The following is a 193,053-nucleotide window of genomic DNA, read 5'->3' as shown; positions in this document are numbered from 1 at the left end:
AGCAACGTCACCGAGCGCAGCCTCGTGACCACGTGCCGCCTCTTGAACTCGTCCCGTTCGGACGACAATCCCAACGGTTTCACCATCGAGGGATTCACCATCATCGAGAACAAGGATTTACAAACCATCAAAAGGTAAACGGATATGAAGAAAATCAGAAAATCATTTTGGCGTGCGTACTGGAGGATCCACGACAAAAAGAAAATGCTGGTGGCAAGGCTCAAAGGCTATCTGGACGGTTTGCCCCCGAAGACACGCAAACGCATCGTGCTGGCGATGCTCGCCGCTTTCGCGGTGCTTGCCCTCTACACCTTCGGCAAAGCCGTCTATGACATCGGCAGGAATGACGGCAGCCGGATAGCAACAGACCATGCCGGACAGGTGGAACTGTCCGTAAAGCCGGACAACAATCATAATGTAATACTTTATTTATATGGAACAGACGAAGAATGAACCTAAAAACGAGAACAAGGCGGCTCCCGACAACGGGAAACCGAAGAACCGACGCCAAGCCGAGAGCCATCAAGCCTGCTTGAATGGCCAAGGCGCGAAGGAGGAAGGCAAAGCCAAGGAGCGCAAGCCGCTGACCGAAGCCCAAAGGCTGAAACGTCAGAAAATGATAGTGCTGCCCGCTATGGTGCTGGTATTCATCGGGGCGATGTGGCTGATATTCGCCCCATCTTCCGACAAGGAGCAGCAACCGGGGACGGGAGGTTACAACATCGAAATGCCCGACGCAGACAAGGCGAACCGTCAGATTATCGGCGACAAGGCGAAAGCATACGAACAGGGGGCGATGGAGGAACGGCAGGAGAACCGCAGCCGCGCCATGCAGGAACTGGGCGATATGTTCGACCGCGAGGTGGCGGAAACGGACAGCGGCAGGGACTTCGACCTTGCCAATCCCGGAGGAACGGAAGAGAACGTGAAGTCCGCACCGAAGACCATCCAATCCTCCGCAGCCGCCTACCGCGACCTCAATGCCACGCTCGGCAACTTCTATGAGCAACCGAAGAACGACAATGCGGAAATGGATGAACTGTTGGAGCGTATCGCCTCGCTGGAATCGGAATTGGAAAGCGAGAAAGGCAAGGTGTCCGCTATGGATGACCAAGTGGCACTCATGGAGAAGTCCTATGAACTGGCGGCAAAGTACATGGGCGGACAGAACGGCACACAGCCACCTGTCGGACAGGCGGCAGAGCCTTGCCCCGTGCAGAAAACCGGAAAGAACACGGCTGCACCTGTCAGGCTGGTGGCGCATCAGGTTGTATCCTCGCTCTCACAGCCGATGAGCAACGCCGAGTTTGTCGCCTCCTTCTCGCAAGAGCGTAACCGCAGTTTCAATACGGCGGTGGGCGTCACGACCGTATCGGACAAAAACACCATATCGGCGTGCGTTTATGGGGCGCAGAGTGTGACGGACGGGCAGGCTGTCAAGCTCCGTCTGTTGGAGCCGATGGCGGTAGCGGACAAAATCATCCCCCGTAATGCGGTGGTGGTAGGCACGGCAAAGATTCAGGGCGAACGGCTTGATATTGAAATCACGTCGCTGGAATATGCTGGTACGATTATCCCGGTAGAGCTGGAGGTGTATGACACGGACGGGCAGCCCGGTATCTTCATTCCGAACTCTATGGAAATGAATGCCGTTAGGGAGGTTGCCGCCAACATGGGCGGATCGCTGGGCAGCAGCATCAATATATCCACCAACGCAGGGGCACAGCTCGCCTCCGACTTGGGCAAGGGGCTGATACAAGGCACGAGCCAGTATATCGCCAAGAAGATGCGTACCGTCAAAGTGCATCTGAAAGCCGGGTACAAGGTCATGCTCTATCAGGACAGAAATTGAAAACAGAAAAAGCAACAACAATCCAATTTTTATTTACCACTAAAATCCAAAGTAATGAGAAAAGTAATCATCATGTTTGCCCTCGCTATGGGCATCGTAACTGCCAACGCGCAGGAGAACGTAACCGTTGGAACGGACAATGGAAGTGAACCGACGAACGAAGCGAGAGCAGAGGCAAGCTCGCTTGACTATGCCTTGCAAGGAGGAGGAAGGCAAAGCCAACAACCGACCTTGACAAAGGAGGTCTATCCGCAGAAGGAGGCGGACGGCGATCTGTATCACGGGCTGACAAAGAAGCTGACCTTCGACCGCATGGTTCCCCCGCACGGTTTGGAAGTGACCTACGACAAGACCGTCCACGTCATTTTCCCCTCGGAAGTGCGTTATGTCGATTTAGGCTCGCCCGACCTGATTGCGGGCAAAGCCGACGGAGCGGAGAACGTCATCCGCGTGAAAGCTACCGTGAGGAACTTCCCGAACGAAACCAATATGTCCGTTATAACGGAGGACGGTAGTTTCTATACCTTCAACGTGAAATATGCAGCCGAACCGCTGCTGCTCAACGTGGAGATGTGCGACTTCATCCATGACGGCGAGAAGGTAAACCGCCCGAACAACGCGCAGGAAATCTATCTGAAGGAACTGGGTAGCGAAAGCCCGATGCTGGTGCGCCTTATCATGAAGTCCATCCACAAGCAGAACAAGCGCGAGGTGAAGCACATCGGCTGCAAGCGATTCGGCATCCAGTACCTGCTTAAAGGTATCTACACGCATAACGGTTTGCTCTATTTCCATACGGAGATAAAGAACCAGAGCAACGTGCCTTTCGATGTGGACTACGTCACATGGAAAATCGTGGACAAGAAGGTGGCGAAGCGTACCGCCGTGCAGGAGCAGATCATCTTGCCGCTCCGTGCGCAGAATTACGCCACGCTCGTGCCGGGCAAGAAGAGCGAGCGCACGGTATTCACGATGGCGAAGTTCACCATCCCCGATGACAAATGCATCGTGGTGGAACTCAACGAGAAGAACGGAGGTCGCCACCAGTCTTTCGTGATTGAAAACGAGGACTTGGTACGTGCCAATACCATCAACGAACTTCAAGTGCGCTGACCATGAGAAAGTACATCGCAATAATCATCGCGTCGCTTGCCCTGTGTACGGGGCAAGCGCACGCCCAGCGATGCCTGCCGAAGATGCAGGGCATCGAGGTCAGGGCGAATATGGCGGACGGCTTCAATCCCGGCGGCAACGACGGCGGATACAGTTTCGGGGCGGCTCTTTCCACCTACACGAAAAAGGGGAACAAATGGGTGTTCGGTGGCGAATACCTGTTGAAGAACAACCCTTACAAGGACGGGAAAATACCCGTGGCGCAGTTCACGGCGGAGGGCGGATACTACTTCAAAATACTTTCCGATGCCCGAAAAATCGTGTTCGTCTATGCAGGGGCTTCGGCTCTTGCCGGATATGAATCAGTGAACTGGGGCGAGAAGGTGCTGCATGACGGCTCCACGCTCCATGACCGGGACGCCTTCATCTACGGTGGTGCGCTGACGCTCGATATGGAGCTTTACGTGGCTGACCGTATTGCTCTGCTTGCCAATCTCCGGGAGCGTTGCCTGTGGGGTGGCGACACGAGGAAGTTTCATACGCAGTGGGGCGTGGGCATCAAGTTTATCATTAACTAACGCACTGCATGGAACGGACGGAAATCGACGCCATGAGGCAGATACCCCTTGCGGACTTCCTCGCACGGTTAGGACATGAGCCTGTCCGAAGAAGCGGCAACGAGTTGTGGTATCGTGCGCCATACCGCAATGAGCGCACGCCCTCTTTCCGTGTGAACGTGGCAAAACAGCTTTGGTACGACTTCGGAACGGGCAAGGGCGGTGACATCTTCACGCTTGCCGGGGAGTTTATCGGAAGCAACGACTTCATGGAACAAGTGAAGTTCATAGCGGAAACCGCCAATATGCCTATGCCTGTTCCCGAAGTGAGTAAACCGACTTTCCTGCCTAAACGGTCAGAACCTGCCTTTGAGGGTATGGAAACCGCCCCACTGCTTCATTCTCCACTGACGGACTATCTGGCGGAACGTGGCATCCCTTACGGCATTGCATCCCGGTATTGTTGCCGACTGAATTATAGAGTGCGTGGCAAGCGGTATTTCGCCGTCGGTTTTCCGAACGTAGCGGGCGGCTTTGAAATCCGCAGCCGTTTTTTCAAAGGCAGCGTGCCTCCGAAGGATGTGTCGCTGGTCAAAATGGAAAGTTCTCAGGCTGATGTGTGCAGCGTGTTCGAGGGCTTCATGGACTTTCTTTCCGCCGTCACGCTCGGATTGGAAACGGGCGACTGCCTTGTGCTGAACTCCGTCGCCAATGTGGAAAAGGCTATGAGGTATCTGGACGGTTACGGGCGCATAGACTGTTACCTCGACCGTGACGAAGCCGGACGGCGGACGTTGGAAATGCTGAAAGGACACTATGGGGAACGTGTCTGTGACCGTTCCGCCCTCTATGACGGTTGCAAGGACTTGAACGAGTATCTGCAACTGACAACGAAAAAAGAAATGAACAATAACTTATAAATCAAAAGACAATGAACATACTGAACAACAAGAACAAGAGAATATCAATCTTCAAGGCGTTGGCACTCTGCCTGTTCGCCGCCGTGTCGCTCACGCTTATTTCGTGTGACGACGATATGGACATCCAGCAATCCTATCCTTTCACGGTGGAAACTATGCCTGTGCCGAACAAAGTGACGAAGGGACAGACGGTTGAAATACGCTGTGAGCTGAAAAAGACGGGCGACTTCGCCAATACCCTCTATACTATCCGGTATTTCCAGTTCGAGGGAGAAGGAACGCTGAAAATGGACAACGGTATCACGTTCCTGCCCAATGACCGCTACCTGCTCGAAAACGAGAAGTTCCGGCTGTACTACACGGCGCAAGGTGACGAGGCGCACAACTTCATCGTGGTAGTGGAGGACAATTTCGGCAACTCCTATGAGTTGGAATTTGACTTCAACAACCGAAACGTGAAGGATGACGGGGTTATCACTGTTGTCCCCATCGGGAACTTCAAGCCCCTTACACGATGATGCGTGTATTCATGGCTATCCTCTGTTCGCTTCTGACGGTCTGTTCCGTGTCCGCACGGGACAGCCGCCATGAGGGAACGGACGGGCAGGCGGCTATCTACCGGCTGCCACCATTCGAGAGGGCAGTACGATGCACGAAGTATTTTGAGGGCTGGCATTCGGAAAAACATCACCCGTATGTAGGATATGGACATCGGTTGCAGCCGGGCGAAAGGTATTCGGCACGCACCATGACGAAGCGGCAGGCGGACGCGCTTCTGCGGAAAGACCTGCGGAAGTTCTGCGCGATGTTCCGGCAGTTCGGGAAGGATTCGCTCTTGCTTGCCACGCTCGCCTACAATGTCGGTCCGTACCGTCTGTTGGGAAGCGGAAAGATACCCAAAAGCACGCTGATCCGAAAGTTGGAGGCAGGCGATAGGAACATCTATCGGGAGTATATCGCTTTCTGCAACTACAAGGGTAAACGTCATGCCATGCTGCTCAAACGGAGAAAGGCGGAGTTTGCGCTACTGTATGTACCATAAAAAGTAAGTGTCCGACAACATAAACTCCGATGAAGTTGGGGATGCTTTATCGGAGTTTATGTTATATCAATATTTTAATTGATGGTCAGTACTTGATTTTACAAGTGACTCATTCAAGTAGTTTCGCTTTTTTCATGTAACTTTGCAAAAAATAAAGGATATGGATAGACAATTACCGTATGAGATAAGCTACAAGACGATTGCTTTTTGGCGCAATATCGAAAATGGATTCCTCTGGAGTACATTCATATGTTCAATATTACTCCAAACGTTCCAAATAAATTGTATAAGCCATTCATTAGATTCTATAAAATGGATTGCTAATTTGTTTAATGTTTTGAATTATATTTCTATTATAGGGTATGGTATATTATATATAATCGTAGAAATTATAATGCAACCTATGGCTGCTAATGAAAGACGGAAAGGATTTATCGACAATTCATTAGGCACGAAATTGCTGGAAAAGCCAGTTTTGAATTATTACGATAATGATTCTATTGAGAAAGGACCATATAAAATGTTGGTTAATTGTTATGAGAATTGTTTTTTTACATATAATATCATTAAAGTGATGTTGCCTAAAATGGCAATAAAGAACACAATACTATTTGGTTTGCTTTTGATATTTGCATACTACGGAATAAAAGATAACGTCGTTGCCATACCATTCTTGCAACTATTTTTATCGTCATTGTTCTTAATAGAACTGATATACCACATAGCATTCTTTTTTAGATTAAAGAATTTGTGTGATAAATTCAAACAAATTTTTAGCACACCTAAATCAACTAAAAATAAAACTATTCAGGATGCTATATATATGGTACTTGAATATGAAACGACATTGGCATATAATAAATCTCCGAATAGTAATTCTGTGTACAAAAAACTAAACAATAAATTAACAGAAGAATGGAGCTGTATAAAACAGAATTATGATATTCGATAATTTAGACAAATATACAACAGAAAGTGTATTACAAGGACATCCCGATAAAATATGCGACCAAATAAGTGATGCTCTTTTGGATGCTTTCTTGATGCAAGATTGTAATGCCCATACAGCAATAGAATGCTTGGGAAGTGGTAATAATTTAATTGTTGCTGGAGAAATTAGTACTCAAAATAAAAGGGTTGATATTGAGAAAATTGTCAATGATGTATATCAATCCATAGGCTATTGTGAAAAATTAAACATACTGAACTTTTTGACTTCACAATCAAGACAACTAAATGATGCTGTTATGAACGGTGGAGCTGGCGACCAAGGTATTGTGTATGGTTATGCTATAAACAATCAATATAATTATCTTCCGTATGGTGTATATTTATCTAATTTAATAGCCAAAGAGATTGATACGTATAGAAAGAGCGTAGATTATCTCCTCCCTGATGGGAAAGTACAAGTCACAATTAGCGAAAATAATCTTGAACAATTGATAATCAATGTACAGCATAAGGAGAATATTCATCCAGATTTCATTGAAAATGAAATAAAACAGAAGGTTTTAACTCAACTGATTGATTGTATAAATGTAGATATTCAGATAAATAGGAAATCAAAATTTTATAAAGGTGGGTTTGTTAACGATACAGGATTAACTGGTCGTAAAATAATGATAGACACTTATGGCGGTTTGGTAACACATGGCGGAGGTGCTTTTTCTGGAAAGGATCCGAGCAAAATAGATAGAAGTGCTGCTTACATGGCTCGATTTGTTGCAAAAAACATAGTCGCAAACGGATTAGAAAAAGAATGCAAAATAGCAGTGGCTTATTTGTTTGGAGAAGAACAGCCTACCATGCTAAATGTTTCCACAGACAAAGAATCCAATTCTACAAAATTGAAACAATTTATTCTATCAAAATTCGATTTTAGACCTAATGCAATAATTGAGTTGTTAAAATTAAAGAATCCTATATATCAACCAACTTCTATATACGGACATTTCTCTAATCCTAATTACAATTGGGAACAAATCATATCTTTATAAGACTGGTTTTATCGAAGATTGGCACAGAGGTTTCTTTGCTACTTTCTTTGTCCGCCATCATGCTCACTGAAAGAAAGTAGGGCGGCTTTCGCCGCCCACCTCTCAAAAACGGGTGTAAAGCCCCGTCACCATCGTGAACATTTCCTCCAGCATATCGCAATATATCCCCTCGTGCGTTTCAATGTCCTTCGTCTTACACTCGAATGTCTTTTTACTGAACGTCCTGCGGTAGAAGCGCATATTGTAGAGGTCTGCCCCTGCATCATAGATGATGTCAAGGCGGTTGGCACTCGTCTTGTTCCTCGCAAGGCTCATGCGTAAGCCGTTGCCCATGTCTATGAAGTCTTTGCTTCCCGTCATGGCGGCAAAGCGTCTGCCACCTATCTGCTCCAAAATCGTCTTTGCTATCATATTCATTCTTCTTTGGGTGTTATGTTCGGGCGGTGCGGACACCGCCTAAACGCTCAAAATTCTGTTTTCTCGGCTATTGGTGTGTTCCGTTCCAACCATGTTTTCACACACTCCATATTGTACTCGCTCGTTATGACTGCCGTGTGGCTGTCAATGGCGGTAAACCGACTGCTCTCATAGTCCTCTATCCACCCTTTAAGGGTTTCCACTCCCCACGCTTCGGCATCGTCAAAGATGCCGTCCAATTCCGTGATAGGCTTGCCGAACTTGACTATCAGCGTTTGGTAGCCTGCTTCGTTCATTGCTTGTCCTCCTTTCCTCTTTTTGCCGTCAGCCACTTGTCCCGTGTGGCTCGGCACTCGTCCAACGTGGGTTTCACACAAGAGAACAATTCCCCGTCCGTGTGGCGGTAGTCGTATTGCACAAGTGTCCGCTTGCGTCTGCCGATGCCTGTTTGGAACTTCTCGTATTTCTCTGTCCCTGCTTTCGTGCAGGTGCTTACTCCGTTGATGGTCATCCGTGTACTCATAATCGTTGTTTTTTTAGATGGTTAGAAATGTACTGACAAAACTCTGTTCTGCATCACCATTTCGGGATTGCTTGTGTAGCGTTGGTGCATGTAGAAATGGTGTGAGCCGAAGCCGTAAAGGAAGAACTTGTCAAGTTCGTGCTTCTCGGCAAAGTCCTTGACACTTGCCCTTAACTGCTCCTCACTTTGACAAAAAGTGAGGAGGTTCATAAACTCAAGGAACATCGTGGGAATTTTATCGTCCCACAAGCAAACCATACTTTCAAATCTTACTTCCATATTGTTCTGTATTATAGGTTAATGTTATGCTGCGTTCATCCGCTGACGGATAAGTTCGGTATTGTCCTCCACAAGCCGGATGATGCGGTCATGGTACTCGGTATTGGAATTGCATACCCCTCTGCTCTGTACCACTTTCAGCGTTTTCAGTGACACTTCTATCGTTTCAATCCGTTTGCCGTCAATGGTGGCGGATAGGATAAGGGAGTTTGCCTTGTTATGATAACCGCCCACACAATGGTGCATCATCCGTCCTTCCTCTACCATTTCCTCAACGCTCTCTATGACCTTGATGCAGATAAGGCTGTCAGAGAACACAAGTCCGAAGAAGATGCCTTTGGCTTTCAGATAGTTCTTCTCGTCTTCAATCGCCTTTTGCCGTTGCTGTTCCGTCCGCTCACGCTCCCTTTGCAGGTTGCGTTTTCTCACCAACTTATCGTGTTCCGCTTTGAGGTCGGCAGGGCAGACGTATTTCGGGCTGTTCGTGTCCTTGCCAAAATGACGCAGGAGGTCAATGGTGTCGCACCATACGGAGCCGTCCGAAATGGTGTAACCGTTGCGGATGCAAATCTTGACGGATGCCCAATACCGTCCCATATCAAAGGAACTACGGATATAATGCCGCAACATGGCATATTGCCCTGCTTTCAAGAGTGTTTCGGCTCGGCTGTCGGAAAGGATAGCCGTGAAAAGGTCATACGGCAGTGTGTTGTGATAGTCCCCATTGAAGCCGTTGCGTTTCAGTTCGGGGATGAAACGCTGTCGGGGATAGGTACACATAGGTGCTATATCGTATGCGTGAAGCCTGTTGTTCTTGCGTACCTCCATGTCGCTGTATTCAGACCATTGGTCATAATACAACATTGACATTCCACGCAGTCGGGCAACGGTCGTTGTCTTTCCATCGGGCGAAATCCACCTCTGCACCACTTCATAAATGGAATACTCGGCTGCCTGCCCTGCCTTGTATCGGGACTTGACGAAGAAGAAGCGTATCACTTGGTATTGCTTGCTGGTGGTGACGATGGAGAAGTATTCGTTTTCGCTGAAAACGCTCTTTCGGGTGCGCAACGCTTCCAATGACATACCGCAATGGGGGCAGGTACATCCGCAAAGGGTGTCCGCAAGGTCGTGGTCGCTCTTCCACGAATGTCCGCACTCAGTGCAGATGTTCGTGCCGTCCGCTCTCTTGATTGCGTAATGCTTGAAGCAATGGCGGAAAGCGTATGCCTTTTGCGTGGCGGTCAATCTCGGTAGTCGCTTGCTCAGCCGTGCGACTTCCTGCTGTATCTGTGTTCTCGGTTTCATAAGCCTAAATCAAATAATGAGGGTTGTTGTACTTCTTGGGTGGTCGCTTTGGTGGCGGTTCTCGGCTTGTTGCGGTTCTGCAACTTGCGGACTTCCTCCTCTTGATATTGTCGGAGAGCCTTCTGACGTGCCTCCGCCTTTTCCTCTGTGGTGAGTTCCACCACGTGGTTCACGGCTATCTGACACTGGATAGGCTTGCCCACCTCTATCTCGTTCTCGTCATAGTAGTGTACGGCTTGTCCGTATATCTCCCCGTCCGTGAAGCCGTTGCAACCGCTTTTCTGCACATAGTTCAGAATGTAGGTCACGCAGTCATCTATGTTCTTGGCAGGGTTGCGGTAGTTCTTCGCAAAGAGCGCATCTTCCGCTGCACGTTGCTCCAAATACATCTGTATCGTTCTCTTGAAATGGTCTGTCGTTTTCATATCGCTGTCGGTAAGATTAAAGGGTGAATAACCAAAGGATGAAGCCGAATAAGGCGATTGTGGAGAGGATAGCCACGATTATGCCTATCGCCACTCGGAACACTCCGTTTACTATCTCTCTGACGATGCCCCAAAGGATGCCGGATACCCAAAGGACGATGCGCATGATTAGGGTGCATATCGCAAGCCCTATGTATTGCGCCACTTGTTTGAAGTCTGCCGTTGCTGTCATATCCTCGCTATTTTTCAAGTTCTACAATGTTGTCTATCCTGCCGTATAGGTATCTGCGAAGTCCGGTCTTGTCTGTTGCCTTGTATTCCGTCCAATGTCCGTATTGGCACACGATAAACGTGCGGAGTACATCGGAGAAGTCAAACCTCCAGCCTTGCAGGAGTATTGCGCTCTTGAAATAGGTGTTGCTGTTCACGTTGCGTGTAAGCCAATCCTTTTCCTCTCGGTTCATCTGTCCTCCGTTGTTCAGTTTCTCACGAAGAATGTAAACCTTACTGCCTTTTAGTGCTTCCAATGTTGGCACTTCCCAAGCCACGAATTTTGTTGCCATTGTTGTTCCCATATCCGTTCTGTTTTTGATTTTTTGTTTTTAATGCGGATTCAAGAGCTGAGGGAGTTGAGTTTCAAACTATCTTATCTGCCTCTCGTTTATCCGACATTTTTTTTATGCGTCTTTCTGTCGCATCGGTCGTTTTCGTTTCGGGTGCTTAAAAAGGTAGGGATTAGGGAATGCAAGTTTTTTCGGGAAAAATACTACCCGAAGGGCTGGAGATTTTTCCCGAAAACAGGAGGCTTGACCTTGCTTTCCCGTCAAATCCCGGAGTTACCTTTGCGCCCAGAACGGAAATGACTGCCTGATGCGACTCACTGAAAGGCGCGAAAATGGAGGTAAACGGAAGTAGAGGCAGATTAGACAGAAAACTTCAAAAGAGAAATCCGTGAAAAAAGGAAGTCCCCCCAAAAAAGGACATAGTCGGTAGCGTGAAACCGGGCAAACCACCTGCAAGGAAGTATGGTTTTATCTGTCTGGCCGGACGTGTCGGGGCGGGCAGATAAAATCATTCTTCCCGGTTTGCCAGCTGTGGGTGACGGCTTGTTCCATTTATGGGCAAACGGTCATACACGGCTTTCCGCTTCCGGCTCAAAAGAACAGCGAAAAAGAAAAATCATCTGAAAAACCGTAAAAGCACCTCTTCGGCATAAGCACAAAAGAAATGGGCCTTGCCTCATCAGTCTAAACTGTCGTTTAGGCGTGAGGCAAAGCTCTTTTCTCCGCTTATGCAGTAGTCGGCACACGTTCGTTCAAAATCCTTTTGGGCGATGGTGTGCCGACGAATAAAGCCGCTTTTACGGAAAAACTTGTATGAGATAGAAAAAAATCAGGGAGATTCATATCAAAATCTCCCGTTTTATTGTTACTTTTGCATACGAAGAGTTCTTTGAAGGTTACGCAACGCGCAGAAGAATAATGCAGCAGATAACTAACTAAATCGTAACCTATTACTATCATGAGCGATTAACATATGCTCATTTCCAATAAAATACACTATTTTCGTAACTTCATCTTACAAATATAGGTATTTGTAATAGTGGCGTAGGAAAAATGAAACATCCTGCATTTATCTTTGTACTGACAAAAAAGGAGGTTCTTATGGTTTCTGTTGAGCTTAAGCAAGAAAAACACAATGCCCTCGTCAGTTTCCTGATGATTGTCATAGCGGCATTGTTCCTGCTCTATATGGGCAGTTCATTGGTACATTCTACAAAAGCGTTCTGGGAAAATTATTCCATAGAAGAGTTGCTGGAATAGAAGGAATTCAAGTCAAATCACTACCTTTGTCGGCAAAACATACTGCCGATGATACTTTATTTTACCGCAACCGGAAACTCACGCTGGATTGCAGAATTGCTTGCAGAGGCTATGCATGATACTGCCGTCAGCATTGTTGATTGCCTTAAGCAAGGCTCGATACCCGCAGGGCTGTCGACAGCTGACAGACTGGGTATTGTTTTTCCGGTACACTCATGGTATGCACCCCGTGTCTTGATTGATTTTTTGTCGCAGCTCCGGTTGCCGGACTGCTGTTACCGTTATGCCGTGTGTACATGCGGGGACGATATGGGAAAGGGAATGAACCGCCTGGCGGAACATTTTCCGTTGGATGCAGCCTGGTCTGTTGCAATGCCCAATACCTACGTACCGATGTTCAACTTGGATGATGAGGCGCTTTGCCGTAAGAAGATAGAGAATGCACGGCATGCCATTGCTTCGATTGTGGCGGATGTCATTGCACGGAAAAAGGTTTGGAGTGTGCATGAAGGCGGTGCTGCCTGGTTGAAAACGTATGTAGTGAATCCTTTGTTTGTACGTTTTACCATTGGTACCAAGGGATTTCATGTAGATGAAGGCTGTGTCTCTTGCGGAATATGCAGAAAGTCTTGTCCGGTAGGCAATATCAAGATGGTAGATGGACGTCCGGTGTGGGGAAAGCAGTGCATTCACTGCATGGCGTGCCTGCATGCTTGTCCCCAGGAGGTGATACAGTATGGAAAAACGACACGGAAGAAGGGGCGGTACCGGTTGACCGACTACTTATAGGCTATCGGGATATCAACTTGTCCTTCAATAGGGCATTCAGTACCTCATCGCGTAGGTTGCGGGCTATCGGTATCTTGTGTGTCCCTATGATGAGCATATTCCCTTCTATGGCTTGTACTTTGCTTGTCTGCACAATGTAGGAGCGGTGTACTTGTATAAACAGGTTGTCGGGCAGAAATTCCAATAAACTCTTTAGGGGAGAATAGGTGATTTCCTTTGAGGAGGAAGTATGTATCAATACGTAGTTGCCCATACTTTCTATGAACAGAATATCCTGGATGGTCACCTTCTTGAGCAGTTTGTCTGTCTTTACGAAGAGGTAAGGCTCGGGAGTGGATTCTTGCTCTTTCTGTAGCAGTTCATGCACTCTGTTCACCGCTTTCAAAAAGCGGTCGAAGGGAATGGGCTTGAGCAGATAATCGGTTACATTCAGCTCATATCCTTTCAATGCATACTGCTCGTAGGCTGACGTGATGATGACTTTGGGAGGATTATGGATACCGCTTAGAAAATCAATGCCGTTGATGTAGGGCATTTCTATGTCCATAAACAGCAACTCTGGCTGTTCTTTTTTCAACAGCTCGTTCAGTTGCAGGGCGTTCTCGCATTCTCCTGTCAAAGTCAGGAAATCTGTTTTTTCAATGTAACCGCGCAATCCTTTGCGTGCAATCGGTTCATCGTCGGTTATCACACATTTTATTTTCATAGGGTGTCAGTTCAATGGTGAGTTCTGCAAAGAAAGTGTTTTCTTCGGGACATATCTTTAATAGGTGTCTGCCGGGATATAGAATCTGCAGGCGCTTCTTCATATTTTCAATTCCCAGGCCACTGCTCTTTTTACGGTGGGCGATTGCCGGTTGGTCTACAGAGTTCCATGCTGTAAAAACAAGCTTATTTTCAATAGCTTTCAAGGAAAAGTGAATCCAATAGGCTCCGCTGACATATTTGAAGGCATTTTCTACTAGAGGCTGGAATAGGAGAGGATGAATCTCCTGCGTGTGGAGGTGTTCGTCGTATTCCTCTGTAAGTACAAGTCGTTCACTCATCCGTAATCGCTGAAATTGGATGTATGCTTCCAGATAGTCGAGTTCTTGCTTTACGGTTACTTTCTGCTTGATGTCATACAGTTGATAGCGCAACAGTTCGGAAAGTAGCTCAATGGAGTGCTTGGCCTGCATGTTGGAGTCTTCTATCTGGAAATAGATGGTGTTCAGCGCATTGAAAAGGAAATGCGGATGATATTGGGATTTCAGTAGTTTGAGTTCTGTATCCAATTGCTCGTTTCGGAGCTTTTCCAACAGCAAGCTCTGGTGCTGGTAGTAATTGGATATTTCCTTGTTGCGGATGATTGTATAGTATAGTACGTTGAGGGGAACATAGATAATATTGACTAAGATATAGTCACTTATAGGTTGTCCTAATTCTATGAGTCCTAACACGTAGGTGATTGATAGGGTAACGTTGGTCGTTATGAACAGTCCGAGTGTTATGTACGAATACTCTTTGCCTATGGATATTTCTTTTCTGAATATGTATTTATGAAAGATGTTCCGGAGGCAGTAATCCACTATATAGCAAAGTAATATGGTCAAGAGCAGGGCACGTAGCTGGTTGTTGAAGTCAGGCCACCACTCGGTTCCCCGCGAAGGGTCCGTTGCCAGCCTCAGGAAATAGAACTCAATTACTCCTAGGATTAGGGGAGATACCCAACGTAGGAAATGCTTCATTCGGAATTGTTTTAACTGGTTACAAATTTATTCGTTTACTTTCACTTATACTACTTTTAGGGGTAAATTCTTTCGGTGTCTCTCCTTTGTGGAAGCGGAAAGAAAAGCCTACGCCCAGTTTCATTCGCATTTTCTCTTGATACCATCCTTGCTGGGTGGTGCTGAATACATCTATGTGTATGTGGCGTGAGGAGAATAGGTTCTCGGCAAAGAGGCGTAATGTCCCCCGGCCACCGAACATACTTTTGCTGATTCCCCCGGATACGGACCACGTGGGGGAGATGATTGCTTGTCCCTGGGGTGTCTTTCCGTTCCAATAGCCGTTCAGCTCGGCTGTCCATCCTTGGGGCAGATGCAGTTGGTGGCCTATGTAGAGCATGGGGGTAAACTTTTTGTTCCGGTATTCGTCCCCATCCATTTGCCAGGCATACTTCCGGTAGATGAGGAGCAGGTTTGTATTAATCTGCCACCACGGGAACGGTTTCAGGTTGGCGGCACTCAGCCGTATACCTGCTGAATAGTCGGAAGAAAGATTCATGGGCAGTACCAATATGCGTTTGTTTTCTTCGGCCATGTAACTTTTAGTTATGGGATGCCGGGTATAGGAAGCCAAGAGACTCATCCGATAGCGGCTCTTCAGGATATAGGAGAATTCGGTGTTATGGGCAAGTTCCGGTTCCAGGCGGGTATTGCCTTGTTCATACAGATAATTGTCGTTAATGGTGACAAACGGGTTCAGGTCCCGGTATTGCGGACGTACAATCCGTTTGCTGTACAGAAAGGAGAGCTGGTGCATATCCTTCCACTGGTATTGCATTTGCAGAAAGGGGAAGATATGGGTGTAGTGATTGGTGAAGGAAGAGTCTGCACGCAGGGTGTTTCCTGCCAGTTCTCCTTTTATATTGGTATTTTCTACACGTATCCCTGTTTCTATCTTCCAGGATTTTCCGAAAGATGTATTCAACGCTATATATCCGGCGTTGATATTCTCATTGTAGATGAAGTGATTGTTCAGTGACAGTATTTCTTGCCAGTTGTCATATTCTTTATTACAATAGGTGGCGGAGTTGTCGATAGATACAAAGGTAGTCTTGCCACCGATACCCAATGTCGTTTTCTCAGAGAGTGGTACAACAAGGTTCGTTTGTCCGCAATAGATTTGAATATCCCCTTCCATGTCTCCCTTGAGTAGGTTGTTCCTATATATTCCCGAGGATTCTATGAGCGAGAAACTACTTTGCTGGTCCTGCTTGTTGGCGTTGCCGAACAATTGGAAATCAAAGGAAGCATCCCATTTCAGTTTGTTGGGAGATTGATAGCCGGTACTGATTCCGCCAATCAGGTTGTGCTGGCTTGCTCTCAGGCGGTTCCGGGTGATGGAGGAGGAATCTGGAACTGCTGTGAGTGAATAGAAATCCGAGCCCAGCTTTTCTTTTCCCCGCCGGCAGATCCAGCTCCCGTTGAGATAGCCGTTCAGGTTGGTATGCGGAGTCAGCTCATAGTCGGCTGCAATCCTGAAGTTATGTGATTTATACGCGTAGGTACGATAGGCTTGCTGCCCCATATGAAAATCAAGGATTTGTTGGGTAGTCAAGTCTATGTACTCACGGGACATGGTGGTTTCGTTAAGGTCGATTCCCTCATAATAGGCATAATCGGTATATAGGTTGAACTTGTTCTTGCGCAGGTTTAGATAAATGTTGCCATAACCGGAACCGTAGATGTACGCCTGATTGTAACCGGCATTCCCGCCGGTAATCAGTCCTTTTATATTTATCCTTTTTATTTCAATGTTTATCACTCCCGTTTTTCCGGCTGCATCGAGATGGGAGGACGGATTGTTTATCAGTTCTATTTTCTCCACTGTCGACGCCGGGATACTTCGCAAGTAGTTTATCAGCGTTTCTCCGCTCAGATAGGTTGTCTTTCCATTCATCAGTACGTTGATGCCTCCTTGTCCGTCCAACAGAATATTGCCGTTGCTTTGAATTTGCACGCCTGGCATCTGTCTCAATGCGTCGTACAGATTGCCTTGTGTACCCGAGATGGTAGCCGAGAGGTTGTAGACCGTTTTCCCGGCCTTCATCTCTACCGGTACTTTTTGTGCAGTAACGGTGATGCCGGACAATGCATAGGAATCTTCCTCCATAAGAATCCTACTCAGTTTGGCGGTTTCTGTGTCGGTGATACTGAAAGGGATATAGCGAGTTTTGTACCCTACGGCTGATGTCTTTAACAGATAACTGCCGTTATGCCGCAGGGGTAGGGTGAAGTGACCTTGTTCTCTGGTGACAGTGCCTTGTACAAAGGAAGAATCCTTTGCATCCAGTCCCACTACGGTAGCTCCTTCTATGGGTAGTTGCTTACTGTCGGTTATTTCACCTTGTACCGCTTGTGCTTGAAGTATGGAGAAGGGCAACAGTAATCCCCACAAAAGAATCGGAATTTGTTTCATCATCATATCCATTTGTTTTCTGCACGAAAGTAGATATGAAGAGGGCGTTAATCAAATAAAAAGGATGAATGGCAGGAAATCCGTGATGAACGGTTGGTTTCTTATCTTCGTTTTACTATTCCCACGTAAACCAGCAGAATGACGTTCATCATCAGTGCGTAGATAATAGCAGGTATTGCAATGATGTCATTGTTGAATACAAACGGACTACTGGCAACAGCAATTGCTTGTGCGGCATTCTGCATACCGATTTCTATAATGAGTGTACGTTGTTCTTTCCGGTTGAGGCGCATGGACTTCGATAGCACTACGCCGCCTCCCATAGCCAGCAGGATAAGAATGGAGATGCAGAGGCCCAGTTTGCCGAATTGGCCGGTGATGGTAGCATGATGCTGTATGAAGAAGATGGTTGCCAGCAGGATAAGTGCGGGAAAGGCTGTCTTGGACAATATCTTATGAATCCTTTCTGCCATTTGCGGACGGTAGCGCTTCGTGAATATGCCGGCTACAATGGGAAGAAGCATCAGAACCAGGTTCTGCATGATAAGGCTTCCTACGGGGAGATGGATATCTATGTCCAGATTGCTGTCTACAAAGTGTGTGGCGAATTCCATAATCACGGGGATAGTGAACAGCGTAATAATGCTGCTGCATGCCGTCAGTGACACGGACAATGCTACGTCTCCTTTGGCTATCATGGAGAAGATGTTGGATGAGCTGCCGCCTGGCGAGCAGGCTATGAGTATGATGCCGATAAAGAACAGAGGTTCGAGCTGGAAGACATGTCCTAAAGCAAATGCCAGCATCGGCAGTAGGATGATTTGGCCTACCAGCCCGGCAATAATGGGGCGGGGGCGTTTGCGGAACAGTTGAAAGTCTTCGGTTTGTAATGTCAGTCCCAGTTCAAACATCAATAAGGTAAGAATGGGGAGGACTATCCATATTGCATTCATAAGTCAAATCATTTTGGAGGCTGCAAAGATAGCAAATCTTGTTTATACTTTGTCATTTTGTCAGTCTTTGTCTGCCAAACAAACAGCTTGTCGGTTTGGCACGGTTTTCGTAAGTTGTTTATTGCTTGTTTAAAGCAAAATTACTATTATAATAAATGTATAACATATAAAACAAAAAGACTATGAACATTAAACCATTAGCAGACAGAGTGCTGATACTCCCTGCACCTGCAGAAGAAAAGACAATTGGCGGTATCATTATTCCTGATACAGCGAAAGAGAAACCTTTGAAAGGTGAAGTTATTGCAGTAGGCAACGGAACAAAAGACGAAGAAATGGTGTTGAAGGTTGGTGACACAGTGTTGTATGGCAAGTATGCTGGTACTGAACTGGAAGTTGAAGGAACCAAGTATCTCATCATGCGTCAAAGCGATGTGCTCGCTGTTTTGGGATAATTTTTAATTAGTAAACCGTTAAATAGTAAATAAAATTATGGCAAAAGAAATATTATTCAATATCGATGCCCGCGACCAATTGAAGAAAGGTATCGACACACTGGCAAATGCAGTGAAAGTAACCCTCGGCCCTAAAGGTCGTAACGTTATCATCGAAAAGAAATTCGGTGCTCCCCACATCACGAAAGATGGTGTAACGGTAGCGAAAGAAGTTGAGTTGGCAGACGCATATCAGAATACCGGCGCACAGTTGGTAAAGGAAGTTGCTTCCAAGACCGGTGATGATGCAGGTGATGGTACTACAACCGCTACTGTTTTGGCTCAGGCCATCGTAGCCGAAGGCTTGAAGAACGTGACTGCTGGTGCCAGCCCGATGGATATCAAACGCGGTATCGACAAGGCTGTTGCCAAAGTGGTTGATTCTATCAAAGGACAGGCAGAGAAAGTGGGTGACAACTATGACAAGATTGAACAAGTTGCTTCTGTTTCTGCCAACAATGACCCCGTTATCGGTAAGCTGATTGCAGACGCTATGCGCAAAGTTTCCAAAGACGGTGTCATCACTATCGAAGAGGCCAAGGGTACTGATACTACTATCGGTGTGGTTGAAGGTATGCAGTTCGATCGTGGCTACCTCTCTGCTTACTTCGTTACCAACACGGAGAAGATGGAGTGCGAAATGGAGAAACCGTACATCCTGATTTATGATAAGAAGATTTCCAACTTGAAAGATTTCCTGCCCATTCTTGAACCGGCAGTACAGACTGGTCGTCCTTTGCTGGTTATTGCAGAAGATGTGGATAGCGAAGCGCTGACAACTTTGGTTGTAAACCGTCTGCGTTCTCAGTTGAAGATTTGTGCAGTGAAGGCTCCGGGCTTCGGTGACCGTCGCAAGGAAATGTTGGAAGATATTGCAGTGCTGACCGGTGGTGTTGTCATCAGCGAGGAAAAAGGTCTGAAGTTGGAACAAGCTACTATCGAAATGCTGGGTACTGCCGACAAGGTAACTGTCTCCAAGGATAATACAACCATTGTAAACGGTGCCGGTGACAAAGAAAACATCAAGGAACGTTGCGAGCAAATCAAGGCTCAGATTGTATCTACGAAATCTGATTATGACAAGGAAAAACTGCAGGAACGTCTGGCCAAGTTGTCTGGCGGTGTAGCTGTTCTTTATGTAGGTGCTGCTTCTGAGGTTGAAATGAAGGAAAAGAAAGACCGTGTAGACGATGCGCTTCGTGCTACCCGTGCCGCTATCGAAGAAGGTATTGTTCCAGGTGGTGGTGTAGCCTATATCCGTGCATTGGATGCTCTGGAAGGCTTTAAGGGTGACAATGTAGATGAAACAACCGGTATTGACATCATCAAACGTGCTATTGAAGAACCGTTGCGCCAGATTGTTGCCAACGCTGGTAAAGAAGGTGCTGTTGTTGTACAGAAAGTGCGTGAAGGCAAGGCAGACTTTGGTTACAATGCCCGTACAGATGTTTATGAAAACCTGCATGCAGCTGGTGTGGTAGATCCTGCCAAGGTTACTCGTGTGGCTCTTGAGAATGCCGCTTCTATTGCAGGCATGTTCTTGACTACAGAATGTGTAATCGTAGAGAAGAAAGAGGATAAGCCCGAAATGCCGATGGGTGCTCCCGGAATGGGCGGCATGGGTGGAATGATGTAAGACTTTTCCCCTGATTGCTTAATCAAATAGAAGAACCGCAGTGTCTTTTTGATAGATACTGCGGTTTTTTTGTTTCATTTTCCTTCTTGATTATCAATAAAAAGAGTGTAATATTACAAAAGTGTTGCAAAAACGGTTCATTTTTATATCTTTTGTTCGTTTTTGTTGTTAGTTAAATAAAAAATCATATCTTTACCCTTTGTAAAGATAACCTAATCAACAAGAGCTATTAACCTTTTTAATTAAAGAGAAAAATGAACAAAAGCGAAATTGGACTAAATGCTGGGAAAGTTTGGCAGTTGCTTAGCGATTATACCAGATGGAGCTACGATTCTTTAAAGAGGAAGTCCGGACTGAAGGACAAGGAATTGGGAGCCGCATTGGGGTGGCTTGCCCGTGAGGACAAGATTGAAATTCATCAGGAAGAAGATGAACTTTATGTTTCACTAGGGGTAAATGTTTATATCGGATAAAGGGAACCGAGTGAATGGATTGATTGAGGGGCACAGATTTCATAGTGCGGAAGCATTTTCTGCCGGGGGGATGAAATCTGTGCTCCTTTGTTTTTTCATGTTGCAGAATATTCTTTCCTTTGCACATTCTTTTCAATGAACAAAAACAGAAAGATTATGAGAAGTTTTGCTTCAGACAATAATTCAGGCGTACATCCGTTGGTAATGGAGGCACTGAACCGGGCCAACAGTGACCATGCTGTCGGTTATGGGGATGACCCTTGGACAGAAGAGGCTGTCCGTAAAATAAGGGAAGCGTTTACGCCGGATTGCGAACCGTTGTTCGTATTCAATGGTACGGGCAGTAATGCGGTGGCTTTGCAGCTGTGTACCCGCCCTTATAATTCCATTATTTGTGCGGAGACCGCACATATCTATGTCGATGAATGCGGTGCGCCTGCCCGCATGACAGGTTGTCAGATTCGTCCCATAGCTACCCCTGACGGCAAGCTGACGCCCGATTTAGTCCGTCCTTATTTGTGCCATTTCGGCGAGCAGCATCATTCGCAGCCCGGAGCCATTTATATTTCGCAATGTTCGGAGCTGGGCACTGTCTATAAGCCGGACGAGTTGCGGGCTTTGACGGATTTGGCCCATCGGCATGGCATGTATGTCCATATGGACGGAGCCCGTCTGGCCAATGCTTGTGTAGCCTTGAATCTTGGCTTTAGGGAGCTGACAGTGGATTGCGGAATAGATATTCTGAGCTTCGGCGGTACGAAAAATGGACTGATGTTGGGAGAAAGCGTGGTTGTCTTTAACCCAGCCTTGAAGAAGGAAGCTTATTTTGTGCGCAAGCAGTCGGCACAGCTCGCATCCAAGCTCCGCTATCTGTCCTGCCAGTTCACTGCCTACCTGACAGACAGCCTTTGGTTGAAAAATGCCGCGCATGCCAATCGTATGGCAAAGATTCTTTACGACGGATTGAAGGAATTGCCAGGTGCGCATTTTACGCAGAAGGTGGAAAGTAACCAGCTTTTCCTTACGATGCCCCGTCCGGTGATTGACGAGCTGTTGAAGGAGTATTTCTTCTACTTCTGGGATGAGGTCATCCACGAAATCCGTTTTGTAACCTCTTTTGATACTACGGAAGAAGATATCGAGCAATTGCTGCAATCGGTAAAAAGGCTTCTCTGAAATATATAAAAGCTCCTAACCTTCACAGGCTGGGAGCTTACTTCGAAACTTTCCCCTCTTGGGGGTAGGGGAAGGTTTACTGAAAACAAACCGATTGAATATTTACCTTAAATACCTTTGCACGATAACCTTTTTAACTAACCTTTTCAATAAATCCTTGTTAGAGTATGCTTATATACCGACAGCCTCGCGGACCGGTACAAAAGTGTAGCCTTTTCGTTTCAGCGTCTTAATCATCTTGTCCAGATAGCCATTATAGAACTTGTCTGTGCGGCGGTCGTCCGTTCCGAAGTGTATCAGCATTAGGTGTCCGTTCAGACCTTCTTTCTTTTCCACCTCCATAATCTTGTTGTAGATGAATTTGCTGCTCCGGTACTTCTGTCCCATGTCCGGAGTGGTGTAGTCGGCATTGCTCATGGTACCAGGGGTATAGTTGATGACTTGAATACCCATATTCTTTGCCCAGGCAGATATTTCCTTGTTATAGTATTCGTAAGGAGGAATATAGACGGGAGCGTCTTTGTATTCGATACTTGCCTTGCGGAGGGTCTCGTAGCTTTTCATCATATCGTTCTCAAACTCTTCGCGGGTGACCAGCAGAGAATCACGGTCTTCCCAAGGCATGTACAACAGATGTCCGTAACTGTGGCTGCCTACAAAATGCCCTTCGTCGAGCAGGCGTTTCACTACATCGGGATAGAGTTCATAGAACTCTCCGGTAAAGAAGAAGCCACCTTTGATGCCATGCTTCTTCAAGGTACTGATGATGGCATCGGCACCGTCTGCTTTGTCGGCGGCAGTGAATACGAGGGTGATTTGCTTTTTTGAGGGATCGGTGCGGATAATGCCTCCGTCCACATATACATTCTTGTCATTTGGGATACCGGCTTGCTTCATTCCATCCTTCTGCATGGCAGAGAGGTAGTACGTGAGGCAGGCGGTTCCATCCATGGTAGGCTCATTGGTGGAATAGTCGTGGATGGCGTCGTGATATACCATCAGGTCTGGCTGGAAGCGTTCGTAGTCTTGTCCGGGAGTTCCGGGAATTCCCGTCATATTGACACCGCGCAGGCTTTCGAAGATGGTACGATAGACAGGACCGTCCACCAGTCCGCCGGTAGTATTGCCCACGCCTGCATTCAGCAGTGAGGAGTGGGGTTGCGAGGGATAGTCTCCGTAAAGGGGAAGTTCCACAATCATGCTGGTTCCCCAAGGGTTACAGCCGAACAGCCAGTCGCGCAGGGAGGCTTCCATTTCGGCGTATGTGTCATCGCCGGTGGTTTCACGGTACAGCCGGCATTGGGTTAGCATGGCGGTAGTCAGATTGTTGGAACACCAGATGTAGGGTATACCGTGCAGGAAGGGGCTTTCTACCGCTTTCTCGTACGTGCGTTCAATGCCCGTACGCATGTTGCGGATGAATTCCTTGCTGATGCGGCTGTTGTCCACTTTGGCAAGATGGTAGTGCCCCATGTTTATGAACGGATACCATTGGTAGTGGCGTGCACTGTCGGCGCCCATCCAAGGAGTCACCGGTTCGCGACGTCCGTATTCAAGGGCTTGGGCCAGGTATTTGTTGTCGCCGGTGGCTTTGTACAGTTCCATGGCTCCCAGTTCCATATCGTCCACCCAGTTGTCCTCTTCGTAAATGTAGGGAGACAAGACAGAGGCAGTCTGGCATGCTCCCGGTTTCTTTACGCCTTCCTGATAGGCGGCATCGGCCTTGGCTTCGATTTCTGCTGCAAATTTAGGATAGTAGTCTTTCAGTATCTTGGCGCCTAAAGCGAAGCAGGAGGCAAACTTGCCGGCAGTGCTTGCCACTCCGGTCGTTGCATTCTTGAACTCTCCACGTACTTGCGGTTCGCCACTGCAAAAGTAAACGGGGCGTCCTTTACCCGGTCCGTAGCCGTAATCCACCAGGTCTTTGTTAGGTAGGCGCATTCCGGCATGGTCACGGTCGTCGGCTATCTGGTTGTACAGCTCGCCCGGAGCAGGATTCATCCGGTTCAGCCAGTCCAGTCCCCACTTGATTTCGTCCACGATGTCGGGAATGCCGTTGGCTCCCGGATGTCCGGCTGCATCATAGGCGTCACCGAATGATTCCGGATTTTCTTGATAGGCAAACATCATCTGGTAGATGGCATTGGCGGAGGTGGTGGTGTATTGCAGATAGTCCGTAGCATCGTGCCAGCCTCCGCGGACGTCTATATGTTGTCCGGTTTTGGTGGGATGATAGACGATGTAGCCGTCGTGCACGTGGCAGCTGTCTTTCAGGAACGGATTATAGCCGCAGCGTTGCTGCCGCATGTAGTGCAGCAGGTAGTCTGCGGTACCGTTGTAGACTTGTGCATTGATGGGGAAACGGGGGGAGACCGCTTTGCCTGCTTTCAGATAATACGTGCCCGGTTCTGTGAAATCACTGAAGTTCAACCGGTAGGTACTCTTCATGCCTCCCATCTTGCCGGTGGCCTTGGTTGTGTTGAAGGTACGCACCACCTTTCCGGTGAAAGCGTCAATCAATGAATAATTTTCTACGTTTGTTCCTTCCTCGCTCATGAATACAGCGACTTTGACGGATTGCGGCAAATAGCCGAGTTGGTTGATTCTGATCCATTCGCCTGCTTTGCCCGGCAGGGCTACGAGAGCGAATATTACCGTTAGGAGCCAATAATTACTTTTCATAATGGGGGTTTTTAATCTAAGGTTGGGGATTATATATAAAACAAATTTTCCTTATTACAAATAAAGCATTTTCTGTCAATTTTAGGAAGATTTAGGATGAATAATTAGACGATATTAGGTGTCGTTTACACTATTTTGGTATTTTATAGACGTGAAATAAGTGTTTGGTTGAAACTAAATGTTTGTTTATCACGTAATTATTATGCTTGATGATGCTTTTTAATTTTCGTTTACCTATTTTAGTAATGCGTAAAACAAATTGGCGTGTTATTTGTTTTATGGTATTTAGACAATAAAACTAATAGACTATGGCTTATATTGATTACTATCAGGTCCTTGGAGTGGACAAAAAGGCATCTCAGGATGACATCAAGAGAGCGTTCCGCAAGCTGGCGCGCAAGTACCATCCTGACTTGAATCCGAACGATGCTACGGCCAAGGATAAGTTTCAGGCTATCAACGAGGCGAATGAGGTGCTGAGTGATCCTGAAAAAAGAAAGAAATATGATGAATATGGTGAACACTGGAAACATGCCGACGAGTTTGAAGCGCAGAAGCGGGCACAGCAGCAAGCCGGGGGCTTCGGGGGATTTGGCGGTGCCGGTTTTGGAGGTTCCGGTGCGGGATTTGGTACGGACGGAGGCGGTACGTATTGGTATTCTTCCGACGGCCAGGAATTTTCGGGCAGTAATGCCGGTGGTTTCTCAGACTTCTTCGAACAGATGTTCGGTCATCGTACGCGCGGAGGAGGCGGTGCCAATGCCGGTTTCCGCGGGCAGGATTATCATGCGGATTTGAACCTCTCGCTTCGTGAGGCTGCGAAGACCCATAAACAGATATTGACGGTGAATGGCAAGCAAGTGCGTATTACCATTCCGGCCGGTGTGGCCAACGGACAGGTCATCAAACTGAAAGGCTATGGTGGCGAGGGCATCAACGGAGGTCCTGCAGGTGACTTATACATCACGTTTGTGATTCCGGACGACTCGGTATTCAAGCGTTTGGGAGATGATTTGTACGTGGATGTGACCGTCGACCTTTATACAGCCCTGCTGGGTGGCGACCAGTTGGTGGATACTTTGGATGGTCAGGTGAAGCTGAAGGTGAAACCCGAAACTCAGAACGGGACTAAGGTACGTCTGAAGGGTAAGGGCTTCCCCGTATATAAGAAGGAGGGACAGTTTGGCGATCTCATCGTGACTTATTCCGTGAAGTTGCCGACAAACCTGACGGAACAGCAGAAAGAGATGTTCCGTAAAATTCAGAGTATGAACTAATGAAAGGAGAACGGATTATGCAGAACGAATGGATTGTCATCAGCGAATATTGTGACAAGTGTCATATAGAGCCCACTTTTATTGATATGCTGTGCGAAAGTGGACTGATAGATGTGGAGCAGGAAGGTGGAGAGCGTTATCTGCCTTTCTCCGAGTTGCCGGATGTGGAACGGTACAGCCGTATGTACTACGACCTTTCCATCAATATGGAAGGGATTGATGCCATCCACCATCTGCTGGCAAGGATGGAAGAGATGCAGCGGGAGATACACTCGCTGCGCGGCAGGCTGAGGCTGCACGGAGAGTATTAATTTTCCTTTCGTCTCTTTGAGAACTTTTGTCCTTTTAAGAAGGGGCAAGCAGGAGGAAGTATTTCAGAAAAAACAAGCGGGCACCGGAGTAGCTAAACTCCGGTGCCCGCTATATTTGCCTTGTCAAGCAATGCATTTATTTGCGGTAGCTTTCCAGCTCTTCTGCCTTGAACTTACGGATGAAGTTAAAGTGTTTTTCCACTTCGGCTTCTGCGTAGTTCACATACACCAGAGCCGACTTGCCGAACAGTTCGGGAGCCTTTGTCGCGTCCTGAATGATGAGGTGCGACATGATACATACCGCAGCCATCTCATAGAGGCGACGTGCCACGAAGTCCAGCAATTCCTGATTCTGTGCCTCTTTCACCGCATTGGTGCAGGCTTCGAACTTGTTGGTCATCTCTTTGATGCGGTCCATCAACGGTTGCATTTCTTCGCTGCACGGCACTTGCTCGTAGTCGCGCAAGGTGGCAGAGTATGAGCCGTTTGTTACATAGCGGATAGCAGCTACGGTCTGCAACTGAGTAGTACCTTCGTAGATAGAAGTGATACGTGCATCACGATAGATACGTTGGCAAGCATACTCCAGCATGAAGCCCGAACCGCCGTGAATCTGGATGCTGTCGTAAGCATTCTGATTGGCATATTCAGAGTTCATACCTTTTGCCAGCGGAGTGAAGGCGTCGGCAAGTTTGGCATACTTCTTTTGTTCCTGGCGTTCTTCCGGAGTCAGTTTGCGTTCGCGAGCAATGTCGTCCAGCGCTTTGTAGATGTCAACGTAGCGGGAAGTCTGGTACAGCAAGGAGCGTCCTGCATCCAACTTGGCTTTCATAATAGCCAGCATGTCATATACAGCCGGGAATTCGATGATAGCCCTGCCGAACTGCTTGCGGTCTTTGGCATAAGCCAGACCTTCGTTGTAGGCAGCTTGTGAAAGGCCTACCGACTGTGCGGCAATACCCAGACGGGCACCGTTCATCAAAGCCATAACGTATTTAATCAAACCAAGCTTGCGGTCGCCGCAAAGTTCTGCCTTTGCATTCTTGTAAACCAGCTCGCAGGTGGGAGAGCCGTGGATACCCAGCTTGTTCTCGATGCGGCGCACGTCTACACCGCCTTCATTCTTATCGTAGATGAACATGGACAAGCCACGTCCGTCTTTGGTACCCTCTTCTGAACGTGCCAGTACGAGGTGGAGATTGGCGTCACCGTTAGTAATAAAACGCTTCACGCCGTTCAGGCGCCAGCAGTTGTTGGCCTCGTCATAGGTCGCTTTCAGCATTACGCTCTGCAAGTCGGAACCGGCATCCGGTTCTGTCAGGTCCATAGACATGGTCTCTCCGGCGCAGACACGCGGTATAAAACGGCTGTGCTGGTCTTCGTTACCGAATTCGTAGAGCGTTTCGATACAGTCTTGCAGTGACCAGATGTTACCGAAACCGGCATCGGCGGCGGCAACGATTTCCGCACACATGGTGTACGGAGTAATCGGGAAGTTCAAGCCACCGAAACGGCGCGGCATGGTCATACCGTTCAATCCGGCTTTTACCATGGCGTCGAGGTTCTGCTTGGTGCCGCTGGCATATTCCACACGGCCGTTGGCACAGTGGGGACCTTCTTCGTCCACGCCCTCGGCATTGGGAGCGATAATCTCTCCGGTAATCTCTCCGGTGATTTCAAGTACCTTGTCAAAAGAGTCCATAGCATCCGCATAGTCCTGCGGGGCATAGTCATACTTGTCTTTGTCTTGGTAACCGCGTTCTTTCAGTTCGCAGATACGTTCCATCATCGAGTTGTTCAGATGATACTTCAATTCGGGAACTTCGGTATAAAAATTTGCCATAATTTCTTGGTTATTTAGGTATTCTGAAGTATAGGGGTATGGTGAATTTCACTCGCTTGGCCTCTCCGTCCTGATAGCCGGGCGACCAGCGGTAGACGTCGGCAATGGCCTCGAAAGCGCGTATGGCTTCTTTGTCGATGTCATAGCGCACGGACTGGAGAATTTGGGGATGGGTCATCTTGCCTTCTTCGTCTACAACGAATCGCAGGATTACCCTTCCTTCTGCCTTTTGCTTCCAGGCGTCTTCCGGATATTTGGTAACATTGGCCACCAGTTTCATGAGGTTCTCTATTCCACCGGGGAAGGATGGAAACACGAAATACGGCTGATGTTCCATTTCAGTTCCGTGCTCGTCGAACATCTTTCCACCGGTACACTGATTCTCTGAATAGTGTTCCTCTCTACGGAGTTTCCCGTCGGGATAGTATTGCAGGAGTGTTCCGTCAAGTTTACCATCGCTGTAGCTCCGGGCCAGATGTATGGCACCGTCGGGATAATACACCATGGTCTGCCCCTCCAGGCGGTTGTCTCTATATACTTCTGTCAGGCTGTCCTTGCCATTTGCATAGAATGATGTATGCAGGCCTTCCCTTATCCTTTTGCGGGGATTGCTTTTGTATTCGGAGAAATGCCAGACATCCTTCTTTTGTCCTTCCAAAGCATACTCTTCCACCTTGATGCACTTCTTGTTTATCTTGGAAACAAGAGCATACCTGACTGCCTGGATGGAGTCGTCCGTCCATTGGTAATTCTTGTCCAACCAGAGCTTTTCTTGAGCGATAGCGGAAGATATACCTGAAAGAAGAACAAATATAAGAATCAGCCCTTTCATGATTACCTTTATTGTTATTTACTGTGTGATTTATAATACTTAATCATCTTCGGGATAACCTCTTCCACCGTACCGTTGATGACGTAGTCGGCAATCGTGTTGATGGGAGCGTTCTCGTCATTGTTGATGGAGATGATAATACCACTTTCCTGCATACCGGCAATGTGCTGGATTTGTCCGCTGATGCCGCAAGCAATATACAGTTTGGGGCGGACAGTGACACCGGTCTGGCCAATCTGGCGGTCATGGTCGGCATAACCGGCATCGACGGCAGCACGGCTGGCGCCTACCTCAGCATGGAGTTCTTTGGCAAGCTCGAACAACATGTCAAAGCCTTCCTTGCTTCCCATGCCGTAGCCTCCGGCAATCACGATGGGAGCGCCTTTCAGGTTATGTTTTGCCTTTTCTACGTGGCGGTCGATGACTTTTACCACATAGTCCGTCTCGGGCACGTACTTGGCAACGTCGTGGTTGATGACTTCGCCCTTATAGTCGGCGTCCAGAATCTCTTTCTTCATCACACCTTCGCGAACGGTTGCCATCTGCGGACGGTGCTCGGGATTCACAATCGTGGCAACGATGTTACCGCCGAATGCGGGACGGATTTGATACAGCAGGTTCTCGTAAACCTTGCCTTCCTTCTTGTCTTCGTGGTTGCCGATTTCCAGTGAGGTACAGTCGGCAGTCAGTCCGCTGGTCAAAGCGGAAGAAACGCGCGGACCGAGGTCGCGACCGATAACGGTGGCGCCCATCAGGCAGATTTGCGGCTTTTCTTCTTTGAACAAATTGATGAGGATAGAGGAGTGGGGAAGGGAAGTATAGGGGAACAAGCCCGGAGCGTCGAATACGTGGAGTTTGTCTACTCCGAAGGGCAATACCTGCTTTTCAATGCCTACCAGATTATTGCCGGCAGCAACTGCCTCCAGTTGACAGCCCAACTGATTGGCTAATTTACGACCTTTGGTCAAGAGTTCGAGACTGACGTCGGCAACTGTTGTGCCTTCTATCTCTAAATATACAAATACATTATTCATAATCTTATCCTATCGTATGGTTAGCTAACAGTTCAACAATCAAATCTTCTACATCCTTGTCGCTGCCCGTCAGCGTTTTGCTTTCTTTGGCCTGGAATGAAATGTTCTGAATGGTCTTCACCTTGGTGGGCGAGCCGCTCAGACCGCATTGTGCAAGGTCGCCGTTCACGTCGGCAACGCTCCATTCCGTGATGTTCAGATAGGGATATTTCTCGTAGAGGTCGGCGTAGGCAAGCCCAGCGCTTTCCTTGGTGATGGCAGCTTTTTCCTGGGCACCGAGGGCGCGTTTGTACTTCTGCACCAGTTTGGCATTGCGCGGGCGGCAGGGAGCGGCACTTCCGTTTACGGTGATGACTATGGGCAGGGGAGCCTCAACGGTTTCCACACCCCCGTCGATATGACGTTTCACGGTAATTTTCTTGGCGGCTTTGTCCACGTTCAGAATCTCTTCTGCGTAGGTCACTTGCGTCAGCCCCAGCTTTTCGGCAACCTGCGGGCCTACTTGGGCGGTATCGCCGTCGATGGCCTGGCGTCCGCCAATGATGACGTCATAGTCGCCTATCTTCTTGATGGCTGTGGCAAGGGCATACGAAGTGGCAAGCGTATCGGCACCTGCAAAGGCGCGGTCGGTCAGCAGATAGCCGTTGTCGGCACCACGGTAAAGTCCTTCACGAATAACTTCGGCTGCACGTCCCGGTCCCATGGTCAGGATGGTAACGGTGGAGCCCGGATGTTCATCTTTCAGTCGGAGAGCCTGCTCAAGAGCGTTCAGGTCTTCGGGGTTGAAGATGGCAGGGAGTGCCGCGCGGTTGATGGTTCCGTCGGCTTTCATGGCATCTTTCCCAACGTTGCGTGTGTCGGGAACTTGTTTTGCCAATACAACAATTTTCAAACTCATGCTATTAATTATTAGTATTAGTATTTCTTTGTATGTCAGTACCGGGAATAGGAGTAGTAGAATCCTGCTACTGAAATTGGCCGGTTAACTCATTATCAGCCTGCAAATTTACGGAAAGAGTTGGGTTTGACAAGAAAATGGGGTGAAAAATGCACAAGTTGAGGGATTTTGCGCAAATATCAGTTGGCTCTATATCTGTAAAAAAGGTAATAAAACCGGTAATTTATCTACCTTTCCGTTCCCGTTTCCTCTGTACTTTTGCAGCGTCCGGATGAGGCCTGCACGACGGGCGGCATCGGATAAACAAGCATCGCTACTTAAATGTTATTATAGAATATGTATATTGAAAAAGTAAATTCCCCTGCTGACGTGAAAAAGTTATCAGTCAGCGAGATGAACGGATTAGGTGGAGAAATCCGCCAGGTGTTGTTAAACAAGTTAAGCTCTCACGGAGGACACGTAGGTCCCAACCTGGGAATGGTAGAAGCCACCATAGCCCTGCATTACGTGTTCGATTCACCAACGGACAAGATAGTCTATGACGTGTCTCACCAAAGTTATACCCATAAGATATTGACAGGCCGCCGGGCAGCGTTTATGAATGCGGACGAGTATGACGAAGTCTCCGGATATTCCGAACCGTCGGAAAGTGAGCATGACTTTTTCGTTATCGGGCATACCTCTACCTCCGTCAGTCTGGCAAGCGGGCTTGCCAAGGCACGCGACCTGAAGGGTGAGACGGGTAATGTGATTGCGGTCATCGGCGATGGCTCGCTAAGTGGTGGTGAAGCTTTCGAAGGATTGAATGTAGGTGCCGAACTGGGCACGAACTTCATCGTCATTGTCAACGATAACCAGATGTCCATTGCCGAGAATCATGGCGGGCTATACCGTAATCTGCAACAGTTGCGCGAAACGGAGGGTCAGGCTCCCTGCAACTATTTTAAGGCAATGGGATATGATTATCTCTATGTGAAGGATGGCAATAACGTGGAGCAATTGATAGAGGCTTTCCGTGAAGTGAAGGACAAGAAGCATCCGGTTGTGGTACATATCAATACCTTGAAAGGTAAAGGATACAAATTGGCGGAAGAGCAAAAAGAACGTTTCCATTACAGTGTTCCGTTCGACCTTGAGACCGGCAATCTGACCGGTGAGCCTGGAGAGGATGAAGACTATGCCGACCTTACCGCTGGTTATCTGTTGCAGGAGATGAAGAAAGACCCGACTGTGGTGGGCATCACCGCAGGCACACCCACGGTATTCGGCTTTACACCGGAGCGACGCAAGGAGGCTGGTCGCCAGTTCATCGATATGGGCATTGCCGAAGAACAGGCTGTTGCCATGGCTTCTGCCATTGCTGCCGGAGGTGGAAAGCCGGTATTCGGCGTCTACAGCACCTTTATCCAGCGCGCCTACGACCAGCTGTCGCAAGACCTCTGCATCAACAATAATCCTGCACTGATTCTTGTTTTCTGGGGAAGCTTGTCGAGTATGAACGACGTTACCCATCTTTGTCTTTTCGATATTCCGGTCATTGGCAATATTCCGAATATGGTTTATCTGGCACCTACTTGTCGTGAGGAGTATATGGCAATGCTGGAGTGGGGGATCCGTCAGACGGAACATCCGGTTGCCATCCGCGTGCCGGCCAATGGGGTTGTCCGCAGGAATGTAGAACCGGAGAAGGATTACGGCAAGACGCTGAACCGTTATGAGGTGTCCCATCGTGGAGAGAAGGTTGCCATATTGGGACTGGGCTCTTTCTATCAGTTGGGCGAAGCCGTGGCTGCCCGGTTGAAGGAAGAAAAAGGAGTGGATGCCACGCTTGTCAATCCCCGCTACATCACGGGTGTGGACGAGGCTTTGCTCGATGACCTGAAGCAGGACCATGCACTGGTCATTACTCTTGAGGACGGAGTGCTGGATGGTGGCTTTGGCGAGAAGATTGCCCGCTACTACGGTCCGTCGGATATGAAGGTGTTGAACTATGGTGTGAAGAAAGAGTTTATCGACCGTTACGATGTGGAGGAGCAGTTGAAGAAGAATCGGTTGACGGTTCCGCAGATTGTGGAAGATATCTGTAGGATTTGGTAAGAATTGAAGAAGGAGATGCATCAAACTGCATCTCCTTCTTTTATTTATTTAATACCCAGTTTCTTGGCAATATCCTTAGGCAGTGCATCCTTGTGCACAATGATGTTCATTGTTTTATAGCGCACGAAAGCTTTGGAAGCATACCACAGCCCTTTGTACTTTCCGGCTTCACCCCAAGAGTTTTTTACCATATAGTATTCGTTGCCTTCCTGGTCTTTGGCTATACCGTAAATCAGCATACCGTGGTCGTCGGTTGTTTCCCAGTTGTCGTATGCCTGTTGGCGTTCTTCTTGTGTGCACCACTTTTGCGGTTGAGGCTTGCTGTTCAGTTTCTTTTCTTCCGGTTTCATTTTCAGCCAGTGTGCCATGTCCGAACCGCTCAGTTCTTGCACCTTTTCTGCATCGGGCATTACGGCTATACCGTCACGTGTGAAACCTTGTTCGCTTACGTCGCTACCCCAAGCAATGGTATAACCTTTATTGATAGCATTGTCGAACACTTCCATCAGCTCGTCGATAGGCAGGTTGTAGGAAGAAGCCCAACGCCAGTTGTCTTGTATTTCCAGGACGAACGGCTGGTAGAAGGGATGGTGCGTATAGGAAGTCAGTGAGATATAGTCATCTGCATTCAGTCCGGTAGATTCATAGAAAGACTTCGGAGTGTATTCTTTGCCTTTATAGGTGAACTTTTCAGGACGTTCGCCCAAGTAAATATCGTGGATAGAGGTGATGGCCTTCTTCCAGAGTGGGTTCTTGTCACTGTCGGTTTGCAGGCTGCGCAGTTTGCCTTTGGCGATAGCTGCCACTACGGCATCAGATACGGCTGTCAATTCGGTGTGGTTGCTCAGCGTGTCACCATACATAACGCCCGGACGCATTTCCTCTTCGGGCACCAGACCGAAAGTCTTCATACCATAAATTACATCGTAGAACGAACCGCCTTGTGAGAACGAAACGTCACCATGTGTACGCACTGCCTTGTCGGCACGGTCCAGATAGGTGTTGTGTACGATAAACATTTCAGAAAGGTCGTACTCGCCCTTGCCCATACGGAGCAGTTCGGATTCGATGAATGCCAGTCCGGAGTAGCACCAGCATGTACCGGCACGGTTTTGGTTCTTAACAGAAGTGATAGGATTTTCTTTTACGGTTGTAAAGATGAAACCTTCCTCTTTCGTAGTGTCTTGTGCTATTGTGTTTAAACTTAATAAACCCAATGCAGCCATCAGTATTGATTTCTTCATCATAATTAAAATGTTATAGATTTATAGTTGCAACTGCAAATATAGGTAGAATATCGTAAACAAAAGCTATCTTTGGAACGTTAATTCTGACACTTATGGAGAAAATAATACGTATCGACGACCGTAGCGGTCTTGTTTTGGAGGGCGGTGGCATGCGCGGCGTCTTCACTTGCGGTGTGCTCGACAGCTTTATGGATCGTGGCATTCGCTTTCCCTATACCATCGGCGTCAGTGCCGGAGCCTGCAACGGACTTTCCTATATGTCCGGCCAGCGCGGGCGTGCCAAGTACAGTAATATCGACTTGCTGGAAAAATACAATTACATCGGATTGAAGTATCTGTTGAAGAAGCGGAATATCATGGATTTCGATTTGTTGTTCCAGGAGTTTCCGGAACACATACTTCCCTACGACTACGAGGCATACTTTCATTGTCCCGAACGCTATGTGATGGTAACTACCAACTGCGAGACGGGCGAAGCGAACTATTTTGAGGAGAAGCGGAGTAAGGAGCGCGTCATTGATATTGTGCGTGCTTCGAGCAGTCTGCCGTTTGTCTGTCCCATTACCTACGTGGACAATATCCCGATGCTGGACGGAGGTATTGTGGACAGTATTCCTTTGATGCGTGCCCGTCAGGATGGATTTACCAATAATGTGGTGGTGTTGACGCGCAATCATGGGTACCGTAAGGAAATTCAGGGAACGAAAGTTCCACCTTTTATATATAAGAAATATCCGCTATTGCGTGAAGCCATCAACCGCCGCAGCATTGTCTATAATCAGCAGTTGGAGCAGGTGGAACGGATGGAAGCCGCCGGGGAAATCGTTGTGATCCGTCCACAGAAGCCGGTAGTGGTAGACCGCATCGAGCGTGACATCAAGAAGCTGACGGAGCTTTATGAAGAAGGATACCGGTGTGCGGAACAGTTTGTTTTTTGAGAAGTATAGATTTATTTTCCTGAGGTTATTATTGTTTACTAATAGATAAATGGTGAGGCATTAATAACTTTTTTGAGTAAATTGGCATTATATATAAATCCTTAAAATATCTGTATTAAAGAGTCGTGTAGGATTGATTCTAGCACGACTCTTATATTTACTGTTGCATGAGAGGAGTATTATTAATATCCGGGGTTCTGCGTAAGATTTTTATTTAAGTTGAGTACATCGATAGGAATTGGAAATACTGTTGTGTATCCGTTGGCATCGTATACCCAGTCTCCTGCAGAATTGGCATGCGGTACGCCTGGATATTTATCATCTGTAGCCTCAGTGTAGGTACCAAAACGGATTTGATCTTCTCTCCGAACAGGCTCCCACATTAATTCAAGAGCACGTTCATCAAGTAAGTCTTGTAATGTAAGGGTTTCTCTTGGTTGGGCATTCACCCGATTACGAACTTCATTTACCAGTGTAAGTGCTTCTGAAATATTCCCTAGACGATATTGTGCTTCTGCTGCGAGTAGTAGCGCATCCGCATATCGGTATACCACAAAATCTGCATTAGTATAATGAGCCCACATTGTGTTTTTGTCGGTTTTATCAAGCTCCAGTTTTTTTACTCTAGCTCCAGCCCATTTCACTATATATAATCCTTTAGGGTCAGAGTATGAAGTTACGTCATAATCAATACGGGCTTGGAATGGTAAATAGGTTCCATAAGGATTATAAGATTCGGAAACTTGTGAGGCAATTCTTTTTCCGTCAACATACACATCTCCATAGAAAAAGCTCATGTCCCAACGTGGATCTGTTGCTGAATAGTCAGCAGTTTCTGTCGCTTCGTCATAGGTTGCACCAAATATTTTAACAGCTTCTATTGTTGCTATTGGACCGTTCCCACCATTAAATCCTATAGCAGCAGAATGTGCATAATGCAATGAGTACCAATGTAAATTTTGACTAAGGCGGTAAGTGTCTGTATCATTAGGACGAATAAAAATGTTTTCAATAGAACCTTCGTTGCCTACAAGGAAATTAGATTTAAAGTTATCAGCTAGTGCATATCCTAATTCTTTAATACGTTGTTTGCAGTATATAACAGTTTCCCAAGCGTTACGTGTAGTTCCTTCAAGAGTGATTGTTATATTCTTTCCGGCATTTGTAATATAGGATTCTACTGCGTTAATTCCTCCAGTGAAGGAGCCATCGTTCCAATCTTCTTTTGAAAAGATTGGTGCATTGATAGCTAGTTTTGCCATCATCATATAACCGACAGCCTTTGTGATACGCCCATAGTATTGGCTGTTTGAATCTGCGGACTTTGCTTCAGGTAGGTGTGGTATGATATCGGTTAATTCATCACGTAAAAAATCATAAACTTGAGTACGATTTGGTTGCTTTACGTCTGCCACTTTGGTATCTGAGGAAACTATAATAGGTACCCTGCCAAAAAGATTTATTGCATGATAATAATAAAATGCTCTACAAGCTCTAATTTCATATTGATAGTCTTTGAGATAATCTTCTCCTCCCTTATCTATCATATCTTGTAAGTCTTCATAAGCAGAATTACATAAACTAATCTGTTTGTAAATGTCATTCCAAGTTGCTAAAAATGCCGCATAAGATGGTGACCAACTGTGTAAGAAAGCATTCTGATGGAAACCGCCATCTACCCAGTCACCTTGACGACCGGGCAACATTGCTAAATCCGATGTGAATTCTGATAAAAAGGAGTAAGGGTATGTACGAAACTCAAAGCAGGTTCCTTGTAATCCCATTCCTGAATATATAGCAGCAACAGAATTGATATATACTAATGTGGGATTACTTAATGCGTCCTCTTTTTGGAATTTGTCATAGGCAACTTCGTCAAGAAAATCAGAACAACTGCTTAGTAATAGTATTGCTATTGTCACTAAACCTAATATTTTTTTCTTCATGGCTTTCTATTTTTATGTTTAGAAACTAAGAATTAACTGAATAGTATATGTTCTATTAATAGGATAGATATTACGAGAATCAACTCCACCTTGAAAACTTGCTGAGTTAATCATTGGAGTTAGTCCGGAATAACCAGTAATGGTAGCTACATTATTACATGAAAGTGCTATGCGAGCATTGGAAAAGATTTTGAATACTTTGGTGGGAATGTTGTATCCCAATGTTATATATTCAATGTTTACATAATCTCCTTTTTCAAGCCAATATGAAGTATGTACAATATCATAGATACCTAAGTTAGGGGCTGTCTTAAGTACATTATATGAAGGAAATAAGTTTAAGTTATTATAATTAAGATGGGTTGCGTTATAAATTTTATGTCCAAATGCGCCATTGAATTGGACAGACAGGTCGAATTGCTTATATCGTAACTGTGCATTAAGATTCATGTTGACTTTTGGTACAACTTGACCAAGTATCTCTCTATCTCCAGAATCTGAGTGGTCAATGGTTCCATCACCGTCTAGATCTTTAAATTTATATGTTTTCTTTCCATCTGAAGCTTGATTGAAGCCATCGTGTACTGGTAAACGGAAAATACCAACGGGATAACCTTCTGCCATATAAGTAACAGCTGTATTTGCGGTAAGCCCTGAACCACCTGCACTTGATACTACTACCCAGTCTGTGGTAGTTAATGCTTCACCATTATATGCTCCTGAAAGTGATATTAATTTATTTTTTAAGAATGATACATTACCTGATAAATTGAGTCCCCATTTTTTATTTTTGATTACTTCTCCTGAAATGGAAAATTCAAATCCTTTATTAACCATTTCTCCCATATTGGCAAGTAAGGTGGGGTATGTAAATGGCGGAACAGATACATTATATGTATACAGTAAATCTTTAGTTGTTGAGTGGAAGTAATCCATCGTTCCACGTAAACGACCATTGAACATTGTAAAGTCCAATCCAATATCAAAAGTATATTTTGTTTCCCATTTTAAATCGGGATTAGCATTAGAAGCTACAGCATAAGTTACTACTGACTGATTGTTGTAAGATGAAATTCCATTTGGAGATAAGACTTGTAAAGAGTTGAGTGGTGAAATAGCATCTTGATTACCTGTAACTCCATAACCAGCACGTAGTTTAAGTGTAGAAAATATTTTTTGCTTTTTCATGAATTCTTCATTACTGATAATCCATGCGGCAGATGCGGAAGGGAAAAATCCCCATTTATGGTTAGCTCCAAGTTTAGATGAACCATCTGTACGTGCATTCACTGTTATTACATATTTATTGTCAAACATGTAGTTGAGGCGTGCCATATAAGATAAAAGTGTGTTTTTTTGAGCCCCTGATGATGCATTTCCATAACTTAATAGGGCACCGGCTGCAAGATTATTATATTTAAAGTAGTTGGTATCAAACCCTTCTGTATATACAGAACTATTGAATGTATAGTAGGATTGACCTTCTACTAGAGCTAAAGCATTAATTGCATGTTTATTAAATTCTTTTGAGTAATTTGCTTGTATATTACCCATCCAATCTTTGCCATGTCGATTGCTGACCTGAGCACGTCCACGATTACCTCTATAAGCATATACATCATTGGGGTAATATGCTTTATTATTTGTGTTTACATACATAAATGAGCCAAAAGCGCTTAATGATAATCCATCGATTATCTTATATGTTGCTCTTGCACTGGCATTAATGCGTGTACTTTCATTTTTCAAATCGTATTCCATTATTTCTCCTGGATGTACAACCATTGATGAAACATTGTTGTCAATGTCCCATATACCAGTTTCTGGATTTCTTTCAGATGGATATGTTGGATTATAAACGGCAGCGCTTGACCAAACATTGGAACCTGGCTTGGATTCACGGTAAATAGCAGATAAATTAAATTCAAGACTCAATTTATTATTTAGACCATGTAAGTTTGAGTTGAAACGTCCGTAATACGTGGTATTACCAGTATTACGTACTGATCCGGTTCTGTCGTTTATACCAAATGTGGCACGCATGCTTCCTTTTTTTGTTGCTTGTGTAAGAGAGACTGTATGATTATTTTGGGTATATACAGAATTTTGTACCCAATCCATCCAGTTGGTACTTGCACCTAAATCTTTTCCTACTCCAGAAAATAAAGTTTGATTGACATGCCTCCATTCGTTAGGTGATAACATTTGTAATTGTTTATATGCATGGCTGATACCGAATTGGCCATTATATGTGATATTGGAAACTCCTTCTTTTCCTTTAGCTGTAGTTACAACAATTACGCCTGCTGCACCGCGTGAACCATATTGGGCTGTTTCCGAAGCGTCTTTTAAAACTGTAACTTCTTCAATATCTTGGGCTGCAATTGTATTTAACATCTCTAGGGATCCGAAGACTCCATCTATGATTACTAATGGATCATTACCTCCTGATAAAGAAGATGTTCCACGAATGCGGACAGTCGGTTCAGCATTAACATTCCCACCGTCTTGAGAAATAACCATACCAGGAACTTTGCCTCTGATGGCATCAATAGGAGTAGCAATATAACCAAGATTCATATCTTTTGCCGTAACACGATCTACTGCTCCTGATACAGATCGTTTATTACCGACAGCATAACCGATAACTACTACTTCATCCAGAGCTTTACTGTCTTCCACGAGGGTTATATTAATTTTTTTTCTACCAGCGATAGCTACTTCTTGGGTTATGCAACCTACGTAAGAAAAAACAAGAGTAGCATCACTGTTTGTGTTGATTGTGTAATTTCCATTAAGGTCGGTGATAACTCCTTGGGTGGTTCCCTTAACTAATATGCTAACACCTATAATAGGCTCATCATCTGTTCCAATAACAGTTCCTGTCACATTGATTTGTTGAGCTAATATGGAATTGGAATAAAGTATGAATAAAAATGTTATCCATATGAATTTTGGGGTAAATATATGTGTTTTCATAATCACATTTTCTAGTTAATCAAAAGTTTGTTATGTGGGCTGTCCTTTTTATAAGGATAGCCCAGCTTTTTTTAATGAGTGGCTTCATTGATTAAATCAAGTAGTCCATTGACAATGGCGCTTTCTGCATATCCGGGTTTTAATCTGGAAGAAAGTACTTCAAATGTCTGAAAACCATAAGCTGCATCATTAGGTATATATCCAGAACGTGCTGTTCCATTTGTTATTGTTGCCATCATTGTGCGTGTATATGGAGATTCATTTTTCAATCTGACTGCTATATAATTAAAGATTTCTGCATTAACAGATGTAATAGGTATATTGTCTAGCATAATTAGACCGAGACGGAGCACAATCGGGTCTGCATCTTCATATTTGCCTTCGTAGCCAGCTCTTCCTTTATTTAATCGGTTACGTCCTGGACAAGTTATAATTTTGCTTCCCGTGTTAATTGGAATAACTGTTTCATAACGTTTGATATTACGCATAACATGTTGAACTTCTTCTCCTAACATTTGCCCCATAGATATGATGATATCTTTCTGTTGTTGCATTAGTTTTGCTACTTGAGGGTTGTTCCGGTCAAGCCCTGTGCCTCCTGGAGGCATTGCATTTGAGATATCTTCGCCTCTTTTTGCATATTCCTTAATACGGATATCTCGTAACTCATACGTCTGATTGAAGTAAATCGGGTTTTGGTCACCACTGGCTCCGGTTGACCATACTGCTATTATTTCATTATCAAAAGTGTCTTCTATGTATTTGGAAGTTGTTCCTGGTACATCTCCACTAATCATATCCAACTGCCCTGCTGCAACAGCATGCATTGCGTAATTATAATATACTGCGATGGGTTTGTTATCCATTGTTTTGAAACAGATGACTGCAACTGTTTTATCTGATATCCCTTCATAGTTGGGGCCTTCCCACCAGCCGTGACGTTCTTGATCAAAAATATTGCGATTGATATTGATATATGAAACTCCACTACCATATCCTATTTGGGCAGGTTGTAGTTTGGACGTGGCTTCTTTAATGGAAGAGAATATTTTTTCATTCAAGACTTCTGGTTTTAAACGTGCTCCACTATGTGTATGTGACGCTGTAATCATTATATTATTTTGGGGTATTCCAATTTCCGTCTCAACCCGTTCTGTTATAGTCTTCCATTGAGCATCACTGATACCACCTATATCTACTGTAACCAATGCTGCTTTCGTATGATTATTATCAATTACAATAGCTCGGCTATGAATATGGTCAAGGATACCGAAAGAATTCGGTGGTAATTCATCTTGATTAGGAGTAATGTCCACTTTGGCAGCTCCAACCCTTAATGTTCCTTTGGGACCGTTTTGCGCATAAGTAGGACTTACAAGCATTATGGAAAAAAGCATTATAGCTAATCCATACATTTTTTTTGCTTTACATGTTTTCATGGTCTTAATAATTTGAGTTTAACTTAATATATTATTTGTTTTATAACAATGGCAAATATAGCGCTAAGAAAATGAAATGCTTGTCAAATATGTTTCAAAAACTATGAATTTTGTTACCTCAGCATTGTTCTACAATGCTGAGGTAACATTTGTTATAGTAGTTGCAACATTAATTATGTCCAAGCTTCTTTTTTTGTTGTTTCTTTGCAAAACCTTATTAATATAATACCATTAAACATGAAACATTTATTAACACAGTGGCAGATGGCAGTAAAATGGAGTATAGCATTATTCGCAAGTTTGTGCTGTTTACTCTTTTGGGGTTGTAAACAAGCTACTCATTTTCAGATGCAATTGGAGCATATGAATGAGTTGGAAAGTATTATTTATGTGGAAGGACAAGCAAAAATATTGCTTCTTCCAATTCAAGAGTCTGCAGATGAATCTCTTTTGCAAATAGAGAGTAGTGACGGGAATAAAATTATGCAGACTTTAGACGTACATATGGCAGTTGACAGTATAGATTATTTTGTTCCTCTTGATTTAGATAATTATCGGCAGGGTAGTGGAGAGACTATTATGATTCGTATGAAAGGACTCTATAATAATGCTGTAACGTGGGATGCTATAGAGCTGGTTGATACTTTTGATACTACTAACCGTGAAACTTTTCGTCCAATTTACCATCACACACCTTTGTATGGTTGGATGAATGATGCCAATGGATTGGTCTATAAGGATGGAGAATATCATCTTTATTTTCAATATAATCCTTATGGCTCTGTTTGGGGGAATATGCATTGGGGACACTCAGTCAGTAAAGATTTGATGCATTGGGAGCATAAAGCACCGGTGATTGCTCGTGATTCTCTGGGACATATATTTTCAGGTAGTTCTGTTGTAGATGTAGAGAATACAGCTGGTTATGGTGCAGGAGCTATTATTGCTTTTTATACTTCTGCAAGTGAAAAAAATGGGCAAATTCAGTGTATGGCTTACAGTAAAGATAATGGGTATACTTATACTAAATATGAAAAGAACCCTATTCTGACTCCTTTTGATGGGATAAAAGATTTCCGTGATCCCAAGGTTTTTTGGTATAATCCTGAAAAGAAATGGATTATGATTGTTTCTGCTGATAAAGAAATGCGCTTTTATGCTTCGTACAATTTAAAGGATTGGACATATCTTAGTGCGTGGGGAGAAGGATATGGTGTGCAACCTTGTCAATTTGAATGCCCAGACATGGTCCAATTACCAGTTAATGGTAATAAGGATTATATGAAATGGGTTATGATTGTCAATGTAAATCCTGGTTGCTATTTTGGGGGAAGTGCTACGCAATATTTTGTAGGCAATTTTGATGGGACGAAGTTTGTCTGTGATAGTCCTAAAGAGACAGTAAAATGGCTGGATTGGGGAAAGGATCATTATGCAACAGTTTGCTTTTCAAACACTTGTGATAGGATTATTGCAATACCTTGGATGAGTAATTGGCAGTATGCAAACATCGTTCCTACAAAACAGTTTCGTAGTGCTAATGCCTTGCCTCGTGAGTTAGGGTTGTATGAACAAGATGGTGAATTTTATGTATCAATAACTCCTGTAAAGGAAGTACGTGATATACGTAAAGAAGTGAGGGAGATATCTACATTTATGGTTGATACCGAGTATCATGTGGATACATTGTTGAATGAGAATAGTGGGGCCTATGAAATTGAAATGCAGTTTGTCAATGGTACAGCAAATATAATGGGGTTTAAACTATTTAATGAAAAAGGTGAAGAGGTTGATATTTACTTAGATTTATTAGAAAGTAGATTAGTAATGGATCGCACGAAGAGTGGTATTGTTGATTTTGGTCGTAATAGTCAATCTCATATACTTGAAACCCATGATAAACGTATGAAAACTTCGATTAATTATATCGATGATTTTGCTCTTGCTACTTGGGGGCCTATAGTAAAAACAATGAGCCATACTTTAAATATATTTGTTGATAAGTGTTCTGTTGAGATTTTCCTTGATGGTGGTAAGGTAGCTATGACTAATTTGGTTTTCCCTAATGAGCCATATAATCGTATGAGTTGTTATGCAAAAGGTGGAAGCTACAAAGTGAATAATTGCAGAATTTACAGATTAGGATTTTAAAAAATAGGATATAATTATGCAAAAAACGAATTCCTTGGCAAAGCTCTTTCCGGTCATGCTTTGCTTCTTCGCCATGGGCTTTGTGGATTTGGTGGGCATCGCCTCCAACTACGTGAAGGCCGACTTGAACCTGACCGACTCGCAAGCCAACATATTCCCGTCTCTGGTGTTCTTCTGGTTCCTCATCTTCTCCGTACCTACGGGTATGCTGATGAACCGCATCGGACGCAAGAAGACAGTGCTTCTCAGCCTTGTCATCACGTTTGCCTCTTTGCTTCTCCCGGTTTTCGGAGACGGCTACGTGCTGATGCTGCTCTCGTTCTCATTGCTGGGCATCGGCAATGCGCTGATGCAAACGTCGCTCAACCCGCTGCTTTCCAATATCGTAAGCGGCGAGCGGCTGGCAAGTTCGCTCACCTTCGGACAGTTTGTAAAAGCCATTGCTTCGTTTCTGGCTCCATACATCGCCATGTGGGGAGCTACGCAGGCCATTCCGTCTCTGGGCATGGGCTGGAGGGTGCTGTTCCCGGTCTATATGGTCATTGCGGTGATTGCCATTCTCTGGCTGAGCGGTACTTCCATCCGCGAGGAAAAGGAAGAGGGACGCCCTTCCACCTTCGGGGAGTGCCTCGCTCTGCTGGGCAAGCCGTTTATCTTTCTCTGCTTCCTGGGCATCATGTGCCATGTGGGCATTGATGTAGGTACGAATACCACAGCGCCCAAAATCCTGATGGAGCGTCTGGGCATGACGCTGGCCGATGCCGGCTTTGCCACCAGCCTTTACTTCATCTTCCGCACGGCGGGTTGCTTTCTCGGAGCCTTCATCCTTCAGAAGATGGCTCCCCGAACCTTCTTCGGCATCAGCGTGTTATGTATGTTGGCTGCGATGGTAGGGTTGTTCGTTTTCCATGAAAAGGCAATGATATACATCTGCATTGCCCTTATCGGTTTCGGCAATTCGAACATCTTTCCGGTTATCTTCTCTCAGGCGTTGCTTGCTATGCCACAAAAGAAGAACGAGGTTTCCGGTTTGATGATTATGGGGCTCTTCGGCGGTACGGTATTTCCGATAGCAATGGGCTTGGCAAGTGATGCTGTAGGACAAAGCGGTGCCGTGGCTGTGATGACGGTAGGGGTAGTGTACTTGTTCTTCTATATGCTGCGTATGAAGCGGTAATCTTTGTTCGCAGGCTGCGGACACATATCCCAAGGCTGCGGATATCTGTCCCAAGGTTGCGGATGTCTATCCCAAGCCTTGGGATAGAGATAATCCTTAGTTCTTAGAGACTTTTTAATAGATAATTGGCAACTTTTCATTCTATAGTTAGGAACTTTTTTATTAGGTTTGCAGTGGGTAGGACATTGAGTTTGCCGTGAATAAAATATATCATTCATTAAACAATATAATATTATGAATAAGATAATAGTAGGTATGGGCGAGGCTCTGTGGGACTGCCTCCCCGAAGGAAAGAAGATAGGCGGTGCTCCGGCAAACTTTGCTTACCATGCATCGCAGTTTGGTTTCGACAGCCGTGTGGTCAGTGCCGTAGGTGCCGATGCGGATGGGGACGAGATTCTGGATGTGTTCGCCCGGAAGGGGCTGCGCACGCAGATTGAGCGCGTGCCTTACCCCACGGGAACGGTGCAGGTGACGCTCGATGCCGTGGGCGTGCCGTGCTATGAGATAAAAGAAGGCGTGGCCTGGGACAACATTCCCTTTACCGACGAACTGAAGCGTCTGGCACTGAACACGCGTGCCGTATGTTTCGGCTCTTTGGCGCAACGCAGTGAAACAAGCCGCATCACCATCAACCGTTTTCTCGACACGATGCCCGATGCGGAGGGGCAACTGAAGATATTCGACATCAATCTCCGCCAAGGGTTCTATACCAAAGAGATACTCTGCGAATCCATGCGCCGCTGCAACATCCTCAAGATAAACGATGAGGAGCTGGTGACCATCAGCCGTATTTTCGGCTACCCGGGCATCGACTTGCAGGACAAATGCTGGATTCTGCTGGCCAAGTATAACCTGAAGATGCTTATCTTGACTTGTGGAACGAACGGCAGCTATGTGTTCACTCCGGGAGTGGTTTCCTTCCAGGAGACGCCCAAGGTACCGGTGGCGGACACCGTTGGAGCCGGTGATTCGTTCACGGCAGCCTTCACCGCTGCCATTCTCAGCGGGAAGCAGGTGCCCGATGCCCATAAACTGGCGGTGGAAGTCTCTGCCTATGTATGTACCCAGAGCGGTGCCATGCCGGAATTGCCGGTGGCCTTGAAAGAAAGGCTGGCATAGATTTTTCTTATTCTTTTCACATTTTTCGTTATCTTTGCTCATCTGCAATCTTAAATCAGAGGAAAGTGAAGATGAGACAGCATAACCTTCGGATTTTATTCTTTCTGCTCGTGCTTTGGGGAGTGGCGGTTGCCTGCTCCCGGCGCGAGGCACGTTTCCGTATCGGCGTTTCCCAATGTAGCGAGGATGAATGGCGGCGCCAGATGAACAGTGAGATACTCCGTGAAGCCCATTTCTACGAAGATGTGGAGGTGGACATCCGTACTGCCGTCGACGATAATGACCGTCAGGCAAAAGACATTCGTGAACTGATAGCCGAAGGGGTGGACCTGCTGATTGTGGCCCCTAATGAAGCCACTCCGATAACTCCGGTTGTGGAGGAGGCATACAACCGGGGCATTCCGGTGATTGTAGTGGACCGTAAAATCCTTTCGGACAAATACACGGCCTACGTCGGTGCAGACAACTACGAGATAGGGAAAGCTGTGGGAGAGTATGTGGCCAATGTGCTGCACGGGCAGGGAGATGTGGTGGAAATCTCCGGTTTGGTGGGTTCCACACCTGCCGTAGACCGTCATCAAGGATTTGTGAAGGCTATATCCGCTTATCCCGGTATCCGGTTGCTGGCCGCTGAAGACGGTGCCTGGTTGCAACTCAAGGCCGGAGAGAAAATGGATACCCTGCTGAGCCGCTTTCCGCATATCGACCTGGTGTATGCGCAGAATGACCGTATGGCGGCCGGAGCCTATGCTGCCGCTGCCCGCAAGGGGCGGGAGAAGGAAATGCGGTTTATCGGCATAGACGCCCTGCCCGGCAAAGACTACGGAGTGGAGAAAGTGCTTGCCGGCGAACTGGATGCCACGTTTATATATCCTACCGGTGGCGACCGCGTGATGCAGATTGCCATGGATATCCTGAACAAGCGTGATTTTCCCCGTGAAACTATCCTGGGCACTTCCGTCGTCGACCGCGACAATGCTCTCATCATGAAGATGCAGACCGCCCACATCGGCACCCTGGATGGAAAGATAGAAACCCTGAACGGAAAGATAAACCAGTATTTGGCCAGTTATGCCACGCAGCAGGTTGTCTTGTACGGCAGTCTGTCTGCCCTATTGTTGCTGGTCGGTTTGTTGGTGGCTGTCTACCTCTCCTTGCGTGCCAAGAACCGGTTGAACCGTGAGCTGTCCATGCAGAAAAAGAAACTGGAAGAACAGAAAACTCAGTTGATACAGCAGAAGGAACTGTTGGAAGTGCAGAAGTCGCAGTTGGAACAGCTTTCCCATGAACTGGAGGAGGCTACGCACGCCAAGCTGGTGTTCTTCACGAATATTTCACACGATTTCCGTACTCCGCTGACGCTGATAGCCGATCCCATAGAGCAGCTTCTTGCCAACCGCACCCTCGACGGACAGCCGCGCCAGCTCCTCGAGCTGATGAAAAAGAATGTGCATATCCTGCTTCGCCTGGTCAACCAGATACTTGATTTCCGGAAGGTGGAGAACGGGCGCATGGAGCTCCATCTCGAACCTTTTGATTTGCTCGACAGCTTCCGGGGCTGGAACGACTCTTTCCGCATGGCGTTGCTGAAGAAACATATTGCTTTCAGCTTTGAGGCATCTCCCGATACGGACTTCCGGATGATGGCGGATGCGGAGAAGATGGAGCGCATTTACTTCAATCTCTTCTCCAATGCCGTGAAGTATACGCCGGAGAACGGGAAAATCACCGTACGGTTGTTAAAGTCGGAACAGAACTACAGTCTGTCCGTCTTCAATTCCGGCAGCTACATTTCTTCGACCGATGTGGAAGCCATCTTCGAGCGCTTCTATCAAGTGGACGGGCATCAAGCCGGTACCGGTATCGGACTGGCGCTGGTACGTGCCTTTGTAGAGATGCATGGCGGTAACATTACGGCACGCAGTGACGAGAAAGGCACTACTTTCATCGTTACTTTCCCGCAGCAGGATGTTTCGCAGTACCATCCCACCATAGTGACGTTGCCTGCCGAAGAGAAGGACGTGTCGTCCACCCTGATAGATACGGAAGTGAAGGCATGCGAAGAGGTGGTTGAGGCTGATTGTCCTACTGTGCTGGTAATTGACGATAATGCGGATATTCGCAACTATGTGAAGTCACTTCTGTCGAACGAGTTCCGTGTATTGGATGCTGCGGACGGGACAGAGGGTATCCGGCTGGCCATGAAGTATGTGCCGGATGTGATTATCTCCGATGTAATGATGCCCGGTATGGATGGTGTGGAATGCTGCCGCCGCTTGAAGGGGGAGTTGCAGACATGCCATATCCCGGTGATTCTGCTGACGGCCTGCTCGCTGGACGAACAGCGTATCCAGGGCTATGATGGCGGTGCCGATTCTTATATTTCCAAACCATTCAATTCGCAGTTGCTCTTGTCTCGTGTCCGCAATCTTATTGCAAACCGCCGTCAGTTGAGGCAGTTCTTCGGAGATAACCAGACTATCGAGAAGGAAGCCATCAGTGATTTGGATAAGGGTTTCGTCTCCCGCTTCAAATCGCTTGTCGAGGAGAGGATGAAAGATGCGGAACTCAATGTGGAGGATTTGGGACGGAATATGGGTATGAGCCGTGTGCAGCTTTACCGTAAGCTGAAATCGCTGACCAACTATTCGCCGAATGAGCTGCTGCGCCAGATGAGGTTGAAAAAGGCTGCCTCACTGCTTGCCTCCTCTGACATGACGGTAGCGGAGATTGCCTATGAAGTGGGCTTTTCGTCACCTTCCTATTTCACGAAATGCTATAAGGAACAGTTTGGGGAGAGTCCTACCGAGTTTCTGAAAAGAAGGGGATAGCTGTTGTCTATCCCCCTTGTTCTTAATACACGTCTGTTTACTTCTGTAAATGATACTGGAACTTATTTCAGTATTTGAGGCAGGTTTTCCCTTCCCCAGAAGTAGTAAACACAGATTCCAATCCAGCTTGTGAGCAGGATGATAATTGCAACTAATAGTTTCTTCACGCCGTCTACCGGCCACTTCATGATTTCAAGTACGGCTTTGACACACAGAACCACACCGATAATCCAAATGATAAATCCAATCATAACCTGTGATATTTAGTATTGTTAATTAAAAACAAATAGAGACTACGCCTTATTCAGGAGCAGCCTCTATTCTTTATTTAGTAATCGGAATTACTCTGTAACTTCAGCGCCCCAATTTTCTTTGGAAAGACGCTTGTAGCTGTTGTAACGCCATTTAGCGTTTTCTTCAGCAGCCTTGAACAGCTCGTCGGCCTCCTGCGGATATTGCTTCATTACGGATGCGTAACGAACTTCACCCTTCAGGAAGTCTTGGAATCCGCTCCAATCCGGTTCCTTGCTATCCAGCGTGAACGGATTCTTGCCTTCAGCCTCCAGAGCCGGGTTGTAACGCCACAAGTGCCAGTAACCGCACTTAACGGCCTTTTCTTCCTCTGCCTGGCTCTTGCCCATACCTGCCTTCAGACCGTGGTTGATACACGGAGCGTAAGCGATGATGAGTGACGGACCGGGATATGCTTCTGCTTCACGGATAGCCTTTAAAGTCTGAGCCTGGTCGGCACCCATAGCGATTTGGGCAACGTATACGTAACCGTAAGTAGTAGCCATCAGACCGAGGTCTTTCTTGCGTACACGCTTACCGGCAGCGGCAAACTTGGCGATAGCGCCTACCGGAGTAGCCTTGGAAGACTGACCGCCTGTGTTGGAGTAAACCTCAGTATCCAGTACGAGGATGTTGACATCCTTACCGCTTGCGATTACATGGTCGAGACCACCGTAACCGATGTCGTAAGAGGCACCGTCGCCACCGATAATCCACTGGCTGCGTTTTACCAGGTATTGAGACAGACTGGCGATAGTCTTGCAGCTGTCGCACTTGTCTTTGGCAGCTTCTACCATCGGAATAATCTTTTCAGCCAGTTCCTTGCTCTTGTCTGCATCGTACATGTTTTCAATCCAAGCCTGGAATACTTCTTTGTATTCGGCCGGAGTTCCTTCTGCTGCGATGGCATCTTCCATAGCCTTCACGATACGTGCGCGCATCTTTTCGTTGGCAAGCTCCATACCCAGACCGAATTCGCAGAAGTCCTCGAACAATGAGTTTGCCCAAGCAGGACCGTGACCTTTTTCGTTCTTGGTATAAGGAGTAGAAGGTACTGAACCGGAGTAGATGGAAGAACATCCTGTTGCGTTGGCTACCATTTCGCGGTCACCGAACAACTGGGAAATCAGTTTAACGTACGGAGTTTCACCACAACCGGAGCAAGCGCCTGAGAACTCGAACAACGGAGTGGCGAACTGAGAGTTCTTCACGTTGGCCTTGATGTCAACCAAATGTTGTTTGCTCTTCACGTTTTCAGCACAGTAGGTCCAGTTGGCAGCTTCCGGCAATTGGCTTTCGAGGTGCTTCATAGTCAGAGCCTTGCCACCCTTCTTCGGGTTGCCCGGACAGACATCGGCACAGTTGCCACAACCCAGACAGTCGAGAACGTCTACCTGAATACGGAATGTCATACCGTCGAATGCTTTACCTACAGCCTTCAGTTGAGTGAAGTTGGCACCCTTCTGCTCTTCAGCATCGAGTACGAACGGACGGATGGAAGCGTGAGGACAAACGTAAGCACACTTGTTACACTGGATACAGTTCTCAGCGTTCCATTCGGGAACGAATGCGGCTACACCACGTTTCTCATATTTGGCAGTGCCTTGTTCCCAAGTACCGTCTTCAATACCCTTGAAAGCGGATACCGGCAATAAGTCACCGTCTTGTGCGTTGATAGGACGAACCACTTCGTTGATGAATGCAGGATCGTTGTTTTCAGCCTTGGCGTCGTCTGCCAGATTGGCCCAAGCCGGGTCAACGGTCAGCTGCTTGTATTCGCCGCCACGGTCAACGGCTGCATAGTTCTTGTTGACAACATCTTCACCCTTCTTGCCGTAAGACTTAACGATGAACTTCTTCATCTGCTCTACAGCCAGGTCAACCGGAATAACGCCGGTGATACGGAAGAATGCGGATTGCAGGATGGTGTTGGTACGGTTGCCCAAACCGATTTCCTGTGCAATCTGGGTTGCATTGATATAGTAAACAGTGATATTGTTCTGTGCAAAGTACTTCTTCACCTTGTTGGGCAGGTTCTTGGCAAGCTCTTCGCCTTCCCAGATGGTGTTCAGCAAGAAAGAGCCGTTCTTACGCAAGCCGCGGGTTACGTCGTACATGTGCAGGTAAGCCTGAACGTGGCAAGCCACGAAGTTTGGCGTATTTACCAGGTATGTAGAGCGGATAGGAGTGTCGCCGAAACGCAGGTGCGAGCAAGTGAAACCGCCTGATTTCTTGGAGTCGTAAGAGAAATAGGCCTGGCAGTGCTTGTCGGTGTTGTCACCGATAATCTTTACGGAGTTCTTGTTGGCACCTACTGTACCGTCAGCGCCCAAACCGTAAAATTTGGCTTCGAACATGCCTTCGCCGCCCAATGCGATTTCTTCTTCCTGGGGCAGAGAAGTGAAGGTAACGTCGTCCACGATACCGATAGTGAAGTGGTTCTTCGGCATCGGCATAGCCAGATTCTTGTAAACGGCGAGGATTTGAGCAGGAGTAGTATCCTTGGAACCCAAACCATAACGGCCGCCTACGATAACCGGAGCATTCTCTGCACCGTAGAAGCAGTCTTTTACGTCGAGGTACAACGGTTCGCCGTTAGCACCCGGTTCTTTCGTACGGTCCAGTACGGCAATCTTCTTGGCAGTCTTGGGAACGGCGGCAAGGAAGTGCTTGGCAGAGAACGGACGATACAAGTGAACGGCAACCAAACCAACCTTTTCGCCATTGGCAACGAGGTGGTCGATAGCTTCGCGGGCAGCTTCCGTTACAGAACCCATGGCGATGATAACGCGTTCTGCATCTTCTGCACCGTAGTAATCGAACAAACCATACTTGCGGCCTGTGATTTTGGAAATCTCGTTCATGTATTCCTCAACGATAGCCGGAACTGCTTCATAGTAGTTGTTGCAAGATTCACGGTGTTGGAAGAAGTGGTCAGGATTTTCGGCCATACCACGGGCAACCGGGTTCATCGGGTTCAATGCACGTGCGCGGAATTCAGCCAAAGCTTCCTGGTCGATAAGCGGAGCGAGGTCTTCGTTCTCCAACATTTCAATCTTCTGGATTTCGTGAGAAGTACGGAAGCCGTCGAAGAAGTTCATAAACGGAACACGGGCCTTGATGGTGGCTAGGTGGGCAACACCTGCCAAGTCCATAACTTCTTGTACAGAACCTTCGGCCAACATGGCAAAACCAGTCTGGCGTGCAGACATAACGTCCTGGTGGTCACCGAAGATACACAGTGCATGGCTTGCCAATGTACGTGCTGATACGTGGAATACACAAGGCAGGAATTCACCGGCAATCTTGTACATGTTCGGGATCATCAGCAACAGACCTTGTGAAGCTGTGTAAGTAGTAGTCAGCGCACCGGCTTGCAGAGAGCCGTGGACGGCACCTGCAGCACCACCTTCTGACTGCATTTCCTGTACCAATACTGTTTCGCCGAAGATGTTCTTGCGACCTGCGGCAGCCCATTCGTCTACGTATTCAGCCATCGTAGAAGAGGGGGTGATGGGGTAGATGGCAGCTACTTCGGAGAACATATACGAGATATGTGCAGCAGCCTGGTTACCATCACAAGTAATGAATTTCTTCTGTTTAGTCATAACTAAATTGAATTATTTATTTAAGTAAAAAAATCTCTCTCTTAATACAAGAAACCGAATAACCAGAGAGGTATTTGGTTGCCTCGGCCTATTTCTGCCTTATGCAGTACATAAGTAACTCCCGGATTATTCTTTATCTTTGTTCCTTCCGGACAAATCTTGAAAGGCATCACCTCATCTACCATGAACGAGATGTTCTTGTCGCCCTTGTTCACCTTGTGGTCCTTCCACATTGTGTTGGCAAAGAAAGTGTCCAGTACGTCTTGCTCTTCCACCTTGACGGGATAGATGGAATACATCAGATTTGAATTGTGCATCATTATCTTCGACGGCTTCTTGGGGAATTCTTCTCCCTTCGGATAGACCATATTGATGAGTCGTGCGTCTGCCAGATACTTGATGTAATTCATTACTGTGGCGCGGGAGGTCTGTATGTCGTTTGCCAGTTGGCTGACATTCGGCGCTTTCGGCCCGTCCACGGCCAACAAATATAGTAATTTCTTTATCTTCGAAAGGTATTTCAGCTCAATTTGTTTGATGAGCAGGATATCCACTTCCACCATCATGTTCATCGTCTTGAGCAGATTCTCCGAAAAGTTACGCTTTTCAAGGAAGAAAGGGTAGAAGCCGTGGTGCATATAGTCTTGTATGTAGTCCAATGGACGTACTTTGGAGAGGATGCCTTTGGCTATCTGTTCGTGGTTGCTCAGGATTTCTTCCAACGGATAGGCATGGAACTTCATGCCCGTCTGCAGGTTTAGGTATTCGCGGAAGGAGAAGCCGCGCAGGTTGTAGCTCTTCACGATGTCGCGCAACTCCATATTCTCCTCTTTCAGACGCATCACGGACGAGCCGGTGAACACGATTTTCAGGTTGGGGAAGCGGTCGTAGCACATACGCAGTTCCTTGCTCCATTCCGGGTACTTGAATACCTGGTCTATCAACAGCACTTTTCCTCCGCGGCGCTGGAATTCGGCGGCGAACTCTACGATGCCATGTCCGGAGAAGTAGAAGTTGTTCATGTTGATGAAGAGGCAGGAGCGGTCTGTGCCGAATTTCTCTTTGGCATATTGCAGCAAGAAAGTAGTCTTACCTACGCCTCTTGTGCCTTTGATACCGATAAGACGGTCATTCCAGTCTATTTCGTCCATTAGGTCGCGGCGTACGGGGGCATTGGTATGCTCTACGAGATAAGCGTGTGTACGGTAAAATGCTTCCATGCTTTAAATTCGGTTTATCAGGCGACAAATATACGGCTTTTTTATAGATTTGCAAAGTAGAGATGGCAAAATATTATATAACTTTGCACTCTCATACAAAACGTGAGTAATTGGTTAACATTTGAAAGATGAAACTTTATGTGTTCAATCCTGATGCAGATATGGCATTGGGAAATAATGAAGAAAATTATATGGCGCCCGCTACCATCCGCCGTATGGCTGAAGACTTGGCTTTGTTGCCGATATGGTATGCCCAGCCGGGTAGTGGGGTACTGGCCTCTTCCGCCTATAATGCAGATTATCTGAAACAGATGCAACAGTTGTTCCGGCTGGATGTGCATTTGGTGACAGAGCCGGAGCTGCCCGATTATGCTGATGTGCGGGTAATGCCTTGGGGATGGAACCCCGCTATCCGTAAACGGATGTTGAAAGGCGGTGTTCTGGAAAAAAATCTTCCTACGCCGGATGCTTTGGATAAATATCGTATGAAGGCTGCCCGTAGTAACGCTTTGGCTTTTCGCGCACTTTTCTATTTCAATAAAATAGATTATACTTGTGGTGACGGTTGTTGCTTGGTGGAGGCTGATGGTAGAATGACGGATATCTCTCCGGATATTGTTGATCGTTACAAGGAGGGATGTGTGTTCAAATCACTTTGGTCGGGAAGTGGAAAGGGATTGTGTTGGTGCCGTCATGGCTTTACGAAAAATGTTTCCGATTGGTGTAGTAGGGCGCTGAAAGAAAATAGAGGTTTTGTGATGGAGCCTATATTTGATAAGGTGGAAGACTTTGCCATGGAATTTTATTCGGATGGTCGGGGAAAGCTTCTTTTTGTCGGCTATTCCCGTTTTGTTACGGATGACAAAGGGGCATATCGTGGTAATATCCTTACTTCGGATGAGCAAGTGGAGGAATGGATTCAGCAATATGTACCCTTTGAAGCATTTGTACGCATACGCAATATGATGCAGAAAGCATTGGAAACGAGTTATGCTACATCTTATATGGGTTTCTTGGGTGTGGACATGATGGTCTGCCGTCAGAAGGAAGGGCATCCGTATGCCATCAACCCCCATGTCGAAATAAATCTACGGATGAATATGGGAATCGTTTCCCATGTGCTTAGTGATCATTTCATTGTCCCCGGTGGGGAGGGACGTTTCTCCATTGATTGTTTTCCGACCCATGAAGCTTTGATGGAGCGGCATGAGCAGGATATGCAAAGCTATCCGCTGGTGGTGAAGGACGGCAGGGTTGTTTCCGGCTATCTGCCTCTGGTACCGGTCACTCCGAAGAGCCGTTACCGGGCTTTTGTCTGTGTCACTGCTGCTGAATAGCTTCGCTTTCGTTTCCGCAACGGTCTATGGCTGTCACGGCAAAATATTTTCGGGCAGTCCACGGGCGGATGGGGGCATAGGTATATTCCGTGCCTTGTACTCGTTGTGCCAGGATATTCTCCGGATTGGAGGTATCTACGGGATAGGTGTCCGAACCGTAGATTACATACATCGGAGCATTCCGCTTGTCATTGTCCGTGGCGGGTTGCCAGCTTAGTTTCCAATAGCCGTTTTCCGGTGTTTCCACCGTGAGTCCGGCGGGAGGTGTAGGAGCTACATTGTCTATCCACGGCATGGCGGGTTGCAGGGCCGGGGCGGTATAGTAGTCTTCTTCTAGCGCATCATAAAGCCCTTGCGTATTGTCCATCAGATACTTCACGCGGTAGTGTGCCTCCCCCGCCAGACCGTGGGCGCGGATAAAGTGCATCTGCCGTTCAATCTCGTCCAGCGTCCAGTTCCCTTCGCTGGGGTCGAGGAAGTAGATGCCCAGACCGGGAATGATTTGGCGTCCGTTACTTTGTTCCTGCCAGTCGAGGGCAAAGGGATAGAAATGATTGCCACGGAAATAGAGCATCGGATAAATCTGGTCCTGGATGCCCTCGCCCAGCCAACCCTGCACGTCTTGATAGACGGTGTGGAAGGCATTCCAGCCACGGGAGGGGTAGCGGGAAGTGTCTTTGTATTTTCCTACCGGGCAGGTGCTGACCTTTACCCAGGGTTTCATGGCTTTTACACCTTTATATATATAGCGTACTATTTCCGTCAGGTTGTCTCTGCGCCATTGGGCAAGGCTGCGTCCTTTGCTGTATTTGCGGTAGTCGTAGCTGTCGGGAAAACGGGGGGCGTTTTCCGGATAGCGCAGGTAGTCGAAGTGTATCCCGTCTACATCGTAGCGTTCCACCACTTCGCGGACAAGGCTCATCAGGTACTCTTTGGTTTGCGGATGTCCGGGATTCAGGAAGTATTCGCGTTTGTAGGGTACGCAGATGGCGCGTTTCTTTTTGGTGACGGACTCTTTACCGAGGGCGGCTACATGCTTGCGGTTGCCCAGAGGGATGGTCACCATCCAGGCATGGCACTCCATACCGCGCTTGTGGCATTCGGCTATGGCAAAAGCCAGCGGATCGTAGCCGGGGTCGCCGCCCACCTTTCCGGTCAGTATGGAGTTGTAGGGCTCGATGGCTGATTTGTAGAGGACATCTCCCCGTGTACGGGTCTGGAACAGTACTGTGTTGAAATTGGCGGCTTTCAGTCTGTCCAATATTTCAATCAGTTCGGCCTGTTGCTTGCGGATGCCTTCGGGCGAAGTGGTGCGTGTCTGCGGCCAGTCCAGGCCATAGACGGCAGTTATCCAGGCGGCACGCACTTCATGCTTGGGCGGTTGCGCAGCCAGTGGCAGCAAGACGGCCATATATAGTAAAATGGAAATAATTCGTTTCATTTTTCTCTTTTCTTCTTTATTTCTGTCATATTTCTCGGCGAAGATAAGCAAAACACCCGATTATTTTGTGCTGTTTACTTGGAAACTGTTACATTTGCATACATTAAAGATATTAACACGCCATGATTACATTTACGCTTTGCCTGCTGGCGTTGATAGCCGGCTATTTTATCTACGGACGCTTCATAGAACGCGTCTTTGGTCCCGATGACCGCAAAACACCCGCCCTTACCAAAGCCGATGGTGTGGATTACATTCCACTGCCTACTTGGAAAATCTTTATGATACAGTTTCTCAATATTGCCGGGTTGGGACCTATCTTCGGTGCCATCATGGGAGCTAAGTTCGGTACGGCATCCTATCTGTGGATTGTACTTGGCAGTATCTTTGCCGGTGCAGTGCACGACTATCTTGCCGGTATGCTCTCCTTGCGGCATGACGGGGAAAGCCTGCCGGAAATCATCGGACGCTATCTGGGGCTGACCACCAAGCAGGTGATGCGCGGCTTTACCGTCATCCTGATGATATTGGTGGGAGCTGTCTTTGTGGCAGGGCCGGCCGGACTGCTTGCCAAGTTGACCCCCGACAGCTTGGATACCACCTTCTGGATTATTGTTGTTTTCGCTTATTATATCTTTGCCACTTTGCTGCCGGTAGATAAGATTATCGGTAAGATATACCCACTGTTCGCCGTTGCCCTGCTGTTCATGGCGGTCGGTATTCTGGTAATGCTTTACGTCAACCATCCTGCATTGCCGGAGATATGGGACGGATTGCAGAACACGCATCCCGATGCGGTTGCATTGCCCATCTTCCCCATCATGTTCGTCAGCATTGCCTGCGGTGCCATCAGTGGCTTCCATGCCACGCAGAGTCCGCTGATGGCACGTTGCATGACAAGCGAGCGCCACGGACGCCCCGTTTTCTATGGGGCAATGATAACCGAAGGCATTGTAGCTCTGATATGGGCTGCCGCCGCCACTTATTTCTTCCACGAGAACGGGATGGGGGAGACGAATGCCTCTATCATTGTAGATGCCATTACAAAAGACTGGCTGGGTGCCGTAGGTGGCGTATTGGCCATTCTGGGTGTTATTGCCGCGCCTATTACCAGTGGCGACACGGCTTTCCGTTCAGCGCGCCTCATTGTGGCGGATTTCTTGGGAATGGAACAAAAATCCATGCGTCGCCGTTTATATATATGCATCCCGATGTTCCTGGTAGCCATTAGCTTGTTGCTTTACAGCCTGCGGGACAAGGATGGATTTGATATGATTTGGCGTTATTTTGCCTGGGCCAATCAGACTCTGTCCGTCTTTACGTTGTGGGCCATTACGGTCTATCTGGTACGCGAGAAGAAAGGACGTTATTATTACGTCACCTATTTCCCGGCATTATTCATGACGGCTGTGTGTACCACTTACATCTGCATTGCTCCCGAAGGTTTCGGGCTCGGTCCGAATTATGCGCTGGGCATAGCCTTGATAGCTGTTGTGCTGGCTGCTATTTGGTTTAATATTTGGTATTTTAAGACGACTAAAAAACTTTGGTAATGAAGAAAATCAAGAAATCTACCGGGCTCACGTTGGCCCTGCTTATTTACGTTTCTGCTACTGCCGCTTATTTCCTTCCCCGCAATACGGAAATCAGCGATACTGAGAAGTATGTCACCGTAGCTGCTTCGTACCTCATTGTATTTGTGCTGTGGCTGGTGCTTCGCAAGAAGGAGGCGCTGCAACGCAAGCGATTCGAAGAAGACAATAAACAACATTGATTATTCACTCAAAAAACAGAACAAGATGAAAAAACTGGCATTATTCGTTTGCTTGCTTGTTGTCACAGTGGCAGCTCAGGCACAGTTTGAAAAAGGTAAGTGGATTTTGAACCCGTCCATCACCGGTTTGGAATTTTCTCATGACACGGGAACCGACAAGACAAGTTTTGGCCTTGAAGCCAAGGGAGGTGCTTTTCTACTCGACAACATCGCCTTGCTGGTGCATGCCGGAGCTGCTTGGAATACCGGAGGATCTGACCTCGATGTCTATACGCTGGGTGTAGGCGGACGTTATTATTTCGACAAGATTGGCGTGTATCTGGGTGCCGATGTCAATGTGGACCGTTGGGATTGGGGACACGATTTGGATGATACCAAGTTCTCTTTCGGTCTGGAAGCCGGTTATGCGTTCTTCCTGACGCGTACGGTGACCATCGAACCTGCGGCTTATTGGAACATTAACGACGACCGTTCTAAATTTGGTCTGAAAGTAGGTTTCGGATTCTATTTCTAATCTCATTTTGCTACTACCACAGAGTTTGTTTTTGCAAAACATCTGTCATGCTATCACGCGGAGGGGTATATTCTATTGATTACAAATACCTTACCGCGTGATAGATAGGCGTGATAGATAAGAATCGTTACACTTATCTGTCACGCCCATTTCGTTTCCATTTCAATTGTACTGCATACTTCTTTCATTGGCGCTATTATCTTAGTTATCAGTTCTTTCCTACTGCAAAGTTCTGCACACTTTTTGCAGTGTCACTGCATGAGGCTTGCAGTAGCTCTGCAATACGGTTGCAGTCGTACTGCAATGGGCGTGCAGCAGCACTGCAAAAGGAATGCAGTGACTTTGCAGTGGCGATGCAGTGTCTTTTAGCCGTAATCTTTTCTATTCTCATACCGTTATTACATGTATTCCTAATATAGTCTTATGAGATTAGGGGTTCTATTTTTGATTATGATTGCGAAAATGAGTATATTTGATGCTATGGACTTGAAATACAAAATGCTATGAACAGAGTTTGTTTTCTCCTATTGCTTTGTTGCCTTTCATCCTGCAAGATGAATAAGACGGAACGCGTAGAAATGCCTGAAGATTCTGTAGATACGGTAGGGTTAGACCGACGGTTGCAGGAAAAATCAGTGAGCGATAGCCTCAAGATAGGGCTCGTGGATGACGGTGACTGCTTGCAAAAACAATTGCTTGCCATTCACGACGAACTGAGAAAGCGGTTGGAAAACACAACCTACACACACATCCGGAGGAATGTGACCGGATATGGGGTGGGGATGCATTGCATAGATATAGATTTGATTGTGAATACTCCTGAAAAACGGAAAGAGTTCCGGGAGGAGATAATGGACTCCCCCGTTTTCTGTTTTCATGGTGTAGAAGTCCCCGTCATCAACGAGAGAGTAGGCAGGAATCATATTCGTGGCATCCATATCCGTCCCGAATATCCAGTCTTTTCAACGAAAGCGCCTCATGCGACATTCATCCTCAGCAATCACAGTGGCGGAGATTTGACCTGCGGCGAGCATTACTACCTGACGTTCGAAGACGAAAAAGGTACCTGGCGGGAATTGCCGATAAACGCTGCCTTTTGGGACATCGCCTATGTGCTGCGGGATGGGGAGGAAAGGGTTATGAAAGCCTCCCTTTATCCGGATGTGCATCCCAACAAGCCGGGACGCTACCGTTACTTTTATGAGATAACCATCAGGAGGAAACCTGTCTTGATGATGGCTGAGTTCAGACTGACGGACAATGAGGAAGAATGGAGAACGGCGGAAAAGACATCTCTTCCCCCTTATGTTTCGGATGCAGGGAAGGGCGGGAGCCCACAATTGATAACGGAAGAGCCAATGGAAGAACCTGTCTATAAAGTAGTGGAAGTGATGCCCGAGTTTCCGGGAGGTATGAAAGCCTTAATGGATTTTATTCAAAAGAATATCCGTTATCCGGAAGAAGTCCGTAAGAATGGCATTCAAGGAAGAGTTGCTGTCAGCGTGGTGATTGACGAGAATGGTCGTGTGACGGACCCCGTTATTATGCGCAGCAGGTATCCTGCCCTGGATGAGGAAGCATTACGGATTGTAGAATTGATGCCACAATGGAAACCGGGGATGCAGCAGGGTAAAGCCGTGAAGGTGGAATTTACTTTTCCGGTTACTTTTAAATTGGAGTAGTAGCACCCGGTAAGATTAAGCACAAAGACACGGAGGCATAGAGTTTTATTCTTTTTCCTTGAATTTAATATCTCTGTGTCTCCGTGCCTCTGTGTTCTATTTAAGGAAGCGAGGGGTGTAATTTCTCTTGCAAGAATTGTCCCGTATAACTTGCCGCACACTTCGCCACTTCCTCCGGTGTACCGGTAGCTACGATGTTTCCTCCTTTGTCCCCTCCTTCGGGCCCCAGGTCTATCACATGGTCCGCACACTTCACCACATCCAAATTATGTTCGATGATGACAATGCTGTGCCCGCGGCGTATTAGGGCATCGAAGGCTTCGAGCAGTTTCTTGATGTCATGGAAGTGTAGTCCGGTGGTCGGTTCATCGAAGATGAACATGGTCGGGTCTGCTTTCTCCTGGCTGAGGTAGAAGGCGAGTTTCACGCGCTGGTTCTCTCCACCGGAGAGGGTGGAGGAGGCTTGCCCCAGTTTGATATATCCCAAACCTACATCCTGCAAGGGTTGCAGCTTCTTCACAATCTTTTTCTGTCCGTGTTGCGTAAAGAATTCGATGGCTTGGTTTACGGTCATCTCCAATACGTCGTAGATATTCATGTCGTGGAACTTCACTTCCAGCGTGTCCGCCTTGAAGCGTTTGCCGTGGCAGGATTCGCATTCCAGTACAAGGTCTGCCATGAATTGCATCTCCACCGTGATGGTGCCTTCACCCTTGCATTCCTCGCAACGGCCGCCTTCGCTGTTGAAGCTGAAGTATCCGGCACTGTATCCCATCTGCTTGGCAAGCGGTTGGTCCGCCCATAGTTTACGGATTTCATCGTAGGCCTTGATGTAGGTCACGGGGTTACTTCTCGATGACTTCCCGATAGGATTCTGGTCAACAAACTCTACATTGCGCAGGTTCTGCAAGTCTCCTCCAATGGAAGTGAACTCGCCTGGACGTTCGTTGCATTCATCCAACTCTCGTTTCAGGGCGCGGTAGAAGATGTCGCGTACCAGCGTACTCTTGCCCGAACCGCTGACACCGGTGACTACGGTCATTACATTCAGCGGGAACCGTGCCTCTACACCCTTCAGGTTGTTTTCGCGCGCGCCTTTTATTTCTATGTAGTTGTTCCACGGGCGGCGGTGTTCCGGCAGGGGGATGGTTTCTTCGCCCAGCAGATAGCGCACGGTATAGCTGTCACTGTCTTTCTGAAGGTCTTTCATATCTCCTTGGTAGACGACCTTCCCTCCCAGGCGGCCTGCCCGGGGACCGATGTCGATGATATAGTCGGCAGCACGGATAATCTCTTCATCGTGTTCCACTACCACTACCGTATTGCCCAACTGTTGCAGCTGGCGGAGCACGTGTATCAGTTTGTCCGTATCGCGGCTATGCAGGCCGATGCTCGGTTCGTCAAGAATATACAGGCTGCCCACCAGACTACTTCCCAGCGAGGTGGCGAGGTTGATTCGCTGGCTTTCACCGCCGGAGAGCGAGTTGCTGAGGCGGTTCAGCGTGAGGTATCCCAAACCGACATCCAATAGGAATTGGATGCGGCTGTTGATTTCTGTCAGGATGCGGCGGGCTATGTCGGCGTCATGTGGGTCTAGCTGCAGGTTGTCGAAGAAGAGCTTCAACTCAGTGATGGGCAAATCTACCAGTTCGGAGATGTTGCGTCCTCCCACGCGTACGTAGTTTGCTTCGGGCTTCAGGCGGGTGCCGTGGCATTTGGGGCAGAGCGTCTTTCCGCGGTAGCGTGCCAGCATCACACGGTATTGTATCTTGTACTGATTTTCCTGCACCATCTTGAAGAAGGCGTTGATGCCCTCAAAGTAGGGTGTCCCTTCCCACAGCATCCGGCGTTGCTCGTCGGTCAGTTCATAATAGGGAGTGAAGATGGGGAAGCCGGCTTTCTCGGCTCCGTGTATCACCATATCCCTCCATTCGCCCATCTTTTCGCCCCGCCAGCATACAACGGCTCCATCATAGACGGACAAGGAGCGGTCGGGTATCACGAGATGCTCGTCGATGCCGATGACTTTCCCGAATCCCTCGCATACGGGGCATGCACCGATGGGAGAGTTGAAGGAGAACATCTGGTCGTTCGGTTCTTCGAAGGTGATGCCGTCTGCCTCGAACTTGGTGCTGAAACGATAGAGGCAGGTACTCCCGTCGGGCTGGTAGAAACGCAGCAGGCAGGCACCGTCTCCTTCATACATGGCTGTTTCGGCCGAGTCGGTGAGGCGGCTGACGGAATCCTTTTCTGAAGAGGCTGTCATACGGTCAATCAACAGAAAAACTGTGTCTCCGGCTTTCGGCTTGTATTCGTCGATGCGCATCATTTCACCGTTCACTTCCAGACGGGTGAAACCTTGCTTCATGTCTATCTCCAGTTGTTGTTGTAGCGTGCGGTCTTCGCGCAGCAATATCGGGGCGAGCACGGTATACTTGGTTCCTTCCGGATATTCCAGCATGCACTTCACGATATCTTCTGCCGAGTGTTTCTTCACTTCTTGTCCGCTGACCGGGCTGAAGGTCTTACCGACACGTGCGTAGAGCAACCGCAGATATTCGTATATTTCAGTGGAGGTACCCACGGTGGACCGTGGGTTACGGCTGCTTACTTTCTGCTCAATGGCAATGGCAGGTGGAATCCCTTTGATGAAATCGCATTCAGGCTTGCTCATACGTCCCAGAAACTGGCGGGCATAACTGCTCAAGCTCTCCACGTAGCGGCGCTGCCCCTCGGCATATAATGTATCGAAAGCAAGTGAGGATTTTCCGGAACCGGACAGTCCGGTGATGACTACGAGTTTGTTACGGGGAATCTCTACGTCAATGTTCTTGAGGTTATTGACACGGGCTCCCTTTATGATAATCGATGTATTTTCTGCCATATAAAAGTCACTTATGTGATTTAGGATTTGCAAAGATAATGCAAACCGGGGTAGAATAAAACGAACCTGCTGGAAAAATCGTATCAGATAGGCAAGGTTAAGATTTGTTATACTTTAGGATGACTGCTAATTTACATTAAATAAAAGCACTAAATTCGCATCCGACTCCTTTTAATGTCCGAACATGGTAAAGCGTAATATAAAATGGCTTCTTGTTGTGCTGGTGTTAGGTTTATGCCCCTCAATCCTGCATGCCGAAGACCCTTATGGAGAGATGAAAGCTCTGGCAGATAGTGCGCAGAAAGTGTTGGGACAAGACCGATTGCCTTCCATCAATGCCCGGTGGATAAAACTTGCCCGCGAACTGAACGATACGGTACAGATTAGTGATGCCCATAACAACTTGATTTCTCATTATTATCAGTTGGGGGACATTGACCAATTGAAAGCCGCAACCTATGAATATATGGACTGGTGCCGGAAATACCAACGGACACGAGACCGGTATATGGCGTGGCGGCAGTACATTCAGCGTATGACGGAGAAAGGTATGCAGGAGGAGGCGATGGCTGAAACCGTCAGGCTCCATCAGGATGCCGAGCAAGCCCGGGACAAATACGGATTGGCATGTGGCGAAATGTGCATCGGGTATAACCATCGGGTCTTTGGAAACAACGTAAAACTGTGTATAGAGAATTACAACAATGCACTGAAACTTTTCGAGGAAGGCAGCTATTATCGTGACGCATACGTGGTGTTGCTTAATATTATCCAGACTTATCTTTCACGCAGTGAGTATGCAGAGGCCGGCGAGTATCTGAGTAAATTGTCGCAACTGGAGGACAAACTGGACCGTAAACAAGTCAGCATAGACCCTTCCCTGCACCTGCGTTTCTGTGAATTCAGGGTTATAGGCTTATTGGCCAATGAAGGTAGAAAGGCTACTGAGCCTTATATTGAGGAGACCGACCGCTTCTACCGTCAACATCCGGAGAGCTCGACGCCCGAAGCATGGTTTGGCTATAAGATAATGTGTTGCCGTATCCTCGGTGATTTGAAAGGTAACATTGCTTACGTGGATTCACTCATGGATTATCAGCATTCACTGGGGCTTTGCTATCCTTATAACCATTATATGAAAGGAGAACTGCAGGAACAGTTGGGCGATTATCGTGCGGCTTGCCGCAGTTATGCCAGATATGCCGCCGTGAGTGACTCCGTGCGTACGGCAGAAATGGATGACAAGCTAAGCAAATATACGGCACAGTTTGAGGTGGACCGGTTGAAGATGGAGAAGCTGGAGCTGAGTGCCAGATTGAACAAGGAACGACTGATGATAGCCTTGGCCGTTGGCGGACTGGTATTGTTGCTTTTGCTGCTCATTACTTATCTGTATATCCGCACCCTCTCCATGAACCGCAAGTTGGAAGCTGCACGCAGGGCGGTGGAAAAAATGAGCCAGGTCAAAAGTTCCTTTATACAGCATATCACCCATGAAATCCGTACTCCGTTGAATTCCATCGTCGGCTTTTCTACCTTGCTGGCTCAAGAGAAACTGGATGATGTGGAGAAACGCGAGTATGTTGAACAAGTGGAGGGCAACAATACATATCTGTTGAGTCTGATGGAGAACATACTCAATATTGCGGATATGGATTCGCGAGTGTGGGAGATGCCGCGGGAGGAGATAGAAGTGGATGCGTGTTGCAAGGAATGTATTGAGGGCTTCCGTCCGGAACTGAAGCCGGGAGTTGAACTGGAATATGTGCCTGCTTCCGGCATTATGGCCTTTTATGCAGCCCGGCAATGGCTGAAAATGGTGCTGGTGTCTTTGTTGGATAATGCGGTGAAGTTTACGGAAGAAGGTCATATACGCGTTTCCTGCGAGGAAGATAAGTCCCGACATGTATTGCGCTTCGTGATAGAGGATACCGGTATAGGCATCAGGCCGGACGAATCGGACCGTATTTTCGAACGTTTTTATAAAGTGGACACGTTTACCAAAGGGTCCGGATTGGGGCTTGCCATAGCCAATGAGATAATGGAGTTGGTGGGAGGCCGGATTTATCTGGATGACACCTATTGCGGAGGATGCCGCTTTATTGTGGAATGGCCGATGAAGGACAAACCTTAATTATAAACTATTTTAAGTATTAAAAAGCTGTAATTAGAGAATGAGAGTAAAATCCCTTTTATGTGTATTCTTCTTGCTGCTAATGGCGGGAGGAGTATTTGCGCAAGTGCAGACCGGGTCTGCCTATCCTAAACGTGAATTTCGTGCAGCATGGATACAGTCAGTAAACGGACAGTTCCGTGGAATGCCGACCGAAAAACTGAAGCAGAATCTGATCGGGCAGTTGAATTCCTTGCAGAAGGCGGGAATCAACGCCATAATTTTCCAGGTACGTCCCGAAGCGGATGCTCTGTATGCTTCCAGACTGGAACCGTGGAGTCGTTTCCTTACCGGAGTGCAGGGTAAAGCGCCCGAACCCTATTGGGACCCTATGCAGTTTATGATTGATGAATGCCATAAGCGTGGTATGGAGTTTCATGCATGGATTAATCCGTATCGCACGAAGACGACCTTGAAGAGTGAGTTGGCTCCCAATCATGTGTACAATATCCATCCGGAATGGTTTGTCACTTATGGCGACCAGTTGTATTTTGACCCGGCACTGCCTGAGAGCCGCCGGCACATCTGCATGGTGGTGAGCGACATCGTTTCCCGCTATGATGTGGATGCCATTCATATGGACGATTACTTTTATCCTTATCCCATTAAGGGAAAGGATTTCCCTGACGATGCAAGTTTTGCACGTTTTGGCGGAGGTTTCAGCAATAAAGGAGACTGGCGCCGGAGCAACGTGAATGTGCTGATTAAGAAACTGCATGAAACAATTCGTGAAATCAAGCCGTGGGTGAAGTTCGGGGTTTCTCCGTTTGGCATTTACCGGAATGAAAGCAGTGACCCGCTTGGCAGTAAGACCAAAGGCCTGCAAAACTACGATGACCTTTATGCGGACGTGTTGCTGTGGGCCCGTGAAGGTTGGATAGACTATAATATTCCGCAGATTTATTGGCATATAGGACATCCGGTTGCCGACTATGAGACACTGGTGAAGTGGTGGGCCAGGAATACGGAAAACCGCCCCTTGTTTATCGGCCAGTCCGTGATGAACACCGTGCAGAATGCCGACCCCAAGAACCCGTCGATAAATCAGCTTCCTCGCAAAATGGCCTTGCAACGGGCCTATCAGACCATCGGTGGCAGTTGCCAGTGGCCTGCCAGTGCGGTTGTAGAGAATGCAGGCAAGTATCGCGATGCCCTGATTGCCGAATATCATAAGTATCCGGCGCTACCTCCCGTTTTCGATTTCATGGATAACGAAGCTCCGGCAAAGGTACGTAAGATGAAACCGGTGTGGACGGAAGACGGATATATTCTTTTCTGGACAGCTCCCAAGTATAAAGAGGAAATGAACCGTGCCGTCCAATATGTGGTCTATCGCTTTAATGACAAAGAGAAAGTGAATATAGATGACCCTTCCCATATTGTAGCCATCACGCGCGATAATTTCTATAAACTTCCTTATGAAGACGGAAAGACAAAGTACCGCTATGTGGTGACAGCCTTGGACCGTCTGCATAATGAATCGAAATCCGTTGGAAAGAAGATTAAACTTTAAAAATTAGGGATTAAGGATTAGGGATTAATCATTAACGTTTAATCCTTAATCCCTAATAAAGTATCAATCCTGCTATTCCACAAGCTACAATCATTCCTATCGGGTTCAGTTTATATTTCTTTGTGCCTATAAATGCCACGAGGAAGATGAGGCAGCTGATGACGAAGGAATATATGTCTTCTTTGGGAGAACTGAAGTTTTCCGAATTCATCAATACCAGCGCGGCTGAGGCCAGCAGACCGACCACTGCCGGGCGGAGCCCACTGAATACCGCTTCCACGGAAGGATGTTTCTGGTATTTCAGAAAGAATTTGCTGATGGTCAGCATCAGTAGGAAAGAAGGAAGCACCACGGCAAACGTAGCAATAATAGAACCTAAAATACCATAGCTTGTACCGTAGCAATCAGCTATCGTAGTATAACCCACATAAGTTGCCGAATTGATTCCTATCGGACCGGGTGTCATCTGGCTGATTGCCACAATATCAGTAAATTCCTGCGCTGTAAGCCAACCGTAACGGGTAACTACTTCACCTTGTATCATAGACAACATGGCATATCCGCCACCAAAGCCGAAAAGCCCAATCTTAAAGAATGTATAGAATAACTGTAAGAAAACCATGATTAGTAATTAATGATAAATGGTTAGTGATTAATGTTGCTATCCTTTTTAATTCTTTAATTTTTAATTCTTCGGACGTTTTCAACGTCCGAAGAAGTATCCTCCTACACCTGCCGCAATGATAATCCAGATGGGAGAGAAGCCCAACAGCCAGATGAGCAGTGCTGAAACCACCGGTATCCATATGTTGTATCGGTTTATCCGGGCCGATTTTGCCATGCTGAATGTAGGGGCGGCAATCAATGCAACCACTGCCGGGCGAATACCTTTGAATATACGTTCCACGATGGTGTTGTCCTTGAAGTTGTGAAAGAACAACGCTATGGCGAGGATGATGAGAAACGAAGGAAGTATGGTTCCCAATGCAGTGATTATGCTCCCTCGTATTCCCCGTAGCCGATACCCTATAAAAATGGATATATTGACGGCAAGGATGCCCGGAGCGGACTGTGATATAGCAAGCAGGTCAATGAAATCTTCTTTGGCTATCCAGTTTCGTTTGGTTACGATTTCGTTTTCTATCAGCGGTACCATGGCATAACCGCCGCCGATGGTAAAGGCTCCTATCTTAAAGAAAATGGAGAATGCTTCAAGATATATATTCATATTCAAAATGTTATAATTTACTTTATTTCTTTATCATCTTTCCCTTCCTTCCCTCTCTTGGCATACTGGCTTGGGCTCATATTGAAATGTTTCTTGAATACTTCACGGAAATATTTCGCATCACTGAAACCGGTCAGTTCTGAAATCTCGGTGATGGTATGCTTTTGTTCTTTCAGAAGTTGGGCAGCATGTTTCAGTCGAATCAGCCGGATGTAGTCAGCCGGAGCTTGGTCGGTCAGTGCCTTTATCTTATTGTAGAAGCTGGTCCTACTCATATTCAGCAGGTTGCAGAGCACGTCGACGTTGAAGCTTGGGTTGTCCATATTGTCTTCGACACTCTTTTTGACGGTTGCAATGAATTTCCAGTCCAAGTCGTTGGAGCAGTTGATGCAATCCGTATTGTTCTTCTCGTCGTTCAGGTCCAGACTGGCATATTTGTGGCGCAACAGTGCCCGGTTAGTCAGCAGGTTGGCAATGTTTGCCCGCAATATACCGATATTGAAGGGTTTCACAATATATTCATCCGCTCCGCTTTGCAGCCCCTCGATGATATTCTTGTCGGTATTCAGTGCTGTGAGCAGGATGATGGGGATATGTGATGTCTCGATGTCGTTCTTCAAGATATGACACAATTCGTCTCCTCTCATTTCCGGCATCATGATGTCTGAAATGACGAGGTTGGGCATATACTCCTTGACAATGGTCAGTGCTTCTTTTCCATTGGAGCATACTTGTATGTTGTATTGTTCAGACAATGTTCTACGCAGATATTCCCTTAATTCGTCATTGTCCTCTACAATAAGAATTTTCTGGTGGTTACTGTTGTTTTGTGACTGTTGTTGCGTCTTGTCGTAGATTCCACTGGAAGCAGGGGATGATGTAGTAGAGGCATTGATAGGCACTCCGGAGGCCGAATAAACAATCCGTTCGTTTTTGGGTTGAGGGCGTTGGATTGCTTTGCGGAAATGCTTGTTCCCTTTGGGGAACGTGATTTTGATGCAAGAGCCTTTCCCTTCCATGCTGCTGAAGTTGAGCTTTCCTTTATGTAAGCGTACAAGTTTCCCTACCAGAAGTAGTCCGATGCCGCTGCCGATAACTTTGGAATTGATAGCATTACTGCCACGGAAATGCATCTTGAACAGCTTTTTCTGTTCTGAAGCCGGAATTCCGATACCGGTATCTTTCACCTCAATACTCCAGGTATCTTCTGTCTCGGAAGTAAAGACATGTACATTGCCGCCGTCCGGTGTATATTTCAGTGCGTTGGATATGATATTTTTCAAAATGGAATCCATCTTGTCCTTATCTAACCATACGTTCAGATAACGGAAGCTGCTTTCGTAGGTTAGGTTGATGTGTTTTATGTTTGCGTATGAACGGAAAGCATCGATCGTCTCTTCCATATATGTGCTCAGTTCGTATTCGGATACGTATAGACTTCCGGAATAGGTGTCTGCGCGTTCGAAATTAATAAGGTTGGTGGTCAGGCGCAACAAGGCATTTACGTTTCGCAGGGCTGTATTGATGTTGCTCTGTCCGCTGGAAGTCAGTTGCTCGCGTTCGGTGATTTCTTCCAAGGGTGCTTTGATGAGCGTCAGTGGAGTACGTATATCATGCGCTGTATTGACGAAGAAGCGTATTTTCTCATCGGATTCTTTCCGCTGTTTTCTCAAGACTATTATTCGTAGAGTGATGCTTGCAATGGATATGATAATCACTGCATAGAGTATCAGCGCCCAGAAACTGAGCCAGAGGGGTTGCTCGATAATGATGTCCATACTGCGTTCCTCCAGGACAATACGACGGTCTTCGTTGGAGATGGCACGTACGCGGAGGGTATAGTTGCCCGGACTCAGGTTGGTAAAACGGATGACGTTTTCCTCTCCCGGACGGCTCCAACCCTCATAGAAGCCTTCCAGTTTCCAGGAGTACAGAATTAGGGAAGGATAGTCATAGTTGATGTCTGAGACCTGCAATGAGAAGATGTTCTGGTTGTACTTCAAACGCAAGGTTTTTGTCTCGTCAATATCCAGAATAAGTGGAGAACCTTCATCCTTGGGATAAACGGTCTGATAGAATACCCGCAGGTCACTGAATACCATTTTGAACTTATAGTCGCGAGGCAGGATCATGTCTTTGTTGAATTCTATGGCTCCATCCGTACTGCCGAAAATGAAATTGCCGTTTTTCCTCAAGGTGCCTGAGGCTGCGTTGAAATGGTCAGACTTCAGTCCTTGTTCTTTGGTCCAGTTATGGAATGTCTCTTCGACAGGATAGAAGGTGGACAGACCGTGTTCTGTACTCAGAAAGATATTTCCTTTACCATCAGACAATAGTGTATAGATATTATTGGAAATCAAGGCGCAGTTGTCTCTATGATAATGTCTGAATGTGTTTTTGGTCGTATCATATACCAGTAAACCGGCATTGTTGGTACCGATATACAGCATTCCGTCGGAAGCTTGGCATAGGGAGTAGATGTAGTAGGATTCTACCGGCATCTGGATATAGGTATACTTACCGGTTGCTTTTTCCAACAGGTACAAGCCGGTGGAAGTGCCTATCCACATATGTGTGGAGTCTTTCTCTATGATGGCAGTGATACCATTCAAGCCCGGGAAATGGCGTATATTTTTTCTGGAATAATCTATTTCTTTTAAGTTATAATACCCTCCGAACCAGATGTTTCCTGAAGAATCTTTCATAATGGAACGGATATACTTGTCCGGCCGGATATTCAGATTACTGAATAAAGACGGAGTAAAGAACTCTGTGGACAGTAGTTTCTTGTTGATCTGGTAGATGCCGGAACTATATCCTCCGGCCCAGATGATGCCGGGCTCCACTTCGCACAATGAGATGAAGATATGGTTTTTACTATGGCTTGCGGTGTCGAAACTGCTGAGAAAAGAATGCCATTGTTTCGTCTTGCTATAATAAAGGCTGATGCCGTTATTGGTGGCAAACCATAAATCGCCGTCATGGTCTTCAATGATGGCATTTACCTGGTCATTGATGAGTGACTGTTTATTGCCGATAGAGTGTTTTATCCATTGATAATCGGCATATCGGTTGTTGCGTACAGTTATACCAATGGGATAATTAGCCATCCAGATGCGTTGTTCACTGTCAATGTAGATATCATTGATGGTATTTCCGTTCATTGAGTTGTACCGGTTATAGTCAGCAACAATGTATGGTATAGATTCATAGGTATCGGTATTCATTTTGTAGACACCGGCCCCGTCTGTAGCTATGAGGATTTCATTGTTATTGTAGGCACGGATACAGTTAATACTAACGTCCATCAGTCCGGATGGGATATGCATGACTTTGTGCTCATTCAGGTCATAGGTAAATATTCCCCGTTGGAAAGTACCGATAAAAACCTTGTGAGACGGTTTATGATAGTATAGTTCGTTGATTTGTATCTTCAAGGTGTCCAATTGGTTGCAGGGACTGAGGGTGAGGGTGTTGTTGGCCAGCTCAGCATAATGTATGCCGATGTCGGTCCCGATGAAGAAGTGGGTCGAATCAATCTGTGCGATATCAGTAATTCGTTCTCCTATTTCGTTTTGAATGAATGTCACCTTCTGGGTATTGCTGTCGTACAGATATAGGGCATCTTCATTGCAAAGCCATATTACGCTGTTGGCATCCACAAAACCGTAACTGATAGGGGTTGGACGTCCTTTCACTTCGCTTTCGGGTAGCTTGTATACCAGGACAAAACGGTCGTGTTTTGTATCATAGCGGAACACGCGTCCTTTCTTGCCAATTTCCCATATGGTTCCTTTGGAATCCACATAGAGCCAGTTCAGGTTCATCATGGAATTCACTTCCTCATCTCCATCCATCAGTTTGTACGGCTTGAATTCTTTTCCGTTGTATCGGTCGATGCCGTCGTGGGTAAGAAACCACATGTAACCTTTGGGTCCCTTTTGAATAGCATATACCCGTCTGTTGCTCAAACCGTCTTCCACACCGATGTATTTGTATGTTTGTGCAATGCCTATAATTGGCAATAATAGTAGTATGCAGAAAAAGAAGTACTTTTTCATAATTGTCGAGCGGTTTTTTGAATGTTGTACTGAGGGAGAGTTGAAAATAAACACAAAAATAATGCTTTTGTTTGAGAAAAGCAAAAAAAGAAAGCGAAGAATAGAAATGTAACAAGCGCGGGATTATTCATAACCCGCGCTTGTTACATTTCTATAAAAAAGGAAGTTCAGTTCATTTTTTATTGGCTTCCACCCACTTGCGTGCATTGACAAATGCTTCTACCCAAGGAGTGATTTGGTCGCTGTTTACGCGGTCTGCGGGGTAGCAACCGTTCTGCCAGGGGAAGATGGCACGTTCCAAGTGGGGCATCATGGCCAGATGACGTCCGTCGGCACTTGCCAATCCGGCTATGGAATAATCTGAGCCGTTGGGGTTGGAAGGGTATTCGTCGTATGAGTATTTCAGCACGACGTTGTATTTGTCCTCGTCGTATGGCAAGGAGAATTTTCCTTCACCGTGAGCTACCCAGATACCCAGTTTGCTTCCACTCAGTGAGCCGAGCATTACGCTGCGGTTGGTGGGGACAGTAACACCGAGGAATCTGGATTCAAACTTGTGTGAGTCGTTATGAAGCATCTTGCCGTTTTTCTTGTGCTCGGGATTGATAAGATTAAGTTCCATCATGAGCTGGCAGCCGTTGCAGACACCCAGTGAAAGCGTATCCTCGCGTGCATAATATTTGTCGAGCGCTTCTTTTGCTTTCGGATTGAAGAGGAAAGCACCTGCCCAACCCTTAGCAGAACCAAGAACGTCGGAGTTGGAGAAACCACCGCAGTAAACAATCATGTTTACATCTTCCAACGTTTCGCGACCGCTGATAAGGTCGGTCATGGTAACGTCCTTCACATCGAAGCCTGCCAGATAGAGTGAGTAGGCCATTTCGCGTTCGCCGTTGGTTCCTTTTTCACGGATGATGGCGGCGCGGATACCGGAAGGTGTGCGGCGGTCCGGGTCGATGCCGTATTGTGAGAACTTGCCTTTGAAGTCCGGCATGAAGGCGAATTCCACCGGTTGCATCTTGTAGTTCTCGAAACGCTTCTTGGCACAGCCGTTCATGGACTGCTTACGGTCAAGGAGATAAGAAGTAGAGTACCATACATCACGCATATAGTCGATGCCAAACTGATAAGTAGCATCGCCTTTTGATACAAGAATATGGCGTTCGTCTGTCGGTTTGCCGAGCTTCACGTAACCTACGCCTGCATCTTCCAGGATTTGCTTTACAGCTTCCTTGTGCTTGTCGCTCACCTGGATAACGATACCCGGGTTCTCCGCAAACAGAATCTTGATAAGGTCTTGCTCCTTGATTTTATCCAGGTTGATTTCCATACCGCCTTCCACATTGGCAAAGCACATTTCAAGCAGTGTAGTGATAAGACCACCGGCGGAAATATCATGTCCGGCAAGAATCAGTCCCTTGTTGACCAGTTCCTGCACGGCAAGGAAAGCATCGCGGAAGTATTCGGCATCCTGCACGCTGGGAACTTCGTCACCTACCTTGCCCAGGGTCTGAGCAAAGGCAGAACCGCCGAGTTTCAGGTTGTCGAAACTGAAGTCTATATGATAAATGGTAGTCTTTTCATTGTTAACCAGCACCGGAGATACGACTTTCTTGACGTCGGAAACTTCTCCACCGGCAGAAACAATTACCGTGCCCGGAGAAATTACTTTGCTGCCGTCGGGGTATTTCTGTGTCATGGAAAGAGAGTCTTTACCGGTCGGTACATTGATTTGCAGGGAACAGCAGAAGTCACTCAAGGCCTTTACTGCCGTGTACAGACGGGCATCTTCACCTTCTTGCGAACGGCAAGGCCACATCCAGTTGGCAGAAAGGGAAACGCTGTCCAGACCTTCGGCAAGCGGTGCCCAAACCAAGTTGGTCAATGCTTCGCTGACGGAAAGAACGGAGCCGGCTGCCGGGTCGGCAAGTGCCGCCTGGGGAGCATGGCCCAGAGAGGTTGCGATACCCTTTTCGCCGCGATAGTCCAAAGCTACCACACCACAATCGCTCAGAGGCAACTGCAATTCACCCTGGCACTGTTGGCGGGCAATCTTGCCTGTTACAGAACGGTCCACCTTGTTTGTTAACCAGTCTTTACAAGCCACAGCTTCCAGTTGGAGCACATTGGTGAGGTATTCGTGTAGTTGGGAAACTTCGTATTGGGGCATTTCGTAGTGACGTTCCACGGTCTTGTCCACCATATAGGTCTTGGGGGAAGAGCCGAACATCTGTTCTACGGCGAGGTCGAACGGACGTACACCGTCAGCTTGCTGGAAGGCAAAGCGATGGTCGCCGGTCGTTTCACCGACTACGTACATCGGGGCACGCTCACGTTCGGCTACCTTGCGTACATGTTCGATGGCCTCTTCCTGAATCAGCAAGCCCATGCGTTCCTGGCTTTCGTTGGCAATGATTTCCTTGGCAGACAGAGTCGTGTCACCGATGGGCAACTTGCTCATGTCAATTAAACCGCCGCATTCCTCTACCAATTCGGACAGACAGTTTACATGTCCGGCAGAGCCGTGGTCGTGGATGGAAACCACCGGATTGGTCTCTTCCTCACAAAGTGCGCGTACCACGTTGTAGGCGCGTTTCTGCATTTCGGCGTTGGCGCGTTGTACAGCATTCAGCTCGATGCCACTGCTGTAGCGTCCGGTATCTACGGAAGATACGGAGCCGCCGCCCAAACCGATGCGATAATTGTCTCCACCGATGACAACCACTTTGTTGCCGGCTTCCGGTGTACCTTTCAAACAGTCACGCTGGGTACCGTAGCCTACGCCTCCGGCAAGCATAATCACTTTGTCGTAACCATAGACTTCATCTTTTTCCTTATGTTCGAAAGTGAGCACGGAACCGCAGATTAGCGGTTGGCCGAATTTGTTCCCGAAATCACTGGCACCATTGGAGGCTTTGATTAGTATTTGTTCGGGAGTTTGATACAGCCATTTGCGTACCGGCAGAATCTCTTCCCAGGGACGTCCTTCTTCCGTACGGGGGTAGGAGGTCATGTAAACGGCTGTTCCGGCAATCGGCCAAGAGCCCTTACCGCCGCCCATACGGTCGCGAATCTCACCGCCCGTACCGGTAGACGCACCGTTGAACGGTTCTACTGTTGTGGGAAAGTTATGTGTTTCCGCTTTCAGGGAGATGACACTCTTGATGTCTTTTACTTGGAAATAGTCGGGCTTGGAGTGGTCTGCCGGAGCAAACTGTTCGATAACCGGACCTTCGGCAAAGGCCACATTGTCTTTGTAGGCAGAGATAATCTTGTTGGGATTCTCTTGTGTGGTCTTCTTTATCATTTGGAAGAGTGAAGATTCCTGTTCCACTCCATCGATGATGAATGTTCCGCCGAAGATTTTGTGACGGCAGTGCTCGGAGTTGATTTGCGCGAAGCCGAATACTTCGGAGTCTGTCAGAGGGCGCCCGAGGTCTTTCTCTACCTTCTTGAGGTAATCCATTTCCTCTTTGGAAAGTGCCAGACCTTCCTTTTCATTGTATGCCTCCAGGTCTTCGATGTGTACAATCGGTTCCGGCTGCCGGTTGGTTGTAAATACATTCTGGTCCAGCCCCTTGTACATACGTTGCAGCATCGGGTCGTGGTCTGCGTTCTCATCTTTTACGGGGAAGTACTCTTCGATGCGTATGATGCCGTCCAGCCCCATATTCTGGGTGATTTCTACGGCGTTTGTACTCCAAGGAGTAATCATCTCACGGCGCGGGCCGACGAAATGTCCTTTCAGGTTGTCTTCACTTTCGGGGGTGGCTTCTCCAAAAAGCCAGCAGAGTTTGTCGCTGTCTGCCTGGGGGAGTTCATGATTACATTCTACGGCAATCACGCTCTTGGATGGGGTTCTGAAAAAAAGAATCATAGTTATATTTACGATTTTACGATTTACGATTTTACGATTGAAGTTACTTTTTTGAGTATCTTCATCTTTTCTTCTTGGGGACAAAGATACGCAAAATCGGTGGGGAGGAGAAAAAAAGAAAACAAAAAACGCATGCAAGTAAAATTGCATGCGTTTTTTTGTTCTGTTTTATAAAGCCGGATGCGTATTATTGTATGACGATTTCATCCGTAAATAAGAATTGCTTCTTCCCTTGTATGGCGTGGAAACGTACATACCGTGCTTCAGTAGGGGTGCCGGTCCAGCCGAAATCTCTGAAAATCACGTCTTTTCCGGCCTCCTCCTCGCTGCAAGTATCACTGCCCAGCAGGGTGAATTCTTTGCCGTCCACTGATGCCCACACTTCTACTTTGGCTGGAAGAAAAACCTGTGGGGTACGGATTTGCATGAAGTTGGCCATGACCCGGTGTATAGCGGTCACTTCGCCCAAGTCGATGGTAGCATCCAAATCATTGGGGCAGAATCCCTGCCAACGTCCGTCCATATAGCTTTTACCGCCACGTAGTCCGTCAAGTAGTCCGGTATCGCCACCGCCTTTATACACATCTTTGTTCTGGTAGTATCCGCCATCCGGCGCATAGGTTATCTTTTTGCCTATGCCTTTGTGGTAGTCGGTGCGCAGCTCGAGGCTTTTGCCGAGTGGCTTATTTCCGTCGAAAAGACGGGCTGTCAGCAATATCGAATCTTTTACGGCAAATGGCTTTTTGTATAATTTGGAAGATGCGGTCGGTTCGGAGCCGTCTGTTGTATAGCGGATGTCAATCGGATATTTTTCGGAGGTGAGGGAGAGCATGATTCTCTTCTTGGCATAGTCAACGGTCTGGCTGGTCTGCACTAGTTCGGACAGGGTGAACGGGTTGTAGCCTTTTGCCTTGATATGGCGTATTTCGTTGTTGATACGTCTCTTGAAACTTTCCGGATGCTTGTTCTTTACGGGAGTCCAGCCTACTTCTGCCAGGGCGATGATACGCGGATATATCATGTATTCGGCATGCTCGTAGGTGGGCAGATATTCTGCCCACACATTGCCTTGCACACCTAATATATATTTGCAGATATCTGTTCCTAATGAATCGGGAGCCGGGTCGTAGGAGTAGGTCTGTCCGATGGGGACGCAGGCGCCAAACGCCAGAGGCTGTGTCTCAGGGTCATCCTGGTAATGGTCCAGATAGCAGTGGCTCTCCGGTGTCATGATGGCGTAATGCCCCATGCGGGCGGCGGCAATGCCACCCTCCGTACCCCGCCACGACATGACGGTTGCGTTGGGGGCCAGGCCTCCATCCAGTATCTCGTCCCAGCCGATGATTTCACGCCCTTTGTCGTTGAGGTACTTCTCTATGCGGGCTATCATATAGCTTTGCAGCTCACTTTCATCTTTGAGCCCTTCTTCCTTCATGCGCTTCTGGCATTTGGGGCATGCCTTCCAGTGGCGTCTGCTGGCTTCATCACCTCCAATATGGATATACCGGGAAGGGAACAGCCGTATCACTTCATCCAGCACATCTTCGAAGAACTTGAAGGTCTCTTCGTTTCCGATACAGACTTCACCGGATGTATAAGGCTTGCCGGTACAGGACAGCTGTGGATAGGCTGCCAGTACTTCTCCCGAGTGTCCCGGCATTTCTATTTCGGGGATAACGGTGACATGCCTCAAGCGGGCATATTCCAGAACCTCACGTACATCCGCTTCCGTATAGTAGCCTCCATAGGCTCCTTCTTCATCCTTCTCGCAGAAGTGGTGGTCATATTTCCCCCAATCCTGCAGATTGGCGGCTTTTCTCCAGGCTGCGAATTCTGTCAGGCGAGGATAGCCCGGAATCTCCAGCCGCCATCCGGCGCCGTCGGTCAGATGCCAATGCAGGCGGTTGATTTTGTAGGTGGCTACCAGGTCTATTTGTTTCTTGACATAGTCCGTGTTAAAGAAGTGTCTTGAAACATCCAGGTGCAGCCCACGATAGGGGAATCTGGGTTCGTCCTTGATGGTCGTGACTGGCAGTTCCTTCCCGTTACGGGCAAGTTGTGCCAGGGTTTGCAGTCCATAGAAGGCACCTGCTGCGGAGGAGGCCTGAATGTTTACACCTTGTTTGCTGACTGTCAGGTTGTAGCCTTCGGCAGCGATTGGATTATCCGTTGCGTCCGTTATTTCTATCGTTACAAAAGGGTTCTTGTCGACAAGCTTCATGGGGATGGCAAAGTCCGGCAGATAGGCCAGCAGGTCATTCATGTCGGATTTCGCCAGATTGGTCGAGAAGGTTACCGTAGATGGCAGTTCGACTGTTTTTGACGTTGTTTGGGCATACTGCGGATATGGAACCACACCGAGTTCCTTGGGGGCTTCGCATGCCGTCAGTAGTAAGACGGCCATGGAAACGAGTGTTAGAGTTTTTTTTATTCGTTTCATAAGGGGGTATTGTTAAGTTCGGAGGTAAATATACGGAATAATATGTAAAATGGATAATCTTTACTTCTTAAAATCCTTTTCCGTCGAAAAAACGTTAACACTATTCGTTCGTCTCATAAAAAAGTCCGATATTTGCAGCCATGATTCAGATAGAGACCATATTTGACATATTGTGGAAGGGGTTCATTATCGGCGTCATTGTGTCCGCGCCATTGGGTCCTGTAGGAGTATTGTGTATTCAGCGTACTTTGAATAAAGGACGGTGGTATGGTTTCGTAACGGGGATAGGAGCTTCGCTAAGCGATATTGCATATGCTTTGCTGACGGGCTACGGGATGAGTTTCGTTTTTGATTATGTCAACAAGAACATCTTTTACCTGCAACTTTTCGGAAGCATTCTTCTGTTGGCGTTTGGCGTTTATACGTTCCGCAGCAATCCGGTACAGTCCATCCGTCCGGTATCCATCAACAAGGGTTCCTATTTTCATAACTTCATAACGGCGTTTGCCGTCACGCTTTCCAATCCTCTGATTATATTCCTTTTTGTAGGCCTTTTCGCCCGCTTCGCTTTTGTAAGTGAGGGAGTGCTGGTATTCGAGGCCGTTACCGGATACTTGGCCATCGCATTGGGCGCTTTGGCATGGTGGTTTGGCATTACCTTTTTTGTCAATAAAGTCCGTACACAATTCAACTTGCGTGGCATCTGGATGCTGAACCGTATTATCGGGAGCATTGTCATTGTGGTGTCTGTGGTGGGATTGGTGTTTACGCTGATGGGTGAATCACTGTATTGAGTGGAAAGGTGAAAGTGGGAAGGTGAAAAATCATAATTCATACATTTTATCGTGAAGATTGCGCAACAACTGAAAGAGAAGAATATAGCCGAATACCTTATATATATGTGGCAGGTGGAGGATTTGCTCCGTGCCAACGGCTGTGACATAGACCGGATACGCCAGAACATCATTTTGCGCTATCCGGAGGAGGAACGGCCTGCGCTGGAAGAATGGTATGGAAATCTGGCAGGTATGATGCGTGCGGAAGGCGTAATGGAAAAAGGGCATCTGCAAATCAACCGTAATGTCATTCTGAATCTGACGGAGCTGCATGGCGAATTGCTGGCTTCTACGAAATATCCGTTCTATAATGCGGCTTATTTCAAGGCACTGCCTTTTATCGTGGAACTGCGTCAGAAGAACGGCCGGAAAGAGGAGTCTGAGGTAGACACTTGTTTCGAGGCGCTTTATGGAGTGCTGCTGTTGCGCTTGCAGAAGAAGGAAATCAGTCAGGGCACGGCAAAGGCTATGGAGGCCATCAGTGGTTTCATCTCGTTGCTTGCCAACTATTATGACAAGGAGAAGCGGGGAGAACTGGAGTTGATGGATAATTGATAGTGGATGATTGATAATTATGAAGGAAAATATTGTTCATCGTAACATTCTATATATAAGTGTAACTTTATTAAATGAATATTCTGATAACCGGTGCCAACGGTCAACTTGGCAATGAAATGCGAGTGTTGTCGAAAGAAAACGGACAACATGCTTATTTTTTCACTGACGTGCAGGAATTGGACATTTGCGACGAACAAGCTGTGCACAGGTTTGTGAAGGGTAACCGGATAGATGTGATTGTGAATTGCGCTGCTTATACGGCGGTGGACAAGGCAGAGGACAATCAGGAACTTTGCGACAAGCTGAATCATGTCGCTCCTGGCTATCTGGCTGCTGCTGCCGAAGCTTGCGGTGCTGCCTTGATACAAGTGTCCACCGATTATGTTTTCGACGGAACCGGACACACTCCCTATACGGAAGAGGCGGACACTTGCCCCAATTCGGTATATGGCTCTACTAAACTGGCAGGTGAGCAGGCGGTGATGAAGCATTGCAGCCGTGCCATGATTATCCGTACAGCATGGCTCTATTCCATTTACGGGAATAATTTTGTGAAGACGATGCTTCGTCTGGGACGTGAGCGAGAGACGCTGGGGGTTGTCTTCGACCAGATAGGCACACCGACATATGCCAATGATTTGGCACGTGCCATTTTTGCGGCTGTCAACCGGGGGATTGTTCCCGGTATCTATCATTTCAGCAACGAGGGTGTGTGCTCGTGGTATGATTTCACGTTGGCTATCCATCGCCTGGCCGGCATAAAGACCTGCAAGGTAAGCCCGCTGCATACGGATGAGTTTCCTGCCAAGGCGCCGCGTCCGCATTATTCCGTGTTGGACAAGACAAAGATAAAGAAGACATTCGGCATCGATATACCCCATTGGGAGGCGAGCCTTGCCGTCTGCATGAAGAATTTGGAAGAGTGATTATTACTGACTAATTGATATATGGCCAATAACAACGAAATAGAGAGACGGAGAACGTTTGCGATTATTGCGCATCCGGATGCCGGTAAGACATCATTGACCGAGAAGCTGTTGCTTTTTGGTGGACAAATCCAGGTGGCGGGTGCCGTAAAGAGCAATAAGATAAAGAAGACGGCAACGTCGGACTGGATGGATATTGAAAAACAGCGTGGTATTTCCGTTACCACTTCTGTAATGGAGTTCGACTACCATGACTACAAGGTCAACATCCTTGATACTCCGGGTCACCAGGACTTTGCTGAAGATACCTACCGCACGCTGACGGCTGTGGACAGTGTTATCATCGTGGTGGACGGTGCGAAAGGTGTGGAAACGCAGACACGCAAGCTGATGGAGGTCTGCCGTATGCGTAATACGCCGGTGATTATCTTCATCAACAAGATGGACCGTGAAGCCAAAGACCCGTTCGACCTGTTGGACGAGCTGGAGGAGGAACTGCACATCCACGTGCGTCCCTTGACGTGGCCTATCGAGAGCGGTGTCCGTTTCAAGGGTGTCTACAATATCTACGAGCATAACCTCAACCTCTACCAGCCCAGCAAGCAGGTAGTGACGGAGAAGGTGGAAGTGGACATCCATACCGAGGAATTGGACAACCGGATTGGTGCCCAGCTGGCCGATAAGCTGCGTGGAGAATTGGAACTGATAGACGGTGTTTACCCCGAATTCGATAAGGAGGAATACTTGAAAGGAGAGCTTGCTCCCGTATTCTTCGGTTCGGCACTGAATAATTTCGGTGTGCAGGAACTGTTGGATTGCTTTGTGGAGATTGCTCCCAGTCCCCGTCCCGTGAAGGCGGAAGAGCGTGAGGTGGAGCCGGAAGAGCCTAAATTTACCGGATTCATCTTTAAGATAACCGCCAATATCGACCCGAATCACCGTTCATGTATCGCTTTCTGCAAAATCTGCTCCGGGAAGTTTGTACGCAATGCCCCGTACTTGCATGTACGTCATGGCAAGACGATGCGTTTCTCGTCGCCTACGCAGTTCATGGCGCAGCGCAAGACAACTGTCGATGAGGCTTGGGCGGGAGATATTATCGGCCTGCCGGATAACGGTACGTTCAAGATTGGCGATACGCTGACCGAAGGCGAGGCGCTTCACTTCAAGGGACTTCCGAGTTTCTCTCCGGAGATGTTCAAGTACATTGAGAATGCCGACCCGATGAAGCAGAAACAGCTTGCCAAGGGTATCGACCAGTTGATGGACGAAGGTGTGGCGCAGTTGTTCGTCAACCAGTTCAACGGGCGTAAGATTATCGGTACGGTGGGGCAGTTGCAGTTCGAGGTCATCCAGTATCGTCTGGAGAACGAATACAGTGCGAAGTGCCGTTGGGAGCCGCTCAGTCTGTATAAAGCCTGCTGGATTGAGAGCGATGATGCGGCTGAACTGGAAGCCTTCAAGAAGCGCAAATACCAGTACATGGCGAAAGACCGCGAGGGTAGGGATGTGTTCCTGGCGGACAGCGGATATGTGTTGCAGATGGCGCAGATGGACTTCAAGCATATCAAGTTCCACTTTACGAGCGAGTTCTAAGCTATACGATTTTTGCTGACTCACGGCTATAAATGATGCAAGTCGAAGAAAAAGAGGAGGTACAAAGTAATGAAAAACTTTGTACCTCTTTATTTATTGTGGGAAGAAAGTGTTACCTTTGTTTCTGCAACGATTAATATGCATTGATTATGAAAACTGTTGAAGTAAGCTCGTTCCTTACCGATTTTACACCTTACTTATTATAAACACAAAATTTCAAGATGAAACATACCTTCCTTTTTCTCCTGCTGATTCTCCTTCTGGGGCTGACAGCCTGCTCGAAACCTGCCGATAGAACTTTGGTGTATAGTGTGGTGAAAACCTATCAGGATTTGTATAATGCGGTAACAAAGTAAAATCAGCCAAACACGTAGAGAGGCACATTCTCTCTATGTGTTTATTCTTTCTTTTCACTGGCATAAACTCATAAATGATGTCATATTGCAAAGAATAACTTATAACAATTACCTTGTAGAGATAGGAAGATACAGGTGGCTTCATTATCAGGGGTTTGCGTGTGTCGCTTGTAGAGATTATCACCTTATTCCTCTTATTTAAGCTTTATTTCCCCCCTTCTTCTTGTAGAGATATGGTTTTTGTAATCCTTTGTTTTTGAGTGATTTGTGAAAATCGGTTGTAGATGCCATTTTCTTGTTTTCCCTTGTTTCCCACCCTAACTTTGCAACATCGAATTTGAGAAAAGCAGACGGCTGAATCGTTGAGGCCTCACGATGAAAACTTCTGTTTCTCGGGTGAGACAAGAGAAACAGAATATACCTATTATTAATCATTTAAAACATTACGATTATGGCATTTTTTAAAAGAGTTCAAAAAAAAGTAAACGATTTGTGGTATCCTCAATCAGTAACCTGGGGCAAGGCGGTTACTACCCGTGAAGTGGCAGATGAACTGTCTTTCATTTCTACCGTGACCCGTGGTGACACGTATGCGGTGATGGAGAACTTGGGGCGTGTATTGAGCAATTTCATGGGGCAGGGACGTACTGTGAAGATAGACGGTATAGGCACTTTCTACTATACTGCTACCTCTACCAAAAGAGGGGTGCCGACGGCTGAGGAGGTAAGCGCTTCGCTGATAAACGGAGTACGTGTCCGTTTCCTGCCCGAAGTGGAGCGTAATAGTGGCAATCAGGTGACTACCCGCAGCATGGTGAATACAAAGATTGTTTGGAAAGAGTGGGGTAAGACTTCTACCTCCACCGGTACTACTCCCGGCGGCAACGACGGCGACCAGGGTGAGAATCCGTTGGGCTGATTCTCCTTCCTTGAAAGCAATTGATGACTGACACCGTTTTATGCTAAAAGTTTCCTGTACCGCCTCATTGGTTGTGCGGGAAGCTTTACTTTTTAGCATCTTTTATCATTCTTCTCTGCCTTTCTTTAATGGATTATCGCTAATTTCGAGCGATTTTTCGTAAATTCGGCTGAATAACTAATAATTTATAATATGGAAAACTTGAATACAGCACTTCTGCTGATGGTGGTAGGTATGGCAACAGTCTTCGCTATCCTGCTGATTGTTATTAACTTAGGAAAAGCTCTTATTGCATTGGTGAATAAATATGCGCCCGAAGAGGTGACACCGGCTAAAGCTGCGGCAAATGGTCCCGCACCTGTCCCCGGTAATATTCTGGCAGCTATCAGTGCAGCCGTAACAGTAGTGACACAAGGTAAGGGTAAAGTTGCTAAGGTAGAAAAAATCTGAAATAATAATCTTATATAAAAACACACCGAATAATTTAGTATGAAAAAGGAAATTAAGTTCAGTTTGGTATTCAGGGACATGTGGCAGAGTGCCGGAAAATATGTACCCCGTGTTGACCAACTGGTGAAAGTAGCTCCCGCCATCATTGAGATGGGTTGTTTTGCGCGCGTGGAAACCAATGGCGGAGGTTTTGAACAAGTAAATCTGCTGTTTGGGGAGAATCCGAATAAAGCCGTGCGCGAGTGGACGAAGCCGTTCCATGAAGCCGGTATCCAGACTCACATGTTGGACCGTGCCCTGAATGGCCTCCGCATGAGTCCCGTGCCCGCCGATGTGCGCAAGCTGTTCTATAAGGTAAAGAAAGCGCAGGGTACGGACATCACACGTACCTTCTGCGGTCTGAACGATACCCGCAATATCATCCCTTCTATTGGCTATGCACACGATGCCGGAATGATTTCCCAATGCTCGCTCTGCATCACCCATTCACCCATCCATACCGTAGAATACTACACGGAGATGGCACTGAAGCTTATCAAGGCAGGTGCCGACGAAATCTGCATCAAGGATATGGCAGGTATCGGACGTCCGGTTTCTTTGGGCAAGATTGTGGCCAATATCAAGGCGGCGCATCCCGATATTCCTATCCAGTATCATAGTCATGCGGGTCCCGGTTTCAATATGGCAAGTATTCTTGAAGTGTGCGAAGCGGGTTGCGACTATATCGACGTAGGCATGGAGCCGCTTTCCTGGGGTACGGGACATGCCGACTTGCTCAGTGTGCAGGCCATGCTGAAGGATGCAGGCTTCCAGGTGCCCGAAGTCAATATGGAGGCATATATGAAGGTACGCGCACTCATCCAGGAGTTTATGGACGACTTCCTTGGCTTGTACATCAGCCCGCGCAACCGCCTGATGAACTCCCTGCTGATTGGTCCCGGACTGCCGGGTGGCATGATGGGCAGTCTGATGGCAGACTTGGAATCCAATCTGGAGTCCATCAACAAATACAAGGCAAAACGCAACCTGCCCTTCATGAAGCAGGATGAACTGCTCATCAAGTTGTTCAACGAAGTGGCATATGTTTGGCCGCGCGTGGGTTATCCCCCGTTGGTGACTCCGTTCAGCCAGTACGTCAAGAACCTTTCCATGATGAACGTCATTGCTATGGAGAAAGGCAAGGAACGCTGGGGTATGATTGCCGATGACATTTGGGATATGCTGTTGGGCAAGGCAGGTAAGCTGCCGGGTCAGCTGGCTCCCGAAATCATAGAGAAGGCCGAGCGCGAAGGACGCAAGTTCTTCACCGGCAATCCGCAGGACAACTATCCCGATGCTCTGGACAAGTACCGCAAGCTGATGAAGGAGAACAAATGGGAATTGGGCGAGGACGATGAAGAGCTCTTCGAGTACGCCATGCACCCGGCTCAATACGAGGCTTACAAGAGTGGCAAGGCAAAACAAGACTTCCTGGAAGACGTAGAGAAACGCCGTGCCGAACGTGACAAGTCTCCGCTGGACGATGCCAAACCCAAGACGCTCACCGTGCAGGTGGACGGCCAGGCTTACCGCGTGACGGTGGCATACGGTGACATCGACCTGCCCGCTTCGGCCACCGAAAAGGTGACAGCTCCCCCCGTAGGCGAAGGTCAGGACGTTCCGGCTCCGCTCGAAGGCAAGTTCTTCCTGACAAAGAATGCGCAGGAAACCCCGTTGAAAGTGGGTGACAAGGTGAAGAGTGGCGACCTCCTCTGCTATATCGAAGCTATGAAGACATACAATGCCATCCGCGCAGACTTTGATGGAACGGTTGTTGCCATCTGTGTCAATCCGGGTGACTCTGTTTCTGAAGATGATGTATTAATGAAGATAGGATAATGGAAGATATATTTGCAAAACTCTATGATATGACGGCCTTCAGTAACATCATTGCTGATCCGTCGTTCCTCGTGATGTATGCCATCGCTTTCATCCTGCTTTATTTAGGTATCAAGAAACACTATGAACCATTGTTGTTGGTACCCATCGCTTTCGGTGTGCTCATTGCCAACTTTCCCGGCGGCGAGATGGGGGTGATTCAGGCAGATGAAAACGGAATGGTCATGGTAGGCGGGGTGATGAAGAATATTTGGGAGATGCCGTTGCACGAGATTGCGCACGACCTCGGACTGATGAACTTCATTTATTATATGCTGATTAAGACCGGCTTTCTGCCGCCTGTTATCTTTATGGGTGTGGGTGCGCTGACAGACTTCGGTCCGATGCTCCGTAACTTGCGTCTCTCCATATTCGGTGCGGCTGCGCAGTTAGGTATTTTCACCGTACTGCTTTGTGCTGTGATGATAGGGTTCACTCCGCAGGAAGCAGGTGCGTTGGGCATTATCGGTGGTGCCGATGGTCCTACGGCTATCTTTACTACCATCAAGCTGGCTCCCCATCTGTTGGGACCGATTGCCATTGCTGCTTATTCTTATATGGCGCTGGTACCGGTCATCATTCCGATGGTGGTGAAGCTGTTCTGTACCAAGAAGGAATTGATGATTAACATGAAGGAGCAGGAGAAGCTGTATCCTTCGAAAACCGAGATTAAGAATCTGCGTGTATTGAAGATTATCTTCCCGATTGCAGTGACTACGATTGTTGCTTTATTTGTGCCCACAGCAGTACCTTTGATTGGTATGTTGATGTTCGGTAACTTGATTAAGGAAATCGGTTCGGATACAAGCCGCTTGTTTGATGCTGCTGCTAATAGTATCATGAATGCAGCTACCATCTTCTTAGGATTGAGCGTTGGCGCCACGATGACCAGTGAGGCATTCCTGAATTGGACGACTATCGGTATTGTGATTGGTGGTTTCCTGGCATTTGCATTGTCCATTACGGGAGGTATTTTCTTTGTGAAGCTGTTCAACCTATTCAGCAAGAAGAAGATCAATCCGCTGATTGGTGCTACCGGCCTGAGTGCCGTACCCATGGCAAGCCGTGTCTGCAATGAAATAGCAACGAAGTATGACCCGAAAAACCATGTGCTGAATTACTGTATGTCCAGTAATATCTCCGGCGTAATCGGCTCGGCTGTTGCGGCGGGTGTGCTGATTTCATTCCTGGGATAAACGGTCAGTAGGAAAAATATAAAGAAACTCCGGTATGGCTTTGTAAAGCTATGCCGGAGTTTTTTGTATGTTTTTCTTTGAGGGGCATTTCATTCACTAACCACCTTCCAATATTCAGCCATCGCCATCTTCTCCGCCAGATACGCATCAATTAGGTTGGCGTGTGCCTGCGTCCACGAGAGTTGTGCGGACAACACATCTGCCATGCTGGCTTTTCCTTCATTATAAGAGAAGGTGACAAGGCCCAGATTCTCTTCGGCGAGTATCATATTCTCCCGGGCCGTCTTGACTTGCTGTTCAGTTTCCGTCAGTTTTGTGGTGGCTGCGGAGAGTTCCTCCAGAATATTGTCCGTTACATAGCTTTGTTGCAGCTTCTGTATGCCGATATAGGCTTTCTGTTGGCGGTTTGTCTTGAAGCGGGCTCCCCAACGGAAGATGGGGATGCTGACATTGACTCCTACGACGGGAGTATGAGGTACATCCTGCCCCATATAGGTGATTCCCGTATCCCAACCGGTAGCGAGGAACATGTTGACTTGTGGGTTGTAGCGGCTGAGGGCGGCATGCCGTTGCGCTTCACTGCGGGCGATGTTCACGGAGGTACTGGCATATTCTGCTCGGCGAAGCAGCACATCATCTAGGCCCAGAGGTATGATGGAGGCAGTCGGTATATCTATTTCGGCTATGCTGTCTATGGGAGCGTCCGGTTCCGAGCCCATAAGGATATTCAGTTTTTGCAGGGCAAGGGTATGGTTTTGGCGTGCCTTGATGTACTGCAATTCGGCTTCCTTACGTCGGGTGGAAATCATCAGCAAGTCTGTGCGGCTGATGGCACCGTCATCAAAGCGGTCTTGGATGATGTCGTACTGCTGTTGTACAATATCCTGAAAGGTAGCCGCGGCTTTCAGACCGGCACGGGCGGCAGAGGCATTCCAATAGACGGCGTCACTTTGATAGTGTATCTGGTCGAGGGTCAGCTCTGTGGTAAGTTGGTCCAGTGCCTCTTCGGCTTGCGCCACTTTCTTTTGGGCTATTAGGGAACCTCCGGTATAAAGCGGCTGCGTCAAGGTGGCAAGTGCCTGATAGGTATAAGGGTGGTAGTCTCCTTTCGGACTGTTCCATTGGTCCAGATGATTGAGATTGGCGGTACCCTCGGCGGTGATGTCAATCTGGGGCAGGAAACCGGTGGAGGCAATCTTGCGTGCCTCGGTACTGGCGAATGTTTTCAGATGCTGTTGTTTCAGAATCTGGCTGTATGCTTCTACCTTGTCGCGGTATTCTTCGCGGCTCAGATATGCTTGTTGTGCCCCGGCATTCAGTCCTGAGCACAGTAATGATAGAATAAGTATATTTGTTTTCATCATTCAATTGGTAAACTGTAAATTGTTGAATGTTCTCTCACTTGATTTTATGAATGGCGCAATAAGCCACCGGCAGCACGAATAGTGTCAATGCCGAGGCTACCAGCAAACCACCCATGATGGTTGCCGCCATGCCGCCGAACATGGCGTCGAACAATAACGGCAACATTCCCAGGATAGTGGTACCCGATGCCATAGCCACCGGGACAATACGGGTGGTCGTTGCACTGATAACGGCTTCACGCGGTGCTTTTCCGGCAGCGGTTTCCGTATCAATCTGGTCCACCAGCACGATGGCATTCTTGATATTCATTCCAATCAGCCCCAGCAAGCCGAGGATGGAGAAGAAGTCGAATGATTTCCCCAATACCACCAGTCCCAGTACAATACCTATAAAGATAAGCGGCAGCATCAGCAGGATAACAATCGGCTTCCGGTAGCTGCGGAACAGAAACAGCAAGGTGACGAACATAAGGAAGAATGTCAGCGGCAGGTTAGCTGCCAGTGCGGCATTGCTTTCTGCCTGGCTTTCCTGCTCTCCGAAGTATTTCATGGTGTAACCTTCGGGCACATCAATCTCTTCTTGCACTTGCTTCCATATACGGTTGAAGGCGGCAATGGCATTCACACCGCGGCGTGGGTCGGCCTGCGCCATCATCACCATCTGCCGGTTGTAGTCTTTCACATTGGAGAACTTGTACTGGAAGTCGAACCGGCTGACGACTTGTTCCAGAGTGGTTGTTTCGCGTGCAGTGCCGAATACGGGGAGTGTACGCAAGTCGTTGATGCGGAAAGAGTCGATAGTTTTATCCTTCAACAGAACGGGAAGTACCTGGTCTCCTTCCCTGTATTCCCCAAGTGTCATGCCGTTCGTACCGATCTGGATACTCTGTGCCATGCTTTGACGGGAGATACCCAACGGTTGTGCACGCTCCTGACTGTAAACGGGATGCCATACCGGTATCTTATTGCCCCAGGAGTTGCGCACGTTGATAAGTTCGCCGTCACGGTGCATGATGTCCAGAGCCTTGTTGGTCAACATGACCAGCGTATCCGTGTTATTGCCGATGAACCCGATTTCAATGGCGGCATCTACAGCAGGAGAGAGTTTGAACAACATGGTACGGGTGATGGCATTGGGATAGTTGGCCTTCATGTAGGCATCAAGGTTCTCTTCCTGCTTCTTGGTATATTTGCTGTCCGTTACTTCCACCAGGATATTGGCGAAGTTAGGTTTGGGACCGACGGAAGTGGAGGCCAGATAGTAACGCAACGGTGTGCTGCCGAATGTGACGGATACCCGTTTCACTTCCGGCTGCTGCATCAGATGCGCTTCCACCTTTTTCATTTCGGTTTCTACTTCGCGGATGCTGTACCCGTCCGGATAGAATACATCTGCCCGAAAGTAGGGCTTGTCCAGAGAAGGGAAGAAGTTCTGGGGCATCAGCCCCATGACGATGAGGGAGAGGATGAACAGTGCTGTAATGCTTCCAAGGGTCAACGCCTTCTTGCGTATCAGTGTGCTGAGGATGGAGGCGAATTTATGGTAGAAAGGCTTGTCGTATGGGTCCTTGCTACCATCTTTAGCCTTTGCTTTCAGTATGAAGTTGCCGAATGTAGTGGTTTGTGTCAACGCCAGCACCCAACTTAATCCCAGGGAAATGGCCAACACTACGAATAGCGGTTTCACGATTTCGGCTACGGAAGAGGGAGCCAGATACAGTGGCAGAAACGAACAGATGGCAATGAACGTTGCTCCCAGCAATCCCCATTGGGGACCGGTGGCACCGTCTATCAGCGCTTTTCGGCGGTCGATGCCGCGGGCAATGGCAATTTGGGCATTATCTGTCACCACGATGGCATTGTCCACCAGCATTCCCATGGCTATGATGAATCCGGCGAGGGAGGTCCGGTTCAGACCTACGCCAAGAAACGACATAATGAGCAGTGTGCCTCCGATAGAGAATATAAGGGAAGAGCCAATCAGTACTCCTGCACGCATGCCCATCACCAGCATGATGATTACAATCACAATCAGGATGGATTCTATCAGATTGATGATGAACCCGTTGTTGGCTTCTTTGGCAATCACGTTTTCGGGATACAGACTTTCCAGTTCCAGCCCCACGGGGATGAGGGGCATGAGTTCGGCAAGCCTCCGGTCTACCAGTTCACCGGTTTTTACCACATCCTTTGTCGGGTCGGTGGAGATGCCGATACCGATGGCGCGCTTTCCGTTGACGTGCATGATATTGCCGGGAGGTTCCATGTATCCCTTTTCAATGATGGCGATGTCACCCAGCTTGACTTGTCCGCCGGAGGTAGTGATAACCTGGTTGTGGATATCATCGACAGTCGTGTAGGTACCGTTGGCCACAATGCGTAACTGTTGTTCTCCGGCGCTGATTTCACCCGTATTGATAATCTGGTTCTGCGATTGTAGCAGGCTGGCCAGCTGCTTGGGGTCGATACCCATTCCTGCCAGCTTGTTTACGGAGATGAATATATGGATGACCTCTGTCTGTGTACCGAAAAGGGCTACCTTCATCACACCGTCTGCCGTGATGACTTGTGTCTTGATTCGTTCCGCCCAGTTTCTCATTTCTTCATAAGAGAAACCGTCGTCACCCACCAGGCCGTAATAGATGCCGAAAACGTCTCCAAAATCATCCGAGACGGTCGGTACAGAAGAGCCTGCGGGCAGTTGGGGCTGTATGTTGAGCACTTTACGCCGCAGTTCGTCCCACTTCTGCGGAATGGATGCGGCAGAGAGTGACGGTTGCAGTTCGAAGGTTATCTTGGAGAGTCCGTACATAGACTCTGACTTTATCTTGTAGACGCCGCTCATCGACTGTATTTCTCGGGAGATGGGTTCGGTGACGAGCCGTTCCACTTCTGCCGGCTCCGCTCCCGGGTAGCGTGTCATGATGACTGCCGACTTGATGACGAAAGGTGCGTCTTCCTTCTTTCCCAACCTGCCGAATGACAGTATACCGCCGATAAGCAGCACAGCCAGAAAGAAGTAGACTATCTTCGTGTTGTCTAATGAATATTGGACTAGATTCATAATGAATATTTTTTAGATAAATGGGGAATGTAATGTGCCAATGTGATTAATCACATTAGTACCTTTATTGCTTCTCCTTCTGTCAGCTGGTATACTCCGGCCGTCACAACGGTTTCTCCCGGTTCCAACCCTTTAGAAATAAGCAGGTTTGCCTCTCCCGTTGGAGAATAAACGGTCACTTCGCGGCGACTGACTTTATTACCTTCCACCACCCATACATACGTTTTCCGGTTTTCACTGTCGCCAAATACGGCGCTTAACGGTACATTCATCAGCTTTTCTTCCAGAAAGGGAGCGACATCCGATGCCAGCTTTATTTTGCATGTGAATCCCGGTTTTACGTCATAACGTGTACGGTCAAAGTGCGGGTCGTCAATTGTTATTGTCACCGGAATACCCGTCCCTGCTGTGGAGATGTCAAGATACTCTTCCAGTCTGGCATCGAAAGCCTCTGCAGGGTAACTGTCGAACACCACCTTGAACTTTACGTCCTTGGCACGGAGCAGATAGAGATAATCATCCGGTACGGTGAACTTGATTCGTAGCTTCTGTGTATTTACCAGCTGTACAACCCCTTCTCCTGCATTGACACGCTGATAGTTCTCTACCAGCCGTTTTTCGATGGAACCCTCGAAAGGGGCTGTCAGCCGCGTATCCCGCATATTGTTGCCGGACAACTCGTAAGTGGATTTTGCTTTCTGATAGTTGGCTACGCTGATTTCGTATTCCTGCACGGAGATAGCCTGGCGGCCAAGCAGCCGTTTGTTACGTTCCACTTGTGCGGCAGCTGTTTCGTAGGCAGCCTTGTCGGCTGCATATTGCAGGGAGATGTCGCGTGGGTCGATGGCGGCAATCAGTTGCCCCTTTTTTACCCGCTGTCCCTCTACAACCGGGAGGCTGATGATTTGTCCGCTGACGCGGAAGGCAAGTCTCACATATTCCACGGCTTCCACTATTCCGGAGAAGTCTTTGCGGATAACCGACTGTGAACTGACTTGCGCAGTCTTCACCGGTCGGATAAGGGTATTGCTACCCTTTTGTTTTTGCCCGCACGACGTGATGAACAACGTCGTAACCAGGGCGAAAAGAAACATTTTTTTCATTGGTAAACAAGTATATAGTTATTCGTTCAGGTATATATAAAAACATAAAACCGGGAAAACAACCAAATGTTCTCCCGGTTATAGGATAAATGATGATTTAATGTGCCAATGTGCTAATATGCTAATGTGCCAATGATCTGCGGCGTGATAGCGCAGCATAAATATTGCGTAGCCAATTAGCACATTGGCATATTAATTTTCAATTCCGTCCCCCGTTCCAGCGTATATGGGTGTCCGTAGACTTGTATGTCCACTTTGCTGCCTGCTGTAAGCGAGATTTCGATTTCTTTTCTTACCCGTATGTGAAGTGTGTTTTTCAGATAATTCACCTTGAATGAATAGCTGTCCCATTTTTGCGGTATGACGGGGGAGAAACACAATGTCTCCTTCAGCACCTGCATACCTGCAAATCCGCGTACAATGGCCAGCCAGCTGCCGGGCATACTGGTTATGTGCAGACCTTGGTCCGCTTCGTTGTTGTAGTCGTCCAGGTCAAGCCGCGTGGCATGCAGGAAAAGCTGGTAAGCTTTTTCCACTTTGCCGATGCGTGCAGCCAGGATGGAATGGATGTGGGGAGAAAGGGAGGATTCGTGTACGGTCATCGGCTCATAGAACTCGAAATTGCGGCGGACGGTTTCCGTGTCGAAATAGAAATAATAGAGGTAAAGTCCGAGCAACACGTCGCTCTGCTTGATGTAGCAAGAGCGCAGAATGCGGTCCCATGACCAATGTTGGTTGATGGGGCGTTCTTCGGCAGGAATGTTATCTGTACTTTCCAGTACTTTATCCATATAGCCGTCATTTTGGATAAAAATACCCCGTTCCTTGTCTTCCGGCAGATACATGTGTTCGATGATGTCTCTCCACCGGGCACTTTCCTTCACTTGGTCGAGATTGGTGATGCGGCGTATGTGGGCATATTCATCCGGATATTGCTGTGCCACCATTTCCAGAAAACGGAGGGTCATCTTGAGGCACTGTATACAGGAATAGTTAGTGTACCAGTTGTTGTCCACATTGTTTTCGTATTCATCCGGGCCGGTAACCCCCAGTATGACATATTTCTGTTTGGGTTGGGAGAAGGATACCCGTTGGCTCCAAAAACGGCTGACGGCAATCATTACTTCCAGGCCATATTTAGCGATATAGTCCATATTGCCCGTCAGCGCTGCATGCTGAACGATGGCATAGACAATGATATTGTTACGGTGGATTTCCTCGAAGGTTATTTCCCATTCACTGTGGCATTCCTCTCCATTGTTGGTTACCTGCGGAAACAACGCTGCACCGTCCTTGAAACCCAGTTTACGGGCGTTTTCGATGGCTTTGGGAAGCTGGTTGTACCGATATGCCAGCAAGTTCTTTGCAATCTCTTTGGGAGTGGAGAGCAAAAAAAACGGTACACAACACAGTTCCGTGTTCCAATAAGTATTTCCGCCATATTTTTCTCCGGTGAATCCTTTGGGGCCGATGTTTAGGCGCGGATCATCTCCCCGGTAAGTCTGATACAGTTGGAATATGTTGTACCGGATACCTTGTTGCGCTTCCGGGTCCCCTTCGATGACGACATCCGTTTCGTCCCAGATTTCCTGCCAGGCCCTTCGATGCTCTTCTACCAGCGTATTCCAGCCTATGCTCTTGGCTTCGCGTGCCTCGGCCACGGAGTGTTCCACCAATTCACTCCGTTCGTGGTAGAGAGAAGAAGCGATGGCGGTGTATTTGATGAGTGTCACGTTGTCTCCGGGTTTCACGTCGGCACCTACGCTGAAACCGGTCTGCTTTTCCTTTTCTATCCGTATGGGGTTGGCAGTGGTTTCCTTGTTGTTTTTGAAGAATTGGTAAGTCATGGCGTAGCACACTTGTGCATCTTCCCGGCGGGTCTGTGTCCAGAGATAGGCACAGCTGCTGGTAGAACCGGAACGCAGTATGTTCCATATTTTCAGGTTTGGCAGATCGGCATCGTCTACTATATTCCCGTCAAGGATGGGCACGAGTGAGATTCTGCCGGTATAGTTGATGGAAGACACGCTGTACTTGATGAGACAGAGGTTGGGTCTTGCCATATTTGTGATATGCTCTACATGGATGCGGAGCTGGTTTCCACGAGGAGACGTCACCTCCATGTCCCGGTAGGAGATACCTTCCTTCATATCCAGGCGGCGGTTGAAGCTGTCGACATCCCAGCCTGCCAAATCGAGTTCCTCATCGATGAGGCGCAGGTTGATGCGGCTCCAGTCGGCAGCCTTGGGTATACGGGTGTAATATGGTGGAAATCCGTTCTTCCACCATCCTACGCGGGTTTTGTCCAGGAAAGTGATGCCGGCCACAAATGAACCACGGTAACTGTCACTGCTGTAAGGCTCCTCAAAATACCCTCGTTGCCCGAAACGTCCGTTTCCGAGGCTGAATATACTTTCCGACATCCGTTGACGGTCGGGGTGGAATTGGTCTTCGATGATGTTCCATTCATCGGTCTTGAGGTATTTTTTCATGGCGACGTGTTTTCTGTAGTTATCGCCGTAAAGATACGCAATATGCGGAAATAAAAGAGAAAAGTGAGGACAAAAATAGTGAAAGGGGAAGGGAGGGGATTAAAAAAGATAATATAGCACACAGATGACACAGATAAGGCAGATGAACACGGATTATTAGACAAACTTATCCGTGTTCATCTGCCTTATCTGTGTCATCTGTGTGCAGAAGTAGGAGCTTGGTTCTATTTCTCTCCCTTAGTCTCTTTAATTAAATATACACAGAAAGCACCTATTATCAGCATCACTCCTGCCAATACAAGCATATTGATTTCGGGGGGCAGTACTCCTTTGGGAGTAAACAAGGACAGAATACTGCCGCCCAAAGCTGCCGCAATAATCTGTGGAATACAGATGGTACCATTGAAAAGACCTAAGTAGGTACCCATATGTCCTCCGCTCAGTGCATTGGTCAAGATGGTGAACGGCAGTGCCAGCATGGCAGCCCATGCACAACCTATCAGCAGGAAGGAAATGAACAACATATACGGATTGTGCATAAAATAGGTGGAAATGAAACCTATACCTCCCAGAACAAGGCTGAGTGAGTAGACGCGGCGGCGGTCCTTGAACATCGGTATGCAGATGGCCCAAAGCACAGAGCCGATGGCTTGCACGGCAAACAGTACGCCTACCCAGTCGGCGGCATTCTGATATTGCAGGCTCTTGGTGTCGAGTACTACTTTGGTCACACCATCTACCAGGTGCTCTACTGTAGGAGCGTCAAAAGCATTGGCAGCGATGCTGCCGTTGGTATAGGTCCACATGAACATAAAGGCAAACCAGCAGAAGAATTGTACCAGTCCGATAGTCCAGAATGCTTTCGGAGCCTTGATGAGCAGCTTCAGCATGTTGGTCTTTTCATGTTCCTCTTCTTCGGTGATGCCGTGATACTCTGCATATTCGGCAGGCGGCATCTCTTTTACTTTGACCGAAGTGTAGATAACGCAGAAGATAAGGATGGCTGCTCCGATGTAGAACGAGTAAATCACCGAGTCGGGGATTACTCCTTGGGGAGCTGTATTGCTGATGCCAATCCATGCAAAGATGAACGGGAAGAGATAGCCTACCAGGCTGCCTGCATTGCAGAGAAAACTCTGGATGGAGTAGGCGAGCCCTTTTTGTTTCTCATTCACCATGTCACCCACCATCATTTTGAAGGGTTGCATGGCCATATTGATGGAGGTGTCGAGGAACATCAGCGATACCAGTCCGAAAATCATGGCTGTACTTACTGCCATGCCGAAGCTTCCGGCATTGGGTAGCAGGCACATGACGAGTACGGCCACCAACGAACCTATAAACAGATAAGGGATGCGCCGTCCGAAGCGTGTCCAGGTCTTGTCACTGGCGGCTCCCACAATGGGTTGTACAATGATACCTGCCAACGGCGGTAATATCCAGAAATAACTCAAATTATGCGGGTCTGCACCCAAAGTGGAAAAGATACGGCTGATGTTTGCACTCTGCAAAGCATATGCAATCTGTACGCCGAAAAAACCAAAGCTGATGTTCCACAGCTTCCAGAAACTTAAATCGGGTTTTACTTTCATGATGGTTTAATATGTTTTATTATTTCGTAGTTCCTCTTATCACCAGATTGGTACGTACTATCTTGTTGTTGCTTTTCTCTTCTCCCTCCAGCTTTCCGGTCAGAATGCTGAAAGCGCTTTTACCTACTTCCTCGCCATGCTGCTCCACGGTAGTCAGCTTCGGGTCGGTGCTTTGCGCAATGGCTCCGTCGGTGAATCCGCAGATGGATACTTCATCGGGAACTTTTACGCCGACCAGTTTGCAGGCATACAGTATGCCCGAAGCTGTCTCGTCGTTGATGGCAAAGAAACCGTCAGGGCGGTCTTCGCTTTCCAGCAGGTCGGGAGTGATGGAGATGGCACGTTCACGGGTGTCGCACAACAGAATCATGCTGTCGTCCACCGGAATTTTATACTTCTTCATGGCATCCAGGTAGCCGTTCCGGCGATTTTTGGTAATCTCCAGGTGGGGAGCCGCACCATAGAAAAGGATACGCTTGCATCCGGTCTGTATCATGTATTCCACGGCGGCAAAGGAGCCGGCATAATCGTCCACCACCACTCGCTCGGTTTTCAGCCCCGTGCAGATACGATCGTAAAAGACGATGGGAATATCGTTGTTCAGTAGCTCCTGGTAATGGTCGTATTGGGAAGTGTCCTTGGCAAGTGAAGCGATGACTCCGCAGACACGGGCGGCAAGGAAAGAATGCACAATCTTCACTTCCTGCTCGTACGATTCGCTGCTCTGCGCCACTATGATATTATATCCGGCATTTGCCGCCGCTTTCTCAATTCCGCTCAATACGCAGGAAAAGAAGTGGTGTACCAGTTGGGGGACAATGACGCCGATGGTATTGCTGCGGCTTGCGCGGAGATTTACGGCCAGTACATTGGGCTTGTAGTTATGTTCGCGCGCATAGGCATGGACAAGGTCACGAGTTTCCTTGCTGATGTCCGGATTGTCTTTTAGCGCTCTTGACACGGTGGAAGGGGAGACATTCAGCGCCCGGGCAATATCCTTGATGGTAATCTGCGGTTTATTCATGGTATAGTTTTGAGGACAAAGATAAGGTAAACTTCCCTAATCCGATTGCAAAAATAACGTAATATGGTAAATTGTGCTTATTCGTTGAGGTTTATCGGGTTGTAAGTTTGTGCAAACGATTGCAGACACCCGTATTTTGACAAATAGAGGTGATATATAGTTCTATATTCCCTAAATGCTTATATTTGCAGTATGCAATTAATGATGATAACGCCATGAAACACATGAAGTTCTTGACTTTCTTTTTTTGTATTGCCTTTGCCGTATTTGCATGCAGCAGCAATAATGAGACAGACCCCAACGCCGGTGGACTTCCCGATAAGGAGGAACCTCTGGTTACGGACTTTGCTAAAGGTGCCGACATCAGTTGGGTGACGGAGATGGAACATAAGGGTATGAAATTTTACAATACCTCCGGTGTGGAGACCGATTGTTTCCAGCTGATGAAGGATTTGGGCCTGAATGCGGTTCGACTCAGAGTATGGTTTAATCCCAAAGAGCACGATAACTGGTGCAATACGGCTGATTTGGTGACGAAAGCCAAGCGTGCCGCAGAGCTGGGTATGGATGTAATGGTAGACTTCCATTACAGTGATTGGTGGGCCGACCCTGGACAGCAGCATAAGCCTGCTGCATGGAAAGGACTGAACTTGGCCGACTTGAAGAAAGCCATCGCCGACCATACTGCCGATGTACTTAATGCGCTGAAAGCGGCAGGAGTTGCTCCCAAGTGGGTTCAGGTAGGTAATGAAATCCGTCCGGGGATGCTTTGGGATGAAGATGCTGCATTGAGTGGTGCGTCCTATAATGTGAGGGAATGTGATGTAAAGGGTTCCAACAGCACTTCCGAGAAAGTGAAATACCGTAAGAACTTTGCCAATCTGGCTGCTTTTATCAATGTAGGATACGATGCGGTAAAGTCCGTCTTTGACGATGCTATTGTCATCGTCCATCTGGACAATGGATATGACAACGAATTGTATACCTGGTTCTTTAATGAACTGAAAGCCAATGGCGGTAAGTGGAATATGATAGGCATGTCGCTCTATCCTTACAGGACGATGCTCGAGCACAAGGAATATACAGCTGATAGAACTATCACCGAGTGTATTGCCAATATTAATAGTGTAGCCCGGAAATACAACTGTAACGTGATGGTGGTGGAAACCGGCATGGAGTGTGCCGACGACAAAGGGAATCTGGCAAGTGCTTCCGTGCTGGCAGAAGGGAAACGCCAACTGGCACGTATCCTGAAAGAGTGCAAGGAGAATACCGGCGGACGCTGCAAGGGCGTGTTCTACTGGGAACCGGAATGCAGGCCGAATCAATATCGGCTGGGGGCATTCACTGAAGACGGCCGCCCCACTGTGATAATGGATGCTTTTAAATAATTATATTAACAAAATCTTTTAAAGAAGAATGAGAAAGACAATACTTATCTTTTCCTGCTGCGCTTTTTTTGCCTTGGCGGCAATGGCGCAGCGTACAGAAGCATTGTTGGAAAAGAACTGGAAGTTCACCAAGGGAGATGTTCCCGAAGCAACACAAACAAATTTCGACGACAGTAAGTGGGAAACAGTGACCATTCCTCATGATTGGGCCATCTTTGGTCCGTTCGACCGCAACAACGATTTGCAGGAGGTAGCGGTTACGCAAGACCTTGAAAAGCAAGCTTCTGTAAAGACCGGGCGTACCGGAGGGTTGCCTTATGTGGGTGTCGGTTGGTATCGTACGGCTTTTGATGCTCCTGCCGACAAGCAGGTCACTCTGGTTTTCGATGGTGCTATGAGTGAGGCTCGGGTCTATGTCAATGGGAAAGAAGCTTGTTTCTGGCCTTTCGGATATAACTCTTTTCATTGCGATGTTACCGGTTTGCTGAATGCCGACGGTAAAAACAATGTGCTGGCTGTCCGTCTGGAAAACAGGCCCCAGTCCTCCCGTTGGTATCCGGGGGCGGGATTGTATCGCAATGTCCGCCTGGTTACTACGGAACGTGTCCATGTTCCGGTTTGGGGTACACAGCTCACCACACCGCATGTTTCTGCTGAATACGCTTCCGTGCGTCTGCGTACTACAATACGGAATGCCGGTGATGCGGATGTTCGTATTTCTACTGATATTATTGCGCCGGACGGTAAGATAGTAGCCCGTAAGGATAATAGCCGGAAAATTAATCACGGACAGCCATTTGAGCAGAATTTTCTGATAAATGCTCCGTCTCTGTGGTCCCCTGAGACACCTTATTTATATAAGGCAGTATCTAAGATTTATGTAGATGGCAAACAGACTGACGAATATACCACGCGTTTTGGTATCCGCAGTATTGAGATTATAGCTGATAAGGGATTCTTCCTGAATGGTAAGCACCGTAAATTCCAGGGGGTATGCAATCACCACGATTTGGGCCCGTTGGGTGCGGCTGTCAATGTGGCTGCTCTTCGCCGTCAGTTGACATTATTGAAGGATATGGGATGTGATGCAGTCCGTACCTCCCACAATATGCCTGCACCCGAATTGGTGGAACTCTGTGACGAGATGGGCTTTATGATGATGTTGGAACCTTTCGATGAATGGGATATTGCCAAATGTGAGAATGGATATCACCGCTATTTCAACGAATGGGCAGAAAAGGATATGGTAAATATGCTGCATCAGTATCGGAACAATCCTTGTGTGGTAATGTGGAGTATAGGAAATGAGGTTCCTACCCAATGTAGTCCCGAGGGCTACAAAGTGGCTTCTTTCCTGCAGGATATTTGCCATCGCGAAGACCCTACACGCCCCGTTACTTGCGGTATGGACCAAGTGACTTGTGTGCTTGCCAACGGGTTTGCGGCAATGATTGATGTACCCGGCCTTAATTATCGGGCTCACCGCTATGTGGAGTCTTATGAGACTCTTCCACAGAATATTGTGCTCGGTTCGGAGACGGCTTCCACTGTAAGTTCCCGTGGTGTCTATAAATTCCCCGTACAGAAGGGAGCTAGTGTGATGTACGATGACCATCAGTGCTCCGGTTATGATGTGGAGTGTTGTTCCTGGTCGAATCTTCCCGATGAGGATTTTGCTTTGGCTGATGATTATGACTGGACAATCGGACAGTTCGTCTGGACAGGTTTTGATTATTTGGGTGAACCTTCTCCTTATAGTACGGATTCCTGGCCCAGCCACAGCTCCGTTTTCGGTATCATAGACTTGGCAAGCCTCCCCAAAGACCGTTTCTATCTGTACCGCAGCCTATGGAACAAGCAGGCAAATACCTTGCATGTCCTTCCGCACTGGACGTGGCCGGGCAGGGAAGGGGAGAATACTCCGGTTTTTGTTTACACCAGCTATCCCAGTGCCGAACTGTTCGTCAACGGAAAGAGTTATGGCAAACAACGGAAACTTACTGCTGATGAAAGCCGTGCTTTGGAAGGTCAGGACTCCCTTGCTTTGCAGCGTCGCTATCGCTTGATGTGGATGGATGTTCCTTATGAACCGGGCGAAGTGAAAGTGGTGGCTTATGATGCTTCCGGCAATCCTGCAGAAGAAAAGGTGATTCGTACCGCTGGCAAGCCCCATCATCTGGAGCTGGTTGCCGACCGCACCCACTTGTCTGCCGATGGTAAGGACCTGGCATATATCACAGTCCGTGTCGTGGATAAGGACGGTAACCTTTGTCCGGCAGACAGCCGCATGGTAAACTTCTCGGTGAAGGGTGCCGGAAAATATCGCGCTGCTGCCAATGGAGATGCTACCAGCCTCGATTTGTTCCATCAGCCCAAGATGCCGGCTTTCAGCGGTCAACTGACGGCTATTGTGCAGAGTGGCGAGCAAGCCGGTGAGATTGTGTTTGAGGCAAGGGCTAAAGGATTGAAGTCCGGAAAGCTGGTACTTTATACTTCAGAGAAATAAATAGCACTATTTGCTTCCACTCTACCACACCTGCTCTGTAACCCTTTGTTCATCGGTGTTTGAGGTGCGGTGGAAGCAACAGAAAAAGGTGGAAGCAAATTTTGCTTCCACCTCTGTTTTTAGGGCCGACATGATGTTAACTTATTGTAATGTAACAAGTTAATATCATGTCGGCCATTTTGTTAATATCGTGTTAATGGCATATTAATATTGTGCAGACACGTTATTCATATCCTGAAAGTATGTTGCTTGGTTTATACATGCATGGCATTTCTTCAGTAAAAGCTTTGTGTTTCTTTTGTTTTGTCTTGATGTTGTGTAGTGCTTAACGGCCATCATCCGATCTGTTGACGGCCGTTAGGCGATTTGTTGACGGCCGTTGGCAGATTGCTTTACGGCCGTTAGGCGGTGAAAAGTTCTGTGGTTCAGTTGAATAAACATATGCATAGCATGCAGGAATGCCGTATGTGGAGTGTACAGATGCATTGTATGATGGTGCAAAGTAGCCAAAATCAAATGACTTTTTCGTATTGTGCAACTTCATGCAATCGTTTGCATTGTTTGCTCCCCACATTTTACACATTCTTTATACTTTACTAAATTAATAAAGCATATTTTTGTGGCGTCATGCTTTAGGTACTTGAAAGACATTAGAAAGCAAAAGTACGAAATTATTTTTACGAATAATATATATAGGTAATTAATATTGTTAACTTTAATTTATTAAATGCATGAAGCAAGTAAATCCTAGAATCTATCGAACGATTCTTACCCTAGTTTTAGGGCTGTTCTTGTCAGTTGGCGCTTATGCACAGAACATCACCGTGAAAGGTACTGTTACTGATGCGACAGGCGAACCGGTAATCGGTGCAAATGTCTTGGAAAAGGGTACAACTAATGGCGTTATCACCGACATTGATGGTAATTTTCAGTTGCAAACCTCTCGTGGTGCAATACTTCAGGTCTCTTTTGTCGGTTTCTTAACAGCTGAAGTAAAAGCAGCTCCTAATGTGAATGTTATTTTGCAAGAAGACTCCCAGTTACTTAGTGATGTTGTGGTAATTGGTTATGCTACAGGTAGTCAGCGAACTATCTCGGGTGCCGTTCAAAAAGTAGGCCGTGAAGAAATGAATGCAGGTGTAGTGGTTAATCCATTGGCTGCTATCAAGGGCAAAATAGCTGGTGTAAATATTCAAAAAACAGGTGGTGACCCTACAGCTGCCCCCGCTATTCGTGTTCGTGGTACTACTTCTCTGACCGGAGGCAATGACCCTTTGGTTATTATTGACGGTGTGTTTGGCGATTTGAACATGTTGAATGCCATTTCTCCTGCCGATATTGAGAATTTTACAGTATTGAAAGATGCTTCTGAAACAGCTCAGTATGGTTCACGTGGTGCATCAGGAGTAATTGTAGTTACTACTATCAAGGGCAAAAATGGTGTGAAGAGTTTGAGTTACGATGGAAGTTTCGGTATTGAAACTGTTTATAAGAATCTGGATATGTTGAGTGCGAGTCAATATAGAGCTGCTGCTCAAAATTTGGGTATCAGTATCCTGGATAAAGGGTATGATACGAATTTTATAGAAGAAATGCAACAGTCCGGTTATACTCAGAATCATCGTTTGTCTTTCTCAAATGGAAATGAGGATTCCAATTATCGCGCTTCTATTGGCGTTATTGACCAGAAAGGTATTATAAAGAACAATACGATGCGCAATTATACAGCAAAGATTGATGCAATGCAAAATATGTTCAATAATAAATTGAAATTAGAATTCGGCATGTTTGGTTCATTGAAAGAAAACAGATATGTGAATGACTATCAAAAAACATTTTATTCTGCTGCTTCTTATAACCCCACTTTCCCGAATGTGAAGAATCCTGAGACGGGAATGTGGGATGAAAATGCCAATGCTAATGAGGTGCATAATCCGCTAGGTCGTTTGGATATTGATGACCGCGAAACGAATGCATTTATTAATGCGAATGCACGCATTACTTATAGCATTACAGATGATTTGAAATTGAGTGCATTTGGTTCTTATACATACAATGTAAAGGAGAACAAGAAGTACATCCCTACTTCTATTAAAGCAGGGTTGAGTAATCGTGGTGAAGCTTATCGTGGTGACAATAAGTCGCAATCTATGTTGGCGAATATGATGTTGACCTATAAGAAGGCTTTTGGCAAGCATTACATCAATGCTTTAGCTTTGGCTGAAGTTCAAAGGGTAACTAACACAGGTTTTGGAGCTACAGTGAATGGATTTAGTTCTGATGATTTTTTATATAACAATTTGCAAGCAGGTGCAGTGTTAAAATGGGGTAATAACACTTCTTATTATAATAATCCGAGTTTGGCATCTTTCATGGGACGTGTTAATTATTCATATGCCGATAAATACATTGTAACTGTGAACGCCCGTACAGATGGTTCTTCTAAAGTTGGAGCAAACAACAAATGGGCTTTCTTCCCGTCAGCATCTTTGGCTTGGGTGCTTTCTGAAGAAGAATTTATGAAAGATATTGATATTATCAGCAATTTGAAGATTAGAGCTGGTTATGGTCTTGCTGGTAATCAGGATGCTATCAGTTCCTATATGTCTTTGCCTTTGATGAGTCCGAATGGTACAACTACAGTAAATGGCCTTCCTGTAGTAACTATGGGGGTGACCCGCAATTATAATCCGGATTTGAAATGGGAAGTTAAGAAAACTTTTGATGTTGGTTTTGACTTGGGAATGTTTGACGAACGTTTGACTTTGGGTTTTGATTATTATAATTCAAAGACAACCGACCTGCTTTACAATTATGATGTGAAGGTTCCTCCTTTTACCTATCCTACTTTGCTTGCCAATATGGGAGCTATGCGTAACACGGGTATTGAAATATCATTGGGTGGAACTCCTCTGAAAACCAAAGATATGGAGTTGAATATCAACGCTAACATAGCTTTCCAACAGAATAAGTTGCTCTCGTTGAATGGCACATATATGGGTGAAGCTATGACCGCCAAAGAATATATGAATTTGGGTGGCATGAATGGTGCTGGCTTCATTGGTGGCTACAATCAGATTATCTATCAGATGGTGGGGCAGCCGGTGGGTGTATTCTATTTACCTAAATGCGACGGTTTGGTCGATAATGGATTTGGTGACTATACTTACCACATCCAAGACATTGATGGTGTTGAAGGGGTTGACCTTGCAGATGGAAAAGATCGCTATATAGCAGGTCAGGCTATGCCTAAAGCTTTATTGGGTGCTAATGTTAGCTTCCGTTATAAACAATTTGATATTCAGGTGCAAATGAATGGTGCGTTCGGGCACAAAATATATAACGGTACCTCTTTATCCTACATGAATATGAATCAGTTCCCCACATACAACGTAATGCAAGGAGCTCCAGAGAAGAATATTAAAGACCAGACAGTGACAGACTATTGGTTGGAGAAAGGTGACTATTTGCATTTTGATTATGTGACATTGGGCTGGAATCTTAATACAAAGAACATGAAAGCTATCAAGTCCTTGCGTGTCACGTTCTCTGTAAATAATTTGGCTACAATTACCGGCTACTCAGGGCTTTCTCCTTTGATTAACAGTACTACCGTAGGTGGTGATTTGGGTGTTGATGACAAACGTTTCTATCCGTTGTCTCGTACTTACTCTTTAGGACTTAGTGTTAACTTTTAATTAGATGTATATTATGAAAAAAAATATATTATATAGCTTGTTGATTTCAACAGTGGCAACTGTCGGTTTGTCTTCTTGCGATGCTTTTTTGGAAGAGAATCCGAAAGATCAGATTACGGAGGAACAGGCATATCAAAATTCTACGCTACTCTATTTAAATACAGTAGCTTCGCTCTATACCGAAGTAGGTGCTAATGGTGGTGGATCGGGTTTACAAGGTACTGACCGTGGTCTTTATGACTTGAATACTTTTACTACCGATGAGGCTGTTATCCCTACACGTGGTGGTGACTGGTATGATGGAGGGTTGTGGCAGGATGTATTCCTTCATAAATGGGGAACGAAGAACGACTTGGTAAAAGGTTCATGGGATTATCTTTATAGGGTAATTGCTCAAGCCAATAAATCATTGGATAAGTTGAATGAAATTTTGGCGAAAGACCCCGAAAATACATCTGTGCCCAAGTATATATCCGAGGTTCGCGCATTCCGTGCTTTGTATTACTATTATCTGTTGGATATGTTTGCTCGTGTGCCGTTGGTTACCTCTTCTACTACGGCAATGGCTGATGTCGAACAGTCTGAACGTTCCGTTGTATTCACATTTGTGAAAACAGAACTTGAGGAATCTGTAGCTGATTTGAGTGATGCTCATAGCAACTTGCCGGGTGAGTATTACGGTAGAATAACGAAACCGGTTGCTTACTTTCTATTGGCAAAATTGGCTTTGAATGCCGAAATTTATACAGACGATAATTGGACTGACGGTTCAAAGCCCGATGGGAAAACTATCAAGTTTACTGTGGATGGAGCAGAAAAAAATGCTTGGGAAGCTACAATTGCTTATGGTACTAAGATTAAAGAGTTGGGCTATCAGTTGGCCGATAACTTTGCTTCCAACTTCTCTACGAAAAATGAAACTTCAGTAGAGAACATTCTTACTATTCCCATGGATCCTAATTTGTATAAAAATGAGTTCTATAACTTGATCCGTTCCCGTCATTATAATCATGGTAATGCTTATGGACAGGGGGGATGGAATGGCTCTTCGGCTACCAAAGAAGCTCTCGATGCTTTTGGATATGGAACAAATGCAGTAGACCCACGTTTTGATGTTACCTATTATGCCGGTAAAGTAGAAGGACCGAAAGGTATTATTAAATTGGATGATGGAACAGATTTGGAGTATCTTCCTGCTGAAATTTCATTGGATATGTCTGGTAAGGCTTCTGAAAAAACTGCCGGTGCACGCATGAAAAAATACGAACTGGATGCAGCTGCAACCAATGATGGTAAATTGCAAACGAATGACATCGTTTTGTTCCGTTATGCTGATGTATTATTGATGATAAGTGAGGCAAAGGTAAGAAATGGCGAAAGTGGAAATGTTGAACTGAATGAAGTTCGTGCTCGCGCTGGAGCAAGTACAGATGTAGTAGCTAACCTTGAAACATTGTTGGCAGAGCGTCTGAGGGAATTTGCTTGGGAAGGTTTGCGCCGCCAAGATTTGGTACGCTTTGGTAAGTTTACACGTGCCTACACTGACAGACCTCAACTACAGGGTGAAGCTAACGGATATACTACCGTGTTTCCTATCCATGAAGATGTTTTAAGTCTGAATACTAAGTTGACTCAGAATTACGGTTACTAATGTTTAATGATTTAATACTTGATAAAATGAAAAAAGTATTTGAATATATAGCAACACTCTTATTGCTACTGGCAGTAGGGACAAGTTGTGAAGAAGGAAATGATAACTGGAAGGTGATTACGGCTGTTCCGACAGGATTGTATATTACGGGTGATGCTACAATTTATAGTGCGGCTGCCACTTCCTCTCAATTGACAACTCCAGCGTTTGACAATGCTCCGGAAGGAACTAATATTGTAGGAATCTATACATGGCTCAAATCATCAGGGAGTTTCACTATGTTGGAGGTGGATTCTGAAGGCAATGAAATCAATTATGGCAGTGGAGAATCTGTTGCTACGACTCCGGCTCCGACTTATAGATTGACCGTAGGTGGTAGCCCGTTCACGGTTGCGAAAGACGGATTATATTATGTAGCTTTTAATAAGGCTGATAATCAGCTCACGGTTATCCCTACTGATTTTGGTATTATTGGTGATGCAACTCCTCAGCAGTGGGATGATGAAACTGCTATGGCGGGTGCTTTGAATGAAGCTCAGGCTACTGTGGAGTATACTATAAAAGATGTAACACTGGATAAGAAAGAAATGAAGTTCCGTTACTTGCATAATTGGGGCGTGGATATTCCTTATCAAGGGGCAACAGTGAAGATGCACTCAAATATGGGAGCCGTCGCAAAAGGTGCTATTTCCGAGGCATTCAGTGAATGTAAAGGTGGAGGGGATAACTTTACTGTAGGTAAAGCTGGCATTTATGATGTTACATTGAAACTGGATTTACGCACCGGTGTTTTTTCTGCTCAGGCTATTTGTACGGCAGAAGACACTTCAAGTGCTACGTTACCCGAAAAGATGTTTGTTGTTGGTGCACCATGGGATTGGAAGTGGGAAAATGCACCGGAAATGATACCGGTACATAGTCACGATGGTATGTTCTGGGGAATCTATTATATTGAAGCAGGTCAAGGCGTTAAGTTCAATAATGAAATGAGCTGGGATACTGGTGACAACTTTGGAGCTGAAAACGAAGAACCCAAAGGGTATGGCGAATATCCGGCAGGTGGAGCTAATTTGGTAATCAGTACATCAGGTTATTATCAGATAGTAGTGATATGTACACTTTCTGCGGATAAGAAGAGCATAAACAGAAAGATTGTTCTTTCTGAACCGGAGCCTTACTTGATTGGTGATGCAGCAGCTGGTGGATGGGATGCTCAGTTGGCAGATGTTGATAAATTCAAATTGAATGCAGAAGGTGAGTATGTGTCTCCGGTATGCAAAGAAGGGAATTTGCGTATGTGTGTAAAATTGGAGAACTGCGATTGGTGGCAAACTGAATTTAATGTTTTTGATGGCAAGATTCTATTCCGCGGTAAAGGCAATGATCAGGATGCCGTTAAGGTAGCTGCCGGACAAACAGTGAAGTTAAACTTCAAGGACAATACCGGGAGTATTCAGTAAGAACAATGTGCTGAAAGAATATAAAGTATTATAATGAAAAGGGCTGCAGGTGAAGTGCGCCCCAAAAGTTGGACAGGTTAAACATTAACCGGTTATAGAAAGAGTTCGGTATTGTACCGGACTCTTTCCATTTAACCGGGACTTTATTCTTTTATAAGTATGTTCTTTTATTTCTTTTATATTATCGGTATCTGTCATTAGCTTCGCTCAAAACCTCTTCTGATTATTTCATCAAGGTATAGTCAGAGCGTAGCGAAGAATCTACTTTCTTTATGAATACGCAGAGAAGAGATTCTTCGCTACGCTGAATACGGATAGTATAAGCTAATTATGGCGACATACTTGGTTTATAATCAGTACTTATAAGAAAACTTGAGAGATAATTGCATTGTTTGTGATGCAGTATTTGCTCAAGATTCAGCTCAGCCCCGACAAAAAGTTGAGCGCACTTTTACCCTCATGCCCTCATAATGTGCTGCATCCCTTTGTCCATCGGGCATACAGCTATGAGGGTAACCATGAGGGCAGCATGAGGGTAAGGCGTTACTCTCATAGCGTATCGTCCGCTCGCTTCGTGGCATCCGGGAAAAACAATGGCAAGAAAGATGTATACCCCTTTGCTTTCTATGCTGAATCACAGAGGTTTGTCGTGTTGAAGCACCTTGTCTGTCAACGGCTCACTATGGTGGGCTTTCTTGTTCATATGGGCAGGGCTGACGCATTAAAAATATTTCATTGATAAAAGTTCACAAAGAAGTTCATCATCCCATCCAGCAGCCTTTCTTTTTCCTTTCACGCTTCCCTTTCTTTCATTTTTCTTAATGACCATCAGTGCTATTTTATTCATAAGTGAAACATTCTGTGCCGCATTGCCCGTTTTTCTGCCTGCGTCTTCATTAAAGGAGACATCCAATTGCCAATGTAGATTGTTCTCAATAGCCCAATGTGCCCGTATGGCTTCTGCTATTCTTTGAGGCTCAAGTCCCAATGAAGTGATATAGAACCTATGGTTTACAGTCGTCTCGCCTGTCGTCCTGATGGTTCTTTGCGAGGAGATTCTCACAACTGCCTTCAATCCCTTCCAATCCTTTAACATCCCGGTTAACGCCTGGCAACTGTACACAAGACACTCACGGCGTTCGTGTTTGCCATGAGCCTCTTCCTCCGTTATGTATTTGCCGTATCTGGTGGCATAATAAGCCTTGTTGACATCTATATTCTTCTTGTCCAAATCATCGAACCATCCTTTGACTGTATTATAAAGATTCCGATGGTTTTCTTTAAGAGCCAGGACATAATCCGCCCCACACTCTATTTTCTTTTTGGCAATATCCGTTTGACAGCCCATTGCATCAATGGTTACAAGGCATCCGGTTAAGTCCAATGCTTCCAGCAACAAGGGGATAGCCACAATCTCGTTATGTTTCTCATTGACTTTCAGTTGTCCAAGGCTGATTCCATTAGCTGTAGCCCAGGCACTGACCATATGGAGCTTAAATCCGGGATTCCCGGCGGGGTGGGAAGAGGTACACTTGCTGGCACCACGGATGGTCTTGCCGTCAATGGCCACGACACCCTCATATTTCTCACAAATCTCAAACATCCAGTGCCGGAAAATACGTTCGAAATACTCAGGGTTCAGAGCGCTGAAAAAGCGGTTGAAGGTATCATGGCTGGGGATGGATTCCAATCCGGGAAGACGCTCGCGGAAAAAGTCAATCTTGGCATTGCCGAAATCCTCTATCTCATACCAGGACTCCGCGCCACATATGACAGCAGCCATGGCGATATAAACGATGGCATCGGCAGAATGTACACGTTTTCTGTCAATACGAGGGTCATTGATTTGTTTACAGATACTAAATATTGCCATTGTTCTTGTCAACTTATGTTTCTTAATTGCTTATAAAGATAAGGATTTTAGATGATGTATGAAAGCGTTTTGTCTATTAGTTATCAAGCATATAAAGTATGCTTTTAATAGAATTATAATAGTTACTATGTTTGTAAATGCTGAAAATATTCGCTTGTCGGGACGGGTAGTCCCGCCCCTTGCCGCTGGGCGCTCCCCGACCAATGAATTTTAGATAAAGTAAAATAGGCGCAATAATTGAATTACTAAATTTGTAATTGACAAGATTCAATATTCAGTAATTAAAACTATTACACCTATGGTGCAAAGAAAAGAATTAAATTTTGAAGGTCAAAATATCTATATAGGTATTGACGTTCATTTGAAGACTTGGCATGTGTCAATCCTCACCGAATCCGGTTGCTTGAAAAAGCACAGCCAGCAGTCTTCCGCCCAAGCGCTCTTTGAACATTTGAAGAAACATTATCCCAACGGTAATTATCTGTCCGCTTATGAGGCCGGTTTCAGTGGCTTCTCCACTTATTATTCATTGTTGGATTTTGGTATAGAATGTCTTCCGGTTCATGCTGCCGATATTCCGACGGGACAATACGAATCCGTGATGAAAACAGATGCCATTGACTCCACCAAAATAGCGAGGGCTTTGAAGTCCGGTCTGCTTCGGGGTATTTACATCCCTAAGAAAGAGGTTCTTGATGACCGTAACGTCATGCGTTTGCGTATAACTTTGAAACGGCAACTTTCCGGTTACAAGTCACGAGTGAAGCACCTGCTTTATAATAACGGAGTTATTTATCCTGAATGTTTTCAAAACTCAAAGTCTCATTGGTCGAAACGCTATCTTAAATGGGTACATGAAGATGTACAACTGTTATCAGAAAGTCGAAATTCACTGGATCTGTTGTTGAGACAAGTGGAGTTGTTTCGTAAGAGTCTCCTTGAGATTACCCGTCTGGTACGTACGTTATCCCGTAACGGGCGTTATGGGGAAGCATACGAGAACATCGTCTCCATTCCCGGTATTGGTATGATTACAGGCATGTGCCTTTTGACAGAGATAGGTGACATTCACCGCTTCCGTAATGAAAGACAATTCGCCTCCTATCTGGGACTGGTACCTACAAGCCATAGCAGCGGTGAAAAGACAAGTCACGGCGAGATGACGTTCAGAGGAAATAAGCGGCTTGGCCCTTTACTGGTGGAGAGCGCCTTGGTAGCCATACGGCAAGACAGGGCATTGGCCGCTGCCTACAGAGAGTATTGCAAGCGTATGTTGCCGCAAGAGGCGATAATCCGCATAACCCGTAAATTGTCAAACAGAATACTGATTATACTCAAAAGTGGAAAAAAGTATGAGCATGACAGATGTTACTGACAGAAAATATAAAAGAGCCCTTCAGGCAAATTTCAACCGGGACGACTCCTGCATAAATTATGATGAACCTTCAAGGTTGCATCTCTAAATAGATTGTTGCGTCCTACCTATTATTCTGAAGAAGTAAATTGTTGGCTGCATACATTGTGGTACAACTTATAGAAGTTTGTCTAATAGGGCTTTTATTTAATTTTAAACGACACAAGGCTTACGGCTTTGGGTTAGTTCATAGGTTGTGGCTTTAGTCGCAATCGGGATGAATATTGTTTCTTTTTGTGAACTCAAAAAACGTAAGTGATTGATTTATAAAGTTAATAACAAATAAAAAGGTATTCAATTATTAGGAATACAACATAGAAAATATTTATGGTAAAAACTATAATGCGTCAGCCCTGTAGGCGTTTTTATCAAAGGAAAACGGTGCTGAAGCATAAGGATGCTTGCCTTGACGATGATGAACGCCAAGGGAGAGCAACCTCGCAACCATATTGAAGTTCCGCAAGTTGATTTGGTTCTGTTGTCATATCCGTGTTTCTTGATTCGTAATCCTTATCGTTTATTCTACAATCGGTCAAGCTAAACCGAGGAAAACCACGGCTCTTTCATTTAAGGGAGTCAGAAGGAGTTATCGGGAGTTAAAGGGAGTTGGAAGCCGGTAGTATCGTTATATATCAACAAGAGTATCGGCCTTTAACTCCCGATAACTCCTTCTAGCTCCCGACAACTCCTCTAAATGAAAGAGCCGTGGAGGAAAACTTGAAAAATCAGCAGCAATGCGCCTCTCTACAAGAACTTTTGCTATCTTTGTGTCGTTGATGCCAAAAGTGGCTGATTGAATAGAAAAAACAACAGGAGGACAGCAGATGGACCCATTGAAATACATAGTACCCGGCAGAAAGAGACTTCCCTACGGCATGATGAACTTCGCGGATATCCGCCAAGACAATTATTATTATGTGGACAAGACCCGCTTCATCCCCATGATAGAGGAGGCGGACCGCTTCTTCTTCTTCATCCGTCCGCGCCGCTTCGGCAAGAGCCTCACGCTGAATATGCTGCAACACTACTACGACGTGCGCACCCGCGACAAGTTCGAAGCCCTTTTCGGTGACCTGTACATCGGGCAACACCCCACGCCGAGCCGCAATAGCTATCTGGTGCTCTATCTCAACTTCTCGGGCATCAGCGGCGAGCTGAACGACTACCGCAAGGGGCTGGACGCGCATTGCGGCATTACTTTCGAGAACTTCTGCAAGATATACGCCGACCTCCTTCCGGAAGATACTCTGGAAGGGCTACGTGCGGTGAGCGGAGCCGTGGATCAGTTGGATTTCCTTTATCAGGCTTGCGCACGTGCCGGACAGGATATGTATCTCTTCATCGACGAGTACGACCACTTCACCAACGCCATCCTTTCCAGTCCCGAAAGCCTGCACCGCTATACGGATGAGACGCATGGCGAAGGCTATCTGCGCTCTTTTTTCAACAAGGTGAAAGCAGGAACTTATTCCAGCATCAAGCGTTGCTTCATTACCGGCGTAAGCCCCGTGACGATGGACGACCTGACCAGCGGTTTCAACATCGGCACCAACTACTCCCTCGCGCCGAAGTTCAACCAGATGATGGGATTCACCGAGGAGGAGGTGCGCGGAATGTTGGCCTATTATTCAGCAAACAGCCCCTTCCACCACAGCGTGGACGAGTTGATAGAGATGATGAAACCGTGGTACGACAACTACTGCTTCGCGCAGGAATGCTACGGTGAAACCACGATGTACAACTCCAATATGGTGCTTTACTTCGTCAAGAACTACATTGATGATGGCAAAGCACCACGCAACATGATAGAGAGCAACATCCGCATTGACTACGAGAAACTGCGTATGCTCATCCGCAAGGACAAGGAGTTTGCCCACGATGCTTCCGTCATACAGACTCTCGTGAGTCAAGGCTTCATCACCGGTGAACTGAAAGACAGCTTCCCTGCCGTCAGCATCACCAATCCCGACAACTTCATCAGTCTGCTCTACTACTTCGGAATGCTCACCATCAGCGGCACGTATAAGGGAAAGGCAAGGCTCACCATCCCCAACATGGTGGTGCAGGAACAGCTCTATACCTATCTGCTGAATACTTACGACGATGCCGACCTGAGTTTCAGCAGTTACGAAAAGAGCGAACTTTCCTCGGCTCTGGCTTACGACGGCGACTGGCAATCCTACTTCGGCTACATTGCCGACTGCCTGCACCGCTATGCCTCGCAGCGCGACAAGCAGAAAGGCGAGTCCTTCGTCCACGGCTTCACCCTTGCCATGACTGCGCAGAACCGTTTCTACCGTCCCGTCTCCGAGCAGGACACGCAGGAAGGTTATGTAGATATTTTCCTCTGCCCGATGCTGGAAATCTACTCCGACATGAAGCACAGCTACATCGTAGAACTGAAATATGCCAAGTATAAGGATTCCGAAACCCGTGTGGAGGAACTTCGCCGGGAAGCCATCGCCCAGGCCGACCGCTATGCCGATACGGAAACGGTGAAGCGTGGCATCGGCGCCACCCGGTTGCATAAGATTGTGGTGGTGTATAAAGGTATGGAAATGCGTATCTGCGAGGAAGTAGGTTGATTGGCTACAAAAGTTTGTCATTCAGCTTTCATAAAACATGGTGGTACGGGAACATTTGCTTGCCATGCAAACGTTTCCGTAAGCTTGCTGCTACTTTTCTCTTGCGTTAATCGGTTTGCCCTTTCTTTTCCGGCTATATTTGTGAAGTGATAACTTTGAATACTTCATATTATGAAAATTATCAATCAACGTAAGATTTCTGTTTTATGGCATTTAATATGCTTCAGTTTAGTGCTGGCATTCACGGCATGTAGTGACGATAAAGAGGAGTTACAGGAGTATTTGACCCCTGCTTCTGGTAGTGAATCAATCTTTGAGCAAGGTTTTAGCTTTGGTGAAGCTGCTTCTTCGCAAAGCGTCAGTTTTGAGGCCGGGCAGCAGTGGACAGCCGAGCTGAGTGGTGAAGATACCGGTTGGTGCAACATCAGTCCGGCAAAAGGTACGTCCGGGAAAGCTACGATTATGGTTTCTGTCGGCAAGAATGAGACAGGGAAAGCGCGGACGGCACAATTGAATATTGTATCCGGTTCGAAGAAGAAAGAAATATCTGTCACTCAGGCTGCCAATGCGATTGTAGCTCCGGATGGTTTGAGTTTTACACCGGCAGCACCGGATGCCGACCAGTCCCTTGTAATTACTTTTAAAGCGGATGCAAAGTCTGCTCTCTATGGGCATAAAGGAGATGTGTATGTGCATATTGGTGTGGTCAGTGAAGGAACTTGGCTGTTCGTTCCGGCAGAGTGGACGGAAAACAAGGATAAATGTAAGATGACTTCAACCGAAGCCAACGTATGGAGCATTACGCTGAGCCCGAATATCCGGGAATGGTTTGGAAGCGGGAAGACACCGGTGAACCGGCTCGGAATAGTGATTCGCAGTGCAGACGGCAATAAGAAAGGGATAGAATCGGATTCCTTTGTTGAGGTGACCGACACAAAATATGAAGGTTTTGTTCCTGGTGAAATTAAAACTGCAGCAGTGCCGGCCGGTATGGTCGAGGGTATCAATGTAGTGGATAATTCTACGGTGACACTGGTACTTTATGACAAAGATGCGAATGGGAATCATAAGGACTTTGCCCATGTAGTGGGCGACTTCAATAACTGGACATTGGGCAATGACGAAAAATCGCAGATGTATCGTGATGATGCTTCCGGATGTTGGTGGATTACGTTGGCGGGGCTGGATGCTGGCAAAGAGTATGCTTTCCAATATTATGTAGGTACGAAGGCGGGTGAAGTGGTTCGCCTGGCTGATGCCTATACGGAAAAGATTCTTGATCCTGATAATGATAAATATATTCCGGCTTCTACCTATAACGAAAGTATGGCTTATCCTGAGGGAGGAGTAGGAATCGTTTCGACCTTCAAGATACAGAAAGACAGTTATAACTGGAAGGTCAATGACTTTAAAATAGCAAATCCTGAGCAATTGGTGATATACGAATTGCATCTACGTGACTTTACCGCCTCCAGCGACATCAATGGTGCAATGGGCAAGCTTTCTTATCTGAAGGCTATGGGAGTCAATGCCATCGAACTGATGCCGGTGCAGGAGTTTGACGGAAACGACAGTTGGGGGTATAATCCTTGCTTCTTTTTTGCGATGGATAAGGCTTATGGCACAAAGGCCATGTATAAGCAGTTTATTGACGCTTGCCATGAGGCGGGTATGGCAGTTATTCTGGATGTGGTCTATAATCACGCTACAGGAAACAATCCGCTGGCTAAACTTTATTGGGATGGTGATAAGACTGCAAAGAATAATCCATATTTCAATGTGGAAGCACCTCATCCTTATAGTGTGTTCCATGACTTCAATCATGAAAGCCCGTTAGTGCGTAAGTTTGTGAAGCGCAATCTGCAATTCTTGTTGAAGGAATATAAGGTGGATGGGTTCCGCTTTGACCTGACGAAAGGATTCACACAGACTTCTTGTACTGAAAGCACGGCATCCAATTACGATGCAAGTCGCATTGCTATCCTAAAGGATTATAATGCTGCCATCAAGGAAGTGAAAGAGGGCTCTTATGTTATCCTGGAGCATTTCTGTGATTCAAAGGAAGAAAATGAACTGGCTGCAGATGGCATGCACTTATGGCGCAACCTGAATAATGCCTATTGTCAGTCGGCTATGGGATATGCTAAAAATAGTTCTTTTAGCAGCCTTTATGAGAAAACACCTGCATGGGTAGGTTTTATGGAAAGTCATGATGAAGAACGCGCAGCTTACAAACAGTCGCAATGGGGTGAAGGTATACTGAAAACCGACCTTGATGCTCGCATGAATCAGTTGGCGCTGAACACTACATTCTTCCTTACTGTTCCAGGTCCTAAGATGGTTTGGCAATTTGGAGAGATGGGATATGACATTTCCATTGAGGAGAATGGACGTACGGGCAGGAAACCGTTGCATTGGGAGTATCTGGAGAATACTAACCGCAAGGAGCTGCACGATGTTTATGCGGATTTAATGAAATTGCGTAACGCCCATCCGGAATTGTTCGATTCAAGTGCCATCTTGACATGGAAGGTCGGAGTTTCTGATTGGGACAACGGTCGTTCATTGTTGGTAGAAAGTGTAACGGGCAAGCAGCTGGTTGTTATGGGCAACTTTACGCATAATGCGGTTGATGTAGCTTTCCCGGCAACAGCTGGTAACTGGACCAATTATTTTACCGGAAAGAGTGAAACAATAAATACACAGGTTAATGTACCGGCTCATGGATATGTAGTCTACACTAATTTCTAATTTCGGTAAAAATCATTCATACATCTTTATCAGCACCCGATTCAGCCAGTTCCAACGGAAACGGAACCAGCGTCGGGTGCTGCTTTGTTTTCCCCCGAAGCGGAGAACGAACTCACGGTAGCCATGCCTGCGGAAGGGAAGTCCCACGTCCATGAACTCTAAGTGGCGGTATCCGCGTTGTTTGGCATCATCCAGTGCTTTCCATACGGCAAGAATCCCCGGATATTGCAGGGCATAAGTCTTGCGCATGCCACCAGAGAACCATAGATAGGCGCTATCATCTGAATAAATGCATGCGCTGCCACCGATAATCTTCTCCTTATAAGTGACGATGAAGATTTTGCTTTGCTGCCCTTTTGTCAACTGGTTTTCGAGATGCTGAAAGAACTTGATGCTGGGGAAGTGGCGCCGTATCTTGGAAGAATATACGTGGCGCAACATCTGGGCAAAACAGAGAATCTCCTCTTTGGTACGTGCTTCCCGCACTTGGGCGCCGTTTTTGAGCCCTTTCTTTATTTGCCGGATACGTGACGGGCTGAAACGCTCTTCCACCTTTTCGACGCTGTGCAGCGAGTTGCGCACCCGCAGCCAATTGATGGCGATGTATTGGTTGTCCCGGAAAGATTTGTATCCGAACATGGCATTTTCCAGGTTGCGGAACTCGATGAGAAAAGAATCGCGCAATGCTTCATTGGTAAGCCTTTGCAGCATGTCACTGAAGATAATCTCTTTGTCTGCCTCGTTATTGAAATATTCTCCCGTACCGTACACCTCACATCTTTTGATGATGCCGGGTGGAAACATGCGGACACTTTTACGTATGGCGGCAAGCAGTTTCGCAACGGGCTTGTCATCTTCGGATGCCACAATGAGTATGGGGGTATACCCCGGAGTTGCCTCGTAGATTCGGAACAACTCTGTGGAATGGAAGGTGTTGGTGCCTGGCAGGTCAGGAACCTTGCTCCCACGGTAATATGTAGTGAGTTTGAGGGGCATGGCCTGCAAATTTAAAAAATAATCTCGTATCTTTGCAAAAATTATTGTTAATGTGTCGATGTGCACATTAGCATATTAGCACATAAAATCATTATGGAAAGTTTCAGTGAATTGATAAAAGCACGCCGCAGCATGCGGAAGTTTACAGAAGAAGAATTGACACAAGAACAAGTCGTCACTTTGATGAAAGCTGCTTTGATGGCACCCACGTCGAAGCGTAGCAATGCATGGCAGTTCATAGTGGTGGACGAGAAGGATAAATTGAAGGAATTGTCCTATTGCAAGGAGCAGGCATCGCAGTTCATTGCCGATGCGGCACTGGCTGTAGTGGTTGTTGCCGACCCGCTGGCAAGCGATGTGTGGATAGAAGATGCCTCCATTGCTTCCATCTACCTGCAACTTCAGGCCGAAGATATGGGGCTGGGAAGCTGCTGGGTGCAGGTGCGCGAACGTTTTACGGCTTCCGGTATGCCTTCCGGCGAGTATGTGCACGAGGTGTTGGATATTCCTTTGCAGTTGCAGGTGCTTAGTGTTATTGCTATCGGCCATAAGGGGATGGAGCGCAAGCCTTTCAACGAAGACAATCTGCAGTGGGAAAAGATACATATCAATAAGTACGGAGGAAAGTAACAGTGAGTGCAGCAAAAGCAAACAATAACCGTGATACATATAAGGCCACTGCCATCACACTGATTGTATTCGGCATTCTTTACTTGGTGGACAAATTGGTGCATTTTTCTGCAATCGGCTTGCCGTGGGTGATGAATAAGGATAATTTTCTATTGTATACCGCAGTGATTTTTCTGCTGTTCAAGCATGACAAGTCAGTGGGATTGGTATTGATAGGTTTGTGGCTGATATTGAACTTCGGGTTGATAACTGCCTTACTCGGTACGATGTCCGCTTATCTGCTGCCGTTGGCGTTGCTGGCATTAGGGGCTATTCTGTATTGGTTGGCAACAAGATAAGCGTATGGCAGGAAGAAGTATAGAAGATATGTCCATTGCCTTTATCGGTGCCGGAAATCTGGCTACTAATCTGGCAAAGGCTCTTTATCGGAAAGGGTTTCGTATTGTGCAGGTCTACAGCCGTACAAAAGAATCGGCGCAGGAATTGGCACAGACGGTGGAAGCTGCATATACCACGGAGCTGCAGGCGGTTACGAAGGAGGCGCAGCTTTATATCGTTTCGCTGAAGGACGCGGCTTTTGTAGAATTATTACCCCAGATTGTTTCTGGAAAGGAGAATGCTTTATGGGTGCATACAGCCGGCAGTATTCCTATGAATATTTGGCAGGGGCATGTTGCGCGTTATGGAGTGCTTTATCCGATGCAGACTTTCAGTAAGCAGCGTGAAGTGGATTTTGGACAGATACCGTGTTTTGTGGAAAGCAACTCGGAAGAGGATGTGCAGCTTCTGAAGGACATTGCTTCCGCCCTATCGGAAAAAGTGTATGAAGCAAGTTCTGAGCAGCGCAAGAGTTTGCATCTGGCGGCTGTGTTTACGTGCAATTTTACCAATCACATGTATGTGTTGGCTGCTGAACTGCTGAAAAAGTACGGGTTGCCGTTCGAGGCAATGCTCCCCTTGATAGACGAGACGGCCCGCAAGGTGCATGAGCTGGAACCGCTTGCCGCACAGACAGGACCGGCTGTGCGCTATGATGAGAATGTCATTGACGAGCATCTGCGGATGCTTGCCGATGAGCCGCAAATGCTGGAACTATATCGGGAGATTAGCGAGAATATACATCGGTTGGCAATAAGATAACCGGATGCCGATGCTTGCCTCTTTTGAACTAATGTTTTGCTGTATATAGGTATATTATAATGAACAAGAAAAAAGTGCAATGAGTACCATAAACTATGATTTGAAAAAGATAAAAGCCCTTGTTTTTGATGTGGACGGTGTGCTGAGTGCCAATGTTATCCCTATGAGTTCGGAGGGTGAACCTCTGCGTACGGTCAACATAAAGGATGGTTATTCCCTGCATTTGGCTGCTAAGCAAGGTGTGTTGCTGGGTATAATTACGGGTGGACGTACAGAAGCAGTCCGCAAGCGTTTTACCTCTTTAGGTTTTGAGGATGGAAATATCTATATGGGTTCTTCTGTTAAAATCCATGATTACCATGACTTCCGTGACCGTCATGGCTTGAAGGACGAGGAAATATTGTATGTAGGTGATGATATTCCCGATTTAGAGGTGATGCGTGAGTGTGGTTTGCCATGTTGTCCTAAGGATGCTGTGCCTGAGGTAAAGGCTGTGGCTCGCTATATTTCGTATGCAGAAGGCGGTTATGGCTGTGGTCGCGACATTGTGGAACAGGTATTGAAAGTGCAAGGGCTTTGGATGGCAGATGAAAAAGCTTTTGGTTGGTAGGATGGCAGGCAAATTAATAATTAAAAATTAATAATTAAAGTGAGGCGGCTCGCTTTTGTAATATAGTAGGCTGATGTTGGATAATCTGAAGAAATATAAGGTGATTCTTGCCTCTAACTCTCCGCGAAGGAAAGAATTGCTGGCTGGTTTGGGAGTGGAATATGAAGTAAGAACTTTGCCCGATGTGGACGAGTCTTATCCCGAAACGTTGCGGGGAGCGGATATTCCTCTCTACATATCCAGGGAAAAGGCAGATGCCTACCGTGATATGATGCATCCGGACGAATTGATGATTACAGCAGATACCATTGTCTGGCTGGATGGACAAGTTCTCGGAAAACCCAAGAATAGGGAAGAAGCTATGCAGATGTTGCGCGACATGTCCGGACGTACCCATGAAGTGTTTACCGGTGTATGCATCACTACCACTGAGTGGCAACGCAGTTTTGCGGCGGCAACAGAAGTGCGTTTTGCCAAACTGAACGAAGAGGAAATTGCCTATTATGTGGACAAATACCACCCCATGGATAAAGCCGGAGCTTATGGTGTACAAGAGTGGATTGGATTCATCGGGGTGGAAAACATATCCGGGAGTTACTATAATATAATGGGGCTCCCCGTACAGAGGCTGTACAGGGAGTTGTTGGAGGTCTAAACCAGATCCATCATTAGAGGGATATCTTTTTCACTGATTCCTTGTCTGACAAGTGTTTCTTTGTCTTTACCGAACATTTCTCTAAAAATCTCCTGCCCGCCATATTCCAAAGCTGCTTTACTGTAAAGTTCTGCAGCTTTTTCTATTTTGCCCGTTCTCCAAGCAACATGTCCGGCATTGAGATAGTCTGCCGCGAGTGGTTTGGAGGCGAGTATCTTTTCGTAATACTTCATTGCTTGCTCATACTTGCCGTTGACAAACGAACACCAGCCTATAGCACGCCATGCTTTGATACAATTGCTTTCGATGAAATCAAGCTTGAAGAAATATTGCAGAGCCTCTTCATATCTTTCCAGTTCGGCAAGGCAGCTTCCGGCGTAGAAAAGGACATTATGGCTTTCCGGCTGGATTGCCTCCACTTTCTTATAGTATTCCAGTGCAGAGGCAAAGTCCCTTATCTGCCGGTAGCACGTAGCGAGATGGCGGATTGTCCAGACATGGTCGGGCTTTAGTACATCGGCTTTCAGGTAGGCGTCTATCGCTTCCTTATACCTCTTTTCCTTTTGCAGGCAATAGCCAGCCTTTTGGAAAATGTCTGCATTTGCATGGTTCAAGGCTATCAATTCCTTATAAAGCTCCAATGCTTCTGCCGGGTGTTCTTTGCGGAAGTGGAAGTCGGCGATGGTAATCAGCAGCTCGGGTTTGCACAGAATCTCTTTGAGTGCCGGGATACGGTGCAGGGCAATCTCCTCCTTGAAGATGTCACGGAACTCGTGTCTGCATTGGCTTAACTTGAAGAAACGGTATAAGTCGTGGACATACTGGTTGCTGATGACATCCGGTCGTTCGGCATACTGCCGCAAAGCGGAGGATTTGCTTTCGTCCATGAGTGCATCCAGATCCTGAGAAGTCATCTGGCTGAGCATCATCGTACGCTGTGACTGTGGTATATGTGCCATTGTAAAGCAAAGGGAATACTTGTCACTATTGCAGAAGAAACCGGATTGGAGGATAAGGGAGAGGATGGCATTGTCTCCGGTAGGCTTGAATCCGAATTCCTTGATGATGCTGGAGTGATGCATGTCGAACGGATAGAACCAGTTGTACGGTTCCTTAAAGAACGGATAAGTCTTGAGTTGTGCAAACGTACTCATATAGACGTCAGCGCCTTCCAGCTGTAATTCGTTCATCTCCCGTATCTTGTCTCCCAGTCCGGAACTTTCAAAAGCTTTCTCCCAATCCGGATTAAGATCGTTTTCCTCAGGGTTCTCTTCAAAACCGAACTTCATGTTACGCATGATGTTCACATTCCTCATCATCTCCGGAATGATTTCTTCACGCATCTTTTTGTCTATTTTTTCCGTTTCCTGGCTACGGAGTAGCTCGATGTAAATACGGTTCAGTTGCTTGCCGAAACTGCTGTCTTCGTTGAGCAGGGAAAGGCGGGCTGTCAATTCGGGATAAAGCGACAGACGGGTGGGATGAAAAAGAAGTGCGAAAGCGATACCTACCAACGCCCGTTGGTTTACTTGCGTATTTGCATGCGTTACGGCGTCCAGCAACCATGAGAATTTGCGGGTATCGAAGCATTCCATCAGACTGAGCATGACGGCACTGGTGAACAGGCACAAATCATTGACGGGAAGCATTTCTGATTCCAGTAATCCTTTGGCTTGCTGTTCGTCTTCTGCAGACCAGTCACTGTTACTCCATGTGGAAAGGAAAAGAACCTGGGCGGTTTGTTCGTGCCGTTGCAGTACGGCGTCCATGCCTTGGTTATCCGGCATCAGCTGACAAACGGCCAGGTCATCAGGGAAAGATTCCAATACCTTCTGCAGTGCGGCAATATTGTATTCTTTGGGGAGGCGTTCCCGGTTATTGCGCAGGGAATGGTAATAGTGCGTGGAAACTCCGTCAAGGAGAGACAGACGTGCCTGGTCAGCGACTTCCCAAGTTTCGGTCAGAATCTGGCGATATAGTTTCTGTCGTTCAGGATCGTCGATTCCCTGGCGCATGTATTGCAGCATGTACTGATAGGATGTCTGAGCTTGTTCCAAGCGGTTGCGGAGTGTCCAGTCACCGCTGTTCCAAAGAAAGGCTTCCAGTTGGGATTGTGCTTCCTTCAGCCGTTGCTGCTTGAGTAGAGTAACGATATGCTGATATTGTTCTTGTATGGCTTGTTCGTTCATAAATCAGTCTCTTTTTGGGTATGTATCTTATAAAACTACAAAAAGGATGCCAAAAAGTTCATAAATTTCCATTTCCCCAGCTCAGAAACGAACTTGCAACTGTGCTTGAAGCAGGTTTGAGTTTTCTCCTTTATGGCGGTTACAGTATGTATACTGGGCTTGCAGACGGCATTTGGGATAGAACCAATACTGTACACCTGCTACATAATTGGTCTGTTTATCGGAAATAGTTTTATTTTTGTTGAAATAGTCATAAGAGGCTATTACGTCAAATTTGGGAAGCACATGGGCAGATACGGTTGCATAGTAACCGTCACTTTTAACGTGTCCGTCTTTTCCGGCCAAGTATTCTGTACGTACATCTACGGATTTTGTTTTGATGGTGGCACCTGCCGACCAGCGGTTTCGGGTGTAATTCTCTCCTATGGCTATGTCTGGATTAATGGAAGAAACGGCTACGGCGCATCCTTTCCCTTTAACAAAGGAACCGCCGACGGACAACCATTTCAATGGATGTACCATAAGGCTGCCTACAATATCTTTCTGATTGTTTTTATCTTTTAGGTTGATGCCTTGTCCGTTCATGATGGCAAGGTTATAAGTCATCAAAGAGTCGAACAAGTCTCCATAAATTAACAATCCCATATCACGACCGCTTGCAGAGCCATACAACGGATCACTGCCATTGATACCGGCCAGGTAATTGACGGCTTGAGAATAACAGTTTATTAATTCGACAAAGCAGGGAGACATCGGGTTCTCAATGGTATACATGGTTTTGAACTGTCCGATACGTGCTGTGAGTTGAGGGAGAAAGCGGTATTCCGTGTAGGCTTCCAGAATTTTTCCGGTATTGGCAAAGCTGTACATGAAGTAAGCCGACCATTTATCGGTGATTTTACCGCGCGCCATAAAGATAACTCTCTTTATATCGAAAGTATTGCTGGTACCTTCGCCCGCATCATCGTATGTATATCCCACTTGGGCATAGCCGGAGAGTGAAATGCGGTCTTTTAAAGTGTTGACTACATCATTCAGACAAGCATCTTGTGCTTTCAGGATGCATGTGGCTGATAAAAGGATGCAGGATAGTAGAATTCGTCTCATTATAGGGATGGATAGTAGTAAAAAAGGCAACCCTTTTTTCAAAGAGCTGCCTTTGGGTGTTATTTTGCTTGTTTTTATTCGTTGATAGCAGCGATACCCGGAAGGATTTTTCCTTCGATTGCTTCAAGCAATGCACCGCCACCGGTAGATACGTAAGACACGCCGCTTGCCAAGCCGAACTTGTTGACACAAGCTACAGAGTCACCGCCACCTACGAGTGAGAAAGCACCGTTCTTGGTAGCTTCTACGATAGCTTCGCCTACAGCGCGTGAACCGTGAGTGAAGTTCTCGAATTCGAATACACCCGTCGGACCGTTCCAAAGGATAGTCTTGGAGTTCTTGATGACATCTGCAAAGATCTTTTCAGTCTCAGGACCGATATCAAGACCTTCCCAGCCATCAGGAATTTCGTCAACCGGGCAGAACTTGGTGTTGGCATCGTTGGAGAAAGAATCGGCAATCTTGGCATCAACAGCCAAAACAAGGTTTACGCCTTTTTCTTTTGCTTTCTTCACCAGGTCAAGAGCCAAATCCAGTTTGTCATCTTCGCAGATAGAAATACCGATTTTGCCGCCCATGGCTTTGGTGAAAGTATAAGTCATACCGCCGGCAATAATCAGGTTGTCTACCTTGTTCAGCAGGTTTTCAATGATTTCAATCTTGGAAGAAACTTTGGAACCACCCATGATGGCAGTAAACGGACGTTGGATATCGTTCAAAACTTTATCAACAGCCTTTACTTCTTTTTCCATCAGGTAACCGAACATTTTGTTGTCCTTGTCGAAATATTTAGCGATCAATGCAGTAGAAGCGTGTGCACGGTGAGCGGTACCGAAAGCGTCGTTTACATAGCAATCTGCATAAGAAGCCAATTTCTTGGTGAATTCTTTCTGGCTTTCCTTAACAGCAGCTTTGGCAGCCTTCTTTTCTTCGTCTGTAGCATCTTCAGCCAAACCGCGGGGTTTGCCTTCCTCTTCAGCGTAGAAACGGAGGTTCTCGAGCAACAACACTTCACCCGGTTGCAGAGCAGCAGCCTTTACGGCAGCTTCTTCGCCCATACAGTCGTTAGCAAATTGCACCTCAACACCCAACAACTCTTCGAGATGCTTCAGAATGTGCTTCAAGGAGAACTTGTCAGCCGGGCCTTTCGGACGACCGAGGTGAGAACCGATAATTACACTACCGCCATCGGCCAAAATCTTCTTCAATGTAGGAAGAGCGGCACGCATACGGGTATCATCTGTAATGTTGAAGTTTTCGTCCAAGGGTACGTTGAAGTCCACACGAACGAATGCCTTTTTTCCGGCAAAGTTAAATTGATCAATTGTCATAATACTCTATTTTATTTAAAAGTGTTACTAATTTCTTTTTAGTGAGCGCAAAGTTAGCATTTATTTCTTTTTTTTGCTATGAAACCGTTGTTTATTCTTTGTCTTTGCCGCTCTCTTTGCTAACTTTATATTTCTGGCAGTAATATTTGCACATTAATTGCAAACCGCAGGTATCACATTGTGGAGTACGTGCCTGGCATACATAGCGACCGTGCAGGATAAGCCAGTGGTGAGCTATGGGGATGTCTGTTTCCGGTATATGTTTTACCAATTCTTTTTCGACACTGAACGGGGTTGTACATTTATCTGATACGAGACCCAGGCGATGGCTGACGCGGAACACGTGTGTGTCTACTGCCATAGCCGCTTTATTGAAAACAACGGATTGGATGACATTGGCTGTTTTGCGGCCTACGCCGGGCAGTTTTACCAGTTCTTCAAGGCTATCGGGGACCTCACTTTTAAAGTCTTTCACCAGCATTTGGGCCATGCCTACAAGGTGCTTGGCCTTGTTGTTGGGATAGGACACGCTGCGGATATACTCGTATACCACGTCGGGAGTAGTAGCGGCGAGTGCTTCGGGAGTAGGGAAGTCCCGGTAAAGGGCAGGGGTAATCATATTGACGCGTTTGTCCGTACATTGTGCAGAGAGAATAACTGCTATCAACAGCTCGAACGGATTGTCATAATGCAACTCTGTTTCGGCTACGGGAACGTTCTCCCTAAACCAAGCAAGGATTTTTTCATAACGCTCTTTCTTTCTCATCTTAATTTGTTTTTATGATAGTGAGGAGATACTTTCAGATTGAAATAGAAGATGGAGATAACCGTGAGGCAGGCTCCGAAAAAATATGCCATATCGAATGAGGTAATCTGTGCGATATAACCTCCTGCTGTCAGACCTATACCAATGCCTACATCCCATGAAGTCAGGTAGGTAGAGGTGGCTGTTCCGCGCTGGTTGTTGGGGGCCAGGTTTACGAACAGCGTATTGAAGGCGGGGAACATCGTCCCGAAGCCTACTCCCAATAGGAGGGCAACCATAAAAAACAATATGTTTGTCAGTTTCGGGACGGTCTTCATCAGTAGTCCGCAAGCGGACAATATGAAGAAACAGCTACATACCAGATATAGTCCTAAAGTTATGACTTGGGTGATACGTCCTTTATCCACTTGTTTGCCGGAGAACATACGGGACACTGCCATGCCGACGGCCATAAAAGTAAAAAACAATCCGGAATTCAAGGTAATTCCTATTTCTTTGGCATACATGGCTACGTAAGTGCTTGTCATGCCATATGGTATGGAGAGCAATAGCAGTGCGATTCCTGCCGGGATACCTTTCAGCAGCACAAAGCGGTCCAATGAGATAGGTTCTCGTTTGACTGGTTGTTTGGGTGGGGTCTTGACGAGGCATGCGGCAACAAAACCGATAGTTCCTGATATGAGCGAGCAGGCAAAAATCGTTTCAAAGGAATATATGTCATGCATGAAAAGACCAATCATCGGGCCGAAGCTCATGGCTGTATTGTTCATCAGTCCATAATATCCTACGGCTTCACCGCGACGGGACGAAGGGGTAATGTCAATCACAATTGTATTTCCCGCTACGGTCACCATTCCAAATGCAAGGCCGTGGACAACCCGCAACATGATGAATAAAGATAGGACTCCCGCTAACATGTAACCTGCGAAAATGGTGATAAAGATGAAATATGCCACCAGATAAAGAGGCTTGCGGGCCAGTGTGTCGAGCAGGTATCCCGAAAATGGGCGTATGCAGAGCGAGGCAATGGTGTAGCATGACAAGATGACACCTACTGCTGCATTTCCGGTATGGAATACCTCAGTTAGGTAGAATGGAAGAACCGGTAGTATCAGATAAAAGGCAAAATACAAAAGGAAATTGGCAGCCAGGATAAGGCAATAGCCGGAGGTTACAAGTTTGTCTTTTGCCATAGCGAAAAATAGTGGTTAGCGATGAGTGGTTAGTGATGGGTGATTAATGATATGCTGAAAATGCGCAACTTATTAATCACTAATCACTAACCGTTATTCACTATATTTAGTAAGCGCTCTCGAATTCTTTCAAGAAGCGTGTGTCATTTTCAGAGAACATACGAAGGTCTTTCACTTGGTATTTTAAGTTGGTGATGCGTTCGATACCCATACCCAGGGCATATCCGCTATACACTTTGCTGTCTATTCCGTTCAGCTCCAATACATTCGGATCTACCATACCGCATCCCAAAATTTCTACCCAACCCGTGTGCTTGCAGAAGGGGCAGCCCTTGCCGCCGCAGATGTTGCAGCTGATGTCCATTTCGGCACTTGGCTCGGTGAAGGGGAAGTAGGAAGGACGCAGACGAATCTTGGTGTCACTGCCGAACATCTCTTGCGCAAAGAGCAATAAAGCCTGCTTCAGGTCGGTGAAAGATACATTGCGGTCTACGTACAAGGCTTCTACCTGATGGAAGAATGCGTGTGCGCGGTAGCTGATGGCCTCATTACGGTATACACGTCCCGGACAAAGTACGCGGATAGGAGGCTGCGTGGTCTCCATAACACGGCTTTGCACGCTGGATGTGTGTGTGCGAAGAATGATGCTGTGCGATACGTTTTCTGTATCATTTTCGATGAAGAATGTATCCTGCATGTCGCGTGCCGGATGGTCTTCGGCAAAATTCATGGAGGAGAATACGTGCCAGTCGTCTTCCATTTCCGGTCCGTCGGCGATGTTGAATCCCATACGGGCAAATATATCGATGATTTCGTTTCTCACGATGGAAAGCGGATGGCGGGTTCCTAATTCTACCGGGTAGGCTGAACGGGTCAAGTCAATATCGTCACAGCCGGTATCCTGGCTTTCGAATTGTTCCTTCAAGGCGGCAATCTTTTCTTGTGCTTTGTTTTTCAGTTCGTTCAAGCGCATTCCCACCTCTTTTTTCTGTTCGGCGGCTACATTGCGGAAATCTGCCATTAAGTCATTGATGGCTCCTTTTTTACTGAGGTATTTGATGCGGAGTGCCTCTAATTCCTCGGCGTTAGCGGCTTTCAGCGCCTCTACTTCCTGCAGAAGCTGATTGATTTTAGCTATCATATCGTTGTTATCTTATTTATTTTCTAAGTTAAAAACGGTGCAAAGATACAATATTATCATTGTTTTGCCGCCAATTGGGGAAGATTATTTGGTGTCAGTGGTACAAAATTTCATGTGAAGAAGAAATGATAGAGGATGGGAGAAAAAATGATATATATGTAAAAGTCTTCATATTGTTTATGGAAAAAACATAAATGAGCGTTGTTTAGTGACTTTTAAAATATACTTTTCGTATCTTTGCGCCCCGTTTACCGTTCTATGGAGGTAGAACAAACTGGCGGTTGGTATTTATTAACATACGTCAAAGAGAGAGAGTTAACGGAGTAATTGTTGCATTAAAGTTAGAGTTTGAATTGATGAAATTGAAGACAATCCTGCCAGTCGTGGCAGTTGCGGGAGTACTCATGTGTGAGCCTGCCGTATTGTTGCATGCCGGTACATCTGATTTTGCTTCTCCCGAAGCTATGGGATGGTTCCGTAAGAAAAAGAAGAGTGAAACCAAGGACAGCGTTCAATCCAAGAGCGACTACGAGAAATTGACAGGTTCCGGTGCTATTGCCCGCAAGGGAATGTTCAATGTTTACCAGAAGAAGAGCGATTATTACTTTGAAGTGCCGGCAAGGCTGCTGGGACGTGATATGCTGGTAGTAAATAAATTACAGCGTGTTCCTTCCGAACTGAATGAGGCAGGTGTGAACCGTGGTACGAATTACGAAAATCAGATGGTGCGTTTTGAATTGGACAAGGCTGCCAACAAGCTGTTGGTACGTCAGAGCCGTCCTCTTCCGTTGGCGCCGGATGAGGATGCCATACGGCAGTCCGTACTGGATAATTATATTTCTCCGCTGATAGCCGGTTTCAAGATTGAGGCATTCAATAATGACTCTACCATGATAGTGGTCAAGGTCAACGATATTTATGATGGTACAGAGACGAGTATCAATAATGTCTTTACGAATATCAACCTGGGGACTTCGGTCATCAAGAATCTCTCCCGCATTTTATCTATCAAAGCTTTTGAGAACAATGTGGTAGCCACTTCCGAGTTGACAACTAAGGTGACCGAGGGAACAACGACTGTGTTTGTTACGGTCGAAGTCAGTTCCTCTCTGTTGCTGTTGCCGGAGAAACCTATGATGGGACGTCTGGATAGTCCGCGCGTAGGTTACTTTACCAATCCGTTGTTGAATTACAGTGACGGTCAGCAGCGTGTAGACAAGAAACCCTTCATCACCCGCTGGCGTCTGGAACCGAAACCGGAAGACCGGGAGCGTTACCTTCGCGGTGAATTGGTGGAACCGGCCAAGCCGATTGTGTTCTACATCGAGAACTCCACTCCCCGTCGTTGGCGGAAATATATCAAGCAGGGAATCGAGGATTGGCAGGCTGCTTTTGAACGTGCCGGATTCAAGAATGCTATCATAGCCAAGGAACTGACGGACAGCATGAATGTGGATAAGGATGACGTGAACTACTCCGTGCTGACCTACGCCGCCTCCACCAAAGCCAATGCCATGGGCCCCTCTATCCTCGACCCCCGTTCGGGCGAGATATTGGAAGCGGACATCATGTGGTGGCATAATGTGCTGGGCATGCTCCAGGAATGGATTACAGTGCAAACCGGTGTCGTACGTCCCGAAGCAAGAGGAGTAAGGCTGCCGGATGAGCTGATGGGTGATGCCATGCGTTTTGTGGCATGCCACGAGGTGGGGCACTCGTTGGGCTTGCGCCACAATATGATTGCTTCCTGGACTTTTCCGACAGATTCCCTGCGTTCCAAAACATTTACGGATCGTATGAATACCACTTCCTCCTCTATCATGGACTATGCACGTTTCAACTATGTGGCACAGCCGGGTGACGGTGTTACGGCGCTTTCTCCCCATATCGGTCCGTATGATATGTTTGCCATAGAATACGGCTATCGTTGGTATGGTAAAGAAACCCCAGAGGCAGAGAAGGACTTGCTTGCCGACTTCCTGAGCCGTCATACAGACCGTTTATATAAATATAGTGAGGCGCAGGATGTACGTGATGCCGTAGACCCGCGTGCGCAGAATGAAGATTTGGGCGATGATGCTGTCCGCTCATCTCTGCTGGGTATTGAGAACTTGAAGCGTATTGTTCCTCAAATCATCCAATGGACTACTACTGGCGAGAAAGGACAGACTTATGAAGAAGCTTCCCGCCTATACTATGCGGTTATCAACCAATGGAACAATTACCTCTATCATGTATTGGCAAACATCGGTGGTATCTATATAGAAAACACCGTTGTGGGCGACGGACAGAAAACCTATACTTTCGTAGAAAAAGAAAAGCAGCAAGCCGCCCTGAAGTTTCTGCTGGACGAAGTGCTGACCTATCCCAAATGGCTGTTCGACACGGAAGTTGGAGAGTACACTTACTTGCTGCGCAACACTCCACTGGGCGTAGTGGAGAATGCACCGACACAAGTGTTGAAGAATGCCCAATCCTATATCCTTTGGGATTTGCTGGGCAACAACCGCCTGATGCGTATGTTGGAGAACGAATCGGTGAACGGCAAAAAGGCTTTCACGGTGGTAGAGCTGATGGATGGCCTGCATCGCAACATCTTTACCACTACGGAACGCGGTGCCTTGCCGGACGTCATGACACGCGCCTTGCAGAAGAACTTCGTAGATGCACTGATTACAGCAGCTGCCGAAAGCGAAGGAGTGAAAATAAACAAAAAACTGATGGACAACCACTTCTTGCTGGACCATCAGACTGCCCTTTGCAGCTGTGACGAGCATGCCGGTAAGACTTTGGATGCCGACCGTATGGGTGCACACCGCGAACTGAACTTCTACGGTTCGCAGATAAACCGCGTATCTGATGTCATCTCCGTGAAGCGTGGTGAGTTGCTTCGCATCAAAGAATTGCTCCAAAATCGTCTGGGTGCATCGGATATAGCCACTAAATATCATTATAAGGATTTGATTTTGCGTATCAATACTGCATTAGGAGTAAAGTGATTTTTCTTTTCAATAGAGTATTAATTAATTTTATATGTAACGCATGAAAAAACGTGTATTAATCGTTTTGCTATGCTTTGTAGGAGCTTTGTCATCTGCTTTTGCTGCAGAGAAAAAAGTCCAGGGCGTAGTAATATCTTCAGAGGATAACCTACCGCTTATCGGTGCTTCCGTTTATGTGACTGCGGAAGACTTGAAAAAGGCGGGGAGTGCTCAGACTACAATGGGGGTCATCACTGATGTGGATGGTCAGTTCTCTATCGCTATACCTGCGGGGATAACCCGTTTCTTTTGTAGCTACGTGGGATATGACGTATTGGAAGTGAAGCTTGTTCCGGGAAAGGAACATTATGAAATAACACTTCATGCATCTTCCCAAATGCTCGATGCCGTTGTTGTGACGGGTTACCAGACAGTGGAGCGCCGCAAGCTGACGGCAGCGGTATCCAAACTGGATATATCGGACGAGACCATCGGTGCAGTAAAAAGTATCGACCAGGCACTTGCCGGACAAATTGCCGGACTTTCTGTCAGCCCGACTTCCGGTGCTCCGGGTGCTCCGGCAAAGATACGCATTCGCGGTACTGCTTCATTGAATGGTACACAAGACCCTTTGTGGGTGCTGGACGGCATTCCTTTGGAGGGAACGGATGTTCCCGAACCGGATGAGCTGAATGACATCACCAACATGAAGCAATCTTCCATTGCAGGCCTGAATCCGGCAGATATTGAGAATATCACCATCCTGAAGGATGCGGCAGCCACTGCCATCTATGGTGCGAGGGCAGCCAATGGCGTCATTGTGATTACAACAAAGAAGGGTAAGGTCGGTAAACCGGTTATCAATTTCTCGTCCCGGTTTACCTATACTCCTACATTGAGCCTTGACCGGTTGAACTTGCTGAACTCAGCGGAGAAAGTAGGATTGGAAATGGATATGATCCGTAATAACTATTCTCCGGACAATCATAAAGGAGGCGTATATAATATTCTTTCCAATTACAATGAGTTGTCTGCTTTTCAGAATGGAGGATGGGATGCCTTGAGCAGTGATACACAAGCTGCCATCAACCGTTTGAAGAGTGTTAATACAAACTGGGGAGATATCCTTTTCCGCGATGCTTTCAGCCAGGAATATAACTTGAGCCTTTCCGGCGGTACGGAAAGGGTTACGTATTATACCTCTTTCGGCTATTATAAAGAGGATGGAAATGTGGACGGTGTGGGTATGGACCGTTTCAACTTGGTAGGAAAGACTTCCTATAAGGTGAACAGTATACTGAAAGTGGGTGCCTCCATGTTTGCCAACCGTCGCAAAAATACCAATTATCTGACAGATGCATACGGTATGTCGAATCCCGTGTTCTATTCACGCAAGGCTAATCCGTATTTTGAACTTTATGACAAGAATGGCAACTATAATTACGACTACGATATTCAGAACAACACTGATAAGGATTTAGGATTCAACATCTTTGAAGAACGGCAGAACACGTCTAATGAAAGCGTGGTGAATTCTTTTTCATCTATATTTGATGCGGAGTTACGGTTCAATGACAAGTGGAAGCTGACTTCCCAGTTTGGCTATCAGTTGGAAAAAACTTCCAGAGAAGAAATAGCGGACTGGGAAAGCTATGCCATGCGCTATTACTATAAGTTGAGCGAATACTCCCAAGGTGGAGAAACCAAACACTTTCTGCCCGAAGGAGGTATGCAGAAGTCTTATGAAAACTCCAATTCACAGATTACTTGGAAGGCGATGGGAGAATATCGCGACAGCTTCAATGATATTCATGAACTGGAAGTGATGGCGGGTACCGAGCTGCGCAAGACCTGGTATGAAACCTTGTTCTCGGCAGGGTATGGCTTCGACCGCAAGACGTTGACGACCAAACCGGTGATTTTCCCCAACGAAAGTTACGCCACGTCTTTCCCGCTCCATCAGACGACGTATAAGGAGAATGCTTATGTATCTTTCTACTCTACGGCCTCCTACTCTTTATTGAATCGCTACACGGTGGGAGGAAGTATCCGTTTTGACGGTTCCGATCTTTTCGGTGTGGATAAGAAGTACCGCTATCTTCCTCTTTATTCTGTCAGTGCCTTGTGGCGTCTGTCGCAAGAACCGTTTATGCAGCAGGCCAAGTGGGTGGATAACCTGGTGTTCCGTGCATCTTACGGTCTGCAGGGAAATATTGACAAGAATACTTCTCCGTTCCTGCTGGGTACATATCGGTCGGAGAGTATTTTGCCCGGAGTATCGGAAGATGTAATTATCATTAATTCCGCTCCCAACAAGAAGTTGCGTTGGGAAAAGACGCAGTCTGTCAATGCCGGCTTTGATTTTTCTGTATTGAACCAGGCTATCAATCTGAGCGTGGACTATTATTACCGTAAGGGTACCGATTTGATAGCTTTGCGCATGCTTCCTCTGGAGACGGGCTTTACTTCAATGAACGTCAACTGGGCAAGTATGGAGAACAAAGGTGTGGAAATCAGCTTGTCTACCCGTAACATAACGACAAAAAACTTCTCCTGGTACACAAATTTCAATTTTGCCTATAACGGTAATAAGGTATTGCAGGAAAACATACCGGAGCAGCAGACCACTCCGGGACGTGAAGGCTATCCTGTAGGGGCAATTTTCGCACTGAAGACTGCGGGAGTGAATAAGGAAACCGGTAATATGATGTTCTATAATCCGGAGGGAGAGAAAGTGACCTTGAAGGAGCTTTACCGCCTGAAGGACGAGTGGGGGATAGGTATTGCCTCTTCCGATGTAACTGCAGCCGAAGAGAGAACCTTTTATTCGTATATCGGGAGTAGCGATGCTCCTTATACGGGAGGTTTGATTAATACCTTCAGCTATAAAAACTGGGAGCTGAATGTCAATTTCTCTTTGACGTTTGGCGGGTATGTACGTACGCAACCCTCTTATGACATCATCAATCCGGATTATGGCAAGAACTATAATGCGGATGTGCTGAACCGCTGGACTCCGGAAAACCCGAATGCGGAGCTTCCGGCATTTATGCTGAGTGCTTCCAACCCGGAAGAGTACTCCTGGTATGATTCTAAAACCATCTGGAGAGATTTGGATATCTGGGTGAAGAAGCTGAACTACGTACGTTTGCAGAATCTGCGTCTGGGTTACCGTATCCCTGAGCTCCTGACAAAGCGTTTGGGAATGAACTCGGCAACGGTATCTGTTGAAGGACGCAATCTCTTCGTGTTTGGTTCGGGATATAATAATTACATGGATCCGGAGTCGATGTACAATCCTTATGCAACTCCCGTACCCAAGTCGGTTACATTCAGTTTGAACTTGAATTTCTAACTTCAAAAGCAGAAAGAAAATGAAGAAAACAATAAGTCTGATGATAATGGCCTGCATGCTTCTGCTTGCGGCATGCGACAACTATCTGGATATACAGCCTACCGGTAGTGTCATTCCCAATTCTTTGGCTGAGTATAGAGCGTTGCTTGCCCGTTCTTATAAGGACGTGAGTAAATTCAGTGACCGGGGAATGGCTTGTTTCCGTTCCGACGAGATGCAGGTTCGGGATAATGAATATGACCAAAATTATTATATGGATATAGAGCGCTGGAACGACCTTGCTCCCAATGCCTATACCTCATCGTTTGAATGGGCCAAGTATTACAATGTGCTTTTTATTGCCAATCACGTTATTGAGAGCAGAAGTGATATTAAGGAAGGCACTGAGGAAGAGATAAATCAGCTTGTAGGAGAAGCGTATATGCTCCGTGCTTATGTACATTTCTTATTGGTAAATCTTTATGGACAGCCCTATACTAAGGAGGGAGCTTTGGATACCAAATCGGTACCGCTGAAATTGGATACGGATTTAGAGAAAGTCCTGAAACGCAATACGGTGGAAGAAGTTTATACTTCCATCCAAGCAGATATTGACGAGGCACGCAAACTGGTCATGAAGGCAGAATGGGAACAGAGATATTCATATCGTTTCAATGCGGCTTCGGTAGAGGCGTTTCAATCACGCGTATCCCTTTATAAGGGCGAGTGGCAGGCGGCTTGGGATGCTGCTGAGGCAGTGCTTGCCGTGAAGTCTGTATTGGTAGATTTGAATGATGCCGCTGCAACTCTTCCTAACAGTTATAATTCCGTGGAAAATATTACTCCACTGGAGACACCTCTGAGCAGTACAATCAATGGGGCTGCTCTGGCTACTCCGGTTTTTCTCTCCCTTTATGCTGAGAACGACCTTCGGCTGGACAAATATTTTGCTGAAACGGATGAAAAAGGTTTCCGGAAGAATAAGAAGGCGGGAAGCAATAACTACTTGTGTACTTTCCGTGTGGGTGAAATATATCTGACGGCTGCTGAGGCTGCTGCCCGACTTGGAGAACTGTCTCAAGCACGTACTCGCCTGCTGGAACTGATGCGGAAACGTTATGCACCGGAGGCCTACGAAGCGAAATCCGTTGTTGTCAATGCCATGGATAAGGAAGCGTTGGTACAGGAAATATTAGATGAACGTGCCCGTGAACTTGCTTTTGAAGGACATCGCTGGTTTGACCTTCGTCGTTCCACCCGTCCGCGTTTGGAGAAAGTGCTTGATGGTACGCGTTATGTACTCGAAGAGAATGATGCCCGCTATACATTGGCCATTCCGAAAGAAGCCATAGAAGCCAATCCGGGATTGCTGAACTGATAAAGATAAAACTCCCCGATTCTGTATTGACGAGAATCGGGGAGTTTTGTCTTTATGTGGATTGGATATGTATTTTTTACGTACCTTTGCACCGTTTTTTGTAATAGACAGTATAAGATGATACAGAATCAGAGACCTCCTATCCGTAGAATTGCTTTTCCTATTCTTATAGCATTGAGTATTTCGCATTGTTTGAACGATATGCTGCAATCGGTTATTTCGGCAGTATACCCTTTGTTCAAGGAGGATTTATCCTTGAGTTTTGCCCAGATTGGTCTGATTACGTTGGTGTATCAGATGTCGGCGTCCGTGTTTCAGCCTCTAATGGGATTGTTCTTTGATAAGCGCCCCATTGCCTGGTCATTGCCGATAGGTATGGGCTTTACTTTGGTCGGTATCATGAATCTGGCTTTTGCTACTAATCTGTATTGGTTGCTGGCTTCGGTATTCATTGTGGGTATCGGTTCGTCTGTACTCCATCCGGAGGCGTCACGTATTACTTTTCTGGCTTCCGGCGGAAAACGCGGACTGGCGCAGTCTCTATTTCAGGTGGGCGGGAATTTGGGTGGCTCGCTTGGACCGTTACTGGTGGCTTTGCTGGTAGCTCCTTACGGGAGGCATCACATTGCCTTGTTCACGGTTTTTGCCTTGATTGCCATCGTGGTGATGATTCCTATATGTCGTTGGTTCCGTTCCTACTTGAACCACATCAAGAAACGCCCGATGCTTGTGGCAGGAAAGATAGAACGCCCTCTTTCCTCAAAGATGACGGTGTTTGCCATAAGTATTCTGCTGATACTTATCTTCTCCAAATATATCTATATGGCAAGTTTGACGAGCTACTATACATTCTATCTGATCCATAAATTTGGTGTTACTGTTCAGGCTTCACAGCTTTTCTTGTTTGTCTTCCTGGTAGCCACTGCCATCGGAACATTGGTGGGAGGTCCCGTAGGTGACAGGGTAGGACGTAAATATGTCATCTGGGCTTCCATTCTTGGAACGGCTCCATTTAGTATGATGATGCCTCACGTAGGGCTTGCATGGACAGTAGTGCTGAGCTTCTGTGTCGGTCTGATGCTTTCTTCCGCTTTTCCTGCCATATTGCTGTACGCCCAGGAATTGCTACCCAATAAGCTGGGTTTGATTTCCGGGTTGTTTTTTGGTTTCGCTTTTGGAATTGCCGGTATCGCTTCGGCTGTATTGGGAGGTATGGCAGATAAGTATGGTATAGAGGCTGTTTATAATGTATGTGCCTTTATGCCTTTACTGGGGTTGGTGGCTTGCTTTCTGCCTAATTTGAAAAAGAGATAGAGATTTTTTATTCCCATTGTCAGCCATACGGAGAGAACGAAAGGTGCGGTCAATGTAATAATTCCCCAATTCATTCCCACAATTTGCAATACAACAGAGAGTAAAACGGAACATGCAGCCCATATACAGCTCATCCAGCTTTTACCTCCTAAAGCAAGGGCACACAATACGCCATTATATCCCATCAGACCCATATTCAAAGCTTCGGAATCCACTCCCAATAATGTGGCTAGGAGGAGGGGGAGAAGTGCTCCCAATATGGTATATACTGCTGCATTCCGGGAATTCACGAGAATGCCTGCAAGGAAAAATAGTCCGGTCATCATGTTTCCTTGAAACATCACCTGGCCTATGCCCATACTGAAACATTGTAAGTAATTTATGGAGGAAGAAGCGGGTGTTTCTGTATCAGAGACGAGTAGCATGTCAGGCATCAGCCAACTGCACAATCCCAGCAGCATCCATACAGAAAGGATAAAAGGGGTAGTGAATCCGGGCAACACGCGTTGCATGTTGAAAAACCGTGCAATGTAGGTAGATGCACACGAGGCAATAGCCATCAGCATCAAGGAACTTACAGTCAGAAGCATAAAGACCCCTACGGCTATTCCTACCAGTGTACCGTTAAAACCATATAATCCATTTTTTATATCATCACGGTCATATCCTGAGATACGGCCTGTCGATGTACTTATTATGTTGCCACTTACAGCCAATAGGCCCATTTGCCATGAATTCAAAAAGATTCCAATTAACATCAATAATCCGGACAATGCATTGTTTTGGAACATGACTTGCCCTATGCCACGTCCTAAAATAAGTAATGACTTGCGTGTAAAAGCTTCTTTCATGAGTTGTCGAATGAAAATGGACTATATGTAAATTTATAGCTCGTTAATGCGTACAAAAAAAACGATTAGACTAATCTAACCGTTTTAATTTTTGTGGAGCGTATGAGACTCGAACTCATCACCTCGACACTGCCAGTGTCGCGCTCTAGCCAGATGAGCTAACGCCCCGTTGCCAACGTTTGCAGGCTTGCTTTCGTTTTTGATGGTGCAAATATAATGCATTATTCTGAAATAATTGCTATGTTTGCGAAAGAATTTGAAAAAATAAGTTATGCTGATATATAATACCACTTATCATGTAGAGGAAGGAGAAGACAAAAACTTCCTGATATGGATGCAGGAACACTATCTTCCTGAGGTAGAAAAGAACGGAACATTGTATGCTCCACGTATAGCCCGTATCTTGAGTCATATTGAGGAAGGAAGCATCTGCTATTCTGTTCAGTTTGAGGTAGAAAACTCTGCCAAACTGCATCGTTGGCATCAAGAGCAAGGAGTGAAACTGAACGAGGAATTACTGAATATCTTTAAAGATAAAGTGATTGGCTTTCCTACATTGATGGAGGTGATAGTGTGATACAACCGGTCAAAGAGAAAATAATATTGGGTATAGACCCTGGTACCACCATTATGGGGTATGGAGTATTGCGTGTGGCAGGTGTCAAGCCGGAAATGATAGCCATGGGAATTATCGACCTCCGCAAATTTGGAGACCACTATCTGAAGTTACGTCATATTCATGAACGGGTACTGAGTATCATAGAGAGTTATTTGCCTGACGAGCTCGCTATTGAGGCCCCTTTCTTCGGAAAGAATGTACAGTCCATGTTGAAGTTGGGGCGTGCGCAAGGCGTAGCAATGGCAGCTGCTTTGAGCAGGGATATTCCCATTACGGAATATGCTCCTTTAAAAATAAAGATGGCCATCACCGGAAACGGACAGGCATCCAAGGAACAGGTGGCGGACATGTTGCAGCGTATGCTGCATTTTCCTAAAGAGGATATGCCTACTTTTATGGATGCAACGGACGGGCTTGCTGCTGCCTATTGTCACTTTCTGCAGATGGGGCGTCCCACGGTGGAGAAAGGCTATCATGGCTGGAAAGACTTTATTGCCAAAAATCCGGATAAGGTGAAGAAGTGATAAGAATTGAAATGTAGAATCTAAAAATAATATCATGAAATTGAATGAACTTGCTATCATTGGAGTGGCTGCAACGACGGTTGTAAGCTGCACTCCCGCGAAGACGGAGTATGCTTCGTACGAACTTTACCCTGTCCGTTCGGGTAGTCTGACAGAGATGGAATATACACCTGCTGCCACGCAATTCACATTGTGGGCACCTACGGCGGATGAAGTTCGCCTGATGTTGTTCGAAGCAGGAGACGGAGGGCATGCCTATGAAACTATTTCAATGGAATCCTCTGAAGAAGGAACTTGGAAAACTAAAGTTGAAAAGGACTTGATAGGTAAATTCTACACATTCAATGTGAAAATCAATGATAAGTGGTTGGGGGACACTCCGGGTATCAATGCCAAAGCTGTAGGGGTGAATGGAAAGCGTGCCGCCATCATCGACATGAAATCCACGGACCCCGAAGGATGGGCAGATGATAAACGTCCGGCATTGGCCTCTCCTGCCGATGTGATTCTTTATGAAATGCACCATCGTGATATGTCCATCGACCCGTCGTCGGGTATTGAGCATAAAGGAAAGTTCCTGGCATTGACAGAACAAGGAACGGTAAGTCCCGACAAGCTGGCAACCGGCATTGACCATCTGAAAGAATTGGGAGTGACACATGTACATCTCCTTCCGTCTTATGACTATGCCTCCGTTGATGAGACAAGGCTGGACGAGAACAAGTATAATTGGGGATATGATCCGCAGAACTACAATGTGCCTGACGGCTCTTATTCTACCGACCCCTACAAACCGGATGTTCGTATCCGGGAATTCAAGCAGATGGTGCAGGCTCTGCACAAAGCAGGTATCCGTGTTGTTCTGGATGTGGTGTATAACCATACTTTCAATACATCCGACAGTAATTTTGAACGTACAGTGCCGGGATACTTTTACCGTCAGCGACCGGACGGAACGTATGCAGACGGTTCGGCTTGTGGCAATGAAACTGCCAGCAACCGTCCGATGATGCGTAAATACATGATAGAGTCTGTATTACATTGGATTAATGAATATCACATTGACGGATTCCGTTTTGACTTGATGGGTATCCATGACATCGAGACAATGAACGAAATCCGTAAGGCGGCAACGTCTGTAGATCCGACTATATTTATATATGGTGAAGGATGGGCGGCATCGGCTCCACAGATGGCGGAAGATTCTCTGGCAATGAAAGCCAATACTTATAAGATGCCGGGTGTTGCTGCTTTCTCTGACGAAATGCGTGATGCTTTGCGCGGTCCGTTCAATGACAATCATCAAGGTGCTTTCCTTGCCGGATTGCCGGGAGGAGAGGAGAGCATAAAGTTTGGTATTGTAGGAGCCATCAGGCATCCGCAAGTAAATAATGACTCTGTGAATTATAGTAAGGCTCCGTGGGCGGAACAACCTACACAGATGATCAGCTATGTTTCCTGCCATGATGATATGTGCTTGGTGGATAGGCTGAAAGCAAGTATCCCGGGTATTACTCCCGTAGAATTGGCAAAGCTTGACAAACTGGCGCAAACAGCCGTATTCACTTCCCAAGGTGTACCGTTTATTTATGCCGGTGAGGAAGTGATGCGTGACAAGAAGGGAGTACACAATAGTTTTGAGAGTCCCGATTCCATCAATGCGATTGATTGGAGACGAAAGGCGGAGCATGCAGATGTATTTGCTTATTATAAAGGTTTGATACAGCTTCGTAAGAAGCATCCGGCTTTCCGTATGGGTGATGCGGATTTGGTGCGTAAGCATTTGGAATTTCTACCGGTTGACGGCAGCAATGTGGTGGTTTACCGTCTGAAAGAAAATGCCAACGGTGATGCATGGGGAGATATTATAGTAGTCTTGAATGCCCGTAAGGAGCCTGCCAAACTTACCGTACCCGAAGGTAAATATACAGTGGTCTGCAAGGATGGCTTTATCAATGAACAAGGTTTGGGCACACTGTACGGCCCCGAAGTTGTTGTTCCGGCCCAATCGGCACTGATTATGTATAAATGATGATTGGATGATGCAGCAACATACAATACACATAGCGGGGGGCGTAGTACGCAACCCGCTTGTTCGTTTGACAGAGCCTGTCACTCTTGATTTCCTGGCAGGAGAACACATTGCCATTGTAGGACCGAACGGAGCCGGAAAGAGCCTCCTGGTGGATATGCTGACGGGAAAGTATCCTTTGCGTGATGGTGAGCTTACCTATGATTTCTCTCCCTCCCTCACGAAAACTGCCTATGACAATATCAAATACATTGCCTTCCGTGATACTTACGGTTCTGCCGATGCCAATTATTACTATCAACAGCGTTGGAATGCCCACGACCAAGAGGATGCTCCGCTAGTACGCGAAGTGCTGGGAGAGGTAAAAGACGATGCCTTGAGACGGCAGCTATTTGAACTTTTCAGCATAGAGCCGATGCTTGACAAGAAAATCATTCTTCTCAGCAGTGGGGAGCTGCGCAAGTTTCAGTTGACTAAAGCTTTACTGACTGTTCCCCGAATTCTTATCATGGACAATCCTTTCATAGGGCTGGATGCGCCTACCCGTGAACTGCTTTTTAATTTGCTGGATCGGCTTACCCGGCTGGGCGAGTTGCAGATTGTCCTTGTGCTTTCCATGTTGGATGACATACCTTCATTTGTTACACACGTTGTGCCGGTAGAGGAGATGAAGGTGGGCGAAAAGATGGAACGTGAGGAGTATGTGCAGGCATTCTGTGCGGGCAATCAGATGCGTATTCAGGAAGAGGCCGGAGCGTTGGAGGAATTGCAGCGGCGTATTCTCGATTTGCCCTACGAACATGCGAATTTCACTTCGGACGAAGTGGTGAAATTGAACGGGGTTAGCATCCGTTACGATGACCGTACCATTCTGAAGGAGCTGGATTGGACAGTGATGCGTGGTGAGAAGTGGGCGCTGAGTGGCGAGAACGGTGCTGGCAAGTCTACCTTGCTTAGTTTGGTTTGTGCGGATAATCCGCAGTCATACGCCTGCGATATCAGTCTTTTCGGACGGAAGCGCGGAACGGGGGAGAGTATTTGGGAAATCAAGAAACACATCGGTTATGTCAGTCCGGAAATGCATCGTGCTTATCTGAAGAATCTGCCTGCCATAGAGATTGTCGCTTCCGGTCTGCACGACAGCATCGGATTGTATAAACGTCCTCATGCCGAACAGATGTCGGTATGCGAGTGGTGGATGGATATTTTCGGTATTGCAGCCTTGAAAGACAAGCCTTTTCTGCAACTCTCCAGTGGAGAACAGCGTCTGGCATTATTGGCTCGTGCTTTTGTCAAGGACCCGGAACTGCTGATATTGGATGAACCGCTTCATGGACTCGATACATACAACCGCCGTCGGGTCAAGAAGATAATAGAGGCATTCTGCCATCGTCGGGATAAAACGATGATTATGGTAACCCACTATGAGAATGAATTGCCGCAAACAATTACTAACCGTTTATTCTTGAAGCGAAACCGCTGACCGAATAATATTGCGTCAGGGAAAGATAATAAAGGACTAGCGGGAACCATTTATGATGTAAATCGTTATATTTGTAATATCAACCATCTAAACATTTATATCATGAAGTTTTTTATTGATACGGCAAATTTGGAACAGATTCGGGAGGCCTATGACTTGGGCGTACTCGACGGAGTTACCACTAATCCTTCGCTTATGGCAAAAGAAGGTATCAAAGGAGTGGAGAACCAGCGTAAGCACTATGTGGACATCTGTAATATTGTGCAAGGCGATGTAAGTGCCGAGGTGATAGCCACCGACTATGAAGGCATGATTAAAGAGGGTGAAGAATTGGCAGCCTTGAATCCGCATATCGTAGTGAAGGTGCCTTGCATTGCAGAAGGTATCAAGGCCGTTAAATACTTCTCGGGCAAAGGTATCCGTACAAATTGTACTCTGGTATTTTCTGTCGGTCAGGCATTGCTTGCAGCCAAGGCAGGTGCAACGTATGTTTCTCCGTTTGTGGGGCGTCTCGATGATATCTGTGAGGATGGCATTGCATTGGTTGCGAAGATTGTAGAGATGTACCGTTATTATGGATATACCACCCAGGTACTTGCCGCCTCTATCCGTCATACGGCACATATCATGCAGTGTATAGAGGTGGGTGCTGATGTGGCTACTTGTCCGCTTTCGGCCATTAAGGGTTTACTTAATCATCCGCTGACCGATTCCGGTCTGAGGAAGTTCCTTGAAGATTACAAACGCGTGAACGGATAAACTTAAAATATCCTATAAGCCTATCTTTCAATGTAATTATTGACTAATATTGGTGAGAAATAGAATAAAAAGATTTATTTTTGCGCCTTATATTTAGATATACAATAAGGCACCGATGAAAGATAGGCTCATAGGATTTATTAAGACATACTGCTTGTTTGTCTGCATTTTTGTGTTGCAAAAACCACTGTTTATGCTGTTTTACAAATCGCTGTACCCGGATGCCTCGTGTGCGGACTGGTTCAGTGTCATTTGGCATGGGTTACCTTTAGACCTATCTCTGGCTGGTTATCTGACAGCTATTCCCGGTTTTCTTTTCATAACCTCTGTATGGACACTTTCTAAATCCCTTCATCGCATCTGGTGCGGCTATTTCCTCTTCATTTCTGTTCTTCTATCCATTATTTTTACTGTAGATTTAGGATTATACGAGTATTGGGGATTTCGTTTGGATGCCACACCGTTGTTCTATTTCTTTTCTTCTCCTAAAGAAGCAGTGGCCAGCGTCAGTATCTGGATGGTGCTGGGGGGAATTGTTGCAATGGCTGTTTATGCTGTCGTGCTGTATGCTGTTTTCTACGGCATCTTGTTGCAGAAGAAACTGTTGCTGCAGATGAAACTGCCTTATCGTCGCCTGAAGGTGTCAGGTATATTGTTGCTGATGACGGGGCTGCTGTTTATTCCTATCCGTGGAGGCTTTACAGTATCTACCATGAATGTGGGGAAAGTCTATTTCAGTGCCGAGCAGCGTCTGAACCATGCAGCTATCAACCCTGCATTCAGTCTGATGGAATCTCTTGCCAAGCAGAAGGACTTTAGCAAGCAATACCGTTTTATGGAAGCTGCGGAGGCCGACCGGCTTTTTAAAGACATGCTTGAACCCGCAGTTGCCGGTGGTCAAACGGAAGAGACGGATTCTGTGCGGCAATCTGCCGATTCGCTGCATACTTTATTCAATACTCAGCGTCCCGATGTACTCTTTGTGATTCTTGAGAGTTTTTCCTCTAGGTTGATGACAGCTTTGGGAGGTGAGCCGAATATTGCCATTCATCTGGATAGCTTGAGTAAGGAAGGGGTGCTCTTTACGAACTTCTACGCCAACAGTTTTCGTACGGACCGTGGACTGGTGGCTATCTTGAGTGGCTATCCTGCCCAGCCCACTACGAGTATTATGAAGTATCCCCGTAAAACGCAGTCCATTCCTGCCATTGCAGGCAGCTTGCGGAAGGCGGGTTATGGTACCAAGTATTATTATGGCGGTGATGCCGACTTTACCAATATGCGTTCCTACCTGATGTCATCGGGCTTTGAAGATATTGTTTCCGACCAGGACTTTCCCGTAACGGAACGTTTAAGTAAGTGGGGGGCGCACGACCATCTCGTATTCAACCGTCTGCTGGAAGACTTGAAAACCGAAGCTGCCGAAGGAACTACAGAAGAGAAAACTCCTTATTTCCGTGTCTTGCAGACCTCCAGCAGCCACGAGCCTTTTGAAGTACCTTTCCGTCGTCTGGAGAATGACCGGCTGAACGCCTTTGCCTATACGGATAGTTGTGCAGGCGATTTTGTAAGACAGTTCCGTGAGCTCCCCCAGTGGAAGAATACGGTGATTGTGTTTGTTCCAGACCACTTGGGAGCTTATCCCGAACATATCGACAATTTGTCGGTAGAACGCTACCGGATACCTCTGTTGATGGTGGGCGGTGCCATCCGAGAGCCGAGGCGCATTGACGTCTATGGCTCGCAACATGACATTGCAGCCACGTTGCTGGCCCAATTGGCGCTGCCCCATGAAGAGTTTGTTTTCAGTAAAGATATGCTTAATCCCGCTTCCCCTCATTTCGCGTTCTTTACCGTACCCGATGCTTTCGGTATGGTGACAGCGGACAACCAGGTGATATTCAATTGCCAGGCAGGTGCTGTGGTAGTGGATGAGGGCACGGCAAAGGGAAAGAACTTGCCGTTGGGCAAAGCCTATCTGCAGAAATTGTATGACGATATAGCAAAAAGATAAAGGAAGATAATTAAAGTATAAGAGTATAAAGTATGACAGCACTTATGGATGTCTTGCAAGGGGCGATAGATATAGACACAAACATATTCCTTTTCATCAATGGGATGCACAACACCTTTTTCGATTACTTTATGAGTGCCTACAGCGGTAAGTGGGTCTGGGTGCCGATGTATGCTGCCATTTGGTATGTGATGCTGCGCAACTTCCATTGGAAAGTGACTTTGTTCTGCATGGTCGGTCTGGCACTCGTAATTACCATTGCCGACCAGACGGGGGCAACATTGATACGCCCGTATGTGGAACGCCTTCGTCCCGCCAATCTGGAAAATCCCATATCCGACATGGTGCATATCGTAAACGGACATCGAGGAGGGCGTTATGGATTCCCCTCCTGTCATGCTGCCAATACTTTTGGTCTGGCATTCTTTGTCTGGTTTCTTTTCCGTAAACGATGGCTCACTGTGTTTATGATGGGATGGGCGTTGCTGACCTGCTATTCACGTGTCTACTTGGGAGTGCATTATCCGGGCGATCTCATCGCGGGAACATTGGTTGGATTGATTGCCGCATACATTGTATATCGCCTTTTCCTGAAAGTCAGCGGGTATAAGACCATGAAGAAAGTCCCCCATATTTATGCTCCCATATTGGTGGGCGGATTGACGATAGTTGGGATATTGATATATTCCACGGTGATGATATTGCAGGCTCAGAACTGATGATTTATCGTCACCATTGCTTCCCTCGGACGTATATTTAGTCGTGAAGTGTAGCTTTGCGTGGTGGAATACGTTGTGTAAGCATACTCTTTTTTGTTGAACAGGTTGTTGAGGCTTGCTTCCAATCTCCATTTTTTTCTTTTATAGATAAGGGATGCATCTGCGAACACGGTGTTGAGATGTGCGTCCCCTCCTAAGTCATTCCGGTAATGCTCGCCGGATAGCCGTAGGTCTACCTGCCCGATACTGAATGTGAGATGTAGCCGTTGTACGAAGTCCAGTAACGGGGTGAGACGGGTATCACTTCCTATCTTACTGCCGCCATAGCCTAATGTGGCATGATATTCCGCTTCAAAAACATCTGCGGGAGACCAGATTATTTTAGGCTCTGCTTTCAGATAATCATAACGATAGGTCTGCAGAAGACTTTGCCGGTTACCCTCGCTGTCAGCCAGGCGGGTAAGCTGTTCGCCATTGCTGCGACTGAGTAGTAGGGTGAGTGAGGTTTTCAAATGCCAGTCGTATATACCTTTGGAGAAAGTACTGCTGAGATTCCAGCTATCGTTATGGTTCGGTAGTTCACGACGAGTGTAGACAATGGCATTTTCGGAAACACTCTGTTCGAAAAGAGTATTCCGGTTGCTGCGGCTGTAGGTTAGTGCGGCAGTGATGAAAAATTCCTGTACAGTGTTTTTGTACTCTCCGTAGAGATTGTAGGTTTGCGTGAGGCTGGTAGGGAAAAGTCCGTTGCCGTCTCGCCAGGTGCGGTAATCAGTTTGGTAGAGTCCCGGATACAAGTCGGAGAAGTCTTCTGCCGAGCGTTTCAGACTGCCATAAAGGGAGAACGTCCAATGATAATCCAGTTTATAGCGCAAATACATGGACGGATTGAAGAACAGGAACGAACGCTGTTGTGAGAAATACCGATCTGCTTTCAGAGGAAGCGAAAGTGTAGCCAGCCATTTTCCACGTTCCAGCTGGAAGTAGGGGGTAATATGCAATGACAGATGCGAAGCATTGAAATCATTGGGCTGTCTTGTCGGAGTATATTTCAGGGTAGCCCGTTCTCCTTGTATTCCTGCCTTATATTGTTGGGTAAATCCATCATACTTTCGTAGATATGCGGCACTGTTATCTGTGTAGAAGTTGTGCTGGTTGAATTTACTTTTTCCTTCTTCGAGTAGTAAGGATGCAGGCTGGTAAGCATACTGTGTCGTCGAACGAAATTCCCAGGTTCCGCTTTCCCGGTTTCGGATAAGATTGAAGTAGTTTCCGGCACTTAGCTGTGACGTTTGCAGAGTTTGTCCCAGTTCCTCCGAACGTCCGCGATTTATTTCTCCGTCTACGGTGAAGCGGTTGGATATATAATTCCGGCTGCTGTTGTCTTCATAACGCAGTTCCAGATTAGCGATGTCACTTCTCAGACGATAATGGTAGGTTTCGTCTATTTGTATGGTATCTGTCGGTTGATAATAGATTTGGGTATTTCCCCGTTGCTGTTGGATTAGCTCATGAGTATATCCGGCTTGCAGGCGTAAGCTGCGGTCATCATTCCATTTGTACATACGGTTGCCGTTCAGGGTGTGGGTTTCATTGAATAATAAGCGATTCTTGTCTAATGGTGCGCTGATGCCCGGCTGGGAGAGAAAACCGGAAAGCGGAACTTGTTGCTGGCCATTTCCGGTCAGTTTGGTTTGCTCGTTGCTGAGGTCCTTGCCATTGTTATTCGTCTTGTAATTATAGACACTCTGTTTTCCTTTACCCAGTTGAAGGGCATTCAGTCTGCCTTCCCACAGGATTTTGTTGTTCTCACTCCATCCGGTTCCCAGAGTACCGTTTGCTATCCATTGATCGCGTGCTTTCGGGTCGAGTTTCAGGTTCAATGCCACCTCATCGGAATTGATTTTTCCTTTCAAGGCCTTTACTGACTGATAGTTCTCCATGATTTCCGCACTCTTTACGGCTTTGGCGCTCAGATTGTTGTTGATTTGGTTATAACGTCCGCCTGTCACGTCCATTCCTTCCACAAAGTAGTGGTCGATGGCTTTCCCTTTATACTTAACCTGTCCGTTTTCATCTACATCCACGCCCGGAAGTTTCTTCAATACATCCTTTATGTGCACATCTTTAGATGAAGCAAACTGTGCCAAGTCATATCTCACCGTATCTTTTCGGGTATTGATACGTCCGGGACGTATTTGTACTTCTTTTAATACGATAGCTTCCGGTTGTAGGCTGAGATTCAGGATTCCTGCCGCATTGATATTCCGCATTTCTCTCTTATAGCCTAACAAAGAAATATTGAGTTGCAGCATTCCGCTATGCTTCCACGGCAAAGAAAATTGTCCTTTGGCATCGGTCAATGCATAGTCTATCGTTGTGTGTCCGCGTAATACACTAATCATTACAGCTTCCAGCGGTTGATTGGTTTCTGCATCTGTTATCTTGCCGCTCAACGTCTGGGCGTAGGTAGGCGACAAGAAACTAAAGAGAAACAGGAAAAATAGAATGATAGTTTTTTTATTCATACACTGCAATAATTGATTGTTTGGCAATTGAAGTTTGTTGAAATTTTTATACGATTATGGTGATTTCGTAATTTGTTGATTATCAATGCGTAAAAAGAGGATGTTTAAGTATACGACTGAATGGCATTCACTATACGACTGAATAGGGTTCAGTATACGACTGAAATGCATTCAGTATGCGATAGATTTCACGAATGCTTACGGGTGTGGAGAAATATTATCGTTCCAGTGGATTATAAGGAACGTTTTTCGGGTTCTTGGTTGCATTGCCGTGTTCATCACTAACCTTAACGGTGACGTTCGGCATGCTTCCGGTGATAAATCCTACCGGATCGGCATAATAACGTTCGTGCACTTTGTTGTATGCTTTGCGGTTCATCGGTTCGTGCTTCTTTCCGTCGAAAAGTATCGGCCGATATGTGTGGCATTGCTCTACACCTGTGGCAGTGAATGAATAATGCCCTTCACTGTCTTCGGCTTTCAGTATCAGTCCGGGCAGTCCGCAAAGCTTCCATGGACCTTCGCTTATGGGTATTTCTGCAGTAAACCATGCCGTCCATGTACGGCCTTTTAATTGACATTCGGCTTTGCTGCAAAGGTAGGAGAGGACACTATCGTTTTCTGCCAGTATCTTCCACTGCGGACGTTCATCCGTTTCTTCGCAACGCAGGCGGGATATGCCTGCCACTTCATCGAGAGTCGTTACTTTTCCGGCAGGATAACCTCTGAAGGTTCGTTCGCTCAGTTTGCTTGTTCCGTATTGTTTCAGATGTTCATTAATCGTTTCCTGCGAGGCTTTATTGGCGAAGTCTACTGCCAGTACAGAGTCGCAAACATACTTGGTGTAACTGTAGAACTTAGAGAGATTTTTACCGACTTCCAGCATCATGGTTTCTTCCGTAACATTTTCCGGCTTTTCCGTATTACTGATACAGCGCGTTTCATATTGCACAAGGATTTGTGCTTCACCGATGGTATCATTCTGTATTTTCGTTCCATCAGAAACGATGATTTGTGCCTTCGCTTGTGATGCGAACAATATAGCGAGACACAGATTGAGGAAAATAATTCTTGCACTCATAGTTTTTACATTTTTAGAGGTTTTACATATTGCTTCCAGCGATTATTGTACTGCAAAACTATGCGGATTTTGCTTCAGAAGAGGCTGAAAGTTATTACTGAAATATTACTCAATGCATAATATCTGCCTCGCACGTACCTATATTTGCAAGCTAACTTCTACCTTTGTCGGTACTAAATGAAAGTCTTTCTAAGTGAGACTAAAAAAGAACAATTATGGAACAACGGATTAAGATCGTTTGGATATTCTCCATCGCATCGATACTGCTTATTACCTGCGGACAGGTCTACTGGTTGCGTAATCAGTATCAGTATATGAATGATGAACAAATCAATGGTATTTATGATTGCATCTTGCAGACCACCCAACAGTATGACTCTATCCGTACTCCCCAACCCAAAAAGGTGCTTAGCAATACCAATATGTTCTTCTATCACTTGAGCAAATCCATTGATTTGGAAAAGCGGACCACTATCGACGAATTAATTTTGGGTGTTCTGAAAGGGCGGGACTTGGAGAGCTTGGGCCAAAAGAATATAGAAACTCTCAAAATAGAGCAGCAGGACTCTGCCAGTACAGATGATAAAGAGAGAGAGGCAAAGCGTAGGAAATGGGCATTGGCGTTAGACACCCTTTTGCCGGAAGAGCGGCTCATTGCGAAGGATTCATTCAAAATCAATATGTCCGATAAAGATGCTCCTAATTTGAACTCTATTATTAATCTTTATCGTTTGGAGTTGGATGTGCCTTTTGCGTTGCAGCAATTTGATTCCTTGCTTGCCATACGTTTGGACGAACAAACGTTTACTACGCATCTGGTGGTTTCCGAAGATTCCATTTACCAGTGGAATGCGGAACTGAAACGGCAAGGTACATTGTTCAATCCATATATAGAAGTAATGTATCCTTATAATCCCCTGAAACGCCAGTTTGTGCTTGTTTCCGTGAAGGTTTCACCTCATGTGGTACTTGTGCGTATGGGTTGGCAGTTAGTGGGCAGTACATGTCTGATATTTCTGCTGGGGCTTTGTCTGCTGTTTCAGATAAAAACCATCTTGAAGCAACGGCGGATAGACGAACTGCGAAAAAGCTTTGTAAACACTATGATACATGAACTGAAACGTCCCGTCCAGGCTCTGAAAATGTGTATCGCCTTTCTCAATGACAAGTCTATGCGAACAGATGAGAAAGCGATGGATGAAGTGATTCACGATTCCATGTCCGAGCTGGATAACTTGTCGGCCTATCTTTCAAAACTACGTGATATGACGCGTGCCGATGATGAACACACGCAGCTTTCCGTCCGTACATTTGATATAAAGACGAGTTTGGAAAAGCTTGTCCGGCTTTACCATGTTCCTGAGGGTAAGGATGTTGCTATTGAAACCCATTTCAGTTCGGAGACTCTGGTAACGGCAGACCCGGTGCATGTTTCTAATATTATCAGTAATTTGATAGAGAACGCCGTAAAGTATTCGGGCAAGTCTGTGCATATTGTTGTAGATTGCCTTTTGCAGGATCACCAATTGACGATACGGGTGTCTGATGATGGCATCGGCATTCCGGTTTCCGAACAGAACCGTGTATTCGATAAGTTCTATCGGGGCAGTAATCTTCCAGACCGTTCATTGCCCGGCATTGGTCTGGGGTTGAGCTATGTAAAGTTGCTGGTAGAGGCGCATCATGGGAGCATTTCTTTAAATAGTCAGGCAGGCAAGGGAACAATGATTGAAATTAATATTCCCCAATAAGTCCGTGCTAACCCGCATAATCCCTATTCTAAAATAACCAATGATATGAAAGCCTTGAAAATACTTTTTGCCGATGATGATTTGAAATATTCAATGCTGCTGAAGCGCTTTCTTGAGAAGGAAGGCTATGAAGTGACTTATGCCGGAAACGGGAAAATTGCTCTGGAACAATTTCCGCTCATAAAGCCTGATTTGGTATTGCTCGATATCAATATGCCCGGTTACAATGGCTTTGAAGTGGCTGAACGCATCCGCGAGATGGATAAACACGTCCTGATCTTTTTCCTTTCCGACCGTAGCGATAAGGCCGACCGCCTGCAAGGATTCCAACTGAAGGCGAACGATTATCTTGCCAAACCTTTCTATCCGGAAGAGCTGACAGCGCGTATCCGCGAGCGTTTCACTTCGCAGTTGTCCGGCGTGGCGGAGGATGAGATGTATGCTTTCGGCCATTCCGTATTCAATTACAGTACGAACGAGATTCGTACGGGAAATAGTAAGGTGCTGATTACTTCCCGTCAAGCCGATATCCTTCGCTTGCTTGCGCTGAATGTGAATAAGACTGTCAGTCGCGATACGTTGCTGGATGCTGTGTGGGGCACTGCCTCGTATGCCAACTCCCTTGCCTTGAATGTACAGATGTCCTATCTGCGGCGGTCGCTAAAAAACGACCCGAGCGTGAGGATTGAGTCGTTGATGAAAAAAGGGTATATGCTTGCCGTTCTCTGAAAACATCTTTATCTTTGGATTGTTATACAAACAAGACACTTCAAAAAAAAGAGAGCTTATGATGAGTTTAGGAGGATGGATGAATAAAGTCCTGATAGGTTGGGGGATAGACCCGAAGTTTGCCGATATGTTTGACGAGACGATTATTGCACTGCTGATGGTGGGGCTTTCGATAGGGCTGGACTATTTGTGCCAGGCAATCTTCGTTGGCGGTATGAAGCATTATACCCGGCGCTCTCCCCATCAGTGGAATACGTTGCTGATGAAACGCAGGGTGATACACCATTTGATACATATTCTGCCGGGAATCCTCATCTACTACCTGCTGCCCATGGCCTTTGTGCGTGGAAAGGAGATGCTTGAGTTCTCACAAAAGGTGTGTGCTGTCTATATCATTGTGGCGGTGCTGCTTACTATCAACGGCTTGTTGCTGGTGATGCTCGATGTTTATAACATGAAGGACAAGCAGAAGAACCGTCCGCTGAAAGGCTTCGTGCAGGTATTGCAAGTGCTACTGTTTTTTATCGGAGGCATCATAGTGGTTTCAGTGCTGATAGGCAAGTCTCCTATGACCTTGTTTGCCGGTCTGGGCGCATCTGCGGCTGTACTGATGCTGGTATTTAAGGACAGCATTCTGGGGTTTGTAGCCGGCGTGCAGCTCTCTGCTAACGACATGTTGCGGATAGGGGACTGGATAGCGCTGCCGGGTGGCGTTGCCAATGGAGTTGTAGAGGAGATTACGCTGAACACGGTCAAGATACGCAACTGGGACGAAACCATCTCGACCGTACCGCCGTATACCCTGGTGAACAACTCCTTCCAGAACTGGCGCGGCATGCAGGAAAGTGGCGGGCGACGGGTAAACAAGAATATCTTTCTGGATATGACTACCTTGAAGTTCTGCACTCCGGAAATGCTGGATAATATCCGCAAGGAAGTCCCCTTGATGGCCGACTATCAGCCTGCAGAAGGAGAGGTGCCAACCAATGCGCAGCTCTATCGTATCTACATCGAACGCTATTTGTGCAGCCTGCCGGTGGTGAACCAGGAGATGGACTTGATTATCAGCCAGAAGGAACCCACGACGTATGGGGTACCCATCCAGGTATATTTCTTCTCTCGCAACAAGGTATGGAAAGAGTACGAGCGCATTCAGTCCGACATCTTCGACCACTTGCTGGTGATGGTACAGAAGTTTGACTTGAAACTGTATCAGTATTCCGACTAATATATCAACCGGAACTCCGCATATACAGGCAAGTGGTCGCTGTATCCTCCTTGATACTTCATCCCGTAGTAGGTGCGGAAGGGTTGCTGCCCTCCGTATTTCTTGTCTCTTGTCAGTAGGAAGGGCAGGCAGAATACGTCTGCCTTCGCTTCCTCTGTATATAGCGGTGCGTGTTCTTGCAGCAGCGTACCCGATACGATGATGTGGTCCAGCAGTCCCCATTCTCCTTGATACTTGTAGCTGCCGAAGTGCTTGCGTGTCTTGGTTTTTCTTGCCAGTAGATGGTAAAGTTTTTGTGGATGTAGAGAGTCTTGCAATGTTGACGGTGCTGCTGCCTCCAACACCTCCTTTACCGATTTATTCTCCGGATAATCGTTGAAATCCCCTAAAAGGACTATTTGCGGATGTTGGCGTATCGTGTATAGGCTGTCTATGGCATGCTTCACCTTTCGGGCAGCCAGTAGCCGGTAGGGTTCAGACTCTCTTGCCCCTCCCGAACGGGATGGGAAGTGAGCTACCAGTACATCAAGCGTATCCCGGTTCAGCAACAATCCGCTGACGTGAAGAATGTCCCGTGTGGAACGGCTATTCTTCCGGGGCTTGTCTACGGGGAGGCTCTGATAGGAAAGCAGTTTGAAAAGATTACGTTGATAAAGCAGCGCTACGTCGATGCCGCGTTCGTCGGGAGATTGTGTCATCACATACCGGTAGTCTGCTTCGCGCAAGGCAGAGTAGCGGGTAAGGTCGCGCATCACACTGTCATTCTCCACCTCACACAAGGCAACAAGGGCAGGCGGCGTCCATCCTCCGGTGGCGATGATGACGCGGGCTATATTATCCAGTTTCTTTCTGTATTTAGAGTAGTTCCAATGCCGGGTGGCATCCGGCAGGAACTCGTAGTCATTCTTTAGTGTGTCATGTCGGGAATCGAATAGGTTTTCTACATTGTAGCTTACTATCCGAAACGTGAGGGTATCTCTTCCTTCTTGCCCGTACAGACTGATGTACGGGCAGAGAAGGAAGAGTATAACTCCTATCTTATGGATAACGTTCATACAAACTATTCCCGTTCCCCTTTAAGGAACGCGGGATATTTATTTCACCGGAATGTGCTTCAGTATATCCAGCAGATGGTCCCAGAACTTCTGTACGGTAGGAATCAGCATCCGTTCGTCGGGAGAGTGCACACCCTGCAGGGTAGGTCCGAAGGAAATCATGTCCAGTGCCGGGTATTTGTCAAGGAACAGTCCGCATTCCAGACCTGCATGGATAGCTTTTACCTTGGCATCTACACCGAACAAACGTTTGTAGGACTCAACAGCCACTTCCAGGATTTCTGAATGCGGGTTGGGCTTCCAGCCCGGATATCCGTCGCCGAACGATACGGCTGCTCCACCCATTTCGAATACAGTACGCACCATATTGGCAATGTCTTGTTTGGAGGAGGCGGTAGAGCTGCGCTGGCTGGTCTCGATGCGGATGATATGGCCGGGTTTCATCTTTACGGAGGCCAGATTGGTGGAGGTTTCCACCAGCCCCGGAATGTCTTGGCTCATGGCATACACACCGTGAGGTGCGGCATAGATGGTTTGCAGCAAGCGCTTGGCGGTATCTTTGTCAATGGCTTTGGGACGGGCTGCTTCCGATTCGAGTACGAATTGGAGGTCCGGGTCAACGACGGCATATTCTGCCTCCACTTCGGCGGCAAAGACATTCAAGTCTGTGCGCAGGGCATGCTTGTCGGCATCGGGTATGGCAATTACCGCGTGTGCTTCGCGGGCAATGGCGTTGCGCAGGTTACCACCGTCTATTTCGCAAAGGTACATGTCGTACTTCTGGGATGCCTGGCTCAGGAAGCGGTTCAGCAGCTTGTTGGCATTGCCGCGCCCCAGGTGTATGTCGCCGCCGGAGTGTCCGCCTTTCAGCCCCTTTACCTGCACTTTGCAGCAGAAATATCCTGCCGGTACGTCCACTTCCCGGTAGGTGAATTCGGCAACGGAATCTATACCGCCTGCACAGCCGATGAAGAGCTCGCCTTCATCTTCGGAATCGAGGTTCAACAGAATGTCTCCGTTCATGAAGCCTTCTTTCAGGGCGAAGGCACCGGTCAGTCCGGTCTCCTCGTCCACGGTGAAGAGGCATTCGATAGGACCGTGCTCGATGCTGTCGTCGGCAAGGATAGCCAGTTCGGTGGCTACACCGATGCCGTTGTCGGCTCCCAAGGTTGTACCTTTGGCTTTCAGCCATTCACCGTCAATTTCGGTTTCGATAGGGTCGGTCAGGAAGTCGTGCTTCACGTCGTTGTTCTTTTCACATACCATGTCGATGTGCGATTGAAGTACGACAGTCTTGCGGTTTTCCATACCCGGAGTAGCGGGTTTCTTTATCAGAACGTTTCCGGCTTCGTCCACCTTCGTTTCCAACTTATGTTTTTCTCCGAATGCTTTTAAGTAAGCAATGATTTTCTCTTCCTTCTTCGAAGGGCGCGGCACTTGGCAGATTTCCTCGAAATAGTGAAATACACCAGCCGGTTTCAAGTCTTTTTTTTCCATAATTATCTGAATTAGCGGCTGCCTTACATGTGTTTATGCAGCCTTCATTATCAATTGTCAAATATCAATTCTCCATTAAATTAACCACTTATTGCTAAATATGGTTAAATTGATTGACTATTTTATTCCCCTTTCTCTTTTTTTAGAGTAAAAAAGGCGAGTTAGTCCAACCAAAGCCCTATATTTGCACCCACAAAAATAGTAAAAACACTATTTTCATGTAACAAAATTAATGGAAATGCTTGATACAATATTGATAACTCTGTTAATAGTTGCTATTTGCATTGTTTTATTGGGTGTGAAGGTCTTTTTTGTGAAAGGCGGGAGATTCCCTAACGGGCATGTCAGTGGCAATAAGGCAATGCGCGATAGAGGTATCGGTTGCGTGCAGTCGCAGGATAGGGAAGCGCAACGCAAGTCCCGTTTTTCCATTGATGAATTGGAAAAAGCCTTAAACGATAGTATGAACTAATTTTAAAAAACAATATTTATCAATTATGAAGAGATTAAACTACCTCATGAACGGTCTGGCAGCTCTCGCACTGATCGTTTTATTTGCTCAATGTGCCGGCAATACTGATAAACAGACAACAAGCGCTCCTGCACAAGCCGGCGGATTATCGGAAATGAAAATTGCTTATGTTGAAATAGATACGCTTTTGGCAAAATACAACTATTGCATAGACTTGAATGAGGCTATGGTGAAGAAGGGCGAGAATGTCCGTCTGACATTGAACCAGAAAGCCAGCGAACTGGAGAAGCAGAAGCAGGAATTCCAGACAAAGTATCAGAACAACGCTTATCTTTCTCAGGAGAGAGCACAGCAGGAATACAACCGCATTGCAAAGTTGGAGCAGGATTTGCAGAACCTGAGCAACAAGCTGCAGTCTGAACTGATGAGTGAGAATGAAAAGAACAGCCTGCAACTGCGTGATTCTATCAATGCTTTCCTGAAGGAGTACAATAAGACAAAAGGTTACAGCATGATTATCAGCAATACGGGTTTTGACAACCTGCTCTATGCAGACAGTGTCTATAACATCACCCGTGAGATTCTGGATGGTCTGAATGCAAGATACTCTTCTCCGGTGAAGAAATAATATTTATCCTATGATATAAAAAAGGATGTACCGAAAGGTACATCCTTTTTTTATAGGTCTCTCCCCCGACCCCTCCCCCGTAGGGAGGGGAGTTTTGAAGTTGCTCTTGTTTGTATTTTGTAGGACTATCTCTGTCCCCCTCCCTACGGGGGAGGGGCTAGGGGAGAGGCTTTTAATGCTCCGATTGTACGCTTTACCCGCTCCGCAGTAGTGACGGTATGTGTATATTCATCAATATGTACCGTTCCTCCCATAGAGACGGCGGAATTATGATAGAGCATGGAGCTCTCGATATTTTCCCTGGCGGAGAAATGAAATTCGCGGATGCCGGTTTCTCGGGCAATGTGGGCTATGTTGGCTTCATTCACCCCACAGCCTGCCAATAGAATGATTCGGTCTGATGCTTGTTGTTGGAGCTCTTTCAGAAGGGGAATGCCTCGCTCTGCTGTAGGTTGCTGTCCGGAAGTTAGGATGCGGTTGCATCCTAATTCGATAATATCTTCTATCGCTTTTCGTGGATTTCTGCATACATCGAAAGCACGGTGGAAGGTGACGGACATCCCTTGTGAGGCTTTCATAAGCTGCTCCATCAATGGAATGTCTACATCTCCTTCTGCCGTCAAGCAACCGAACACGACTCCGTCAGCGCCTAGACGACGGGCATTCTCTATGTCTTTCAGCATGATGCGCTGTTCGGTGGAGGAATAAAGAAAATCTCCTCCGCGGGGACGGACAATGATATGCAATTTGGTCTGTTGCAATGCTTCCCGTGCGATGAGGATATCACCGTATGAGGGGGTTGTCCCCCCCTCGGGGATGCCTGCGCACAGTTCCACCCGGTCTGCTCCGCCGGCTTGTGCGGCAATACAACTCTCTACGGAGTTGGCACAAACTTCAAACTGATAATCTTTCATTTTGTAAAGTTATGGTTGTGGTGCAAAAATAAGAAAAGGGTGAATACGAATTCACCCTTTCCTGCATTTATTTTCTTTTCTGATGTTACTTTGCGTAGCTCACCGCACGTGTCTCACGGATAACGGTAATCTTCACTTGACCCGGATAAGTCATTTCGTCCTGAATCTTCTTGGCGATTTCACCGGAAAGGTTCTCCGTCTGTTTGTCGTCAATCTTGTCTGCACCGACAATGACACGCAACTCACGGCCTGCCTGGATGGCATATGTCTTTGTCACTCCCGGATAGGACATGGCCAGTTGCTCAAGGTCGTTCAGGCGCTTGATGTATGCTTCTACAATTTCGCGGCGTGCTCCCGGGCGTGCTCCTGAAATGGCATCGCATACTTGTACGATGGGGGCCAGCAGGCTGGTCATTTCCACTTCGTCGTGGTGGGCACCGATGGCGTTGCAGATGTCTGGCTTTTCCTTGAACTTTTCTGCCAGCTTCATACCATAGAGTGCATGCGGCAATTCCGGTTCCTCATCGGGTACCTTGCCTATATCATGCAGCAGTCCGGCACGTTTTGCTTTCTTCGGGTTGAGTCCCAGCTCTGATGCCATCACAGCGCAAAGATTGGCTGTCTCGCGTGCATGCTGCAAAAGGTTCTGGCCGTATGAAGAACGGTATTTCATCTTACCGATAATGCGGATAAGTTCCGGATGCAGACCGTGGATGCCCAGGTCGATAGTAGTGCGTTTACCGGTTTCGATGATTTCCTCTTCTACCTGCTTGCGTACTTTGGCAACTACCTCTTCGATACGTGCCGGGTGGATACGTCCGTCTGTTACCAACTGGTGCAATGCCAGGCGTGCAATCTCACGGCGAACCGGGTCGAAAGCTGACAATACGATAGCTTCCGGAGTATCGTCTACCACAATTTCCACACCGGTGGCAGCTTCCAGGGCGCGGATGTTGCGGCCTTCGCGACCGATGATACGTCCCTTTATTTCATCTGATTCGATGTGGAATACGGTTACTGAGTTTTCAATGGCTGTTTCCGTAGCCACGCGCTGGATGCTCTGTATCACGATGCGCTTGGCCTCTTTGCTTGCCGTCAGCTTGGCGTCGTCCATGATGTCGTTAATGTAGGACTGGGCCTGCGTTTTGGCTTCTTCCTTTAGGGATTCTACCATGCGCTCTTTGGCTTCTTCGGCAGAAAGTCCGGAGATAGCTTCCAGTTTTTCTATTTCCTGGCGCTGCATGTGCTCCAGTTCTTCTTTCTTCTTGTCTACGATGGACAGCTGGGCTTCCAGATTTTCTTTCACGGCTTCTGCTTCCATCTTCTTGCGCTGGATTTCTTCCTGGCGTTGGTTCAGTACCAATTCACGTTGTTTCAGCTTGTTTTCTGCCTGCTGTATCTTTTGGTTACGTTGGGCCACTTCTTTTTCCAAGTCTGCCTTCTTGTTCAGGAATTTTTCCTTTACTTCCAGCAACTTATTCTTCTTAATCACTTCCGCTTCCGCTTCCGCATCTCTCAGGATACCGTCGTATTTGTTTTTCAGCCCGTGCTTGAAGAACAAGTACGAGGCAAACCCTCCGACAATGAAGCAGGCAATGGATAATACTATTGTAACTACTGTCATTTTATTAATTTGTTTTTAGTATATAAATAAAAAAGCACTGCATAAAAGCTTGCTTTGATGAAGGGCAAACTTTTGTACAGTGCGCGAATTTCTCTCTTTTACCGACCCGACGGAGGGATTGCAGCTTATTGTTCCTTGAAATAGGTCTCCAATACCTCTGTCAGTTCCTTTATTTTAGCGGTATAGGGTTCAGTATCATTACGGTCCTTCAACTGAAGGTTTTCTAAAGCGAACTGATAGGCCACCATGGCTATAATTCTCTCTAGAGACACATTCTGATAATGCTCCCGATACGCATTGAGCCTGATATCTACCTGCTTGGCGGCTTCTCTTACCATTTCCTCGTCCTCACGGTTGATTGTGAGAGGGTAGGAGGCTCCTGCCATCTGCAGGTTTATCTTTATCTTATCGTTCATACATCCTCTTCTCTTTATTCATTCAACAAAGCGATGCATTTATCGACTTCACGCACTAATTTGGACAATCGCAGTTTCGTCTCTTTCACGTCACTGCCGTTAAGGCTGATTGTCGTAGCTGTTTTTAGGTTCGTGTAGTTAAGTTCCAGTTCCCGGTATTCAGCTTGTACCTTCCCGTATTCCTCCTCTTTGGCTTCAAGAAGTTGCTTTAGCTCAGCATTTTCGCGTTTTAATTCATCGTGCAGATAGATTAAATGCCGCAGTCTGGCTTCAAAGGTACTTAATAGCTTCTTTTCTTCGTCTGTCATCACTACACCAAAATTGTACACAAAAATACGATTTACTTGGAGATTACAAAAACTTTTCGGAGAAAATGTGTTGTAGAAGTGCCGAAATAACCGAAATGGCCTATGAAAGCTTGGTTTCGGGGGATTGAAAAGGGGCGGACTGTTTATCAAAAGATAGGATATGTGGATAGGTGTGGGACTATTGGTTTTCTGCAAGGATTCTCTTCCTTTCTTTTCAAACGCTTAGTATTTCTGTTGCTAACTATTAATCGTCCGACAGTTGTTGAATTATCGTCCAACAACTGTCGGACGATAATTAGACATATGTCGGACGATAATAAAACGGTTATCGGACGATTAATAGTTAGTAAGGCAGGAATTACTTTTTGCTGTTTCCGGAACTACTGCTTGGGAATGATTGGAATAATCTATAGTAAAGGAGGATGCAAAGAAATAAATAAAATAATTTATATAATAGTTTGGTTTATAAAATAAACTAATTATATTTGCAACATCTTAGATTGTCAATCGGGGAATATGTGCTGAAATGAATAAGAATTTAACTGATTAAAGATTATGGAAGATAAGATATTTGATATGGGGAAGCAGAAGCCGGTTGCTGGAGTGGTACGGGATAGTTGGCAGCATCAGCTTTGGTGGATATTTACTGTACTAACGGTGATGTGTTTGTATTGGCTTTCCAATATCGTGTTGTGGGTTCCCTGGAGTCATAGCCCCCGGTTGGGTATGTTGCTGATGCTTACTGTAAACCCTCTTTTCTGGGGGATAGGCATTTATGCTTGCTTGTCTTGTGGGAGTAATGCCGGGAATCTGATGAAGAAGGCGTTGTTTGTATCATTGGTTGCTGTGGGAATATCTTTACTTTCGGATTTTCTGTTTTTTGCAGTATGCATGGAGTCAAAGGATGTATGGCATATCACTACTTTTTATGGTTATGCCTGGTTGGTGATACTGGCTTTGGGTGAGGCTTTCTTTTTGCGTAAAAGCTTGTTGGCCAGATGTTATGTGGTGACGGTGAGAGTACTGCTGGTTTTAGTGGGCATTCTACTGTGTTTATGGATTCTTCAGTATACTCTTGTTTAATTCTGAAAGGAGGGAATATGGAAACCTGGTTTGTGTATATGCTTACGGCCAATTGGCTACTGATGCTTTTCTTGATATTGAATGTATTTGATGTTGAATAATAAATCTATTGGTTATGAATGACAGAGTGTTGAATGAGAAGGAGAGTTTGGAACTCATTGCTCAAATGATACAGAATACGAAGTCCCGGATGACTCGGAATTCCGGAGCTCCTTTTCTGATATGGGGATATACGACCATAATAGTGTCGTTATTGGTTTGGTTTCTGTTGAAGGAAACGGGAAATTATCATTGGCAATGGCTGTGGTTTTTGTTGCCGGCTATTTCCCTGCCTTCTACTTTATGGATTGAGCACAAACAGCCGAAGATGATTAAGACTTATATTGACCGTATTGTAGGATATGTATGGGCGGTATTCGGATTAGGGGGCTTTTTTGTTTCCTGGGTTTCCATCTTCTTCTGGAATATGTCTGTCCTTTTTGTCATATTACTGATGATGGGAATGGGGACGGCACTGACGGGACTGATTATAAAGATGAAGGTAGTGACAGTGTGCGGAGTGGTGGGAGCTTTGGCCTCTGTGGGGTGTATCTATGTACACGGTTTCGACCAAATACTGGTTTTTGCATCGGCTTTTGTTTTTATGATGGTGATACCGGGACATTACTTAAACGGAATGGCAAAGCAGGATAAATAAATATTTATTGATTATGGAAGACAAGAAACTGAACGAGAAAGAGAGTTTGGAACTCATCACTCAGATGATACAGAATACGCGTCGGAATTTGGACACAGGTAGCGGAAACATGTTTTTAGTGTGGGGATATGTGAGTGTATTGGTGACATTGACGGTGTTGGCGGGTGTGTACTTTACAAAGAATCCTCTCTGGATGTGGGGATTTTGGGGAATTCCCGTTATCGGGTATTTACTGACATTTCTTTTGATGCGTAAGCGTCAGAAGATGGTAAAATCTTACATTGACAAGATTTTAGTTCAGGTTTGGAGGATGTTTGGACTGATTTGTATGATATTTGTATTGATGGCTACGGATCTTGAACGGTATGAGGTTATTCTTCCTATGGGGGCTATTGTCATGTCGATGGGAAGTATCATTACGGGTTGCATCATTCGTTATACTACATTTTTTATCTTTCCGGCTATGGGGCTTATGTGGGGTATGAAGAGTTTCTTTGATGCACTGAATTCCGGAACGTCATACGTGTCTTTGGTTTGGTTTGCCGGTGTGGTGGTCTTTGCCATGATTGTTCCGGGGCATATTTTGAACTATAAAGCCCGGAAAGAAGTTCACAACAGAAAGTGAGGTATAAGATGAAGACAATAAATAATGTTTTGGACAGATTTCTGCTCTTCTGGAAATTTATGGTATGGATGATTGTTTTGCTATTCATTTTATTTCCGGTTGCAATAAAAGAAGTTCAATGGGAATCTGTTGGAAATATGGTATTCTATACGTTGGGACATGCTTTTATTGGGGCTTCCTTTGTTGGGAATATCTCTCTATGCATTGTTGAAAAATAAATGGAAGAATAAAATTTGATATGTTTAAAGAACTGAACCCTTTGCTCCACAGTGAATTGCGGCTTGCGGTGATGTCGTTGCTCATCAGTGTTGAGGAAGCGGATTTTGTCTATATCCGCCAACAAACGAAAGCTACGGCAGGAAACCTCAGTGTGCAGTTGGATAAGCTCAGCAAGGCGGGTTATGTGGAGATAACAAAAACTTTTAAAGGAAAAATGCCTTGTACACTTTGTAGGATTACTCCGCAGGGAGTGGATGCCTTTGAAGAATATATAGAGGCGTTGAAATCTTATCTGGTGGGAAAATTATGATTTTCCTGAGAATTTGATGGGATTGATGGAAAATGGCAGTGTCTGATTAAAAACAATGAGAAATTATGAAAAGGAGTATTGTTTTATTTGTCCTCTTGTCTGCATTTGTAGTAGGCGTATGTATGGTCAATGCGGCTTGTGGAGCCTCATTGTCAAGAACTGAATCTGATGATGTACTGGACGGCATTCAGAAAAAAATTGAACTGGCTATGAACAATTGCTTTGTTCAAAATACTGCAGCTCCGCTCGATAGTCTGTTTACAAAGCTGAACAAACTTGAAGATGGGAATGGTATGGTTCCGTATTGGAAGGCTTATATTACCTACTATAAAAGTGTTTTCTATTTGAAACTTGGAAAGAAGGAAGATAGTGGGAAAGTGATAAAGGAAGCCTCCGCTATTTTGAATGATATAGGGAACAAAACTTCTGAAACCTATGCCTTATTAGCGCTTGTGCAGAGTTTTTCCATTCAGTTTGCTTCGGGTATGGAGGCAGGAAGAATATCTGCTGGCATTCGGGAAAATGCTGGGAAGGCTTTGGAACTGGACTCTACCAATGTAAGAGGTTGGTATGTATTGGGCAGTAACGATTATTACACTCCGGCTAGTTTCGGTGGCGGGAAGAAGGTGGAATATTATTTGAAGAAAGCTACTTCATCTCCTGACAAGAATACAGATGATTCCAGCCTGCCTACCTGGGGAAGAGAATACGCCTATGCTCTCTTGATTCAATACTATATGCAGAACGATAGGACGGATGAGGCCAAAAATTGCTTGCTGATGGCAGAGAAGGAGTATCCGGACAGTTATTTTATCGGCGAATATAAAAGGAAACTGGACGAATAATTTATCATTCTTCTGGAACCACTGTGCATTTAATTGCCTCAAAGGTAGGAATCTTCAAAAAAAGGTTTCTACCTTTGTCTTTTCTTCAAGGAGTAATTTTTTGAATAGGTAGGAACTACAAACAATGAATTGATATGAGAATCTTGGTTACTTATGCCGTACAAGGCGAATTTACTGAATTGAAATTTCCCGGACTGATAGGGGAGGAAGAGGTGCAGGTTGGCTATCTCCGTACCGGTGTGGGAAAGGTGAAATCGGCTTTTTATCTTTCTGAAGCGATAAGCCATGCGCAACCGGACTTGGTGGTCAATGTGGGTACGGCAGGGACTATCCGTCACCAGGTAGGAGATATTTTCGTATGCCGTCATTTTGTGGACCGTGATATGCAGAAGCTGGTGGAGCTTGGTATGGAGTATGAGATTGATTCAATGGATTTGTTGTCCCAAAAAGGATATTGTTTACACTGGCCGGCAGGCGGTGTATGCAATACGGGGGATACTTTCTTGACAGAACTCTCGGATGTGTCCGGTGATGTTGTGGATATGGAAGCCTATGCCCAGGCTTTGGTATGCCGTGCCAAGAATGTTCCTTTCATTTCGGTGAAGTACGTGACGGATATTATCGGGCAGAACTCCGTGAAACATTGGGAAGACAAGCTTGCCGATGCCCGGAAGGGGTTGGGAGAATTCTTCGAGAAGTTAGGAGGAGTTTAGCACATCATTTCAACGTCTTGAATGACAGTATATGCCAAGTCACCCCCACAGCGACAAGGAACAATACTATCTTTATTTCTGTTAGTGGAATCAAGAAGAAGATGCAGTAAACCATTGTTCCCCACATCAGCAGTAGGGAGATGATTTTGGCACGTAGAGGGATGGCTTTGTTCTCGCGGAAGCTGCGGATGTAGGGACCGAGGCATTTGTGGTTCAGCAACCATTGGTACAGTCTGGGTGAGCCTCTGAAGTAGAGTGCTGCCGTGAGCAGCAGGAAAGGCGTGGTGGGCAGCAACGGCAGGAAGATGCCGATGATGCCGAGTGCCAAAGAAACTGTTCCCAAAATGATGCAGACGGTTTTCATGCGGCAAATGTAGGAAAAATAATAATATAGATAATATGTATGCGAATAAAGTAAAGAAGGTTGTTGCCGTCCACGACTTGTCGGGAGTCGGACGGGTGTCTCTGACGGTGGTCATTCCCATCCTTTCGTCTATGGGTTTCCAGGTGTGTCCGTTGCCTACAGCCGTATTGTCGAGCCATACCCAGTATCCGGAATTCTCTTTTCTGGACTTGACGGATGAAATGCCGAAGATTATTTCCGAGTGGAAGAAGCTGGAAGTACAGTTTGATGCCTTTTATACCGGCTATCTGGGTTCTCCGCGGCAGATACATATTGTTTCTGACTTTATTGATGACTTCCGCCGACCGGACGGTCTGGTTGTGGTAGACCCGGTGTTGGGTGATAACGGACGGCTTTATGCGAACTTCCACGAGTCCATGATTGATGAAATGAAACATCTCATCACCAAGGCCGATGTCGTTACCCCCAATCTGACGGAGCTGTTCTATCTGCTGGGTATTCCTTATAAGGAGATGAATACGGATGAGGAATTGAAGTCATACCTTCGCCAGCTTTCCGATTGTGGTCCCGAAGTGGTGATTATTACCAGTGTGCCCGTACGGGATGATAAGCATAAGACGTCCGTGTATGCCTATAACCGGAACGGTAACCGCTACTGGAAGGTTACGTGTCCTTACCTGCCGGCCCATTATCCCGGAACGGGGGATACGTTTACCAGTGTCATCACCGGGGCACTGTTGCAAGGTGACAGTTTGCCCATTGCCCTGGACCGTGCCACGCAGTTCATTCTGCAAGGTATCCGTGCTACTTTCGGATACGAGTACGACAACCGTGAAGGTATACAGCTTGAAAAGGTGTTGCATAATCTCGACATGCCGATTCAAATCTGCAGCTATGAATTAATTTAAACCAATCCCATCTATATGAAAAAGAAAATATTCCTGGCAGTGTTTCTCTGTTGCGGCATGTTTGCAGCAATGGCGCAGACTGCTGCCGACTCTCTTGCCATCGTTTCTGCCGATTGGCAGACTGAGCCCCTGCAGAAAGGGATGCTTTATAAAAAGGCAGTATTCAGTTCTTTGTATGGAGTTCCTCAGGAAGTGTCTATTTTTGAAATATCCCCGAAGCGCTACCGCTTCGATGTGCTCGTCCACAATCCCAAGGAGGAGACCAGTATAGCCGCCCGGCATGCAGGTGCGGTGGCGGCCATCAATGGCTCCTATTTTGATATGAAAGCCGGAAATTCCGTCTGCTATCTGCGTAAGGACGGGGTGGTGATAGATACTACCTCTACCGGAGTTCTGGCAACAGTGTCCAATGGAGCTGTACTCATAAAGAAAGGCAGGCTGGAACTGATTCCCTGGAGCAAGCAGGATGAAAAGGCATGTACTTTGAAAAAAGGCACTGTGCTGGCTTCCGGTCCTTTGATGCTGAAGGACGGGCAAGTGTGCGACTTGTCCGGGACTAATCGGAATTTTGTAGATACCAAGCATCCTCGCAGTGCTGTGGCGCTGACAAGAGAAGGAAAAATCCTGCTTATTGTTGTTGACGGACGTCGGAAGGGAAAAGCGGAAGGTATCAATATACCCGAGCTTGCCCATATGATTCGTATATTGGGCGGGGAGGATGCGTTGAATCTGGACGGTGGCGGTTCTTCTACGCTGTGGAGTGGGGCGTTGCCGGATAAGGGAATAGCCAATACCCCGAGTGGCAGTGCAGAGCGTAAGGTTGCCAATTCTCTTTGTGTGTACGAATAAGATAGGGAAGTAAATGGATAAATCTTAAGTTTTTTGTAATTTTGCCGTCGCATCGAGGTGACATTAGATGCGGCAACTTATTATATTAATTAGCGTATTAACAATATGTACACAGTCATCAAACGTATGGAAGTGTCGGCTGCCCATAGCCTGAAACTTTCTTATCGCAGTAAGTGTGAGAATCTGCACGGTCACAACTGGATTATCACTGTCTATTGCCGTTCCAAAGAGCTGAATGCGGACGGAATGGTGGTAGACTTCAGTCACATCAAGCAGGTGGTAAAGGAACAGCTGGATCATCATAATCTTAATGAAGTGCTGTCCTTCAATCCCACAGCCGAGAACATAGCCCGTTGGATATGCGACCAGATACCCACTTGCTTCAAGGTAGAGGTGCAGGAGTCGGAATCAAACATTGCCGTCTATGAGGAAGATTAATGAGATATTCTACAGTTTGCAGGGAGAAGGATACCATACGGGTACCCCGGCTGTCTTTATCCGTTTTTCCGGTTGCAACCTGAAGTGCCCCTTCTGTGATACGCAGCATGAGGACGGCATACTGATGTCCGATGAAGATATCGTAACAGAAGTCAGTAAATACCCTGCCGCTACCGTGATACTGACCGGTGGAGAACCCTCCCTTTGGATTGACCGTGAATTTGTGGATTGTCTGCACCAGGCGGGAAAGTATGTCTGCATTGAAACAAACGGTACCCGTCTGCTGCCGGATAATATAGATTGGGTGACCTGCTCTCCCAAGCAGGGGGTAAAGCTGGAAATTACGCGTATGAATGAAGTGAAGGTGGTGTATGAAGGGCAGGATATTACTGTTTATGAGCAGTTGCCCGCCGGGCATTTCTTTCTTCAGCCTTGCTCTTGCAGCAATACGGCCGAAACGGTGGATTGCGTGATGAAGCATCCTAAGTGGAGACTTAGTTTGCAGACACATAAGCTGATAGATATCCGGTAGGCATTTATAAAACGAATAATGGCTGTAAGCAATGCTTACAGCCATTATTCGTTCATGCACGGGAGGAGAGGCTCGAACTCCCGACACCCGGTTTTGGAGACCGGTGCTCTACCAACTGAGCTACTCCCGTGTTTGCGGCTGCAAAGGTAATGCAAACTTTCAAATATGCAAGTAACAGACGTACTTATTTTATAAAGAAAGTTGCTTACAACATCTGTAAGTCCTGATACATAATGCGATACGCTGCTGCTTTTTTTTCCAGTGCCAGCGGGTAGGCTCTTGAGGAAGAAGGCATCCGGTAGAGGCGCATCGGATGGTTTTCGAAAAGAAACTCCGTGAAGTCGCCTACTTTGGGCTTGTCGATGGAAAACTGCGTGCACAGCGTGTCCGTTGCCTTCTCGCCGGTGGTGACGATAGCCTTGCATTGCGGTATCCGGTGCAGTAGGGCAGGAATGTCCGTAGGCTGCACTACTTCCAGAAACTTGTCCGAGGCATTGTCCTGCAGGCGCCGGATGGCAGAGGCTGTGTCGAACAAGGCAATACCCTTTTCCTGCAGGAAACTGATGAGGCGTTCTTTGCAGAAAGCCTTCTTCGTCTTGTCTACAAAATAATCCTTGTCATTGAAGAAAAGGAACCCGGTAATCCTCCACATGTCATTGTTCCAGTTGGGGTAGTAAAACTCCATGGACCACCGCTTTTTCTGCGGAGGAAAGCTTCCCAGCATCAGTAGACGGGCGTTGCCGGGAAGGAAGGGTTCTAAAGGGTGTTGTTCTATTTCCATACTTTCCAATTTCATTGTTCTGCCTGCAAAAGTACGGAATATATCTTGGATATGCTATCCTGCAATGTCCTGATTGCTCATTCTGTCGGTGATTTGGAAGGGGAAATCAGGATATTCGTAGAGGCTGAACCGGGATTCCGTCTTGCCTTCCGTATAGTTCCAGATGGTGGCATATTCTTCGGCGTCTTCTCCCATGGCCTGCAGTTGGCGGAGGTAGGAGGCTATGGACTTGTTCTCTACGATATATATTTGTCCCAGCCGGTCTATTATAGGGCTGTGGCGCCGGGTGCTGTCATGGTCGAAACGCAGGATGCGCTTGCCTTCGGGAGTGATGCCTACCATGTTGAAGGTCATGCTCTTGCCGATGGCGGGCAGGTTGAGCACATTGCGGTCGGTGGCGAGGAAAGGCAGGTGGTGCGTTTTCAGGAAACGCCGGATGCAGGCTGCCGGGTCATGGACGGTTCCAAGCAGTACGGACAGATTATGGGCATCTTCCTTGGTCAGCTTCCCGAAGCACTTTTCTTCCCGTTGCTCTTGTACGGAACGGCTGTTGGGGGTAAACACGGCATTGTTTTCTTCAAAACCTTTCACGGAGAAGGTGTAGTAGCAAACCACTCCCAACTGATTGAGCACTTGGCGCAGGCGGGTGGTATGCCCTCGGCGGGATGCAGCTACGTTGTATACCAGTTGGTTATCAATGAGCCAGCCTGCCGCCAGCAGTTTGCGTATTCCTTCGGCAGCTTCCGGAGTGACTTCGAGCGGGGTTTGGAAATGTGTCTGGATAATGAACTGGCGGATGCCGATGGTAGACGCCTTTTCCTTGAATTCCCTTAGAATCTCCACCAGCCCGTCATTGATGCGCATGGGCAGGTAGGCGGGGAGGCGTGAGCCGAGGCGTACACGTTGCAGCTCTGCATACTTTTCTCCCTCGGGCCGTTCCTGATTGGCTTTCCGCTTGCGGACTGCCATGCGGTAGACGGCGTCTAATATGTTGCCCAGCGTCTTGTTTTGGCTCATCAGTGCGTCACCGCCGGTGATGAGAATGTCCCGCAGTTGCGTGTCTTCCTCAAAATAGGCCATCAGCCGGCGCAGCTTCTTTTCCCATGTCTCCTTGGGACGCAGGGTGTCAAACTCAAAATTGAGCCGTTTGCTTTGAAAGTCGTACATACGCTGACAAGATGCGCAGAGTCCTCCGCAGGCGCGTCCCATGGTGTCGGGGATGAGGATGGCCACTTCCGGATAACGGCGGTGGATGTTATGCCCGTCGGGCAGCAGCCAGCCGGCGGCGTTGGGTTTACCTGGTTCTACGATATCCTCCCGTTCCCAGGCACGTATCTGTCCGTAGGTTTCCACCAGTTGGGGTGAATAGAGTATATAGCTGCGCAGGGCCTCGTCGTCGTATCCGCTGCCGGTGCAGTTCAGCAGTGACAGATAATAGGGGGTGGCGAAGAAAGGCATTCCCTTCTTGCGGGCTTTTGAGAGCAGGTACATGGTTTTGGCAGAAAGGGAGTTGCCGAGAAGACGGTTTAGCTCCGTAGGGCTTTTGACGGCCATGGCAAGATGGAAACGGAAGTCATTCCACCATTCGCTGACGAGGTTGAACTTCTCCTCGTAGCTGAGTCCCTCTTCGAAATGGAAGCGGGAAGCCGGGTTCTTGCGGTGCTCAATCTTCTGCACCAGTGCATGCAGGATGCGTTCCTTGTTCTTTGCACGGATATGCTGCACGTCTTCATCCAGTCCGCTGGGCCAGCGTTCGGTCAGGGTTTTGATTTTCTGTGCGGAGGGCAGGGTGGGGGCTGGCTGGTGGAGGCGTTTGAACTGCTGGAACAAGTCGATGAACAGGTCCGTTTCCGTTTCCTCTTCCCATTGTCCTGTGAGGAAGGAATGCAGCATTGATAAAGTTGATATGGGCAGCTGTTCTCCGATGGAGAGCTCGTGTACTTCCTGCCCGTCAAATTCAATCAAGAGTCGAATTTGCTTACCGGCCTCGTTGTCCACTTCCGGATGTCCGGCAATGTACTCCGTCAGGTTGGCCTTGAAGGCTTCCGCATCGTCGCTTTGAACGGCGATGCTGACCAATTCAGGGAGTTCGTGCCGATAAAGTTGTTCCAGTTGTGATAGAGTGAGTGCAAGCATTTTCTTTTGTTTCATAAGCGGTTGTTTTTTTGAAGTTAATATTTATGATGGTTGACGCGGGGTGCGTCCTTGTGTTCCGTGAGGGGAAAATGATTTCATTTGCTAAAAATAACAAAAAAAGCGGGAAATTTCTTTCCCGCCTTCTTGTTTCTAAAGTTCTTTAGAATTCTTTTTCTTTTATTTCTCTTCGTTGGCTTTCTGTTTCGGTTCCTTTTTGGCCAGCATCACTACGTTGTAAACGTACTCGGTCATCCATTGTTCCGAATATCCCAGACGCTCTTTGTACTGGCGTACTGCCGCTGCCGTCTTGTGTACATCGTCCTTTTTCCATACGGTTTTTGTACAGACGTCGTGTACGGTTTTTTCGGTCATGCTGCGCAGTGCTCCCTTGAAGATGGAAGGCATGCGGAATTTCCACTGCATCAGGTTTCCCATCAGCATCATCAAGTCATTGGAGAAGCCTTGATACATAAAGAGATAACCTTGTACGTCGTTCTGCGTACGGCAGTGCTTCTTGACGGAAGTATCAATTTCCTTGAAGAAGTTTTCACTGATGCCGTAGTCCTGCATCAGCATCTTGCGCGAAGCGGCCTTTTCCGCTTGTCCCAGGCGGCCTCCCTGCGTGGGGATTTTGAACAGACGCTTGAAGTTGGCTACATCCGGCACAAAGCGGATATTGGTGATGCCCAGGTTGGCGGCTATTACAGACTGGAAGTAGACGCGTGTCAGTGACACGAAGTCTTCCACATTCTTCGAAGATACTTCTCCGGTATTCTTGTTGAATAGTTTGGCAAATAAACTCATATCAAATTACGAATTACTGATTACAAATTACAAGACCGCAGGTCATCCGGCGGTTCCGGCTGCAAAAGTACGAAATAAGTTGGTTATCACCAGCACTCTATGTCTTTTTCTACCTCTTTCAGGCGGTTCTTGGTGAAAACGGGGTCTTTGATACCGGCGCTTTTCTGTGCGCGGTAGTCTTCAAGCAGCCTGAAAGCGTATTTTCCGAGCAGGCTGATGGCGATAAGATTGCAGAGCGCCATGAGTCCCATAGTGACGTCGGCAAGGCTCCATGCCAGGTCGAAGGTGGCAACAGCACCGAACATGACCATGCCGCCCACCAGTATACGGTAGATGTTGAGCACCCATTTACGGTGGGTAAGGTAGCGCACATTGGCTTCTCCGTAATAATAATTTCCCAGAATGCTGCTGAATGCGAAGAAGAACAAGGCTACCGCAACGAAGATGGCTCCCGAAGGTCCTATCTCGTTGGTCAGTGCATGCTGGGTAAGCTGTACGCCGTTTGTGGAACCATCCAGTGGAGCACCGCTGAACAGAATGATGAAAGCGGTGCAGGTACATATAATCAGCGTATCGGTAAATACTCCCAGCGTCTGAATCAAGCCTTGCTTCACGGGGTGGCTGACGTGTGCGGTTGCCGCCACATTGGGGGCGGACCCCATACCGGCCTCGTTGCTGAACAGCCCGCGTTTGATGCCCTGCATCAGCGCCATGCCGACACCCCCTCCCAAAGCCTGCTCCCATCCGAAGGCGTGGCCGACAATGAGTGCCAGGACTCCCGGCAGCTCTTTGATGTTCAACAGAACGATGATAAGTGCCAGTGCAATGTATCCCAACGCCATGATGGGGACGATGATGCTGCTGACTTTGGCTATGCGCTGTACGCCTCCAAAGATGATTGTCAGCGTGAGTGCGGTGATGATCCCTCCCACAACGGCATGGTCGAACCCGAAAGCGCCTTCGAAAGCGGCACACAGTGTATTGCTCTGTACCGAGTTGAATGCAAATCCGAAGGTAATGGTGATAAGTACGGCAAACAGTGCCCCCATCCACGGCTGTTTCAGTCCCTTACGCATATAGTAGGCCGGGCCGCCGATAAAGGAGTCTTTGCCCTTTATCTTATACAATTGGGCCAGTGTAGATTCTACAAACGAGCTGGAAGCACCCAGGAGGGCAATCACCCACATCCAGAATACAGCGCCCGGACCGCCTACTGCAATGGCGGTGGCAACCCCTGCAAGATTGCCCGTACCTACACGGCTGGCAATGGAGATGGCAAATGCCTGGAACGATGAGATATGCTTTTCCTTGGCATCGCCTTTCCCGCCCGAGTCGCCCAGCAGACGTACCATTTCCTTTATCATCCGGAACTGTACAAAGCGGGTTCTCAGCGTAAACCATACGGCGCATCCCAACAGTAGGGCAACGAGGATGTAGGTCCAGAGCAGGTCGTTTATCAGATTTATTATTCCCATAATGTATATGTACAGTTATCTATTTGTAGTAAAAAAAACTCACACAAAACAAGTGCTACCCTCTGTCGTTATCTAAGGTGGTCTCTGTCGTTACTTTAGGCTGCCTCTGTCGTTAACTGAGATAGACTCCTTGCAAGTTGATGATAATCAACGTGATATGAACTCGTGTGCTGCAATTTGTACCATGGACAAATCTGGACAAACTTGACGGAATCTCCTTGCCTATTTCAGCCTGAAGTGAAATTTGTGTCCTTCAAACACCGGTTCCACTATGTCATAACGAACAAACTTTGCCAGCAGATGTTCGGCGGCGCGTCGGGAAAGATGCGCCAGGCGGCAGTAACGGTTCAGTGAAAGGCGGTCGTTTTCTTCCAGCAGATTGAGCAACAGTTGTTCCCGTTCGGTATATTCTATCAGTTCTCCTTTCGGACTTCCGCTTTGCTGCCAGACGCGCAGATGGACGGGAGTAGCCAGGATGTTTTCATCCTTGATGCGGAGATAGGCCAAGTATTTTCCTGTTTCGTCCTTGGCATATACCGGCTTCCGGTCACTTTCCTCGATTTGTACCACCAGCACACTGCGGCCTTCCACCAGATAGGTCTGCATGGTGTAGTTCACTTCGGGGCTGCAATAAAGTCCGGCAGCCGCTTCTATCATATATTGTTCTTCGTCCGAACGGACACCGGCAATTTTCCCGTTATCTTTCACTCCGATGAGCAGTTTTCCACCGTCTGTATTGGCAAAGGCTGAAAGGGTTTTGGCTATCTTGCGGGCGTCGGATATTTCGAACTTGAAATCCTGCTGTTGGTGCTCTCCTTCGGCTATGAGAGCGTGTATATATTCGGTGTCAGTAAGCGTTTTCATGCTTGCAAAAGTAGATAAAAAACGCGTAAGAGCCCCTTTTTGCGGCGATTTTACCGAATATTTCAAAAAAAATATCGTTTTTCTGCATTTATTTCAAGAAAGAATGTATTTTTGCCAGACATTATTAACGAAGTAATTTAAAAAGGATTATGAAAGAATTAGTTGAAAAAGTAGCTGCATTGTATGCAGACTTCTCAAAAGATGCAAACGCTCAGTTGGAAAACGGTAACAAGGCAGCAGGAACTCGCGCTCGTAAGGCTTCTTTGGAAATCGAAAAAGCTATGAAGGAATTCCGCAAAGCATCTTTGGAAGCTTCTAAGAAGTAAGAAAAAAAGCATATTTGATGCTGCGAAAGACTGCCACTACTGGCGGTCTTTTTTGTTTTTGAAAAGTATTATTGTTACTTTTGGCGCAGGTATTATGGATGAAAACGTTCTCAATAAATTGAAGATACTGGCAGAGTCGGCAAAGTATGACGTCTCTTGTTCCTCCAGTGGTACGGTGCGCTCCGGCAAGGCGGGTATGCTGGGGAACACTGTGGGCGGTTGGGGTATCTGTCACAGCTTTGCCGAGGACGGTCGGTGCATTTCCCTGCTCAAAGTGATGCTTACCAATTATTGCATCTACGACTGCGCCTACTGCATCAACCGCCGCAGCAACGACCTGCCGCGTGCCACGCTGTCGGTGGCCGAGCTTGTAGACCTCACCATGGAGTTCTATCGCCGCAACTATATCGAAGGGCTTTTCCTGAGCAGTGGGGTGGTGCGTAATCCCGATTACACGATGGAACGCCTGGTGCGCGTTGCCAAGGACCTCCGCACTATCCATCGTTTCAACGGATATATCCATCTGAAGAGCATTCCCGGTGCCAGCCGCGAACTGGTGAATGAGGCAGGACTTTATGCCGACCGTCTCAGCGTCAATGTCGAGATACCGAAGGAGGAGAACCTGAAACTGCTTGCCCCGGAGAAAGACCATAAGAGTGTATATGCGCCTATGCGCTACATCCAGCAGGGAGTCCTTGAAAGTTCGGAAGAACGCAAGAAACACCGCCACGCTCCTCGTTTCGCTCCTGCAGGACAAAGCACACAGATGATAGTAGGCGCTACCGCCGAGACGGACAAGGATATTCTGTATCTTTCGTCGGCCCTCTACAAGGGACCTACGATGCGGCGTGTCTACTATTCGGGCTATATTTCCGTCAATACCTACGATAAGCGCCTGCCGGCATTGAAGCAGCCCCCTTTGGTACGTGAAAACCGGCTCTACCAAGCCGATTGGTTAATGCGTTTTTATCAGTTCAAGGTGGAGGAAATAGTGGATGATGCCTACCCGGACCTTGATTTGGAGATTGACCCCAAGCTGTCCTGGGCTTTGCGCCATCCCGAGCAGTTTCCGGTCGATGTGAACAAGGTGGATTATGAGATGTTGCTCCGCGTGCCGGGCATCGGCGTGAAGTCGGCACGGCTGATAGTGGCTTCCCGACGTTTCTCCAAGATAGGTTTCTACCAGTTGAAGAAGATAGGGGTGGTGATGAAGAAGGCGCAGTATTTCATTACCTGCTGCGAGTTGCCGATGCGCACGGTCAATGAGCTGACTCCGCAAGGGGTACGCAGTCTGCTGTTGCCCAAACCGAACAAGAAAAAAGTGGATGAGAGGCAGTTGATGCTTGATTTTGGCGAATGAATATCTTTTTATACGATAAGACTTTTGAGGGATTGCTGACTTCTGTTTTTGAAGCCTATTCCCGCCGCATTTTCCCCGATACACTGTTGTTGGAGGGAGAGCCTCTACCATTGTTCTACGATGAAATATTTACAGTGATAACCGATGAGGAGAAGTCCGGTCGCGTCTGGCGCGGATTGCAGAAGAAGCTGTCGTCTGCGGCACTTGCCTGCCTCGCCCAGTGCTGGCTGGCCGAGGAGCCGGAAACTCCCATGCTCCTTTTCCGCTATATCCGCAAGGCAATAGATGCTCCTCGTTCCATTGAAACAAACTTTGCCGACCCTGATGTGCTGGAGTTCTCCCGTATGTGGAAGCGGGTGGATTGGGAGCGTATACGCCTGCTTCAGTTTGTCCGTTTCCAGAAAGCTGCGGACGGTACTTTCTTTGCGGCTGTCAAGCCCGAGAAGAATGCCCTTCCCCTGGTGACGGAGCATTTCAAGGACCGTTTTGCCGACCAGCGTTGGCTGATTTATGACATCAGACGAGCCTATGGGTACTATTACGACTTGAAAGAGGTGCGCCAGGTGACTTTTGGTGAGGACAGTCGCGAAGGACATCTTGTCACCGGCATGCTCGACGAAAGTCTGATGGACAAAGACGAACGGCTTTTCCAATCTCTCTGGAAAACCTATTTCAAGGCAATCTGCATCAAGGAACGCCTCAATCCCCGGAAGCACAAGCAGGACATGCCCGTGCGATATTGGAAATATCTGACGGAAAAACAGCAGTGATTCCCTTTATTCGATTTTCTCCACTGTCACTTCGGGAAATTCCTGCATCAGTTGCAGCAAATATCCCTCATCATAGCCTTTCTTGGATTTGATGACCATGGTCACTTGATAGTTGGTGTACTCTCCCTGCACTTGCCGGTCCAGGTTGTAGGACACCACCAGATAGTCTTTGGAGTTGAATCGCCGGGACACTTGCGGCAGTATCTCTTTACTGGAAGTGGAAAAGGTTATCACGGAACTTTTCATGCCAATGCTTTTGAAAATAAGGCTCAACAGTTCGAGCCCTGCCAGAGTCAGCAGGGTGGCGGCAATGCTGATGGCGTACATTCCTGCACCTACTGCCAATCCGATGCCTGCAGTAGCCCATATTCCTGCGGCTGTTGTCAGTCCCCTGACTATCTGTTTCTGGAAAATGATGGTACCCGCACCGATGAATCCGATACCGCTGACTACTTGTGCGGCAACACGGCTGGGGTCCAGCGTCACACTGCTTTCCTTGATGATTTCTTGAAAACCATATTGGGATACAATCATGATGAGCGCGCTTCCCAATGATACCAGGAAATGGGTGCGGTAGCCTGCTTCTTTGGCACGGTATTCCCGGTCCAGTCCGATAATGGCACCCAATATTCCGGCTACCAGCAACCTGAGCACAAAATCAAAGTTTAACATCATCATCGTATCCTCTCTTTCTTTTTTATTAATTGATGACCCAATTCTTATTGTGGGGCACTGTTTTCTTGGGGTTGTAATGCATTCCGGCTTGTGTCGGTATTTTTAGTATGTATGTACGTCCGCTTTTATTCATCAGCGAGGTATCCCGCAGCCACGGATTGGCATCTTTCAGTTGGGCATAGGTGATGCCTTTATCTTTGGCAAACTGTGCCAGGTTGCCGATGCCCGTTGTGACGGTCACTTCCGTGTAGGGGATGGGCGGATAAAGATGTTCCCGTTTCAACAGAAAGCCGTACTGCTGCGGATTGCTGATGACTGCTTTGGCTGCCAGCAGGCGGAACATGTAGCGCGAAGTCTCTTCTACCAGCCATAAGTCGACAGCCTGGTCCACCATTTGCTTCTGCAGTTGTGTGGAGATGCGTCCTTGCCCGGCATTGTAGGCAGCGGCTACGCACAGCCAGTTCCCGTATTTCTGATAAGCATCTTTCAGGTACTTGCAGGCTGCTTTGGTCTCTTTCTCTATATGGTATCGTTCGTCAATGTTGCTGTTCACCTCCAGTCCGAATTCGCGTCCGGTGGCAGGCATGAACTGCCATAGGCCGGCGGCACCCGCAGGCGATTTGGCAAGCGGGTTCAGGTTGCTTTCTATCACAGCGAGGTACTTGAAGTCATCGGGCAGGCCGTTGGCTTTTAGTATAGGTTCTATGACGGGGAAGTAGCGGTTGGCACGCTTCACCATGAGCATGGTGGTGGAGTGCATGTAGGTGAAGGACATCAGTTCGCGGTCCATACGTTCGTGGTGGTCGTAGCGAAGCAGGTCAATAGCTTGTCCGGCAAAAGTGATCTTGTCCGGTACGCTGGGGGAGGTCACGCAGTAGGGAACTTCGGATTTCACGGAATCGCGTTCGGGATTCAGCGTACTGCTGCCTGCGAGGAAGGGGAGGCTGGAACCTGCGCACAGTGCAATGGCAGCGGTAAGCACGATATATTTTGAATTTTTCTTCATGTCTGTATGTCTATTTCTGTTTGGAGACGTGAAGATACGAAATCAATTCGTTATAGGCAACCTTTCCCATAGCCATCGTGGAATCATACGCCAAAAAAATACCAGTACCCGGTAGCGTCCGTCAATGACAACTACCCGTCTCTTTTCTCTTAAAGCCTTGATTATGTGCTGTGCTACACGGTCTGCTTTCATCAGCATCGGGTATTTCCCGCTTTTCAATAAATCGGTGGCAACAAATCCCGGACGGATGTCGGTGAAGTGTATATCAAGATGCTGCATCCGGGCAAGTTGTGCCAGCGCTTCGATATAGGTATTCTGGAAGCGTTTGGTGGCAGAGTAGGCCGGTGCAACGCCCAGTCCTTTAGTGCCTGCAATGGAACTGATGACAGCAATATGTCCGGAGCCTTTTTCCTTGAAATAGTTGAAGGCGGCAGTCACCATGCGGGTAAATCCCTCTACATTGGTACGTGCCGTGTTCAGTTCGATGTCCGGTTGTAAGTCCCGGTTTTGATGTCCCACGCCGGAACTGAGGAAAAACAGGTCTATGCCTCCCAGCTTTTTTATCAGGTTATGGAGGTGTAGAGTCGCTGTCTCTTCCGTAACGTCCAGCTGTTCCGTGACTATCCGGTCGGGTGCGGTGGCTTGCAGGGCATGCAATGCTTCCTCTCTTCTGCCGGCAATACCTATATGCCAGCCTTGTTGTACAAGTATCCTGGCTACTTCTTGTCCGATGCCTGAAGTGGCACCGATGATGATGGCTTTCTGCATGATGATAGGGGATTATCCGATGACGGTTGCTACAATTCTTCTTCCTCCGCCCCGGTTGCGGAACTCGCAGAGATAGATGCCTTGCCAGATACCTATGTTCAGACGCCCATTGGTGATGGGGATGGTGAGGCTGGTTCCGCTGAGGGTTGCCTTGGCATGGGCGGGCATATCGTCATCGCCTTCGCATGTATGTTGGTAATAAGGTTCCCGTTCTTTTACGAGGCGGTTGAAGATGGCTTCCATATCTGTCTGTACGTCAGGGTCTGCATTCTCGTTGATGGTGAGGCCTGCGCTTGTATGCTTGATGAACAGATGCAGGATTCCGGCAGACGGAAGCGGTGGAAGGTTGCGTATAATCTCCTCTGTCACCAGGTGAAAGCCACGCCGGCGAGGGGTTAGGGTAAATTCTTTCTGTGCGGTCATAAATCATTGTTTTTCGTTTGTTGTCAGGATGGTCTTGTCCGGCAGGGCAGTTCCACGGTGAATGAGCTTCCCACTCCCATTGTCGAATCTACGGTAATCACTCCATTCATTTTCTCAACGATGGATTTGCAGATGGAGAGTCCTAATCCGGCACCTTGGGCAAAAGAGTCCACCTTTTCAAACCGTTCGAATATCATTCCCAGTTTGTCGGGGGGAATACCGCATCCAGTATCGGAAACACTGATTCTTATTCCGTCTGTGTCCGTTTCGTAGTACACTTCGATATGTCCCTGCACGGTGTTTTTCAGTGCATTCGATATGAAGTTGTTCAGTATCTGTTTGATGCGCATCGGGTCGTGCTCTATCTGGCCGGGGGGTACCGGATACCTGGCAAAGAGTTTCACTCCTGCCGGAACGTTCCGTTCGTACTCGGTAATACTTTCCTCGATGAGTTCTGCCGGATTGAACCATTCGGAATGGAGCTCTATGTGTCCGGCCTCTATCTTGGAAAGGTCCAGAACGTCGTTGATTAGTTTGAGCAACAGTTGGTTGTTGTGGTTTATCAAAGAGATGTACTGTTCCCTTTCCTGCTCGTTTTCCACGTAGTGCAGTAGGCTGGAGAAACCGATAATCGCATTTAGCGGCGTGCGGATTTCATGGCTCATATTGGCAAGGAAAGCGGATTTCAGCCGGTCTGCCTCTTCGGCCTTTTCCTTGGCTTGTATCAGCATTGCCTCCGTCTGCTTTAATTGGGTGATGTCATAATTGATGCAGATAATCTCTATGATGTTCTGTTCAGGCATGTAGCGTTCTACAATGATGTTGACGTGGGTCCACATGAAAGAACCGTCTTCTTTAAGAACACGTACTTCCCGGCTGAGCTTGTGTGCCAGTCCTCTCTTTACGTTCTGTAGGAAGTCAAGCATGATAGTACGGTCGTCTGGGTGGAGATGATTGTAGGTTCCGATGATTTTGGACAACGGTGTTTCTGTTTTCTCACCCAAGTTCTTGTACCAGCTGCGTTGGGCATAGCCTTGCTCATTAAGAAGGTCATAATTGGCATATCCCACTTTGGCATAGTCACCTATAAGCTCAAAGTGGCTCTCGAACTCTTGTATTTTGTTGTAAGCGACGGTCGTTTCCGTTTTGTCTGCGTTGATTAGCAGATAGTTGGTCAGGTTGTGATTATCGTCGTAAAGGCTTGTGACTTTGGTTACAAGGTCTATGGTGCCCGTCTTCTTCTGTGTCTTGTAGTAATTGCCTATTTTAGAGAAGTCATACCGGAAAGTGAAGTCTGCATTTTCATGTTTTCTTAACTTGCTTTTCATCTCTTCCGGGAAAATCGGATTCTCGAAAATATTAATTCCAAGTAGATCTTCTTTCTGTTTGAGATGGAACATTTCCTGCTCTTTGTCATTCATATCTATCAATATTCCCTCTCGGTTATAGAGCTCAATTCCTACCGGAAGATATTTATAAATATTATGGAGGAGACGGTTACGCTCTTGTAAGGCTTGGGATGCCGATGACATGTCGGGACCGTCTTGTGTTTCGGCAATGCCGTAGACTTTGACATTACCGTTTTCATCGGTTCTCTGCAGGCATATCTTGCTTCTTATCCACGTTGGACCCTCTACTGTGTTGAGCACAGTCTCTTGTGTCTGCCGGATATTGTCGAAGGAATGTGTGGTAGTATGCCGTTGTTCCTCTTTCAGGATACGTTTGTTGAAATCTTTAAAGCTGATGGTTCCATCCTCATCCAGTCCCAGCAACCGGGAGATATATTCGGAGCAAATGTAGCTTTCGGTCTTTAAATCAGCTTCCCACCATCCCATATTGGCATTGGTCATCATTGCTGACAGTAAGTCATAATCAAATTTAGAATTCATACCGGAATCTTTAATAGTGATGTTTTTGTTCTGCCACAACAATTAAGATATTGACAAAGATACATTATTTCCAAATTAATCTGTGATGAACGGAAATAAAAATAAGGGTTATATGTGTTTTTGGGAAATGGGAAAAAGGTACCCGAGTTTTTGTACTTGCCGGAATAAGACGTATATTTGTTGCAATTTTTACATTCTAACAAGAAAATGCCATGAAGCGTATTGGACTCTTTGTAATAGTTTTTTTCTGCATATCACTCTTACTCCATGCAAGCGGCCCGCGTGTCTTGTTTATCGGAGATTCTATCACGGACGGTAACTGGGGAAATGCCTGCGGGATGCCCAAACCGACTGCGGAACGAAGCCTTTGGGATATGAACCATATTTACGGTAGCGGCTATATGTATTTGTGTGCAAGTCGTTATCAAGGAGATTTTCCGGAAAAGGAATATGCTTTTTTTAACCGTGGCATCAGTGGAAACACTCTCCGGGATTTGGAGAAACGCTGGGAAGAGGATGTCATTGGAATGAAACCGGATGTGCTTTCCGTCTTGGTGGGGACAAACGATGTACATTACTATCTGCAGGGTGACAAAAAAGAGCCTTTTGATTTTGAAGGATGGGAGAAGTGTTACCGTTCCTTGCTTGACCGTTCTTTACAGGCCAATCCGGAATTGAAGATAGTGCTGGGCACTCCTTTTGTTGCCAATGTCGGCAATATGCGTAAGAGTGAGGACTTTGCAGAACGTGATAGTCTGGTGCGTCGCTGTGCCGCCATCGTAGAGAGGATAGCGAAGGACTATCAGACGGTATTTCTTCCTTATAATGCGATGTTCGATGAAATTCTCGGCACTGCTCCGGCTTCTCAAGACACCTATTGGATTTGGGACGGTATCCACCCCACTCCTGCAGGGCATAAACGAATGGCGGATATGTGGATAAAGCGTGTGAATTTATAATTTATCAATAAAATAGAGAGTAATGGAAAAAGTGATTATCAACTCGTACGAGGATTTTGAAAAGCTGGTAGGCCAGCAAATCGGTGTTTCGGAATATGTAGAGCTCCCTCAGGAGTGTATCAATCTGTTTGCTGATGCGACATTGGACCATCAGTGGATACACGTCGATACGGAACGCGCCAAAGTGGAAAGCCCTTTTAAGAGCACTATTGCACATGGGTATCTCACCTTGTCCATGTTGCCATATCTGTGGAACCAGATTATTGAAGTGAACAACCTGAAGATGATGATTAATTATGGTATGGACAAGATGAAGTTCGGTCAGGCGGTATTGTCCGGACAGAGCATCCGACTGGTTGCCCATTTACAATCTCTGTCGAATTTGCGCGGCGTAGCAAAGGCAGAAATAAAGTTTGCCATCGAAATACAAGGTGAAAAGAAGAAGGCATTGGAAGGGGTGGCTATATTTTTGTATTATTTCAATTGATTATGCGTAAGATGGTATGCCCCCAATGCAAGGTGGGGGCATTTTTTGTGATGAACGGACAAGGTGAGCGCCTGCCGGTCTACATCTCTGACAAAGGCGAGATTGTGCCTAAAGACAGCACCTCTTCATTGGAAGGATACGACCTGGATACGGTTTATTGTTTGTGCTGTTCCTGGCGCGGAACTCCGAAACGTTTGGTGAGATACTGATGGACATATTCCTGCCACAAATGGCAGAGTGCCGCCACGGGATGGTATAACAGCATCCGTGGTCCGGCATACCGCATGACTTTACGCATCCGTTCTTTCATTTCGGGCTTGTAGCAGTGAATGCTGCATTGCCTGCAGGTGGATTTATTCTCACCGAAAGGACAGCGTGAAAGACGAATGCGGGCATATCCCAGCAATTCCTCGCATCGGGGACACAATTGCTTGTTACCTTCCTTTTTCCGGCAGTAGAGGCGGACCATCCGTTCTACTGTCTGTTTTTCCTGCTCGATACGGGATGGCATGTTTATTGTTTGGACTGCCAGCGTTTCAAGGTCGGGAAGAATTCTTTCATACCGGCAATGGCTTCCTCTTTAGTGAAATTCATTCCGGAATCCTTGTTGAATTCGTCGGTGAACTGTGCACAATGTTCTATCATTTCGTCCATAGTGCAGTCTTGTGCAAAATTGCCGTGCTGGTAGCAATAGGTGCAATATTCCTCGTTGAGGCTACCGTCGGCATTGGTTCCGAGTACTTCTGCAGATGACAAGGGCATTCCGCAGCTTTGGCAAAGTTTAGCTTCCATAATGTGTGGAGTTAAGTGATATGCAAATATAGGATATTATTTTGGTTGAAGCGTCCTTTTCAGATAAATCATGTCTTTCAGTTGCTTGCCTCCTTCAAATATGGGGTGGTCGTAATTATCGATAAAGAAATCGGGTACCCGGTGTGAGTATGCAAATCCGCAGCTTTCATAGAAGGGGATGGTTAGCGGACTGTCTCCAGTGCCGACAAGCATAGTATGGCACCGGTCTTTATAATGTTCAAGAACGAATGCTATCAGTTGTCTTCCATATCCCTGGCGCTGGTATTCCGGATAGACAGCTATGCTCTTTATTTCGTAGATTCCTTTATCCTCGCAGGTGATTACACAAGACGCTTTGACTGTATCATTATCGGATAGGATGAACATCTCTCCCCGTTCCAGATAACGGTCAATCATGGACTCTTGTTCGTCGGCAAGCAGCAGCAGGTCAAGATATTGCTTTTTGTTGCCGGATATGGGATGTATTCTTATCATATTTCTGAATTTCTGGTGTGAAGTTAGTCATTTTCTATTGAATTACAATGGATATCTCTTTTTAACTGTTGAATGGTTGAGAGTTGCAGGTGAACAAAATCTGCCATACGCCGTTCTTCTCATAACATGATAATCTGATGAAGTTATGAGTAAGTTGAAATTCTCTTTTCTGGTTTTGATGCTGATGGTATCAGTCTCGGCTTCTGCCGATTGGGCACCTGCTGATGTACAGGCTGCACTGAAGAAAATGTATCCTACGGCAGATGGTGTTGCCTGGTCGCATGATGAATCTTATTATGTGGCAGATTTCCTGATGAACGGTTTTGATACGAAAGTCTGGTTTGACGGGCAGGCGCAATGGGTAATGCAACAGACGGACTGGGAGACAATGGACGAAGTGCCCCCTGCCGTTTACAATGCTTTTGCCGCCAGTGAATATTCCGGAGGGATGGTGCAGAATGTCACTTGGGTACAGTTTCCCAAATGGCAGTCCATCGTGGCGGTAGAGGTAGGGATGGCAAATCTCCAGACGAAATATCAGATATTGTTTACCCCGACGGGCGAAATCATCCGTGCCCGTAATGTCACCTATACATACAATCCGCTCGGCGCAGCCACTTTCTTGTAACGTCTGTTCGCATACCTGCTGAATTTATCATATCTTTGCCTTCCCAAACCAGACTTTTATGGACAAAGACACTTTTCAGCAGGAGGTTTATAATGTAGTGGCCGCAATCCCTCTGGGGCGGGTGGTGACGTACGGACAGATAGCCTATCTTGTCGGAAGACCTCAATGTTCGCGCATGGTGGGACATGCTATGCACAATGTGCCCGACGGCATGTGTTTGCCCTGCCATCGGGTAGTGAACAGCCAGGGCAGGCTGGCACCGTGCTGGGCGGAACAGCGGGCTTTGCTGGAGGCAGAGGGCGTGACGTTCAGAAAGAATGGGTGTGTGGACATGAAAAAATGCCAGTGGGAATTCATGAAAGAGCAAATACAATAAGATTATGAAATTTATAGGTGCACATGTATCGGCCAGTGGGGGAGTGGAAGCGGCTCCCGTCAATGCCAGTGAGATAGGGGCAAATGCTTTTGCCTTGTTTACCAAGAACCAGCGTCAGTGGGTGGCAAGGCCGCTGACGGAGGAGAGTATCAGGGTGTTTAAGGAAAATTGCGGGAAGCTTGGCTTCGATTCCCGCTATATCCTGCCTCACGACAGTTATCTGATAAATTTAGGGCATCCCGAAGAAGAAGGGTTACAGAAAAGCCGTGCCGCTTTTCTGGATGAGATGCAGCGCTGCGAACAATTAGGGCTGAAGTTACTGAATTTTCATCCGGGCAGCCATCTGAATAAGATTTCCGTGGAAGAGTGTCTGGACAAGGTCGCTGAATCCATTAATCTTATATTGGGCAAGACGCACGATGTGGTGGCTGTCATAGAGAACACAGCCGGGCAGGGTAGCAATGTGGGAAATGAGTTCTGGCAGCTGGGACATATCATTGACCGGGTGGATGACAAGTCTCGCGTTGGAGTTTGCCTTGATACCTGCCACACGTATACAGCAGGCTATGATATAGTGAATGAGTATGACAAGGTGTTTGAGGAGTTTGACGCAGCGGTAGGTTTCGGCTATCTGCGCGGTATACACCTGAATGACTCCAAGAAAGCACTCGGCTCCAGAGTAGACCGTCACGACAGCATCGGCAAGGGGCTGATAGGTATGGATTTCTTCCGGCGCTTTATGCAAGATGTGCGTTTTGACGGTATACCTATTATTTTGGAGACGCCCGATGAATCGCTTTGGGCAGAGGAGATAAAACTGTTGAGAAGCTTTGTCTCCTCTGATTGAGAGACTATGCCCTGAATACACATTCTATACGGTTACCGTCCGGGTCGAGGACGACACTTTCAAAATATCCGTCGCCGGAGGTACGGGGCTCTCCTGCGATGGTATATCCCGCTGTACGTAGCCGTTCTGTCTGTCGGAGGACAGCTTCCTGGCTGTCGAAGGCAAAGGCAAAGTGGGTCAGTCCCAGTCTGTTTTCCTCAATAGGGGTATTCTGTATGTCCGTACGGCTCATCAGTTCCAAATCCGTTCCTTCATCGAAGTGAAGGAAATAAGATTCGAATCCTTTTTGGGGGTTGATGTACTTTTCATTGCTGCTCCCGTTGAAGTAACGTGTGTAGAACTCTTTCATCTCTTCCAGTCGGAAGGTCCAGATGGCGATGTGATGTATCTTCATAAGTTTGCTAAATTATAATCTGTGTTCTACCCGAGTAATCTGTGGTGGGGTTGGTAATTGCAGATGCAGAATAGGGAAAGGCTTTCCCGTCGGGTCGGTTTCGTCCCGGCCGGCCACTTGGAATCCCATATGTTGGTAAAATCGGCAAGCTTGTCCGTTCTGCTCGTTTACATCCACTTTGTGGATGTGTTTTTGGTGGACGGCGTACTCCATGAGCCGTTTTCCGTATCCCTTACCTTGTTGGTCAGGACGGACAAACAACATCTCGATGAGTTCATCGCTCAGTCCCATAAAGGCGGCAATTTCTTCTTTTTCGTTGCGGATGATGTAAAGCTCTACGGCAAGAAAGTACTGCTCTCTTATCAGTGGTTTGTAAAACTGTATATCCTTTTCTGCCAGGAAGTGGTGTGTGCTGCGGACAGAGGCTTCCCAGACGGTCAACAGTTCGTCATAATCTTGTGGGGTAGGTCGGAGTATCATCATTTATTGCATTACTTTGCTGGTTATTAATCAGTAGGCAGTCAGAATTCAGCTTCTTTGGTAATCCTTACGGTTTCTCCCGTTATAGGGTGGGTAAATTCTAAGTATTCGGCATGCAGATAAAGCCGGTCTGCTTTCTCCCCGTAAAGTTCATCACCGATGATGGGGCAGTGCAAGCCAAGCGGGTGTGCTGCATGTATACGTAGCTGATGGGTTCTTCCCGTGCGCGGATAGAAAGCGATACGGGTCCGTTTCCCGTCCAGACGTTCCAGAACTTGATAATCGGTGATGGCGGGCTTTCCGTGTTCGGTGTGTACCATTTGCCGTGGGCGGTCAAGTGGATTCAGGCAAAGTGGGAGGTCGACCGTACCTTTGTCCTTTGGGACAATACCCTCGAGCAATGCGACATAACGTTTCCTGACCAGGCGGTTCTTGAACTGGGCCTGCAGGTTCTGGTGTACACGCTTGGTCTTGGCAATGAGCATTAAACCGGAAGTGGCCATGTCGAGACGATGCACCGTCAGGGGACCGTCAGCTTCGGGATATTGCTCACGCATCAGGCTATAAACGGAGACTGCATCTTCCTTGCCGGGAACAGACAGCATTCCTGCCGGTTTGTTGATGACCGAAAGCCATGGGTCCTCATAAACAATCTCCAGATTCTTGGAGGGTACCTGCATTCTTTTCAACATGGGGTTTTCCTCTACTTGTAGACCTTGCAGCATGTGTTGCAGTATAGGTTCGCACTTTCCTTTGCAAGCCGGATAATAGTGGCCGTGATGGCGTATCTCTGTCTTGGGGGAATCACCCCACCAGAATTCGGCCATGGCAATAGGTTTCCATCCGTGCAGATAAGCTTGTTGCAGCAGTTTGGGGGCCGCACATTCACCCGCACCGGCAGGAGGTGTCTTGTGCACGGTCTGCCCGAATATCTCACAGAGATTCTTGACTTCTCCCCGGTAATTCAGCATCCCGAACTGTTCGAATAGCTTTTGCTGCAATGCTGCAGAGCGGGTTTTACGTTCAGACTTCAATGCTGAAATCCGTCTTTCCCAGTCTTCTGTCTGCGTTTGCAGTGTGGTAATCCTTGCTTTCCATGAACGTTCCAGGCGTTTATATTCTGCCTTTTGGAACTGGCTTTCCCGTATCAGTTCGGCTTCTTCCTGCGCATTGAGTTCTTTTTCTTTTCTGCGCTGTTCTCTGGCTGTTTTGGCTTCTTTCAACTGTGCTTTGGCTGTTGCCAGTATGTTTTCTGCTGACTGAATGGTCCGGGCAAGCTCTGCTGATAAGGCGGCATATGCTTTGTCATTTTCCAGTTGCCGGATGTTGCGGTTGATGGAAGAGATGTTCTCTTCTTCTATCTTGAAAAAGCCTTGTGGCTGTAGCAAGTCATATACGGGAGGAACAAAAAAGGGATGTAGGTTCTTTCCGGCCAATATGCCTGAGAATGCAGCTAAATATCCGGTTTCTCCATGCTCGGTTTGTACAATCAGTACCCCGAACATTTTGCCTTGGCGCAGTTCGTCCTTCCATGCAGTTTGTCGGGTAAGATAGCTTTGTACTTCTTTGGCTGCCAATATACATAATGGGTGCGGAGTATAGCAGAAAGGATAGGTGAACCTTTCCGGAAGCGGAATGTCGGTTATGGAAGTAGTAAAACGATGCAACATCATGTTGCAAAGATACTATATTTCTCTCATAACAGACCGTTTGTACTGCAAATCTTTATTTCGTTGTATATAGGTTGTATCGCTTATGAAGAAAAAAACATCTTTGGGAAAGTTTTACTTATTCTCCGTTTATACAAATATGTATATATGTGTGAATTAACTTTGTTTTTGATAAATTGGCAACTCTGTTATCCTTAAAAAATGACTATTAATCTGTCTCGGATATTTTCTTCTTCCATAGACTTCTTTTTGTGTACTTTAGATGTTATGCCGTCGTATGAATACGGATGAAGAGCTTTTGCCTTAGTGATACTTGTAAAATAAATTAAGTTATTGCCTTTTTTGTTTTATTGGGGAATGGTTGTTTTTTAAACTTCCTGGATATATAAAAGAAACTTATTTCTCTTTAAAAAGTTGTATATTAGCGCCTTAAAGTTTTTCAAAAGATTATATGGGCAAAAACAAAGAGAAATTAAACATATTCTTGCTTCATTTTCTAGAACGGTTGAATAGCAATGAACCCAATGAAAGGAAAGTTATTGAATCGTTGACCGATTTCTGCAACTACTATGACTTTACGAAAGGGTTTATCTATCAGACTGACGGATTCCGTTATTTCTTATTGAAAGAAACGATTGGAAATGAAGGTGGGACTATGAAACCCCGTTTCGATATGGGAGAGTTGAAAAAGGAGCATGTCGATGCCATGAAAGCTCGGGATAAACCTTTCTATGGAAACAGAAATGCGGATGCTTCATGGGACGATATTGACATTCTTGATTTCTACGGTGAGGATTCTTTGTTAATCAGGCATTTTGAAGATACTGAGGGTAAAATCATCGGATTCATAGGTTTTGCAGGCAGGGAGGAAGAGACCTATCTCACGGAAGAGGAGTTGCAAATCATTCATCTCTTGCTGGGCTCGTTCTCTAAGGAAATTGCGGTCAGGGAATATAAGGAAAGGGAAGTGAGGGCCAGCAATACATTAGGCAGTATCATGAATAATATGGGCGTTGATATTTACGTCAACTCTTTCGATTCCCACGATATGTTGTATGCCAATAGGTCTATGGTGGAACCATATGGCGGTATCGAGCATTTCTGGGGGAAAAAATGCTGGGAGGCCCTCTACTCGGACAAGACGGGGGAGTGTGAGTTCTGCCCAAAGAGGCATTTGATAGATGAAAACGGACACCCCACCAAAGTCTATTCGTGGGATTATCAACGGCCATTTGACAAGTGTTGGTTTCGCGTGTTCAGTGCAGCCTTTGCTTGGGTGGACGGGCAGATGGCGCATGTCATTACCAGTGTGGATATCGACCATCAGAAAAAGATAGAGGAGGAATTGCGGGTCGCCAAGGATAAGGCAGAACATCTGGACCGCTTGAAGTCTGCTTTCCTGGCCAATATGAGTCATGAAATCCGTACTCCGCTCAATTCCATTGTCGGTTTTGCAAGCATCATTGCCGAACTGGACGCTAGGGAAGAACGCCAGGAATACCTTGCCATCATGCAGGAGAATACGGAACTGCTCTTGCAACTGATATCCGACATTCTGGATTTAGCAAAGATAGAAGCGGGAACACTCGATTATAATATGGGGTATGTGGATGTCAGTGACTTCTGTAAGGACGTGATGCGCAACTATGATATAAAGGAAGACAAGGCTGTACCGGTTCTGTTGGCTCCCGACTTGCCCGATTACCGTATCTATACCGACAAGAAACGTCTGATGCAGGTGGTCACCAATTTTATAAACAATGCTTTGAAGTTCACCAGTGAAGGGCAGATCCTTTTGGAATATCATCCGGTGGAAGGTACCGGTCAGATAGAGTTTTCTGTGACGGACACCGGTATGGGTATTGCTCCGGATACCGTGGCTACTGTGTTCGACCGCTTTGTAAAGCTCAATACCTTTGCGAAGGGCACGGGTTTAGGCTTGTCCATCTGTAAAAGTATCATTGAGCATCTTGGCGGGACTATCGGTGCTGAGTCGGAATTGGGAGTCGGCAGCCGTTTTTGGTTCAGGCATCCGTGTGCCGAATGATTTTATTTGCCTATATTTGTGCGAACTTCAATATTTATGGATAAAAAACTCTGTACCGATGAAAAACAAGACATGGACGTGCCTGGTTGTTGTGTCAGCAGCATTGCTGATGGCGGGTTGCGGCAGCAGGACAAAGAAACAAACAAATGAAGATGTAAGTATGGATAGTGTCGGTGTAACATGCAGTGGTGTAAAGACCTTGCAACTGGAGGGAGTGCAGGCCACTTGGATTCAGGATAATGCTGGTGAGCATTTGATGCCGAGAACGATTTTCCCGGATGCAAGCGATGAATTGATGGAAAGTTTGTCGCTTCAAGGCGGTATTCCTTCTTCCATGAGCACCTTCCTGGTAGATACGAATGGTATCCGTATCCTTTTTGATACGGGAATGGGAGCTCCCGGCAGTCGTCTGTTGCCCGGATTACAATCTTTGGGTATCTCTCCGGCAGATATTGGATATCTGTATCTTACCCATTTCCATGGCGACCATATCGGTGGAATGATGAAGGGAGACAGTGTAGTCTTCCCGAATGCCGAAGTGTACGCATCAAAAGTGGAATATGATGCCTGGATGGCAATGCCTGCCGAAAGGAAGGCGCAGGTCGTAAAGACGATGGATGCCTATAAGGAACGGCTGCATCTGTTTGAGTTTGGCGATACCTTGCCGGGCAATGTGGTTGCCATGGAGGCAGTCGGTCATACTCCCGGTCATACGGTTTTCCAGAGTGGCAAGTTACTGGTGATTGGTGACCTCATCCATGGTGCGGCCCTTCAGTTGGAGCATCCGGAATACTGCGCTTCCTATGATATGGATAAGGAAGCTGCCGTGAAAGCACGCAAGTATTTCCTCCAATATGCCAAGGACAACCAATTGACGATGGCAGGTATGCATCTTCCTGCTCCGGCCTTCAAATAGAATAGGAGAGTGTCAAAAGTATATGAGTACTTTCATTATGCTATATTTAGGCGCGGATAGTTCTGAGCCCCTCGTTATTCCTTTTTACTTTTAGAAGCGGCAGTCTTGTTCGATGTATGTCATATATTCGTCGTAACTGATGTGCCTGCCTCCCATTGTTTTGAGGTGAGGGGTTTCGAACTGGCAATCTATCATGACGCCTCCATGTTCCCTGAAGAATTGGGCCAGATGGATGAGGGCCAGCTTCGAGGCGCTGGGAACGAGTGAGAACATGCTCTCTCCAAAGAAACAACGTCCCAGGGTCACTCCGTACAGCCCACCTACCAATTGCTCTTCTTCCCATACTTCCACGCTGGCGGCGAATCCTTGTTCGTGCAGGTGCGTATAGGCTTCCATCATCTTCGTTCCGAGCCAGGCGCCTTCTTGTTCTATCCGCAATTCTCCGCAGGTTTGTATGATGTCTTGGAAAGCTTCGTTGAAGGTGATTTCGTACTTTCCTTTGTTGATGAGCGTACGCATGGAGTGGGAGATATGGATTTCGTCCGGAAAGATGACGAAACGGTCCATCGGGCACCAC

Annotated in this window: 164 protein-coding genes, 2 tRNA genes and 1 pseudogene (1 of these 167 running past the window's edge); 92 read left to right on the top strand and 75 right to left on the bottom strand. The window is 46.8% G+C overall.

The window, feature by feature from the left end:
• From DW947_RS04525 to metK, 10 genes and pseudogenes are all read left to right on the top strand, one after another.
• Positions 1-138: pseudogene (locus DW947_RS04525) on the top strand (conjugative transposon protein TraK); the annotation flags it as partial.
• Between the two features lie 6 nt (positions 139-144).
• Positions 145-453, top strand: a complete 309-nt coding sequence (locus tag DW947_RS04520) for a TraL conjugative transposon family protein (RefSeq protein WP_005809197.1) — start codon at positions 145-147, stop codon at positions 451-453.
• Positions 434-1,852: a conjugative transposon protein TraM gene (traM, locus tag DW947_RS04515; RefSeq protein WP_005809196.1), complete on the top strand. Its 1,419-nt coding sequence runs from the start codon at positions 434-436 to the stop codon at positions 1,850-1,852. The genes DW947_RS04520 and traM overlap by 20 nt, the downstream gene beginning before the upstream one ends.
• A gap of 54 nt (positions 1,853-1,906) precedes the next feature.
• Complete coding sequence (gene traN, locus DW947_RS04510; RefSeq protein ID WP_005809194.1) at positions 1,907-2,965, top strand: conjugative transposon protein TraN; 1,059 nt, start codon at positions 1,907-1,909, stop codon at positions 2,963-2,965.
• Positions 2,966-2,967: 2 nt separating this feature from the next.
• Positions 2,968-3,543, top strand: coding sequence for a conjugal transfer protein TraO (locus tag DW947_RS04505; protein WP_005809192.1), 576 nt, complete (start codon positions 2,968-2,970; stop codon positions 3,541-3,543).
• Between the two features lie 8 nt (positions 3,544-3,551).
• Positions 3,552-4,442, top strand: coding sequence for a toprim domain-containing protein (locus DW947_RS04500; protein ID WP_005809191.1), 891 nt, complete (start codon positions 3,552-3,554; stop codon positions 4,440-4,442).
• Between the two features lie 11 nt (positions 4,443-4,453).
• Positions 4,454-4,960 (top strand): DUF3872 domain-containing protein, encoded by a 507-nt coding sequence (locus DW947_RS04495; protein WP_119958453.1) that lies wholly within the window; start codon positions 4,454-4,456, stop codon positions 4,958-4,960.
• Positions 4,957-5,484 carry a glycoside hydrolase family protein gene (locus DW947_RS04490; RefSeq protein ID WP_005809187.1) on the top strand — a complete coding sequence of 176 codons (528 nt, stop codon included), beginning with the start codon at positions 4,957-4,959 and terminating at the stop codon, positions 5,482-5,484. The genes DW947_RS04495 and DW947_RS04490 overlap by 4 nt, the downstream gene beginning before the upstream one ends.
• A gap of 160 nt (positions 5,485-5,644) precedes the next feature.
• Entirely contained in the window at positions 5,645-6,436 is a 792-nt protein-coding gene (locus DW947_RS04485) for a hypothetical protein (protein WP_005809185.1), read from the top strand.
• Entirely contained in the window at positions 6,423-7,481 is a 1,059-nt protein-coding gene (gene metK / locus DW947_RS04480) for a methionine adenosyltransferase (protein WP_005809183.1), read from the top strand. Before DW947_RS04485 ends, metK begins: the two co-directional genes overlap by 14 nt.
• Positions 7,482-7,583: 102 nt before the next feature.
• Here the strand turns inward: metK and DW947_RS04475 are convergent, their stop codons facing one another.
• The 8 genes from DW947_RS04475 to DW947_RS04440 are packed head-to-tail and all read right to left on the bottom strand — an operon-like array spanning position 7,584 to position 11,008.
• Positions 7,584-7,892, bottom strand: a complete 309-nt coding sequence (locus tag DW947_RS04475; RefSeq protein WP_008645427.1) for a hypothetical protein — start codon at positions 7,890-7,892, stop codon at positions 7,584-7,586.
• Between the two features lie 53 nt (positions 7,893-7,945).
• Positions 7,946-8,251 carry a DUF6956 domain-containing protein gene (locus DW947_RS04470; RefSeq protein ID WP_080594362.1) on the bottom strand — a complete coding sequence of 102 codons (306 nt, stop codon included), beginning with the start codon at positions 8,249-8,251 and terminating at the stop codon, positions 7,946-7,948.
• Complete coding sequence (locus DW947_RS04465; RefSeq protein ID WP_005809176.1) at positions 8,191-8,421, bottom strand: DUF3873 domain-containing protein; 231 nt, start codon at positions 8,419-8,421, stop codon at positions 8,191-8,193. Before DW947_RS04465 ends, DW947_RS04470 begins: the two co-directional genes overlap by 61 nt.
• A 21-nt stretch (positions 8,422-8,442) precedes the next feature.
• The gene (locus DW947_RS04460) at positions 8,443-8,700 is read right to left on the bottom strand and encodes a hypothetical protein (RefSeq protein ID WP_005809172.1); all 258 of its coding nucleotides are present in this window, start codon (positions 8,698-8,700) and stop codon (positions 8,443-8,445) included.
• Between the two features lie 24 nt (positions 8,701-8,724).
• Positions 8,725-10,008, bottom strand: coding sequence for a PcfJ domain-containing protein (locus DW947_RS04455; protein WP_036872219.1), 1,284 nt, complete (start codon positions 10,006-10,008; stop codon positions 8,725-8,727).
• A complete protein-coding gene (locus DW947_RS04450) occupies positions 10,005-10,433 on the bottom strand; it encodes a PcfK-like family protein (RefSeq protein WP_005809166.1) in 429 nt (142 codons plus the stop codon). Before DW947_RS04450 ends, DW947_RS04455 begins: the two co-directional genes overlap by 4 nt.
• Positions 10,434-10,449: 16 nt before the next feature.
• Positions 10,450-10,665: a hypothetical protein gene (locus DW947_RS04445; protein ID WP_005809164.1), complete on the bottom strand. Its 216-nt coding sequence runs from the start codon at positions 10,663-10,665 to the stop codon at positions 10,450-10,452.
• 7 nt (positions 10,666-10,672) lie between these two features.
• Complete coding sequence (locus DW947_RS04440; RefSeq protein WP_005809162.1) at positions 10,673-11,008, bottom strand: hypothetical protein; 336 nt, start codon at positions 11,006-11,008, stop codon at positions 10,673-10,675.
• Positions 11,009-11,458: 450 nt separating this feature from the next.
• On the opposite strand from DW947_RS04440, the gene DW947_RS21715 reads away from it, so the two are divergent.
• From DW947_RS21715 to DW947_RS04420, 3 genes are all read left to right on the top strand, one after another.
• Complete coding sequence (locus DW947_RS21715; RefSeq protein ID WP_180949186.1) at positions 11,459-11,620, top strand: hypothetical protein; 162 nt, start codon at positions 11,459-11,461, stop codon at positions 11,618-11,620.
• Positions 11,621-12,097: 477 nt separating this feature from the next.
• Positions 12,098-12,256, top strand: coding sequence for a hypothetical protein (locus tag DW947_RS21520; RefSeq protein ID WP_008663974.1), 159 nt, complete (start codon positions 12,098-12,100; stop codon positions 12,254-12,256).
• Positions 12,257-12,304: 48 nt separating this feature from the next.
• Entirely contained in the window at positions 12,305-13,045 is a 741-nt protein-coding gene (locus DW947_RS04420; RefSeq protein ID WP_057281738.1) for an EFR1 family ferrodoxin, read from the top strand.
• Position 13,046: 1 nt separating this feature from the next.
• Here DW947_RS04420 and DW947_RS04415 read toward each other — a convergent pair whose 3' ends face one another.
• From DW947_RS04415 to DW947_RS04400, 4 genes are all read right to left on the bottom strand, one after another.
• Complete coding sequence (locus tag DW947_RS04415) at positions 13,047-13,751, bottom strand: LytR/AlgR family response regulator transcription factor (protein ID WP_057098180.1); 705 nt, start codon at positions 13,749-13,751, stop codon at positions 13,047-13,049.
• Positions 13,720-14,772, bottom strand: a complete 1,053-nt coding sequence (locus tag DW947_RS04410; protein ID WP_057281739.1) for a sensor histidine kinase — start codon at positions 14,770-14,772, stop codon at positions 13,720-13,722. The genes DW947_RS04415 and DW947_RS04410 overlap by 32 nt, the downstream gene beginning before the upstream one ends.
• Positions 14,773-14,791: 19 nt before the next feature.
• Positions 14,792-17,233 (bottom strand): outer membrane beta-barrel family protein, encoded by a 2,442-nt coding sequence (locus tag DW947_RS04405; RefSeq protein WP_158589292.1) that lies wholly within the window; start codon positions 17,231-17,233, stop codon positions 14,792-14,794.
• A gap of 95 nt (positions 17,234-17,328) precedes the next feature.
• The gene (locus tag DW947_RS04400) at positions 17,329-18,180 is read right to left on the bottom strand and encodes a bile acid:sodium symporter family protein (RefSeq protein WP_022401580.1); all 852 of its coding nucleotides are present in this window, start codon (positions 18,178-18,180) and stop codon (positions 17,329-17,331) included.
• A gap of 182 nt (positions 18,181-18,362) precedes the next feature.
• Here DW947_RS04400 and DW947_RS04395 point away from each other — a divergent pair, with 182 nt between their 5' ends.
• The 4 genes from DW947_RS04395 to DW947_RS04380 all read left to right on the top strand — a co-directional run bounded on the left by DW947_RS04395 (position 18,363) and on the right by DW947_RS04380 (position 21,959).
• Positions 18,363-18,635 (top strand): co-chaperone GroES, encoded by a 273-nt coding sequence (locus tag DW947_RS04395; protein WP_004290132.1) that lies wholly within the window; start codon positions 18,363-18,365, stop codon positions 18,633-18,635.
• Between the two features lie 37 nt (positions 18,636-18,672).
• Complete coding sequence (gene groL, locus DW947_RS04390; protein ID WP_016273163.1) at positions 18,673-20,310, top strand: chaperonin GroEL; 1,638 nt, start codon at positions 18,673-18,675, stop codon at positions 20,308-20,310.
• A gap of 254 nt (positions 20,311-20,564) precedes the next feature.
• Complete coding sequence (locus DW947_RS04385; RefSeq protein WP_016273164.1) at positions 20,565-20,783, top strand: winged helix-turn-helix domain-containing protein; 219 nt, start codon at positions 20,565-20,567, stop codon at positions 20,781-20,783.
• Positions 20,784-20,939: 156 nt separating this feature from the next.
• The gene (locus DW947_RS04380) at positions 20,940-21,959 is read left to right on the top strand and encodes a threonine aldolase family protein (protein ID WP_119958459.1); all 1,020 of its coding nucleotides are present in this window, start codon (positions 20,940-20,942) and stop codon (positions 21,957-21,959) included.
• A gap of 171 nt (positions 21,960-22,130) precedes the next feature.
• Here DW947_RS04380 and DW947_RS04375 read toward each other — a convergent pair whose 3' ends face one another.
• Positions 22,131-24,641, bottom strand: a complete 2,511-nt coding sequence (locus DW947_RS04375) for a glycoside hydrolase family 9 protein (protein WP_057252843.1) — start codon at positions 24,639-24,641, stop codon at positions 22,131-22,133.
• A 308-nt stretch (positions 24,642-24,949) separates the two neighbouring features.
• Between DW947_RS04375 and DW947_RS04370 the strand changes: the two genes are divergently transcribed.
• Together DW947_RS04370 and DW947_RS04365 are read left to right on the top strand one after the other, a co-directional pair.
• The gene (locus tag DW947_RS04370; RefSeq protein ID WP_005826253.1) at positions 24,950-25,918 is read left to right on the top strand and encodes a DnaJ C-terminal domain-containing protein; all 969 of its coding nucleotides are present in this window, start codon (positions 24,950-24,952) and stop codon (positions 25,916-25,918) included.
• A 17-nt stretch (positions 25,919-25,935) separates the two neighbouring features.
• Positions 25,936-26,229: a chaperone modulator CbpM gene (locus DW947_RS04365; RefSeq protein ID WP_009036538.1), complete on the top strand. Its 294-nt coding sequence runs from the start codon at positions 25,936-25,938 to the stop codon at positions 26,227-26,229.
• Between the two features lie 136 nt (positions 26,230-26,365).
• Here the strand turns inward: DW947_RS04365 and DW947_RS04360 are convergent, their stop codons facing one another.
• From DW947_RS04360 to DW947_RS04345, 4 genes are read right to left on the bottom strand one after another with little or no spacing between them, the layout of a single operon-like run.
• On the bottom strand, positions 26,366-28,072 hold the full coding sequence (locus tag DW947_RS04360) for an acyl-CoA dehydrogenase family protein (RefSeq protein WP_117866791.1): 1,707 nt from the start codon (positions 28,070-28,072) through the stop codon (positions 26,366-26,368).
• A 10-nt stretch (positions 28,073-28,082) separates the two neighbouring features.
• The gene (locus DW947_RS04355) at positions 28,083-28,904 is read right to left on the bottom strand and encodes an energy transducer TonB (protein WP_057098175.1); all 822 of its coding nucleotides are present in this window, start codon (positions 28,902-28,904) and stop codon (positions 28,083-28,085) included.
• 14 nt (positions 28,905-28,918) lie between these two features.
• Positions 28,919-29,938: an electron transfer flavoprotein subunit alpha/FixB family protein gene (locus DW947_RS04350; RefSeq protein ID WP_005835598.1), complete on the bottom strand. Its 1,020-nt coding sequence runs from the start codon at positions 29,936-29,938 to the stop codon at positions 28,919-28,921.
• Between the two features lie 4 nt (positions 29,939-29,942).
• Complete coding sequence (locus tag DW947_RS04345) at positions 29,943-30,836, bottom strand: electron transfer flavoprotein subunit beta/FixA family protein (protein WP_057281742.1); 894 nt, start codon at positions 30,834-30,836, stop codon at positions 29,943-29,945.
• Positions 30,837-31,172: 336 nt separating this feature from the next.
• On the opposite strand from DW947_RS04345, the gene DW947_RS04340 reads away from it, so the two are divergent.
• Positions 31,173-32,933 carry a 1-deoxy-D-xylulose-5-phosphate synthase gene (locus DW947_RS04340; protein WP_118940697.1) on the top strand — a complete coding sequence of 587 codons (1,761 nt, stop codon included), beginning with the start codon at positions 31,173-31,175 and terminating at the stop codon, positions 32,931-32,933.
• A gap of 44 nt (positions 32,934-32,977) precedes the next feature.
• Here the strand turns inward: DW947_RS04340 and DW947_RS04335 are convergent, their stop codons facing one another.
• On the bottom strand, positions 32,978-34,177 hold the full coding sequence (locus tag DW947_RS04335) for an aminopeptidase C (RefSeq protein ID WP_087332791.1): 1,200 nt from the start codon (positions 34,175-34,177) through the stop codon (positions 32,978-32,980).
• Positions 34,178-34,272: 95 nt separating this feature from the next.
• Here DW947_RS04335 and DW947_RS04330 point away from each other — a divergent pair, with 95 nt between their 5' ends.
• Positions 34,273-35,118 (top strand): patatin family protein, encoded by an 846-nt coding sequence (locus DW947_RS04330; RefSeq protein ID WP_118940696.1) that lies wholly within the window; start codon positions 34,273-34,275, stop codon positions 35,116-35,118.
• Positions 35,119-35,300: 182 nt separating this feature from the next.
• Here DW947_RS04330 and DW947_RS04325 read toward each other — a convergent pair whose 3' ends face one another.
• From DW947_RS04325 to DW947_RS04315, 3 genes are all read right to left on the bottom strand, one after another.
• A complete protein-coding gene (locus DW947_RS04325; RefSeq protein WP_118940695.1) occupies positions 35,301-37,064 on the bottom strand; it encodes a RagB/SusD family nutrient uptake outer membrane protein in 1,764 nt (587 codons plus the stop codon).
• Between the two features lie 18 nt (positions 37,065-37,082).
• A complete protein-coding gene (locus DW947_RS04320) occupies positions 37,083-40,043 on the bottom strand; it encodes a SusC/RagA family TonB-linked outer membrane protein (RefSeq protein ID WP_118940694.1) in 2,961 nt (986 codons plus the stop codon).
• 71 nt (positions 40,044-40,114) lie between these two features.
• Positions 40,115-41,482 carry a neutral/alkaline non-lysosomal ceramidase N-terminal domain-containing protein gene (locus DW947_RS04315; RefSeq protein WP_229095817.1) on the bottom strand — a complete coding sequence of 456 codons (1,368 nt, stop codon included), beginning with the start codon at positions 41,480-41,482 and terminating at the stop codon, positions 40,115-40,117.
• A gap of 237 nt (positions 41,483-41,719) precedes the next feature.
• On the opposite strand from DW947_RS04315, the gene DW947_RS04310 reads away from it, so the two are divergent.
• The 4 genes from DW947_RS04310 to DW947_RS04290 all read left to right on the top strand — a co-directional run bounded on the left by DW947_RS04310 (position 41,720) and on the right by DW947_RS04290 (position 48,763).
• On the top strand, positions 41,720-43,633 hold the full coding sequence (locus DW947_RS04310) for a GH32 C-terminal domain-containing protein (protein WP_229095815.1): 1,914 nt from the start codon (positions 41,720-41,722) through the stop codon (positions 43,631-43,633).
• A 16-nt stretch (positions 43,634-43,649) separates the two neighbouring features.
• On the top strand, positions 43,650-44,810 hold the full coding sequence (locus tag DW947_RS04305) for an MFS transporter (RefSeq protein ID WP_057089268.1): 1,161 nt from the start codon (positions 43,650-43,652) through the stop codon (positions 44,808-44,810).
• Between the two features lie 234 nt (positions 44,811-45,044).
• The gene (locus DW947_RS04295; protein WP_005826288.1) at positions 45,045-45,932 is read left to right on the top strand and encodes a carbohydrate kinase family protein; all 888 of its coding nucleotides are present in this window, start codon (positions 45,045-45,047) and stop codon (positions 45,930-45,932) included.
• A gap of 71 nt (positions 45,933-46,003) precedes the next feature.
• Entirely contained in the window at positions 46,004-48,763 is a 2,760-nt protein-coding gene (locus tag DW947_RS04290; RefSeq protein WP_118940693.1) for a substrate-binding domain-containing protein, read from the top strand.
• 62 nt (positions 48,764-48,825) lie between these two features.
• Here DW947_RS04290 and DW947_RS04285 read toward each other — a convergent pair whose 3' ends face one another.
• The 3 genes from DW947_RS04285 to DW947_RS04275 form a co-directional block, all read right to left on the bottom strand.
• Positions 48,826-49,014, bottom strand: a complete 189-nt coding sequence (locus DW947_RS04285; RefSeq protein WP_005826290.1) for a hypothetical protein — start codon at positions 49,012-49,014, stop codon at positions 48,826-48,828.
• Positions 49,015-49,104: 90 nt separating this feature from the next.
• Positions 49,105-52,662 carry a pyruvate:ferredoxin (flavodoxin) oxidoreductase gene (gene nifJ, locus DW947_RS04280; protein ID WP_005826291.1) on the bottom strand — a complete coding sequence of 1,186 codons (3,558 nt, stop codon included), beginning with the start codon at positions 52,660-52,662 and terminating at the stop codon, positions 49,105-49,107.
• A 41-nt stretch (positions 52,663-52,703) separates the two neighbouring features.
• Complete coding sequence (locus tag DW947_RS04275; protein WP_005835624.1) at positions 52,704-53,882, bottom strand: ATP-binding protein; 1,179 nt, start codon at positions 53,880-53,882, stop codon at positions 52,704-52,706.
• A gap of 128 nt (positions 53,883-54,010) precedes the next feature.
• Between DW947_RS04275 and DW947_RS04270 the strand changes: the two genes are divergently transcribed.
• Positions 54,011-55,219 (top strand): hypothetical protein, encoded by a 1,209-nt coding sequence (locus DW947_RS04270; RefSeq protein WP_044467947.1) that lies wholly within the window; start codon positions 54,011-54,013, stop codon positions 55,217-55,219.
• Here DW947_RS04270 and DW947_RS04265 read toward each other — a convergent pair.
• Positions 55,203-56,660 carry a glycoside hydrolase family 10 protein gene (locus DW947_RS04265; protein WP_181979442.1) on the bottom strand — a complete coding sequence of 486 codons (1,458 nt, stop codon included), beginning with the start codon at positions 56,658-56,660 and terminating at the stop codon, positions 55,203-55,205. The two genes, DW947_RS04270 and DW947_RS04265, sit on opposite strands and share 17 nt — an antisense overlap.
• 122 nt (positions 56,661-56,782) lie before the next feature.
• Between DW947_RS04265 and DW947_RS04260 the strand changes: the two genes are divergently transcribed.
• Genes DW947_RS04260 through DW947_RS04250 form a run of 3 tightly spaced genes read left to right on the top strand, consistent with a single transcriptional unit; the run spans position 56,783 to position 58,948 of the window.
• Positions 56,783-58,213 (top strand): carbon starvation protein A, encoded by a 1,431-nt coding sequence (locus tag DW947_RS04260; RefSeq protein WP_008663941.1) that lies wholly within the window; start codon positions 56,783-56,785, stop codon positions 58,211-58,213.
• Positions 58,213-58,434, top strand: coding sequence for a hypothetical protein (locus DW947_RS04255; RefSeq protein WP_005826297.1), 222 nt, complete (start codon positions 58,213-58,215; stop codon positions 58,432-58,434). Before DW947_RS04260 ends, DW947_RS04255 begins: the two co-directional genes overlap by 1 nt.
• Before the next feature lie 25 nt (positions 58,435-58,459).
• Positions 58,460-58,948 carry an outer membrane beta-barrel protein gene (locus DW947_RS04250; protein WP_044467944.1) on the top strand — a complete coding sequence of 163 codons (489 nt, stop codon included), beginning with the start codon at positions 58,460-58,462 and terminating at the stop codon, positions 58,946-58,948.
• 208 nt (positions 58,949-59,156) lie between these two features.
• Here the strand turns inward: DW947_RS04250 and DW947_RS21515 are convergent, their stop codons facing one another.
• Positions 59,157-59,339: a hypothetical protein gene (locus DW947_RS21515; protein ID WP_044467943.1), complete on the bottom strand. Its 183-nt coding sequence runs from the start codon at positions 59,337-59,339 to the stop codon at positions 59,157-59,159.
• 112 nt (positions 59,340-59,451) lie between these two features.
• On the opposite strand from DW947_RS21515, the gene DW947_RS04245 reads away from it, so the two are divergent.
• Positions 59,452-60,630 (top strand): energy transducer TonB, encoded by a 1,179-nt coding sequence (locus tag DW947_RS04245; protein ID WP_117963504.1) that lies wholly within the window; start codon positions 59,452-59,454, stop codon positions 60,628-60,630.
• A 100-nt stretch (positions 60,631-60,730) separates the two neighbouring features.
• Here DW947_RS04245 and uvrA read toward each other — a convergent pair whose 3' ends face one another.
• The gene (gene uvrA, locus DW947_RS04240) at positions 60,731-63,514 is read right to left on the bottom strand and encodes an excinuclease ABC subunit UvrA (RefSeq protein ID WP_008663931.1); all 2,784 of its coding nucleotides are present in this window, start codon (positions 63,512-63,514) and stop codon (positions 60,731-60,733) included.
• 184 nt (positions 63,515-63,698) lie between these two features.
• Between uvrA and DW947_RS04235 the strand changes: the two genes are divergently transcribed.
• Both DW947_RS04235 and DW947_RS04230 read left to right on the top strand, forming a co-directional pair.
• Positions 63,699-65,648 carry a sensor histidine kinase gene (locus DW947_RS04235; protein ID WP_117589139.1) on the top strand — a complete coding sequence of 650 codons (1,950 nt, stop codon included), beginning with the start codon at positions 63,699-63,701 and terminating at the stop codon, positions 65,646-65,648.
• 40 nt (positions 65,649-65,688) lie between these two features.
• Complete coding sequence (locus DW947_RS04230; protein WP_034525493.1) at positions 65,689-67,200, top strand: glycoside hydrolase family 10 protein; 1,512 nt, start codon at positions 65,689-65,691, stop codon at positions 67,198-67,200.
• A gap of 52 nt (positions 67,201-67,252) precedes the next feature.
• On the opposite strand, the gene DW947_RS04225 is transcribed toward DW947_RS04230, so the two are convergent.
• From DW947_RS04225 to DW947_RS04200, 5 genes are all read right to left on the bottom strand, one after another.
• Positions 67,253-67,822 carry a chromate transporter gene (locus DW947_RS04225; protein ID WP_005835643.1) on the bottom strand — a complete coding sequence of 190 codons (570 nt, stop codon included), beginning with the start codon at positions 67,820-67,822 and terminating at the stop codon, positions 67,253-67,255.
• Positions 67,823-67,903: 81 nt separating this feature from the next.
• The gene (locus DW947_RS04220; RefSeq protein ID WP_117963510.1) at positions 67,904-68,428 is read right to left on the bottom strand and encodes a chromate transporter; all 525 of its coding nucleotides are present in this window, start codon (positions 68,426-68,428) and stop codon (positions 67,904-67,906) included.
• 17 nt (positions 68,429-68,445) lie between these two features.
• On the bottom strand, positions 68,446-72,489 hold the full coding sequence (locus DW947_RS04215; protein ID WP_117963503.1) for a two-component regulator propeller domain-containing protein: 4,044 nt from the start codon (positions 72,487-72,489) through the stop codon (positions 68,446-68,448).
• 172 nt (positions 72,490-72,661) lie between these two features.
• Positions 72,662-76,366, bottom strand: a complete 3,705-nt coding sequence (gene purL, locus DW947_RS04210; protein ID WP_057256360.1) for a phosphoribosylformylglycinamidine synthase — start codon at positions 76,364-76,366, stop codon at positions 72,662-72,664.
• A 187-nt stretch (positions 76,367-76,553) separates the two neighbouring features.
• Positions 76,554-78,806, bottom strand: coding sequence for a family 20 glycosylhydrolase (locus DW947_RS04200; RefSeq protein ID WP_117963502.1), 2,253 nt, complete (start codon positions 78,804-78,806; stop codon positions 76,554-76,556).
• A gap of 140 nt (positions 78,807-78,946) precedes the next feature.
• On the opposite strand from DW947_RS04200, the gene DW947_RS04195 reads away from it, so the two are divergent.
• The 9 genes from DW947_RS04195 (at position 78,947) to DW947_RS04155 (ending at position 87,560) form a co-directional block, all read left to right on the top strand.
• Positions 78,947-79,600 carry a LysE family translocator gene (locus DW947_RS04195; protein ID WP_005826316.1) on the top strand — a complete coding sequence of 218 codons (654 nt, stop codon included), beginning with the start codon at positions 78,947-78,949 and terminating at the stop codon, positions 79,598-79,600.
• Between the two features lie 51 nt (positions 79,601-79,651).
• Positions 79,652-80,197, top strand: a complete 546-nt coding sequence (locus tag DW947_RS04190) for a DUF4924 family protein (protein WP_057089248.1) — start codon at positions 79,652-79,654, stop codon at positions 80,195-80,197.
• Positions 80,198-80,271: 74 nt separating this feature from the next.
• Positions 80,272-81,126 carry a dTDP-4-dehydrorhamnose reductase gene (gene rfbD, locus DW947_RS04185; RefSeq protein ID WP_044468347.1) on the top strand — a complete coding sequence of 285 codons (855 nt, stop codon included), beginning with the start codon at positions 80,272-80,274 and terminating at the stop codon, positions 81,124-81,126.
• 21 nt (positions 81,127-81,147) lie between these two features.
• Positions 81,148-82,722, top strand: coding sequence for a peptide chain release factor 3 (locus DW947_RS04180; protein ID WP_117963501.1), 1,575 nt, complete (start codon positions 81,148-81,150; stop codon positions 82,720-82,722).
• Positions 82,723-82,943: 221 nt separating this feature from the next.
• Positions 82,944-83,078: a hypothetical protein gene (locus DW947_RS21975; protein ID WP_005826323.1), complete on the top strand. Its 135-nt coding sequence runs from the start codon at positions 82,944-82,946 to the stop codon at positions 83,076-83,078.
• 451 nt (positions 83,079-83,529) lie between these two features.
• A complete protein-coding gene (locus DW947_RS04170) occupies positions 83,530-83,997 on the top strand; it encodes an HU family DNA-binding protein (RefSeq protein WP_117963499.1) in 468 nt (155 codons plus the stop codon).
• Positions 83,998-84,189: 192 nt separating this feature from the next.
• Complete coding sequence (locus DW947_RS04165) at positions 84,190-84,447, top strand: OadG family protein (RefSeq protein WP_005826326.1); 258 nt, start codon at positions 84,190-84,192, stop codon at positions 84,445-84,447.
• 39 nt (positions 84,448-84,486) lie between these two features.
• Positions 84,487-86,325: a biotin/lipoyl-containing protein gene (locus DW947_RS04160; RefSeq protein WP_005826327.1), complete on the top strand. Its 1,839-nt coding sequence runs from the start codon at positions 84,487-84,489 to the stop codon at positions 86,323-86,325.
• Complete coding sequence (locus tag DW947_RS04155) at positions 86,325-87,560, top strand: sodium ion-translocating decarboxylase subunit beta (RefSeq protein WP_005826328.1); 1,236 nt, start codon at positions 86,325-86,327, stop codon at positions 87,558-87,560. The genes DW947_RS04160 and DW947_RS04155 overlap by 1 nt, the downstream gene beginning before the upstream one ends.
• A gap of 89 nt (positions 87,561-87,649) precedes the next feature.
• Here DW947_RS04155 and DW947_RS04150 read toward each other — a convergent pair whose 3' ends face one another.
• The 6 genes from DW947_RS04150 to DW947_RS04125 form a co-directional block, all read right to left on the bottom strand.
• Entirely contained in the window at positions 87,650-88,924 is a 1,275-nt protein-coding gene (locus DW947_RS04150) for a TolC family protein (RefSeq protein ID WP_117963498.1), read from the bottom strand.
• Positions 88,925-88,958: 34 nt separating this feature from the next.
• Positions 88,959-91,988: an efflux RND transporter permease subunit gene (locus tag DW947_RS04145; RefSeq protein ID WP_005826331.1), complete on the bottom strand. Its 3,030-nt coding sequence runs from the start codon at positions 91,986-91,988 to the stop codon at positions 88,959-88,961.
• Positions 91,989-92,038: 50 nt separating this feature from the next.
• Positions 92,039-93,091: an efflux RND transporter periplasmic adaptor subunit gene (locus DW947_RS04140; protein ID WP_044467721.1), complete on the bottom strand. Its 1,053-nt coding sequence runs from the start codon at positions 93,089-93,091 to the stop codon at positions 92,039-92,041.
• A 176-nt stretch (positions 93,092-93,267) separates the two neighbouring features.
• Entirely contained in the window at positions 93,268-95,583 is a 2,316-nt protein-coding gene (locus DW947_RS04135) for a family 65 glycosyl hydrolase domain-containing protein (protein ID WP_117963497.1), read from the bottom strand.
• A 224-nt stretch (positions 95,584-95,807) separates the two neighbouring features.
• Positions 95,808-97,175 (bottom strand): MFS transporter, encoded by a 1,368-nt coding sequence (locus DW947_RS04130; protein ID WP_005826335.1) that lies wholly within the window; start codon positions 97,173-97,175, stop codon positions 95,808-95,810.
• A 19-nt stretch (positions 97,176-97,194) separates the two neighbouring features.
• A complete protein-coding gene (locus DW947_RS04125) occupies positions 97,195-98,199 on the bottom strand; it encodes a LacI family DNA-binding transcriptional regulator (RefSeq protein ID WP_005826336.1) in 1,005 nt (334 codons plus the stop codon).
• Positions 98,200-98,414: 215 nt separating this feature from the next.
• On the opposite strand from DW947_RS04125, the gene DW947_RS04120 reads away from it, so the two are divergent.
• The 5 genes from DW947_RS04120 (at position 98,415) to DW947_RS04095 (ending at position 108,905) form a co-directional block, all read left to right on the top strand.
• Positions 98,415-99,590: an arabinogalactan endo-beta-1,4-galactanase gene (locus DW947_RS04120; protein ID WP_118940692.1), complete on the top strand. Its 1,176-nt coding sequence runs from the start codon at positions 98,415-98,417 to the stop codon at positions 99,588-99,590.
• 28 nt (positions 99,591-99,618) lie between these two features.
• Entirely contained in the window at positions 99,619-102,096 is a 2,478-nt protein-coding gene (locus tag DW947_RS04115; protein ID WP_118940691.1) for a glycoside hydrolase family 2 TIM barrel-domain containing protein, read from the top strand.
• A gap of 731 nt (positions 102,097-102,827) precedes the next feature.
• Entirely contained in the window at positions 102,828-105,794 is a 2,967-nt protein-coding gene (locus DW947_RS04105; protein WP_005835749.1) for a SusC/RagA family TonB-linked outer membrane protein, read from the top strand.
• 4 nt (positions 105,795-105,798) lie between these two features.
• Positions 105,799-107,445, top strand: a complete 1,647-nt coding sequence (locus tag DW947_RS04100; protein WP_087332742.1) for a RagB/SusD family nutrient uptake outer membrane protein — start codon at positions 105,799-105,801, stop codon at positions 107,443-107,445.
• A 26-nt stretch (positions 107,446-107,471) separates the two neighbouring features.
• Complete coding sequence (locus DW947_RS04095) at positions 107,472-108,905, top strand: SusF/SusE family outer membrane protein (protein WP_087332790.1); 1,434 nt, start codon at positions 107,472-107,474, stop codon at positions 108,903-108,905.
• 721 nt (positions 108,906-109,626) lie between these two features.
• Here DW947_RS04095 and DW947_RS04085 read toward each other — a convergent pair.
• Entirely contained in the window at positions 109,627-110,778 is a 1,152-nt protein-coding gene (locus tag DW947_RS04085; RefSeq protein WP_117963491.1) for an ISAs1 family transposase, read from the bottom strand.
• 298 nt (positions 110,779-111,076) lie between these two features.
• Between DW947_RS04085 and DW947_RS04080 the strand changes: the two genes are divergently transcribed.
• From DW947_RS04080 to DW947_RS04070, 3 genes are all read left to right on the top strand, one after another.
• Positions 111,077-112,153 carry an IS110 family transposase gene (locus DW947_RS04080; RefSeq protein ID WP_087332740.1) on the top strand — a complete coding sequence of 359 codons (1,077 nt, stop codon included), beginning with the start codon at positions 111,077-111,079 and terminating at the stop codon, positions 112,151-112,153.
• An 863-nt stretch (positions 112,154-113,016) separates the two neighbouring features.
• Positions 113,017-114,777, top strand: coding sequence for an AAA family ATPase (locus DW947_RS04075; protein WP_117963490.1), 1,761 nt, complete (start codon positions 113,017-113,019; stop codon positions 114,775-114,777).
• Positions 114,778-114,948: 171 nt separating this feature from the next.
• The gene (locus DW947_RS04070) at positions 114,949-117,528 is read left to right on the top strand and encodes an alpha-amylase family glycosyl hydrolase (protein WP_005835762.1); all 2,580 of its coding nucleotides are present in this window, start codon (positions 114,949-114,951) and stop codon (positions 117,526-117,528) included.
• 12 nt (positions 117,529-117,540) lie between these two features.
• Here DW947_RS04070 and DW947_RS04065 read toward each other — a convergent pair whose 3' ends face one another.
• On the bottom strand, positions 117,541-118,524 hold the full coding sequence (locus tag DW947_RS04065) for a GNAT family N-acetyltransferase (protein ID WP_005835764.1): 984 nt from the start codon (positions 118,522-118,524) through the stop codon (positions 117,541-117,543).
• 93 nt (positions 118,525-118,617) lie between these two features.
• Between DW947_RS04065 and DW947_RS04060 the strand changes: the two genes are divergently transcribed.
• The 5 genes from DW947_RS04060 to DW947_RS04040 all read left to right on the top strand — a co-directional run bounded on the left by DW947_RS04060 (position 118,618) and on the right by DW947_RS04040 (position 121,559).
• Positions 118,618-119,154, top strand: a complete 537-nt coding sequence (locus DW947_RS04060; protein ID WP_005826354.1) for a nitroreductase family protein — start codon at positions 118,618-118,620, stop codon at positions 119,152-119,154.
• Between the two features lie 2 nt (positions 119,155-119,156).
• On the top strand, positions 119,157-119,492 hold the full coding sequence (locus DW947_RS04055) for a hypothetical protein (RefSeq protein WP_005826356.1): 336 nt from the start codon (positions 119,157-119,159) through the stop codon (positions 119,490-119,492).
• 4 nt (positions 119,493-119,496) lie between these two features.
• Positions 119,497-120,294 carry a Rossmann-like and DUF2520 domain-containing protein gene (locus DW947_RS04050; protein ID WP_035457873.1) on the top strand — a complete coding sequence of 266 codons (798 nt, stop codon included), beginning with the start codon at positions 119,497-119,499 and terminating at the stop codon, positions 120,292-120,294.
• Positions 120,295-120,373: 79 nt separating this feature from the next.
• The gene (locus DW947_RS04045; protein ID WP_005826358.1) at positions 120,374-120,904 is read left to right on the top strand and encodes a KdsC family phosphatase; all 531 of its coding nucleotides are present in this window, start codon (positions 120,374-120,376) and stop codon (positions 120,902-120,904) included.
• 73 nt (positions 120,905-120,977) lie between these two features.
• Positions 120,978-121,559, top strand: coding sequence for a Maf-like protein (locus DW947_RS04040; protein WP_008663872.1), 582 nt, complete (start codon positions 120,978-120,980; stop codon positions 121,557-121,559).
• On the opposite strand, the gene DW947_RS04035 is transcribed toward DW947_RS04040, so the two are convergent.
• From DW947_RS04035 to pheS, 6 genes are all read right to left on the bottom strand, one after another.
• Entirely contained in the window at positions 121,556-123,748 is a 2,193-nt protein-coding gene (locus DW947_RS04035) for a tetratricopeptide repeat protein (protein ID WP_057281761.1), read from the bottom strand. The two genes, DW947_RS04040 and DW947_RS04035, sit on opposite strands and share 4 nt — an antisense overlap.
• Before the next feature lie 81 nt (positions 123,749-123,829).
• Positions 123,830-124,855 carry a porin gene (locus DW947_RS04030; protein ID WP_005826362.1) on the bottom strand — a complete coding sequence of 342 codons (1,026 nt, stop codon included), beginning with the start codon at positions 124,853-124,855 and terminating at the stop codon, positions 123,830-123,832.
• Positions 124,856-124,929: 74 nt separating this feature from the next.
• Positions 124,930-126,189: a phosphoglycerate kinase gene (locus tag DW947_RS04025; RefSeq protein ID WP_085929901.1), complete on the bottom strand. Its 1,260-nt coding sequence runs from the start codon at positions 126,187-126,189 to the stop codon at positions 124,930-124,932.
• 88 nt (positions 126,190-126,277) lie between these two features.
• Positions 126,278-126,952 (bottom strand): endonuclease III, encoded by a 675-nt coding sequence (gene nth, locus DW947_RS04020; RefSeq protein ID WP_016273194.1) that lies wholly within the window; start codon positions 126,950-126,952, stop codon positions 126,278-126,280.
• Positions 126,949-128,145 carry an MFS transporter gene (locus DW947_RS04015; RefSeq protein ID WP_117963489.1) on the bottom strand — a complete coding sequence of 399 codons (1,197 nt, stop codon included), beginning with the start codon at positions 128,143-128,145 and terminating at the stop codon, positions 126,949-126,951. Before DW947_RS04015 ends, nth begins: the two co-directional genes overlap by 4 nt.
• Before the next feature lie 106 nt (positions 128,146-128,251).
• On the bottom strand, positions 128,252-129,286 hold the full coding sequence (pheS, locus tag DW947_RS04010) for a phenylalanine--tRNA ligase subunit alpha (RefSeq protein WP_016273196.1): 1,035 nt from the start codon (positions 129,284-129,286) through the stop codon (positions 128,252-128,254).
• A gap of 356 nt (positions 129,287-129,642) precedes the next feature.
• Between pheS and DW947_RS04005 the strand changes: the two genes are divergently transcribed.
• From DW947_RS04005 to DW947_RS03990, 4 genes are all read left to right on the top strand, one after another.
• Positions 129,643-132,285, top strand: coding sequence for a zinc-dependent metalloprotease (locus DW947_RS04005; protein WP_057281762.1), 2,643 nt, complete (start codon positions 129,643-129,645; stop codon positions 132,283-132,285).
• Between the two features lie 43 nt (positions 132,286-132,328).
• The gene (locus tag DW947_RS04000; RefSeq protein WP_044467287.1) at positions 132,329-135,622 is read left to right on the top strand and encodes a SusC/RagA family TonB-linked outer membrane protein; all 3,294 of its coding nucleotides are present in this window, start codon (positions 132,329-132,331) and stop codon (positions 135,620-135,622) included.
• A 19-nt stretch (positions 135,623-135,641) separates the two neighbouring features.
• On the top strand, positions 135,642-136,979 hold the full coding sequence (locus tag DW947_RS03995; protein WP_005826376.1) for a RagB/SusD family nutrient uptake outer membrane protein: 1,338 nt from the start codon (positions 135,642-135,644) through the stop codon (positions 136,977-136,979).
• A 117-nt stretch (positions 136,980-137,096) separates the two neighbouring features.
• Positions 137,097-138,293, top strand: a complete 1,197-nt coding sequence (locus DW947_RS03990; protein ID WP_057089206.1) for an MFS transporter — start codon at positions 137,097-137,099, stop codon at positions 138,291-138,293.
• Here DW947_RS03990 and DW947_RS03985 read toward each other — a convergent pair.
• Together DW947_RS03985 and DW947_RS03980 are read right to left on the bottom strand one after the other, a co-directional pair.
• Positions 138,221-139,144: an urea transporter gene (locus tag DW947_RS03985; RefSeq protein WP_080782231.1), complete on the bottom strand. Its 924-nt coding sequence runs from the start codon at positions 139,142-139,144 to the stop codon at positions 138,221-138,223. The genes DW947_RS03990 and DW947_RS03985 overlap by 73 nt on opposite strands.
• A gap of 94 nt (positions 139,145-139,238) precedes the next feature.
• Positions 139,239-139,312: transfer RNA gene (locus tag DW947_RS03980), tRNA-Ala, on the bottom strand.
• Between the two features lie 103 nt (positions 139,313-139,415).
• Here DW947_RS03980 and DW947_RS03975 point away from each other — a divergent pair.
• The 7 genes from DW947_RS03975 (at position 139,416) to DW947_RS03945 (ending at position 147,294) form a co-directional block, all read left to right on the top strand.
• Positions 139,416-139,721 (top strand): DUF4286 family protein, encoded by a 306-nt coding sequence (locus DW947_RS03975; RefSeq protein ID WP_005826379.1) that lies wholly within the window; start codon positions 139,416-139,418, stop codon positions 139,719-139,721.
• Positions 139,718-140,287 (top strand): crossover junction endodeoxyribonuclease RuvC, encoded by a 570-nt coding sequence (gene ruvC / locus DW947_RS03970; RefSeq protein ID WP_005826381.1) that lies wholly within the window; start codon positions 139,718-139,720, stop codon positions 140,285-140,287. Before DW947_RS03975 ends, ruvC begins: the two co-directional genes overlap by 4 nt.
• Positions 140,288-140,321: 34 nt before the next feature.
• Complete coding sequence (pulA, locus tag DW947_RS03965; protein ID WP_005835788.1) at positions 140,322-142,319, top strand: type I pullulanase; 1,998 nt, start codon at positions 140,322-140,324, stop codon at positions 142,317-142,319.
• Between the two features lie 10 nt (positions 142,320-142,329).
• Entirely contained in the window at positions 142,330-143,802 is a 1,473-nt protein-coding gene (locus DW947_RS03960) for an ATP-binding cassette domain-containing protein (protein ID WP_034523364.1), read from the top strand.
• 102 nt (positions 143,803-143,904) lie between these two features.
• Positions 143,905-144,561, top strand: coding sequence for a fructose-6-phosphate aldolase (gene fsa, locus DW947_RS03955; RefSeq protein WP_005835793.1), 657 nt, complete (start codon positions 143,905-143,907; stop codon positions 144,559-144,561).
• A 115-nt stretch (positions 144,562-144,676) separates the two neighbouring features.
• Positions 144,677-146,575: an LTA synthase family protein gene (locus DW947_RS03950; protein WP_057281763.1), complete on the top strand. Its 1,899-nt coding sequence runs from the start codon at positions 144,677-144,679 to the stop codon at positions 146,573-146,575.
• A 32-nt stretch (positions 146,576-146,607) separates the two neighbouring features.
• Complete coding sequence (locus DW947_RS03945) at positions 146,608-147,294, top strand: phosphatase PAP2 family protein (protein ID WP_022401654.1); 687 nt, start codon at positions 146,608-146,610, stop codon at positions 147,292-147,294.
• Here DW947_RS03945 and DW947_RS03940 read toward each other — a convergent pair.
• Both DW947_RS03940 and DW947_RS03935 read right to left on the bottom strand, forming a co-directional pair.
• On the bottom strand, positions 147,285-149,822 hold the full coding sequence (locus DW947_RS03940) for a carboxypeptidase-like regulatory domain-containing protein (RefSeq protein ID WP_009036599.1): 2,538 nt from the start codon (positions 149,820-149,822) through the stop codon (positions 147,285-147,287). The two genes, DW947_RS03945 and DW947_RS03940, sit on opposite strands and share 10 nt — an antisense overlap.
• Before the next feature lie 217 nt (positions 149,823-150,039).
• Positions 150,040-150,903, bottom strand: coding sequence for a GLPGLI family protein (locus DW947_RS03935; RefSeq protein ID WP_057281764.1), 864 nt, complete (start codon positions 150,901-150,903; stop codon positions 150,040-150,042).
• Between the two features lie 215 nt (positions 150,904-151,118).
• On the opposite strand from DW947_RS03935, the gene DW947_RS03930 reads away from it, so the two are divergent.
• Genes DW947_RS03930 through DW947_RS03920 form a run of 3 tightly spaced genes read left to right on the top strand, consistent with a single transcriptional unit; the run spans position 151,119 to position 154,611 of the window.
• A complete protein-coding gene (locus tag DW947_RS03930) occupies positions 151,119-152,654 on the top strand; it encodes a sensor histidine kinase (protein WP_016273208.1) in 1,536 nt (511 codons plus the stop codon).
• A gap of 45 nt (positions 152,655-152,699) precedes the next feature.
• Positions 152,700-153,383, top strand: coding sequence for a response regulator transcription factor (locus tag DW947_RS03925; protein ID WP_005835806.1), 684 nt, complete (start codon positions 152,700-152,702; stop codon positions 153,381-153,383).
• Positions 153,384-153,441: 58 nt separating this feature from the next.
• A complete protein-coding gene (locus tag DW947_RS03920; protein WP_016273209.1) occupies positions 153,442-154,611 on the top strand; it encodes a mechanosensitive ion channel family protein in 1,170 nt (389 codons plus the stop codon).
• On the opposite strand, the gene DW947_RS03915 is transcribed toward DW947_RS03920, so the two are convergent.
• On the bottom strand, positions 154,608-155,666 hold the full coding sequence (locus DW947_RS03915) for an endonuclease/exonuclease/phosphatase family protein (RefSeq protein WP_119958452.1): 1,059 nt from the start codon (positions 155,664-155,666) through the stop codon (positions 154,608-154,610). The genes DW947_RS03920 and DW947_RS03915 overlap by 4 nt on opposite strands.
• Before the next feature lie 39 nt (positions 155,667-155,705).
• Entirely contained in the window at positions 155,706-157,163 is a 1,458-nt protein-coding gene (locus tag DW947_RS03910) for an aminoacyl-histidine dipeptidase (RefSeq protein WP_055288566.1), read from the bottom strand.
• A 238-nt stretch (positions 157,164-157,401) separates the two neighbouring features.
• Between DW947_RS03910 and DW947_RS03905 the strand changes: the two genes are divergently transcribed.
• Together DW947_RS03905 and DW947_RS03900 are read left to right on the top strand one after the other, a co-directional pair.
• Positions 157,402-157,635, top strand: a complete 234-nt coding sequence (locus tag DW947_RS03905) for a hypothetical protein (RefSeq protein WP_005835814.1) — start codon at positions 157,402-157,404, stop codon at positions 157,633-157,635.
• Between the two features lie 25 nt (positions 157,636-157,660).
• A complete protein-coding gene (locus DW947_RS03900) occupies positions 157,661-158,263 on the top strand; it encodes an OmpH family outer membrane protein (protein ID WP_005835815.1) in 603 nt (200 codons plus the stop codon).
• A 143-nt stretch (positions 158,264-158,406) separates the two neighbouring features.
• On the opposite strand, the gene DW947_RS03895 is transcribed toward DW947_RS03900, so the two are convergent.
• The 4 genes from DW947_RS03895 to DW947_RS03880 all read right to left on the bottom strand — a co-directional run bounded on the left by DW947_RS03895 (position 158,407) and on the right by DW947_RS03880 (position 161,525).
• The gene (locus DW947_RS03895; protein ID WP_119958451.1) at positions 158,407-159,177 is read right to left on the bottom strand and encodes a copper homeostasis protein CutC; all 771 of its coding nucleotides are present in this window, start codon (positions 159,175-159,177) and stop codon (positions 158,407-158,409) included.
• An 85-nt stretch (positions 159,178-159,262) separates the two neighbouring features.
• A complete protein-coding gene (gene rny, locus DW947_RS03890; protein WP_005835816.1) occupies positions 159,263-160,801 on the bottom strand; it encodes a ribonuclease Y in 1,539 nt (512 codons plus the stop codon).
• A 125-nt stretch (positions 160,802-160,926) separates the two neighbouring features.
• Positions 160,927-161,217, bottom strand: a complete 291-nt coding sequence (locus DW947_RS03885) for a cell division protein ZapA (protein WP_005826408.1) — start codon at positions 161,215-161,217, stop codon at positions 160,927-160,929.
• 14 nt (positions 161,218-161,231) lie between these two features.
• Positions 161,232-161,525: a hypothetical protein gene (locus tag DW947_RS03880; RefSeq protein WP_008663836.1), complete on the bottom strand. Its 294-nt coding sequence runs from the start codon at positions 161,523-161,525 to the stop codon at positions 161,232-161,234.
• 555 nt (positions 161,526-162,080) lie between these two features.
• Here DW947_RS03880 and DW947_RS03870 point away from each other — a divergent pair.
• The 7 genes from DW947_RS03870 (at position 162,081) to DW947_RS03840 (ending at position 166,017) form a co-directional block, all read left to right on the top strand.
• Positions 162,081-162,608: a hypothetical protein gene (locus DW947_RS03870; protein WP_034528592.1), complete on the top strand. Its 528-nt coding sequence runs from the start codon at positions 162,081-162,083 to the stop codon at positions 162,606-162,608.
• 115 nt (positions 162,609-162,723) lie between these two features.
• Positions 162,724-163,305 (top strand): hypothetical protein, encoded by a 582-nt coding sequence (locus DW947_RS03865; RefSeq protein ID WP_005835823.1) that lies wholly within the window; start codon positions 162,724-162,726, stop codon positions 163,303-163,305.
• A gap of 13 nt (positions 163,306-163,318) precedes the next feature.
• Positions 163,319-163,930, top strand: coding sequence for a hypothetical protein (locus DW947_RS03860; RefSeq protein ID WP_005835825.1), 612 nt, complete (start codon positions 163,319-163,321; stop codon positions 163,928-163,930).
• 8 nt (positions 163,931-163,938) lie between these two features.
• A complete protein-coding gene (locus DW947_RS03855) occupies positions 163,939-164,148 on the top strand; it encodes a hypothetical protein (protein ID WP_119958450.1) in 210 nt (69 codons plus the stop codon).
• Between the two features lie 20 nt (positions 164,149-164,168).
• Complete coding sequence (locus DW947_RS03850; RefSeq protein WP_005835827.1) at positions 164,169-164,459, top strand: winged helix-turn-helix domain-containing protein; 291 nt, start codon at positions 164,169-164,171, stop codon at positions 164,457-164,459.
• A gap of 65 nt (positions 164,460-164,524) precedes the next feature.
• The gene (locus tag DW947_RS03845) at positions 164,525-165,304 is read left to right on the top strand and encodes a hypothetical protein (RefSeq protein ID WP_016273217.1); all 780 of its coding nucleotides are present in this window, start codon (positions 164,525-164,527) and stop codon (positions 165,302-165,304) included.
• A 134-nt stretch (positions 165,305-165,438) separates the two neighbouring features.
• Entirely contained in the window at positions 165,439-166,017 is a 579-nt protein-coding gene (locus tag DW947_RS03840; protein ID WP_009036613.1) for an MTA/SAH nucleosidase, read from the top strand.
• Between the two features lie 4 nt (positions 166,018-166,021).
• On the opposite strand, the gene DW947_RS03835 is transcribed toward DW947_RS03840, so the two are convergent.
• A complete protein-coding gene (locus tag DW947_RS03835; RefSeq protein ID WP_044468343.1) occupies positions 166,022-166,381 on the bottom strand; it encodes a YbaN family protein in 360 nt (119 codons plus the stop codon).
• 35 nt (positions 166,382-166,416) lie between these two features.
• Here DW947_RS03835 and DW947_RS03830 point away from each other — a divergent pair, with 35 nt between their 5' ends.
• From DW947_RS03830 to DW947_RS03815, 4 genes are all read left to right on the top strand, one after another.
• Entirely contained in the window at positions 166,417-167,289 is an 873-nt protein-coding gene (locus tag DW947_RS03830) for a pyridoxamine kinase (RefSeq protein ID WP_005826422.1), read from the top strand.
• A 15-nt stretch (positions 167,290-167,304) separates the two neighbouring features.
• Positions 167,305-168,138 carry a phosphodiester glycosidase family protein gene (locus DW947_RS03825; RefSeq protein ID WP_044468344.1) on the top strand — a complete coding sequence of 278 codons (834 nt, stop codon included), beginning with the start codon at positions 167,305-167,307 and terminating at the stop codon, positions 168,136-168,138.
• A 105-nt stretch (positions 168,139-168,243) separates the two neighbouring features.
• On the top strand, positions 168,244-168,576 hold the full coding sequence (gene queD / locus DW947_RS03820; RefSeq protein WP_005826426.1) for a 6-carboxytetrahydropterin synthase QueD: 333 nt from the start codon (positions 168,244-168,246) through the stop codon (positions 168,574-168,576).
• Positions 168,563-169,108: a 7-carboxy-7-deazaguanine synthase QueE gene (locus DW947_RS03815; RefSeq protein WP_057089189.1), complete on the top strand. Its 546-nt coding sequence runs from the start codon at positions 168,563-168,565 to the stop codon at positions 169,106-169,108. Before queD ends, DW947_RS03815 begins: the two co-directional genes overlap by 14 nt.
• A 57-nt stretch (positions 169,109-169,165) precedes the next feature.
• Here DW947_RS03815 and DW947_RS03810 read toward each other — a convergent pair.
• The 6 genes from DW947_RS03810 to DW947_RS03785 all read right to left on the bottom strand — a co-directional run bounded on the left by DW947_RS03810 (position 169,166) and on the right by DW947_RS03785 (position 175,168).
• Positions 169,166-169,238, bottom strand: a tRNA-Trp gene (locus DW947_RS03810).
• Positions 169,239-169,313: 75 nt separating this feature from the next.
• Positions 169,314-169,889 (bottom strand): uracil-DNA glycosylase family protein, encoded by a 576-nt coding sequence (locus DW947_RS03805; RefSeq protein WP_009036618.1) that lies wholly within the window; start codon positions 169,887-169,889, stop codon positions 169,314-169,316.
• A gap of 54 nt (positions 169,890-169,943) precedes the next feature.
• On the bottom strand, positions 169,944-172,040 hold the full coding sequence (locus tag DW947_RS03800; protein WP_117963487.1) for a KamA family radical SAM protein: 2,097 nt from the start codon (positions 172,038-172,040) through the stop codon (positions 169,944-169,946).
• Positions 172,041-172,202: 162 nt separating this feature from the next.
• Positions 172,203-172,829: a hypothetical protein gene (locus tag DW947_RS03795; RefSeq protein WP_005826441.1), complete on the bottom strand. Its 627-nt coding sequence runs from the start codon at positions 172,827-172,829 to the stop codon at positions 172,203-172,205.
• 86 nt (positions 172,830-172,915) lie between these two features.
• Entirely contained in the window at positions 172,916-174,304 is a 1,389-nt protein-coding gene (locus DW947_RS03790) for an alanine/glycine:cation symporter family protein (RefSeq protein ID WP_005835842.1), read from the bottom strand.
• 222 nt (positions 174,305-174,526) lie between these two features.
• Positions 174,527-175,168 (bottom strand): helix-turn-helix domain-containing protein, encoded by a 642-nt coding sequence (locus DW947_RS03785; RefSeq protein WP_025834754.1) that lies wholly within the window; start codon positions 175,166-175,168, stop codon positions 174,527-174,529.
• 149 nt (positions 175,169-175,317) lie between these two features.
• Here DW947_RS03785 and DW947_RS03780 point away from each other — a divergent pair, with 149 nt between their 5' ends.
• The 3 genes from DW947_RS03780 (at position 175,318) to DW947_RS03770 (ending at position 177,624) form a co-directional block, all read left to right on the top strand.
• Entirely contained in the window at positions 175,318-175,494 is a 177-nt protein-coding gene (locus DW947_RS03780; RefSeq protein WP_005826447.1) for a histone H1, read from the top strand.
• A 94-nt stretch (positions 175,495-175,588) separates the two neighbouring features.
• Complete coding sequence (locus tag DW947_RS03775) at positions 175,589-176,854, top strand: putative DNA modification/repair radical SAM protein (protein WP_057252776.1); 1,266 nt, start codon at positions 175,589-175,591, stop codon at positions 176,852-176,854.
• Complete coding sequence (locus tag DW947_RS03770; protein WP_057281770.1) at positions 176,851-177,624, top strand: TIGR03915 family putative DNA repair protein; 774 nt, start codon at positions 176,851-176,853, stop codon at positions 177,622-177,624. The genes DW947_RS03775 and DW947_RS03770 overlap by 4 nt, the downstream gene beginning before the upstream one ends.
• A gap of 6 nt (positions 177,625-177,630) precedes the next feature.
• Here DW947_RS03770 and DW947_RS03765 read toward each other — a convergent pair whose 3' ends face one another.
• From DW947_RS03765 to DW947_RS03745, 5 genes are read right to left on the bottom strand one after another with little or no spacing between them, the layout of a single operon-like run.
• A complete protein-coding gene (locus DW947_RS03765) occupies positions 177,631-178,299 on the bottom strand; it encodes an MgtC/SapB family protein (protein WP_057281828.1) in 669 nt (222 codons plus the stop codon).
• 25 nt (positions 178,300-178,324) lie between these two features.
• Positions 178,325-179,305 (bottom strand): lytic transglycosylase domain-containing protein, encoded by a 981-nt coding sequence (locus DW947_RS03760; protein ID WP_044467371.1) that lies wholly within the window; start codon positions 179,303-179,305, stop codon positions 178,325-178,327.
• Positions 179,306-179,347: 42 nt separating this feature from the next.
• On the bottom strand, positions 179,348-180,073 hold the full coding sequence (locus tag DW947_RS03755) for an SDR family NAD(P)-dependent oxidoreductase (RefSeq protein WP_005826453.1): 726 nt from the start codon (positions 180,071-180,073) through the stop codon (positions 179,348-179,350).
• A 12-nt stretch (positions 180,074-180,085) separates the two neighbouring features.
• Positions 180,086-180,496, bottom strand: a complete 411-nt coding sequence (locus DW947_RS03750) for a secondary thiamine-phosphate synthase enzyme YjbQ (RefSeq protein WP_005826454.1) — start codon at positions 180,494-180,496, stop codon at positions 180,086-180,088.
• Positions 180,497-180,519: 23 nt separating this feature from the next.
• Positions 180,520-182,385, bottom strand: coding sequence for a PAS domain-containing sensor histidine kinase (locus DW947_RS03745; protein ID WP_119958449.1), 1,866 nt, complete (start codon positions 182,383-182,385; stop codon positions 180,520-180,522).
• A gap of 212 nt (positions 182,386-182,597) precedes the next feature.
• On the opposite strand from DW947_RS03745, the gene DW947_RS03735 reads away from it, so the two are divergent.
• From DW947_RS03735 to DW947_RS03725, 3 genes are read left to right on the top strand one after another with little or no spacing between them, the layout of a single operon-like run.
• Complete coding sequence (locus DW947_RS03735) at positions 182,598-183,344, top strand: SGNH/GDSL hydrolase family protein (protein WP_009036626.1); 747 nt, start codon at positions 182,598-182,600, stop codon at positions 183,342-183,344.
• 22 nt (positions 183,345-183,366) lie between these two features.
• A complete protein-coding gene (locus DW947_RS03730; RefSeq protein ID WP_117963485.1) occupies positions 183,367-183,831 on the top strand; it encodes a MaoC family dehydratase in 465 nt (154 codons plus the stop codon).
• Between the two features lie 2 nt (positions 183,832-183,833).
• On the top strand, positions 183,834-184,040 hold the full coding sequence (locus DW947_RS03725) for a hypothetical protein (protein ID WP_009036627.1): 207 nt from the start codon (positions 183,834-183,836) through the stop codon (positions 184,038-184,040).
• On the opposite strand, the gene DW947_RS03720 is transcribed toward DW947_RS03725, so the two are convergent.
• Genes DW947_RS03720 through DW947_RS03710 form a run of 3 tightly spaced genes read right to left on the bottom strand, consistent with a single transcriptional unit; the run spans position 183,986 to position 185,118 of the window.
• Positions 183,986-184,342 (bottom strand): nitrous oxide-stimulated promoter family protein, encoded by a 357-nt coding sequence (locus tag DW947_RS03720; RefSeq protein WP_009036628.1) that lies wholly within the window; start codon positions 184,340-184,342, stop codon positions 183,986-183,988. The two genes, DW947_RS03725 and DW947_RS03720, sit on opposite strands and share 55 nt — an antisense overlap.
• Before the next feature lie 2 nt (positions 184,343-184,344).
• Positions 184,345-184,623: a zinc ribbon domain-containing protein gene (locus DW947_RS03715; protein WP_005835861.1), complete on the bottom strand. Its 279-nt coding sequence runs from the start codon at positions 184,621-184,623 to the stop codon at positions 184,345-184,347.
• 36 nt (positions 184,624-184,659) lie between these two features.
• Positions 184,660-185,118, bottom strand: a complete 459-nt coding sequence (locus tag DW947_RS03710; RefSeq protein WP_005835863.1) for a GNAT family N-acetyltransferase — start codon at positions 185,116-185,118, stop codon at positions 184,660-184,662.
• Positions 185,119-185,263: 145 nt separating this feature from the next.
• Between DW947_RS03710 and DW947_RS03700 the strand changes: the two genes are divergently transcribed.
• From DW947_RS03700 to nfo, 3 genes are read left to right on the top strand one after another with little or no spacing between them, the layout of a single operon-like run.
• Positions 185,264-185,746, top strand: coding sequence for a PepSY-like domain-containing protein (locus tag DW947_RS03700; protein WP_005826470.1), 483 nt, complete (start codon positions 185,264-185,266; stop codon positions 185,744-185,746).
• Between the two features lie 58 nt (positions 185,747-185,804).
• A complete protein-coding gene (locus DW947_RS03695) occupies positions 185,805-186,122 on the top strand; it encodes an MGMT family protein (protein ID WP_117963484.1) in 318 nt (105 codons plus the stop codon).
• Positions 186,123-186,126: 4 nt separating this feature from the next.
• On the top strand, positions 186,127-186,969 hold the full coding sequence (gene nfo, locus DW947_RS03690; protein WP_005826472.1) for a deoxyribonuclease IV: 843 nt from the start codon (positions 186,127-186,129) through the stop codon (positions 186,967-186,969).
• A gap of 4 nt (positions 186,970-186,973) precedes the next feature.
• On the opposite strand, the gene DW947_RS03685 is transcribed toward nfo, so the two are convergent.
• From DW947_RS03685 to DW947_RS03675, 3 genes are read right to left on the bottom strand one after another with little or no spacing between them, the layout of a single operon-like run.
• Positions 186,974-187,363 carry a VOC family protein gene (locus DW947_RS03685; protein WP_009036630.1) on the bottom strand — a complete coding sequence of 130 codons (390 nt, stop codon included), beginning with the start codon at positions 187,361-187,363 and terminating at the stop codon, positions 186,974-186,976.
• Between the two features lie 12 nt (positions 187,364-187,375).
• The gene (locus tag DW947_RS03680; protein WP_009036631.1) at positions 187,376-187,846 is read right to left on the bottom strand and encodes a GNAT family N-acetyltransferase; all 471 of its coding nucleotides are present in this window, start codon (positions 187,844-187,846) and stop codon (positions 187,376-187,378) included.
• A 38-nt stretch (positions 187,847-187,884) separates the two neighbouring features.
• Positions 187,885-189,513 (bottom strand): RluA family pseudouridine synthase, encoded by a 1,629-nt coding sequence (locus DW947_RS03675; protein ID WP_165859460.1) that lies wholly within the window; start codon positions 189,511-189,513, stop codon positions 187,885-187,887.
• Between the two features lie 451 nt (positions 189,514-189,964).
• Here DW947_RS03675 and DW947_RS03665 point away from each other — a divergent pair, with 451 nt between their 5' ends.
• Positions 189,965-191,560: a sensor histidine kinase gene (locus tag DW947_RS03665; RefSeq protein WP_117963483.1), complete on the top strand. Its 1,596-nt coding sequence runs from the start codon at positions 189,965-189,967 to the stop codon at positions 191,558-191,560.
• Between the two features lie 58 nt (positions 191,561-191,618).
• On the top strand, positions 191,619-192,476 hold the full coding sequence (locus tag DW947_RS03660) for an MBL fold metallo-hydrolase (protein ID WP_005826480.1): 858 nt from the start codon (positions 191,619-191,621) through the stop codon (positions 192,474-192,476).
• Between the two features lie 90 nt (positions 192,477-192,566).
• Here the strand turns inward: DW947_RS03660 and aat are convergent, their stop codons facing one another.
• On the bottom strand, positions 192,567-193,053 hold the 3' portion of the coding sequence (aat, locus tag DW947_RS03655) for a leucyl/phenylalanyl-tRNA--protein transferase (protein ID WP_005826481.1). 164 nt of this gene lie beyond the right edge of the window; the window shows 487 of its 651 coding nt (coding positions 165-651); its start codon lies off the right edge, out of view; the stop codon is at positions 192,567-192,569.

Origin of the sequence: Bacteroides sp. AM44-19 (assembly GCF_003603395.1) — a bacterium.
GTDB classification, from domain to species: Bacteria; Bacteroidota; Bacteroidia; order Bacteroidales; family Bacteroidaceae; genus Bacteroides; species Bacteroides uniformis.
Note: the sequence above shows the minus strand (reverse complement) of the source record. Positions and strands in the feature narration are given on the sequence as shown.

What these genes read in the sequence shown, in the direction of transcription:
- DW947_RS04520 (WP_005809197.1), top strand. Translation starts at nt 145, where the DNA reads ATGAAGAAAATCAGAAAATCATTTTGGCGTGCGTACTGGAGGATCCAC.
- traM (WP_005809196.1), top strand. Translation starts at nt 434, where the DNA reads ATGGAACAGACGAAGAATGAACCTAAAAACGAGAACAAGGCGGCTCCC.
- traN (WP_005809194.1), top strand. Translation starts at nt 1,907, where the DNA reads ATGAGAAAAGTAATCATCATGTTTGCCCTCGCTATGGGCATCGTAACT.
- DW947_RS04505 (WP_005809192.1), top strand. Translation starts at nt 2,968, where the DNA reads ATGAGAAAGTACATCGCAATAATCATCGCGTCGCTTGCCCTGTGTACG.
- DW947_RS04500 (WP_005809191.1), top strand. Translation starts at nt 3,552, where the DNA reads ATGGAACGGACGGAAATCGACGCCATGAGGCAGATACCCCTTGCGGAC.
- DW947_RS04495 (WP_119958453.1), top strand. Translation starts at nt 4,454, where the DNA reads ATGAACATACTGAACAACAAGAACAAGAGAATATCAATCTTCAAGGCG.
- DW947_RS04490 (WP_005809187.1), top strand. Translation starts at nt 4,957, where the DNA reads ATGATGCGTGTATTCATGGCTATCCTCTGTTCGCTTCTGACGGTCTGT.
- DW947_RS04485 (WP_005809185.1), top strand. Translation starts at nt 5,645, where the DNA reads ATGGATAGACAATTACCGTATGAGATAAGCTACAAGACGATTGCTTTT.
- metK (WP_005809183.1), top strand. Translation starts at nt 6,423, where the DNA reads ATGATATTCGATAATTTAGACAAATATACAACAGAAAGTGTATTACAA.
- DW947_RS04475 (WP_008645427.1), bottom strand. Translation starts at nt 7,892, where the DNA reads ATGATAGCAAAGACGATTTTGGAGCAGATAGGTGGCAGACGCTTTGCC.
- DW947_RS04465 (WP_005809176.1), bottom strand. Translation starts at nt 8,421, where the DNA reads ATGAGTACACGGATGACCATCAACGGAGTAAGCACCTGCACGAAAGCA.
- DW947_RS04460 (WP_005809172.1), bottom strand. Translation starts at nt 8,700, where the DNA reads ATGGAAGTAAGATTTGAAAGTATGGTTTGCTTGTGGGACGATAAAATT.
- DW947_RS04455 (WP_036872219.1), bottom strand. Translation starts at nt 10,008, where the DNA reads ATGAAACCGAGAACACAGATACAGCAGGAAGTCGCACGGCTGAGCAAG.
- DW947_RS04450 (WP_005809166.1), bottom strand. Translation starts at nt 10,433, where the DNA reads ATGAAAACGACAGACCATTTCAAGAGAACGATACAGATGTATTTGGAG.
- DW947_RS04445 (WP_005809164.1), bottom strand. Translation starts at nt 10,665, where the DNA reads ATGACAGCAACGGCAGACTTCAAACAAGTGGCGCAATACATAGGGCTT.
- DW947_RS04440 (WP_005809162.1), bottom strand. Translation starts at nt 11,008, where the DNA reads ATGGGAACAACAATGGCAACAAAATTCGTGGCTTGGGAAGTGCCAACA.
- DW947_RS21715 (WP_180949186.1), top strand. Translation starts at nt 11,459, where the DNA reads ATGGTTTTATCTGTCTGGCCGGACGTGTCGGGGCGGGCAGATAAAATC.
- DW947_RS21520 (WP_008663974.1), top strand. Translation starts at nt 12,098, where the DNA reads ATGGTTTCTGTTGAGCTTAAGCAAGAAAAACACAATGCCCTCGTCAGT.
- DW947_RS04420 (WP_057281738.1), top strand. Translation starts at nt 12,305, where the DNA reads ATGATACTTTATTTTACCGCAACCGGAAACTCACGCTGGATTGCAGAA.
- DW947_RS04415 (WP_057098180.1), bottom strand. Translation starts at nt 13,751, where the DNA reads ATGAAAATAAAATGTGTGATAACCGACGATGAACCGATTGCACGCAAA.
- DW947_RS04410 (WP_057281739.1), bottom strand. Translation starts at nt 14,772, where the DNA reads ATGAAGCATTTCCTACGTTGGGTATCTCCCCTAATCCTAGGAGTAATT.
- DW947_RS04405 (WP_158589292.1), bottom strand. Translation starts at nt 17,233, where the DNA reads ATGATGATGAAACAAATTCCGATTCTTTTGTGGGGATTACTGTTGCCC.
- DW947_RS04400 (WP_022401580.1), bottom strand. Translation starts at nt 18,180, where the DNA reads ATGAATGCAATATGGATAGTCCTCCCCATTCTTACCTTATTGATGTTT.
- DW947_RS04395 (WP_004290132.1), top strand. Translation starts at nt 18,363, where the DNA reads ATGAACATTAAACCATTAGCAGACAGAGTGCTGATACTCCCTGCACCT.
- groL (WP_016273163.1), top strand. Translation starts at nt 18,673, where the DNA reads ATGGCAAAAGAAATATTATTCAATATCGATGCCCGCGACCAATTGAAG.
- DW947_RS04385 (WP_016273164.1), top strand. Translation starts at nt 20,565, where the DNA reads ATGAACAAAAGCGAAATTGGACTAAATGCTGGGAAAGTTTGGCAGTTG.
- DW947_RS04380 (WP_119958459.1), top strand. Translation starts at nt 20,940, where the DNA reads ATGAGAAGTTTTGCTTCAGACAATAATTCAGGCGTACATCCGTTGGTA.
- DW947_RS04375 (WP_057252843.1), bottom strand. Translation starts at nt 24,641, where the DNA reads ATGAAAAGTAATTATTGGCTCCTAACGGTAATATTCGCTCTCGTAGCC.
- DW947_RS04370 (WP_005826253.1), top strand. Translation starts at nt 24,950, where the DNA reads ATGGCTTATATTGATTACTATCAGGTCCTTGGAGTGGACAAAAAGGCA.
- DW947_RS04365 (WP_009036538.1), top strand. Translation starts at nt 25,936, where the DNA reads ATGCAGAACGAATGGATTGTCATCAGCGAATATTGTGACAAGTGTCAT.
- DW947_RS04360 (WP_117866791.1), bottom strand. Translation starts at nt 28,072, where the DNA reads ATGGCAAATTTTTATACCGAAGTTCCCGAATTGAAGTATCATCTGAAC.
- DW947_RS04355 (WP_057098175.1), bottom strand. Translation starts at nt 28,904, where the DNA reads ATGAAAGGGCTGATTCTTATATTTGTTCTTCTTTCAGGTATATCTTCC.
- DW947_RS04350 (WP_005835598.1), bottom strand. Translation starts at nt 29,938, where the DNA reads ATGAATAATGTATTTGTATATTTAGAGATAGAAGGCACAACAGTTGCC.
- DW947_RS04345 (WP_057281742.1), bottom strand. Translation starts at nt 30,836, where the DNA reads ATGAGTTTGAAAATTGTTGTATTGGCAAAACAAGTTCCCGACACACGC.
- DW947_RS04340 (WP_118940697.1), top strand. Translation starts at nt 31,173, where the DNA reads ATGTATATTGAAAAAGTAAATTCCCCTGCTGACGTGAAAAAGTTATCA.
- DW947_RS04335 (WP_087332791.1), bottom strand. Translation starts at nt 34,177, where the DNA reads ATGAAGAAATCAATACTGATGGCTGCATTGGGTTTATTAAGTTTAAAC.
- DW947_RS04330 (WP_118940696.1), top strand. Translation starts at nt 34,273, where the DNA reads ATGGAGAAAATAATACGTATCGACGACCGTAGCGGTCTTGTTTTGGAG.
- DW947_RS04325 (WP_118940695.1), bottom strand. Translation starts at nt 37,064, where the DNA reads ATGAAGAAAAAAATATTAGGTTTAGTGACAATAGCAATACTATTACTA.
- DW947_RS04320 (WP_118940694.1), bottom strand. Translation starts at nt 40,043, where the DNA reads ATGAAAACACATATATTTACCCCAAAATTCATATGGATAACATTTTTA.
- DW947_RS04315 (WP_229095817.1), bottom strand. Translation starts at nt 41,482, where the DNA reads ATGAAAACATGTAAAGCAAAAAAAATGTATGGATTAGCTATAATGCTT.
- DW947_RS04310 (WP_229095815.1), top strand. Translation starts at nt 41,720, where the DNA reads ATGAAACATTTATTAACACAGTGGCAGATGGCAGTAAAATGGAGTATA.
- DW947_RS04305 (WP_057089268.1), top strand. Translation starts at nt 43,650, where the DNA reads ATGCAAAAAACGAATTCCTTGGCAAAGCTCTTTCCGGTCATGCTTTGC.
- DW947_RS04295 (WP_005826288.1), top strand. Translation starts at nt 45,045, where the DNA reads ATGAATAAGATAATAGTAGGTATGGGCGAGGCTCTGTGGGACTGCCTC.
- DW947_RS04290 (WP_118940693.1), top strand. Translation starts at nt 46,004, where the DNA reads ATGAGACAGCATAACCTTCGGATTTTATTCTTTCTGCTCGTGCTTTGG.
- DW947_RS04285 (WP_005826290.1), bottom strand. Translation starts at nt 49,014, where the DNA reads ATGATTGGATTTATCATTTGGATTATCGGTGTGGTTCTGTGTGTCAAA.
- nifJ (WP_005826291.1), bottom strand. Translation starts at nt 52,662, where the DNA reads ATGACTAAACAGAAGAAATTCATTACTTGTGATGGTAACCAGGCTGCT.
- DW947_RS04275 (WP_005835624.1), bottom strand. Translation starts at nt 53,882, where the DNA reads ATGGAAGCATTTTACCGTACACACGCTTATCTCGTAGAGCATACCAAT.
- DW947_RS04270 (WP_044467947.1), top strand. Translation starts at nt 54,011, where the DNA reads ATGAAACTTTATGTGTTCAATCCTGATGCAGATATGGCATTGGGAAAT.
- DW947_RS04265 (WP_181979442.1), bottom strand. Translation starts at nt 56,660, where the DNA reads ATGAAACGAATTATTTCCATTTTACTATATATGGCCGTCTTGCTGCCA.
- DW947_RS04260 (WP_008663941.1), top strand. Translation starts at nt 56,783, where the DNA reads ATGATTACATTTACGCTTTGCCTGCTGGCGTTGATAGCCGGCTATTTT.
- DW947_RS04255 (WP_005826297.1), top strand. Translation starts at nt 58,213, where the DNA reads ATGAAGAAAATCAAGAAATCTACCGGGCTCACGTTGGCCCTGCTTATT.
- DW947_RS04250 (WP_044467944.1), top strand. Translation starts at nt 58,460, where the DNA reads ATGAAAAAACTGGCATTATTCGTTTGCTTGCTTGTTGTCACAGTGGCA.
- DW947_RS21515 (WP_044467943.1), bottom strand. Translation starts at nt 59,339, where the DNA reads ATGAGAATAGAAAAGATTACGGCTAAAAGACACTGCATCGCCACTGCA.
- DW947_RS04245 (WP_117963504.1), top strand. Translation starts at nt 59,452, where the DNA reads ATGAACAGAGTTTGTTTTCTCCTATTGCTTTGTTGCCTTTCATCCTGC.
- uvrA (WP_008663931.1), bottom strand. Translation starts at nt 63,514, where the DNA reads ATGGCAGAAAATACATCGATTATCATAAAGGGAGCCCGTGTCAATAAC.
- DW947_RS04235 (WP_117589139.1), top strand. Translation starts at nt 63,699, where the DNA reads ATGGTAAAGCGTAATATAAAATGGCTTCTTGTTGTGCTGGTGTTAGGT.
- DW947_RS04230 (WP_034525493.1), top strand. Translation starts at nt 65,689, where the DNA reads ATGAGAGTAAAATCCCTTTTATGTGTATTCTTCTTGCTGCTAATGGCG.
- DW947_RS04225 (WP_005835643.1), bottom strand. Translation starts at nt 67,822, where the DNA reads ATGGTTTTCTTACAGTTATTCTATACATTCTTTAAGATTGGGCTTTTC.
- DW947_RS04220 (WP_117963510.1), bottom strand. Translation starts at nt 68,428, where the DNA reads ATGAATATATATCTTGAAGCATTCTCCATTTTCTTTAAGATAGGAGCC.
- DW947_RS04215 (WP_117963503.1), bottom strand. Translation starts at nt 72,489, where the DNA reads ATGAAAAAGTACTTCTTTTTCTGCATACTACTATTATTGCCAATTATA.
- purL (WP_057256360.1), bottom strand. Translation starts at nt 76,366, where the DNA reads ATGATTCTTTTTTTCAGAACCCCATCCAAGAGCGTGATTGCCGTAGAA.
- DW947_RS04200 (WP_117963502.1), bottom strand. Translation starts at nt 78,806, where the DNA reads ATGAAACGAATAAAAAAAACTCTAACACTCGTTTCCATGGCCGTCTTA.
- DW947_RS04195 (WP_005826316.1), top strand. Translation starts at nt 78,947, where the DNA reads ATGATTCAGATAGAGACCATATTTGACATATTGTGGAAGGGGTTCATT.
- rfbD (WP_044468347.1), top strand. Translation starts at nt 80,272, where the DNA reads ATGAATATTCTGATAACCGGTGCCAACGGTCAACTTGGCAATGAAATG.
- DW947_RS04180 (WP_117963501.1), top strand. Translation starts at nt 81,148, where the DNA reads ATGGCCAATAACAACGAAATAGAGAGACGGAGAACGTTTGCGATTATT.
- DW947_RS21975 (WP_005826323.1), top strand. Translation starts at nt 82,944, where the DNA reads ATGAAACATACCTTCCTTTTTCTCCTGCTGATTCTCCTTCTGGGGCTG.
- DW947_RS04170 (WP_117963499.1), top strand. Translation starts at nt 83,530, where the DNA reads ATGGCATTTTTTAAAAGAGTTCAAAAAAAAGTAAACGATTTGTGGTAT.
- DW947_RS04165 (WP_005826326.1), top strand. Translation starts at nt 84,190, where the DNA reads ATGGAAAACTTGAATACAGCACTTCTGCTGATGGTGGTAGGTATGGCA.
- DW947_RS04160 (WP_005826327.1), top strand. Translation starts at nt 84,487, where the DNA reads ATGAAAAAGGAAATTAAGTTCAGTTTGGTATTCAGGGACATGTGGCAG.
- DW947_RS04155 (WP_005826328.1), top strand. Translation starts at nt 86,325, where the DNA reads ATGGAAGATATATTTGCAAAACTCTATGATATGACGGCCTTCAGTAAC.
- DW947_RS04150 (WP_117963498.1), bottom strand. Translation starts at nt 88,924, where the DNA reads ATGATGAAAACAAATATACTTATTCTATCATTACTGTGCTCAGGACTG.
- DW947_RS04145 (WP_005826331.1), bottom strand. Translation starts at nt 91,988, where the DNA reads ATGAATCTAGTCCAATATTCATTAGACAACACGAAGATAGTCTACTTC.
- DW947_RS04140 (WP_044467721.1), bottom strand. Translation starts at nt 93,091, where the DNA reads ATGAAAAAAATGTTTCTTTTCGCCCTGGTTACGACGTTGTTCATCACG.
- DW947_RS04135 (WP_117963497.1), bottom strand. Translation starts at nt 95,583, where the DNA reads ATGAAAAAATACCTCAAGACCGATGAATGGAACATCATCGAAGACCAA.
- DW947_RS04130 (WP_005826335.1), bottom strand. Translation starts at nt 97,175, where the DNA reads ATGAAAGTAAAACCCGATTTAAGTTTCTGGAAGCTGTGGAACATCAGC.
- DW947_RS04125 (WP_005826336.1), bottom strand. Translation starts at nt 98,199, where the DNA reads ATGAATAAACCGCAGATTACCATCAAGGATATTGCCCGGGCGCTGAAT.
- DW947_RS04120 (WP_118940692.1), top strand. Translation starts at nt 98,415, where the DNA reads ATGAAACACATGAAGTTCTTGACTTTCTTTTTTTGTATTGCCTTTGCC.
- DW947_RS04115 (WP_118940691.1), top strand. Translation starts at nt 99,619, where the DNA reads ATGAGAAAGACAATACTTATCTTTTCCTGCTGCGCTTTTTTTGCCTTG.
- DW947_RS04105 (WP_005835749.1), top strand. Translation starts at nt 102,828, where the DNA reads ATGAAGCAAGTAAATCCTAGAATCTATCGAACGATTCTTACCCTAGTT.
- DW947_RS04100 (WP_087332742.1), top strand. Translation starts at nt 105,799, where the DNA reads ATGTATATTATGAAAAAAAATATATTATATAGCTTGTTGATTTCAACA.
- DW947_RS04095 (WP_087332790.1), top strand. Translation starts at nt 107,472, where the DNA reads ATGAAAAAAGTATTTGAATATATAGCAACACTCTTATTGCTACTGGCA.
- DW947_RS04085 (WP_117963491.1), bottom strand. Translation starts at nt 110,778, where the DNA reads ATGGCAATATTTAGTATCTGTAAACAAATCAATGACCCTCGTATTGAC.
- DW947_RS04080 (WP_087332740.1), top strand. Translation starts at nt 111,077, where the DNA reads ATGGTGCAAAGAAAAGAATTAAATTTTGAAGGTCAAAATATCTATATA.
- DW947_RS04075 (WP_117963490.1), top strand. Translation starts at nt 113,017, where the DNA reads ATGGACCCATTGAAATACATAGTACCCGGCAGAAAGAGACTTCCCTAC.
- DW947_RS04070 (WP_005835762.1), top strand. Translation starts at nt 114,949, where the DNA reads ATGAAAATTATCAATCAACGTAAGATTTCTGTTTTATGGCATTTAATA.
- DW947_RS04065 (WP_005835764.1), bottom strand. Translation starts at nt 118,524, where the DNA reads ATGCCCCTCAAACTCACTACATATTACCGTGGGAGCAAGGTTCCTGAC.
- DW947_RS04060 (WP_005826354.1), top strand. Translation starts at nt 118,618, where the DNA reads ATGGAAAGTTTCAGTGAATTGATAAAAGCACGCCGCAGCATGCGGAAG.
- DW947_RS04050 (WP_035457873.1), top strand. Translation starts at nt 119,497, where the DNA reads ATGGCAGGAAGAAGTATAGAAGATATGTCCATTGCCTTTATCGGTGCC.
- DW947_RS04045 (WP_005826358.1), top strand. Translation starts at nt 120,374, where the DNA reads ATGAGTACCATAAACTATGATTTGAAAAAGATAAAAGCCCTTGTTTTT.
- DW947_RS04040 (WP_008663872.1), top strand. Translation starts at nt 120,978, where the DNA reads ATGTTGGATAATCTGAAGAAATATAAGGTGATTCTTGCCTCTAACTCT.
- DW947_RS04035 (WP_057281761.1), bottom strand. Translation starts at nt 123,748, where the DNA reads ATGAACGAACAAGCCATACAAGAACAATATCAGCATATCGTTACTCTA.
- DW947_RS04030 (WP_005826362.1), bottom strand. Translation starts at nt 124,855, where the DNA reads ATGAGACGAATTCTACTATCCTGCATCCTTTTATCAGCCACATGCATC.
- nth (WP_016273194.1), bottom strand. Translation starts at nt 126,952, where the DNA reads ATGAGAAAGAAAGAGCGTTATGAAAAAATCCTTGCTTGGTTTAGGGAG.
- DW947_RS04015 (WP_117963489.1), bottom strand. Translation starts at nt 128,145, where the DNA reads ATGGCAAAAGACAAACTTGTAACCTCCGGCTATTGCCTTATCCTGGCT.
- pheS (WP_016273196.1), bottom strand. Translation starts at nt 129,286, where the DNA reads ATGATAGCTAAAATCAATCAGCTTCTGCAGGAAGTAGAGGCGCTGAAA.
- DW947_RS04005 (WP_057281762.1), top strand. Translation starts at nt 129,643, where the DNA reads ATGAAATTGAAGACAATCCTGCCAGTCGTGGCAGTTGCGGGAGTACTC.
- DW947_RS04000 (WP_044467287.1), top strand. Translation starts at nt 132,329, where the DNA reads ATGAAAAAACGTGTATTAATCGTTTTGCTATGCTTTGTAGGAGCTTTG.
- DW947_RS03995 (WP_005826376.1), top strand. Translation starts at nt 135,642, where the DNA reads ATGAAGAAAACAATAAGTCTGATGATAATGGCCTGCATGCTTCTGCTT.
- DW947_RS03990 (WP_057089206.1), top strand. Translation starts at nt 137,097, where the DNA reads ATGATACAGAATCAGAGACCTCCTATCCGTAGAATTGCTTTTCCTATT.
- DW947_RS03985 (WP_080782231.1), bottom strand. Translation starts at nt 139,144, where the DNA reads ATGAAAGAAGCTTTTACACGCAAGTCATTACTTATTTTAGGACGTGGC.
- DW947_RS03975 (WP_005826379.1), top strand. Translation starts at nt 139,416, where the DNA reads ATGCTGATATATAATACCACTTATCATGTAGAGGAAGGAGAAGACAAA.
- pulA (WP_005835788.1), top strand. Translation starts at nt 140,322, where the DNA reads ATGAAATTGAATGAACTTGCTATCATTGGAGTGGCTGCAACGACGGTT.
- DW947_RS03960 (WP_034523364.1), top strand. Translation starts at nt 142,330, where the DNA reads ATGCAGCAACATACAATACACATAGCGGGGGGCGTAGTACGCAACCCG.
- fsa (WP_005835793.1), top strand. Translation starts at nt 143,905, where the DNA reads ATGAAGTTTTTTATTGATACGGCAAATTTGGAACAGATTCGGGAGGCC.
- DW947_RS03950 (WP_057281763.1), top strand. Translation starts at nt 144,677, where the DNA reads ATGAAAGATAGGCTCATAGGATTTATTAAGACATACTGCTTGTTTGTC.
- DW947_RS03945 (WP_022401654.1), top strand. Translation starts at nt 146,608, where the DNA reads ATGACAGCACTTATGGATGTCTTGCAAGGGGCGATAGATATAGACACA.
- DW947_RS03940 (WP_009036599.1), bottom strand. Translation starts at nt 149,822, where the DNA reads ATGAATAAAAAAACTATCATTCTATTTTTCCTGTTTCTCTTTAGTTTC.
- DW947_RS03935 (WP_057281764.1), bottom strand. Translation starts at nt 150,903, where the DNA reads ATGAGTGCAAGAATTATTTTCCTCAATCTGTGTCTCGCTATATTGTTC.
- DW947_RS03930 (WP_016273208.1), top strand. Translation starts at nt 151,119, where the DNA reads ATGGAACAACGGATTAAGATCGTTTGGATATTCTCCATCGCATCGATA.
- DW947_RS03925 (WP_005835806.1), top strand. Translation starts at nt 152,700, where the DNA reads ATGAAAGCCTTGAAAATACTTTTTGCCGATGATGATTTGAAATATTCA.
- DW947_RS03920 (WP_016273209.1), top strand. Translation starts at nt 153,442, where the DNA reads ATGATGAGTTTAGGAGGATGGATGAATAAAGTCCTGATAGGTTGGGGG.
- DW947_RS03915 (WP_119958452.1), bottom strand. Translation starts at nt 155,666, where the DNA reads ATGAACGTTATCCATAAGATAGGAGTTATACTCTTCCTTCTCTGCCCG.
- DW947_RS03910 (WP_055288566.1), bottom strand. Translation starts at nt 157,163, where the DNA reads ATGGAAAAAAAAGACTTGAAACCGGCTGGTGTATTTCACTATTTCGAG.
- DW947_RS03905 (WP_005835814.1), top strand. Translation starts at nt 157,402, where the DNA reads ATGCTTGATACAATATTGATAACTCTGTTAATAGTTGCTATTTGCATT.
- DW947_RS03900 (WP_005835815.1), top strand. Translation starts at nt 157,661, where the DNA reads ATGAAGAGATTAAACTACCTCATGAACGGTCTGGCAGCTCTCGCACTG.
- DW947_RS03895 (WP_119958451.1), bottom strand. Translation starts at nt 159,177, where the DNA reads ATGAAAGATTATCAGTTTGAAGTTTGTGCCAACTCCGTAGAGAGTTGT.
- rny (WP_005835816.1), bottom strand. Translation starts at nt 160,801, where the DNA reads ATGACAGTAGTTACAATAGTATTATCCATTGCCTGCTTCATTGTCGGA.
- DW947_RS03885 (WP_005826408.1), bottom strand. Translation starts at nt 161,217, where the DNA reads ATGAACGATAAGATAAAGATAAACCTGCAGATGGCAGGAGCCTCCTAC.
- DW947_RS03880 (WP_008663836.1), bottom strand. Translation starts at nt 161,525, where the DNA reads ATGACAGACGAAGAAAAGAAGCTATTAAGTACCTTTGAAGCCAGACTG.
- DW947_RS03870 (WP_034528592.1), top strand. Translation starts at nt 162,081, where the DNA reads ATGGAAGATAAGATATTTGATATGGGGAAGCAGAAGCCGGTTGCTGGA.
- DW947_RS03865 (WP_005835823.1), top strand. Translation starts at nt 162,724, where the DNA reads ATGAATGACAGAGTGTTGAATGAGAAGGAGAGTTTGGAACTCATTGCT.
- DW947_RS03860 (WP_005835825.1), top strand. Translation starts at nt 163,319, where the DNA reads ATGGAAGACAAGAAACTGAACGAGAAAGAGAGTTTGGAACTCATCACT.
- DW947_RS03855 (WP_119958450.1), top strand. Translation starts at nt 163,939, where the DNA reads ATGAAGACAATAAATAATGTTTTGGACAGATTTCTGCTCTTCTGGAAA.
- DW947_RS03850 (WP_005835827.1), top strand. Translation starts at nt 164,169, where the DNA reads ATGTTTAAAGAACTGAACCCTTTGCTCCACAGTGAATTGCGGCTTGCG.
- DW947_RS03845 (WP_016273217.1), top strand. Translation starts at nt 164,525, where the DNA reads ATGAAAAGGAGTATTGTTTTATTTGTCCTCTTGTCTGCATTTGTAGTA.
- DW947_RS03840 (WP_009036613.1), top strand. Translation starts at nt 165,439, where the DNA reads ATGAGAATCTTGGTTACTTATGCCGTACAAGGCGAATTTACTGAATTG.
- DW947_RS03835 (WP_044468343.1), bottom strand. Translation starts at nt 166,381, where the DNA reads ATGAAAACCGTCTGCATCATTTTGGGAACAGTTTCTTTGGCACTCGGC.
- DW947_RS03830 (WP_005826422.1), top strand. Translation starts at nt 166,417, where the DNA reads ATGTATGCGAATAAAGTAAAGAAGGTTGTTGCCGTCCACGACTTGTCG.
- DW947_RS03825 (WP_044468344.1), top strand. Translation starts at nt 167,305, where the DNA reads ATGAAAAAGAAAATATTCCTGGCAGTGTTTCTCTGTTGCGGCATGTTT.
- queD (WP_005826426.1), top strand. Translation starts at nt 168,244, where the DNA reads ATGTACACAGTCATCAAACGTATGGAAGTGTCGGCTGCCCATAGCCTG.
- DW947_RS03815 (WP_057089189.1), top strand. Translation starts at nt 168,563, where the DNA reads ATGAGGAAGATTAATGAGATATTCTACAGTTTGCAGGGAGAAGGATAC.
- DW947_RS03805 (WP_009036618.1), bottom strand. Translation starts at nt 169,889, where the DNA reads ATGGAAATAGAACAACACCCTTTAGAACCCTTCCTTCCCGGCAACGCC.
- DW947_RS03800 (WP_117963487.1), bottom strand. Translation starts at nt 172,040, where the DNA reads ATGAAACAAAAGAAAATGCTTGCACTCACTCTATCACAACTGGAACAA.
- DW947_RS03795 (WP_005826441.1), bottom strand. Translation starts at nt 172,829, where the DNA reads ATGAGTTTATTTGCCAAACTATTCAACAAGAATACCGGAGAAGTATCT.
- DW947_RS03790 (WP_005835842.1), bottom strand. Translation starts at nt 174,304, where the DNA reads ATGGGAATAATAAATCTGATAAACGACCTGCTCTGGACCTACATCCTC.
- DW947_RS03785 (WP_025834754.1), bottom strand. Translation starts at nt 175,168, where the DNA reads ATGAAAACGCTTACTGACACCGAATATATACACGCTCTCATAGCCGAA.
- DW947_RS03780 (WP_005826447.1), top strand. Translation starts at nt 175,318, where the DNA reads ATGAAAGAATTAGTTGAAAAAGTAGCTGCATTGTATGCAGACTTCTCA.
- DW947_RS03775 (WP_057252776.1), top strand. Translation starts at nt 175,589, where the DNA reads ATGGATGAAAACGTTCTCAATAAATTGAAGATACTGGCAGAGTCGGCA.
- DW947_RS03770 (WP_057281770.1), top strand. Translation starts at nt 176,851, where the DNA reads ATGAATATCTTTTTATACGATAAGACTTTTGAGGGATTGCTGACTTCT.
- DW947_RS03765 (WP_057281828.1), bottom strand. Translation starts at nt 178,299, where the DNA reads ATGATGTTAAACTTTGATTTTGTGCTCAGGTTGCTGGTAGCCGGAATA.
- DW947_RS03760 (WP_044467371.1), bottom strand. Translation starts at nt 179,305, where the DNA reads ATGAAGAAAAATTCAAAATATATCGTGCTTACCGCTGCCATTGCACTG.
- DW947_RS03755 (WP_005826453.1), bottom strand. Translation starts at nt 180,073, where the DNA reads ATGCAGAAAGCCATCATCATCGGTGCCACTTCAGGCATCGGACAAGAA.
- DW947_RS03750 (WP_005826454.1), bottom strand. Translation starts at nt 180,496, where the DNA reads ATGACCGCACAGAAAGAATTTACCCTAACCCCTCGCCGGCGTGGCTTT.
- DW947_RS03745 (WP_119958449.1), bottom strand. Translation starts at nt 182,385, where the DNA reads ATGAATTCTAAATTTGATTATGACTTACTGTCAGCAATGATGACCAAT.
- DW947_RS03735 (WP_009036626.1), top strand. Translation starts at nt 182,598, where the DNA reads ATGAAGCGTATTGGACTCTTTGTAATAGTTTTTTTCTGCATATCACTC.
- DW947_RS03730 (WP_117963485.1), top strand. Translation starts at nt 183,367, where the DNA reads ATGGAAAAAGTGATTATCAACTCGTACGAGGATTTTGAAAAGCTGGTA.
- DW947_RS03725 (WP_009036627.1), top strand. Translation starts at nt 183,834, where the DNA reads ATGCGTAAGATGGTATGCCCCCAATGCAAGGTGGGGGCATTTTTTGTG.
- DW947_RS03720 (WP_009036628.1), bottom strand. Translation starts at nt 184,342, where the DNA reads ATGCCATCCCGTATCGAGCAGGAAAAACAGACAGTAGAACGGATGGTC.
- DW947_RS03715 (WP_005835861.1), bottom strand. Translation starts at nt 184,623, where the DNA reads ATGGAAGCTAAACTTTGCCAAAGCTGCGGAATGCCCTTGTCATCTGCA.
- DW947_RS03710 (WP_005835863.1), bottom strand. Translation starts at nt 185,118, where the DNA reads ATGATAAGAATACATCCCATATCCGGCAACAAAAAGCAATATCTTGAC.
- DW947_RS03700 (WP_005826470.1), top strand. Translation starts at nt 185,264, where the DNA reads ATGAGTAAGTTGAAATTCTCTTTTCTGGTTTTGATGCTGATGGTATCA.
- DW947_RS03695 (WP_117963484.1), top strand. Translation starts at nt 185,805, where the DNA reads ATGGACAAAGACACTTTTCAGCAGGAGGTTTATAATGTAGTGGCCGCA.
- nfo (WP_005826472.1), top strand. Translation starts at nt 186,127, where the DNA reads ATGAAATTTATAGGTGCACATGTATCGGCCAGTGGGGGAGTGGAAGCG.
- DW947_RS03685 (WP_009036630.1), bottom strand. Translation starts at nt 187,363, where the DNA reads ATGAAGATACATCACATCGCCATCTGGACCTTCCGACTGGAAGAGATG.
- DW947_RS03680 (WP_009036631.1), bottom strand. Translation starts at nt 187,846, where the DNA reads ATGATGATACTCCGACCTACCCCACAAGATTATGACGAACTGTTGACC.
- DW947_RS03675 (WP_165859460.1), bottom strand. Translation starts at nt 189,513, where the DNA reads ATGTTGCATCGTTTTACTACTTCCATAACCGACATTCCGCTTCCGGAA.
- DW947_RS03665 (WP_117963483.1), top strand. Translation starts at nt 189,965, where the DNA reads ATGGGCAAAAACAAAGAGAAATTAAACATATTCTTGCTTCATTTTCTA.
- DW947_RS03660 (WP_005826480.1), top strand. Translation starts at nt 191,619, where the DNA reads ATGAAAAACAAGACATGGACGTGCCTGGTTGTTGTGTCAGCAGCATTG.